The organism is Rhodococcus sp. JS3073 (assembly GCF_026810085.1).
GTDB classification, from domain to species: Bacteria; Actinomycetota; Actinomycetes; order Mycobacteriales; family Mycobacteriaceae; genus Rhodococcus_F; species Rhodococcus_F wratislaviensis.
This window is the reverse complement of sequence record NZ_CP113951.1, coordinates 5,361,784-5,591,933: the sequence shown is the minus strand read 5'-3', so window position 1 is coordinate 5,591,933 and position 230,150 is coordinate 5,361,784. Positions and strand designations below refer to the sequence as shown.

Annotated in this window: 217 protein-coding genes and 7 pseudogenes (2 of these 224 only partly in view); 124 read left to right on the top strand and 100 right to left on the bottom strand. The window is 66.3% G+C overall.

The genetic code is table 11. The features are described from left to right. Positions 1 to 219: the end of a L,D-transpeptidase gene (locus OYT95_RS25265; protein ID WP_268789441.1), read on the top strand. It extends 978 nt beyond the left edge of the window; only the last 219 of its 1,197 coding nucleotides appear in the window; its start codon lies beyond the left edge, outside the window; its stop codon occupies positions 217 to 219. A gap of 9 nt (positions 220 to 228) precedes the next feature. Next, positions 229 to 1,638, top strand: coding sequence for an FAD-binding oxidoreductase (locus OYT95_RS25260; protein ID WP_128641260.1), 1,410 nt, complete (start codon positions 229 to 231; stop codon positions 1,636 to 1,638). A 570-nt stretch (positions 1,639 to 2,208) separates the two neighbouring features. On the opposite strand, the pseudogene OYT95_RS25255 reads toward OYT95_RS25260, so the two are convergent. The 5 genes and pseudogenes from OYT95_RS25255 to OYT95_RS25235 form a co-directional block, all read right to left on the bottom strand. Next, positions 2,209 to 2,402, bottom strand: a pseudogene (locus OYT95_RS25255) (hypothetical protein); the annotation flags it as partial. Between the two features lie 125 nt (positions 2,403 to 2,527). Further along, complete coding sequence (locus OYT95_RS25250) at positions 2,528 to 3,172, bottom strand: RES family NAD+ phosphorylase (RefSeq protein WP_052033079.1); 645 nt, start codon at positions 3,170 to 3,172, stop codon at positions 2,528 to 2,530. After that, positions 3,173 to 3,811 carry a hypothetical protein gene (locus tag OYT95_RS25245; protein WP_268789440.1) on the bottom strand — a complete coding sequence of 213 codons (639 nt, stop codon included), beginning with the start codon at positions 3,809 to 3,811 and terminating at the stop codon, positions 3,173 to 3,175. It lies immediately after the preceding gene. 69 nt (positions 3,812 to 3,880) lie between these two features. Continuing rightward, a complete protein-coding gene (locus tag OYT95_RS25240; protein ID WP_268789439.1) occupies positions 3,881 to 4,225 on the bottom strand; it encodes a hypothetical protein in 345 nt (114 codons plus the stop codon). Beyond that, positions 4,222 to 4,410, bottom strand: a complete 189-nt coding sequence (locus tag OYT95_RS25235) for a hypothetical protein (protein WP_268789438.1) — start codon at positions 4,408 to 4,410, stop codon at positions 4,222 to 4,224. The genes OYT95_RS25240 and OYT95_RS25235 overlap by 4 nt, the downstream gene beginning before the upstream one ends. Positions 4,411 to 4,670: 260 nt before the next feature. Between OYT95_RS25235 and OYT95_RS25230 the strand changes: the two are divergent. From OYT95_RS25230 to OYT95_RS25205, 6 genes and pseudogenes are all read left to right on the top strand, one after another. Continuing rightward, positions 4,671 to 5,608: pseudogene (locus OYT95_RS25230) on the top strand (IS3 family transposase); the annotation flags it as partial. A gap of 97 nt (positions 5,609 to 5,705) precedes the next feature. Further along, complete coding sequence (locus tag OYT95_RS25225; RefSeq protein WP_268789437.1) at positions 5,706 to 6,788, top strand: tyrosine-type recombinase/integrase; 1,083 nt, start codon at positions 5,706 to 5,708, stop codon at positions 6,786 to 6,788. Beyond that, on the top strand, positions 6,754 to 8,667 hold the full coding sequence (locus OYT95_RS25220; RefSeq protein ID WP_268789436.1) for a tyrosine-type recombinase/integrase: 1,914 nt from the start codon (positions 6,754 to 6,756) through the stop codon (positions 8,665 to 8,667). Before OYT95_RS25225 ends, OYT95_RS25220 begins: the two co-directional genes overlap by 35 nt. Continuing rightward, positions 8,664 to 8,969, top strand: coding sequence for a hypothetical protein (locus OYT95_RS25215; RefSeq protein ID WP_009480802.1), 306 nt, complete (start codon positions 8,664 to 8,666; stop codon positions 8,967 to 8,969). The genes OYT95_RS25220 and OYT95_RS25215 overlap by 4 nt, the downstream gene beginning before the upstream one ends. A 43-nt stretch (positions 8,970 to 9,012) precedes the next feature. Continuing rightward, positions 9,013 to 9,228, top strand: a pseudogene (locus OYT95_RS25210) (IS3 family transposase); the annotation flags it as partial. Between the two features lie 506 nt (positions 9,229 to 9,734). Next, the gene (locus OYT95_RS25205) at positions 9,735 to 10,031 is read left to right on the top strand and encodes a lipase family protein (protein WP_235214661.1); all 297 of its coding nucleotides are present in this window, start codon (positions 9,735 to 9,737) and stop codon (positions 10,029 to 10,031) included. A gap of 408 nt (positions 10,032 to 10,439) precedes the next feature. Here OYT95_RS25205 and OYT95_RS25200 read toward each other — a convergent pair whose 3' ends face one another. Continuing rightward, entirely contained in the window at positions 10,440 to 10,808 is a 369-nt protein-coding gene (locus tag OYT95_RS25200) for an alpha/beta fold hydrolase (RefSeq protein ID WP_268789435.1), read from the bottom strand. Between the two features lie 378 nt (positions 10,809 to 11,186). Here OYT95_RS25200 and OYT95_RS25195 point away from each other — a divergent pair, with 378 nt between their 5' ends. The 3 genes from OYT95_RS25195 (at position 11,187) to OYT95_RS25185 (ending at position 13,325) form a co-directional block, all read left to right on the top strand. After that, a complete protein-coding gene (locus OYT95_RS25195) occupies positions 11,187 to 12,509 on the top strand; it encodes a cytochrome P450 (protein ID WP_268789434.1) in 1,323 nt (440 codons plus the stop codon). 68 nt (positions 12,510 to 12,577) lie between these two features. Next, entirely contained in the window at positions 12,578 to 12,895 is a 318-nt protein-coding gene (locus OYT95_RS25190) for a 2Fe-2S iron-sulfur cluster-binding protein (RefSeq protein WP_037231397.1), read from the top strand. A 1-nt stretch (position 12,896) separates the two neighbouring features. Next, the gene (locus OYT95_RS25185; RefSeq protein WP_043779306.1) at positions 12,897 to 13,325 is read left to right on the top strand and encodes a DUF2834 domain-containing protein; all 429 of its coding nucleotides are present in this window, start codon (positions 12,897 to 12,899) and stop codon (positions 13,323 to 13,325) included. A 34-nt stretch (positions 13,326 to 13,359) separates the two neighbouring features. Here the strand turns inward: OYT95_RS25185 and OYT95_RS25180 are convergent, their stop codons facing one another. Continuing rightward, positions 13,360 to 14,718 carry a C40 family peptidase gene (locus tag OYT95_RS25180; RefSeq protein ID WP_128641250.1) on the bottom strand — a complete coding sequence of 453 codons (1,359 nt, stop codon included), beginning with the start codon at positions 14,716 to 14,718 and terminating at the stop codon, positions 13,360 to 13,362. A gap of 307 nt (positions 14,719 to 15,025) precedes the next feature. On the opposite strand from OYT95_RS25180, the gene OYT95_RS25175 reads away from it, so the two are divergent. The 15 genes from OYT95_RS25175 (at position 15,026) to OYT95_RS25105 (ending at position 30,977) form a co-directional block, all read left to right on the top strand. Further along, a complete protein-coding gene (locus OYT95_RS25175; RefSeq protein ID WP_128641249.1) occupies positions 15,026 to 16,129 on the top strand; it encodes an NAD(P)-dependent alcohol dehydrogenase in 1,104 nt (367 codons plus the stop codon). Positions 16,130 to 16,184: 55 nt separating this feature from the next. After that, the gene (locus OYT95_RS25170; RefSeq protein ID WP_009475479.1) at positions 16,185 to 16,979 is read left to right on the top strand and encodes an MlaE family ABC transporter permease; all 795 of its coding nucleotides are present in this window, start codon (positions 16,185 to 16,187) and stop codon (positions 16,977 to 16,979) included. A 141-nt stretch (positions 16,980 to 17,120) separates the two neighbouring features. Beyond that, positions 17,121 to 17,897, top strand: a complete 777-nt coding sequence (locus tag OYT95_RS25165) for an MlaE family ABC transporter permease (RefSeq protein ID WP_037231384.1) — start codon at positions 17,121 to 17,123, stop codon at positions 17,895 to 17,897. Between the two features lies 1 nt (position 17,898). Beyond that, on the top strand, positions 17,899 to 19,062 hold the full coding sequence (locus OYT95_RS25160; RefSeq protein WP_128641247.1) for an MCE family protein: 1,164 nt from the start codon (positions 17,899 to 17,901) through the stop codon (positions 19,060 to 19,062). Next, positions 19,062 to 20,069, top strand: coding sequence for an MCE family protein (locus OYT95_RS25155; RefSeq protein ID WP_128641246.1), 1,008 nt, complete (start codon positions 19,062 to 19,064; stop codon positions 20,067 to 20,069). The genes OYT95_RS25160 and OYT95_RS25155 overlap by 1 nt, the downstream gene beginning before the upstream one ends. Next, the gene (locus OYT95_RS25150; protein ID WP_128641245.1) at positions 20,069 to 21,070 is read left to right on the top strand and encodes an MCE family protein; all 1,002 of its coding nucleotides are present in this window, start codon (positions 20,069 to 20,071) and stop codon (positions 21,068 to 21,070) included. The genes OYT95_RS25155 and OYT95_RS25150 overlap by 1 nt, the downstream gene beginning before the upstream one ends. Further along, positions 21,070 to 22,284 (top strand): MCE family protein, encoded by a 1,215-nt coding sequence (locus OYT95_RS25145; protein ID WP_128641244.1) that lies wholly within the window; start codon positions 21,070 to 21,072, stop codon positions 22,282 to 22,284. Before OYT95_RS25150 ends, OYT95_RS25145 begins: the two co-directional genes overlap by 1 nt. Then, positions 22,281 to 23,420, top strand: a complete 1,140-nt coding sequence (locus OYT95_RS25140) for an MCE family protein (protein WP_043779318.1) — start codon at positions 22,281 to 22,283, stop codon at positions 23,418 to 23,420. The genes OYT95_RS25145 and OYT95_RS25140 overlap by 4 nt, the downstream gene beginning before the upstream one ends. Continuing rightward, a complete protein-coding gene (locus OYT95_RS25135; protein WP_128641243.1) occupies positions 23,420 to 24,904 on the top strand; it encodes an MCE family protein in 1,485 nt (494 codons plus the stop codon). Before OYT95_RS25140 ends, OYT95_RS25135 begins: the two co-directional genes overlap by 1 nt. Then, positions 24,880 to 25,461, top strand: coding sequence for a hypothetical protein (locus OYT95_RS25130; RefSeq protein ID WP_037231334.1), 582 nt, complete (start codon positions 24,880 to 24,882; stop codon positions 25,459 to 25,461). Before OYT95_RS25135 ends, OYT95_RS25130 begins: the two co-directional genes overlap by 25 nt. Next, entirely contained in the window at positions 25,458 to 25,988 is a 531-nt protein-coding gene (locus OYT95_RS25125; protein WP_009475482.1) for a hypothetical protein, read from the top strand. The genes OYT95_RS25130 and OYT95_RS25125 overlap by 4 nt, the downstream gene beginning before the upstream one ends. A 56-nt stretch (positions 25,989 to 26,044) precedes the next feature. Continuing rightward, positions 26,045 to 27,082 carry an ABC transporter ATP-binding protein gene (locus tag OYT95_RS25120; protein WP_128641242.1) on the top strand — a complete coding sequence of 346 codons (1,038 nt, stop codon included), beginning with the start codon at positions 26,045 to 26,047 and terminating at the stop codon, positions 27,080 to 27,082. Positions 27,083 to 27,147: 65 nt separating this feature from the next. After that, the gene (locus tag OYT95_RS25115) at positions 27,148 to 28,593 is read left to right on the top strand and encodes an aldehyde dehydrogenase (RefSeq protein WP_268789433.1); all 1,446 of its coding nucleotides are present in this window, start codon (positions 27,148 to 27,150) and stop codon (positions 28,591 to 28,593) included. A gap of 202 nt (positions 28,594 to 28,795) precedes the next feature. Then, positions 28,796 to 30,463: an AMP-binding protein gene (locus tag OYT95_RS25110; RefSeq protein ID WP_268789432.1), complete on the top strand. Its 1,668-nt coding sequence runs from the start codon at positions 28,796 to 28,798 to the stop codon at positions 30,461 to 30,463. Between the two features lie 193 nt (positions 30,464 to 30,656). Continuing rightward, complete coding sequence (locus tag OYT95_RS25105; protein ID WP_037231323.1) at positions 30,657 to 30,977, top strand: 2Fe-2S iron-sulfur cluster-binding protein; 321 nt, start codon at positions 30,657 to 30,659, stop codon at positions 30,975 to 30,977. Between the two features lies 1 nt (position 30,978). Here OYT95_RS25105 and OYT95_RS44480 read toward each other — a convergent pair whose 3' ends face one another. Next, positions 30,979 to 31,998: a helix-turn-helix transcriptional regulator gene (locus OYT95_RS44480; RefSeq protein WP_328286566.1), complete on the bottom strand. Its 1,020-nt coding sequence runs from the start codon at positions 31,996 to 31,998 to the stop codon at positions 30,979 to 30,981. Positions 31,999 to 32,176: 178 nt separating this feature from the next. Continuing rightward, positions 32,177 to 33,316, bottom strand: coding sequence for a LuxR C-terminal-related transcriptional regulator (locus tag OYT95_RS25095; RefSeq protein WP_037231319.1), 1,140 nt, complete (start codon positions 33,314 to 33,316; stop codon positions 32,177 to 32,179). 268 nt (positions 33,317 to 33,584) lie between these two features. Between OYT95_RS25095 and OYT95_RS25090 the strand changes: the two genes are divergently transcribed. The 4 genes from OYT95_RS25090 (at position 33,585) to OYT95_RS25075 (ending at position 37,350) form a co-directional block, all read left to right on the top strand. Continuing rightward, complete coding sequence (locus OYT95_RS25090) at positions 33,585 to 34,565, top strand: quinone oxidoreductase family protein (RefSeq protein WP_268789431.1); 981 nt, start codon at positions 33,585 to 33,587, stop codon at positions 34,563 to 34,565. Positions 34,566 to 34,620: 55 nt separating this feature from the next. Next, entirely contained in the window at positions 34,621 to 35,151 is a 531-nt protein-coding gene (locus OYT95_RS25085; protein WP_009475490.1) for a MarR family winged helix-turn-helix transcriptional regulator, read from the top strand. A 218-nt stretch (positions 35,152 to 35,369) separates the two neighbouring features. Next, on the top strand, positions 35,370 to 36,524 hold the full coding sequence (locus tag OYT95_RS25080; protein ID WP_268789430.1) for an acyl-CoA dehydrogenase family protein: 1,155 nt from the start codon (positions 35,370 to 35,372) through the stop codon (positions 36,522 to 36,524). Between the two features lie 28 nt (positions 36,525 to 36,552). Further along, positions 36,553 to 37,350 (top strand): SDR family NAD(P)-dependent oxidoreductase, encoded by a 798-nt coding sequence (locus tag OYT95_RS25075; protein WP_037231309.1) that lies wholly within the window; start codon positions 36,553 to 36,555, stop codon positions 37,348 to 37,350. 73 nt (positions 37,351 to 37,423) lie between these two features. Here OYT95_RS25075 and OYT95_RS25070 read toward each other — a convergent pair whose 3' ends face one another. Together OYT95_RS25070 and OYT95_RS25065 are read right to left on the bottom strand one after the other, a co-directional pair. Next, positions 37,424 to 38,485, bottom strand: coding sequence for an extradiol ring-cleavage dioxygenase (locus tag OYT95_RS25070; RefSeq protein WP_268789429.1), 1,062 nt, complete (start codon positions 38,483 to 38,485; stop codon positions 37,424 to 37,426). Between the two features lie 119 nt (positions 38,486 to 38,604). Continuing rightward, entirely contained in the window at positions 38,605 to 39,411 is an 807-nt protein-coding gene (locus tag OYT95_RS25065) for an IclR family transcriptional regulator (protein ID WP_235214660.1), read from the bottom strand. 196 nt (positions 39,412 to 39,607) lie between these two features. Between OYT95_RS25065 and OYT95_RS25060 the strand changes: the two genes are divergently transcribed. The 12 genes from OYT95_RS25060 to OYT95_RS25005 all read left to right on the top strand — a co-directional run bounded on the left by OYT95_RS25060 (position 39,608) and on the right by OYT95_RS25005 (position 50,646). Beyond that, positions 39,608 to 40,672, top strand: a complete 1,065-nt coding sequence (locus OYT95_RS25060; protein ID WP_128641237.1) for an amidohydrolase family protein — start codon at positions 39,608 to 39,610, stop codon at positions 40,670 to 40,672. Next, positions 40,659 to 41,642: an alpha/beta fold hydrolase gene (locus OYT95_RS25055; protein ID WP_128641236.1), complete on the top strand. Its 984-nt coding sequence runs from the start codon at positions 40,659 to 40,661 to the stop codon at positions 41,640 to 41,642. The genes OYT95_RS25060 and OYT95_RS25055 overlap by 14 nt, the downstream gene beginning before the upstream one ends. Positions 41,643 to 41,836: 194 nt before the next feature. Beyond that, positions 41,837 to 42,976 carry an MFS transporter gene (locus OYT95_RS25050; RefSeq protein ID WP_160118521.1) on the top strand — a complete coding sequence of 380 codons (1,140 nt, stop codon included), beginning with the start codon at positions 41,837 to 41,839 and terminating at the stop codon, positions 42,974 to 42,976. A gap of 72 nt (positions 42,977 to 43,048) precedes the next feature. After that, complete coding sequence (locus OYT95_RS25045) at positions 43,049 to 44,245, top strand: NAD(P)/FAD-dependent oxidoreductase (RefSeq protein WP_268789428.1); 1,197 nt, start codon at positions 43,049 to 43,051, stop codon at positions 44,243 to 44,245. An 11-nt stretch (positions 44,246 to 44,256) separates the two neighbouring features. Next, complete coding sequence (locus OYT95_RS25040) at positions 44,257 to 44,544, top strand: hypothetical protein (RefSeq protein WP_268789427.1); 288 nt, start codon at positions 44,257 to 44,259, stop codon at positions 44,542 to 44,544. Continuing rightward, entirely contained in the window at positions 44,541 to 45,854 is a 1,314-nt protein-coding gene (locus tag OYT95_RS25035; protein WP_128641232.1) for an aromatic ring-hydroxylating oxygenase subunit alpha, read from the top strand. The genes OYT95_RS25040 and OYT95_RS25035 overlap by 4 nt, the downstream gene beginning before the upstream one ends. Before the next feature lie 60 nt (positions 45,855 to 45,914). Further along, positions 45,915 to 46,418: an aromatic-ring-hydroxylating dioxygenase subunit beta gene (locus tag OYT95_RS25030; protein WP_009475503.1), complete on the top strand. Its 504-nt coding sequence runs from the start codon at positions 45,915 to 45,917 to the stop codon at positions 46,416 to 46,418. Between the two features lie 30 nt (positions 46,419 to 46,448). Then, a complete protein-coding gene (locus OYT95_RS25025; protein ID WP_128641230.1) occupies positions 46,449 to 46,784 on the top strand; it encodes a non-heme iron oxygenase ferredoxin subunit in 336 nt (111 codons plus the stop codon). 45 nt (positions 46,785 to 46,829) lie between these two features. Further along, positions 46,830 to 47,612, top strand: a complete 783-nt coding sequence (locus OYT95_RS25020; RefSeq protein WP_037231285.1) for an SDR family NAD(P)-dependent oxidoreductase — start codon at positions 46,830 to 46,832, stop codon at positions 47,610 to 47,612. Between the two features lie 81 nt (positions 47,613 to 47,693). Next, a complete protein-coding gene (locus OYT95_RS25015) occupies positions 47,694 to 48,614 on the top strand; it encodes an LLM class flavin-dependent oxidoreductase (protein WP_128641229.1) in 921 nt (306 codons plus the stop codon). A 5-nt stretch (positions 48,615 to 48,619) separates the two neighbouring features. After that, positions 48,620 to 49,939, top strand: coding sequence for a PucR family transcriptional regulator (locus tag OYT95_RS25010; RefSeq protein WP_009475508.1), 1,320 nt, complete (start codon positions 48,620 to 48,622; stop codon positions 49,937 to 49,939). After that, complete coding sequence (locus OYT95_RS25005; protein ID WP_268789426.1) at positions 49,936 to 50,646, top strand: SDR family oxidoreductase; 711 nt, start codon at positions 49,936 to 49,938, stop codon at positions 50,644 to 50,646. Before OYT95_RS25010 ends, OYT95_RS25005 begins: the two co-directional genes overlap by 4 nt. 16 nt (positions 50,647 to 50,662) lie before the next feature. Here the strand turns inward: OYT95_RS25005 and OYT95_RS25000 are convergent, their stop codons facing one another. Then, positions 50,663 to 51,448, bottom strand: coding sequence for an SDR family NAD(P)-dependent oxidoreductase (locus tag OYT95_RS25000; protein WP_268789425.1), 786 nt, complete (start codon positions 51,446 to 51,448; stop codon positions 50,663 to 50,665). Positions 51,449 to 51,571: 123 nt separating this feature from the next. Between OYT95_RS25000 and OYT95_RS24995 the strand changes: the two genes are divergently transcribed. Continuing rightward, positions 51,572 to 52,612, top strand: a complete 1,041-nt coding sequence (locus OYT95_RS24995; protein ID WP_268789424.1) for a phosphotransferase family protein — start codon at positions 51,572 to 51,574, stop codon at positions 52,610 to 52,612. 12 nt (positions 52,613 to 52,624) lie between these two features. On the opposite strand, the gene OYT95_RS24990 is transcribed toward OYT95_RS24995, so the two are convergent. Both OYT95_RS24990 and OYT95_RS24985 read right to left on the bottom strand, forming a co-directional pair. Further along, entirely contained in the window at positions 52,625 to 53,665 is a 1,041-nt protein-coding gene (locus OYT95_RS24990) for an NADPH:quinone oxidoreductase family protein (protein WP_268789423.1), read from the bottom strand. 20 nt (positions 53,666 to 53,685) lie between these two features. After that, positions 53,686 to 54,138 (bottom strand): MaoC family dehydratase, encoded by a 453-nt coding sequence (locus tag OYT95_RS24985; protein WP_009475514.1) that lies wholly within the window; start codon positions 54,136 to 54,138, stop codon positions 53,686 to 53,688. Positions 54,139 to 54,289: 151 nt separating this feature from the next. Here OYT95_RS24985 and OYT95_RS24980 point away from each other — a divergent pair, with 151 nt between their 5' ends. The 3 genes from OYT95_RS24980 (at position 54,290) to OYT95_RS24970 (ending at position 57,966) form a co-directional block, all read left to right on the top strand. After that, complete coding sequence (locus OYT95_RS24980) at positions 54,290 to 55,552, top strand: acyl-CoA dehydrogenase family protein (RefSeq protein ID WP_268789422.1); 1,263 nt, start codon at positions 54,290 to 54,292, stop codon at positions 55,550 to 55,552. Positions 55,553 to 55,681: 129 nt separating this feature from the next. Beyond that, positions 55,682 to 56,953 carry an MFS transporter gene (locus OYT95_RS24975; protein ID WP_268789421.1) on the top strand — a complete coding sequence of 424 codons (1,272 nt, stop codon included), beginning with the start codon at positions 55,682 to 55,684 and terminating at the stop codon, positions 56,951 to 56,953. Beyond that, entirely contained in the window at positions 56,950 to 57,966 is a 1,017-nt protein-coding gene (locus OYT95_RS24970) for a DUF7064 domain-containing protein (RefSeq protein ID WP_268789420.1), read from the top strand. Before OYT95_RS24975 ends, OYT95_RS24970 begins: the two co-directional genes overlap by 4 nt. Before the next feature lie 51 nt (positions 57,967 to 58,017). Here OYT95_RS24970 and OYT95_RS24965 read toward each other — a convergent pair whose 3' ends face one another. After that, positions 58,018 to 58,569, bottom strand: a complete 552-nt coding sequence (locus OYT95_RS24965; protein WP_037231263.1) for a TetR/AcrR family transcriptional regulator — start codon at positions 58,567 to 58,569, stop codon at positions 58,018 to 58,020. 45 nt (positions 58,570 to 58,614) lie between these two features. Between OYT95_RS24965 and OYT95_RS24960 the strand changes: the two genes are divergently transcribed. Next, positions 58,615 to 59,130, top strand: coding sequence for a thioesterase family protein (locus OYT95_RS24960; protein ID WP_128641222.1), 516 nt, complete (start codon positions 58,615 to 58,617; stop codon positions 59,128 to 59,130). A 105-nt stretch (positions 59,131 to 59,235) separates the two neighbouring features. Here OYT95_RS24960 and OYT95_RS24955 read toward each other — a convergent pair whose 3' ends face one another. The 10 genes from OYT95_RS24955 to OYT95_RS24910 form a co-directional block, all read right to left on the bottom strand. Further along, entirely contained in the window at positions 59,236 to 59,757 is a 522-nt protein-coding gene (locus tag OYT95_RS24955) for a hypothetical protein (protein ID WP_009475520.1), read from the bottom strand. A 1-nt stretch (position 59,758) separates the two neighbouring features. After that, a complete protein-coding gene (locus OYT95_RS24950; protein ID WP_043779387.1) occupies positions 59,759 to 60,985 on the bottom strand; it encodes a phosphotransferase family protein in 1,227 nt (408 codons plus the stop codon). A 5-nt stretch (positions 60,986 to 60,990) separates the two neighbouring features. Next, entirely contained in the window at positions 60,991 to 62,007 is a 1,017-nt protein-coding gene (locus tag OYT95_RS24945) for a DUF7064 domain-containing protein (protein WP_268789419.1), read from the bottom strand. A gap of 57 nt (positions 62,008 to 62,064) precedes the next feature. Beyond that, on the bottom strand, positions 62,065 to 63,513 hold the full coding sequence (locus tag OYT95_RS24940) for an aldehyde dehydrogenase (protein WP_009475523.1): 1,449 nt from the start codon (positions 63,511 to 63,513) through the stop codon (positions 62,065 to 62,067). Between the two features lie 31 nt (positions 63,514 to 63,544). Then, a complete protein-coding gene (locus tag OYT95_RS24935) occupies positions 63,545 to 64,672 on the bottom strand; it encodes an NAD(P)-dependent alcohol dehydrogenase (protein ID WP_268789418.1) in 1,128 nt (375 codons plus the stop codon). 158 nt (positions 64,673 to 64,830) lie between these two features. Beyond that, positions 64,831 to 65,625: an IclR family transcriptional regulator gene (locus OYT95_RS24930; protein ID WP_268789417.1), complete on the bottom strand. Its 795-nt coding sequence runs from the start codon at positions 65,623 to 65,625 to the stop codon at positions 64,831 to 64,833. 77 nt (positions 65,626 to 65,702) lie between these two features. After that, complete coding sequence (locus tag OYT95_RS24925; RefSeq protein WP_268789416.1) at positions 65,703 to 66,725, bottom strand: DUF7064 domain-containing protein; 1,023 nt, start codon at positions 66,723 to 66,725, stop codon at positions 65,703 to 65,705. A 22-nt stretch (positions 66,726 to 66,747) separates the two neighbouring features. After that, the gene (locus OYT95_RS24920) at positions 66,748 to 68,055 is read right to left on the bottom strand and encodes an MFS transporter (protein WP_268789415.1); all 1,308 of its coding nucleotides are present in this window, start codon (positions 68,053 to 68,055) and stop codon (positions 66,748 to 66,750) included. A 35-nt stretch (positions 68,056 to 68,090) separates the two neighbouring features. Then, positions 68,091 to 68,639 (bottom strand): hypothetical protein, encoded by a 549-nt coding sequence (locus tag OYT95_RS24915; RefSeq protein ID WP_009475528.1) that lies wholly within the window; start codon positions 68,637 to 68,639, stop codon positions 68,091 to 68,093. Next, a complete protein-coding gene (locus OYT95_RS24910; protein WP_268789414.1) occupies positions 68,639 to 69,880 on the bottom strand; it encodes a phosphotransferase family protein in 1,242 nt (413 codons plus the stop codon). Before OYT95_RS24910 ends, OYT95_RS24915 begins: the two co-directional genes overlap by 1 nt. Positions 69,881 to 70,229: 349 nt before the next feature. On the opposite strand from OYT95_RS24910, the gene OYT95_RS24905 reads away from it, so the two are divergent. The 4 genes from OYT95_RS24905 to OYT95_RS24890 all read left to right on the top strand — a co-directional run bounded on the left by OYT95_RS24905 (position 70,230) and on the right by OYT95_RS24890 (position 74,075). Continuing rightward, positions 70,230 to 71,036: an enoyl-CoA hydratase-related protein gene (locus OYT95_RS24905; RefSeq protein WP_009475531.1), complete on the top strand. Its 807-nt coding sequence runs from the start codon at positions 70,230 to 70,232 to the stop codon at positions 71,034 to 71,036. An 88-nt stretch (positions 71,037 to 71,124) separates the two neighbouring features. Further along, positions 71,125 to 72,261: an acyl-CoA dehydrogenase family protein gene (locus OYT95_RS24900; RefSeq protein WP_268789413.1), complete on the top strand. Its 1,137-nt coding sequence runs from the start codon at positions 71,125 to 71,127 to the stop codon at positions 72,259 to 72,261. Between the two features lie 29 nt (positions 72,262 to 72,290). Continuing rightward, positions 72,291 to 73,187, top strand: a complete 897-nt coding sequence (locus OYT95_RS24895) for an SDR family oxidoreductase (RefSeq protein WP_009475533.1) — start codon at positions 72,291 to 72,293, stop codon at positions 73,185 to 73,187. Positions 73,188 to 73,265: 78 nt separating this feature from the next. Then, entirely contained in the window at positions 73,266 to 74,075 is an 810-nt protein-coding gene (locus OYT95_RS24890; RefSeq protein ID WP_268789412.1) for a PaaI family thioesterase, read from the top strand. Between the two features lie 19 nt (positions 74,076 to 74,094). Here OYT95_RS24890 and OYT95_RS24885 read toward each other — a convergent pair whose 3' ends face one another. The 16 genes and pseudogenes from OYT95_RS24885 to OYT95_RS24810 all read right to left on the bottom strand — a co-directional run bounded on the left by OYT95_RS24885 (position 74,095) and on the right by OYT95_RS24810 (position 89,265). After that, positions 74,095 to 74,625 (bottom strand): AMP-binding enzyme, encoded by a 531-nt coding sequence (locus OYT95_RS24885; RefSeq protein WP_235214658.1) that lies wholly within the window; start codon positions 74,623 to 74,625, stop codon positions 74,095 to 74,097. A 106-nt stretch (positions 74,626 to 74,731) separates the two neighbouring features. Next, positions 74,732 to 74,809: pseudogene (locus OYT95_RS44475) on the bottom strand (hypothetical protein); the annotation flags it as partial. Between the two features lie 361 nt (positions 74,810 to 75,170). Then, positions 75,171 to 76,205, bottom strand: coding sequence for a phosphotransferase family protein (locus OYT95_RS24875; protein ID WP_112300225.1), 1,035 nt, complete (start codon positions 76,203 to 76,205; stop codon positions 75,171 to 75,173). Positions 76,206 to 76,241: 36 nt separating this feature from the next. Continuing rightward, positions 76,242 to 77,093: an enoyl-CoA hydratase/isomerase family protein gene (locus OYT95_RS24870; protein WP_112300392.1), complete on the bottom strand. Its 852-nt coding sequence runs from the start codon at positions 77,091 to 77,093 to the stop codon at positions 76,242 to 76,244. 5 nt (positions 77,094 to 77,098) lie between these two features. Then, complete coding sequence (locus OYT95_RS24865; RefSeq protein WP_268789411.1) at positions 77,099 to 77,908, bottom strand: enoyl-CoA hydratase/isomerase family protein; 810 nt, start codon at positions 77,906 to 77,908, stop codon at positions 77,099 to 77,101. Positions 77,909 to 77,986: 78 nt separating this feature from the next. Beyond that, entirely contained in the window at positions 77,987 to 79,177 is a 1,191-nt protein-coding gene (locus OYT95_RS24860) for a CaiB/BaiF CoA transferase family protein (RefSeq protein WP_268789410.1), read from the bottom strand. Beyond that, positions 79,178 to 80,149, bottom strand: coding sequence for an EamA family transporter (locus OYT95_RS24855; protein WP_268789409.1), 972 nt, complete (start codon positions 80,147 to 80,149; stop codon positions 79,178 to 79,180). A gap of 5 nt (positions 80,150 to 80,154) precedes the next feature. Continuing rightward, a complete protein-coding gene (locus OYT95_RS24850) occupies positions 80,155 to 80,940 on the bottom strand; it encodes an enoyl-CoA hydratase-related protein (RefSeq protein WP_268789408.1) in 786 nt (261 codons plus the stop codon). Between the two features lie 116 nt (positions 80,941 to 81,056). Next, positions 81,057 to 81,914 (bottom strand): 1,4-dihydroxy-2-naphthoyl-CoA synthase, encoded by an 858-nt coding sequence (gene menB, locus OYT95_RS24845; RefSeq protein ID WP_268789407.1) that lies wholly within the window; start codon positions 81,912 to 81,914, stop codon positions 81,057 to 81,059. Positions 81,915 to 82,019: 105 nt separating this feature from the next. Beyond that, positions 82,020 to 82,778, bottom strand: a complete 759-nt coding sequence (locus tag OYT95_RS24840; RefSeq protein ID WP_009475543.1) for an SDR family NAD(P)-dependent oxidoreductase — start codon at positions 82,776 to 82,778, stop codon at positions 82,020 to 82,022. Positions 82,779 to 82,823: 45 nt separating this feature from the next. Continuing rightward, the gene (locus OYT95_RS24835) at positions 82,824 to 83,747 is read right to left on the bottom strand and encodes a hydroxymethylglutaryl-CoA lyase (RefSeq protein WP_037231241.1); all 924 of its coding nucleotides are present in this window, start codon (positions 83,745 to 83,747) and stop codon (positions 82,824 to 82,826) included. 19 nt (positions 83,748 to 83,766) lie between these two features. Continuing rightward, positions 83,767 to 85,005: an acetyl-CoA hydrolase/transferase family protein gene (locus tag OYT95_RS24830; RefSeq protein ID WP_037231239.1), complete on the bottom strand. Its 1,239-nt coding sequence runs from the start codon at positions 85,003 to 85,005 to the stop codon at positions 83,767 to 83,769. Next, positions 85,005 to 86,198, bottom strand: a complete 1,194-nt coding sequence (locus OYT95_RS24825) for a thiolase family protein (protein WP_268789406.1) — start codon at positions 86,196 to 86,198, stop codon at positions 85,005 to 85,007. Before OYT95_RS24825 ends, OYT95_RS24830 begins: the two co-directional genes overlap by 1 nt. Continuing rightward, on the bottom strand, positions 86,198 to 86,947 hold the full coding sequence (locus OYT95_RS24820; protein WP_037231233.1) for an SDR family NAD(P)-dependent oxidoreductase: 750 nt from the start codon (positions 86,945 to 86,947) through the stop codon (positions 86,198 to 86,200). Before OYT95_RS24820 ends, OYT95_RS24825 begins: the two co-directional genes overlap by 1 nt. Then, entirely contained in the window at positions 86,947 to 88,113 is a 1,167-nt protein-coding gene (locus tag OYT95_RS24815; protein WP_016882310.1) for an acyl-CoA dehydrogenase family protein, read from the bottom strand. Before OYT95_RS24815 ends, OYT95_RS24820 begins: the two co-directional genes overlap by 1 nt. 72 nt (positions 88,114 to 88,185) lie before the next feature. Further along, the gene (locus OYT95_RS24810) at positions 88,186 to 89,265 is read right to left on the bottom strand and encodes an acyl-CoA dehydrogenase family protein (RefSeq protein ID WP_268789405.1); all 1,080 of its coding nucleotides are present in this window, start codon (positions 89,263 to 89,265) and stop codon (positions 88,186 to 88,188) included. Between the two features lie 117 nt (positions 89,266 to 89,382). Between OYT95_RS24810 and OYT95_RS24805 the strand changes: the two genes are divergently transcribed. Next, on the top strand, positions 89,383 to 90,144 hold the full coding sequence (locus tag OYT95_RS24805; protein ID WP_012691748.1) for a FadR/GntR family transcriptional regulator: 762 nt from the start codon (positions 89,383 to 89,385) through the stop codon (positions 90,142 to 90,144). A gap of 67 nt (positions 90,145 to 90,211) precedes the next feature. Here OYT95_RS24805 and OYT95_RS24800 read toward each other — a convergent pair whose 3' ends face one another. Both OYT95_RS24800 and OYT95_RS24795 read right to left on the bottom strand, forming a co-directional pair. Then, complete coding sequence (locus OYT95_RS24800) at positions 90,212 to 92,158, bottom strand: AMP-binding protein (protein ID WP_268789404.1); 1,947 nt, start codon at positions 92,156 to 92,158, stop codon at positions 90,212 to 90,214. A gap of 2 nt (positions 92,159 to 92,160) precedes the next feature. Further along, positions 92,161 to 93,336, bottom strand: coding sequence for an acyl-CoA dehydrogenase family protein (locus tag OYT95_RS24795; protein ID WP_268789403.1), 1,176 nt, complete (start codon positions 93,334 to 93,336; stop codon positions 92,161 to 92,163). Positions 93,337 to 93,398: 62 nt separating this feature from the next. Between OYT95_RS24795 and OYT95_RS24790 the strand changes: the two genes are divergently transcribed. Together OYT95_RS24790 and OYT95_RS24785 are read left to right on the top strand one after the other, a co-directional pair. Continuing rightward, entirely contained in the window at positions 93,399 to 93,851 is a 453-nt protein-coding gene (locus tag OYT95_RS24790; RefSeq protein WP_268789402.1) for an FAS1-like dehydratase domain-containing protein, read from the top strand. Further along, on the top strand, positions 93,848 to 94,264 hold the full coding sequence (locus OYT95_RS24785) for a MaoC family dehydratase (protein ID WP_037231217.1): 417 nt from the start codon (positions 93,848 to 93,850) through the stop codon (positions 94,262 to 94,264). Before OYT95_RS24790 ends, OYT95_RS24785 begins: the two co-directional genes overlap by 4 nt. A gap of 63 nt (positions 94,265 to 94,327) precedes the next feature. Here the strand turns inward: OYT95_RS24785 and OYT95_RS24780 are convergent, their stop codons facing one another. Further along, positions 94,328 to 96,013: an AMP-binding protein gene (locus OYT95_RS24780; RefSeq protein WP_268789401.1), complete on the bottom strand. Its 1,686-nt coding sequence runs from the start codon at positions 96,011 to 96,013 to the stop codon at positions 94,328 to 94,330. Between the two features lie 108 nt (positions 96,014 to 96,121). Further along, the gene (locus OYT95_RS24775) at positions 96,122 to 96,901 is read right to left on the bottom strand and encodes an enoyl-CoA hydratase/isomerase family protein (RefSeq protein ID WP_268789400.1); all 780 of its coding nucleotides are present in this window, start codon (positions 96,899 to 96,901) and stop codon (positions 96,122 to 96,124) included. A 249-nt stretch (positions 96,902 to 97,150) separates the two neighbouring features. Between OYT95_RS24775 and OYT95_RS24770 the strand changes: the two genes are divergently transcribed. Together OYT95_RS24770 and OYT95_RS24765 are read left to right on the top strand one after the other, a co-directional pair. After that, the gene (locus OYT95_RS24770) at positions 97,151 to 98,269 is read left to right on the top strand and encodes a LuxR C-terminal-related transcriptional regulator (RefSeq protein ID WP_268789399.1); all 1,119 of its coding nucleotides are present in this window, start codon (positions 97,151 to 97,153) and stop codon (positions 98,267 to 98,269) included. Continuing rightward, on the top strand, positions 98,262 to 99,200 hold the full coding sequence (locus OYT95_RS24765; RefSeq protein ID WP_268789398.1) for a response regulator transcription factor: 939 nt from the start codon (positions 98,262 to 98,264) through the stop codon (positions 99,198 to 99,200). The genes OYT95_RS24770 and OYT95_RS24765 overlap by 8 nt, the downstream gene beginning before the upstream one ends. Before the next feature lie 15 nt (positions 99,201 to 99,215). On the opposite strand, the gene OYT95_RS24760 is transcribed toward OYT95_RS24765, so the two are convergent. Then, on the bottom strand, positions 99,216 to 99,536 hold the full coding sequence (locus OYT95_RS24760; protein WP_112300242.1) for a 2Fe-2S iron-sulfur cluster-binding protein: 321 nt from the start codon (positions 99,534 to 99,536) through the stop codon (positions 99,216 to 99,218). A 325-nt stretch (positions 99,537 to 99,861) separates the two neighbouring features. On the opposite strand from OYT95_RS24760, the gene OYT95_RS24755 reads away from it, so the two are divergent. The 5 genes from OYT95_RS24755 to OYT95_RS24735 all read left to right on the top strand — a co-directional run bounded on the left by OYT95_RS24755 (position 99,862) and on the right by OYT95_RS24735 (position 105,386). After that, the gene (locus OYT95_RS24755; protein WP_268789397.1) at positions 99,862 to 101,184 is read left to right on the top strand and encodes a cytochrome P450; all 1,323 of its coding nucleotides are present in this window, start codon (positions 99,862 to 99,864) and stop codon (positions 101,182 to 101,184) included. Positions 101,185 to 101,188: 4 nt separating this feature from the next. Then, entirely contained in the window at positions 101,189 to 102,418 is a 1,230-nt protein-coding gene (locus OYT95_RS24750; protein ID WP_268789396.1) for an NAD(P)/FAD-dependent oxidoreductase, read from the top strand. A gap of 58 nt (positions 102,419 to 102,476) precedes the next feature. Beyond that, positions 102,477 to 103,583, top strand: a complete 1,107-nt coding sequence (locus OYT95_RS24745) for an NAD(P)-dependent alcohol dehydrogenase (protein WP_112300393.1) — start codon at positions 102,477 to 102,479, stop codon at positions 103,581 to 103,583. Between the two features lie 35 nt (positions 103,584 to 103,618). Then, positions 103,619 to 105,055: an aldehyde dehydrogenase gene (locus OYT95_RS24740; protein WP_268789395.1), complete on the top strand. Its 1,437-nt coding sequence runs from the start codon at positions 103,619 to 103,621 to the stop codon at positions 105,053 to 105,055. A gap of 76 nt (positions 105,056 to 105,131) precedes the next feature. Continuing rightward, entirely contained in the window at positions 105,132 to 105,386 is a 255-nt protein-coding gene (locus tag OYT95_RS24735; RefSeq protein ID WP_128641193.1) for a hypothetical protein, read from the top strand. A gap of 15 nt (positions 105,387 to 105,401) precedes the next feature. Here the strand turns inward: OYT95_RS24735 and OYT95_RS24730 are convergent, their stop codons facing one another. The 4 genes from OYT95_RS24730 to OYT95_RS24715 all read right to left on the bottom strand — a co-directional run bounded on the left by OYT95_RS24730 (position 105,402) and on the right by OYT95_RS24715 (position 110,339). Beyond that, positions 105,402 to 106,247, bottom strand: coding sequence for a PaaX family transcriptional regulator (locus tag OYT95_RS24730; protein WP_268789394.1), 846 nt, complete (start codon positions 106,245 to 106,247; stop codon positions 105,402 to 105,404). Between the two features lie 9 nt (positions 106,248 to 106,256). After that, a complete protein-coding gene (locus OYT95_RS24725; protein ID WP_268789393.1) occupies positions 106,257 to 108,146 on the bottom strand; it encodes an AMP-binding protein in 1,890 nt (629 codons plus the stop codon). Between the two features lies 1 nt (position 108,147). Then, a complete protein-coding gene (locus tag OYT95_RS24720) occupies positions 108,148 to 108,870 on the bottom strand; it encodes an SDR family NAD(P)-dependent oxidoreductase (protein ID WP_009475563.1) in 723 nt (240 codons plus the stop codon). Between the two features lie 86 nt (positions 108,871 to 108,956). Next, positions 108,957 to 110,339 (bottom strand): MFS transporter, encoded by a 1,383-nt coding sequence (locus OYT95_RS24715; protein ID WP_268789392.1) that lies wholly within the window; start codon positions 110,337 to 110,339, stop codon positions 108,957 to 108,959. Between the two features lie 421 nt (positions 110,340 to 110,760). Between OYT95_RS24715 and OYT95_RS24710 the strand changes: the two genes are divergently transcribed. The 5 genes from OYT95_RS24710 (at position 110,761) to OYT95_RS24690 (ending at position 118,111) form a co-directional block, all read left to right on the top strand. Beyond that, positions 110,761 to 111,924 carry a 2-hydroxyacyl-CoA dehydratase subunit D gene (locus OYT95_RS24710; RefSeq protein ID WP_442972522.1) on the top strand — a complete coding sequence of 388 codons (1,164 nt, stop codon included), beginning with the start codon at positions 110,761 to 110,763 and terminating at the stop codon, positions 111,922 to 111,924. A gap of 30 nt (positions 111,925 to 111,954) precedes the next feature. Then, on the top strand, positions 111,955 to 113,280 hold the full coding sequence (locus tag OYT95_RS24705; protein WP_268789390.1) for a 2-hydroxyacyl-CoA dehydratase subunit D: 1,326 nt from the start codon (positions 111,955 to 111,957) through the stop codon (positions 113,278 to 113,280). A gap of 20 nt (positions 113,281 to 113,300) precedes the next feature. Next, entirely contained in the window at positions 113,301 to 114,179 is an 879-nt protein-coding gene (locus OYT95_RS24700; RefSeq protein WP_009475567.1) for an acyl-CoA dehydratase activase, read from the top strand. 81 nt (positions 114,180 to 114,260) lie between these two features. Further along, entirely contained in the window at positions 114,261 to 116,426 is a 2,166-nt protein-coding gene (locus OYT95_RS24695; RefSeq protein ID WP_268789389.1) for a molybdopterin-containing oxidoreductase family protein, read from the top strand. Continuing rightward, positions 116,414 to 118,111 (top strand): FAD-dependent oxidoreductase, encoded by a 1,698-nt coding sequence (locus OYT95_RS24690; RefSeq protein WP_268789388.1) that lies wholly within the window; start codon positions 116,414 to 116,416, stop codon positions 118,109 to 118,111. The genes OYT95_RS24695 and OYT95_RS24690 overlap by 13 nt, the downstream gene beginning before the upstream one ends. Positions 118,112 to 118,193: 82 nt before the next feature. Here OYT95_RS24690 and OYT95_RS24685 read toward each other — a convergent pair whose 3' ends face one another. Beyond that, the gene (locus OYT95_RS24685; RefSeq protein WP_268789387.1) at positions 118,194 to 118,985 is read right to left on the bottom strand and encodes an SDR family NAD(P)-dependent oxidoreductase; all 792 of its coding nucleotides are present in this window, start codon (positions 118,983 to 118,985) and stop codon (positions 118,194 to 118,196) included. Positions 118,986 to 119,338: 353 nt separating this feature from the next. Between OYT95_RS24685 and OYT95_RS24680 the strand changes: the two genes are divergently transcribed. From OYT95_RS24680 to OYT95_RS44470, 8 genes and pseudogenes are all read left to right on the top strand, one after another. Then, positions 119,339 to 120,967 carry an AMP-binding protein gene (locus OYT95_RS24680; protein WP_328286565.1) on the top strand — a complete coding sequence of 543 codons (1,629 nt, stop codon included), beginning with the start codon at positions 119,339 to 119,341 and terminating at the stop codon, positions 120,965 to 120,967. A 69-nt stretch (positions 120,968 to 121,036) separates the two neighbouring features. After that, positions 121,037 to 122,089 (top strand): NAD(P)H-dependent flavin oxidoreductase, encoded by a 1,053-nt coding sequence (locus OYT95_RS24675; RefSeq protein WP_268789385.1) that lies wholly within the window; start codon positions 121,037 to 121,039, stop codon positions 122,087 to 122,089. Between the two features lie 42 nt (positions 122,090 to 122,131). After that, on the top strand, positions 122,132 to 122,983 hold the full coding sequence (locus OYT95_RS24670) for a PaaX family transcriptional regulator (protein WP_235214764.1): 852 nt from the start codon (positions 122,132 to 122,134) through the stop codon (positions 122,981 to 122,983). 134 nt (positions 122,984 to 123,117) lie between these two features. Further along, positions 123,118 to 124,290, top strand: a complete 1,173-nt coding sequence (locus OYT95_RS24665) for a 2-hydroxyacyl-CoA dehydratase subunit D (RefSeq protein ID WP_268789384.1) — start codon at positions 123,118 to 123,120, stop codon at positions 124,288 to 124,290. Positions 124,291 to 124,382: 92 nt separating this feature from the next. Continuing rightward, positions 124,383 to 125,657, top strand: a complete 1,275-nt coding sequence (locus OYT95_RS24660; protein WP_442972572.1) for a 2-hydroxyacyl-CoA dehydratase subunit D — start codon at positions 124,383 to 124,385, stop codon at positions 125,655 to 125,657. After that, the gene (locus tag OYT95_RS24655) at positions 125,657 to 126,592 is read left to right on the top strand and encodes an acyl-CoA dehydratase activase (protein ID WP_268789382.1); all 936 of its coding nucleotides are present in this window, start codon (positions 125,657 to 125,659) and stop codon (positions 126,590 to 126,592) included. Before OYT95_RS24660 ends, OYT95_RS24655 begins: the two co-directional genes overlap by 1 nt. Beyond that, a complete protein-coding gene (locus OYT95_RS24650) occupies positions 126,589 to 127,053 on the top strand; it encodes an SDR family NAD(P)-dependent oxidoreductase (RefSeq protein WP_268789381.1) in 465 nt (154 codons plus the stop codon). The genes OYT95_RS24655 and OYT95_RS24650 overlap by 4 nt, the downstream gene beginning before the upstream one ends. 150 nt (positions 127,054 to 127,203) lie before the next feature. Continuing rightward, positions 127,204 to 128,883 (top strand): annotated as a pseudogene (locus OYT95_RS44470) (PucR family transcriptional regulator); the annotation flags it as partial. Between the two features lie 142 nt (positions 128,884 to 129,025). On the opposite strand, the gene OYT95_RS24640 reads toward OYT95_RS44470, so the two are convergent. After that, entirely contained in the window at positions 129,026 to 130,246 is a 1,221-nt protein-coding gene (locus tag OYT95_RS24640) for an IS701 family transposase (RefSeq protein WP_268789380.1), read from the bottom strand. A gap of 133 nt (positions 130,247 to 130,379) precedes the next feature. Here OYT95_RS24640 and OYT95_RS24635 point away from each other — a divergent pair, with 133 nt between their 5' ends. Next, positions 130,380 to 130,901, top strand: a complete 522-nt coding sequence (locus OYT95_RS24635) for an AMP-binding enzyme (RefSeq protein ID WP_268789379.1) — start codon at positions 130,380 to 130,382, stop codon at positions 130,899 to 130,901. Between the two features lie 66 nt (positions 130,902 to 130,967). Here the strand turns inward: OYT95_RS24635 and OYT95_RS24630 are convergent, their stop codons facing one another. The 5 genes from OYT95_RS24630 to OYT95_RS24610 are packed head-to-tail and all read right to left on the bottom strand — an operon-like array spanning position 130,968 to position 136,346. Beyond that, positions 130,968 to 132,053, bottom strand: coding sequence for an ABC transporter ATP-binding protein (locus OYT95_RS24630; RefSeq protein WP_268789378.1), 1,086 nt, complete (start codon positions 132,051 to 132,053; stop codon positions 130,968 to 130,970). 51 nt (positions 132,054 to 132,104) lie between these two features. Further along, the gene (locus OYT95_RS24625; RefSeq protein ID WP_268789377.1) at positions 132,105 to 132,983 is read right to left on the bottom strand and encodes a carbohydrate ABC transporter permease; all 879 of its coding nucleotides are present in this window, start codon (positions 132,981 to 132,983) and stop codon (positions 132,105 to 132,107) included. Further along, positions 132,983 to 133,948, bottom strand: coding sequence for a carbohydrate ABC transporter permease (locus tag OYT95_RS24620; protein ID WP_037231181.1), 966 nt, complete (start codon positions 133,946 to 133,948; stop codon positions 132,983 to 132,985). Before OYT95_RS24620 ends, OYT95_RS24625 begins: the two co-directional genes overlap by 1 nt. Further along, positions 133,945 to 135,270 carry an ABC transporter substrate-binding protein gene (locus OYT95_RS24615; protein ID WP_268792270.1) on the bottom strand — a complete coding sequence of 442 codons (1,326 nt, stop codon included), beginning with the start codon at positions 135,268 to 135,270 and terminating at the stop codon, positions 133,945 to 133,947. Before OYT95_RS24615 ends, OYT95_RS24620 begins: the two co-directional genes overlap by 4 nt. 53 nt (positions 135,271 to 135,323) lie before the next feature. After that, a complete protein-coding gene (locus OYT95_RS24610; RefSeq protein WP_268789376.1) occupies positions 135,324 to 136,346 on the bottom strand; it encodes a sugar-binding transcriptional regulator in 1,023 nt (340 codons plus the stop codon). A 150-nt stretch (positions 136,347 to 136,496) separates the two neighbouring features. On the opposite strand from OYT95_RS24610, the gene OYT95_RS24605 reads away from it, so the two are divergent. From OYT95_RS24605 to xylB, 4 genes are read left to right on the top strand one after another with little or no spacing between them, the layout of a single operon-like run. Next, positions 136,497 to 137,501: an NAD(P)-dependent alcohol dehydrogenase gene (locus OYT95_RS24605; protein WP_268792269.1), complete on the top strand. Its 1,005-nt coding sequence runs from the start codon at positions 136,497 to 136,499 to the stop codon at positions 137,499 to 137,501. A 10-nt stretch (positions 137,502 to 137,511) separates the two neighbouring features. Continuing rightward, a complete protein-coding gene (locus OYT95_RS24600; RefSeq protein ID WP_268789375.1) occupies positions 137,512 to 138,993 on the top strand; it encodes a mannitol dehydrogenase family protein in 1,482 nt (493 codons plus the stop codon). Further along, positions 138,990 to 139,913 carry a carbohydrate kinase family protein gene (locus tag OYT95_RS24595; RefSeq protein ID WP_268789374.1) on the top strand — a complete coding sequence of 308 codons (924 nt, stop codon included), beginning with the start codon at positions 138,990 to 138,992 and terminating at the stop codon, positions 139,911 to 139,913. The genes OYT95_RS24600 and OYT95_RS24595 overlap by 4 nt, the downstream gene beginning before the upstream one ends. After that, on the top strand, positions 139,910 to 141,301 hold the full coding sequence (xylB, locus tag OYT95_RS24590) for a xylulokinase (RefSeq protein ID WP_268789373.1): 1,392 nt from the start codon (positions 139,910 to 139,912) through the stop codon (positions 141,299 to 141,301). The genes OYT95_RS24595 and xylB overlap by 4 nt, the downstream gene beginning before the upstream one ends. Before the next feature lie 34 nt (positions 141,302 to 141,335). Here xylB and OYT95_RS24585 read toward each other — a convergent pair whose 3' ends face one another. Both OYT95_RS24585 and OYT95_RS24580 read right to left on the bottom strand, forming a co-directional pair. Continuing rightward, positions 141,336 to 142,343 (bottom strand): NADP-dependent oxidoreductase, encoded by a 1,008-nt coding sequence (locus tag OYT95_RS24585; RefSeq protein WP_268789372.1) that lies wholly within the window; start codon positions 142,341 to 142,343, stop codon positions 141,336 to 141,338. A gap of 25 nt (positions 142,344 to 142,368) precedes the next feature. Then, complete coding sequence (locus OYT95_RS24580; protein WP_037231168.1) at positions 142,369 to 142,755, bottom strand: DUF1304 domain-containing protein; 387 nt, start codon at positions 142,753 to 142,755, stop codon at positions 142,369 to 142,371. A gap of 80 nt (positions 142,756 to 142,835) precedes the next feature. On the opposite strand from OYT95_RS24580, the gene OYT95_RS24575 reads away from it, so the two are divergent. Then, on the top strand, positions 142,836 to 143,426 hold the full coding sequence (locus tag OYT95_RS24575) for a TetR/AcrR family transcriptional regulator (protein ID WP_268789371.1): 591 nt from the start codon (positions 142,836 to 142,838) through the stop codon (positions 143,424 to 143,426). Between the two features lie 41 nt (positions 143,427 to 143,467). On the opposite strand, the gene OYT95_RS24570 is transcribed toward OYT95_RS24575, so the two are convergent. The 6 genes from OYT95_RS24570 to OYT95_RS24545 form a co-directional block, all read right to left on the bottom strand. Next, positions 143,468 to 144,700 (bottom strand): allantoate amidohydrolase, encoded by a 1,233-nt coding sequence (locus OYT95_RS24570; protein WP_268789370.1) that lies wholly within the window; start codon positions 144,698 to 144,700, stop codon positions 143,468 to 143,470. 104 nt (positions 144,701 to 144,804) lie between these two features. After that, complete coding sequence (locus tag OYT95_RS24565) at positions 144,805 to 146,121, bottom strand: FMN-binding glutamate synthase family protein (RefSeq protein WP_268789369.1); 1,317 nt, start codon at positions 146,119 to 146,121, stop codon at positions 144,805 to 144,807. A gap of 10 nt (positions 146,122 to 146,131) precedes the next feature. Beyond that, positions 146,132 to 146,830: a protein glxC gene (locus tag OYT95_RS24560; protein WP_268789368.1), complete on the bottom strand. Its 699-nt coding sequence runs from the start codon at positions 146,828 to 146,830 to the stop codon at positions 146,132 to 146,134. Continuing rightward, positions 146,818 to 147,714: a class II glutamine amidotransferase gene (locus OYT95_RS24555; RefSeq protein WP_268789367.1), complete on the bottom strand. Its 897-nt coding sequence runs from the start codon at positions 147,712 to 147,714 to the stop codon at positions 146,818 to 146,820. Before OYT95_RS24555 ends, OYT95_RS24560 begins: the two co-directional genes overlap by 13 nt. 24 nt (positions 147,715 to 147,738) lie before the next feature. After that, positions 147,739 to 149,100 carry a type III glutamate--ammonia ligase gene (gene glnT / locus OYT95_RS24550; RefSeq protein WP_268789366.1) on the bottom strand — a complete coding sequence of 454 codons (1,362 nt, stop codon included), beginning with the start codon at positions 149,098 to 149,100 and terminating at the stop codon, positions 147,739 to 147,741. Positions 149,101 to 149,145: 45 nt separating this feature from the next. After that, positions 149,146 to 150,339, bottom strand: coding sequence for an NAD(P)/FAD-dependent oxidoreductase (locus OYT95_RS24545; RefSeq protein WP_268789365.1), 1,194 nt, complete (start codon positions 150,337 to 150,339; stop codon positions 149,146 to 149,148). Between the two features lie 314 nt (positions 150,340 to 150,653). Between OYT95_RS24545 and OYT95_RS24540 the strand changes: the two genes are divergently transcribed. Genes OYT95_RS24540 through OYT95_RS24520 form a run of 5 tightly spaced genes read left to right on the top strand, consistent with a single transcriptional unit; the run spans position 150,654 to position 154,124 of the window. Then, complete coding sequence (locus tag OYT95_RS24540; protein WP_005250830.1) at positions 150,654 to 151,037, top strand: cupin domain-containing protein; 384 nt, start codon at positions 150,654 to 150,656, stop codon at positions 151,035 to 151,037. 18 nt (positions 151,038 to 151,055) lie between these two features. Then, positions 151,056 to 151,583: a dimethylamine monooxygenase subunit DmmA family protein gene (locus tag OYT95_RS24535; RefSeq protein ID WP_268789364.1), complete on the top strand. Its 528-nt coding sequence runs from the start codon at positions 151,056 to 151,058 to the stop codon at positions 151,581 to 151,583. Beyond that, on the top strand, positions 151,580 to 152,557 hold the full coding sequence (locus OYT95_RS24530; protein ID WP_268789363.1) for a PDR/VanB family oxidoreductase: 978 nt from the start codon (positions 151,580 to 151,582) through the stop codon (positions 152,555 to 152,557). The genes OYT95_RS24535 and OYT95_RS24530 overlap by 4 nt, the downstream gene beginning before the upstream one ends. After that, positions 152,554 to 153,552, top strand: coding sequence for a heme-dependent oxidative N-demethylase family protein (locus tag OYT95_RS24525; protein ID WP_268789362.1), 999 nt, complete (start codon positions 152,554 to 152,556; stop codon positions 153,550 to 153,552). The genes OYT95_RS24530 and OYT95_RS24525 overlap by 4 nt, the downstream gene beginning before the upstream one ends. After that, a complete protein-coding gene (locus OYT95_RS24520) occupies positions 153,549 to 154,124 on the top strand; it encodes a TetR/AcrR family transcriptional regulator (RefSeq protein WP_268789361.1) in 576 nt (191 codons plus the stop codon). Before OYT95_RS24525 ends, OYT95_RS24520 begins: the two co-directional genes overlap by 4 nt. Positions 154,125 to 154,167: 43 nt before the next feature. On the opposite strand, the gene OYT95_RS24515 is transcribed toward OYT95_RS24520, so the two are convergent. After that, the gene (locus tag OYT95_RS24515; RefSeq protein WP_268789360.1) at positions 154,168 to 154,719 is read right to left on the bottom strand and encodes a HutD/Ves family protein; all 552 of its coding nucleotides are present in this window, start codon (positions 154,717 to 154,719) and stop codon (positions 154,168 to 154,170) included. A 202-nt stretch (positions 154,720 to 154,921) separates the two neighbouring features. On the opposite strand from OYT95_RS24515, the gene OYT95_RS24510 reads away from it, so the two are divergent. Continuing rightward, positions 154,922 to 156,274: an ammonium transporter gene (locus OYT95_RS24510; protein WP_268789359.1), complete on the top strand. Its 1,353-nt coding sequence runs from the start codon at positions 154,922 to 154,924 to the stop codon at positions 156,272 to 156,274. A 72-nt stretch (positions 156,275 to 156,346) separates the two neighbouring features. On the opposite strand, the gene OYT95_RS24505 is transcribed toward OYT95_RS24510, so the two are convergent. Beyond that, positions 156,347 to 156,943, bottom strand: a complete 597-nt coding sequence (locus OYT95_RS24505; RefSeq protein ID WP_328286511.1) for a cupin domain-containing protein — start codon at positions 156,941 to 156,943, stop codon at positions 156,347 to 156,349. Positions 156,944 to 157,016: 73 nt separating this feature from the next. Next, positions 157,017 to 157,682, bottom strand: coding sequence for a helix-turn-helix domain-containing protein (locus tag OYT95_RS24500; protein WP_005255983.1), 666 nt, complete (start codon positions 157,680 to 157,682; stop codon positions 157,017 to 157,019). A 170-nt stretch (positions 157,683 to 157,852) separates the two neighbouring features. On the opposite strand from OYT95_RS24500, the gene styD reads away from it, so the two are divergent. The 8 genes from styD (at position 157,853) to OYT95_RS24460 (ending at position 167,338) form a co-directional block, all read left to right on the top strand. After that, positions 157,853 to 159,340, top strand: a complete 1,488-nt coding sequence (gene styD, locus OYT95_RS24495) for a phenylacetaldehyde dehydrogenase StyD (protein WP_268789357.1) — start codon at positions 157,853 to 157,855, stop codon at positions 159,338 to 159,340. Between the two features lie 39 nt (positions 159,341 to 159,379). Next, on the top strand, positions 159,380 to 160,495 hold the full coding sequence (locus tag OYT95_RS24490; protein ID WP_268789356.1) for an NDMA-dependent alcohol dehydrogenase: 1,116 nt from the start codon (positions 159,380 to 159,382) through the stop codon (positions 160,493 to 160,495). Between the two features lie 66 nt (positions 160,496 to 160,561). After that, positions 160,562 to 160,882 (top strand): DMT family transporter, encoded by a 321-nt coding sequence (locus tag OYT95_RS24485; RefSeq protein ID WP_037231140.1) that lies wholly within the window; start codon positions 160,562 to 160,564, stop codon positions 160,880 to 160,882. 52 nt (positions 160,883 to 160,934) lie between these two features. Further along, complete coding sequence (locus tag OYT95_RS24480) at positions 160,935 to 161,504, top strand: TetR/AcrR family transcriptional regulator (protein WP_037231139.1); 570 nt, start codon at positions 160,935 to 160,937, stop codon at positions 161,502 to 161,504. Positions 161,505 to 161,676: 172 nt separating this feature from the next. Continuing rightward, entirely contained in the window at positions 161,677 to 163,635 is a 1,959-nt protein-coding gene (locus OYT95_RS24475) for a primary-amine oxidase (protein ID WP_268789355.1), read from the top strand. Continuing rightward, positions 163,628 to 165,067: an APC family permease gene (locus tag OYT95_RS24470; RefSeq protein ID WP_037231135.1), complete on the top strand. Its 1,440-nt coding sequence runs from the start codon at positions 163,628 to 163,630 to the stop codon at positions 165,065 to 165,067. Before OYT95_RS24475 ends, OYT95_RS24470 begins: the two co-directional genes overlap by 8 nt. 7 nt (positions 165,068 to 165,074) lie before the next feature. Then, positions 165,075 to 165,596, top strand: a complete 522-nt coding sequence (locus OYT95_RS24465; protein ID WP_037231132.1) for a DUF5134 domain-containing protein — start codon at positions 165,075 to 165,077, stop codon at positions 165,594 to 165,596. A gap of 32 nt (positions 165,597 to 165,628) precedes the next feature. Beyond that, positions 165,629 to 167,338 (top strand): amidohydrolase, encoded by a 1,710-nt coding sequence (locus OYT95_RS24460; RefSeq protein ID WP_268789354.1) that lies wholly within the window; start codon positions 165,629 to 165,631, stop codon positions 167,336 to 167,338. Between the two features lie 81 nt (positions 167,339 to 167,419). Here OYT95_RS24460 and OYT95_RS24455 read toward each other — a convergent pair whose 3' ends face one another. After that, on the bottom strand, positions 167,420 to 167,689 hold the full coding sequence (locus tag OYT95_RS24455) for a hypothetical protein (protein WP_128641156.1): 270 nt from the start codon (positions 167,687 to 167,689) through the stop codon (positions 167,420 to 167,422). 97 nt (positions 167,690 to 167,786) lie between these two features. Continuing rightward, entirely contained in the window at positions 167,787 to 169,292 is a 1,506-nt protein-coding gene (locus OYT95_RS24450) for a PAS domain-containing sensor histidine kinase (protein WP_268789353.1), read from the bottom strand. A 199-nt stretch (positions 169,293 to 169,491) separates the two neighbouring features. On the opposite strand from OYT95_RS24450, the gene OYT95_RS24445 reads away from it, so the two are divergent. The 7 genes from OYT95_RS24445 to OYT95_RS24415 are packed head-to-tail and all read left to right on the top strand — an operon-like array spanning position 169,492 to position 175,126. After that, positions 169,492 to 170,652 (top strand): acyl-CoA dehydrogenase family protein, encoded by a 1,161-nt coding sequence (locus OYT95_RS24445; protein ID WP_037231118.1) that lies wholly within the window; start codon positions 169,492 to 169,494, stop codon positions 170,650 to 170,652. A 27-nt stretch (positions 170,653 to 170,679) separates the two neighbouring features. Further along, positions 170,680 to 171,057: a hypothetical protein gene (locus OYT95_RS24440; protein ID WP_268789352.1), complete on the top strand. Its 378-nt coding sequence runs from the start codon at positions 170,680 to 170,682 to the stop codon at positions 171,055 to 171,057. Between the two features lie 5 nt (positions 171,058 to 171,062). Continuing rightward, on the top strand, positions 171,063 to 171,551 hold the full coding sequence (locus OYT95_RS24435; RefSeq protein ID WP_268792268.1) for a nuclear transport factor 2 family protein: 489 nt from the start codon (positions 171,063 to 171,065) through the stop codon (positions 171,549 to 171,551). Between the two features lie 11 nt (positions 171,552 to 171,562). After that, positions 171,563 to 172,864: an aromatic ring-hydroxylating oxygenase subunit alpha gene (locus OYT95_RS24430; RefSeq protein ID WP_268789351.1), complete on the top strand. Its 1,302-nt coding sequence runs from the start codon at positions 171,563 to 171,565 to the stop codon at positions 172,862 to 172,864. Continuing rightward, the gene (locus tag OYT95_RS24425) at positions 172,854 to 173,357 is read left to right on the top strand and encodes an aromatic-ring-hydroxylating dioxygenase subunit beta (protein WP_268789350.1); all 504 of its coding nucleotides are present in this window, start codon (positions 172,854 to 172,856) and stop codon (positions 173,355 to 173,357) included. Before OYT95_RS24430 ends, OYT95_RS24425 begins: the two co-directional genes overlap by 11 nt. Before the next feature lie 41 nt (positions 173,358 to 173,398). Next, positions 173,399 to 174,139: an SDR family NAD(P)-dependent oxidoreductase gene (locus tag OYT95_RS24420; protein WP_268789349.1), complete on the top strand. Its 741-nt coding sequence runs from the start codon at positions 173,399 to 173,401 to the stop codon at positions 174,137 to 174,139. A gap of 27 nt (positions 174,140 to 174,166) precedes the next feature. Continuing rightward, complete coding sequence (locus tag OYT95_RS24415; protein WP_268789348.1) at positions 174,167 to 175,126, top strand: PDR/VanB family oxidoreductase; 960 nt, start codon at positions 174,167 to 174,169, stop codon at positions 175,124 to 175,126. A gap of 15 nt (positions 175,127 to 175,141) precedes the next feature. Here the strand turns inward: OYT95_RS24415 and OYT95_RS24410 are convergent, their stop codons facing one another. After that, positions 175,142 to 175,762, bottom strand: a complete 621-nt coding sequence (locus tag OYT95_RS24410; RefSeq protein WP_037231106.1) for a response regulator transcription factor — start codon at positions 175,760 to 175,762, stop codon at positions 175,142 to 175,144. A 225-nt stretch (positions 175,763 to 175,987) separates the two neighbouring features. Between OYT95_RS24410 and OYT95_RS24405 the strand changes: the two genes are divergently transcribed. From OYT95_RS24405 to OYT95_RS24390, 4 genes are read left to right on the top strand one after another with little or no spacing between them, the layout of a single operon-like run. Next, positions 175,988 to 176,581, top strand: coding sequence for a flavin reductase (locus OYT95_RS24405; RefSeq protein ID WP_037231105.1), 594 nt, complete (start codon positions 175,988 to 175,990; stop codon positions 176,579 to 176,581). A gap of 2 nt (positions 176,582 to 176,583) precedes the next feature. Further along, positions 176,584 to 176,877: a DUF485 domain-containing protein gene (locus OYT95_RS24400; protein WP_268789347.1), complete on the top strand. Its 294-nt coding sequence runs from the start codon at positions 176,584 to 176,586 to the stop codon at positions 176,875 to 176,877. Positions 176,878 to 176,882: 5 nt separating this feature from the next. Then, a complete protein-coding gene (locus OYT95_RS24395) occupies positions 176,883 to 178,433 on the top strand; it encodes a solute symporter family protein (RefSeq protein ID WP_128641149.1) in 1,551 nt (516 codons plus the stop codon). Then, positions 178,430 to 179,707 (top strand): amidase, encoded by a 1,278-nt coding sequence (locus tag OYT95_RS24390; protein ID WP_268789346.1) that lies wholly within the window; start codon positions 178,430 to 178,432, stop codon positions 179,705 to 179,707. The genes OYT95_RS24395 and OYT95_RS24390 overlap by 4 nt, the downstream gene beginning before the upstream one ends. A 16-nt stretch (positions 179,708 to 179,723) precedes the next feature. Here the strand turns inward: OYT95_RS24390 and OYT95_RS24385 are convergent, their stop codons facing one another. From OYT95_RS24385 to OYT95_RS24325, 13 genes and pseudogenes are all read right to left on the bottom strand, one after another. After that, the gene (locus tag OYT95_RS24385) at positions 179,724 to 180,068 is read right to left on the bottom strand and encodes an amidase family protein (protein ID WP_268789345.1); all 345 of its coding nucleotides are present in this window, start codon (positions 180,066 to 180,068) and stop codon (positions 179,724 to 179,726) included. Between the two features lie 181 nt (positions 180,069 to 180,249). Further along, a pseudogene (locus tag OYT95_RS44720) lies at positions 180,250 to 180,942 on the bottom strand (amidase); the annotation flags it as partial. A 273-nt stretch (positions 180,943 to 181,215) separates the two neighbouring features. Next, entirely contained in the window at positions 181,216 to 182,175 is a 960-nt protein-coding gene (locus tag OYT95_RS24375; RefSeq protein ID WP_268789343.1) for a helix-turn-helix domain-containing protein, read from the bottom strand. An 11-nt stretch (positions 182,176 to 182,186) separates the two neighbouring features. Beyond that, positions 182,187 to 183,485 (bottom strand): phenylacetate--CoA ligase PaaK, encoded by a 1,299-nt coding sequence (paaK, locus tag OYT95_RS24370; RefSeq protein ID WP_268789342.1) that lies wholly within the window; start codon positions 183,483 to 183,485, stop codon positions 182,187 to 182,189. 32 nt (positions 183,486 to 183,517) lie between these two features. Beyond that, positions 183,518 to 184,615, bottom strand: a complete 1,098-nt coding sequence (gene paaE, locus OYT95_RS24365; RefSeq protein WP_268789341.1) for a 1,2-phenylacetyl-CoA epoxidase subunit PaaE — start codon at positions 184,613 to 184,615, stop codon at positions 183,518 to 183,520. Positions 184,616 to 184,617: 2 nt separating this feature from the next. Next, positions 184,618 to 185,127, bottom strand: coding sequence for a 1,2-phenylacetyl-CoA epoxidase subunit PaaD (paaD, locus tag OYT95_RS24360; protein ID WP_037231085.1), 510 nt, complete (start codon positions 185,125 to 185,127; stop codon positions 184,618 to 184,620). A gap of 1 nt (position 185,128) precedes the next feature. Further along, the gene (gene paaC / locus OYT95_RS24355) at positions 185,129 to 186,046 is read right to left on the bottom strand and encodes a 1,2-phenylacetyl-CoA epoxidase subunit PaaC (RefSeq protein WP_037231363.1); all 918 of its coding nucleotides are present in this window, start codon (positions 186,044 to 186,046) and stop codon (positions 185,129 to 185,131) included. Positions 186,047 to 186,054: 8 nt separating this feature from the next. Beyond that, on the bottom strand, positions 186,055 to 186,360 hold the full coding sequence (gene paaB / locus OYT95_RS24350; RefSeq protein WP_009475635.1) for a 1,2-phenylacetyl-CoA epoxidase subunit PaaB: 306 nt from the start codon (positions 186,358 to 186,360) through the stop codon (positions 186,055 to 186,057). After that, entirely contained in the window at positions 186,357 to 187,310 is a 954-nt protein-coding gene (gene paaA / locus OYT95_RS24345) for a 1,2-phenylacetyl-CoA epoxidase subunit PaaA (RefSeq protein WP_268789339.1), read from the bottom strand. Before paaA ends, paaB begins: the two co-directional genes overlap by 4 nt. An 86-nt stretch (positions 187,311 to 187,396) precedes the next feature. Then, complete coding sequence (locus tag OYT95_RS24340; protein WP_268789338.1) at positions 187,397 to 188,188, bottom strand: enoyl-CoA hydratase-related protein; 792 nt, start codon at positions 188,186 to 188,188, stop codon at positions 187,397 to 187,399. A gap of 39 nt (positions 188,189 to 188,227) precedes the next feature. Continuing rightward, positions 188,228 to 189,082: a 3-hydroxyacyl-CoA dehydrogenase family protein gene (locus tag OYT95_RS24335; protein ID WP_037231080.1), complete on the bottom strand. Its 855-nt coding sequence runs from the start codon at positions 189,080 to 189,082 to the stop codon at positions 188,228 to 188,230. Next, positions 189,079 to 189,807, bottom strand: a complete 729-nt coding sequence (locus OYT95_RS24330; RefSeq protein WP_037231078.1) for an enoyl-CoA hydratase/isomerase family protein — start codon at positions 189,805 to 189,807, stop codon at positions 189,079 to 189,081. The genes OYT95_RS24335 and OYT95_RS24330 overlap by 4 nt, the downstream gene beginning before the upstream one ends. Next, complete coding sequence (locus OYT95_RS24325; protein WP_268789337.1) at positions 189,804 to 191,024, bottom strand: thiolase family protein; 1,221 nt, start codon at positions 191,022 to 191,024, stop codon at positions 189,804 to 189,806. Before OYT95_RS24325 ends, OYT95_RS24330 begins: the two co-directional genes overlap by 4 nt. Positions 191,025 to 191,183: 159 nt before the next feature. Between OYT95_RS24325 and paaZ the strand changes: the two genes are divergently transcribed. From paaZ to OYT95_RS24305, 4 genes are read left to right on the top strand one after another with little or no spacing between them, the layout of a single operon-like run. After that, entirely contained in the window at positions 191,184 to 193,223 is a 2,040-nt protein-coding gene (gene paaZ / locus OYT95_RS24320; RefSeq protein WP_268789336.1) for a phenylacetic acid degradation bifunctional protein PaaZ, read from the top strand. Next, positions 193,220 to 193,537 (top strand): EthD family reductase, encoded by a 318-nt coding sequence (locus tag OYT95_RS24315; protein ID WP_268789335.1) that lies wholly within the window; start codon positions 193,220 to 193,222, stop codon positions 193,535 to 193,537. The genes paaZ and OYT95_RS24315 overlap by 4 nt, the downstream gene beginning before the upstream one ends. A gap of 7 nt (positions 193,538 to 193,544) precedes the next feature. After that, entirely contained in the window at positions 193,545 to 193,958 is a 414-nt protein-coding gene (gene paaI, locus OYT95_RS24310; protein ID WP_268789334.1) for a hydroxyphenylacetyl-CoA thioesterase PaaI, read from the top strand. A 50-nt stretch (positions 193,959 to 194,008) separates the two neighbouring features. Continuing rightward, positions 194,009 to 194,905: a Vgb family protein gene (locus tag OYT95_RS24305; protein ID WP_268789333.1), complete on the top strand. Its 897-nt coding sequence runs from the start codon at positions 194,009 to 194,011 to the stop codon at positions 194,903 to 194,905. 28 nt (positions 194,906 to 194,933) lie between these two features. Here OYT95_RS24305 and OYT95_RS24300 read toward each other — a convergent pair whose 3' ends face one another. Further along, a complete protein-coding gene (locus OYT95_RS24300; RefSeq protein ID WP_268789332.1) occupies positions 194,934 to 199,406 on the bottom strand; it encodes an AAA domain-containing protein in 4,473 nt (1,490 codons plus the stop codon). Between the two features lie 159 nt (positions 199,407 to 199,565). Next, entirely contained in the window at positions 199,566 to 199,688 is a 123-nt protein-coding gene (locus OYT95_RS24295) for a hypothetical protein (protein WP_268792345.1), read from the bottom strand. Between the two features lie 21 nt (positions 199,689 to 199,709). Between OYT95_RS24295 and OYT95_RS24290 the strand changes: the two are divergent. Beyond that, positions 199,710 to 200,288 (top strand): annotated as a pseudogene (locus OYT95_RS24290) (beta-mannosidase); the annotation flags it as partial. A 10-nt stretch (positions 200,289 to 200,298) separates the two neighbouring features. On the opposite strand, the gene OYT95_RS24285 reads toward OYT95_RS24290, so the two are convergent. Beyond that, positions 200,299 to 200,910 (bottom strand): malonic semialdehyde reductase, encoded by a 612-nt coding sequence (locus tag OYT95_RS24285; protein ID WP_268789331.1) that lies wholly within the window; start codon positions 200,908 to 200,910, stop codon positions 200,299 to 200,301. Positions 200,911 to 200,985: 75 nt separating this feature from the next. Between OYT95_RS24285 and OYT95_RS24280 the strand changes: the two genes are divergently transcribed. Then, positions 200,986 to 201,324, top strand: coding sequence for a winged helix-turn-helix transcriptional regulator (locus tag OYT95_RS24280; RefSeq protein WP_037231070.1), 339 nt, complete (start codon positions 200,986 to 200,988; stop codon positions 201,322 to 201,324). A gap of 29 nt (positions 201,325 to 201,353) precedes the next feature. On the opposite strand, the gene OYT95_RS24275 is transcribed toward OYT95_RS24280, so the two are convergent. Then, positions 201,354 to 202,106: a GntR family transcriptional regulator gene (locus OYT95_RS24275; RefSeq protein ID WP_128641139.1), complete on the bottom strand. Its 753-nt coding sequence runs from the start codon at positions 202,104 to 202,106 to the stop codon at positions 201,354 to 201,356. Positions 202,107 to 202,137: 31 nt separating this feature from the next. Further along, on the bottom strand, positions 202,138 to 203,289 hold the full coding sequence (locus tag OYT95_RS24270) for an acyl-CoA dehydrogenase family protein (RefSeq protein WP_268788951.1): 1,152 nt from the start codon (positions 203,287 to 203,289) through the stop codon (positions 202,138 to 202,140). Positions 203,290 to 203,468: 179 nt separating this feature from the next. On the opposite strand from OYT95_RS24270, the gene OYT95_RS24265 reads away from it, so the two are divergent. The 3 genes from OYT95_RS24265 to OYT95_RS24255 are packed head-to-tail and all read left to right on the top strand — an operon-like array spanning position 203,469 to position 206,558. Continuing rightward, entirely contained in the window at positions 203,469 to 204,317 is an 849-nt protein-coding gene (locus OYT95_RS24265) for an HpcH/HpaI aldolase/citrate lyase family protein (protein WP_268789330.1), read from the top strand. After that, positions 204,314 to 205,321, top strand: coding sequence for a MaoC family dehydratase (locus tag OYT95_RS24260; protein ID WP_268789329.1), 1,008 nt, complete (start codon positions 204,314 to 204,316; stop codon positions 205,319 to 205,321). The genes OYT95_RS24265 and OYT95_RS24260 overlap by 4 nt, the downstream gene beginning before the upstream one ends. 25 nt (positions 205,322 to 205,346) lie before the next feature. After that, positions 205,347 to 206,558, top strand: a complete 1,212-nt coding sequence (locus tag OYT95_RS24255) for a CoA transferase (protein ID WP_268789328.1) — start codon at positions 205,347 to 205,349, stop codon at positions 206,556 to 206,558. Positions 206,559 to 206,607: 49 nt separating this feature from the next. On the opposite strand, the gene OYT95_RS24250 is transcribed toward OYT95_RS24255, so the two are convergent. From OYT95_RS24250 to OYT95_RS24240, 3 genes are read right to left on the bottom strand one after another with little or no spacing between them, the layout of a single operon-like run. Then, positions 206,608 to 207,804, bottom strand: a complete 1,197-nt coding sequence (locus OYT95_RS24250; protein WP_268789327.1) for a fumarylacetoacetate hydrolase family protein — start codon at positions 207,802 to 207,804, stop codon at positions 206,608 to 206,610. Beyond that, entirely contained in the window at positions 207,801 to 209,270 is a 1,470-nt protein-coding gene (locus OYT95_RS24245) for an aldehyde dehydrogenase (NADP(+)) (RefSeq protein ID WP_268789326.1), read from the bottom strand. Before OYT95_RS24245 ends, OYT95_RS24250 begins: the two co-directional genes overlap by 4 nt. Further along, positions 209,267 to 210,604 carry an enolase C-terminal domain-like protein gene (locus OYT95_RS24240; RefSeq protein WP_268789325.1) on the bottom strand — a complete coding sequence of 446 codons (1,338 nt, stop codon included), beginning with the start codon at positions 210,602 to 210,604 and terminating at the stop codon, positions 209,267 to 209,269. The genes OYT95_RS24245 and OYT95_RS24240 overlap by 4 nt, the downstream gene beginning before the upstream one ends. 183 nt (positions 210,605 to 210,787) lie before the next feature. On the opposite strand from OYT95_RS24240, the gene OYT95_RS24235 reads away from it, so the two are divergent. The 3 genes from OYT95_RS24235 to OYT95_RS24225 all read left to right on the top strand — a co-directional run bounded on the left by OYT95_RS24235 (position 210,788) and on the right by OYT95_RS24225 (position 214,345). Beyond that, positions 210,788 to 211,525 (top strand): GntR family transcriptional regulator, encoded by a 738-nt coding sequence (locus OYT95_RS24235; RefSeq protein ID WP_037231055.1) that lies wholly within the window; start codon positions 210,788 to 210,790, stop codon positions 211,523 to 211,525. A 201-nt stretch (positions 211,526 to 211,726) separates the two neighbouring features. Beyond that, the gene (locus OYT95_RS24230) at positions 211,727 to 213,061 is read left to right on the top strand and encodes an MFS transporter (RefSeq protein ID WP_268789324.1); all 1,335 of its coding nucleotides are present in this window, start codon (positions 211,727 to 211,729) and stop codon (positions 213,059 to 213,061) included. 702 nt (positions 213,062 to 213,763) lie between these two features. Continuing rightward, the gene (locus OYT95_RS24225; RefSeq protein ID WP_128641132.1) at positions 213,764 to 214,345 is read left to right on the top strand and encodes a dihydrofolate reductase family protein; all 582 of its coding nucleotides are present in this window, start codon (positions 213,764 to 213,766) and stop codon (positions 214,343 to 214,345) included. A gap of 397 nt (positions 214,346 to 214,742) precedes the next feature. Here the strand turns inward: OYT95_RS24225 and OYT95_RS24220 are convergent, their stop codons facing one another. Together OYT95_RS24220 and OYT95_RS24215 are read right to left on the bottom strand one after the other, a co-directional pair. Next, entirely contained in the window at positions 214,743 to 215,042 is a 300-nt protein-coding gene (locus OYT95_RS24220; RefSeq protein ID WP_268789323.1) for a DUF6308 family protein, read from the bottom strand. Continuing rightward, positions 214,966 to 215,145 carry a hypothetical protein gene (locus OYT95_RS24215; RefSeq protein ID WP_268792344.1) on the bottom strand — a complete coding sequence of 60 codons (180 nt, stop codon included), beginning with the start codon at positions 215,143 to 215,145 and terminating at the stop codon, positions 214,966 to 214,968. The genes OYT95_RS24220 and OYT95_RS24215 overlap by 77 nt, the downstream gene beginning before the upstream one ends. A 333-nt stretch (positions 215,146 to 215,478) precedes the next feature. On the opposite strand from OYT95_RS24215, the gene OYT95_RS24210 reads away from it, so the two are divergent. Further along, positions 215,479 to 216,255 carry a VOC family protein gene (locus OYT95_RS24210; protein WP_268789322.1) on the top strand — a complete coding sequence of 259 codons (777 nt, stop codon included), beginning with the start codon at positions 215,479 to 215,481 and terminating at the stop codon, positions 216,253 to 216,255. A gap of 643 nt (positions 216,256 to 216,898) precedes the next feature. Here OYT95_RS24210 and OYT95_RS44715 read toward each other — a convergent pair. Further along, complete coding sequence (locus OYT95_RS44715; RefSeq protein ID WP_442972571.1) at positions 216,899 to 217,741, bottom strand: nucleoid-structuring protein H-NS; 843 nt, start codon at positions 217,739 to 217,741, stop codon at positions 216,899 to 216,901. A 758-nt stretch (positions 217,742 to 218,499) separates the two neighbouring features. Here OYT95_RS44715 and OYT95_RS24200 point away from each other — a divergent pair. Continuing rightward, positions 218,500 to 218,928 carry a hypothetical protein gene (locus OYT95_RS24200; protein ID WP_268789321.1) on the top strand — a complete coding sequence of 143 codons (429 nt, stop codon included), beginning with the start codon at positions 218,500 to 218,502 and terminating at the stop codon, positions 218,926 to 218,928. A 553-nt stretch (positions 218,929 to 219,481) separates the two neighbouring features. On the opposite strand, the gene OYT95_RS24195 is transcribed toward OYT95_RS24200, so the two are convergent. From OYT95_RS24195 to OYT95_RS24185, 3 genes are read right to left on the bottom strand one after another with little or no spacing between them, the layout of a single operon-like run. Then, positions 219,482 to 220,513, bottom strand: a complete 1,032-nt coding sequence (locus OYT95_RS24195; RefSeq protein ID WP_255221638.1) for a zinc-dependent alcohol dehydrogenase — start codon at positions 220,511 to 220,513, stop codon at positions 219,482 to 219,484. Between the two features lie 47 nt (positions 220,514 to 220,560). Next, positions 220,561 to 221,856, bottom strand: coding sequence for a four-carbon acid sugar kinase family protein (locus OYT95_RS24190; RefSeq protein WP_268789320.1), 1,296 nt, complete (start codon positions 221,854 to 221,856; stop codon positions 220,561 to 220,563). Between the two features lies 1 nt (position 221,857). After that, positions 221,858 to 223,120, bottom strand: a complete 1,263-nt coding sequence (locus tag OYT95_RS24185; protein ID WP_268789319.1) for a RuBisCO large subunit C-terminal-like domain-containing protein — start codon at positions 223,118 to 223,120, stop codon at positions 221,858 to 221,860. A 161-nt stretch (positions 223,121 to 223,281) separates the two neighbouring features. Here OYT95_RS24185 and OYT95_RS24180 point away from each other — a divergent pair, with 161 nt between their 5' ends. From OYT95_RS24180 to OYT95_RS24160, 5 genes are all read left to right on the top strand, one after another. Further along, positions 223,282 to 224,163, top strand: coding sequence for a GntR family transcriptional regulator (locus OYT95_RS24180; protein ID WP_268789318.1), 882 nt, complete (start codon positions 223,282 to 223,284; stop codon positions 224,161 to 224,163). A 488-nt stretch (positions 224,164 to 224,651) separates the two neighbouring features. Then, the gene (locus OYT95_RS24175; RefSeq protein ID WP_128641126.1) at positions 224,652 to 225,719 is read left to right on the top strand and encodes a 2-keto-3-deoxygluconate permease; all 1,068 of its coding nucleotides are present in this window, start codon (positions 224,652 to 224,654) and stop codon (positions 225,717 to 225,719) included. A 107-nt stretch (positions 225,720 to 225,826) separates the two neighbouring features. Then, positions 225,827 to 227,293: a pyruvate kinase gene (pyk, locus tag OYT95_RS24170; RefSeq protein WP_268792267.1), complete on the top strand. Its 1,467-nt coding sequence runs from the start codon at positions 225,827 to 225,829 to the stop codon at positions 227,291 to 227,293. Between the two features lie 138 nt (positions 227,294 to 227,431). Next, complete coding sequence (locus OYT95_RS24165; RefSeq protein WP_268789317.1) at positions 227,432 to 227,656, top strand: hypothetical protein; 225 nt, start codon at positions 227,432 to 227,434, stop codon at positions 227,654 to 227,656. 1,058 nt (positions 227,657 to 228,714) lie between these two features. Then, the gene (locus tag OYT95_RS24160; RefSeq protein ID WP_268789316.1) at positions 228,715 to 229,149 is read left to right on the top strand and encodes a hypothetical protein; all 435 of its coding nucleotides are present in this window, start codon (positions 228,715 to 228,717) and stop codon (positions 229,147 to 229,149) included. 349 nt (positions 229,150 to 229,498) lie between these two features. Here the strand turns inward: OYT95_RS24160 and OYT95_RS24155 are convergent, their stop codons facing one another. Then, positions 229,499 to 229,846: a hypothetical protein gene (locus OYT95_RS24155; protein ID WP_268792266.1), complete on the bottom strand. Its 348-nt coding sequence runs from the start codon at positions 229,844 to 229,846 to the stop codon at positions 229,499 to 229,501. A gap of 252 nt (positions 229,847 to 230,098) precedes the next feature. Further along, positions 230,099 to 230,150 carry the end of a hypothetical protein gene (locus OYT95_RS24150; RefSeq protein WP_268789315.1) on the bottom strand. Its footprint extends 272 nt past the window's final position, so only the last 52 of its 324 coding nucleotides appear in the window; the start codon falls outside the window, past its right edge — the gene reads right to left on this strand; the stop codon is at positions 230,099 to 230,101.

The window sequence follows — 230,150 nt, the reverse complement described above, 5'->3', positions numbered from 1 at the left end:
TCGGCGCCGTGGTCGGTGGGCGACCAGGGCAGCAGCAACGTCTCCCACGGCTGCGTGAACCTGGCACCCGCCAACGCGCAGTGGATGTTCGACCATTTCGGTATCGGCGACGTCGTCGAAATCACCAACTCGGGCGGACCGCTCCTGCCCGTGTGGGACACGTACGGGGACTGGGAGGTCCCGTGGGATCAGTGGCAGGCAGGTAACGCAACCGGATAGGAGGCGCTCGTGAGTTCACCATCCGCGGAATGTGTCGCGCAGTTGAAGGCGGTTCTCCCGCACCGGGTTCATCTGCCGGACACCGACGACTACCGCACCGCACTGGGCAGAGTGTTCTTTCCCGATGCCGCGAGACGCCGGCCGTCCTGCGTCGTCCAACCGGTGTCCGTGGAGGAGGTCTCCACCGTCATGAGGGTCGCGCATCGGACGGGCGGCACCGTCACCGTCCGCGGCGGTGGGCTGAGTTCCAACTGCGTCGCCGACGATGCCGTCATGCTCGACCTGTCGGCGCACCTGAACACGGCCCGACCCGACGACGACCGGGTGGTCGTCGCCGGCGGTGCCACCGTGGGAACCATGCTGGACGCGCTCGCACCCACCGGCCGGGTGGTACCGGTGGGGATCGTGGGCCACGCCGGGTTCGGACTCGTCACCCGCGGCGGCGTCGGATACCTCACTCGCAGTCTGGGATTGACGCTCGATCAGCTCGTCGAGGTCGAACTCGTGCTTCCGTCCGGCGAGGTCGTCCACCTGTCCGATGCCAGCACCGGCGACGAGGCGGATCTGTGGTGGGCGGTCCGGGGTTGCGCGCCGTGCTTCGGCGTCGTGACGTCGGCGGTGCTGCGGACACACCCGGTGGGTCCGGTGTGGGTCGACCGCATGGTGCTCGGACTCGAGGCGCTCGCCACCTACTTCCGTGTCGCCCCGACGCTTCCGCGGGACACGACGATGGGCGCGGTACTCGGCTACAGCGCACTGTCTCCCGAGGAACCCGTCCTCTTCGTGTACACCGCATGTGCGAGCGGGGACGAATCCGACATCGACCGCGCCCGGGCGGCTGCCACCGCGGTCGCCGACGTGTCGGGCAGCGTCCTGTACCGGTCGGAGTTGTCCGGCACCTACCTCACCGGGTTACCCGAATTCGCACCACCCGGACCGGGCGGCGCAGAACCGGAACCGATCCGGCTGCCCGGACCGGGCGAGCGCCGGGGGTCGTTCTTCGGCAAGGCGGTCTTCACCGGACCGACCCTCGACTCCCCACTCGCGGAGGCGTTGGCCACCCAGATCCGCGGGGCGCCGACGCGCGAATGTCGTATCGACTTCCAGCACACCGGCGGAGCCCTCGCCGACGTCGGTGACGGCGACACCGCGTTTTGGGGCCGGAGCGGCGAGTGGAACATTCCGCTCAACGCCATCTGGTCCGACCCCTACGACGGTGCCGCCTGCTTGTCGTGGGCGGGCGGCACCCTCGACGCGCTCGCACCCCACACGATCGGCGTCTACAGCGTCGAGGTCCGGCCGGGCTTTCCCGAGACCGGCGCCGAGATCGACGCGGCCTACGGCGGGAACCTTCGCCGACTGCGAGAACTGCGGCAGAGGCACGATCCGATGGGAGTGCTGACGCACTATCCGCTCTGAGATTCCGGGTGTCACACGCAATCGTCAACGGGAGCCACACCGGCGAAACGGGCCGCGAGGAAAATCGACCGCATCCAGTGCACCGGAGATCAAGTGGCGGTGCGATTTCCGTCGGGGGGACGAACCATCTGCACCGCATCCCCCGCAGCACATGCCTGACGGACGAACTCGTCTGGACCGGGACGGGGACCAACTCGTCCCCTCCGCATGATAGCTGTAGAGAGGTGTTCTCGTCCCGACCGCTGCGAGGCGACAGCACGATCAGGTAGAGGTTGTGGCATCACCCCGCCAGCCTCGCGGAACCTCCGCCATCCGACCGCCATCCGACCGTCTTCGACACGCAGACTGCTAGCGGACATGCCAACCTCCCTGTAGGCGGACACGTTCGTCCCTGCTGACGGACAGCTGATCGCCCTGACGATGGGCATAGGGCCGGCGGTGTGTCGGTCCTGACAACGACGCCCCTCCGGGGTTTTGCTCGAGGTCTTCGACCACCTTGAGCGACTCCCACCGGAGGGACGCATGAAGAAGTCTGACAGGGACATCATGGAAATTCTCGAGGCCTACGACGTAGCCCTCGTCGGCACCGTTGCGGACCATGACACCACCCTTGACCCGGATTACCGCTCTTTTCGGTGTTCCGTCCGGGCGCAACACTCCGGCGCGTTTCATGATTCCTGGGCCTTCACGAGTTTGAGTTTCCTGCTGGCGTCGACACGCAACTCGTTCGTTTCCCCGGACCGGTACCGGGAGACGGCTGCTCTTGGAACTCGCGTTTTGGCGGTGGGAGCTCCTACTCGCCGCGCAACGAGCGTCAGCATCGCGGCCCCGGTGCCGGGACGCCATGTGCCGCGATCCCAACCGATTCGCCCTCGCGTGTGTCGCAGCGTCAGGTGATGGTGTAGCCGAGCTGATAGGCCGCGCCGTCGATCGGCCCGGACAACCCGGGATGCGACAACGGCAGCGACAACGCCGGCAGCACGGGGAACGCGTCGGCGGCGCGTTCGGTGATCGCGATGCAGACACTGCCGGCGAACCGGCCGCGGTAGACGATCCCGTCGAGATCGTCATGGGCGCGGTGAATGTTGCGGGCCCAGTGCTGGGTTCGGCCGTGCGCGGCGGAGTCGAGGGCGTGGTTGCCGCCGACCCGTGTCGCCCACGTCCCCTCGCCGATGCCGGACACATCGAGCAGTCTCAGCGGCCGGGTGAATCGCAGCCCGGTCAGATACGGATCGCCGCGGTGGCGGTCGATCACCCGGGCGCTCTGAAACGCCTCGGCCAGCCCGCCGCGGGGACTGGAGGCGCCGTACCAGATGCCGTAATCGGGATGCTCGGCGCGCGGGGGCGGGTGGTGGTCGAACCGCAGGATCGGCCCGAACGTGCGCAGTCCGTTCCAGGGCAGCACATGGGTGCCGGTGGTGCGATGCACCCGCCACACCACCTCGGCCGGTTGCCAGTCGATCACTTCCTCGCCGCGCACGCCGGCATCACGAAGGTCGGCGATGGTCGGTGGTGCGGGCAGCATCGACCCCATCTATGCCGATTCCCATTCGGCGGCGATGATCACGTCGTGGACCTGTTCGATGTCGGCGGCGGTTCCGGCGCTGCCGGTCAACCAGGCCACGATCGACACTGGCCGGCCCTCCACGGTCAGGGACGGTTGCGGGAGGGTCAGCAACGCCTGCACGGTCAGCGGGTGCAGGTCCTTCGCCAACAACGGCATCACCTGGTCGAGGTGCGGCACCGCACCGGTATCGGTGAACTGAGCGGGCGGGAGCAACCGGTTCCGGCCCGACGCGAACGCCCACAGGGTGCCCTCGCCGAGGCGTTGCCGGATCCGGGCCGCGGTCACCCCGAGACGGTCCGCGGCCTCCGCGATCGACAGGGAGTGGCGGACCAGTTCCTGCATCCGAATGTCGCGGTCCACCCGTGCGGTCGTCGCCGCGGCCGGGTCGTCGACGAACCCGGCCTGATCGAGCAGGGCTGCGTCGTGGTCGGACAGCGGCGGTGCCGCCGGGTTCCGGTCGGAGAGGCTGTGCAGGATCTGGGCAAAGAACTTCCGGCCGACGTCGGTGCCGGTCACCTCTCGTAGCGCCTCCTCGAAGCCGAGATCGCCGCGTAGGTAGCGGGCTTCGGTGCTGGCTTCGGTGCTGGCATCGGTGGCCTCGTTCATCACGCCCAGCCCCTTACTTTCATCTATTATCACACACAAATTCATGATAGCGCGAAACGGGAGGGGCCGCTACCGCACCCGTGACGGCTGGTGCCGGCGACTCACCTGATGACCTCCTGCCGGGGGTATGCCACCTGCCGCTGAAGAACCGGTCAGCTCGGCCCGTCCGCCCGCGGCGCACATGCGGGGCTTCGTGCGGTGTCGGGACCATGTGCCAGGCTGTCGTGCGCTGCCCGCACCCACATAGTTCAGGTGGTGGACCTCGTCGAGGACCTCGCCCACCTCGTCGAAGGTGTCCGGGTCGGTCAGCACGTCGTGGGATTCGGCGATGGTGAGTGCGGTCGAGTCGAGGGTTCCGCGGTCCAGCAGCATCAGGGCGAGTTCGGCGGGATTGCAGCGGCAGTGATAGTTCACCCGTCGGCGCCGGGGTTGACGCCGAGGATCTGATGGCAGGTGGTGCGGGACCAGGGGTAGGCACCGCGGTCACAGCCCACCAAGGTCCCCGACAGGTTCAGCGATCGGAGGTCGCCGTCCAGCAGGGACGCCGCAATGACGTACCGATCCACACCCTCCGGGTGTGCGCCTTGTCGGCGAGCCATTTCCGGCGCATGGTCCCCGATCGCGGGATGTGCATATCGCGCAGGATGCCGGTGACGGCTCCCGCAAGGGACAATGCGACGTACAGGTAGCCGCCGTGGGAGTTCGTCGATCAGATCAAACCACCCGGGCAGTGGGTGACCGGGCGCTCGGATGCCACTGGCTTTGAACGAGTTCGGCGGGTGCCCGGACGGGACTGCCCCGGCTCTGGTTGACACCTGACCTGTGAGGGATCTGCCCTCACAGTGGAAGGATGATCGACATGCCGAAGCCGTATCCCGAGGAGTTCCGCCGCGACGTCGTCGCCGTGGCCCGCAAACGCGAAGCCCCGCTGGAACAGATCGCGAAGGACTTCGGGATCTCCGAGACTTGCCTGAAGAACTGGCTGCGCAAGGCCGACATCGAGGACGGCACCCGACCCGGCCCCACACGGGACGAATCCGACGAGCTCCGCGAGGCCCGCAAACGTATCCGGCTGCTCGAACAGGAAGCGGAGGTGATGCGCCGGGCGGTGGCCTACCTATCGCGCGATGTCAACCCAAAATGATGTTCCCGCTGGTCCGTGAACTTGCCGCCGACGGTATCGCCGTCGCGGTGACCTGCCGGGTGCTGGGATTCTCCCGGCAAGCGTTCTACAAGTGGAACACCGATCCCGTCTCACAGCGGGATTGGGACGATGCCCATCTGATCAACGCCGCACTCGATATCCACGCCGGCGACCCGGAGTTCGGATACCGGTTCATCGCCGACGAACTACCCACCCACGGCATCGTCGCCGGCGAGAACCGCGTCCACCGGCTGTGTTCGCAGCAGCGGATCTTCTCGGTGTTCGCCAAGAAGCGAGAACTTCATCGTCGATCCGGGCCCCCGGTCCATGACGACCTCGTCAGGCGGAAGTTCACCGCCCAGCAGCCCGACCGGTTGTGGTTGACCGACATCACCGAGCACTGGACCGATGAGGGCAAGCTCTACCTCTGCGCGATCAAGGACTGCTTCTCCACCCGGATCGTCGGCTATTCGATCGCCGACCGGATGACCGCGGACCTGGCATGTTCGGCGCTGCGAAATGCCATTGCGCTCCGCCACCCGGACGGCACCGTCGTACATTCCGATCGCGGCAGCCAGTTCCGTTCCGGAATCTTCGTAGAATTGCTGACCTGCAATGGTTTACAAGGATCAATGGGGAAGGTTGGGGCATGCCTGTTAACCGGCTAATCCACCGGATCGTTACCCATGAATCGACACGCCGTCCACGGAAATACTTGACCCCCATCGACGGTGGCGTTACACCTGTCTCATGACGAATCAGCACACGCTGCGTCTGGAGGCCGGCACCGACGTCGCCTGGATGTTGTCCGGGCCCAATGCCGACAACTACCCGCTGGTCAACCAATACCTCGGCTACCTCGCCGACCGAAACTATTCACCACGTACCCTGCGCGCCTACGGCTACGATCTGCTCGCATTCTGCCGCTGGCTCGAATCCCGGAACTACGACCTCGAATCGGTCACCACCAACACGGTATTGGACTTCATGCGGCATTGCCGCGAGACCTCGATCGTGGGACGCCCCGCGAACGTGCTGTCGATGACCGGCAAGCGCCTCGACCATTATTCGGCGACCACCATCAATCACCGGCTCGCCGCCCTGACCGGGCTGTTCACCTTCCGCACGCTGCGCGAACCCGACCTGCGCAACCCGATGCCCAGCGGACGGGAAGCCCGCAGAGTCAGCGCCGAGGAGCGCAGCGGTCTACTCGGACACCTGGTGCGACCGAAACGCCGATCGGTTCTACGCCTGCGGGAGCCGCGGCGACTACCACGGTCCCTGGATCGCCGGGAAACAGCCGACCTGCTCTCCAGCCTGCGGACGTGGCGGGACCGATCCCTCGCCGGTCTGATGTTGCTGTCCGGGTTGAGATCCGGAGAACTGTTGACCCTCGAAGTTACCGACGTTGACATCGGCGCCCGCTGGATACGAGTAGTGGGCAAAGGCGCGAAGGAACGCCGGGTGCCACTCGATGTGGAGGTCGCAGGGCTGATCCAAACGTATCTGCTCACCGAGCGGCCCGAATCGTCGAGCACTCGCTTGTTCCTCGTCGCCAAAGGCCCGAACAGAGGTAAGCCGTTGACGGCGGCCGGGCTGCGCACCATCTTCCGGTATCACCGGCTCAAAGCCGGAGTGCCCGCCGGGCACCCGCACGCACTCCGTCATACCTTCGGCACCGCGATGGCCGAAGCCGGTGTGGATCTGGCAGTGATGCAAGCACTGCTCGGGCACGCGCACGTCGACAGCACAGCCCGCTACATCCATTTGGCACCAACACATGTCAAGGCGGAATACGATGCAGCCCGCACACGACTACGCGCCCGCACCTGAGAGTCCGGCGGATATCTACGCCGCCTACCTGGTCCACCTCGAGCGGCGCCGTCGCGGCAACACCGCCTACACCCAAGCCGCTCGCTCGTTCCTGCGGCGCTGGCCGCAGGTCCAGCGGTGGGCCGACCTGCCCCTCGACACACGGTTGGCTGCGAACTGCTCGACCCGTCCGTTCATCACCTTCCTGATGGTCAGCCGAAGGCTGCAACCGGGCTACGACTACCTCGTCTCCCGCAAACTCGCGAGCCTCTGGCACGAACTGACCGACAGTTGCCTCGCACCGGACCTGAATCAGTTCATCTCCGCAGCATTGGAATTGGGATTCACCCAGCGCGTCGCATCGGCCATCGGGTCGCAAATCATCGCGAGGCTGCTGATTCAAACCGAACGTCCCCTGGCCGATCTACGCGAGAGCGATGTGCAGGACCTGCTGGACGCGTGCGATATTCGCCAGATGCGCACCGGCCGAGGTGCGAGGCACTACCGGAGCACCACCCACAGCGCGCGGCAGATTCTCTTTCACCTCGGGATCCTCGACAGTGAAGCCCGACCGGCAGTCACGCCGCTCACCCTCGACGAGCGGATGGCCGACGTCCCCGCGGCGCTGCGTCCGGCGTTCGTGGCCTACCTGCACCGCAAACGCGCCACCTGCGTGGCCAAGACGGTCAGCAGTCTCGCCACCCGCTTGGCGCACTTTGGCAGGTACCTCGCCGCCATCGACCCCGACATCGCCTCGCTGTCCGCGCTGGACCGGCGCCGACACATCGAACCGTTCATCACCTCACTGACCACCACCGTCAACACCGTCACCGGTGAGCCGATCACCGTCGCGGACCGGATCCGGCGCGTGCATGCGGTCGGCAATTTTCTCGCCGAGATCACCGAATGGGGCTGGGACGACGTACCCGCGCGGCGGCTGATCTTCCGCACCGATCTGCCCCGTCCGCAACGTTTCCTCCCTCGATACCTACCCGTTGATGCTGACCGCAAACTTGCTGCAGCACTGTCGGACTCGCCCTACAGACTGGCAGCCGATGCACTGTTGGTGCAGCGGGCATGCGGGCTGCGGATCGGTGAACTCCTCGACCTCGAACTCGACTGCATCCACGAAATACCCGGCCAGGGATCCTGGCTGAAGGTCCCCCTCGGCAAACTCGACTCCGAACGGATGGTTCCGCTCGACGAGGAGGTCCTCACCCTCGTCGATCGCATCACCGCCACCCGCTCACCCGGCCGACCCATGCGCCATCCCCGCACCGGGGCGCCCGCGGATTTCCTGTTCACGCACCACGGAAAGCGGCTCTCGCAGAACGCGGTGCGAGCAGAACTGGACCGAGCAGCCGAGACGGCAGGCCTTGGGCACGTCACGCCGCACCAACTCCGGCACACCTACGCCACCGCGCTCATTAACGCCGGGGTATCACTGCAAGCGCTGATGGCACTTCTCGGACACGTCTCGAGCCAAATGAGTCTGCGTTACGCGCATCTCTTCGACAGCACCGTGCGCACCGAATACGAACGCGCCTTGAACCTGGCGAAAAGCCACATCGGGCCGATGCCCACCGGCCGAACCCAGCTCCCGATCACCGACATCACCGACGGCGGGTGGAAGGACGCACCGGCGATCAAATCGCGCCTGGCCGGCGGCTACTGCCTGCGGGCACCCGCGCAAGGCTCTTGCCCTTACGCAAACATCTGCGAGCACTGCCCGAGCTTCCACACCGACTCCACCCACCTCGGAGTACTCGCTGCACAACGCGTGGATGCTCACGATCTCGCCGAAGATGCGGAAAAGCGCGGATGGATCGACGAGGCGAAGCGGCATCACACCCTCGTGTCCCGACTCGACGCGCTCATCGCGCAATCGGACACCGCATGAGCGAGAACGCCCTGGTCAGGGTTGAACGGATCTGCGCCGAACTCGCCACCACGGGACAGCCGATCACCTTCACCGCCGTCGCCGAACAGGCCCAGATCGGCCGGGCGACGCTCTACCGGGACAAGCAACTGCGCGCCGTCGTCGATGAACACCGCACCCGACAAACCGACGCCCGCACCCTGACCGGTCTCGCCACCGAGGTCGCGCACCTTCGCACCGTGGTCGAGGCGCTCGCCGCCACCGTCACCAAACACGAAGAACAACTGCGCCGCCTTCGCCGCAATCCACCGCCCCGACGATGAACCATTCTGACCTCGATCGGCACAAACTGGGCCGCGATTAGCCGGTCAATGTGGTGACAATGCCGCGGTGGAATCGTTCTTCGCGTTGCTGCAACGCAACGTCCTCGACCGGCGCCACTGGAGCAGCCGTGAGGAACTACGGTTGGCGATCGTCGAGTGGATTGAGAAGACCTACCACCGGCGTCGCCGGCAACGCGGTCTCGGTCGACTGACACCCGTCGAATATGAGACGCTCCATCAGACCGCACACGCGGCCTGAAACTGCACACCCCGTGCGTCAACCAGGGTGGGGGCAGTCCCGACCCGGTACTCGAGATCCGGTGCAGCGCGGTGCCCGCGAGAATAAGCCTGGTCTGCGGGCCGGCCGTTGCAGCACTGTGCCCCGGGATCACTCCATCCCCCCTCTGCTCGGCCGCCACCATCAGCTCCACCTCTGCCTCGGTCAGCGCGTGCGCGCTGAGTCGGTCCACTGGCCGCTGGTCCCCGATCAGCGGATTCTCGGTGGACCACCTGTCCAGGGCCCCCACGGGTCCAGGTCGCACTCCATCAGCAGGTTCACGTGCTCGGCGGCGGGGCGGATCTGTTTTGCGCTCGTGGTCGAACCGGAGCAGCGCCGAGTCACCCGGAATTCACGACGACGGTCACGTCGATGCTCAACCCCGCCGGCATCGACTTCCTGCACCGCACCGCGACCGAATGCAATGGCACCGCCGTGCTCCATGCCTTCAGTCCACCAGCTCGCTGTCGGTCAGCGGTCGCCCGATCGTGGACGAACTCGAGGCCGATCCCGCGATCAAGGCTGTCCTCGACAGCTTCGACCTGGGCCGAAGCGCTCCTGCCGCACCCGTACTCGTCGCCCAGAACGTCAGCGACGACGTCACCCCTGCCGCGGACACCTACGAAATGGCGAACGCCTGGCGTGCAGCGGGCGCCGACGTGACCGTCGCAAAACTCGACACGCCCCCACTGCTCCCACAAGCCGGGGTTGCAGGGCATTCGGCCGGGCTGCTCCTCGACAATCCGACCGCTGTCGGATGGCTCATCGACAGGTTCAACCATTGACCACTTGCCGATCGTCAACAGAAGCCGGCTCGGTATGACGGAGTGGGCGGATGAGGCCAACCGAAGTCGGTGACGAATTCCGGGCGTGTGTCGGCGTGTGTCGGCGTGGTCCGGAGATCGTCTCGGACCTTCGACACAGGAAGCCCCGCTATCTCAGAGCCGCTCTCACTGTGATCACAGCGGGCTGGGCTCCCAATTCAGCGCAGACACCGATCGCGTAGCCCGATTCGGTGCGGTGTAGGCGTCCTCCGTCGCGGCGAGCGTCCCTTCGTTTGCCTCGTGCTCAGCGATCTCCCGCCAACCACGTCTGGCTCGAGTTCGGGGGCAGATCGATCGTCTCGCGGAGGAGGCGGTGCGCCTTGGTCCTCGAGGTGGCCTGAGCGAGGCCTTCATTCGACCCCGGACGGTTCACCTACCCGTCTCGTGATCCTCCCCAACTGCTGACCGATCCAGCAGCGCGGCAATGACAGCAGGCTTCTCGAGGGAAAGAAAATGCCCGGCATCCGGTATCTGTACGAACTCGGCACCGGGCAGCGCACGGTTGTTCGCGTCGCGGTCGGACGCCCTGGACCAATCGTGTTCCCCGTAGACCAGATTCACGGGAACCGTCACCCGTGGATACACGGACCTGGCAGCGACCAGACTCGGCAGAGTGCCGTACACGGCACGGGCCACCGAGGCATAACCGGGCCGCTTCCCCACCGCGAGAAGCTCGTCCAGATATTCGTTCGTCAGAGCGGAGTCGTCGACGAGACCACCTCGCAGAATTGCACGCATGACGAGTTTCGGTTCGACCGTCGCGAGCCGAGGGCCGATGACCGGCGCGAGAACGCCGGAGATGATGCCGCGCGCAAGTACACCGGATCGCGGTTACGACCGCTGCCAGGAAGAACGACCATCGCCTCGTCCGCGCCATGGACAGTATTCTGTCACTCAATTCGGTCTAAGTATAGATATTATCCGACCAAAGCAGTCAAGGCCGCCCCGCGCGCACTCAGCACCGCTCAACCCCTCCGAAGCGGGATCAAAACACCTCATCCGGGTGACGCACCCATCGCGACCATCCATGAGACTCGAGTCACAGAGCATGAGTACGTAGGGGGTGACCCTCATGCGTCCGGCTCTCTTCAGCCCACCCCAGAGAGAAGGTTGATCATGACGACAGTCGAATCCGCCTACACCACAACAGTTCCCGACGAGATAGGCAGGCAGATCGTCCTCCCCGAGGGACACAGCGACGACGCAAAACTCTACGAGGCGTACCGGTGGCTCCGCGAGAACCAGCCCCTCGGGCAGGCACGGGTAGAGGGGTACGACCCCCTCTGGCTGGTCAGCAAGCACGCCGACCTGATGGAGATCGAGCGACAGCCAGAGATCTTCAGTGCGGGTGGTGGCGAGAACAAGGGCTCGCACAACCCGATTCTCACCAATCAGGCCGGTGACGAGTTCACGAAGACACTCACCGGTGGCAGTCTCCGCATCCTCGACGCGCTGCCCTACCTCGACCCGCCGGAACACACCACGATCAAGGACGTTGCGTTCGACTGGTTCCGCCCGGCGAACCTCAAGAAGTGGGAAGACCGCATTCGCGAGACCGCGCGGGAATCCGTCGCGCGCCTCGTGTCCGGAAAGCAAGACCTGGATGCCGTGCACGAGTTCGCGGTTTTCTTCCCGCTGCACGTCATCATGTCACTCTTCGGTGTTCCCGTGGAAGACGAACCACGCATGATGGCGCTGACGCAGGACCTCTTCGGAGTCGCCGACCCGGACGCGAAGCGCGACGACATCGAAACCCTTTCTCCCGACGCCGCGGCACAGCAGTGGGCGGCGGCAATCGCGGACTTCTACGCGTATTTCGATGTTCTCGTCGAGAGCAGGCGCGCCGAACCGCGCGACGATCTGGCCACCCTCATCGCCGTCGCGAAGGACGCGAGCGGGGAGTACTTCCCCAAGACCTTCGCCTACGGATGGTTCGTGGCCATCGCCACCGCCGGCCACGACACCACGGCCAGCACCCTCGCGGGATGCCTGCAACAGCTGGCTGCACGTCCCGACATCCTCGAGCGTGTCCAGGGCGACCTCAGCCTGGTTCCACACCTCGTGAACGAGGCACTGCGGATCGTGTCGCCGGTGAAGCAGTTCACCCGCGTCGCTCTCAGCGACTACGAACTCCGCGGACGCACCATCAAGGCCGGCGACCGCCTGATGCTGCTGTTCCAGTCGGGCAACCGGGATGCCGAAGTCTTCGACAATCCGGACACCTTCGACATCGATCGACGCCCGAACAAGCAGATCGCCTTCGGCTACGGCCCGCACATGTGCATCGGACAGCATCTCGCCAAGCTCGAGATGAAGGTCATGCTCGAGGAGCTGCTGCCCACACTCCGGCGCATCGAGGTGACCGGTGACCCCAAGATGATCCAGACGAACTTCGTCGGCGGACTCCGGCGCCTGCCCGTCCACCTGACGTTCGCCTGACCCGGTGGTGCGCCGAGGCGAGAACCGCTTCGGCGCAACGCCTTCCCGCGAGAAAGCGCCACCACATCATGACGAAAGTTACCTACCATCTGCCCGACGGGACGACCGAGCAGGTCGACGTCCAACTCGGCGAGACGCTCATGAATGCGTCGCTCCGAAACAATCTCCCCGGCATCGTTGCCGAATGCGCCGGCAGTTGCGCGTGCGCGACCTGCCACGTTCATCTCCCGAAGGAGTACACCCACTTCTTCGCCGAACCAACCGACGAGGAGACGGACCTGATCGCATATCTGGATGCGGCGGACGACGATTCCCGCTTGTCCTGCCAGCTCGTCGTCGGTGACTGCGATGCCGAGATCCACGTCCGAGTCGCAGACAGCAGGTGACATGGTGACGACGCAACTACACCGCAGCACGGCGATGAACGTCCGGCATGCCTGCTACCTCGTCGCCGGGATCGCGGCGCTACTCCTGACGTGGCCGTTCGCGTTCGACTGGATCGGCGACGGCGGCAACATCTTGAACCCGGTCGAGTTCTTCGGTGACGGCATCGAACCGGGCGGCACGGCGGCCTTCCTGAGCATCGACATGTTGATCGCGTGGGCGGTCTTCATCGTGTGGGTTCTCACCGACACCGTGCGGATCGGGATGGGCCGCAAATGGGGCGTGGTCTTCGTTCTGCTGTCCTACATCGGCGTGTCGATGGCCTTTCCGTTCTATCTCATTGTTCGTGAGCGGTTCCTGGCGAGCCGCGCTCCCGGACAACCGGTGCCGCCGTCGGACGGCCGCGAATCCAGCGCCGCGCAAAGCATGTAGCCGGCCGGCAGGTACACAACACGCCAAGTGCCGTTCACACCACCCGACGAGCCTTCATCCCCTCGAAGACCGGTGCGACGCGAACCACGTCGCCGGTCGTCGGGGCGTGGACCATCTGCCCGTTCCCGACGTAGATCGCGACATGCCCGGGGCCCGCCGGGCCCCAGTTCCCAAACAGCAGATCTCCCGGCATCGCATCCGCGAGCGGAACCTCCACACCGACATTCCACTGCGTCTCGGAGGTGCGGGGAAGGGAAAACCCGGACGTGGCCGCGTGGACGGCATAGGACGTCAGACCGGAGCAGTCGAACCCGCCTGCCGAAGGGCCATTCACGTTACCGCCGCCCCACACGTACGGGAGACCGAGATACCGGACGGCGGCTTCGACGATCTTGCCGCCGATGCCGTCCGCCCCGCCTCCGAAGATCCCGAGAAGCGAGGCATATCGCGACTCGGAAGCGCGGATCTTCGCAACGTAGGGCTTCGTCTGATTCTCGTAATCTGCTTCACCCGAGGGCATACCGCGATGCAGTCGAACGGCGCCGACGCCCGCGTTGTACCCCGCGATCGTGAGGTCGAGCGTGTCGCCGACCACCTCTCCCTGCGATTTCCACTGCTCGATCTGCTCGTACATGTCGCAGAGAAGGTGGCCCGAGGCCATCACCGAGTCTGCGACGTCGAGGATGTCGGCCTTCCCGTCGCCGTCGGCGTCCTTGCCGTACCTTGCCCAGGTGGCCGGCATGAACTGGCCCGGACCGCGAGCGCCGGACGGCGACACCGGAGCAGTGACACCATAGCGAAAGCCGTTCTCCGCGGAGTACAGCGCGGCAAGAACGGGCGCCTTCACGCCGTCGCAGATGGCGCCCGCCTTCTGGAACCACGGAACGAACACGGCGATCGAACCGATAGCCGACGACGTCGCTGCGGAGGGATCGAGCACCGACGGCACCCATTGCGACAGCACACCATCACTCTCTCCCTGCGCAAGTGCATCGTTCGCCGTCGGTGACGGCCACCATGACGGGGAATACGGCTCCGTAGCGACCGGCCCGGAGGACTGTGGACTCACGTTGCCCTCAGGTCGGGGATCTCTGGGAGGCAACGGATCCTGCGGGGGTGCCGGCACCGGCGCGGGAGGTAGATATGGTGCTACCGCGTCCGCAACGGCAACGGCCGCGGCGTCGACAGCTCGACGAGCCGGGTCCTGAACTTCTGGGGGCAGATTCGCAATGGCCTGGTCGATCTGCGCGTCGAACCCCGGTGCGGCCTCTACGATCGACTGAACCTGTTGCGTCGCAATGCCTTGCGCGGGCTCTGGCAGATCCGTTCCATGCACGATGCCCCCGATTGCCGCGGCTACCCCGACGATGATCGCCGAAGGATCAACAGACATTCGTTTCCTCCTGAAGTGTGAGCCAGGCCAAAGAAACCCTGAGATGTGACTCGAGTCTCTCGCGCCCGCCTTCGTCACCGCGTCGCACCAGAGGGTGGTTCGGGTACTTCATCGGAGCGACGGTCGGCCATCCCACGATGTGGCCCCGATTTCCCACCTCCCCCCACCGGGGGGGTGAAGGGGGAGATTGGAGCGAACTTGCCCTTCACCCCTGTTTTTCACCCTTGTGACCTACCTAACATCACCCGTACGGAAGTGATGCCCGCCTACGGGTGAACGCCGAAACAACCTGAATCTAGGAGCAATCGTGCAGATCAGCGCCGCCGTAATCAACGAAGTCTCGGGAGACTTCGCCATCGAGACCGTGTCTCTGAGCGAACCCACGGAACACGAAGTCCTCGTCGAGATCGCCGGCGTCGGTCTCTGCCACACCGACCTGGCCGTCAAACAGGGGCATCTCCCGTTCCCCCTCCCGGGCGTCGTCGGCCACGAAGGCAGCGGCACGGTCGTGGGAGTCGGATCGGGGGTCACCAAGGTTGCTGAGGGCGACAGGGTCGCCATCAGCTTCAACAGTTGTGGCCAGTGCGCCCACTGTGGCAAGGGCGAGCCTGCCTACTGCCACAATTTCATGGCATTCAACTTCGGGGGCGGGCGCCCGGACGGCAGTTCGGCACTCACCTCGGGAGACACCACGCTCGGCGGCAACTTCTTCGGCCAGTCCTCCCTCGCGACACATGCCATCGCTCACGAGCGCAATGTCGTGAAGGTCGCGGACGACGCCCCTCTCGAACTCGTCGGTCCGCTCGGCTGTGGAATCCAGACCGGCGCGGGCGCGGTGTTGAACTCGCTCGACGTCGCTCCGGGGTCGTCACTGGTCGTCGTCGGAGCCGGTTCGGTCGGCCTGGCGGCAGTGCTCGCTGCCGTGGTCCGCGAGGTCGGCACGATCATCGTCGTCGAGCCTCACGAGTCGCGGCGCGAGCTCGCGCTCTCCCTCGGCGCTACCCACGTGGTCGATCCGGCCAACGGTGCACTCTCCGAGCAGATCCGGGCAATCGTTCCCGACGGCGCCGACTATGCCATCGATACGACCGCCCTACTTCCCGTGCTGGACCAGATCTTGCAGGCACTGGGTGTCCGGGGCTCCCTCGGCCTCATCGGGGTCCCCGCCGACCCGACCGCCACACTCCCGATCGGCATGATGCCGACGCAGCTGTTCGGTCACACGATTCGCGGGATCGTCGAGGGAGATGCCGACCCCGACACGTTCATTCCTCACCTTCTCGATCTCCACCGTCAGGGCAAGTTCCCGTTCGACAAGTTGATCACGACGATGCCTTTCTCCCAGATCAACGAGGCTGTGGCCGTGCAACATCGAGGTGAGGCGGTGAAGGTCGTCCTCGTCCACGAGTGATGACCAACCCTGTTTGCCCGTCGGATGCTCCGGAAACAGTGAGAAAGGCTGGTCGATGTCTGTAGATCTGAAAGCACGCCCGCCGAAGGCGAGTGCTGTCCGGAAGGCCGTCCAGGTCGCGCCGACGGCGGTCGGCGCGTTCTACGCGACGTCGATGGAGACGTTCCGATGCATGTTCAAGCGCCCCTTCCACGCTCGCGAGTTCGTTCAGCAGGCGTGGTTCATCGCCGGTGTGTCGATCATGCCGGCGCTGCTGATGGCGATTCCCTTCTGCATGATGTTCGTCTATCAGATCAACATCCTGCTGGCCGAGATCGGTGCGGTCGACCTCAGTGGCGCCGGCGCCGGCGTCGCGATCATTCGGGAAATCGGCCCGGTTGTCACGGTTCTCGTCGTGGCAGGTGCCGGCTCGACCGCGATCTGCGCCGACCTGGGTTCACGGACGATTCGTGAAGAGATCGACGCGATGAAGGTGCTGGGGATCGATCCGATTCAACGCCTGGTTGTGCCGAGGGTGCTGGCGTCGACTTTGATCGGGATGTTCCTGAACGGCCTCGTTTCGGCGGTCGGCCTGGTGGGCGGATATATCGCGACCGTCTACATGCAGGGTGCGTCGCCGGGCCAGTACGTCACGGCGATCTCGATCCTGACCAAACTGCCCGACTTCCTCGTCAGCGAGGTGAAGGCGGCGGTGTTCGGCCTGCTAGCAGGCCTCGTCGCGTGCCATTTGGGACTCAACGCGAAGGGCGGACCCAAGGGCGTCGGAGACGCAGTGAACCAGACCGTCGTGTTCAGCTTTCTGCTGCTTTTCCTCGCCAACTCGGTTATCACGACTCTCGCGCTGCACTGACAGCGCTCCACCTCAAGCCGCGAAGACGGCTGTCAACGGGAGAATTCTGTGTCGAAAGCTACTCGGGCCACCGGCGCGAGACCCAGGGTTGCCACGGTCGCGCTCAGCGTGGTCGATGCACCGATCGGCCACATGGAGGAGATGGGGCGACAGCTCCACTTCTACAGCCATGCCGTCACCGCGATTCCACGCACTTTCCGGCGGTACCGGAAGGAAACGCTCCGGCTACTCGCCGAGGTCAGCATGGGCACCGGCGCCCTCGCGGTCATCGGAGGAACTCTCGTCGTCATCTCCCTGCTCACCACCGCCGTCGGATACGAAGTGGGCCAGCAGGGTGCTACCTCGATGGGGCGCATCGGGATCGGCGCGCTGTCCGGATTCATCTCGGCATTCTTCAATACCCGGGAGGCCATTCCGGTCATCGCAGGTATTGCGCTGACGGCGACGGTCGGTGCGGGTTTCACCGCACAACTCGGCGCGATGCGCGTGAGCGAGGAGATCGATGCCATGGAGACCATGTCCATTCCGTCGCTCCCCTACCTGGTGACGACCCGGGTGATGGCCGGGATCATCGCGGTGATTCCGCTGTATGCGGTGGCGTTGTTCGTCGGATACGTCGCCACCCAGCTCGTCACCGAATACCTCGGCGAGGCGAGCGGAACGTACCAGCACTACTTCAACGTATTCCTCGTGCCCAGCGACGTCGCGTGGTCGATGGTGAAGGTCCTCGCGATGTCGGTGGTGGTGATGTGTGTGCACTGCTACCACGGTTACAACGCGAAGGGCGGGCCGGCGGGAGTCGGCGTCGCGGTCGGGCGGGCCGTGCGCACCTCCTTGATCGCGATCATGGTCATCGACCTGCTCATCGGAATCGCCGTCTACGGTGGCTCCGCCGGCGCCGTGAAAGTGGCGGGCTGACATGGGTGGCCATATCGAAGAGCGAAGCCGCCTGGTGTATGTGCTCCTGGGTGTGTGTCTGGTGACGCTGTTCGCGATCGCGACGGCGGTATCCGTCGGCGTCTATCGCGGATCGTTCGCCTCGACCGTCCCGGTGACGTTGTATTCGGCGCGGTCGGGTCTCATGCTCGAACCCGGATCCGATATCAAGATGAGAGACGTCGTCGTCGGCCGGGTCTCGAAGGTGCAGCTGGTGGACGACCAGGCCCAGATCACCATGGACATCGACGAGAGCCGGACGTCGGCGATACCGGAGAACATCACTGCCGTGATCGATCCGACCACGTTGTTCGGCCGCAAGTTCGTCACACTCGTGCAGCCGGAACATCCCTCGGCGACCACTGTGTCGGCGGGCTCGGTAGTCCGGGGCACCGGCGTGGCCACCGAGGTGAACGACCTCCTCGACTCGCTGGTGACGGTGCTGCGCACCGTGGAACCGCAGAAGGTCAACGCGACGTTGAGTGCGTTGTCCACGTCGCTGCAGGGCCGCGGCGACCAACTCGGTGACATGATGGTCGAGCTCGACACGTACCTGTCCGAGTTCAACGGCAGTCTTCCCACGTTGCAGCGCGATCTGGTCAAGGGTGCCGAGGTCTCCGAGGTTCTCGCCGACGCCGCTCCGGACCTCCTTCGGACCGTCGACCATGTCAGCACCACCGGTGACACGGTGACCGAGAAGGAGGACCAGTTCAGCGCGTTCCTGCTCAGTTTCAGCGGTTTCGGCAACAGCGGACGGAGTTTCTTCGAGGCCTCCGGTGACCCGTTGGAGAAGTCGTTGGATGCGCTGGAACCGACGACGGCACTGCTCGCACAGAATGCGCCGATGTATCCGTGCTTCCTGGCGAGCATGGACCAGACCAACAAATATCTCGAGCGCACCGTCGGTGGTAGTGATCAGGCCGGGTTGAACATCCTCGGCACCCTGCTGATGGGCGATCCGCCGTACACGTACCCCGAGAATGCGCCGAAGAACGGTGCGGACGGCGCACCGCGGTGCTACGACCCCGCGCAGGCACCCGGACACACCGATTTCGACGACGGCAGCAAGGCATACCAGCCCGCGCGCGGTGTCGAAGACCTGATCGGTAACCCGTTCGCACAGTTCATGTTCGGAGGTGGGCGCTGATGACGAAGGCACCCGGAATCAAGTTGCTGATCTTCGTCCTGGTCACCTCGTTGACCGGATTCGGTGTGGCGACGGTGGTGGGCAACATGCGCTTCGGTAGCACCAACACGTATCAGGCCGTCTTCGCGAACGCGTCCGGCCTGGGCAACGGCGAGGACGTCAAGGTCGGTGGTGTGCCGATGGGCAAGGTGAAAGGGGTGGAGTTGGCCGCGGACGGCACCGCGGTGGTGTCATTCTCCCTGTCCACCGAGCGCCCGCTGACGGAGGGGACCACGGCGCGGATCAAGTACAAGAACCTGATCGGTGACCGCTACGTGGAGTTGTCGAACGGACCGGGTGCCATCGGTGCGCTCGACGGCCCGATTCCACTGCAGCAGACCACCCCGGCACTCGACCTCGACCAGGTGGTCAACGGATTCCGACCTCTGTTGCAGGGCCTCGACCCGGATCAGACCAATCAACTGTCCGCCTCCCTGATCGAGGTACTCAACGGCCAGGAAGCAAGCATCGGGCGTCTCGTGGCTCAAATCGGAACCCTGAGCAACACGCTGGCCGACCGGGATCAGGCGATCGGTCAGGTGGTCAGCAACTTCAACACCGTCGTCGGGACCGTCGACAATCGCGGCGACCAGTTTTCGACGCTCATCGACCAGCTTCAGCGGCTGGTCGCGGGCCTCGACGGTGACCGTGATCTGATCACCAACTCCCTGGTGAACATCGACCAGGTCACCGACAGTCTCTCGAGTGTGCTCGACCAGAACCGTCCGGCGATCGCGCAGGACGTGGTCGCATTGGGTGATCTCGCGGGCAACCTCAACGCCAACACCGACACCCTGAACATGGTGCTCTCCACATTGCCCGAGAACTACCGCCTCATCAGCCGCGTCGCGGGCTACGGCAGTTTCGTGAACTTCTTCGTCTGTGGTCTCGCGATCAAGTACGCGTCCGGGCCCGGTCCCGGCGGCGTCACACCGATGTTCAAGGCTCCCGCAGAAAGGTGCCAGTGATGGCTCAGAAATCCTTCCTCGAGCGGGATGCGTTCCGCATGGGCCTGATCGGAACGGCGGTCCTGATCGGGGTCCTCTTCCTAGCGCTCAACTTCAAGTCCATCCCCGGTGTCAGCGGGGCCACCACCTACCACGCCGAGTTCGCCGATGCCAGCGGCCTCGCCGTCGGTGACACCACGCAGATCGCCGGTGTGAAAGTCGGTGAGGTGAGGAAGCTTTCGATCAGCGACGGAAGGGTCGACGTCGAGTTCGACGTGGACAGTGGCGCGGTCGGGCTCGGTGACGACACGACGGCAGCGATCAAGGTCGAAACTGCTCTCGGCCGGCGGTACGTGGAGATCACTCCGGGGCGTCACGGCGAACTCGCCGACAACGCGACCATCCCCCTGGCACAGACCAGCTCGGGATACGACATCACGCGGGCGCTCGAGGAAGTCACCGACAAGGTGTCCGAGACCGACACCGTCAACCTGTCCGGCGCACTCGAGCAGGTCTCTTCGGTCGAAGACGAGCTTCCGCCGGACCTGCGGTCCTCTCTCGACGGCCTGTCCCGCCTGTCCGCGACGGTATCGAGCCGGGACGAGGAACTGCGTCGGTTGCTCGCGGGTGCGGCCGATGTGTCCAAGATCCTCGCGGATCGGGACGGCCAGGTTTCCGCGCTGTTCGGCCAAGGCCAGTCGCTCTTCGCCGCGCTGAACAACCGGGCGGACACCATCCATCGCGTCCTCGTGCAGTCCCGTCAGGTGGCCGACGCGCTCACCGGGCTGTCCCGCGACAACGCGGCAACACTCGGACCCACTCTCGATCAGATGAAGACTCTGGTGGCCACATTGAACAGCAATTACGACAACATCAACGCATCGCTCACCGGCCTCGAACGGTTCGCGAGGCAGGTCGGTGAGGCGGTGGGCAGCGGACCGTTCTTCGGGGTGCTGCTGCACAACATCGTCCCGGCCAATCTGTCCGGGCAGCTTCCGGGAAGTTTCGGGGGGCCGCGCTGATGGCATCGGTACGCGAAATGGCACGGGAACTGCCGGCAAGGCTGTTCGCCGTGATGATCGCCGTGGCCCTCGTCGGGTTGCTGACGGCCGCCTGGATCGAAAACCACTCCGTCAACCACGTCACGGCCTACTTCCGGAACACCACCGGCATATACGTCGGAGACCGGGTGATGATTCTCGGCGTCGAGGTCGGCCGCATCACGACGATCGAACCGGACGGCGAACGCGTCCGGGTGGAGTTCGACTACGACAACGAGTACGACGTCCCCGCCGACGCGAAGGCTGCGGTCGTCGCCCCGACCCTGGTGACCGGCCGCTACATTCAGCTCGCACCGGCGTACTCGGGTGGACCGACCCTGTCGGACGGTGACGAGATCCCCCTCGACCGGACCGCCGTGCCGGTCGAGTTCGACGAGATCAAGAAGCAGGTGGTCAAGCTCAGCGAGGATGCGGGCCGCACCCCGGAGCACCCGGACGGTTCCCTCAATCGCTTCGTGAGCAGCACCGCCCACACGCTGGACGGAACGGGCAGCGCGCTGCACGATTCCCTCACCCACCTCTCGGACGCCGCCACCACACTGAACGCGAGCGGCGAGGATCTGTTCGGCACCGTCGAGAACCTGCAAAAGTTCACCACCGCCCTCGCCGCGAGCGACCAGCAGATCCGGGCGTTCAGCGGTGAACTGGCCAACGTGTCGGGACTGCTCAACGCGAACCGGACCGAACTCGACGCACTGCTCAGCAGCATGCTGACCACGTTCCAGGAAGTCACGAAGTTCGTCGAAGACAACCGTGGGGCACTGGTCGAGAATACCGGGCAGCTCGAAACCATCTCCCGGTTGCTCGTCGACCGGCAGGACACCCTGATGTCGATCCTGCACGCCGGACCAACGGCGCTGTCGGACTTCTACAACATCTACGATCCCGACGCCAACTCACTCACGGGCGCCCTCGCCGTGCCCGAGATGCCGGACCCGCGCTCGCTCATCTGCGCGCTCTTGACCACGGTCGACGCACCCGCGAATGAATGCGCGACTGCTGCAAAAGCTTTCGCCGCACCTCTGGCCAATGCTGCCGTGCAACAGGCAACGTCAGCACCCGTCGCCAATCGGACTCCACCGGCAGGCGCGCCGCGATCCCCCGGCCCGAGTGACCCCGTCGCCTCCATCACCCAGAGTCTCCAGAATCTCATTCTTCCGGAGGGACCACGATGACGAACTCAATTCGGAGGTCGGCGCTCACCGCGACCATGCTCGTCGGCGTCGTGGCCGCGGCGGCCGGGTGCCGATTCGACGGAATCAATTCGATCGGACTGCCCGGCAACGTAGTCGGAGGTGACGCACACGAGGTGACGGTCGAACTGGCGGACATCCAGAATCTGGTGGGCAACTCGCCGGTGAAGGCCAACAACGTCATCGTCGGGAACATCAGCCACATCACGGGTGACAACTGGGGCGCCAAACTGACACTCGAAATCGATCCCGAGGCGGAGATCCCGGCGAACGTCAGCGCCAAGCTCGCGCAAACCAGCGTGCTCGGCTCCCAGTACCTCGAGCTGACGGTGCCGCCCGGTGTCGAGGCGGTCGGCGCGCTCGCCGACGGCGACGTGATCCCCCTCGACCGCACCAGTCAGTACCCGTCCACCGAGGAGGTGCTCTCTGCGCTGGCCCTCGTACTCAACGGAAGTGGTTTGCAACAGATCCGCACCGTGACCTCCGAACTCAATCGTGTTCTGGGTGGCCGCGAGGAATCGTTGCGCAGCCTCTTCGGCAACCTCGAAGAATTCGTCGGCGGTGTCGACCAACAGCGCGACGACATCGTCCGCGCGATCGACGGGCTCGACCGCCTGGGCGCGGAACTCGCCAGCCAGAATCAGACGATCGACCGAGGCATCACCTCGATCCAGCCGGCGATGCAGATCCTGGACGAGCAGCAGAAGCAACTCACGACGATGCTGAACGACGTGGGGCGGTTCGGCGAGATCGCCACCGAGATACTCGAGAGCAGCCGCGAGGATCTCGACGCGAATCTGCGGTCGCTGCAGCCGGTGCTCTCGCAGCTCGCCGCGGCCGGCGATCACCTTCCGGAAGCACTGAAGATCGCGGCGACGGTCCCGTTCCCGGTGACCACCACTCAGCGCGCCATCAAGGGTGACTACATGAATCTCTTCCTCACGCTCGACGTCAGCGCCGAGACGGTAGGCGGCAAGGTTCTCGGCAGCATTCCCCTCGACGAGTTGGCGGGACTGAACCCGGCTCGCCAAGCGGTGAATCCGCTGTTGGCACCCACCGGTGCAACGACATCCGGCGGACCCGCAACGTCCGCACCGAAGAACGGAGCACCGCGCTGATGAGATCGAAACTCGTTCGCTTCCAGCTCATCGTCTTCAGCGTGGTGGCCGTTCTCGCGGTCGGCAACGCCGCGGTCAACTACCTCGGGCTGAAGCGTGTCACCGGGATCGGCATGTACACGATCACGGCGGAGTTCGACCGCGCCGGAGGACTCTATGTGAACTCACTGGTGACGTATCGCGGCGTCGACGTCGGCGTCGTGAAGTCGATCGACGTCCGCCCCGATCGGGCGGCCGCGGAACTGCAGCTCGATTCGGACTTCGCTGTTCCGGCGAACAGCCAGGCATTCGTCCGCAGCGTCTCGGCCATCGGTGAGCAGTATCTGGACATCGTTCCGGCGTCCTCGGAGGGCCCCTTCCTCGAGGACGGTGACGTGATCACCGAGCAGAACACCGAGATCCCGGTGCCCGCCTCCGAGGTAGTCGACAAGGTGAACGTGCTCCTGTCGGAGCTGCCCAAGGACGATCTCCGGGTCACGGTCGACGAGGCCTACACCGCCTTCAACGGGGCGGGACCGGCCCTGTCGCGGCTCATCGACTCCTCGCGCCCGCTGATTGAACTCGCGCAGGCCAAGATCGGTTCCACCAGAACACTGCTCGATGACGCCGAACCCGTCCTCGAGGCCGGTGCCGACTCCCGCGCCGACATCGCGAGCTTCTCCCGTGATCTGTCCTCGTTCTCCGAGCAGTTGGTGATGAGCGACGCGCAGGTTCGCGGTGTCCTCGACAACGGTTCCCAGTTCTTCGACACGGTCAGCGGCACCCTCGACGACGTCCGCCCCACCGTTCCGCTGCTGCTGGCGAATCTCCAGACCGTGGGTGAGGTGGCACGGGTCAACATCCCCGGGATACAGCAGATCCTGGTGATCTATCCGGCGGTGTCCGCGTCGATCAACTACATGCACCGCGGAGTCCAAACTGACGACCGGGTGTACGGCCAGGGCGCCCTGGACGTCAAACTCGGCAACTCCGCGAACCCGCTCCCCTGCACCGAGGGTTACCAGGAAACGCAGCGCCGCGACCCGAGCGACGTCAGCTCGGCTCCGGCTCCGGAAAATTCCTACTGCAAGCTCCCGCAGGCAGATCCGCGGGTCGCACGTGGCGCACGGAACATCCCGTGCGCGACGAATCCCGCGGTGCGCACCGCCGAGATCGCGAACTGCCCCGGCGGCCTGCCGTCCACCTGGCCGGAAATGCTGGCACGGCCCGGACAACCGTATTCGCCCCCGTCGACCGACACCGGCGCACCGGACACGGGACCGATCGCGAGCCGGCCGGCTCCCGAAGTTCCCGAACCCCTGACCGTCGCGCCGGCTTCGTGGACGCCCCCGCAGGCGATTGTTCCCGACGGCACCACCAGCGTCCCGTATGACCCGATCACCGGGAACTTCCGGGCACCGAACGGCGATCTGTATTCGATCGCCAGCGTTTCTGCACCAAAGCTAGAGGAGGAATTGACATGGCAGGCACTACTGCTCCGGTAGAGGTCGAACCGGACCTCGATCACACCGGAAACGATGCCACGGCCGCGACAGCCGACTCCGAGGTGCGTCAAAGTACCCGAGGGTTCATCGCGACGATGGCGGCAATCGCACTCGTCGCCCTCGCCGCCCTTGTCGTCGGCGGCGTCTCGTGGACGAACCTGCGAGCGGAGCAAGCAGCACAGTCACGAGACGAGCAGATACTGGAGACGGCCCGCCAAGTGGTCGTCAATCTGGTCACGCTGAGGCATCAGAGTGTGGACGAGGACATTCAGCGCGTCGCCGACGGCACCACCGGGCCGTTCCGGGAGCAGTTCACCAGTGCGTCCGGCAGCTTCGGTGACGTGCTGAACCAGGGCCAGGTGGAGTCGACCGGCGAAGTCAAGGAAGCCGGCCTGGTCACGTCCGACGACGAGCATGCCGTCGTCCTCGCCGCCGTGACGTCCACAGTGAAGAACACCGAGGCGCCCAACGGCGAGATCCGCGTCTATCGCATGAAGGTCTCTCTCGATTCGGTGGACGGCAACTGGCTCGTCTCAGATGTGGAGTTCGTAGCATGAGAAACACACTCGCCCGGATACCCGAAGCAGTCGCATCCTGGTCCTTCGCGCGGCGGCGGGCCACCCGATACCTCGCCGTGCTCCTCGCCGGTGGGCTCGTCGCGGCGACCGTCGCCATCGCTCTCCAGGTACACGATCGCCGCCAGATCGACACCGCGGAGGGGCAGGCGCGCGACCGCGCCACCCAACTGGTCGCCGACGTACTCTCCTACGACTTCAACACCATCGACGCCCACTTCGCCGACATCCTTCCCAGTCTCGGCGGAGACCTGCGCGGCCAGTTCGACAGCGTCGGCAAGGAGGTCATCATCCCGTCGGCGAAACAACGCCAGGTCGTGACCTCGGCGACCGTCGTCGAATCCTCCGTCGTCTCCGCGTCGGAACACGCAGTGACGCTGCTGTTCTTCGTCAACCAGTCGACCACCAGCACCGACAGTGCCGCCCCGAAATTGGACGGAAGCCGCGTCCGCGTCGGCATGACCGAACAGGAGGGTACGTGGGTCATGACGGAAATGATCCCCGTCTGACCAGTTCCCCGAAACATGGGGATCAGTCGATGTTTTCGCAATAGTAGGAGGTAGTCGTGGGTGTCGAGGTATCGGTCGAAGGTCTGACCAAGTCGTTCGGCTCGCAGAAGATCTGGCAGGACGTCACGCTGACCCTTCCGGCCGGTGAGGTCAGTGCGTTGCTCGGGCCGTCCGGTACGGGTAAGTCGGTGTTCCTGAAATCTCTGATCGGTCTGCTCCGTCCGGAGCAGGGGTCGATCGTGATCGACGGCACCAACATTCTCGAGTGCTCGTCGAAGGAGTTGTACGAGATCCGGAAGTTGTTCGGGGTGCTGTTCCAGGACGGTGCGTTGTTCGGGTCGATGAACCTGTTCGACAACGTGGCATTCCCGTTGCGGGAGCACACGAAGAAGTCCGAATCCGACGTGCGCACGATCGTGATGGAGAAGATGGAACTCGTCGGTCTGCTCGGGGCGGAGGACAAACTGCCCGGGGAGATCTCGGGTGGTATGCGCAAACGGGCCGGCCTCGCCCGCGCCCTGGTCCTCGACCCGCAGATCATCCTCGTCGACGAGCCCGACTCCGGTCTCGATCCTGTCCGCACCACCTACATCTCCCAGACACTGATCGACATCAATGCCGAGATCGACGCGACGATCCTGATCGTCTCGCACAACATCAATCTCGCCCGCACGGTTCCCGACAACATCGGTATGCTCTTCCGCCGGAAACTGGTGATGTTCGGCCCGCGAGAGGTTCTGCTCACCTCGGACGAACCGGTGGTCAAGCAGTTCCTGGGCGGCACCATGATCGGCCCGATCGGCATGTCCGAGGAGAAGGACGAGGCCACCATGGCGGCCGAACAGGCCATGGTCGACGCCGGCCACCACGCCGGCGGGGTCGACGACGTCGAGGGCATCGTCCCACAGATGAAGGCGACGCCCGGAATGCCGTTCCGGCAGGCGGTCGCCCGCCGCCAGGAACGCGTCCGCGAGATCATGCACACCCTGCCCGACAGCGCCCAGATCGCCATCCAGGAAAGCTTCGAGGAGGGCTTCGGGACGTACGACACCGAGGAATTCCCGCTGTACGAGGAACCCCTCGAATCCGTGTAATCCATCGTCAGCGAACGACTCGGCAAGAAGAGCAACACAACTCAGATCAACGAGAGGAACCCGTCATGACGACGAACAACAACGCATTCTTCATAGGAGGCGAGTGGCACGCGCCCACTTCCAGTGACGTGATCACGGTCGTGTCACCCAACGACGAGCAGGTCGTCGGTCACGCCCCCGACGGCGCCGAGGCCGATATGGACGCCGCTGTCGATGCGGCGCGCCAGGCCTTCGACGATCCCACCGGCTGGTCGCAGTGGGAGCCGTCGCGGCGAGCGGCGGCACTGAAGCGCCTCGCTGATGCGCTCGACAAGCGCGCACCCCAGATGGTCCAGGCTGTGAGCTCGCAGAACGGCATGCCCGTCGCCGTCGCGGAGAAGCTGGAAGCGGTCTTCCCTCAGATCCTGCTCCGCTATTACACGGGCCTGATCGAGAACGACGGATTCGAGGAAACGCGTCCGGGCCTGCTGGGCGGGTCGACCCTCGTGACCAAGGCCCCGATCGGTGTGGTCGGCGCTATCGTTCCGTGGAACTTCCCGCAGGCGCTCGCCGCATTCAAGTATGCGCCGGCCCTCGCTGCCGGGTGCACGATCGTCATCAAGCCGTCCCCCGAAACAGTGCTCGACAGCTACGTCCTCGCCGAGGCGATCGAAGAGGCGGACCTTCCGGCCGGCGTGATCAACATCGTTCCCGGCGGCCGCGAACTGGGCGCGTACCTGGTCTCGCACCCCGGCATCGACAAGGTGGCGTTCACCGGGTCGTCTGCTGCCGGCCGCAACATCGCCGAGGCCTGCGGTCGCCTGCTCCGGCCGGTCACACTGGAACTGGGTGGCAAGTCGGCGGCCATCATCCTCGACGACGCGAACCTGGATCTCGCCACCGTCGGGGAGCAGTTGTTCGGCGCGACCATGTTGAACAACGGGCAGGTCTGCTACCTCGGCACCCGCGTGCTCGCACCGCAGTCGCGTTACCAGGAAGTGGTCGACACGTTCAGCGCTCTGGCCGGGTCGCTGACCGTGGGAAGTTCCCTCGACCCCGCCACGATGATCGGCCCCATGGCGAGCGCCCGGCAACGCGACCGCGTGGAGTCCTACATCGCGAAGGGCAAGGGCGACGGCGCCCGCATTACAGTCGGCGGCGGACGCCCCGAGGGCCTCGAAAAGGGATGGTTCGTCGAGCCGACCATCTTCGCTGACGTGGACAACAACTACACCATCGCCCAGGAGGAGATCTTCGGCCCGGTGCTCTCGATCATCTCGTACCGCGACGACGAGGAGGCGGTCCGCATCGCGAACGACAGCGACTTCGGGCTCGGTGGCACCGTCTTCACGGCCGATCACGACCACGGGGTCGCCGTCGCCCGGCGCGTCCAGACGGGAACGATCGGGATCAACGGCTACCTTCCCGATCCCACGGCACCCTTCGGTGGTGTCAAAGCCAGCGGCCTCGGCCGTGAATTGGGCCCGGAAGCACTCTCCGCCTACCTCGTGCAGAAGTCGATCTACCTGTGACACCCGGGTGCGGGTGCGGCACACGCGCCGTACCCGCACCCTCCACGGAGCACTCATCCCGACGGGGTATTTCCCTCATCCCGGAGGAGGAGAAGACGTCCGTTTCATACCTTTTTTCCCACCCCGGTCGACATTATGGTTAGACCAATCACTCCGGCCTGTCTCCTGTCGAGGAGAGGCACCTGAAAGCAAGGATCCGCGCATGGATGTCATGGAACACGCGGGAGCCATTCTCCCCGAGGACCGCTACAGTGCGAGCACCCTCGAGGCGTTCCGATCGAACGGCTATTGGCGCGACGAGAGCCTGGCCGAACACGTGGATCGCTGGGCGACTATCGATCCGGACTTCGTGGCTGTCACCGACGGCTACGGGTCACTCACCCGAGGCGAGCTGCGGGCGCAGGCGTACCGCCTCGCGGCGGCACTGAAGAAGCTCGGCGTCGACAGCGGCGACCGCGTCCAGGTCCAGTTGCCGAACTGGAACGAATTCGTCGTCATCTACGTGGCGCTCGCCAGGATCGGCGCGGTACTCGTTCCGACGATGCCGGTGTACCGGCACGACGAGGTCCGGTACGTACTCGAGCACTCCGGCGCCAAGATCTCCTTCGTCACAGAGGAATTCCGCAAATTCCGGTACACCGACATGCTGGCCGAGGTCCGCCCGGAAGTGCCCGGACTCGAGCATGTCGTCGTCGTGCGCGGAACAGCGCGGGCAGGCGAGATCGCGTTCGAGTCACTCGCCGTCGGCGACCGCGTCCCCGGTGACGACGAACTCGGGCCGCCGCCGTCCGCCGATGCGGCCCACGCCATCATCTACACCTCGGGAACCGAGTCGCGGCCGAAGGGCTGCCTGCACACTTTCAACACGCTCTCGTTCACCGTCCACGGATTGGGTGGAGACGTGATGGGCCTGAACCCCGCTGACGTGATGTTCATGCCCTCCCCCGTCACGCATGCGACCGGACTTGCCGTGGGTGTTGCGGCACCCCTGATCCTCGGAAGCGGCATTCATCTTCTCGACGTGTGGGAACCGGGCGAGGGCCTACGCCGCATCGCGCAGTTCAAGACGACGATCAGCATGGCGGCGACACCGTTCCTTCAAATGGCGCTCGGGGCCATCGAGTCGGGCGCCGACCACGATGTCAGCTCGATGCGGATGTGGGTCAGTGCAGGCGCACCGATCCCAGAAGCACTCCTGAGGGCGTGGAAGAAGGCACTCCCCGCATGTCTCCTCCTCCCCGTGTACGGCAGCAGTGAGGGACTTCTGGTGACCGCTGTACGCGCGGACGACCCCATCGAGAAGGTGCTTTCCTCCGACGGACGGGCCTTCGACGGGGTCGATCTCGAGATCCGCGACGAGGAGGGTGCCGTCGTACCCGCCGGCGAGGAAGGCCAGATGTTCTATGGGGGTCCGGGGATCTTCCTCGGCTACTGGCGCGACTCCGAACGGACGGCGGCATCGGTCGACAGTCGAGGCTTCCTCGCCTCGGGTGATCTGGGGCGCGTCGACGCAGAGGGCTATCTGCGGGTCACGGGACGGATCAAGGACCTGATCATCCGCGGCGGTATGAATATCTCCGCGCGTGAGGTGGAAGAACACCTGCTGGCACATCCGCGCATCACGGGCGCGGCCGCGGTGTCCATGCCGGATCCCCGCCTCGGAGAAAAGGTGTGCGCCTTCATCGAGGTGAACGGTCCGGCGCCGACCTTGGACGAGCTGGCCGATTTCCTCCGAAACGAGCGGAAGGCCATGATGCAGAAGATTCCAGAGAAGGTGGTCGTCGTCGATCAGCTTCCCACCACCGCCACCGGAAAGATTCAGAAGTTCTTGCTTCGCAAGCAGGCGGCCGAACTGACCGGCAACGCGTAACACCTTCCGGCACTGCCGGATACCACGAGCAGGGGCTGTCGCAACGAGGTTGCGCCAGCCCCGTTTCGTTACCCCGATTCCCGACGAAGCAATCTCACCCCAAGGGCGTAGGAAGATCTCTCGTCGAGGTGACGTGTCATCGGGCGGCGCAGGAGAGACTTGGATCACACGAGAGACCTTGAAAGGAATCGAAATGAGCAAGATCACCTACGTGCTGCCCGACGGAAGTGAGTCGACGATCGACGTCCCGACCGGCCAGAGCATCATGGACGGCTCGGTCCGCAACAACCTTCCGGGGATCATCGCCGAATGCGGGGGAAGTTGCTCGTGTGCAACGTGTCACGTCATTCTCGACGAAGACTCCACGGGCCTGTTCGACGAGGCCACCGACGAGGAGCGTGATCTGCTCGAATACCTCGAAGGGGTGCAGTCACATTCACGCCTGTCGTGCCAGTTGATCGTCAACGGACAGTGTGACGGTGTCCGAGTCGTCGTACCGGACACCAACGGCTGACTCAGGTGGTGCGGCGGGACGAGGCGTCGGAGTCGGTCATCTCGAGGTACCGGTAGATCGCCTCCGACCGGTTCATCGCCCCCAGCTTCCGCAGGATCTTCTTGACATGCGATTTCACGGTGAACACGCTGATCACGAGTTCATCCGCAATTTCCGTGTTGGATTTTCCCGCCGCCAGGAGCTGGAAGACTTCGCGCTCGCGCCTGGTGAGTTCCTCGAGGCCCGGTGCGCGGCAATCGGAAGGCAGTGGCACCGGCGACCACGCCGCCGCACCGGCGCCACTCGGCTTTCCGAAAGCGACTTCGGCGTTCGACAGTCCCTCCGCCTCACGACTTTCCTCTTGCAGGCGTTCGAGGATCAACCGTTTCTGCTCGCTGAGCCGTTCGGCGACTAGGGCCCGTTCGAAGAGCGTCCCGAAGCTACCCGCGAAAGCATCGAGAAGGTCTCGCTCGGCGACGCTCGGCTTTCGCTCGTCGGCGCGACACGCGTGAATCAGGCCGATTACCCCCGTAGAGACCGCAATCGGGGCCAGGACGTACCCGCCGGCACCAAATAACGGGACACCTGGGACGGCCGTGGAGTTCCCCGTCGAAAGCTGCGGATTCGGCAGTACGAGGACTGCAGCGCGTTTCTGGACTGCCTCTTCCTCCGGCGACCCCGGCGCTATCGCTGTCGACGCCAGTGCAGTCACGTCCGGCGCAGAGCCCTTCTCGAACTGCGTCTCCACGATGGTCCACGCGTTATCGTGAACCTCGGACAGCAACACCCGGCCGAGGCCGGTCATCGCGGCGGCCTCGGAGCACACACTCCTGGACAACCCGGCCACCGTTTCGGCACCGCGAAGACGTCGAACGGCGCCTGCGAAGTCGGCGGCACCGACAACAACAGACGAGGACGGCGTTGCGTGCAGACGGAGGCGGACCTCTCGGATCTCGACGAGGAGCCGCCCGAAGGACACCTTCTTGTCCGCTGGGATCGACGACAGTCCACGGAGTCCTGCTTCGGTCGCCTCGTCCAGCATGGCGAGCACGAGGCCCGGTGACGCCTTCCGCGTCTCAGTCGGGGACTCTGGCCCGAAACCGAATTCCTTACGCAAGCGGCCGAGAAGCGATGTGGCCGTCTTCAGACCTTCGGCCTCGGCTCGCGACCGTGCCGAGTTCTGTGCCGGTGATTGGCCATTGTTCACGATGGCGTGCCCGTCATCGTCGGTTCTGGTGGGAATAGAGCACCGCCGCCGCGGCCCGCGTAGGCACCCGCAGCTTCTTGAGGATGTGCTTGACGTGTGACTTCACGGTTCCCTCGGAAATCACGAGTGTCTGCGCAATCTGATTGTTGGTGGCTCCGGTCGCGATATGGGAGAGGATCTCGCGCTCGCGGAACGTCAAGACCGCGTTCACCTCCACCGCGCTGGTCTCGTCGACGATGCGTCGAGGGACGGAGGACCGCACGTCCGGCGGGGGACGCAGGCCCAGTTCCGTCTTCTGCATGCGTTCGAGCATCGAATCGGTGGCGTCGAAGGAGGCTGCGAGTCGCGTCCGCTGCGCGCAGATTCGTTCTCGCAGTACCGCTTGCTCGTACACGAGAGCGAAGAACGTTGCGAACGCGTCCAATCGGTCGCGGTCGTCCGGGTCGAGCGAGTCCCGCACGCCAGGACGATCAGCATGTACGAGGCCTATCACTCTGCCCTTGGAAACTATGGGCGCGGCAACATAGCTGGAGCAGCGTGACACAGCCACGATCTCTTTGAACGTCCGGTCGTCGTCTGCCGGCGCTGGAACGAGGGCGGGCACTCGCCTGCGGACGAGTTCCGTCTCCAGCCGCGCCTCCGACAACGAAAATTCCGCGGAATCAACGAAGTACGAGAAATCCATCGGTGACCCGTCGAATTCGGGCTGCACGTGGAGTCTCTGCGGTCGCCACAGTGATCCACTGATCGCCGAGATCATGGCGCGCGCGAACGGGAGCGCAGAACAGATCGCCAATGGTGCCGCCTGAACGATGTCATCGGATGCGAGATCCCGTAGCCCGGCCGCGGCGTCGTGGACGGCACGCAACTCGGCGGCACGGCTGATGGCCGCGCTCTCGGCGCACCGCTCCTGGTGTTCTTCGATCCGGACCAGGAGGAAGCACGCCTCCTCGATGTCAGCCTCGGGTAGGCGTCCTTCGGTCAGCGCGTCCCCGAGTTGGTGTCGGGCAGCGGCGAGTGCGACATAGGCATCATTGAAGCTGCAAGCACGGAAACCCGGCCCGAGGATCTTCGCTGCCAGTTCTACATACTCGTGCGCGTGCTGAACGAGGCCCTCGTCCCGCACGGCGACCGACTGCGCTGTCCGACTCATCACGCTCCGTAGTTCAGTTGCCTCACGACGCGGATTGCGTCACAAGGCAGACGTTCCTCATCCGACAACCCAGTATATGTGACTGCCATCACTAAACACGATTCGCACACTGAGGGCAAGACGTGCCGCACACAGATTGGAGTGACCAATAGCGTTGGGAGGGTGCGCGTTCCAGAGCTGGCACCAGACACCGTGCGCCTGCCCGGCCGAGCAGCGCTCTTTGCTGCAACAATGTTACCATTAAAAAGGTACGACCGAAAGGAATTCTATGGACGCCGTGGTTTTACGAGAGTTCGGGGAGCCGGACGTCTTGAGGTTGGAATCGATTCCCGATCCGGTTGCGAGCCCGGGCTGGGTCACTGTCCGACTGAAGGCCGCCGCGCTCAATTGGCACGACGTTCTCGTTCGCCAGGGCAAGTACTCGTCCCCACTGCCCCATGTCCTCGGCGCCGACGGCGCGGGTATCCGCACGGACACGGGCGAGGAGGTCCTCGTCCTCCCGTCGCTGTGGTGGGGCGACCGCGAGGCGGCCCCCGGTGCGCAGTGGGAGATCCTCGGCGACCACCAGCCCGGCACTTACGCCGAGCTGGTCCGCGTCCCGGAAAACTGCGTCGCCCCGAAGCCTCGTGGCCTCAATTGGGAACAGTCGGCTGCCCTGCCCCTGGTCGGACTCACGACCTACCGCGCCCTCTTCACCCGCGGACGCCTCCGCGCCGGTGAGAATCTCCTCGTCCTGGGCGCCGGCGGTGGCGTCGCGACGATGGCAGTAATGCTCGCTTCCGCGATCGGCGCCAACGTCACCGTCACGTCCTCTTCTGCCTCCAAGATCACGCAGGCCCAGGAGCTCGGCGCCGCCAACGGCGTCCTTTACACCGACCCCGAGTGGCCGGACGCCGCGCGAGCGCTGTCCCCGGAGGGGCAGGGGTTCGATCTCGTCCTCGACTCCGTCGGGACGTGGGAGCAGTCCATCGCAGCGCTGCGACCGGGTGGCCGGCTGGTCGTGCTGGGGGCGTCGCGCAGCGATCTCGCCAGCCTCGACGTCCGGCCGTTCTACTTCGGCCAGTACGAACTGATCGGAACCACGATGGGCAGCCCACAGGATTTCGCCGGACTTCTGACGCTGCTCGACGCGAAGGACGTTCCTCCGGTCCCCGTCAGTGCCGTGTTCCCGCTCGCGGAGGCGGCGGCCGCGCACAAGCATCTCGAGCAGGGAAGCGGATTCGGCAAGGTCGTTCTGTCCCACGGCTGAGAACGGTGTCTATCATCGACCGCAACGTGGTTCGGTGACGAGGAGAGGACGCTCAGTGGCGAGTGAACCGCCGGCGCCCGCCGACGACGATCGCGGTGATGTGGTCGACTGGATGCGCACCGAATGGGCGGAGTCGCGGGATTCGGCCGAGCTGGAGTTCGCCACGACGATGGCGTTGCTGCGCACCCATCAATGGGTCGTCCGCGCCATGGACCGGGAGCTTCGCTCACTTCGCTTGTCGCGCAACGCATACCTCATTCTCACTTCGCTACAACTGTCCGACGAACACACTCGGACGCTCGGCAAGTTGAGCAAATACCTCATGGTCCACCCCACCACGGTCTCGATGGCGGTCGATCAACTCGTGAAGGCCGGCCTCGTCGAACGCCGCGCGCACACCACGGACCGCCGAACCGTTCTCGCCACGCTGACCCCGGCAGGCATGACCGTGGTCGAGGAAGCGAATGATCTTCTCGCCGGGGTTCGTTTCGGCCTGGCGTCGGTCGATACCGAGACGCTGGAAGCGGTGATCGGACAGCTTCAACAGGTCCGTCGCGCCGTCGGCGACGTCGAAACCGGGAACTGAGCCCAGCCCCTCTTCCCTGCTGACCGGTCGAGTCCGACCACCGTTCCGCGACGAAGTGCAACTACCTGGTGGACACCCCTTGCCCCAGATGCTTTGTCGACCTACTATTCAAACCTAGAATACTTCTTCAGGGCACGGAACGGACCGTCCGGCTACTCACTGCGCGCCGCGCTTCGTCTTCCCCGTCCCGAGCCAAGCAACGCACAGGAGCGCCTCCGATGGTTTCATTTGCATTCACCGACGAACAGGAAGAGTTCCGGAAGACGCTGGCAGCGTTCAGTGATCGTGTCCTCCTCCCGGGTTACCGCGACCGCGCGGCGTCGACCGAATTCCCCTTCGACATCATGAAGAAAATCGGCGACCTCGGTCTGCTGGGCATCGGCCTGCCCGAGCAGTACGGCGGAACCGGCACCGAGGATCCCGTTCTGCTCGGACTCGCCACCGAAACCCTGGCCTACGGCGACGTGAACATGGCGTCGGCCCCCGTCCAGATCGGCCTCGTCGCCTCCCAACTGGCGCTGTGCCGGGACGAGATTCAGGAGCGTTATCTTCCTCCCCTCATCCGCGGTGAGCAGACCATCGCCATCGCCCTGACCGAACCCGGGTCGGGGTCCGACGCAGGTGCACTGACCACCACCGCAACGGCGGTCGACGGCGGGTGGCGCCTGAGCGGTGAGAAGACAGCGATCTCCTGGGCGATGAATGCCACCGCGGCCCTCGTCTATGCGCGCGAGTCCGGATCGAGTCGCGCTCGGGGCGTCAGTTGCTTCGTCGTGCCACTCGACGCGGAAGGCGTCACCGTCAGCCACATGCCCGGCATGGGCTGTCTGCCGCTGGGCTGGGGAAGCATTCATCTGTCGGATGTCTTCATTCCCGAATCCCACCTTGTCGGTGAACTCGGCAGGGGCTTCCACTCGGTCATGGACCACTTCGATTTCAGCCGTGCCGCCCTCGGTCTGATGTGCCTCGGGGCGGCAAAGCAAAGCCTGGAGGAAGCCGCCGCATACGCCAAACAGCGGGAGACGTTCGGGCAGCCACTCTCCGAACACCAGGGTCTGGCATTCCAATTCTCCGAACACGCAACATATCTGGAGGGTGCGCGCTGGATCTGCTACCGTGCGCTGTGGCTCCGGGAAACGGCCCAGCCGCACACTGCGCTGGCGTCGATGAGCAAGTGGTGGCCGCCCGTCGTGGCCAAGAACGCGATCGAGTTCGCGATGCGAGTCCACGGCAACCTCGGCTACTCCACGGAATCTCCCCTGCAGCAACGCTACCGCGACGTCACCGCCTACCTCGTCGCGGACGGCACTGCAGAGATCCAGAAGCGGATCATCGCGAAGGACATTTTCGCGCGCGGCACAGTATCCCTCTGACAACATCACCCCCGAACGGAGTACACGAATGGGTACGCACGAAATCTCGCCCCCGAAGGAACTGAAGGACAGCAGTGGACTGATCGTGGGCGGCACGGCCGGCATCGGCCTCGCGACGGCTGTGGGACTGGCGCAGGCCGGGGCACCGCGCATCCTGATCGTCGGACGTGGAGCGGAACGCGGAGAGGCTGCTCGGGAGCACATCTCATCCGTCAACTCGGCATGCGACGTGATCTTCCTGTCCGCTGACGCGTCAACCGTCGACGGCGCCGCTCACATCGCGTCCGAGGCCGAGCGGATCCTCGACGGCGTGGACATTCTCGTCTCCACGACGGCCGCCGACGTTCGGCCGGAACTCTTCGCGAACATTCCCACCGACGACATCGCAAGGACATTCAACCAACTGGCGTTGCCATCCATGTATCTCGCGAGCGAGATCGTCCCTCACATGACGGCGAGGAGGGGTGGCGTGATCATCAACGTCGCCTCGGATGCGGGCAAGACCGCGACGCCGGGCGAATCGGTGATCGGGGCGGCGAAGGCGGCGATCATCATGTTCACTCGCACCCTCGCCATCGAAGCCAAGCGAAGCGGGATTCGCGCCAACGTCCTGACGCCCTCACTCGTCAACGGGACCGCGTCGACCGAACGGATCACCTCCGACGGATTCAGCGCAAAGCTGTTCGCCAAGGCCGCTCAGCAGGCGCATCTCGGCGTTCCCGAATCCGACGACATTGCCGCACTGGCCGTCTTCCTCGCATCGCCGGCGGCGCGCCGCCTGACCGGACAGGCGATCAGCGTGAACGGGGGAATTTCGGCGGCGTGACCCTCCACTCCCTGCACGGAACATGACAGTGGCCGGTGGTTCTCGAACCACCGGCCACGACCGTCGCACCCGGCTATGCGTAGACCGCAAATGCCTTGTTGGAGTTGAAGACGTCGGTCACCACGAGGTCCGACCATTCCCGGCGTAGACGGAGTTCCTCGACCGCACCGAGCATGCAGAACCAGTTCAGGATCTCGTGCTGGCCGGCGTCGACGACTTCTGCGCTGGCGTAGTTGCGCATCAGCGCGAAGTCGTCTTCGAGCAGGGCCTTGTAGATGCGCATGTCGGCCTCGGTGTCAGGACGCATGTGCCATAGTTTGTCCGCGAGGAAGGCGTGGGACCAACTGGAGGAGGCGACGAACGCCACCCTGAGGTCGCGGTTGCGGAAGTGCTGCGCGACCGCGCGACCCACTTGGAAACACCGCGCCGGTGTCGGGCCCGCCGGGTCGAGCACCTCCGACTCGATATCGGCGAATCTGGCCAATCCGCCCTTTCGCGCGATGGCGTGCTGCCCATAGCAATTGACGGTTATCGGGATGAAGGGGTACGCCATCTCCGCACCGGCGTTCTCGTAGTCGAGGAATAACTGCGTGTTGAGGATGGCGTGCGGAAAATGCGCGCCGGCGCGTTTCTTGTACGAGTACGCCATGTCGAATCCGCGCTCGATCAGGCCGTCCGTGAGTTGCCTGGCTCCGGACACGTCGCCGTGCATCACGATCTCGAAGTCGTCAGGCTTACCCCAGTAGTTCGGACTGCCCCTCTCGTTCATCACCTCGAACGCGGGCACCTCGAGGTCGCCGTAGGCGAGCACGCAGAACGGGGGCACCACCTCCTCGCGGAAGTTCTCGTACTGGTCATCGCCCCAGACCACGACGACGTCGGGAGCGAACTCGTCGACGGCTTCACGCACCCGAGTCAGATTCGACACCAGTTCCGCGCGATGTGCGGTTGCGGCGGCCGTTCCGCCGTCGTCCGACCATTCGCGGCGCATCCGGTCCGGCCAATGTGCCGGGTCCTTCTCCTCCGCCGGGATATCCGGATCGGTGAGGGTCCATCGAAGCAGACCTGCCATGTGCTCGTCGGTTCCCGCCAACAGCGGGTAGTGCGTCATGCCGAGAGCGAGGAAGTCTCCCATTGGCCGTCCTTTCTGAGGTGGCGCCTCGGCACCGTCACACGCGCCGGGCGTATCGCTCCCCATCGTGTGACGTGCGCGTGCTCCACGCACAGCAAGTTCCAGTGCCCGGAACGCGGTGATCAGTCGTCGAACGGAAACAGATCTCCCCTACCCTGGGCGAGCATCTGGGTGGTGTCACTACAAATGCGGTGCGCAGTCAGCTTCACGGCGTTGATCACCGACTCCGAAACCTGCTTCGACGAGTCGAATTGAACGGCGACAGCACCCATCGGCCGGCCTTTGATCAGGACGGGCGCAGCGATGTTGCCCAGGCCGAGAACCACACCATCCTTCTGGACGGCAACTCCCGATACCCGCACCTGCTTCAATTCTTCGCGAATCCGGGCCGGGTCCGTGATGGACTTCGGCGTGATTCCGACGAGGGGGCCGGACAGCAGTTCGGTGAGCTCGTCTTCACGCAGGTACGCCATCATCGCCCGGCCCATCGCGGACAGGTGCGCGGGGATCCGGGTGCCCACCTCCCCGATGGGCCGCGCGTGATCCACGGCGAAGAGCGCCTGCAGCACGACGACCTCGTTGCCCCGGAGCACCCCGAAGTGCACGGATTCCTTCGACCACGCCTGCAACTGCGCAAGATGCGGCAACGCCACCTCACGCATTCCGTCCACCGGCATAGAAGAAACCAACTGCAGCAGCCGAATGCCGAGCCTGTACCCCGCACCGTGTTCCTCGATCACATCCAGCTCACCCAAACGCTGCAGCAAACGGTGGACCGTCGACTTGGGCAGACCCGTCTTCCTGCTGATCTGAGTCAGTGTCAGCACCCGATCACGCTCGTTGAACGCTCCGATGACCAAGAACGCTTTCGCCAGGATGGAGGGAGGCGTACTCTCCGCGCCACCGACGTCTTGCTTGTCTTCTGCCATGTGCACCATCCGGGCCTCCGCACTCTCCGCTCCGCCGACCCACGGGGAAACCCACTGTAACGGCGGTCACAACGTGCCGGCATTCAGGGTACGGGTTTCACCGCCCGGTTCCAGCCCCCGGAACAGCGGCCGCCGCCGTCTCGTGTGACCACCTAACGTTCCCTCGAACAACAGGTTGCGCACGAAAGGAGACCTCGTGGTTCCACCCGGCACCATCGATGTGCATGCGCACTACTTCCCCCCGGGCGCTCCTCCTGCCGAGGTCATCGCAGGTTTTTCGCGAGCACCTCGATTGGTGGTCGACTCTCCGGCAGAGGGAAGGCTGGTTCGCGGGTCCGACAACTTCCGCGTCGTCCGGCGCCCACTCTGGGACGTACGGGCGCGTCTGGAGGACATGGATCGTGCCGGTATCGGGGTGCAGGCGATCTCTCCCGTTCCGGTCACACTGGCGTACGGTGCCCCGGCCGCACCGTTCGCCGCGTACTGCCGGTGGATCAACGAGTCCGTCGCCGGCGCGGTGGCAGAAAGTAACGGCAGACTCATCGGCATCGGAACCGTCCCCCTCGGGTCACCTCCCGGCTGCCTGGCCGAACTACGTTACCTTTCCGAGGTTTTGGGTCTTCGCGGCGTCGAGATCGGCACGCGAATCAATGGAATGGAGTTGGACGACCCGGCGCTGGCGTACTTCTTCGACGCCGCCGACAGCCTCAGGCTCGCGGTGCTCGTCCATCCCGTCGACGGCGGCGGCGGCGCGGTGCGCCGTTCCGGATTCACCTACGACTTCGGACTGGGGATGCCGTCGGACACCGCGTTGGCGGCCACCGCGCTCGTCTTCGGCGGGGTTCTGGACCGCCATCGAGGACTGCGCATCGCGATGGTCCACGGGTGCGGCACCTTCCCCTGGGCGTACCCGCGACTGCGCCTCGGCGCGCAGATTGCCGCCACCCACCTCCCCGAGGAGCTGGACCACCTCGTATCGCGGCTGTATGCAGACACCTTGGTGTTCGATGCGGCCCACCTGCCGGCATTGGTGCACCGCTTCGGCTCGAACAGGGTGCTGCTCGGTAGCGATCACCCATTCATCCCGGGTGAACCCGAAGGTGGACTGGCGGACTTGGACTCTGCGGCACAGTATCTGCCGCCCGGAACGATACCGAGAATCCTGCGCGACAACGCACTCGAATTCCTCGGACTGTCCTCGGGCGCGCTCGTCACCGATCACTTCTCACCGATAAAGGAAGATCACTATGGCACTCACTGATGAAAATCTCGTCGACATTCCCGGGCTCGCCAGCCGGTGGGTCCGACTGGCGAACGGCGCTCGCGCGCATTACATGACTGCCGGCACGTCCGGCCCCGCCGTGATCCTGCTCCACGGCGGCCTACCCGGGTCGTCGGGTCTCGCGGGATGGCGCTTCATGGCTCCTTACCTCGGCGAGAACGGTTTTCGCGTCTACTGCCCCGACATGCCGGGCTTCGGCCTGTCGGACACGCGGGAGGAGTACTGGCCGGACGGCATGGAGTCCTTCGTCGACTTCATCGACCAGTTCGCCACCGCGCTGTGCCTCGACGAGTTCCACCTCGCGGGCAATTCCATGGGTTGCATGAACACGGTCAACTACACCGTCGCACACCCGGACAAGGTCAAGAGCTTCATCCTGATCGCGGGAGACGTCGGCGACGTGGTCCCGGAACATTTGACACCGCCGGCGGGCGAGTTCCGTCTCACCGCCTACGACGGCACACGCGAGGGAATGCGCACGATGATGGAGGCGATCATCCACCGCGGCGAGGCGATCAGTGAGGATCTGATCGACATGCGTTACCTCTCGGCGAGGGACCGGATGGACGCGCACGCGAAGTTCTGGCCCACTCTGTTGCAGTACCGCCGGATCACCGACTGGACAGACGAGAATCGCGCCGCCCGTCTGGCCACCAAGGGGCGTCTGGACCGGTTGAGCACTCCGGGGCTCTACCTGTACGGCCGCCAGGACATCCTGACTCCGGTCGAGTGGGGATACGTCCAGGAAGACCACCTGCCCAATGTCCAGTTCTTCTACCCCGACGAATGCGGCCACCAGGGTCAGACCGACCGGCCCGATCTGTTCAACCCGGTCTTCCTGGAGTTCTTCCGGGACGGCAAGGTCTCCGGAGATCTCGCCGATGCCGCCGGCGTCTCCGACCGTCGCCCCGAACTGCCGTTGATCGATCGCTCCCTGGTACCTGCCTGACTTCTCCACCGACGGCCGGCTCCGAATCTCAGGATTCGGTGTCGGCCTTTCGGCCGTTTCACCCCCTCGCGAAACCTAGGACGTGTTCGATGTCTGTGCCGCACACTGCTTCGACCGGAAAGTCACCAACCCCCACGACGGAGGCGCGGGAACCCGGTCGTCGTGACCGGACCTGGCTTTCAGTCTGCGCGGCAATGTTCGTGGTGGCGTGGGGAGGTAATCAGTTCACGCCGTTGCTGACCATGTACCGGGCGGAGCGCGGGTACAGCGAACTCGCCGTAAACACGCTGCTGTTCGCGTATGTGATCGGCTTGATACCTTCGCTTCTGCTCGCCCATCGACTCGCCGAGCGGTGGGGCCCCCGGGCTCCCCTGGTCCTCGCCGTGCCCGCGAGCGCACTGGGTTCGATCCTGGTCGCGGCTGGGTCGCACAACCCCGTTCTGATGTTCGCCGGGCGAATGTCGACCGGCGTGGCACTGGGCATCGGGATGGTGGTCGGCGGGCTGGCGCTCGACTCGCTGACGAACACACCCGGCCGCGCTCCACGAGCGTCGGCGATGAGTCTGACCAGCGGATTCGCCGTGGGCGCCGGCGCCGCGGGCGCCCTCGCCCAGTGGGCACCCGCGCCGACCACTGCGCCTTATGCCCTGCACGTGATCCTCTGCGCTGCCGGTGCGGTGCTGGTCGTGCGATTCACACCGAAGACAGCACGCACACCGGCGGTACCGCCGGGCAGGGCGCCGGCGCGAACACCACTCCCCGGCGCATTTCATCTCCTGGTGATCCCCGCGGCTCCGTGGATCTTCGGCGCGCTGGGTATCGCCTACGCGGTCCTCCCGTCCATCGTCGCGCCCCAACTGAACGGCTTCGCCACTGCTTTCTCCGGACTGCTATGTCTCCTCAGTCTGGGTTTGGGCTTCCTCGCGCAGCGGCTGGTCGGGACCGCCGAACGGCGAACGGGTCCGGCGCGGACGACAGGAGTGGCACTCGTTGTAACCGGCACGCTCGCGGCCGCCGGCGCCGCCGCAACCGAGGCGCTCTGGCTGGCCGTGGTCGCCGCATCAGTGCTGGGGATCGGCTACGGGTTGACGTTGGTCGGTTGCCTGCGCGACTGTGAGCGATTGGCTCCGCCCGGCAGGTTGGGGACCATGACCGGGCGGGTCTACTGCCTCGGCTACCTGGGGTTCGGATTACCGACCGCGATCGCTTGGCTGCACAGTTCGTTCGCGATCGGCACGGCGGCGACATTGTTGTGTGTGGCCGCGGCGGCTGTCGTAACCAACGCTGGAGGAGCGGCCGTTCTGCGCATCGTGCGACGAGTGCATCCGGGCTGATCTGCACTCTGAGGTGTTCCAGCGGCCGGAACTACGCACCACGCGGGCGCGCGACGTCGCTACGTTTCGACTATGTCCTTCCTGATCGTCGGCGCCTCGGTTGCAGGCACCAGAACAGCAATCGCTCTGCGGCAGCGCGGTTTCGCCGGGCGCATCGTGCTCCTCGAGAGCGAGGAGCACTGGCCGTACGACAAGCCCCCGCTGTCCAAGGATCTTCTGGCCGAGGGAGATGTTCCGGACGTGCCGCGCCTCCTCACCCCCGACCTCGCAGCAGAGTTCGACCTCGACGTCCGGTTGGGCGTGCGCGCCACCCGCCTGGACCCGGCACGGCGGGTGGTGCTCACCCACACCGGCGAGCAGTTCTCCTACGTGCAATTGGTGATCGCTACCGGCGCCCACGCGCGCACGCTGCCGATTCCCGACGCTCCGGCCGGGGTTCACACGCTGCGCACGCTCGACGACGCGACGGCCCTCCGAGAAGCACTCGCCGCCGGGCCACGCGTCGCCGTGGTGGGGGCCGGATTCATCGGCGCCGAATTCGCCTCCGCGGCGCGAGGCCGGGGACTCGACGTCACCCTGATCGAGGCACTCGACGTCCCGATGAGTCACATCTTCGGCGCCGAGGTCGGTCATGAGATCTCCTCGATCCACACACTGGGCGGGGCAAAGCTCGTCACCGGAGCGCGGGTCGAGCGTTTCCTCGGCAGCGAGCGGGTCGAAGGGGTCGCCCTCGCCGACGGAACTGAAGTACCCGCCGACCTCGTCGTCGTCGGCGTCGGCGCAGTACCGAATACGCAGTGGCTCGGGGGAAGTGGGCTTCCCATCGACGGCGGGGTGCAGTGCACCGACCGCTTCGAGGTCGAAGGCTTCCCGTCGATCTTCGCCATAGGCGACCTCGCTCTGCGTCGGCATCCGCTGTTGGGTGTGACTGCTCGGATCGAGCACTGGACCAGTGCCGGTGAGCAAGCCGACGCCGTCGGGGCGATCGTCACCGGTGCCGAGCCCCCTGCACCGCAGCTTCCGTACGTGTGGTCCGACCAGTACGGCGCCCGGATCCAGATCGTCGGGATGCCCTCGCTCGGCGAACTCGCCCACCGTGAGGGGTCGATGTCGGAGGGCCGGTTCCGTGCCGTCTACACCGACGCCGACCACAAGCCGATCGCCCAGGTCAGCGTCAACGACACCCGAGTCGTCGCGGCATTTCGCAAGAACCACCGTCGCGGCGGGAATCTCGAGGACCTCGTCGGCGAACAGACTCCCGCCCGATAAGGAAGGTAATCATGCGTCAGATCCAGCATTTCAAAGGCGGCCCGGACAAGATCCTTCACATCGAGACCGAGGGCTGCAAGGTCAACGTGATCATCGGAACTCACGACCTGAGCAACGAGGTCTTCACGACCGTCGAGATTCTGCCCGCCGAACCCGACGACGACGGAAGAAACTGGATGGCAATCGGCCCCACCGCCGTGCTGGTCGTTCCGGCCACGGTCTCCGATCCCGACAGTTGGCTCTTCCGAGACCTCGCCGCAGCCAACCCGACACCTCATCAGAACGGATCATCCTCATGACCGCAGAGCAATTCATCATCGACGACCGCGAGAACAACCTCTTCCGGGTCAACCGTGAAGCCTTCACCTCTGAAGACGTGTTGCAGCGCGAGCGAAAAGAGATCTTCGGCAAGACGTGGCTCTACGTCGGACACGAGTCCGAAATTCCCGGCAAGAACGACTTCCAGACGCGCGATGTCGGCGGCCGACCGGTGATCTTCAACCGCGACCGCCACGGTGACGTCCGGGTGCTGCTCAACACCTGCCTGCACCGCGGGTCCTCCGTCTGCCGGCACAGCTCCGGCAACGCCAAGATCTTCACCTGCTTCTACCACGGCTGGGCGTACCGGAACTCGGGCGAGTTGGTCAACGTGCCCGGCAACGAGGACTACAAGAGCGAGCCGGCAGTGGTGTACAAGGGTCTGCAGTCCCCCGCACAGGTGGACTCCTACCGCGGGCTCTACTTCGTGAACTTCGATCCCGACGCACCGGATCTGCTGACGTTCCTCGGCGAAGCCCGCTACTTCATCGATCTGGCAGCCGATCAGTCCCCCGAAGGCGTCGCCATCCTGGAGGGAACGCACAAGTACTCGCTGAAGGCCAACTGGAAGCTCCTCGTCGAGAACAGCATCGACGGATACCACGCCAAATCCGTCCACCACACCTACTTCGAGATGATGATGGAACTGGGTGCCACACCCCCGATGCTCGGCAAGGACACCGTCAACGGTGTCGCGCCGGCCGGTATGGGCACCGAGTTCCCGAACGGGCATGCCACACTGATGTATCCGGCCAACGGACTCCCGCTGGCGACCGACAGCGTCAAGCAGACCCTCGCCGGCCTTCGATCACAGGCTGAGCAGGCGTTCGGTGAGAACTACGCCAACGCGATGTTCGGTCTCGCACGAAACTCGGTGTTCTTTCCCAGCCTCATCCTGATCGACCTCAGCTTCGGACTGACGCTGCGCACGTTCTACCCGGTCAGCGCATCGGAAACCCTCGTCACCGGCTGGCAGATCATCCCCAAGGGCGTCGACGAGGAGTTCGTCAAATATCGCATCAACAACGCGCTCACGTTCTGGGGACCGGCGGGGCTCGCAACCCCGGACGATGTCGAGGCGCTCGAGCAGGCCCAGAAGGGGTTCGGCGCACGCGGCGAAGTCGGCTGGTCCGACGTGTCGAAGGGAATGGGCAAGCCCGTCCCGGCGGCCAACGACGAACTGCAGATGCGGTCGTGGTGGCGAGAATGGAACAGGCGCATCACCGGAGAACAGCTCCCCACCGAGGGAACGTCCTTCGTCCCCTTCGACAAACAGGGTGTCGATGCCTGACCTCGCTGGATCACACCGAATCATCCACAACGCAGCTCGTCATCTCAGAAGGACATCCCTATGACTTCCGTATCGGAGACACCGTCCATCACCACTCGTAGCGCAGTCGAGGAGTTCCTCTTCCACGAAGCCGGCCTGATCGATCGATGGCGGCTCGAGGAGTGGCTCGATCTGTTCACTCTCGATTGCACGTACGAGGTGCCCGCCACGGACCGTCCGGACGCAGACCCCGGTCTCACCTGGTCGCTCATCCACGACGGTCGCACCATGCTCGAACAACGCGTGATCCGCCTCAAGAAGCCCGAAGCGCACGCCGAGTTTCCGCATTCTCAGACGAGCCGGATCGTCGGCAACGTGCAGATTCTCGACGAAACCGACGAATCGATCTCCGTCACCGCAAATTTCATCATCAACCGGGCAAAGGCCGGCAAGTTCGACACGTACGTCGGCCGATACGAGTACGAGCTCGTCCCCCGGAACTCGTCGTTCCTGATCCGTCGAAAGCGTGCCGTTCTGGCTCACGACATGCTCGATCCCCAGGGCAAGATCAGCTTCATCATCTGAACGCATCCGCGCTTTACGAGAGGGCCGACCATGGCACCAGAAGTGTCCACCGAAGCACTGATCTTCGCGTGCAACGAGGACGATCTGACCGACGGTGAAAACCTCCGGTTGGACGCGGATGGCGGGATCGCCGTCTTTCGCGTCGACGGCGAGTTCTTCGCCACGTCCGACTCCTGCAGTCACGAGAAGTGGTCGCTGGGCGAGGAGGGCGAGCTCGAGGGGCACGAGGTGCTCTGCACGCTCCACATGGCCCGGTTCGACGTCCGCACCGGGGCGCCCCTGTGCTTTCCCGCGGTTCTCGCACTGAAGAAGTACCGAACTGTCGTGACCGACGGCCGGGTGTACATAGCACCGAACGAAGGCTGAACGCTTTCGCGTGCAGCGCATTCCAGCGGAAGGTAATACCACAACATGAACAGGTTCAAAGGCCGGACCGTGGTTGTCACCGGGGCCGGCAGCGGCATCGGCCGCGCCATCGCCGTGCGGCTGGCGGACGAGGGTGCCGATCTCGTTCTCGGAGACCTCAGTGCGGACGCCGTGGAGGCGGTCGCCGAACACCTTCGGCCCGGCAACGCGGCGTCGGTGACCACGGTCGTCGGAGACCTCTCGCAACGAGAGGATGCCGCCGACCTCATCCGGAGGACGGTCACCGAACGCGGTGCGATAGACGTGCTGGTGAACTGCGCGGGCGGCGGCGTCATCCTTCCGACGTTCGACCACACCGAGGAAACATTGCGGGCCACCATCGACCGCAATCTCTGGACCACCCTGTACACCACGCTCGAAGCACTACCCCACATGGTGGACGCCGGATACGGCCGGATCGTCCACATCGGAGCCGAATCCGTACGCAATGGTTTGTACCGGCACGCGATCTACAACGCCGCGAAGGGTGGAGTTCATGCATTCGGAACCGGGCTCGCACGGGAGTTCGCGGATTCCGGAATCACCGTGAACACGGTCGCTCCGGCATGGATCGAGACGCCGGAGGCCGCCGCCAAGTTGGCCTCCGCACCGCCCGAAGTGAAAGACGACATGGCGATATTCGGCGCCCAGATGCGCACCCTCATCCCGATGGATCGCCCTGGAACGGTCGAAGAAGTAGCGGCCACAGTTGCCTTCGTCGCGTCCGAAGAAGCGTCCTACGTCACCGGTCAAGTGATCAGCGTGAACGGTGGCAGCTCGATGCTGTGACCACGGCGTTGCACACCCCGGCCTTGCCATCCGCTGGTTGGAAAGTTTATGGTCAGTCCATTCGCATGAGAGGAGATCAGCGTGTCGATCAGAGTGGGATTGTCGGTCACCGACGCACTCCTTGTGCCGAAACCCGCAGATCGGCGGCTTCTCCTCGATTCCGCGGCAGAGGCGGGGATCGACCACATCACCGTCGGTGACCACATCAGCTTCCACGGCGGTACCGGGTTCGACGGCATGGTGTCGGCGACGTCCGTGCTGTCGGCCCACGACACGCTGTCGGTGATCATCGGTGTCTACCTGCTCGGTCTGCGGCATCCGATGCTCGCTGCGCGCCAGATAGCGACGCTGTCGCAGATCGCTCCCGGCCGGTTGGTCCTCGGCGCCGGTGTGGGCGGCGAGGACCGCTCCGAGATCTCGAACAGCGGGGTCGACCCCAGCACCCGCGGCCGTCGCCTCGACGAGACCCTCGACGTATTGCGCGCCGTCCTCACCGGCGAGGAGGTCACGCATCACGGCGAGTTCTTCACCCTCGACCGCGCGCGCATCCTGCCGATGCCTCAACCGCAGGTGCCGATCCTGATCGGTGGCCGCGGCGAATCCGCCATCCGACGCACCGCCCGGTACGGCGACGGCTGGCTCGGTATCTTCTGCACTCCGCGGCGCTTCGCCGAGACGCGAACCGCGATCCTCGACGCCGCAGCGAAGGAGAACCGCGCTCCGGATTCGTTCGGTGTCAACGTGTGGTGTGGCCTCGACACCGATGCCGCGGTCGCAGATCGTCTGGTCGGCGAGAAAATGCAGGCGCTGTACCAGTTGCCGCGCGAGAAGTTCCGACATCTCGCACCCGCCGGCACCCCCGAGCAGGTGGCCGAGTGGCTGAACTCGTTCGTCGAGGCAGGCGCCGACAACATCACCCTGGTCCCGGCAACCACGTCGATGGAATCGGCCATCGAGCACACGGCCTCGGTCCGCTCGCTGCTCCTCGACCATCACCGCTGACGTCGATGCCCACCTCCGACGAGCACAGCGGCCGTAAGCATCTGCCGCTCAGCATGTTCGACGAACTTCTCGACGACGCCGCCGTCGCGGTCGACTGCCTGTCCGCTATCGTCCGGGTCTGCTCCGAGGCCACCGGAAAGGCGGTGACCCTGTTCGATCGCAAGGGCCACATCGTTGCGTCCACCCGACCCGAGGCGGCCAGGCAGACCGCGTTCCCACCACTCGGCGACATCGTGGGCGGGCAGCCGACCCCGACCGGCGCGGACCCCGTCCTCATCGCTGCCGAACTGGGCACCGGGTTGTCGCGGCGCAAGATCCTCAGCGCGATCGTCGAACGCGGTGAACACCTCGGATGGCTCGTCGTCGACGAACAACCTACGCCGTTCGTTCCCACGGACGAGTACGTGACCCTCCGCTGCGCCCGTCGCATCGGGGCGCAGTTCCTCACTCAGCGTCGCATCACGCGGGTCGCCTGGAACGCCCGGTCGAATCTCGCCCGCCAACTCGTTCGCGGCTCCGGCGCCTGGGCCGATCTCGCGGCCGGTGCCGAATACCTCGGTGTGAACGTCCACGCCCACCGCGCCCTGGTGTATGTCCGCGAACCCGAGGGAGCGCCCGACGATCTGGACCGCACCCTCGCCGAGTACACCGAGCGGGCGCTCGGCCTGGAGGTGCTGTCGACGCGCGGGTCGGAGGGAATCCTCCTGCTCATCGAGGCGCCCGCGCATGCCGCATCGCCGACCGTCGTCAGGCGCATCACCGCGACCCTCGAGGCCGCGGTCACCGAACTGAGCCCGACGGGCGGGTTGATTGCCGGGGTGTCGTCCGTGTACGAACCCGATTCGTTCGTCCGCGCATATCGGGAGGCCCGGGAGGTCGTGCGCTGCATCGACCGTTTCACCGACGGAACCGGACACCGCGTTCTCGCCGTCGACGATCTGGGACCCGCCCGGCTGTTCCTGGCGAACGGCGAGGTGTCGGCGATTCGGCACTTCATCGACGACATGCTCGGCCCCCTCCTCGACGACGATGTCGCGTCGGCCGAACTGATTCGCACACTGGCCGTCTGGTTCGAGGAGAATCGCGGCATGCGCCGCACCGCCACCAGGCTGGGCGTGCACGAGAACACGGTCCGTCTCCGGTTGTCGCGGGTGCACACCCTTACCGGTCTCGACGTCACCGGCGACGCGACCCATCAACTGAGCATCCACACCGCACTACTCGTCCTTCGGCTACGCGACTATCCGGCACTCCACGCCGAAAGTCGTTGCGCCGATGCGAAGGACGACACCGCGTCGCTCACCGACGAACGGAGAACCGCATGACCGACCCGCGCCGCCGCAAGGCCCTGGTGACCGGTGCCGCACACGAGGGCGGGATCGGCAAGGCCATCGTCGCCCGCCTCGAGGCCGACGGGATGGAGGTCGTCACTCTCGACCGTTCACCTGGCTGCACGTATCAGGCCGACATGTCCGCCGACGAACTGCCGGCACTCGACGACATCGACGTCTACGTCGCGAACGCGGGGCTGACGACGATGTTCGGTGCCGCGCACAGCTTGTCGATCGACAAGTGGCGGAAGGATCTCGACGTCAATCTCACCGGGACCTTTCGAGTGCTCCAGCAGTGCCTGTCGGGAATGCGGGAACGGCGGTACGGGCGCGTCGTCGTCATCTCCAGTACCGCAGGCACGCAGGGCATGCCGGCCCAGGTCTCCTACAGCACCACGAAGGCCGGCCTGCTCGGTCTGGTCAAGACCGTTGCGGCCGAGAATGTCGCCCTGGGCATCACCGCCAACGCGGTCCTACCCGGAATGACCGCCAGTTCCGGCATCCTGTCCATGCCGCAGGACATCCAGGAAGCGTGGCTCGCATCGATGCCCAACGGCTTCGTCGACCCGGCCGACATCGCGGACGCCGTCGCGTTCTTCGCCTCCCCTACGGCTCGCAGTGTCACCGGCCAGTTCCTCACCGTCGACGCCGGCGACGGACTGAACACCCGCACGGTCACGTCCTCGGTGGCACAGCGCTGACGGCGCCCGCGCGCACTCAGTTCACCAGCACGCCCCCGTCGACGGGGAGACTTACCCCGGTCAGGTACGCGGACGCGTCGCCCGCCAGGAACACCACGACCGCGGCGATGTCTTCGGGATCGCCGATGCGTCCGAGGGGAATCTTGGCATCGATGATCTTACGTTTGTAGTTCTCGCTGTAGTGTGCGGTCGCCTCCGACGGAAAGACCCCCGGCAGAATGGCATTGACGCGTATTCCACTCGGCCCGACTTGCGCGGCGAGGTCGCGGGTCAGGCCGAGGACGGCCGCCTTGCTCGCGCTGTATGCGGCGGCGGGCATCTTCGCGGTCGTGAGAGCCATGACGCTGGAGACGTTCACGATCGAACTGCCCGCCCTCATCACCCGCACGCACGCCTGGATCATCCAGTAGGAGCCGTGCAGGTTGACATCGACGACGGACCGGAAGTGGTCGGGCGGATCCTGCGTCACGTGGTGGTACTCGCCGCCGGTGCCCGCATTGTTGACGAGGACGTCCACCTTCCCGAACGCCTTGACGGCGGCATCGACGAGGCGTTCGCATTGATCCATCTGTGTCACGTCGGTCTCCACTGCCACCGCGCGGGGGTTGTATTGCCGCACCTGCTCCGCGGTCGCGGCCAGTTTGTCGCCGCGCCGGGCGCCGAGGACGACGTCCGCGCCCGCCTGCGCCAGCGCGAATGCGTAGGCCACGCCGAGTCCGGAGGATGCTCCCGTCACGATCGCCACCTTCCCGCGCAAGGAGAATCGCTCCAGCATGTTTCGGTCATCGGCGGTATTCGACATAGGCAACCTCTATCACGCAGTCGGGCGGCAGCCGAAGCATCGAATGGAACGCCACTGTGGGTTTCTTCAGCGGCAATCGCTTCCGTGTTTGCGGTGTCGGCATACCGGCCTGATCGTGGACTCGTGACGGAATTCGACGTGAACATCCTGACCACACGGGCCACCGACGCGTCCGGTCGCCGGTGGCCGGGAGCCGTGGTGTCCGCACCCTCGGCGCTGCCGGGTGGGGTGTCGAGCCTGACGTACCGGGCCACGCTGACGCGACCGGGCCTGCCCGACAGCGAGATAGTCCTCAAGATAGCACCGCCCGGGCTGGAACCGGTCCGCAACCGGGACGTGCTCCGCCAGGCACGCATCATCCGTCTCCTCGACGGCGCACCCGGCGTCCGCGTGCCGTCGATTCTCTTCGAGGAGGACGGAACGGCCGAACGCCCACCGCTCTTCGCGATGACCCTCGTCGACGGACAATCCTACGAGCCACTGCTCGACGTCGCCGACGACCCGCCCGCCCCGGGCACCGTCACCGTCCGCGCCCGTGCGGCCGCCCGGATGCTCGGCCGCATGCAGAACCTGGATCCCGTCGCACTCGGAATCGGCGACGAACCGGTCGTCACGGTGCCGGAGGAACTGGAGCGCTGGCAGCGCCTGCTGGACACCGTCGGCGACGACATCGCACCCCGGCACGCCGAACTCCATGCCGCCCTCGCGGAACGGATCCCGACACCGGTCGCTCCCACCCTGCTACACGGCGACTACCGACTCGCGAACATGCTGTTTTCTGGCGAAGACCTCGCCGCGATCATCGACTGGGAGATCTGGTCGGTCGGCGATCCCCGCACCGACCTGGCGTGGTTGCTGATGCACACCGACCCGGTGCACCGGTTCCGGCGGTCCCGTCCCACGACCGATATCGAGGCCGGCACCGGAATGCCCTCCCGCGACGAACTGTTGGGCGCCTACCGCGCCGAGCGTGACGTTCCGGTTCCCGACCTGGACTGGTTCCTCGCCTACTGCCACTACAAGACGGCGTCGACCCTCTCGGTCTTCGTCAAGCGCAACCGGAAACGCACCGATCCAGACCCGGCCCTGGTCGTCGCCGCCGACAGCCTCGCCGCGGTGATCGAGCGCGGCCTCACCGTCCTCGGAGCACCGGTGGCGCCCTGAGGACCGACGGCATCAGGCCGACGACACCACCTCCGTGACATTGCGAGGTACCACCGCCGTGACATTGCGAGGTACCACCTCGACGACAACCTTCCCCGTCGCGGCGCGGTCGTCAAGCGCGCGCAGGGCGGTCGCCGCCTGCTCGAGCGGGAACGTCGCCCCGACGAACGGCCGGATCGCGCCCTCGGCGGCGAGTCCCTCGACGGCGTCCCGGACCATCCGCAGCGTCCCTGGATATTCGGTTTCCATGTTGTCCATGGTGATTCCCGTGACGGTGAGGTTGCGGTGGAGGAGCCGGTTGACCTTCACGGTCGGGATCGAACCTCCCGTGAATCCGACGACGACGAGCCGCCCGCCCTGCCGCAACGAGCGGAGCGAGTCGGTGAACCGGTCACCGCCCACCGGGTCGATCACGACGTGGACGCCGCGCCCGTCCGTCAGATCGCGGACGTCGTCGAGCCAGGGTCCGTCCGACCGGACCACCGCGTGTGCACCGCATCGCCGGGCCACCGCGGCCTTCTCGGCATTCGAGACCACAGCGATCGCCTTCGCGCCGAAGGTCTCGGCGAGGTCGAGTGCGGCGGTGCCCACCCCGCCCGCTGCGCCGTGGACGAGGACGTACTCCCCTGGCTGAATCTGCGCTCGATGAAGTGCGTACCAGGCCGTCGAGTAATTCATGTACAGGGCAGCGCCTTCGACGAATGACATCGCCGCCGGGAGCTTCACCGTGTAGTCGGGCAGAGCCAGCGCGCGGTCGGCGAGCGCACCGTGCCAGACGATTCCCCCGACCCTGTCGCCCGGCCGGAAATCGGTCCCGGCCGGTGCCTCGACCACGACACCGGCGAATTCGCTGCCACATACGTATGGTGTCGGCACGCCGTTCTGGTACTTGCCCCAGGTCTGCAACGGGTCGATGAACGACAGACCGGCGGCGTGCACGTCGACGAGCAGCCGCTGTCCGTCCGCGCGTGGGTGGGCGCCGACAGGTTCCGGCACTTCTGCCAAGGTGGCGGCCTCGGGGCCGGTTAAGTCCTCGACGACGACTGCGCGCATGGACGTCACTCTCCTCGTGTTCAGTGGAAGTAGGCCACGACCGCGTCCGCGACGCAGGCGGGCTTGTCGGAGCCCTCGATTTGGAAGGTCTGACGGATCGTGAACCTGTATCCGCCGTCGATCGGCCGCGCATCCTGCAGTCGCGCCGTCATGCGGATCCGGGAGCCGACCCGGACAGGATTCAGGAACCGCACCGAATCGAAGCCGTAGTTGAGGCCAAGCGAGTGCCCGTTCATCTCGAAGATCTCGTAGAGGAACTTCGGCCCGAGCGACAGGGTGAACATCCCGTGGGCGATCGTGCCGCCGAATCCGGCCTCCCGGCCCCGCTCGGGATCGAGGTGGATTCGCTCGAAGTCCTCGGTGTCGTGCGCGAACGCCGTGATGCGGTCCTGGGTCACGTCGTGCCAGTCCGTCGTGCCGAGGTCGGTGCCGACCCTCGCTGTCAACTCGTCGATACCGTTCAGCTTCAGCATTCCCGCATGCAACCACGGAATTCCCCACGATCAATGGAGTCGTCCTCACCCGCACTGGAGAAATCAACAGTGCGGCGCGACGACCTCCTGGCCGCGGATCCCGTCGCTCCCTAGCGTCCGAGACATCGGATCCCGAATCGGAGGACGCCCCATGGACTGGACCATTCCCGACGACGTGCAGCAGTTCGTCACCGACCTCGACGCGTTCATCGACCGTGAGATCGTGCCGCTCGAGGCCAAGCACCCGCAGTTCTTCGATCACCGCCGCGAGTACGCGCGCACGGACTGGGAGCGGGACGGGTTTCCGAAGCAGGAATGGCGCGAGTTGCTGCTCGAGGCACGGCGTCGATCCGATGCCGCCGGCTTCTTCCGGTTTCCACTGCCGCGGGCGCTCGGCGGGAACGACGGCAGCAACCTCGCGATGGCCGTCGTCCGCGAACACCTTCTCACCCGGGGTTCGGGCCTGCACTTCCCCCATTCCGACGAGGCGTCGGTGGTCGCGAACCTGCCGCTCGCCCTCGTACTCCACGAATACGGCACCGCGGAACAGCGGGAGCAGTACCTCGAACCGCTGATCCGCGGCGACATCGAGATCGCGTTCGGACTCACCGAGCCGGGGCACGGCAGCGACGCGACGTATCTGGAGACGACGGCCCGGCGCGACGGCGACGACTGGGTGATCACCGGGGCGAAGCGCTTCAACAGCCTGGTCGACTGTTCCGAGGTCGACCTCGTGTTCGCACGCACGTCGGGGCAGGCGGGCAAGGCCGACGGGATCACCGCGTTCCTCGTGCCGACGGACGCCCCCGGCTTCTCGGTGCCGTTCAACCACTGGACGTTCAACATGCCCAGCGACCATTCGGAGGTCCATCTCGACGACGTGCGGGTGCCCGCGGGAGCCGTGGTCGGCGAGGTCGGCCGCGGACTCGACTGCGCCCAACTGTTCGTTCACGAGAACCGCATCCGGCAGGCAGCGTCTTCGCTCGGCGCCGCGCAGTACTGCATAGACGAGAGCGTGCGGTACGCGCAGGAACGGGTCGTCTTCGGCAAGCCCCTGCACGAGCACCAGGGCATCCAATGGCAGCTGGTGGAATTACAGACCGACGCGGAACTGATCCGCAACACGATCTACAAGACCGCCGCGATGATGGACGAGCTCGGGAAGACGGCCGTCACCGACAAGGTCGCGATGGTGAATCTGCGCAGCAACCAGCTCGCGTGTCGGGCCGCCGACCGCGCGATCCAGATCCACGGCGGTGTCGGATACACCCGCCACAAGCAGTTCGAGCACATCTACCGCCACCACCGCCGCTACCGCATCACGGAAGGTACGGACGAGCTCCAACTTCGTCGCATCGCGAGCAGAATGTTCGACTTCGGGTCTCGGCGGGGAGCGACTGTAGGAACCGCTTGAGGCAGTTTGGTCTGTCCTTTGCATTTGGCCTGTCCATATGCTCTCATGCTGTGACGAGCGCCACTCAGGTGGCTCGCCCGCACCCCAAGTACACGGTCCGACCCTCGACATCGATCGACAGGAGCTCCCATGAGCACAGCGTCCACGCGGCATCTGAACCGCTGGTGGTACGTCGTCACAGGCTTTGTGACACTGCTGTTCGGCACGACCGCCGTCAACGTGTTGTTCAACATTCTGGGTAAGCCCATGACCGCAGAATTCGGCTGGGAACGAAGCGTCATCAGCAACGGCCTGTCCATCGAAACGGTGCTGGTGGGCATCAGCATCGTCATTCTGGGTTTCCTCATCGACCGGTACGGGCCCAAGATCCCGTCGGTTCCGATGTCACTGGCGTTCGGCATCGGCCTGATGCTGATGTCCGCGCTGCCGAACAATCAACTCGTCTTCTACCTGCTCTGTGTCGTGATCGGCGCCGGAGCGGGCGCCGTGAACCCGGTGGCGCACTCGACCGTGGTGAGTGCGTGGTTCCAGGACCGTCGCGGCATGGCGCTGGGCATCCTCATGGCCGGCCTCGGCTCGTGCGGAGTACTCATGCCGTATCTGGCCAACTGGATGCTCGGCATCGGCGGATGGCGGATGGCGTTCCTGGTCATCGGAGCCCTGTGCACGGTCATCCCGGCCGCGGTCTACGCCTTCGTCACCCGCATGCCCGCCGAACACGAGGCCGAGCGCGTGGCCGCGCGTCTACAGGGCCGGATGGCCGGGGAATCGCTGCTCACCATCGCGAGGAAGTACCGGCAGTTCTGGCTGCTGTCGGTCGCCATCTTCTTCGTGTCGTCGGCGACGTTCGGCCTGATGTCCCAGGTCGTGCCCATGACCACGGACAAGGGCATCAGCCAGGGCACCGCCGTCTCCATTCTGTCGGTGCTGAGCCTGGCGTCGATCGGAGCACGACTGCTGGTCGGCTACCTGCTGGACCGGTTCTATGCCCCCGTCATCGGCTCGATCATCTTCGCCCTGTGTGGGGTCGGGGTCTTCCTCATGATCACGTCGTCGCAGACGGGCGTACTGTTCGCCGGCGCCGCCCTGATCGGTCTGGGTCTGGGTTCCGAAGGCGACCTCGCCGCCTACATGGTGAGCCGGTACTTCCCCAAGCACTCGTACGGCCGGGTGCTGGGATTCATTTACTTCCTGTACGCGCAGGGGTCGGCGTTCGGCATCTTCCTGCTCGGACAGGTCTACGGCGCCACCGGCTCCTACAGTGCCGGCGCTCTTCCGATCATCGTCCTGGTCGGCGTCGCCATCGCGTGCCTGCTGATGATGGGTTCCTACCGCTTCACGCTGGACCATCGCGAAATCGGCGCCGACAATGTGACCGTAGAACGGAAGGAGCACGTATGACCGACGGATTTCACGACGCCCTGGTGACGCACACCGCCGAGGACATGCCGGAGAAGTTCTTCGACCGGTTCATGTTCAATCTCCACCCGGACGGAGCCGCTGCACCGTCGGTGATCCTCGGCGCCGGCGTCTATCCGCCGCGGAACGTCGTGGACGGCTTCGTCGTCCTGACCACGGAGTCCGAACAGCGCAATCTCCGCTTCTCCACCGAACACTCCGACACCGACGGCGCCTCCGTCGGACCGTTGACGTGGGAAACCGTGGAGGACAACAAAACCTGGCGAATTCAGCTGCGTGAGAACAAGACCGGGCTCGAACTGGATCTGCTCTGGCGCGCACGGGCGCCGTACTGGCTCGGATCGGTGGACGTGAAGAACACGGACGGCAACGTCACCGCGTTCGATCACCTCTTCCAGCCCGGTCGCTACGAAGGCACTCTCACCCTCGACGGAACCACTACGTACGTCGGGGGGTGGTACGGCCTGCGGGACCGCTCCCGCGGCGTGCGCACGATGTCCGGGGGCCAGGGCCTGCACATCTGGTACCAGGCCCAGTTCCCGGACCGCACGTTCGGATTCCTGCTCGTCGAGGACCGCGTGGGCGGACGGATCCTGTTGGAGGGCGCCGTCATGCACGACGACGGCCGACTCGACGACATCGCCGACGTCCGGCACGACCTGGTGTTCACCTCGGGCAACGACCTCGCTTCCGGCACGGTGGAGATCGTGACAGCCTTCGGAGCCACCTACCGCGTCGACGCGGACGCCTCGGCCGGCGGGGGCTTCATGGCAGGCGGCGGCTACGGCGGGCACCACGGCAAGGTCCGCGGCCGCGACCACGAGGAGTTCGACGTCTACCCGTTGGACGGGACGGTGGGGCCGAAGACTCTCGACTCGGCCCTGACCGACCGGTGCTGCACGTTCGACTGGGACGGGCAGACCGGGTACGGGATCTTCGAGTTCGCGCTGTCGCGGTCGTCGTCCTACGCGTACCGCGCCAGCATCGCGACGTAGTCCGATGCGTATCACTGCCCCTGCACCCGCCGACAGTGCAGGGGCAGTGCACTATTCGCGGAAGGCGTCCAGGCCCTCGCTCGCCATCCGCACCATGTGGTCGGCCAGCCCGGCCGTGCGAGTCACCTTGGCCGGCCAGTATGCGATGGAGAAGATCATGCCCAGGCAGGACTGGGTGGCCACGGACACTTCCGCCGGTGACGCGGCGGGGATCGACCGCGCCACCGCAGCCTCCCAGCTCTGGACGTACTGCTTGCGCCGGCGATTGATCGCCTTCCGCCACGGATCGACCAGCGACCGGTCTTCACGCTGGCTGACATTCACGAGATGCCGGTGCCGGGCTGCGAACAGGGCGTGGTGCCGGATCATCCGCTGGAGATCGAGATCCGCGTCGTCGTGGACGGGTTCGGTGGCGCCGATCAACTCGTCCATCGCCTCGTCGAACAGGGTGGCCAGGATCTCGTCCTTGCCGGAGAAATGGCGGTAGATGGCGGGACCGCTCAGTCCGGCACGGGACCCCAGTTCGTCGACACTCGTACCGTGAAAGCCTTTTTCGTAGAACAGCTCTGCGGCAGTGTCGAGGATCTTCCGGTTCCGGTCCACCGCGCCATTCTAGCACCCGTTGTGAACGATCGTTATAGTGGATCGATGACGATACCAGGCGGAATCCCCTCCTACCTCCAGGTGGTCGCACTGCCCCGCGAGTGCGGGCCGGTGCTCGTTCCGTCCGCCTACGAGGACGAGAACGGCCACATGAACATCCGCCACTACTTCGACCTCGAGGCGCAGGCGATCGCGGAGGTGTTCGACCGGATGGGCATCACCGACGACTACCGCGCAACCCGCGGCCAGGGGTTCTTCACCGCGGAGCACCACATCCGCTACTACGCGGAGGTCCACGTCGGCGACCGGGTGTCGGTGCACGCGCGGATCGTCGCACGCTCCGACAAGGTGGTGCACGCGATGGCCTTCCTCGTGGACGACACCACCGAGCGCCTCGCCAGCACCCTCGAGGTCACCGCCACCCACGTCGACCTCACCAGCCGCCGGGTCGTGCCCTTCGCCGACGACGTCGCCGAAGCGGTCGATCGGGAACTCGCCCGCACCGACGTCGACTGGCCCTCACCCGTCTGCGGTGCGATGGGCATCCGCGCCCGGGCCTGAGCGGATTCCTCCACGCGTCCTGGACAGACGCTCACCTTCTCGGTTCCCGCACGCGTTCTAGGGTCCGAGAACGGGTGCGGGAGCCGAAAGACGAGCGCGACGAGTCTAGGGTGTGAATACCGCTTGAAGGCTGCGGACCGAGCTCGGCTCGGGATCGAACCCGAGCGGCAACAGCCATGCCCGGTCGACATCGGCTCGATGGAGACTCGCCGCGACGACGGCCCGTTCGATCCGGCGCCGCGTCGCGGCGTCGAGCTCATCGGTCTCCCGAAGCGCCCGGCTGATGGCCGAGGACAGTTCTTCAGTCGCCCGGCGCTGCTGCTCCCCCGTCGCGCCGGCGTCCTCCGACACCCGTGCGGCGGTGCCGAGTGCGCGCTCGAACGACGACCACGACGGCAGCGAACCGATATCGGTCCGGATTTCGTTTCCCAGTGCGACCTGCTCGCGGAGCTGACCACGCTGCCGATCCCCGATCCAGTGCGCACGGCCCTCGACGAAACGGACGAAGTCGGTGACCAGCCGAACCTGTTCGATCGCCTGGGCGTCGCCGCTGGCGTCGACGACCGGGGTGACCACTTCGGTCAGCGCCTTGACCGCAGCGATGGCGGTATTGGTCGTGTAATCCATGTCAGACCACCTTCTCGAGGAGTTGTCCGAGTTCACGCACGAGGACGGGGACCACGCCCTCAAGCCGGGCGAGTAGCACATCCTGGTGCGAGCGGCCGAGCCGTGCCACGCGGTACGAGGTCGCCAGGGTTTTCACGATCGCGTAATAGCTGCAGAAGACCGAGTACCACTCGATGCGGGCGGGGTCGACGGTCAGACCGGACGCCTTCTCGTACTGCTCGAAGAGATCTTCTCTCGGCAACATCCCACTGGCCAGGAACGTCTTTCCATCCTCGGCGTAGTGGCCGTAGAGGGGTTGGGTGCAGTAAGCGAGATCCGCGTGCCGGTCTCCCAGATGCCCGAGTTCCCAATCGAGCCATGCCGTGACAGTCGCCGACTTCTCGTCGAAAAGGAAATTGCCACTGCGGAAGTCGCCGTGGACGAGGCTGACACGCTCGGTCACCGGAAGGTTCCGTTCGAGCCACCCGGCGGCAACGTCCATCAACGGAACGTCCTCGCCGCGATCCTGTTCCCAGATCTGCCGCTCGAAGTTCAGCCTCCACAGCGCACTCTGGTTGGTCCCGGAATCGGGACGGACCAGAGCGTCAGACGTGACATCGGATACGTCCCGAGAGTGCAGAGCGGCGAGGTGTTGCACGAACTGCGGTGCGAGTTTCGCGCGCAGTTCGGGACCGAAATTCGTCCCGAGGCCGGACACCTGGCCAGTCTTTGTGGTCTGCGGCTTCGTGACACCGTCGACGAAGTCGCACACCAGCGCCGGCTCGGGGAACTCGTCACCATACGCGTCGGTCCAGCGGACCGCCGGCACCGGCAGCACTCCACGTGCCGCCGAGATGAGTTCCGCTTCCGTCTGTTTGAACGTCGCGTTCAGCGTCTCGGGCGGATCCATCCGGAGCAACATGCGGTCGGCGACCGGGCCCCTGCCAGGCTCGGACCAGTTCAACGTGAACGCCATCTGGATCTTCGATGCCCCGCCGGTGAGCCACCGGGTGTCGGTGACCGCGAAGTCGCCCTCCACCCGCTTCTCCAGGAACTTGGTCAGCGCGGTGCTCAACTCCTCCGGAGTCGACCGCATCCAGATCGGCCCCCCGCGTCGACGGAATTTCAGGTCGAGTGCGATCTGACTGGCCGAATCCGTGGGGAATCGGCGCCTCCCGGCCTCGATCATTCCTTCCGTGGGATGGTCGCTTCCCACTACCGAACCCGTGGTCTCGACTGCTGTTTGCATCGTGCTCACCTGCCCGTCGTTCCTGCGGCCAGACGTCGCGCTGCCCGGCCGTGCCGCGAGGTGCGGTCGGCCAAGAACTCGATCCCCCAGGTGTCGGCCATCAGTCCGTAACCGAGGCGGCCGTCGAGTTCGTAGCGCATCAGGGCCTGGAAGGTCACGTAGGACGGACTGAAGGTGTACCACGGCGCACTGGCCACTGCCGAGCCGTACACCTCGTATGTACGACCCCGTTCGTCGGTGACGCGGATACGATTGGACGTCGGAAGCAGGTCCACCTGACTTCCTTCCATCTCCGCACTGGTGATCCCGTACACCTTGCCGTCCTCGTAGACGTATCCGAATCGCAGCGGGCCGTAGCTCACCTCGTCGTCGTGATCCGGCGCCATCACGAGGTGGATTCCGAAGTTCTCGTCGAACGGAATGTGCACGTATGAGATCGCGGCCTGGCCGAGTTCGGTTCGCTCTCCCCAGCTACGGTCCGTGCCACCCATCGAATCGATCGTGTACTTCTTCCCGCGCAGTTCGAGGGTTCCGGTGACACGACCGAGGAAGTCGAGGTGTCCGCCCGCCCAAGCATCGCCGAGCCCGAGATCGGTGTGCTCGGGATCCACCGACAGCAACGGATTCTCGGCTGGATCGTTGGGGTCCCAGGCCGGCATGCACCCGTCGATCCTCATGTCCATCGAGCACACACCGGCCAGGCTCTCGTATGTGAAGTGGTACCCGGTTGGCGGCGCGTCGACCTCGACGGAGAGACCGTTCTCCAAGGAAAATTTCATCATCGAGTCCGGACACGGGACGTGCATGTGCGGATCGGTGAAGTCGACACTGAAGGGGTCGGAATTGTGCCCTTGAACCACGTTGATCGACGAGATCGTCGCGCCCACGTTCGGCCGCGCCAGGACATAGACGTTCCCGTAGATCCTCTCCTCCGGGATCGCGAACCAGAATCCGATCGTCTCGGCCCACCTCTTCAGCGTCGGGTCGTTGGGATGGAAGTCGGCGTCTTCGGGCTTGATCATGTTTCCTGCCTCGTGGTTGAAGGTATTCGGTGTCAGGACATTCGGTTATCGGGGTACTCACACACCCCGGTAGATCGACTTGACGTTCTGGAAGCTGCGGAGGCCCTCGGGACCGAGTTCGCGGCCGAGGCCACTCGCCTTGACCCCACCGAACGGAGACCAGGGATCGTTCGAGTAGGCGTTGATCCCGACCGTCCCCGTGCGGACCCGGCGCGCGATCTCCTCACCGCGAGCCGGATCGGACGTCCACACGGAACCGCCGAGGCCGTACACGGAGTCGTTCGCGATTGCGACGGCGTCGCCTTCGTCGCGGTACGGGATCACGGTCAGGACCGGACCGAAGATCTCCTCCTGAGCGATCGTCGCCGAGTTGTCGACGCCGACGAACACGGTCGGTTCGACGAACCAGCCACCGTCAAGATCACTCGGGCGGCCACCACCGGTGGTCACCTCGAAGCCGTCGGCTCGCCCCTTGGCGATGTACCCCTCGACCCTGTCCCGTTGTCGTGCTGACACCAGTGGACCGATGTGAGTGCCCGAATCGAGTGGGTCCCCGATCTTCAACGACGCGACCATGTCGGTCACGCTGTCGACGACGGCGGCATACTTCGACTCGGGTGCCAGGATGCGGGTGTTGAGCCAGCAGATCTGGCCGTTGTTCAGAAGGGTCGCCGAGAAGAAGGCCTCGGCGTGCGCAGACAGGTCTGCGTCGTCCAGCACGATTGCGGCGGACTTGCCCCCGAGTTCGAGGGTGACCGGACGCAGGAGCCGCCCGCAGGTTTCGGCGATCGATCGTCCGGCCGCGGTGGAACCGGTGAACGACACCTTGTCGACGCCCGGATGCGCGACGAGGTGGGCACCGACTTCACGTCCGGCCGGCACGATGTTGAGCACACCCGCCGGGAGACCTGCGGCGATCGCGGCCTCGGCCACCGAGTACGCATCGAACACCGTCTCCTCCGCCGGCTTGAGGACAACCGTGCACCCGGCTGCGAGAGCGGGCGCGAGCTTGAGGAACGTGATCCCCTGCGGGACGTTCCACGGCACGATGGCCGCGACGACGCCGATGGGATCGTGGACGACGCGGGTGCTGCCTCCAGCCATGCCTGGGCGTAGTTCCTCGGCGACGCCGGACCTCATCAGATCCGCGTAGTAGCGCAGCAGAATCGCCGGGAAGACGGCCTCGATCCCGCGGGCCACGGTGGTCGGCATGCCGTTCTGGATCGTCACCCGGCGGGCCGTCTCGTCGCCGCGCTTCTCGAGTTCGGCCGCGAAGGCGTCCACGATCTCGCCGCGCCGCTCCGCCGACCAGGTACTCCACCCGTCGGGGGCGTCGAAGGCCCGCCGAGCTGCGGCGACGGCGGCGTCGATGTCCGCTTCCGTACCTCGCGGCACCGACCCGATCTGCTGCTCGGACAGCGGTGACCGTACTGCGATCAGGTCGTCACCCTGTGGCGCCGCCCAGGCACCGTCCATGTAGAAGCTGTCGTATCGAATGTCATTCACTGGCTTGTCTTTTCCCTTCACTGATGGGCGGCTACACGACGTTCTGCAGGTCTGCATCCGGGACGAGAACCGCTTTCACGACGTCACCACGGTGCTGTGCGGCGACGGCCTCGTTGATGGCCGACAGCGGAAAGGTGGTGATCATCTTGTCGAAGGGGAACCGACCTGCCCGGTAGTGCCCGATAAGTTCCGGAATGAACTCGGACGGATCGCTGTCCCCCTCGACGATTCCCTTCACGGTCAACCCCGTCTGCATCGTGCTCACGATGTTCAGCGGAAGGTCGACGGAAAAATCCGAGGGAACGCCGACCAGACCGAGAACGGCGTTACAGCCGACTGCCGCAATCGCGCTGCGTATAACGTCGACGCGGCCGGTCGTATCGAAGACGTAGTCCACGCCCCCGGGGACGATCCGGCGGACCCCCTCGGCCAGGTCACCGTCGGCTGTGGGGTCGATCGTGTGCGTTGCCCCCATGTCGGTGGCCATCGTCCGCCGCGCCTCGTGCGGTTCCACGACGAGGATCGGCGAACAGCCCTGGATCCGCGCCGCCATGACCGCCGCGAGGCCCACGGGCCCGGCACCGAGAATTATGAGACTGGACCCAGCGTGGCACCGCATCGATCGCATGACCGCACCCGCACCGGTTTGGAGCCCGCACCCCAGCGGACCGAGTTGCGCCAGCTTCAGGTCCGCATCGACCGCGACGACGTTCCGCTGATTGACCACAGCATGAGTCGCGAAAGAGGACTGGCCGAAGAAATGGCTGTACACCGGGCCCGCCTCCGATTCGAGTGCCCGGGACCCGTCGGGTCGCGTCCCGATGTAGTTCTCGACCGCGAAGTCGCGACAGTAGGCAGGGTTGCCGGACGTGCACGAGGTGCACCGTCCGCAACTGTTGAAGGACACCACCACGTGGTCACCGGGCGCCACGGTCGTCACCCCGGCGCCTACCGTGGTCACGACCCCGCTGCCCTCGTGCCCGAGCACAATGGGATACGGAAGTCCGTAGATGCCGTCGCGCGCCGCAATGTCGGTGTGACATATGCCGACACCGCGGATCTCGACGAGAATCTCGTCCGGCCGCAGCTCGGCGAGGGATACCTGCTGGAATTGAAAATTCGAATGCGGCTCGCGTGCGAGCGCTGCGATGATGGTCATCTCGCTCCTGATTTCGGGTCTATCGCCCTGTAATACCGACCATACTACAGAACTATCGGACCAAAAAGTGATGACCGGAAATTCGGCGAATCGGCAGATCCGTTGTTCCGAAGCATGTTTCGGGAAGCGCCACGTCGCGGACGCGGCCGCGCCCCGACTCACATGGTGCCGGACGGCCTCAGTTCACGAATACGGGACTCGATTCCTACTGCTGCTCTGCGTATCTGGGCGACGAGTCCGGATTCGAGGCTCGACTGAAGGCGGGTCGTCGGCAACGCGACGACGAGGGCGCCGAGAGCAACACCTTCACCGTTGCGAAGACAGAGCGCGACGGAGGACAACCCCACCTCAACTGTGTCTACCGCTGTCGCGTAACCCTTCTCGGCCACAGCCCGCAATTCCCTGCACAACTGGGCGAACTCTGCCGGTGCCAGCCGGTCGGCCGACAGTGCGTGGTCCGACTGATACAGGTCGGTGAGCGCACTGTCGCCGAGTTGCGCGAGCAGCACTCGGCCGCCGGCCGACGTGCGGGCAGGTGGAACATGCCCCTGGCGGTTTCCGACCCTGAGCAGCTTCTCCGACTCCACGGCTCCGATCACCCGAGACGCGACGCCCGTGCGTACGACGAGATTCACCGTCTCCCCTGTCAGAGAGGCAAGTTCGCGCATCGGGCCGAGGCTGGCATCGCGGAATGTCTTGGTCCAGGACGAATGAGTGGGACCGACCCCGATCGACGGCCCCGGGAGGTACCGCCGCGACTCGTCCTGCACGACGAAGCCGTGGTAGATCAGCATGGCCAGCAACCGGTGGGCGGTCGACTCGGCCACGCCGATCTCCTCGGCGGCATCCTTCAACCGGAGGCTGCCGTGGTCGCGGACTGCATTCAGCAGTAGCAGCGCATTGTGCACGGACTCGATCATGTAAGTCGGCTTACTGATCGGCCTCGTCTTCATACCGGGATGATAGTCCGACTTCACGGGGTCCGAAATGGGTACCCGCCACGGCGCACCCGCGATTGCGGCCCGGCTTCTCAGACGGAGACGAGCCCGCGGGTGTCGGCCTGGAACCGACCGAAGTTCCTGTTCAATTCGGACAGGTGCCGAGTACTCATGACCACCCCGTACCCGTCGCGCCCCGCACATGTCCACCGCATCAGAGCGTTGTGCACCATCGCGGTCGGCGCCGCGATCCAGGGCGCCCCGACGTTCGGCGTGGCCTGCAGGCGGAACTTCTTCCCACGCACGTCGGTGACCGTCATGTCGATTCCGGTGCACACCATCCCGAGGTGCGTGCTGGTCATCTCCAGCTCGTCGGTGAGCCCGTAGACCTCGCCGTCGTCCATCACGTATCCGTGCGAGAGCTGGAAGGCGCCGGGATTCGCCACCGCGGGGTTCCAGGGGCAGATCATGTGGAAGGCGAGGTCCTCGCCGAAGGTCGCCGAGACGATGTGGTTCGGCTTCCCGGCCTTCATGGGGTCACGCGGTCCCCAGCTCCGATCCATCCGCTCGATGGAGTCGACGACGTACTCGCGGCCGCGAACGATCATCGTTCCGGTCGCACGCCCGGTGGCATCCCCGTGCCCGATGGCCTTGCGGCTACCCGACTCGAGGTCGGCGTGGATATCGGCAGCCGTGCCCGCCTGTGGACTGTGCTGCGGATCGTGAATGTCGAACGGGTCCATGAGGTTTACCCAGTCGACGTGGATCTCGGTGCCGTCGTCGGCGACGTAGTCGATGCGGAACCTGCGCGGCGCGTCGACCGCATCGATCGACAGTCCGATCGGCGAGTCGATCCGGGTGAAGGATGCCGGCGCGGGGAGATGCGGATTCTCGTTGTAGTGCAACAGTTCCGCTCGCGTGTCGGTGAGCGAGCCGCACACCATGACCTGGTTCCACATCACCCCGAGACTCGGGCGCACGTTCGTGTAGATCAGCGTGTAGAGGTTCGCCTCCGGAATCACGATCGGAAACAGGATCGTTTCGACCCACAGATGGTCGGCCTCAGGGGGATTCTGGTACTCGAAATGCTCGGCGCCGAATGCCATTTCTCTCATTCCTCACTTCTGTTGGATTGGTCTAGTGGGTTCTGGATCGTGCGGCCGTGCGCGCGGCGAAGATGCCCGCGATCACGGTGAGTGCGACGACGGCCATCGCGTAGAAGGCCGGGACGGTCGCTCCGCCCAGTCCGGCGAGCGCCGCCAGGATGATCGGGGCGGGGCCGGCGAAAAGGGTCGTCGACATCTGCCATCCGAGAGACAGTCCGGTGTACCGGGTGTCGGTCTCGAACATCTCGGACAGCAGTGGTGTCACGGCCGCGATGTTGGCGGCGACGACGGGTGTGACGACCACCATCGCGGCGATCGCGAGTGGCAGCACGCCGCTCGACAGCATCATGAGCGACGGATAGATCAGTACGATCAGCGTGGCCGACGAAACGAGCAGTTGCGGGATCCGTCCCACCCGGTCGGACAGACGCGCAAAGGGAAGCACCGCAGTGCAATACGCGACCAGGCCGACGAACGTGATCAACTGCGCGTCTCCGGCGGAGAAGTCCGTGAACTCCTTCAGCGCGGACGGCATGTAGATGAAGTACAACGCCATCATGCACGAGTTGGTCGCCGCGATACCGATCCCGATGAGCACCGATCGATAGTCCCGTCGCAGCGTCGTCAGCAGCGGCGATTTCTGCACCCGCCCCTCCCGGGACAGGGCCGTGAACGCCGGCGTCTCCTCGAGCCGGAAGCGGATGTACAGGCCGATCAATCCCAGCGGCAGCGACAGCAGCAGCGGCAATCGCCATCCCCATGACGACATCGCCTCCGGCGACAGGGTCCGGGTCAGCGCCATCGCCGTTCCCGATCCGAACAGCATCGCCCCGCCGACGGTCAGCGAGATGAATCCGACGAAGAAGCCCCGCCGGGCAGGCGGCGCGAACTCCGCGATGAGCGACGTCGCTCCGCCGTACTCACCGCCCGCGGAGAGTCCCTGCACGAGACGCAGTGCCGTCAGGAGAACCGGTGCCGCGACACCGATCTGGTAGTACGTGGGCAGCACACCGATGCCCGCCGTGGCGAGGGTCATCAGGGTGATGACGACCGAGAGGACGACCCTCCTGCCGTATCGGTCGCCCAACGGCGCGAAGATCACCGCGCCGAGGGGGCGTGCCACGAAGCTGGCGGCAAAGGCACCGAAGGTCAGCAATAGGCTGACGAACGAGTTCCCAGTGGGAAAGAAGGCTTGCGCGATGTACGTCGCGACGTAGCCGTAGATGACGAAATCGTAGTACTCGACGAACGTTCCGAAACTGGCGGCGGAGATCGCGCGCCGACGCATGTCGGTCGAGACCGTGGCGTCGGGTGCGGTGGTGATCACCTCGGATGACATATCTTCTCCTGATGCATGAGGCAGCGGTGCGTTGGCTAGTGGGCGCGGGGCGGAGCGGCAGGGGTGCCGAGGAGGGAGCGGAGGGGCGGGACGGCAGCCGGGTCCGGATCGACGCCCTGGGGCAGGAACCACGACCGCTGCATCTCGACGAGTGGTCGTGAGTGGTCGAGCACGAGGCGGCTGATCTCTGCGCCCGTGTCCGGGTCCGTGGATCGCGCCGATCGGACCATTCCGCCGATCGCTCGCGTCAATTCGTCCGTCGCCCGGTCGAGTTGTCCGTATTCCGGAACGGCGAGCCGGTCGGTGGCACGCGCCTGCTCGAGTGCGTCGACGAGCAGTGACCGGGCATCGCGATCCATATCCGGGTAGTCGCTGAGTCGTTCTGCCAGAGCGAGATACGTCCGGAACTCGTACAGCTTCCGCGGGTACTCGTGCTGTGCGCGGTCGCGGTAGAAGTCGAGTACGCCGGCGATGACCCGCACCTGCTCGGCGGCGAGCGAATTCGACTCCCCCAGCGCCGGTGTCACCGTCGTACGTAGTGAGCGGGCAGCTGCGTCGAACGTGTTCGCGGATTTGTTCACCATCAGAGAACCTCCTCGAGATCCTTGCCGAGTTGATGCGCCATCAGATATCCGGTCGCCTCGAGTCCCGTCAGCAGGACGTCCTGGTGGGTCTTCCCGAGCTTCGAGACGCGGTAGGCCGAGCCCAGCGCGGTGACGACGGACTGGTATTCGTTCAGGATCCGGTAGAACGTCAGCTTGTCCGGATCGACGGTCAGGCCGGATGCCCGCTCGTACTGGTCGAAGAACTCCGCGGTCGGCAGCAGACCCGTCGCGAGGAACTCCGAACCGTCTTCGGACGGATGGCCGAACGGGTACAGCGTCGCCCACGCGAGGTCGCGGTGGCGGTCGCCGAGGAAGCTGCGCTCCCAGTCGAGGATGGCCGTGACGGATCCGCTGTCCTCGTCGAACAGGAAGTTTCCCCCGCGATAGTCGCCGTGGACGAGACTGACACGGTCGAGGACGGGGAGATTGTCCTCGAGCCAGCCTTCCGCCACGTCGAGCAGCGGAAGGTCTTCTCCTCGGTCCTCCTCCCACACCCGTCTCGCCCGGTTCAACTGCCACAGGGCGCTCTCGGTGCCGCCCACCGCGGGCTTCTCGTAGTGGTCCAGTGGGGCCGCCGCGACGTCGAACGTGTGAATGCGCGCCAGGAGGTCGACGAACTGCGGGGCGAGGACTTCGCGGAGTTGGGGACCGAAGTTGATTCCGATGCCGGCGATCCGACTCTGGGCGCGGCTGGGCTTCGCGGATCCGTGCACCCAGGTGTAGACGAGCGCCGGCTCCGGGAACCACCGTCCGTCCTCGTCGACCCACCGGACCGTCGGCACCGGCACTGTCCCAGCGAGGGCGTTGATCACCTCGAATTCCCGCATCCGGCTGGTGGCATTGAGGGACTCCGGCGGCTCCATCCGGAGGACCAGGTCCTCGGTCACGTCCCTTCCTGCCGGGTCGGAGTACCTGAGGGTGAAACCCATCTGGATCTTCGACGCTCCGCCCGTCAACCACCGCACGCTCCGGACCTCGAATGCAGTCGGCAGTACGTCCCGCAGCATGTTCTCGAGCGCCGCGGTGAGCAGGCCGAGATCGAAACTGCGGTACCCCGACCCGGCCCGCCTCTCCATCTTGCGGGTCAGCATCCTGTCGTATTCGCCTTCGGTGGGGAATCGCGCGCGAATCGCCTCGATGATCTCGGGCGTGGGATCGTCTCGATCGGCGTCTGCGATCGGTCCGGGTATCTGCAGATCCCGGTGGATGGTTGCACTCATGGTTTCCTCATCACGCTCATGGCGGTACACGCCGTGACCGGAGCGCTACAGCACGGCTCTCCGGGAGATTGGGCCTTGCGGGTCGGGCGTCGTCACCTCGACGTCCGGAACATTAATGTGACCGGGCACACACGTACAGAAGGTTCTGCTGTGCAGAGGATGGAAGTGCGACGATCGGGTCACGACGTCATATTGCAGCGAATTCCCATCGCATCAACGCAGGTCACAGCCTTTTTAACCGTCGCTCTTGAAAACGCTCGTTATCAGCGCTACCTTCGTCATAAGGTAAGACCAAAAGAACTTCGCGGGGCTTACGTTCCGCGGGCAACCTGAAAGGACCAACAGGTCGATGAGTGACTTCACGAGTGACTTCACGGATGTGACGTACGAGGTCGAGAACGGACTCGCCTGGATCACGATCAACCGGCCCGAGCGGTACAACGCGTTCCGCGCGAAGACGGTCGACGAGTTGGTGAAGTCGTTCAAGAAGGCGTGGGGCAGCTCCGAGGTCGGGGCGATCGCGCTCACCGGTGCCGGCGAGAAGGCGTTCTGCTCGGGTGGCGACCAGAAGCAGCGCATGGAGACGGGCGACTACGGCCCGTCCGACAGCGGCCTGTTCGAGGTCGAGGCCCTGCACCGCGTGCTCCGGGACGTGCCCAAGCCCGTGATCGCCGCGGTGAACGGTGTCGCCGTCGGTGGCGGCCACGTGCTGCACCTGCTGTGCGACCTGTCGATCGCCGCCGATCACGCCATCTTCGGGCAGAACGGTCCGCGCGTGGGATCGTTCGACGCCGGCCTGGGCACCGGCTACCTCGCCCGCGCGATCGGCGAGAAGCGCGCCCGTGAGATCTGGTTCCTGTGCCGCCGCTACAGCGCGGAGCAGGCCCTCGACTGGGGCCTGGTCAACAAGGTGGTGCCCGGTGACCAGTTGCGCGCCGAGGTCCGGGCGTGGGCCGACGAGATCCTGCAGCTGTCGCCGACGGCGCTGAAGGTGCTCAAGCAGTCGCTCAACGCCGACACCGAGCACTTCATCGCGCAGGGCAACATGGCCTACTCCACGCTGAAGCTGTTCGGTGAGTCCGCCGAGGCCATCGAGGGCATCAGCGCGTTCAACGAGAAGCGTAAGCCCGACTTCTCCAAGTTCCGCGGAGCCTGACCGACGACTTCCGGACGGCGGGGCTGTCTTTCGCCTCGCCGTCCGGCAACTCACTTCCCAGGACCCGTCACAGAGAGCAGTAGGCCACATGCGTTTCACCCGAGAGCAACGAGAGTTCGCGGTCGCCGTTCGCGAGTTCTGCGACGCCGAATGCAAGACCCTCCAGCAACGTGACCTGCTGACCGAGGGCGGCACCCTGGCGAACAGCCAAGCCATCCTCGACAAGTTCGCCGGCCTCGGCTGGCTCGCCGTCTCGCTGCCGGAGGAATACGGCGGGGGCGGCGCCGGAATGGTCGAGGAATGCATCTTCCTCGAGGAATCCGCCCGCGGCCTCGCACCCATCATCGCCTACTCCACCGGACTCACCGCCGCGCAGACGTATCTGCGCTACGGCACCGAGGAACAGAAACGCACCATCGTCGGCAACATGGCCGCAGGCAAGCTCGAGGCGATCGCCCTCAGCGAGCCCGGCGCCGGCTCCGATCTCGGTGGCGTCCGGATCAAGGCGGAACTGGTCGACGACCACTACGTCATCAACGGGCAGAAGACGTGGATCTCCGCGGCCCACATCGCCGAGCACATCCTGCTCCTCGCCCGGACAGACACGTCCGGCAACAAGCACCAGGGCCTGACCCTGTTCATGGTGCCGACCGACACGCCCGGCCTCCAGATACACGAGATCAAGACCATGGAAGCCCGGACCTGCAACGACCTGTACTTCACCGACGTCGCGGTCCCGGTGAGCGCTGTCGTCGGCACACCGAACCAGGCGTGGCGCCATCTGATGCGCGGACTGAGCGTCGAACGGCTCATCATCGCGACGATGGCGCTCGGCGGCGCCCAGCGTTCGCTCGACGACCTGATCGCCTTCGTCACCGAGCGCGAGCAGTTCGGCCACAAGATCAGCAGCTTCCAGGCCATCCGGCATCGGATAGCGGATCTCGCCACGGAGATCGCCTTCGCGAAGTCCTTCGTGTACGAGGTGGCCGAGCGGATCGACGCCGGCGAGGAAGACAACCTCAACCGCGAGGGCTCGATGGCCAAGCTGAAATGCACCGAGATCGCGAAGAAGACCGCGCTCGAGGCGATGCAGATGATGGGCGGCTACGGCTACACCCGCGAATACGGCATGGAGGAACAGGTCCGCCGCTCCCTGGCGCCGCCGATCTATGGCGGTACCAACGAGATTCAGCGCGAGATCATCAGCAAGAGCCTGGGCCTGTAGCCCTCGTTCCCGACCATTAGGACCAGCGCATGACCACTTCTCCCTTCGCGTCCGACGCCCTCGCGGGCAAGCGCGTGCTCATCACCGGCGGCGGCACCGGGCTCGGTCGCGGCGTCGCCCGCCACCTCGTCGACCACGGCGCCGAAGTACACCTGTGGGGCCGCCGGCCCGCCGTCCTCGAAGAGGCCGCCGCGGAGGCGTCCGTCTCCCGGCCGGGCTCGGTGCACTGGCAGACCGTCGACGTCCGCAACGCCGACCTCGTGTCGTCCGCGATGGACGAGATCTGGGCGCTGCACGGCCCGCTGACGGGCGTGATCAACAACGCCGCCGCGAACTTCATCGCCCCCACCGAATCGCTCAGCCCGCGTGCCTTCGAGGCCGTCACGTCGACGGTGATGAACGGATCGTTCAACACCACCCACGCGGCGGGCCGCCGCTGGATCGAGGGCGGCACCAAGGGCGTCGTCCTGTCCACGCTCACCACCTGGGTGTGGAGCGGTTCCGCGTTCGTGGTCCCGTCCGCGATGGCGAAGGCGGCCGTGCATTCGATGACGATGTCGCTGGCCGTCGAATGGGCCCGCTACGGCATCCGCCTCAACGCACTCGCCCCCGGACCGATCCCGACGGACTACGCGTGGGAGATGCTCAACCCGACCGAGAAGAGTGCCGTCGGCGCGACCCAGGCCGACCAGGTGCCGATGGGCCGGATGGGTACGATGGAGGAACTCGCCAACCTCACCATTTTCCTGCTGTCGGACGCCTGCGACTACCTCACCGGCCAAACCATCGCGATGGACGGCGGCCAGATGCTCGCCGGCCCCGGCACTTTCGCCGGACTGACGTCGATGAGCAGCGAAGACTGGGCCGCCGCCCGGGAAAAGAGCAAGGCCGCCAGCGAAGCCGCGAAGGCCCAGCGCGGGGTCTGACCCACACCCGTACGAGGAAGGCCTGCCGACGAGACTCGCGTCCGTCGGCGGGCCTTCTCCTGTCTGTCCAGGAGGGACATGACCATCGAGGACGTCACCGCACTCCCGTTCGTCGCGACCGGTGTCGAAGCACTGTTCCGAGTAACACCCGTGACCGGCGACGCCACCCACGGCAAGTCCACGATGACGACCGGACCGTGGATGGCCGATGAGCGCGGACTGCCGTGCCGCGGCGCACTCGGTGTGCTGATGGACGACGTGACGGGATATCCGATCACCGCCCGCGCCCCGGCCGGGCACTGGTCCGTCACGACGGAACTTCACCTGGACTTCTCCCGCAGCCCTGCACTCGACGGTTCGGTCCTGCGGGCAGAGAGCCAAGTCGTCACCGAAGATCCCGACGGGGGGCTGGCAACCAGCCGGGTCGTCGACGAGTCCGGACGGGTCGTTGCGCTCGCAAGCGCCCGCCTCCGATTCGTCGCCGCCGACATGCCAACGGGTTCGGTGCCCGACCACGTCGCTCCAGCCCGAATGAACGCGACCTCGATCATCGAACTGCTCGGTGCGCACCACCGACGGGACAACGCCGCTGCCGGCCTCGAACTCGAACCGTCGGAGTCGCTCCGCAATCCGCTGGGCAACGTCCACGGCGGGGTCCTGCTGTGCGCCTCCGAGCTCGCCGGCCACTCCGCGGTGACACCACATGCCGAATTCCAGACGACGTCCATCGCCATGGCGTTCGTACGGCCCTGCCCGGGCACCGAGCCGATCACCTTCGCACCCAGAATGATCTACCGCGGCCGTACCTTCGCAGTAGTTCAGGTAGTCGGACGCAATCCTTCCGGAAAGACCTGCACCACAGCGACGGTCACGTGTCATCGCATGTGACCGGCCGCTGCGCCGGCGGTCAGGCGCCGGTGCCGCTCATGGCACGCGATTCGTGCTCGAGGACCTTCCCGGTCGTGTTCCGCGGGAGTAGGTCGACGATGCGCAGTTCGAGCGGCAACTTGTACCGGGCCAGTGCGGCACCGGCGAACTCTCGCAGCTCCTCCAACTCCAGTCGCGCGCCCGGCACGGGGACGACAACCGCCACCACCCGTTCTCCCCAGCGATCGTTGGGGGCGCCGATCACCGCGACCTCGGCAATGGCCGGATGGCCGTACAGCACGCTCTCGACCTCTGCGGGGTAGAAGTTCTCGCCACCACTGATGATCATGTCCTCGAGCCGGCCCGCCATGTTGTAGTAGCCGTCCTCGTCCTGGTAGGCGACGTCACCGGTGCGCAACCAGCCATCCGGGCCAAGTGCGGCGGCAGTTTCCTCGGCCATGTTCCAGTATCCCGGGGTCACGGTGTCGCCGCGCACGCAGAGTTCTCCGCGCGCACCGGGCGTCGTCACCACGTCGCCGTCGGCGTCGATCAGACGGGCCTCGTTCAGCATGCCGGCGGTGCCGCAGGGACCCCAGCTTGTCGAGCGCGCGATCGGTGCCCCGGAACGTCGCTCCGGTCGCCGCCTCGGTGAGACCCCAGCACTGGCTGACGGGAATGCCCCGTGCCCCATACAGCCGCAACATCGGTTCCGGGACAGGCGCTGCACCCGCGACGATGATACGGACGCTGGACAAGTCGGCGGTGTCGAAACGCTCGCGTTTTGCTCGTGAACATCATGGCCGGCACCATGAACAGCGACGTCACCCGATATCGCTCGATGTCGTCGAGCAGTGTCCCCGCGTCGAGTGGCGCCGACGTGAGCGCCGCATGTTCGGCGTTGTAGTTCACCGCCAGCATCCAGTTGACGTTGCTGGCCCACAGGTTTCGGTGTGTCAGTATCGCGCCCTTCGGCCTTCCCGTGGTTCCTGAGGTGTACAGGATCGGGGCGGGCGAATCTGCGTCGAGGCGACTTCGCCCACATGGCAGGGCCGCTGCGCCGGCAGGTCGTCGATTCCTTCCCAGCCGTCCCTGCCTGAGACAGCCTTGCCGCAGAGGTCAGACCACGGACTGTGTCAGCCCTGCCGCGCGGTGGGCGGCGTCGAGGAAGGCACGCACGAGTGCCCCGTCGCGGTAATACTGATCGCCGACTCCGGCGACGGCGCGGCGGCGCCCGTACTCGTACAGCACCGCCAGCTTCCACAGGGCCAGTGCGGTGTACCAGTTCAGGTTCGACAGGTCGGCGCCGGTGGCGGCCGCGTATCGCTGGGCGAGTTCGTCGCGGGTCGGGTAGCCGTCCTCGAGCACCGCGACGCCGAGGTCCTCGGTGGGTGTGCGCTGCTCCCCCTCGACGGGATACGACGCGAGGAAGTACCCCAGATCGAAGAGCGGGTCACCGATCGTCGCGAGCTCCCAGTCCAGCACTGCGGCAATACGTCCCGGTGAGTCAGGGGCGAGAATAACGTTGCCGATGCGGTAGTCGTTGTGGATGATCGACGCACCGGATTCGGCGGGCACGTTGGCGCCGAGCCACGCGTCGATGTCCGCGAACTCCGGCGGCGGCGTCCCGTCCTCGGCCGCCACCAATTTGCCCATGCGTCGCAGGTGACGCTCGTTGAATCCCTCCGGACGACCCAGATCACCCAGCCCGGCAGCCTGCCAGTCCACCGCATGCAGTGCCGCGAGGGTGTCGATCAACGCCTCACCGATGCGACGGCGGTCCGCGGGCGCGCTCAACGCCGGCGGTGTCTCGGTGGTGACCACCGGACCCGCGACGTAGTCCATCACGTAGAACGGGACATCGAGTACGTCACCGGTCTGACCGACGGCGAGGACGTCCGCCACCGGCACACCACTGCCCGCAAGGCCCCCGACGAGGCGCGCCTCCCGCAGCATGTCGTGGGCGCCCGGCGGAACCGGCGGAGGCGGGGGACGGCGGACGATCACTTGACGGACCCCGTCGGACACCAGGAACGTCAAGTTCGAATGCCCGTCGCCGATCCGGGAAGTCGTGAGCGTGCCATCGGTGATGCCCCGATCGCGCAGGAACGACTCCAGCGCACCGAGCGTGTCGGGCGTCCAGTCCCAGGTCATGCGCTCGCCTCCATCCGTGTTCTCATTCGTTGATACCTATTGGCCTGTGAAGCGCGGTTCCCGCTTCTCTTTGAACGCCGCGAGCGCCTCCGGCATATCTGCGCAGCGGGTGAGCAGCGCCTGTCCTCGGTTCTCCAACTCCAGGGCCGCGGAGTAGGACGTGACTTCCTGGTTCCGCTGCAGAGCCCGCTTCGACATCCGGACGCCGCCCGGGGAGTTCGAGGCAATGGCCTCGGCCACCGCGACGGCCTCGTCGAACAGGTCCTCGCTCGGCACAACTCGGTTCGCCAACCCGATTCGGGCAGCTTCCTCGGCGCCGACGAAGCGTGCCGTGTACGCAATTTCCGCCGCCCGGCCCGGCCCGACGAGCCGGGTGAGCTTCCACGACGTGCCCAGTTCGCCGACGGACAGGCCGACTTTGACGAACGCCGCGTTGAACTTCGCCGTCGGCGCTACGAGGCGGATGTCGGCGGCGAGCGCGAGAGCCATCCCGCCTCCCGCCGCGGCACCGTGAATCGCCGCGATCACGGGGAACGGCAGGTGGTACAGCGCCGCCAATCCGCCGGTCGCGGTCTCCTGGAACCGCAGGAACTCGCGCACACCCATTTCGGTGATGACGTGGATCTCGTCCAGATCGAACCCCGCACAGAACACCCGGTCGCCCGCGCCACGGATGATCAACGCCCGGGCGTCCGTGTCACGCAACGCGTACGCGGCGGTGTTGAACTCCTCGAACATCTTCACGGTCATCGAGTTCATCCGGTCCGGCCGGTCGATCGTGAGGACGGCGATCTTGCCCTCGATCACCTCGAGGGTGAGGGTCTCCAGCTGGGGCGGCGTGTAGTTGCTCAGCACCGCTGTATTCTCCCGCGTTTCCGTCTGCGTCATGCCGGTCACCGCCCCGTGAACTTCGGGATGCGCTTTTCCTTAAAGGCGGCCAGGGCTTCGGGCATGTCCTCGCCGCGGGTGAGCAGCGCCTGACCGCGGTTCTCCAGTTCGAGCGCCGCCGCGTACGACGACACCTCCATGTTCGCGTGGAGCGCGCGCTTCGACAGCTGCACTCCGGCAGGAGAATTCGCACAGATCAGGCGGGCCATCGCGAGAGCCTCGTCGAGCAGCGACTCGGCCGGAACGACCGCGTTCAGCAGTCCGAGGGACTCGGCCTCGACGGCCTCGATGAAGCGGCCTGTGTAGGCGAACTCCGCTGCCCGCGCGGGACCGATGAGCCGGGGCAGGTGCCAGGACGCGCCCAGGTCGCCGGCCGAGAGACCGATCCGCACGAACGCCGCGTTGAAGCGCGCCGCCGGCGAACCGATCCGGATGTCGGCGGCGAGGGACAGGGACAGCCCACCGCCGGCGGCCGCACCGTTGACCGCCGCGATCACCGGGACGCGGATACTGCGGATCGCCGCGAGTGCCCGCGCCGCCAGTTCTTGCTGGTCGAGCATGCCCATCGGCGTCAGTGACGACAACCCCTCGGCGTCGTCGAGGTCGAATCCCCCGCAGAACGCCTTACCGGCGCCGGTGAGGATCACGACCCGCAGGTCGTGCTCGTGATCCAGCTGCAGCGCAACCTTCTCCAGTTCGACGAACATGGTGTTCGTCATCGAGTTCATCCGTTCGGGGCGATTCAACGTCACGACGGCGATGCCGGGTTCCGGCCGCTCGAGCGTGAACGTCTCCCATGTGGTGGGCTCGGTCACGAGTTCACTCCTTCTCAAGTTCGGCGATCCCAGGTGATCGCCGTCAGTGTGTGGTCCGGGCGTCTCGCGCCCGGAAGGTCAGGTCGCTGCGGCGGCCTCGCGCACCGCACCCGAGCGCAGCCAGTCGGCGACGCGGCCCGAGGCGATCCCCCAGTCGGTCAGGATTTCGGTGGTGTGTTCGCCCGGCGCCGGCGGACGGCGGTCCACCGCGGCAGCCGTGCGACTGAATCGCGGCGCGGGCGCGGGCTGAACGAGCCCGTCGACCTCGACGAACGCGCCGCGCGCGACGTTGTGCGGGTGCGCCGGCGCCTCGGCGACGTCGAGGACGGGCGCGATGCAGGGCGTGAGTCCCTCGGCGGCGTCGAGCCAGTCGGCGAGAGTGCGACCTCGCACGGCGTCGGCGAAGATCTTCTTCATCTGCGGCCACTGCGATCGGTCGTTCTGGTCCGGGAGGTCGTCGGGCAGGTCCAGCAGCGCGACGAGGTCGGCGTAGAAGTGCGGTTCCAGGGCACCGACGGCCAGCCATTTGCCGTCCGCGGTCTCGTAGGCGTCGTAATAGGGCGCGCCGCCGTCGACGAGGTTGGTGCCGCGCTCACCGTTCCACACCCCGGTCTGCGCGAACCCGAAGAACGGCGTCGCGAGGAGTGCGGCACCCTCGACCATCGAGGCGTCAATCACCTGTCCGAGCCCCGAGCGTTGTTTTTCGAAGAGAGCGGACACGATGCCGAGAGCGAGAACCATTCCCCCGCCACCGAAGTCACCGATCAGACTGAGCGGCGGGGTCGGCGGCTGGCCTTGGCGTCCGATCATGGACAGGGAGCCACTGAGCGCTATGTAGTTGATGTCGTGTCCGACATGCTGGGCGAGCGGTCCGTCCTGCCCGAAACCGGTCATACGACCGTAGATCAGCCCGGGGTTCCGTGCGGCGCAGTCGTCCGGTCCGATGCCCAGTCGCTCGGCAACTCCGGGACGGAAGCCCTCGATCAGGACGTCGGCGTCCTCGACGAGCGACAACACCACCTCTGCACCCTCCGGGTGTTTGAGGTCGACGGCGAGTGAGCGACGGCCCCGGTGCAGCAGTTCGGCGCGGAAGTCGGCGTTCGGGCCGACCAACCCGGCACCGACGGCGCGGTCCACGCGAATCACGTCGGCGCCGAGATCTGCAAGGAGCATGGCGCAGAACGGCCCGGGGCCGATCGAACCGATCTCCACCACCTTCAGTCCCGACAGCGGTCCGGTGAACGAGCGTTTCACGCTGCCCTGCGCCATCTACCCGCCTCCCGTCGCTCTTTGGTCCGATAATAATACCTTGGAACCGTTCATGGTGGAATCCCCGGACGGTCGCTTTCGAGCGTGTGCACTGACGACCAGCACGACCGACAGCAGAACCACCGCTCCCCCGGCCACCAGCGCGGGCGTGACGGGCTCGGACAGCACGACCGATCCGAGTGCCACGGCCACCACCGGGTTCACATACGTATGGGTGGCCACCAACGGGAGTGGCGCGTGGTGCAGCAGCCAGGCGTACGCGGTGAAGCCGACGATCGAGCCGAACACCACGAGGTAGCCGAACGCACCCCATGCCCGGGGTCCGATGGCACCGTCCAGGCGTTCTCCCGTCGCGACCGAGGCGAACGCCATCGCCGCGCCCGCCGCCAGAAGCTGATACATCGCACTGACATACACGTCGTGGGGCAGCCAGATCCGCGGCTTGATCCACGACCCGAACGACCACGAGAGACTGGACAGCACGATGACGGCCACACCCACGAGCGGGAGTCCGGACCGGTCACCACCGTGCGGCAGCACCAGGATTGCCAGACCGATCAGCCCCACACCGACGCCGGCCAGCTCCAGAACCTGCGGTCGGTCGCCGGACAGGGCGCGATAGATGCAGATCCACAGCGGCACCATCGCGACGAGGAGTGCCGTCACCCCGGAGGGCACTCCGTGCAGTTGGCCCACCGAGGTCAGGCCGTTGCCGCAGGCGAGAAGCAGGACACCCAGGAACGCGGCTCCCGCCGTTTCCCGCCCGGTGAGGCGCAGCCGCCGCCAGCCGCCGCGACAGGCCAGGAAGGCGGCCATCAACGCGGCGGCGAGCAGGAACCGTGCGCCCATCGAGCCGAGCGGCGGAACCTCTTCGATCACCAGGCGGATCGCGAGGTAGATCGATCCCCAGATCACATAGACGAGGAACAGGGCGAGCGCGATCGCACCCCTTCCGGCACGCCCGGACGACATGGCGCTCAGGAGAAGCGCGGAGCGCGCTTCTCGAGGAAGGCGGTGATGCCCTCCTTCGCCTCTCCGTTCTCGAAAAGGTCCTGCTCCTGGGCCACCTCGAACGCGAAGCCCTCCTCGAGCGGTGTATCGAACGACGCGTCGACCGTGCGGATGACGGCGCGCTGCGCGGGCAACGACATCGTGCACAACTCGGCCGCGAGGGCCAGCGCGGCGTCCGTGGCGGTGCCGGCGTCGACGAGTCGGTCGATCAGGCCGATCGCGTGCGCTTCGGCGGCGAGGACCTGACGGGCAGTCAGCATGATGTCCAGGGCGCGGCCGCGCCCCACGAGACGCGGAAGTCGCTGCGTTCCACCGGCTCCGGGAATCAGACCCAGTTTCACCTCGGGCAGCCCGAACTTCGCGTCCGCGCCGCCGACCCGCAGGGTGCAGGCCATGGCGAGTTCGAGGCCACCGCCCAGCGCGAGGCCGTCCACCGCGGCGATCGAGATGCGGTCGGCCGAGGCGAGCCGGTCGAGTGCCCCACGGAGTCGATCACCGTACGCGGTGAAGGACTCGGCGTCCACGGACGACATGTGCTTGATGTCGGCGCCGGCCGCGAAGAAGCCCGGAATGTCCGAGCGGACGACGATCACCTTCACCGAGCCGTCGGCATCGGCTGCGTCGAGTGCGGCGTTCAGGCCGTCGATGATCGGCAGCCCGAGGGCGTTCGCCGGCCGTCGCTTCAACGTGATCGTCATGACGCCGGCGTCGACGTCGCTCCACGCGACTGCGGGCGTTGCGGTTTCCGACATGCACACCATCCTTCTCGGTCCAGTCCCAGGTGAGTGGCAATGTGCGCCCGGGGACGCATTGCCACTCACGTGGGGTATTGACCCAACCATACTAATTGTCGGACCGAAATGGAAGATCAGGGTCGGCGCGGAAACTTCTCGAACTCGGGGCGCCGCTTCGCCTTGTACGCCTCCCGGCCCTCCTTCGCCTCGTCCGTCGAGTAGAAGAGCAGATTCGCATCGTGGGCGAGCTGCTGGATCCCGGCCATCCCGTCCTCTGCAGCGTTGAAACTGGCCTTCATCAGCCGCAGCGCGAACGGCGAGAGCTGCAGCATCTCGCGACACCACTGCACGGTTTCCCGTTCCAGGTCGGCGAGCGGAACGACGGTATTGACCAACCCCATCTCGCGCGCCTGCTCGGCGTCGTACTGGCGGCACAGGAACCAGATCTCCTTGGCCTTCTTCACCCCGACCAGTTCGGCGAGCAGACCCGCGCCGTAGCCGCCGTCGAACGATCCGACCTTCGGGCCGACCTGACCGAACCGGGCATTGTCCGCGGCGATGGACAGGTCGCAGACCAGGTGCAGGATATGTCCGCCGCCGATCGCGTAGCCGGCGACCATCGCCACGACCGGCTTCGGCAGGCGACGGATCTGGATCTGCAGGTCGGTGACGTGGAACCGGCCGACACTTCCCGCCTTCCCCGGCTCGGTGAGGTAGCCGGTATCGCCGCGCACCCGCTGATCGCCGCCCGAACAGAACGCGTCGGGCCCCTCCCCCGTCAGCACGATGACGCCGACCGAGGAGTCCTCACGGGCGTCGACCAGCGCCTCGGAGATTTCCATCAGCGTCTGCGGGCGGAACGCGTTGCGCACCTCGGGCCGGCAGATCGTGATCTTCGCGATCCCGTCGCCGCTGTGCTCGTATCGGATGTCCTCGAACTCACCCACCGGGGCCCAGGACACGAAATCCGTTGTATCACCGTTGTTCGTCATGCCCCGATCATAGGCACATCTGTAAACGATCGTTACCGTCCGACCCCTGCGAATGCCGAACGCGCGGCCGGATGACTCCAGCCGCGCGTTCGGGAAAGCCTGGAGTCAGGACATCGTCAGACCGCCGCTGACAGAGAGGGTCTGGCCGGTGACGAATTCGGCTGCGTCGGAGGCGAAGTACGCGACCGCGGCGCCGATGTCCTCGGCCTGCCCGAGGCGCTTCATCGGCACGGCGCGGGTCATGCCGCCGATCACCTTGTCGGCGTCCTGGCCGGAGCTGTCGGCGAACTTGCGCAGCGCCGGGGTGTCGGTCGGGCCGGGGCACACCGTGTTCGCGGTGACGCCCTTGGTCGCGACCTCACGGGCGAGGGTCTTGGTGAAGGCGATGATGCCACCCTTGGCACCCGAGTAGACGGCCTCGAGCGAGGAGCCGACGCGGCCGGCGTCCGAACCGATGTTGATGACCCGGCCGAAGCCGCGCTCGACCATGCCCGGGACGGTCGCCTGGATGACCCGCAGCTGGCCCTTGAAGTTGATGTCGAGGATCCGGTCCCAGAACGCCTCGTCGGTCTTCAGGAACGGCATGAAGTCGTCCCAGCCGGCGTTGTTCACGACGATCTCGACCGGACCGAACTGCTCGGCCACCTGCTTCACCGCGGCCTGCACGGACGCGGTGTCGGTGACGTCGACGGGCACGGCGATCGCCTGGCCGCCGGCGTCGCGGATGCCGGCGGCGGTCTCCTCTGCGACCTCCAGGTTGAGGTCGGCGACCGCGACGCGGAAGCCCGCGGCCCCGAGGGCGTCGGAGATGCCCTTGCCGATGCCCTGCGCACCGCCGGTCACGAATGCAACTCGATTACTCATGTTCTTCTCCGTCTGTGTCTTTCGTGGATTGATGGTAAGCCGACTTCAGCGCAGGCTCGATGCCCATTCGATGGGACCCGCGACGATCGAGTGACTGGTGAGCTTGCGGCCCAGCACCGTCTGGGCTTCGCGCGCCGCCTCGATGACCCGGGGAAGGTCGAGACCCGTCTCGACGCCCATCTCGTGGAACATGCTCACCAGGTCCTCGGTGGCGATGTTGCCCGTCGAGCCCGCCGGAACCGGGCAGCCGCCCAGCTCACCGAAGCTCGATTCGAAACTCGCGCAGCCCGCTTCGAGCGCAGCGTAGGCGTTGGCGAGACCCTGGCCGCGGGTGTTGTGGAAGTGGGCGGTCACCTCGACACCCGGCAGCCGGTCGAGTGCCGCGGCGAAGAACTCCGACGCATACGCGGGGTTGCACATGCCCGTGGTGTCGCCGAAACCGATCTCGGTGGCACCGGCCTCGGCGAAGCGCTCCGCCAGATCCAGCACGCGGGTCAGGTCGACCTTGCCCTCGAACGGGCATCCGAACGACGTCGCGATCACCGCGGCGCAGTCGAGCCCCTCGACGACGATCCGCTTGGCCATGACGTCGTTGTCGGCCATCGTCTCGTCGACGGTGCGATTGACGTTCTTCTTGTTGTGGGTCTCCGACGCGCTGACGAAGATCGCGACCTCGTGGAACTTGTCGCGCACCTTCAGTGCGTTGTCGAGCCCCTTGCTGTTGGGGACGAGCACCATCAGCTTCGTCTCGTCCGGAACGTCGATGCGCGACAGCACCTCGACCCCGTCCGCGAGCTGCGGGATCACGTCGGGCCGCACGAAACTGGCCACCTCGATCCGGGTGAACCCCGCCCGCCCCAGGGCATTGATCAACCGCACCTTGTCGTCGGTCGGAATGTGCTCCGGCTCGTTCTGGAAGCCGTCACGGGGACCGACCTCCCGGATCTGGACCCGCTGGGGACGCGTCATGGCGTCGACTCCTTTCCCCTCACTCCGCTGCGGATGCAAGGTCGTATTCCTCGAGATCGAATTCCAGGGTGGCGCGGTGTTCGGGTGCCGCGACCGCGATCATGCGGCGGGCGCGTTCACCGAGAGAACATCCGCGCAGTGCCGCGACACCGTGCTCGGTGACCACGAAGTCGACGTCGGCGCGGGCGGTGGTGACCGCGCCGTACTGCAGGGCGGTCTTGATCGTCGACTCCCCGCGAGAATCCGCGCGCATCGCGATGATCGAGCGGCCGCCGGTCATCGCCGCGGCCCGCGAGAAGTCCACCTGCCCCCCCACGGCACCCGCGTAGGTGGTGTTGCGCATTTCCGCACCGACCTGACCGGTCAAATCGACCTCGATGGCCGAGTTGATCGACACGAACGAGCGAAGCTGCGAGAGCACGTGCGGCGCATGGGTGTAGCTCGCCGGGCGGAACGCCACCGGAAGGCCGGGCAGCCGGTCGTACAGCGCCGCGGTCCCGAGCGCGGCGCCCGTGATGTGCAGGCCCGGATCGATCTCCTTCCGCGCCCCGGTCAGCACGCCACGGTCGATCAGCCGGAGCGCCGCGTCGGAGATCATGCCGGAATGCAGCCCGAGGTCCTTGTGCCCCTCGAGAGCGGTGAGAACGGCCGACGGCAGTGTCCCGACGCCGACCTGGATCGTGTCGCCGTCCGCCACGAGATCGGCGACATTCCGCGCGATAGCCGACTCCGCCGCCGCGGGTGCGCGGTCCGGCGCCTCGAGCAACGGCCGGTCCGTCTCGACCGCCGCCGCGAACCGCGACAGCGGAATTCGCGGTGCGCCGAGCGTGACTGGCATCCGCCGGTTGATCTCTGCGATGAGGACCGGTGTGTGGTCGAGGGCGTCGGCGATGTAGTCGACACCGACGCCGAGCGAGCAGTTCCCGGCGGAGTCCGGCGGCGACACCTGCACGAAACCGACGTCGCACGGCAGCCGTCGTTCGGCGAAGAGCCGCGGCAGCGCCCCGTAATGGCAGGGCACGACCTCGAGCCGCGCGAGGCGCCGAAGCTCGCCGAGGCCGCCGTAGGAGACGACGGAGAGCTCGTCGGGCAGTTCGCTCGTCAACCGCCGATCCCAGGTGAGTCCCACGAACGCGCGGACCGGGCCGATCGACGAGACCTGGTCGAGCAGCGCGTGGACGAGCGGGGTGGGTTCCGCGCTCGTCTGGCTCCACCAGATCCCGTCGCCGGGCCGGATGTGCGGTGTCAGGTCGATCATCAGTCGATCCGCTGGATCAGGGTCGCCGTTCCCAGGCCGCCGCCGCAGCACATGGTCACCAGGCCGATTTCGGCGTCGCGCCGCTCTAGCTCGGCGACGATCGTCGCGATGAGCCGGGCCCCGGTCGCGCCGACCGGGTGACCGAGCGCGATCGCACCGCCGTTGACGTTGACCCGGTCCATGTCGGGCTTCAGTTCCCGCTCCCAGGCCAGGACGACCGAGCTGAACGCCTCGTTGACCTCGAAGAGATCGATGTCGTTCATGCTCATCCCGTTGCGGTCGAGCAACTTCCGGGTGGCCGGGATCGGCCCGGTCAGCATGATGATCGGGTCCACTCCGACCGTGGTCTGGTCGAGGATCCGGGCCCGGGCCCGCAGTCCGTGGGTGTTGGCCGCCTCGCGGGAGGCGAGCAGTACACCGGCCGCCCCGTCCGAGATCGGCGACGAACTGCCCGCCGTGATGCGGCCGTTCTCCCGGAACACCGTCTTCAGCCCGGCCAGGCTGTCGAGGCTCGTGCCGGGGCGGACGGTCTGGTCGCTGGAGCGGGTCTCGCCGGCGAGATCGAGGGGGATCATCTCCGCGTCGAAACGACCCGCCTCGATGGCTTCGCTCGCCAGACGGTGAGAGCGGACGGCGAACTCGTCCATCTCCTGCCGGGAGATCTCCCACCGGTCGGCGATGAGTTCGGCGCTCTCGCCCTGGTTCACGAAGTCGTACCGGTCGCGCAGTGCTTCCGGCCACGGGTCCCCGTACAGTTCGGAGATCTTGGCCGGTGAGTTCATCGGCACGTGGCCCATGTGTTCGACACCGCCGGCGAGGACGACGTCGTGGGTGCCGGAACCGACGAGGGCGGCGCCCATCTCGACCGCGGTCTGTGCGGATCCGCAGCGCCGGTCCAGGACGACGGCCGGGACCTCCGGCGGGTAGCCCGCCTGCAGCCAGGCGTTGCGGCCGATGTTGCGGGACTGTTCGCCGAACGGTGCGGTGCAGCCGATCACGAGGTCTTCGACGACGGCCGGGTCGAGGCCGCTGCGGCGGATCAGGTCGGTGTACACCGCGCCGAGCATGTCGTTGGGGTGGGTGTCGCGGAACCAGCCGCGGTCGGGGTGCGACTTGCCCATCGGGGTGCGGGCGGCTTCCGCGATGACGACCTCGCGCGCGGAACGCTGGAAGGGGTTGCGCTTGTCGGCCATCAGATCACCGTTCCTCCGTCGACGGGCAGTACCTGGCCCGTGATGTACGCAGCGCCGTCGGATGCGAAGAACACGAAGCTCGCGGAAATTTCGTCCGGTTCCGCCCAGCGGCCCAACGGGATCCGCGCGAGTGTCTTGGCGGCGAGCTTCTCGTTGCTGCGGATGTTCTCCGTCATCTTGGTGGCGGCGAGCGGGGCGAGCGCGTTGACCGTCACCTGCTTCTTGGCGAGCTCACGCGCCAGCGACTTCGTGAGACCGATGATGCCAGCCTTCGCGGCACCGTAGTTGGCCTGCCCGATGGTGCCCACCAGGCCGGCCGCGGACGTCACGTTGATGATGCGCCCACTGCCGTCGGTGGGCAGGTACGGAAGAACGGCCTTGCTGCACACGAAGCTGCCGACGAGGTGGATGTCGACGATGCGGCGGAAATCTTCCTCTTCGAGGTTCGGGAACATCGCGGGAGCGATGGCGCCGGCGTTGTTGACCAGGATGTTGAGCGTGCCGTCATTCAGCGACGCGGCCTGTTCCGCCGCCGCTGCGGCCGCCTCGCCGTCGCGGACGTCGAGGGCCGCGGACTTCGCCGAACCGCCGGCCGCGGTGATCTCCGCGGCCACCGCGGCTGCGGCGTCGCCGTCGACGTCGGTGACGAGCACGGCCGCACCCGCGCGGGCGTAGGCATGCGCCACCGAGGCGCCGATGCCGCTACCGGCACCGGTGACGAGTGCGGACTTTCCGGTGAGTTCGAACATCAGTAGCTCCTGGGGAGGCCGAGGACGTGCTCGCCGAGGTAGTTGAGGACCATCTCCTGGCTGAGCGGGGCGATCTTGGTCAGGCGGGCTTCGCGGAAGTACCGGGCCACGTGGTACTCCTCCGAGTAGCCCATGCCGCCGTGGGTCTGCAGGGCACGGTCGGCGGCCTGGAAACCGGCGTCGGCGCAGAGGTACTTGGCCATATTGGCCTCGCGGGCGCAGGGCTTTCCGTTGTCGTAGAGCCACGTCGCCTTGCGCAGGACGAGTTCCGCGGCGTCGAGTCGGGCGAGCGAATCCGCGAGCGGGAACTGCAGGCCCTGATTCATGCCGATGGGCCGGCCGAACACCTCACGCTCGTTGGCGTACTGGACGCCCCGGCGCAACGCGGCCCGGCCGATGCCGAGGGCCTCCGACGCGACGAGCATGCGCTCCGGGTTGAGGCCGTCGAGAATGTACTTGAAGCCCTTGCCTTCCTCACCCACCCGGTCCTCGACCGGAATCTCGAGGTTGTCGATGAACAACTCGTTCGACGTGACCGCGTTGCGCCCCATCTTCTTGATCGGGCGGATGTCGACCTTCGAGCGGTCCAGGTCGGTGAGGAAGAGCGTCAGACCGTCCGTCTTCTTCTTCGCGTCCTCGAACTTCGTTGTGCGGGTGAGGAGAAGGATCTTCTCCGACTCCATCGCCTTGGAGATCCAGACCTTGCGGCCGTTGACGATGTACTTGTCGCCCTCGCGCCGCGCGAAGGTGGTGATCTTGGTGGTGTCCAAACCGGCGCCAGGCTCGGTGACACCGAAGCAGACGTGCAGATCGCCGTCGACGATCCGCGGAAGCGTGCGCTGCTTGAGCTCCTCCGAGCCGTGCACGATCACCGGGTGCATCCCGAAGATCGACAGGTGCATCGAGCTCGCACCGTTCATGCCCGCGCCGGAGGCGGCAACTTCCTCGAGCAGGATCGAGGCCTCGGTGATGCCCATCCCGTGCCCGCCGTACGCCTCCGGCGTGGTGATGCCGAGCCAGCCGCCCTTGGCGAACGCGTCGTAGAACTCGGTGGGGAACTCGTGTTCGCTGTCCTTCTCCACCCAGTACTGCTCGTCGAACTTGCCGGCGAGCTCTCGCACCGCATCTCGGATCGTCGCCTGATCCTCGGTCAGATCAAAGTCCACAGCACGTCCCGTCGTCGTTGGTTCCGTTTGGACTTAAATTACTAAAGGACAGACCAAAAAGTCAACGGCCGATCATCCAGCGGCCGGCAACAGGGGCAAATCCCGTGCGACGCGCTCGTTCCACACGCCCGGGCCGCCGAACAACTTCTCGTTCAACTTGGCGCGCTTGTAGTAGAGGTGCAGATCGTGTTCCCACGTGTAGCCGATCGCGCCGTGCATCACGAGAGCACTGTCGGCCGCCTGCACCGCATTGCGGGGCACCTGAGCCTTGGCGACGGCAGCATGAATCGCACGGTCGTCCAGACCGAGATCGACCGACGCCGCGGCGTAGTACGCAATGGACCGTCCCGCCTCGACGGACACGAGAATGCCTGCCGCAGCGTGCTTCACGGCCTGGAACGACCCGATCGCGACACCGAACTGCTGCCGCTGCTTGCTGTAGTCCACGGCGAGATGCAGCATGCGGCCCATCGCCCCGAGCGAGTCCGCGGCCACGAGCACGGCCGCCCGCAGTCCGGCGTCCTCGAGAGCGGTCTCGGCCTCGATGTCGAGACGCCGCCCGGTGACGCCCTCGAACCGGACATCCGCGGCCGCGCGGGACGGGTCGAGGAAGCGGTGCTGTTCGACCGTGACACCCGGGTCGTCGACGCGCGCAAGGTACAGGGCCGCGGTGCCGTCCGGGCCGGTCGCCGGGACAACCAGCAGTTTCGCCCGTTCAGCGCCGAGCACCGTGGCGACGCGGCCGGTCAGTGCGCCGCCCTCGTCGGCGCGGACCGAATCGGCGAGGCCGAACGGACGCGTCGCGTCGACGGCCACGGCCGCGAAACCACCCCCTGCCAGCACGTCGGCGGCGACGTCGGCGGGCAGCAGGGGCGCCGCGAGGACGGACGCGGTCCAGGCGCTCGACGGTGCGGCGTACCGGGCCAGCGCCTCGGCGGTCAGCGCCAGTTCGAGCAGACCACCGCCCTGACCACCGATGTCTTCGCCGAGGCCGGCGGAGAACCAGCCTTCCTCGACGAATTTCTGCTCGAATTCGGCAGGATCTCCCGATTCACCCCACTTGCGGACATTCGCCGGAGTGGCGAACCGCCCGAGCCAGCCGTCCAGGGCTTCGGTGAACATTTCCTGCTCTTCTGACAGTTCCCAGCGCATAGAACTGGTCCTCTCGATGAGACGAAGAATAGGCTGCAAGACGAATGCAGCGAGAACCCAATGGTATATTAGGTCTGACCGTTAGACCAGAGAGGGCGGGGAGCCATGCCACCAGCCGTGCCGAACACCACCCGGAACGGGCGTTCCTCCATCCAGTTGACCCCGATGGAGGTACCGAAGGCGTCGGACGTCCTCGCGAACGAACTGCGCGAGCGCATCCTCAGCGGGGACTACGTCGAAGGCACACCGCTGCCACCGGAACGCGAACTCGTCGTCCAGACGAAGATGAGCCGCACCACGGTTCGCGAGGCCCTGCGCATCCTCGAGGTGCAGGGACTGGTGCGTATCAAGGCGGGCCGGGCCGGGGGCGCCTTCGTGCAGCGCCCGGGTGAGCAATCCATGGCCGACACGGTGGCCCTGCTCATCCGCGGTCGCCAGATCCGTCTCGCCGCTCTGCTCGAGACCCGCGAGGCGATCGAGCCGTTCTGCGCGCAGCTCGCCGCCCGCCATCGCACCGACGAGGATCTCGCGCGACTCGACGCCGCTAACGACGATATCGCCGGTGCAGGCGACAGCCTCGACGACTTCCTTCAGGCCAACATCGACTGGCACGTCGCCGTCGCGAGCGCCAGCCACAACGAGTTGCTGTCGGGTCTGATGATCTCGCTGTCGCGGGCCATCTACGCCGCCACCGAAAACGAAGGCTTCATCGACGACAAGGTCCGCGAGATCACCGTCAAGGCGCACCGCTCCGTCACCAAGGCCATCCGCGACAAGGACGCCGACGCCGCCGTGCGTCGCATGAGCCGGCACGTCCACTCGTATGCCGAGTCGATCAAGGACTTCGAGAAGCGCACCGACATCCCACTCGACGAGTAGCTTTCACATTTTCCGTTTCGACGAAGAAGGGGCCCACACCGTGCGGTGTGGGCCCCTTCTTCGTTACTCACATGTCGCCGCCCGCCACCACGGCGCGGATCTCGTCGATCGCCTCCGGGTTCTCGGCACCGGACAGGTCACCCGGGTCGGTCCCCAGGGCGGCGGCGCGCACCGCCCGGCGCAGGATCTTCGCCGACCGGGTCTTCGGCAGCCGCGACACCCGGTGAACCACGCTCGGCGCGAACGGTTTTCCGAGTTCCGCGGCAACGGCGGCGACCAGTTCGGCCGAGATGTCCGCCGTGTCCGCGTCCGCGCGGGGAACCCAGAACGCCCACACCGCCTCGCCCTTCTTCGGGTCCGGGACACCGACCGCCGCCGCCTCCGAGACCGCCGGATGCGCGGTGAGCACCGCCTCGACCTCCGCCGGGGCGAGGCGCTTGCCGGCCACGTTCATCACGTCGTCCGAGCGGCCCCGGATGTACCACTGGCCGTCGTCGTCGACGAGGGCGTAGTCGCCGTGCCGCCACACGCCGGGGAACGTCGACCAGTACGCCTCCAGGTAGCGTTCCTCGTCCTTCCACACCCCGCGCGTCATCGACGGCCACGGCTGCCTGCAGACGAGTTCGCCCTGTTCGCCGCGCAACGACCGTCCCGCGTCGTCGACGACGTCGACGTCCATCCCGAGCGACGGACCGCCCAGCGAGCAGCTGTGGATCGGCTCCACCGGGTACGGCGCCAGGAACGAGCCGCCCACCTCGGTGCCGCCGGAGAAATTGATGACCGGAACGCGGCCCCCGAACACATCTTGTGCCAGCCAGTCGTACGAGTCCGGATCCCACGGCTCGCCGGTCGACCCGATCGTGTGCACGGACGACAGGTCGTACCGCGCCGCGACATCCGAATCCCGTCCGCGCAGGGTACGGATCAATGTCGGCGAGACGCCGAGCATGGTCACCCCGTGCCGCTGCGCGAGCTGCCACAGCCGGTCGGTGTCCGGCACGTCCGGCGAACCCTCGTACAGCACGAGGGTGCCGCCGTTGGCGTGGGTGCCGACGATCGACAGCGGCCCCATGATCCAGCCCATGTCGGTGATCCAGCAGAACACCCCGCCGGGCGTGAGGTCGAACGAGTACGCCACCTCGCTGGCTGTCTTCACGAGGAACCCGGCGTGCGTGTGCACGGCTCCCTTCGGCTTGCCGGTCGTCCCGGACGTGTACGCCAGCGCGAACGGCTCACTCGCGTTCATCGCCTCCACCGGGCCCGGGTCGCCGCCGTTGCCGAGCAGCTTCGCCCAGGAGATGTCGCGGCCGGTGGATTCTACGTCGACGCCGATGTTTTCGACCACGACGACCGACTGCACGGTCGGGCACGAGACGAGAGCCTCGTCGAGGGCCGGCTTCATCGTGACGGACTTGCGGCGCCGCACCGTTCCGTCCGCGACGATCACCACCTTCGCGTCCGCGTCCTGGATGCGGGACGCGATCGCGCTGGGAGCGAAGCCGGAGAACAGCGGAACCAGCACCGCGCCGAGCCGCGCGACCGCGTACACCGACACGACCGCCTCGGGGATCATCGGCAGGAACAGGGCTACGGCGTCCCCCCTGCCGACGCCGAGCTCCCGAAGTCCCGCGGCCGCCCGCTCGACGTCCGCCGCGAGCTCGCGATACGACAGGCTCCGGACGGTGCCGTCCTCCGCCTCGTGCGCGACCGCGGTCCGGTCGGCGGCCGCCGGGTCGGTGAGCCACCGCCCCAGACACGCGTCGACGACGTTCGTCTTGCCCCCGACGAACCAGTCCGGGTGCTCGATTCCGCGGGAGGTGTCGAGCACCTCGCGGTACGGGGTCTGGAACGGCAGGCCGAGATCGCGAACCACCGCGTCCCAGTACCACCGCACGTCGGCGACGGAACGGGCACGGAGTTCGCCCAGGCCCGAGAGCCCGTGGGCGCGGGCGAGCCGGGTGACGTTGGCGTTCTCGACGTACTCGTCGGTGGGATGCCAGGTGTAGTCGGACACGGTCAGCTCCTCGGCATGTCGAGCATGCGCTCGGCGACGATGTTGCGCTGGATGAAGGTGGATCCGCCGGCGATGGCGGTGCCGCGGGCCTGATACGCGAGCCGTTGCCACCGCGCTGTCTTCTGCTGGTCGTCGTCGAGGGCGAACTGCCCGCCGACCGGTTCGAGGGACAGCCGGAAATCGGCGAGTTCCTCGACGAGCGGGCAGAAGAACAGCTTGCCGATCGACGTGACCGGCCCCGGCGGGCCGTCGTTGGCCGCGAGCGTGATGACGCGCTGGCCGATGAGGTAGTGCACGAGGGCGCGGCCGTACAGGTCGGCGACCTTCTGCCGGATCACCGGGTCCTCACCGAGCGGGCGGCCCGCGTCGTCGGTCATCCCCGCGATGTCCGACACAATGTCGCCCACGGCGCGCTTGGTGTTGACGCGGCCCGTCGCGATCGCCACCCGCTCGTAGGCGAGCGTGCCCATCGCGACCTTCCATCCGCCGTCGACCTCTCCGACGACGAGGTCGTCGGGAATGAACACGTCGTCGAGGAACACCTCGTTGAATTCCGCTTCGCCGAGCATGTGGGCGAGCGGGCGCACCGTGATGCCCTCACTGGCCATGGGCACCAGGAAGTAGGTGATGCCCTTGTGCCGCGGGCCGCCGCCGGTGCGGGCGAGCAGGATCGCGTGGGCCGCGATGTGTGCGCGACTGGTCCAGATCTTCTGCCCGTTGACCTTCCAGCCCCCGTCCACCTTCGTGGCCTTGGTGCGCAGCGACGCGAGGTCCGATCCTGCCTCCGGCTCGGAGAACAGCTGGCACCAGATTTCCTCGCCGGTCAGAATGGGCCGGAGGAACCGTTCCTTCTGCGCGGGTGTCCCGAAATCGATGATGGTCGGGCCCGCGAAGTCCTCGCCGATGGTGTTGAGCCGCTCCGGCGCACCCACGCGGTCCATTTCCTCGGTGAAGATGGCCTTGCGGATCGGGTCGGCGGCCTGACCGCCGTACTCCTGCGGCCACGACATCCCGCCGTAGCCGGAGTCGAAGAGCAGTCGCTGCCATTGCTGCCAGAACGGCACCTTGTCGACCAGATCGACCGGTTCCGGCCACGGCAGCGTCGGGACCGCTTTCTCGGCCCACTTCCGGACCTCTGCACGGAATGTGGCCTCGTCTGGGGAATCAGCGAGCTCCATTGCACCCTCCTCACGAATTTAGGCTCAATGATACTATAGGTCAGTCCAAAAAGGAGGCCCGGATGTCAGACCCACTCCCCGCCGGCGTCGTCGACCGCGTCGACTACGACGTCGAACGCGGCAAGATCCGCGAATTCACGCGCGCGACGTTCACGACCGACCCCGTGCACACCGATCCGGCCGCCGCGCGCGACGCCGGATTCAGCGATGTGCCCGCGACTCTCACGCACACCGTCGTCGCCGGACACCAACGCGACCAGCGCGCGTTCGTCGACTCGCTGGGCCTGGCCCTCGCGCGGGTGGTGGTCGGTTCGGTCACGTGGACGTACCTGCGACCGCTCACCGCCGGCGACCACGTGGTCGGCACCCGCCGCGTCGTCGACGACGTACAGCGAGAAGGCAAGCGGGGCGGGACGATGCGCGTCGTGACCCTGGAGACCGAGTACGTCGACGCCGATGGTGAACCCGTGGTGCGGCTCGAGGAAGTCCTGATCGAACGAGGAGAGCAGCGATGAGAACTCCGGCCAAGGTCCGCGTCGGCGATGCCCCCGACACCCGGGTGGTCGGCCCTATCAGCCAGACCGACATCGTCCGGTTCGCCGGCGCCGGAGGCGATTTCAATCCGCTGCACCACGATCCCGGCTTCGTCGCCACCTCGGGTTTCCCGGGGGTGATCGCGATGGGGCAGATGCAGGCCGGGATTCTGGCCGGGTGGCTGTCCGACACGTTCGGCGTCGAGCATGTGCGCTCCTTCGGTGTCCGGTTCGTCGCCCCGGTCTTCCTCGGCGACACCCTGACCGTGGGCGGCACGGTCGCGACGATCACCGAGGCGAATGGTGAGTCGCTGGCGACCCTCGATCTCGTCGCCTCCGGCACCAAGGGCCCGGTCGTCACCGGATCGGCGACGGTCGTGGTGGCCGCGACCTGATCATTCACCTCGAACTACGAGAAAGGGGCGAAGCCGATCGGCTTCGCCCCCTTTGCCTTCCGATCAGCTGACGGATTGTGCCCGCTGCTGTCGGTCTGCCTCGATCTTCGCCGCGATCTGCGCACGGAGCACGTTCTTCTGGATCTTGCCCGTGGCCGTCGTCGGCAGCGCCTCGACGATCTCCAACCGCTCCGGAACCTTCTGAATCGCCACCCCCTGCTCGAGCAGGTAGGTCTTGATCTTTTCGAGCGTGATGTCGCCGTAGCCGGGCGCGGCGACGAGGTAGAGACACACCGCCTCCCCGAGACGCTCGTCCGGCATCGCCACCGCCGCCACACCGCGGACGCCGGGATGCGCCGCCAGGAGGTCTTCGACCTGACGGACACTGATGTTCATGCCGCCGCGGATCACGATGTCCTTGGTCCGGCCGGTGACGCGCACGTAGCCGTCCTCGTCCATCCGGCCGAGATCCCCGGAGCGGGAGTGGCCGTCCGGCGTGAACAGCTTGGCCGTCTCCTCCGCGTTGTGGAGATACCCGAGCATATGCATGGCGCCCTTGTAGGCGATGTCGCCTTCCTCGCCGCGCGGAACCTCGTCACCGAGTTCGTCGACGATCTTCACCGACTGCATCGGCAGCGGACGCCCGTCCGAGGTGAGCGACCGCTCGGGCTCGTCGTGCACCGTGCACATGGTGGTGGTGACGTTTTCCGACCGGCCGTACAGGCTGAGTACCTGCAGGCTCGGGAACAGTTCGGCCGCCTTGGTGACGAAGCTGGCGGGGATCGGGGCGCCGGCCGCCACCCACAGCCGCATGCTGCTGATGTCGTGCACGGCGGGATCGTAGGCGTCCATCAGCATCTGCAGGAACGTCGTGGCACTCACCGCGACCGTGCACCCGCGTTCCTTGATCTGCGCCATCCCGCGGACCGGCTCCCACACCTCGATGAGATGCGACGCCGCTCCGTGCATGAGCGGAAGGACGATGCTGGTGACCAGGCCGGTGGTATGCGTGATCGGCGAAGGGCCGAACTGCACGTCGTCGGGCGTGTAGGCGAACCCCTTGGCCAGCAGGCGGGATCCACAGGCGAACGTGTTGAACGTGTGGATGCAGCCCTTGGGCCGGGACGTGGTGCCGCTGCTGTAGACGATGACGAACGGCTCGTCCGGCCCGACACCGGGCCCGAGTTCGGCGATCGCCTCCTCGGGTCCGATCTCCGCGAACCGCGACTCGAACGACACCGCGCGGTTCGGCAGGTCGCCACTCCCGCGGACGACGACCACGTCCTCGAGCGAGTCGACGGCACCCAGGATCTCGGTGTACATGCCCGCGTAGTCGAACTTCTTGAAGCTCTGCGGCGTAATCGCCAGCCGCACACCGGCATTACCCAGGATGTATTCGACGTCGTCGCGGCGGTAGATCGGCATGATCGGCACCAGGACGGCGCCCAGGCGCGACAACGCCACGGCGATGATCGCGAATTCGATCCAGTTCGGAACCTGCACCGACACGCGGTCGCCGACGGTGATCCCGTGGCGCCGCAGTCCCACGGCCAGGCTCAGCGCCCTGTCCCGCAACTGCCGGAAGGTGATGCCGCCGCTGGTGTCGTCGGTCAGAAAGACACGGTCGCCCCGCTCGGCAACCTGGACCTCGAGCATGTCGAAGAAGGTGTCGCGGTGCCACTGCCCGGTGGCATAGAACTCTCGGATCTGTTCGTCCGAATAGCGATCGGTGACCGATGCGAACGCCATGGGATGCCTTCCTCTGAGCGCAGATATGAAGAGGGAATAAAAGACTCTGTGTTGGCCCTCACAATATAATGGTTAGACCGAAAGTGCAATGAGTTCGAACCCAGGCGATCAGCGCATGCTCCATACGGGAGAACGCTTTTCACGGAACGCGGTGACCCCCTCGACGATGTCGTCGGTCGTGAACGCGAGAGCGAGCTGCGACTGCAGCGCCGTGAGGGCGTCCGGCAGGGACATGTCGCGAGTGTTGTTGATCGCCTCCTTTCCGAGCCGCATCAACAGCGGCGACTTGCCCGCGAGCCGGCGGGCCCACGCCCGGACCTCCGCCTCGAAGTCGTCGTCCGGGATCACCCGGTTCACCAAACCCAGCTCGAGCGCGTCCGCGGCCGTGATGAGCTCGCCGTACATCATCAGCTCGTTCGCCTTGAGTCGCCCGACGTTCCGGTAGATGAGCGCGGAGATCATGAAGGGAAAGACACCGACGTTGATCTCCGGGCACCCGAACCGGACCGACTCCTTTGCGAGCACGAAATCGCACGCCAGCGCGAGCCCGAACGCGCCGGCCAGCACGTCGCCACCCGCCGCGCAGATCACCGGTTTCCCGAGGCCACCGATGAGTTGATACAGCCGCGGGAAGCGATCCAGCCCGGCATATTTGACGATCGTGGACGTCTCGCTCGCGAACGCCTTGAGGTCGCCGCCCGCCGAGAAGATCTTCTCGTGCGACGACGCGAGCACGACGACCCGCACCTCCCCGTCGTCCCGGGCGCGTTCGAGGGCGGCAAGAAGCTCGTCGAGCAGGTCGTCAGACAGCGCGTTGCGGGTTTCGGGGCGATTGAGGGTGACAACGGCGATGTGCTCGTCGACGTCGTATCGCACAGGGTGCGCCATTAGGCCGGTCCTTCCATTTTGGTCGTACCATTCGACCCTAGTACGGGGTTCGCATCCGAGACAAGAACCTCCTCGGATCATTTTCGCGGAGTACGTGACGTATTTGGACTGACATATACATTGGAGTCAGGCCGTGGGCGGTGCAGCAACGTCCCAGGTGACACCTTCTCTATACTGTGCGTTGTGTCACAGGAACGGACGACGGTGTCGTCGTCATCCGTGCGGCGGCCACGGCGCGAGGAGTGGTGAGTGGTCATTTCGACGAGTTCGTCCGAGCTTGCCGAGCAGGCGGTTGCAGAGTTGCAGGACCTTCTCGGCAACGAGCCGAATCTGATCCGCCTGGCGGACGGCGAACCCGACCTCACGGTGATTCGTGCGTTCGCGGCCCGGAAGTTGCGTGAGGGCGTCGACTCCCCCGAGCGCACCCTGCGCCTCGCAGAACTCGTGACAGAACTCGACGCCGCGAGTCGCGACGACATCGCCCGCCGACTGAGCGTGCACACCGCCCAGTTCGAGGCACTGCAGCGGGTCGTCCGTGCGCTCGATGCCGGTGCGGATCGCCTCGCCGACGTCGTGACCCAGGAACTGTGCACGAGCCTCGGATACGGCAAGGCGATGTTCTCCGTGGTCCGCGGTTCCACCTGGTCTCCCATCGCGTTAGCCGTCAACCCGGAACTGACGGGGGACTTCCACGAACTCGCCACGGCAATCGACGGACGCGAGATCGCGCTGCGCGAGGCACCGCGCGAGGCCGAACTGGTCCGCCGGCGCCGACCGTATGCCGTGGACGCCGTCGACACCTACCGGCACACGTACCGCCCGCTGATCGATCTGTCGCGGCCCGCCGGATACCTCGCCGTGCCGGTCGTCGTCGACGCCCGCGCGGTGGCGATCATCCACGTCGACCGCCAGAGCGACAGCCTGTCCGACACCGACGTCCACCTCGTCGCGGTACTGGCCGGCGCCTGCGCCTCATCGAAGGAACGCGCCGACCTGCGGCGGCAGATCTCCGCCCGCAACGAGCACGTCGACGCCGAGATACAGCGGCTCACCCAGGCACTGCGGCACCTCGAGCAGCCCCTGACGATGCCGGAGGTCGCCACCTGCGACCTTCCCCGGACCGACGCGTCCACCGACTCTCCGCAGACTCCGGCCATCCCGCGCGCGCATGCGCTGACCGCGCGCGAACGCGAGGTGCTCACGTTGATGGCCACGGGGGCGACCAACGCCACCATTTCCCGTCGGCTGTGCATTTCCGACGGCACCGTCAAGTCCCACGTCCAGCGGATCTTCAAGAAACTCGGCGTCTCCACGCGGGCCGAAGTGGCGGCGCTGTGCGCCAACGCCAAGACGGTGTGCGGTGGCTGACGAGCTCGATCGGGCCATCTCGGACACCCTCGCCGAAATGCGCACGGCCACTTCGGAGCACGCCGTCGAGCTCGGAAGGATTTTGGTCGATCTCCTCGATCGCAGGAACGCACTCGCTGCGACGCGCACCGCCGACATCGCTGCAATTGCGGAAGGTATCGATCGCGCCGTCCACGCACTCGACGACGCCGCCTCGAGTGCGGAACTCATGCGGCGAGCGTGTGAGCGCGCCGCCGAACTCTGCTCCGCGGACAAGGTGGTCCTCTCACGCCTCGACGGCGACCGGATCATTCCCGTCGCCGCGTTCAGCGCCGACCCCGACACGACGCCCGCTCTGCCCGCCGGGTTCGGTCTCCCGGCAGGTTCACCCGAAGCACGTGCCCTCGAGACGAACACGGCCACGGTCGGTTCCCAGATTCCCGCCGAGCTGCGAGAGACGCTGGGCGCGAACGGTTTCACCATCGTGCCCGTCGTCGTCGACGGAACTGCTGCTGCGCTCGTCCACGTCGGAACACCGTTGGATGGGTCACGACGCCACGCCCTGGCAGTATTCGCAGAGGTGCTCGGCGGATGCTTCGAGCGGGTCGGGCTCGAATCCCGTCGCGACCGCCAGGATGTCCTCCTCCGGGAAAGCGCCCAGCGGTGGAGCAGCGACACCGAGTTCGACGCAGTGACCGCACGAGGGTCTGCCGACCTCACGCAGGCCGGTGCCGAGCACGACGACGCCGTGCGGCGCCTGCTCGATCCGCTGACCGAACGCGAGGCGGACGTGGTCCGGCTGATTCTCACCGGGGCGTCGAATTCCACGATCGCCGCCGAACTGGTCATCACGGTCGACACGGTCAAGTCGCATGTGAAACGCATCCTCCGAAAACTCGGCGCCACCAACCGCGCCGAACTGATCGCGAAGTATCAGTCCTTCACGCGGTGACGCGGCCGGATGGCTTCAGGCGTCCGAGGACGGCACGGTCACCGTGACGGTGTCCACGTCCGGCGCCAGCACGAGCTGGCACGCGAGGCGAGAGCACGGCTGGACGCCGTCGAGGAACTCGAGAAGGTCCTGTTCCTCCAACGTCGGCTCCCCGAATGCGGGTGCGGAGTCCTCGTCCAGGTACACATGGCACGTGGCGCACGAGCAGCTGCCGCCGCATTCGGCGACGATGCCGGGGAGGTTGTTGCGTACCGACCCGTCCATCACGCTCTGGCCGGCGGGGACGTCGACGGACGACGTCGAGCCGTCGGGGAGCTGGTATACGACGGTGGGCATGGCGATCTCCTTCGGATTGATCGGTGAACATCTGCGCGGACCGTTCCGGGGATCCCGCCGCGCTCTGTACCGGCAATTGTGTCGCGGGTCACTGATCCGGCACATCACCACTTCGACGGATTACCCCCCTCCGGTGGGGTGAAGTTGCGCTGCAGGAGCCCGCCGCCGCCCACGTGACCCAGCACACATACCCCGTTAGGTGGACAACTTTCGATCGATGGTGTGATGCCCCTCACCCGCGTGGCTGACAGGCTGAAGTCACTCCAGTCGGCGAGGGCGCCGCGACAGACGGCGCCGGAACTCACTGCACCACGAAGGGGAATTGATGAGCACTACAGAGCAGGTCACGGAACTGATTCCGGACACCGTCGCCCGTCAGATCGTGCTACCCGAGGGACACCGGGACAACGACGCGTTGTTCGAGGCCTACCGCTGGCTACGAGAGAACAACCCCCTCGGCCGCGCCGAGGTCGAGGGCTACGACCCCATCTGGTTGGTGAGCAAGCACGCCGACATCATGGAGATCGAACGCCAGCCCGGCATCTTCACCAGCGCGGGCGGCGAGGACAAAGGCTCCGTCAACCCGATCCTGGCGAACCAGGCCGGCGACCAGTTCACCAAGAGCATCAACAACGGCAGCCTTCGCATCCTCGAAACACTCACCTACCTCGACCCGCCGGAGCACACCGCGATCAAGGACATCGCACTGGACTGGTTCCGGCCGACCAACCTCGCGAAGTGGGAAACGGTCATCCGCGACCTGGCAAAGGCCGCTGTCGGCAGGCTCCTGGAGACGGACGGTCGGATCGACTTCGTCAAGGACTTCGCCCTCCACTACCCGCTGCACGTCATCATGAGCTTGTTCGGAGTGCCCGAATCGGATGAACCGCGGATGATGGCCCTCACGCAGGAATTCTTCGGCACCGCCGATCCCGACGCCGCCCGTGAGGACGTCGAACCTCTCACCCCGGACGCCGCCGCGAAGCAGTGGGTGGCCACCATCCAGGACTTCTACGCGTACTTCGAGAGGCTGCTGCAGGACCGGCGCGCGAACCCCCGCGACGACCTCGCGACGATCATCTCGGTGGCCCGCGACGAGAGCGGCGAGTACTACCCCAACGAGGTGGCCTACGGATACTTCATCGCCATCGCGACCGCGGGTCACGACACCACGTCGAGCACCCTCGCCGGCGGCATGCTCGAACTCGGCCGCAACCCCGACCTGTTGGCGAAGGCGAAAGCGGACCTGGCGCTGGCCCCGCACATCGTCAACGAGTCGCTGCGCTGGGCCTCGCCGGTGAAGCACTTCATGCGTCAGGCAACCCAGGACTACACGCTCCGCGGTCGCGACATCAAGAAGGGCGACCGCTTCATGCTGCTGTACCAGTCGGGCAACCGCGACGCGGATGCCATTCCGGACCCCGACCGCTTCGACCCGACCCGCCGCCCCAACAAGCACATCGCCTTCGGCTACGGCCCGCACATGTGCATCGGCCAGCACCTGGCGAAGCTGGAACTTCGAATCATGTTCGAGGAGTTGCTCCCCCACGTCGAGTCGCTCGAGTTGGTAGACGACACCAAGATGATCCAGACGAATTTCGTCGGCGGGCTCAAGAACATGCCCGTCAAGATCGAGTTCACCGGTTAGCACGATGCTCACGCCACACACCACACCCACAGTGGTGATCGTCGGGGCCGGGCATGCCGGCGGCACACTCGCCGGCATGCTGCGGCAGCAGAAGTTCGACGGCCGTATCGTCCTCTGCGGCGAGGAGTCGCATCCGCCGTATCACCGCCCTCCGCTGTCGAAGAAGTACGCCGACGACGAGTTCGTCCAGTGGCTCAAACCGGAAACGTTCTACGCAGACAACGCGATCGAGACGCTGCTGGGAGATCCGGTCGTCCGGATCGATCGCGAAACCCGTACTGTGACGACGGCGTCCGGCACAGTCCTCGCGTACACGACGCTCGTCCTCGCGACGGGTGCCGCGCCGCGAACCCTGACGCTGCCGGGGAGCGACCTCGAGGGTGTGCTCAGCCTGCGCACCCTCGCCGACGCCACCCTGCTGCGCGACGCCGTGCACACCGGATCGGCACTTGCCATCATCGGCGGTGGATACGTGGGCCTCGAGGTCGCAGCCTCGGCCCGCGCTCGCGGATGCGAGGTCACGGTCATCGAACGGGAGGACCGGGTGCTGGCGCGGGTCGCCAGTCCGGAACTGTCGACGGTCCTCACCGAGTTCCACCGGAACCGCGGAACCCACATCCGCACGGGCGCGGAAGTTCGGGAGATCACCGGGACGGCGGGACGCGTCGATGGTGTCGTGCTCGGCGACGGAACCGAAATCCCCTGTGATCTCGTGCTGGTGGGTGTCGGCGCAATCCCGAACGACGCCCTGGCCCGCGAATCGGGCATCGACTGTCTCGCGGGCATCGTGGTCGACGGTTCGGCACATACCTGCGATCCGAACATCCTCGCGATCGGTGACGTGACCTACCGCCTGCACGACACGCTCGGCAAGATGGTGCGACTCGAAAGCATCCCCAGCGCAGTCGAACAGGCGAAGCAGGCGGCGTCGGTCATCACGGGGACGCCGCTGTCGCCGCACGAGGTGCCGTGGTTCTGGTCGGATCAGTTCGACCTGAAGATGAAGATGGCAGGTATGGTCGGCCCCGACACGAGGGCCGTCCTGCGCGGTAACCCGTCCGATTCGTCCTTCGCCCTGTTCCACCTCGACAGCGACGGCGTCCCGGTGGCCGTCGAGACCGTGAATGCCGCAAGCGAATTCATGGCAGGCAAGAAGTTCATCGGCAATCGCAGCAAGGTCGATCCCACCGCTCTCGCCGATCCGGCCATCTCGTTGCGGGAAGCCGTCCTCTGAGCATTTCGATTCCGGTCGTCCCCACCGGGCCGGCCGCACAAGACATGGAGACATGACGATGGAAGCACTCGCAGCAGTCGCGAGAGAACCGCACACCGAGTTCACGCTCGAGCCGATCACCATCGACGGACCGAAGACCGGCGAGGTACTCGTCGAGATCGAGGCCGTCGGCATCTGCCACACCGACCTCGCCGCCCGCGACGGCGCCCTCCCCACCGCACTGCCCGCCGTCCTCGGCCACGAAGGCTGCGGCATCGTCCGCGAAATCGGCGACGGCGTCACCAAGGTCGCCCCCGGCGACCGCGTCGCCATCACCTTCAACAGCTGCGGCACCTGTCCCTCGTGCACCACCGGGGCACCGTCCTACTGCCACCAGTTCATGCACCTCGCCTACGACGGCGTCCGCGACGACGGCACCGGCCCGATCACCACCCCCGACGGCGAATCCCTGACCGGCCTGTTCTTCGGGCAGTCCTCGTTCGCCACCTACAGCCTCGCGTTCGAACGCAACGTCGTGAAAGTGCCCACCGACATCCCCGCCGAACTCCTCGCACCGCTGGGCTGCGGCATCCAGACCGGCGCCGGCGCCGTGATGCGCTCCCTGAACTGCCGGCCCGGATCTGCGATCCTCGTCGCCGGCGCCGGATCGGTCGGCCTGGCCGCCGTCATGGGTGCCGTCGTCCAGGGCTGCACCACCATCATCGCCGTCGAACCCCACCAGTCTCGTCGTGATCTCGCCCTCGAACTCGGCGCCACCCACGCCCTCGACCCCGCCGCCGGCCCGGTCGCCGAGCAGGTCCGCGCCATCATCCCCGCCGGCGTGGACTACGCGATCGACACCTCCGGCGTCCCTGCCGTGATCGAATCGCTCGTCGGCTCCATGACCTTCCACGGCAAGGTCGGCCTGATCGGTGTACCGGCCGACCCCGAATCGTCCGTGCCGCTGAACATCATCAACTCCCTCGCCATGGGTCTGACGATCACCGGAATCATCGAGGGCGACAGCGTCCCCGACGAGTTCATCCCAGAACTCGTCGAGCTGTACAAGGCCGGCCGGTTCCCGCTCGACAAACTCGTCACCACGTTCCCGTTCGCGAAGATCAACGACGCGATCGACGCCCAGCACCGCGGCGAGGTCCTCAAACCCGTGCTCGTGCAGGACTGACACCCCCTCACCGAACCTCCCCAGAAGGACACCCGATGACGATCGACTACACCGATCTCTACATCCGCGGCGGATGGGCCAAGCCGTCCGGCGCCTCCACCATCCCGGTCATCTCCCCCACCACCGAACAGCAGATCGGCTCGGTCCCCGAGGGCGCCGAGACGGACATCGACGACGCCGTCGACGCCGCACGCGCCGCACTCGCCGAGTGGGCGGCATGGAGCGCAGCACAGCGCGCCGAGGTGCTGGGCCGCTTCGCCGACGAACTCGAAGCCCGCGCCGAGGACACCTCGACACGCGTGAGCAGCCAGAACGGCATGCCCATCACCCTCGCCCGGCAGTTCGAGGGCGGCTTCCCACCTGTCTTGCTCCGCTACTACTCCGAGATGGCGGCGAAGCAGGAAGACGAGATCCGGCCCGGCATGCTCGGCGGATCCACCCTCGTCACCCGCTCCCCGATCGGCGTCGTCGGGGCCATCGTCCCGTGGAACGTGCCGCAGGCCATCACGTTCCTCAAACTCGCCCCCGCCCTCGCCGCCGGGTGCACCGTCGTCCTCAAGCCCTCCCCCGAGACCGTGCTCGACGCGTTTCTCATGGCCGAGGCCGCCATCGCCGCGGGACTGCCCGCCGGTGTGCTGAACATCGTCCCCGGCGGCCGCGAACTCGGCGCCTACCTCGTCGCCCACCCCGGCATCGACAAGGTGTCCTTCACCGGCTCCACCGGGGCCGGCCGCGCCATCGCCCGCACCTGCGGCGAACTGCTCCGGCCCGTCACCCTCGAACTCGGCGGCAAATCCGCCGCCGTCATCCTCGACGACGCCGACCTTGCCGCGAACCTCGAATCCTTCTACGCCGCAACCCTCCTCAACAACGGCCAGATCTGCTGGCTCGGCACCCGCGTCCTCGCACCCCGCTCGCGGTACACCGAGATCGTCGACACCATCACCGACCTCGCCAGGGGCCTGTCGGTCGGCGACCCGCTGTCCGACACCACCCAGATGGGTCCCCTCGTCTCCGCCCGGCAACGGCACCGCGTCGAAAGCTACATCGACAAGGGACGCTCCGACGGCGGCCGCGTCACCACCGGCGGCCGCCGACCCGACAACATCGACCACGGCTGGTTCGTCGAACCCACCGTCTTCGCCGACGTGGAGACCGGGCACACCATCGCCCAGGAGGAAATCTTCGGACCCGTCCTGTCGGTGATCCCCTACACCGACGAGGCCGAAGCCATCGCGATCGCCAACCACTCCGACTACGGACTCGGCGGCTCCATCTGGACCGCCGACCCCGACCGCGGCGCCGCGTTCGCCCGCAACGTCGCCAGCGGAACCGTCGGCATCAACGGCTACTCCAACGACCCCACCGCACCCTTCGGCGGTATCAAGGACAGCGGCCTCGGACGCGAACTCGGACCCGAGGGACTCGCGAGCTACCAGCAGCTCAAGAGCATCTACCTCGACGTGAGATGACTCGGTCGGGTGCGGCCGCGCGAGGAATCGCACGGCCGCACCCGCCTACCCGACAGCAGAGAAACAGGAGACACCCGTGACCAGGGAAGAACTCGACATGCTCGACTTCGCGGTCAAATGGGCACCCTTCGGCGGCGGTGACGAACACATCCTCCCCGAATTCGGCGTGTTCCCGGCCGTGTTCTACCGCCGGTTGCAACGTCTCCTCACCCACCACCCCACCATCAACGACAGCGTCAAGCGCCGACTCGACGAACTCTGCACGACCAAACTCGCACCCGCACGACCGGGCAGGAAAAGGTCGTACTCGCGCGTTCGCACCGCGGGGTGACTGGACCAGCGCGACCTATTTCGGCGCGGATTCCTCGACGACCCTGAGCCAATGCGCATGGGCGTGCGCTGCCCACTGTTCGCGGCGTCGCTGAAACAGCACGGCGCCGTCACGACCGATCCATTCCGGCAAGAGTTCCTTGGGAAGTTGTGGGTCGAGCCTCATGAACCTCTGCTGCAGACTCACGAGTTCGATGTAGGCAAGTAGCAGTTCGTCGTCGTCGCCCGGCTCGGATGCACCGTCCTGCGTAAGCAGTGTTCGGTAGCTTTCGGCAAGGTCGGTCAGATCCCAGGCTCGATCGACGACTTCGTGGTTGCCCAGTCCTCCCGGGTGAAGATTCCCGGTGAGGACGAGTGCCGATTCGGTCAGACCGAGCGTCGAGATCAATTCGCTCAGCTCTCGCGCTCTGTCGACGTGCGGTGTAACCCAGACTCCTGGTGTGGGATTGCCCATCCCCAACCAGGTCAGTCCTCCGTTGAGACGGTTGCGAACCGAGTTCTTGCGTTGGGGCACGGTGATCGTCAGCACGAGCCATTCGTCATCCCACGGAGACGGTCCGTCGAGGAACGCATGCGACCGCTTGATGCCGTCGGCCGCCAACGCGCGACCGTGGTCGGCGAGATGCCAGCGCACCCCACGACCGACGCGTTCCCGCTTGATCCACGTGGCCGATGCGGCGCGCGAGAGCAATTGCCGTGCAGCGTGATCCTCTATCCCCATCCCACCGAGGACCTTCATCAGGGCAGCCGTCCACGCCCCCTCCTCGGCGTCGTACAAAAACTCACCGATTACCGTCAACAGCATCGACCGCGCACTCGGCGGCGGCAGTGGCTGCCGCGCAAGACGGTTGGACGCAATCAACGAGTCCTCCTACTGTGTCGCAACGAATGTACCCACTTCGACCCGCACCGAGAACTCGTAAGCCCCCAACTTCTCCTCCAACGACTCGATGTCGACGCTCGATGCCGATGCGGGTGTCAGCGTCACGGTCACTTCCCGACGAAGACCGGTGTCGTCGAGTGCGATATCACAGACTACGGGTGCCCGGCTCGAGCTCGAAACGACGTGACGAACCTCGTCCTTCAACGCCAGTGCTCGTAGTGCGGGCTTCGATATCTTACCCACGGGAGTCAGCGGCAGCCGATCCAGCACCGTGACATGGACCGGGGTAGCCGCTTTCTCCTGCACATGTTCTCGGCAGAACTGCAATAGTTCAGCGGGCTCGGCAACAGACCCGGCCTTGAGCTGAACATAGGCGACCGGCATCTCCCCCTTCGCCTGGTCCGGTCGACCTACCGCAGCCACCACTTCGACCGCCGGATGCGAGCCCAGCGCCTCCTCGATATCTCGTGGATCGATGTTGTGACCACCACGGATGATCAAATCCTTGCTGCGTCCAGAAACCCAGACGAATCCGTCTTCGTCCACCGTGCCTAGATCGCCCGTCCGTCCCCACACTCCCCCGCCGGGCACACCGGTCACGAAGAAGCCGGCATCGAGATGCGCGTCATGGTATCCGGGGCTGACAGTCGGTCCGCCGATCAGCAACTCTCCCTGCTCCCCTGGATTGCAGTCACGCATCCACCGGCCGTCGATATCGAGAACGACAGCGCGCACCCGGGAGTGCGGCAGGGACCGGCCGGCCGAGCCCACGCGCGGTTCGACGCCGTCGTTCGGATGTCCGGTGATCGTTCCGTGAAACTCTGTGCCTCCCCAACATTCGCGCAGCCATATTCCGAACCGATCGTGAAACGTCCGGATCAGAGCAGTGGAAACCGTGCTTCCACCGACGTGGAAATCGGTCAGCGTCGTCGAGCCCTTCGGTGCGCCCGCCGCGTTCAAGATCGCGAATGCTGTCGTCGGGGTGGTCATCGTCGATGTCATGCCGTATCGCTCGACGATCGCCCAGAAATTCTCGACAACGTCCCGAGACCGGAAGCCACCGGACGTCAAAGTCAGCAACGTCTGTCCGTAGACGACCGATCGAAGGGCAAGCGCGATGCTTCCGCCGCAGTGAAAGTTCGGCATACCGTGGCCAACCACGGCATCTTCCTCGCACCCCATCAGTGCTCCGACGTTCCACGCCACGACGAGTTGGCCGCTCTGCGACATGCGCACCAACTTCGGCGCACCCGTCGTGCCACCGGTGGGCATGACCATTGCATCCCGGTGGGGGTCGTCGTCGACGTCGACGGTGCGGCCGCGATGTTCGGTCAATGCTTCCGTGAACGTGCTGTTGTCACCGCCGACGAGAAGGACATCCCGAAGCGTCGGGACACTCGTCAGAACCGCATTGGCTTCCACACCGCGTTCCCGAAGGATCTCGTCAGTCGTGACCAGGACGGTCGCCGAGGTGAGCTTCAGGATGTTGACGAGCGAGGTGAGTTCGAGAAAGGGGTTCAGCGGCACGGCCGTACCCACCCGCTGAGCTCCCCAGGTGGCGAACAATCCCTCGGGCACCATCGGAACCATCACGGCGACGACACTCGGTGCGTCCGCCGCACGCTCGAGGAACACCGATGCCGATGCCTCCACCCCTTCGAGTAGCTCGCGATAGGTGACCTCTCGGGTCGGCGTCGTGAAGTCCGGCGCGTCGAGATGCAGAATCGCGCTCTTGTCCGGGTGCCGACGAGCCGATTCGGTCAGGCATGCGTGAATGGTCGATCCGGGTAGCAGGTGCTGGTGTCGCTGCTGTTCCACGTCGAGGATGTCCTCTCTCGACCGGACACGACGGCGCACCAAGGGCGCACGTGTGCTCATCTCAGGCAACGGAGATACCACCGTTCACACTGATCACCTGTCCTGTGATTCTGCGCGAGAGCGGAGATGCGAGGAACAGAATTGCGTCGGCCAGATCCTCGGGCTCGGTGAGACCCAGCTGAGCCTGTGAGACGATCTTGTCGAAGATCTTCTTGCTGAACTCGGCATTCATGGCCCGATCGTACGATCCGGTGTTGACGATGAGTGACGGTGTCAGAACATTGACACGAACACCGTATCGCTTGGCTTCGACGGCGAGGGTTTGCGAGAACGTCACGATCGCAGCCATCGCGGCACCGATTCCGGTCTCTCCCGGGGTGGGGACCTTCGCTGCGTCCGACGCGATGGTGACGATCGCGCCGTGTCCGCGCTCGCGCATCACGGGCACGACGGCCCTGCTCATCAAGATCGGTCCGATTGCCTGCTGGACCAAGATGTCGATCAACTTGCCGGGTTCGATGTCGTGCAGCAACGTGGGCTGATATTGCGCGACCGTAGAGTTGACGAGAACATCGACTGCGCCCAGATGTTCGTGTGCCTGCCGGACGACTTCGTCCGCTGCCCCGGCTTCGTTGACATCTGCCGCGACGAACAGGACATCGCATCCGGGATTGGTCTCTGCGAGTCGAGCAAGTGCGTCCTTACCGCGACGGTCGCTACGGCCGACCAGTACCTGCTTCGTCGCCCCTGCGTCGGCGAAGTATCTCGCGGTGGCGAGACCCACCCCCGACGTCCCACCCGCAATGAGAATGCCTGAGCCGGAAAAGTCGTACCCTCGCTGCGCGGACAGTGGCGATGTGTGCGGAGGGATCATTGTACGTTGCTCGCTTTCATTGAAGATGACGGAGAAGTCTGCGCGACGGCCGAGGCCTGCTGCGGAGCGTGAAGCTTGACGATGTAGGCGGCGCTGAATGCACCCAGAGCGCAGAGTGCGAGGCACAGTGCGCTGACGGTCCACACACCGCCCGCGGTGGGCTCGAGCGCGGTCGCGACCAGTGGTGTGAAGCCGGCAACCAGCGCCGCCAGCTGCATTCCGAACGATCCCGCGGTGTATCGCACAGCGGCAGGCAGGCTCTCCACGACGAAGGCCGGGAAGATACCGTTGACCACCGCGTGCCCCAGCCCTGCAACGAGGATGAGTGAGATGAACACCAGCGCCAGGTTGCCGACGCCGAGCATTGCGAAGTAGAAGAACAGAAGCACGGCCTCGCTGAGCAAACCGAAGACGATGAGTCGACTCCGACTGACCCTGTCGGAGAGTGCCCCCCACACCGGGTTCATGAGGACTACGACCAGCGTTGCCGCAGAGACCACCCACAACATGCTCGTTCGAGGAATACCCGACTGGTTGACGGCATAACTGAGGCTGTACACGGTGATGACGTACCAGATGGACATCATTCCGGCCATGATGAACGTGATACCGAGGATCGTCATCGGATGCTTGGACAGCGCGTCACGGATCGGATTGTGCTTGACCGCAGCCGCGTCGGAGGACGAAGCTGCACGGTCGGTCTGACTCTGCTTGAAGTCCGGTGTCTCGTCCAGACCGCGACGGATCAACATTCCGACGAGAACGATGACGGCACTGAGCAGGAACGGAATCCGCCAACCCCACGAATTGAACCGATCGTCCGGCATCAGCGTGACGACGGCGAAGACGATCGTCGCGAGGAGGGTTCCGCCCTGGGCGCCCGCGGTGGAGAAGCTGCCGTAGAAGCCACGCTTGTTCTTCGGGGCATGTTCGACCGAGATGAGGACAGCTCCGCCCAGTTCGCCGCCGACCGCGAGTCCCTGCAGGACTCGTGGAACGACCAGAAGGATCGGGGCAAGCGAACCGATCGAGTCGTAGGTGGGCAGCAAACCGATACACACGGTCGCGGCGCCCATCACGGAGATCGTGAGTAGCACTGCAGTCCGGCGACCGTGCTTGTCGCCGATGTAGCCGAACAGCAACCCGCCGAGTGGACGAGCTACATATCCCGCGGCGAAGGTGGCGAAGGACAGCAGCAGTGCGACATGAGTGCTGACGTCACGGAAGAAGAGGTCGCCGAAGACGAGGGCTGCGGCAGTTCCATAGGCAACGAGGTCGTAGTACTCGATTGCCGATCCCGAGAAGGCCGCAAGAGATGCACGGCGGGAGGTTGCTTTCGATGGTGGCGTGACTATGTCGAGAGGCAGGGACGAAGTCATATCTGCTCCTGGAGCACTGGAAGAGGAAGGATCGCGACGAAGGGTCGACCGCGACGTCGATTGCCGAGCGGTCCGCGAATGGAATGACCATAAAATGTGACGTGCATCTCGTCAAGTGGACCGTCTGGACGGATTCGGGTGAGGCCTGTTGCATGCAAACGTATTTCGTCATTTCGCGCGAGCCGGCAGCAAGCCGCCACACATCGCTCCCATGATCCGGTTCGCACGTTTGTAGCCTCCACATCCGCCTCGCACTCATCAGAGTAGCCCATCTAGCTGCAACGTTGTACAAATTTTTAAACATCTAGTTGCAACTTGTGAAAAATGGGCGCATGATCGTTCCTGTCGGGTACGTCACAGCCGAAGGCGCGTGCCTGGGTCCAGCGCCATGAGTTACACGAGAAAAGGACGGGCGAGAACCATGCCGTCGACATTCACACGGGCAATGCGCGCCATGAGCGCCGTCGCCGATAGTCCGAACGACTATGTCGCACAGTGGAAAAGACGAACCGGGAGACAGGCACTCGGAGTTTTTCCGATGAACTTCCCCGCCGAACTCGCGCACGCCGCAGGTGTACTTCCCGTGATCATCCAAGAAGACCGGCAACCGATCACAGTCGGGCGTAATCTGCTGGGCGAGTTCAACTGTGGATACACCCGAAACGTCGCCGATCAAGCAGCACTCGGCCGATTGGACGTCTACGACGGCTTCTTCCATGCCGACCATTGCATCCAGTTACTGGGTGCCATCGACGTCGTGCGCGAGGATGAATCGGACAAGCCGGTCTACTTCGGCCAATTGATGTCCTCTATGAGCGACGATTGGGCATTTCCGCAGGTACTGGGAAGAATGGAAGATTTTCGCAGCGAGCTCGAGAAATTCGCTGATCGCAGGATCTCCGACGCGGATCTCTCGCGAAGCATCGACGTCTTCGACGCCAACCGGCGCCTGATGCGGACGATCTTCGAGAACAGGCGGTCCGGCGACGCCGCACTGACATCCGCCCAGCTCCAGGTCCTCGTCAAGTCCAGCATGATCATGGACAAGGAGGAACACACAGAACTGCTTCGCGACGTGATGGGCGACTCGAGCCATGTGCCGCGCGACGACCGCATCCGCATCCACCTCTCCGGCCACTTCTGCCACGCCCCCAAACCGGAACTCCTGGACATCATCGAGGACTGCGGAGCCATCGTGGTCGACGACGACCTCTTCCACGGAACACGATATGTGTCAACAGATATCGGATCTGGAGGCGATCCCCTCGAAGCCCTCGCGTCGGTGTACCTCCGGCGCAACACCGCCGTACCCTGCCCCACCCGGGTTCAGCACGAAGTGGACTGGGACCGGTTCCTCGTCGACTCGGTCGACGCCAGCGGCGCGCAGGGCGTCATCGTCCTGATGGCGAAGTTTTGCGAACCGCACATGCTCTTCTACCCGGAGCTGCGGAAAGCATTGGAAGCCAAATCGATTCCTCTGCTGCTCATCGAAACCGAACACGAGGGTCTACCGATGGAATCCATCCGCACCCGGGTGGAAGCGCTGGTGGAGCGAATCAGACGCAAGCAACTGTCCACCGTTTAGCACCCACACCCACCTTCGGAGGAATTTACTGTGTCAGCCCCCACGCTCGGCAATTCCAACAAGATCGTTATCCCGACCGCCACCAACATGGTGGGCGACTACTGGGAGAACCTGTTCACGGCGAAGGAACGCGGCAAGCAAGTGGTCTGGTACAACGGTTCAGCCGTGAACCCGATCTTCCAGGCCGCCGGACTCGAGTGGTGCCACGGCGAGGCGTTCTCGGCACGCCTGGCCGCACAACAGCTCGAGAAGCCGGCCCAGCTCGCCGGCGAGGAATACGGGTACATCGGCGAGTTGTGTTCATACGCAAGAACACATCTCGGTTGCGCCGTACTCACCAAGCAGGCCAAGTCCGAGGATGAGAACGGCATCGTCGGACTCGTCGACCAACAGCAACTCGCCTCCCGCCTGCCTGCACCGGACTTCTTCGTCAACGCGTACGCCGGCTGCAGCACCGGCCAGCAATGGGACGAAATTTCGTACCGCGTCTTCGGAAAACAGGTGCCGATCTTCAACGTCTCCCTCCCCTTCCTGCCCAGCAACAAACCCGACGCAGGCTACCTTCGCGGTGAGGAGTGGGAGCAGGCCTCACGTTATGTGGCCGATCAACTGCACAAGCTGATCGCCTTCCTGGAGACGATGACAGGCCGGCCATTCGACTGGGATGCGCTACGGCAGAACATGTCCTACATCAAACGCGCCTCGGAACTACGCCGCGAGGCGATGGCGCTGTGCCGTGCCGCCCCGACACCGGCCACCTACTGGGACTGGATCGCCAGCATCGCGCACATCAACTTCATGCCCGCCGGACCGGAATTGGTCCAGTACTTCGTCGACGTCAAAACCGAAGTCCAGTACCGTCTCGACCACGCCATCCCCGGCGTCCGCAACGAGCGCTACCGTCTCTACTTCGACGGCATCATGAACTGGAACAAGCTCGGCTGGCTCTCGCGCAAATTCGCCGACGCCGACGTCGCCGTGGTCTGCGGAAGATACACCCACAATGCGTTCTGGCAGGAACCGCACCTGATCGACACGGAAGATCCCATTCTCGGTATGGCACAGCACTATCTGCTGTGCCCGACGAACCACGGCGTAAAGACGCTCAAACACCTCACCAACCGCGATTGCATCGACTACGGAATCGACGGAATCGTCTTCCACGCCTCCCGTACCTGCCGAGCATTCACCAACCCCCAGCACCTGCTCGCGAAGTCGGCGCAGAAAGAACTCGGAATCCCCTCTATGTTCTTCGAAGGTGACGTCGCCGACGCATCCTTCTACAAGGACGAGATCCTCGAAAGCCGTCTGGCAGCCATGCTCGAGGGCATCGACGTCCGCCGAAGCCGGGTCTGATCGACGTGACGGAATACTTCATGGGAGTCGACCTCGGATCGACGTCCGCCAAAGCCGTCATCCTCGACGGGTCCGCAGCATTTCTGGGCGCGAGCGCCATTCAGATGGGCGCCGTGAGCCGAGCTGGAATGCGGCAGGCAATCGACGACGCCCTCGGCCGGGCCTCGGTGGCGCCGTCGCAGATCACGGCTACCATCAGCACCGGCTACGGTCGCAGACTCGTCCCCGGCATCGGGCGGACGTTCACCGAGATCACCTGTCATGCGCGCGGCGTCGCAGCACTGTGCCCCGGCGTCCGATTGATCGTCGACATCGGTGGGCAGGACAGCAAGGTCATCGCTGTGGACGGCGAGGGACTCGTCGAGGACTTCGCAATGAACGACCGATGTGCCAGCGGCACGGGGCGATTCTTCGAGGTACTCGCGAGGGCCATCGAGTGCGAGGTCGACGAGCTGGCCGACCTCGCCCTGTCGGGTGAGAAGAACCTGGAGGTCAGCAGCATGTGCGCAACCTTCGCCGAAACCGAGATCGTGTCGCTGCTCGCAAGCGGGTGCGAGCGGACGGACATAGCCGCCTCCGTTCACCGGGCGGTTTCCGCTCGGACGCTCGGTTTGATTGCCCAGGTGGGCAAGAAGACGCCGGTAGTGATGACCGGTGGGGTGGCGAAGAATGCCGCGGCCGTCCACTTCTTGAGCTCGGCACTGGGGGTGCATGTGGATGTCCCGCCGGACCCGCAGATCACCGGCGCCTACGGTGCAGCCCTCCTCGCGCTCGAGACGTGCGGCACCGTGGCTTCGCCCCCGGACGTCGAACTCTCGCCCACCGGCCCGCCGGCCCACTCGTGCGGAGACTGCACCGGCTCGATCGAACTGCACATGCCGACCGTACCGGCGTCATAACGCGGTCGCCCAGCCTGCTGAACAGCCGTAGCTGCACCAACCACCTGACGATCGAGCTCTGTCCACGACGTACGGAGATCAATGAAGCACACGCGTAATTCGTTCTGCCGGATCTGCATCAATCACTGTTCGATACGTGTCGACGTTGACGAGGGAGTTGCGACCGCGATCCACGGGAACGGTCGCAATCAGGTGTACGGCGGATACACCTGCGTCAAAGGACGATCACAGCACGAATACCTCCGGCACGCCGATCGTCTCGTGCACTCGCTGGTGCGGACACCGGACGGCCATGTGCGTGTCCCCGTCGAGCAGGCCATGGACGAGATCGCCGCCAAACTTGCGGACATACGCGATCGGTATGGACCTCGCGCGATCGCCAGCTATGCAGGGACCATGGCGCACATCACCACCGCTCCGACTGCAGCACCCGTCCACAACGCCCTGTTCGATGCCCTCGGCTCCGACATGAGGTTCGACCCGAACACCATCGACAAAGGCGGGAAACAGGTCGCGCAGTCCCTCCTCGGGTACTGGTCCGCCCCGTCCCAGGGATTCGACGCACCGGAGGCCATCCTGCTGATCGGGATCAACCCGGTGGTTACCTGCACGGGCTTTCCAGCGGGCTCGCCCAAACGTTGGCTCCTGGACACCCTTGCCCGGGGGTGCAAACTCATCGTCGTCGATCCGCGCCGGACCGATGTGGCACGACACGCCGATTGGTACCTGCAGGCGGCACCCGGGCACGACATCCCAATTCTCGCGGCCATGATCAGGATCGTCATCGACGAGGGCCTGTTCGACCGGGACTTCGTCGCCCGGCACGTGCGCGGCCTTCCGGAGTTGAGCGCCGCGGTGCACGGGTTCGATCCTTACGAGGTGGCGCGGTTGGCGGGGATATCCGGCGCGGACCTCGTCGCCGCCGCCCGCTGCTACGCCAGCGCGAAACGTGGCTACACCATGGCGGGAACCGGACCGAACATGGCGGGCGAGGGCACGCTGGTCGAGTACCTGGTGCTCGCCCTCGAGACCTTGTGCGGACGCTGGCTGCGCGCGGGCGAGACCGTGTCGGCGTCACCCACGTTGCTCCCGTCCTATGTTCCTGTCGCCCAGGCCACATCGCCGGATGCCGACTGGGCGTTGCCGGGCACGGTGCGGGTCCGCGGATTGCGTAAGACCCGGGCGGGCATGCCGACGGCAACGCTGCCGGAGGAGATTCTCACCCCGGGAGAGGGGCAGGTGCGTGCCCTGATCAGCTGGGGAGGTAACCCGGCCGTAGCGTTCCCCGACCAGCGGCGGACTGTCGAGGCACTCGAGTCCCTGGAATTGTTCGTCCAGATCGATCCGTGGTATTCCGCTTCGGCACGTGTGGCCGATTACGTGATCGCACCGACGATGCCGTTGGAGGCGCCGTCGACGACCGTGTTTCTCGATGCGCTCGCGGCGAGGGGAACGGGCTATGGAATCGGGCAATCCTACGCACAGTATTCGCCTGCAGTCGTCGAGCGCCCCGAGCGGTCCGATGTCATCGAAGAGTGGCGGTTCTTTCACGGGCTCATGACACGACTCGGGTATCCGGTCGAGGTATCGCCGTTCGGATGTCCGTCGTCTCCCCCTCGGCCGATCGACGGCGTCTCGACAACCGACGAACTCATCGACATCCTGACCGAGGGTTCCGCCATCCCCCTGTCGGAGGTCAAATCCCATCCCGACGGAATGACCCGGACGACCCGCCTCCTACAGGTGCAACCGGGCGACCCCGACGTGCTCGATCGCCTCGACATAGGCAACCACCTGATGCTCGCCCAGTTGGCCGGACATGCCGGCGTCGTCGAGCTACCCCGGTCGGACCGGCCGTACCGTCTCCTGTGCCGACGACACCTCCACGTCTACAACTCCTCCTGCAACATCGATCGAACCCACCGCGGCGTCCCCTACAACCCGGCGTTCCTGCACCCCGACGACATGACCGAGCTCGGTGTGTCCGACGGCGCGCTCGTTCGTATCAGCTCGGACCTGTCCTCCATCACCGCTGTGGCAATGAAAGATCCAGCACTACGAACCGGAATGGTGTCGATGGCGTTCGGCTACGGACCCACCGGTGACGCCGAAGAAGTATGGGCAGTCGGCAGCAGCCCCAGCCGGCTCGTGTCCCTCTCCGAGAAGTTCGACCGGTACACCGGGCAGCCGCGAATGACGAACATTCCCGTCTCGATCGACAGAATCGACCCTCCATGCCACACGTGATCACCCAACAGTGCTGCAACGATGCGAGCTGTGTGAGCGTCTGCCCCGTCAACTGCATCCACCCCACTCCTGAAGAGCCTGACTACGCGCGCGCGGAAATGCTCCACATCGACCCTGCGACCTGCATCGACTGCGGGGCATGCACGGATGTCGACGTCTGCCCGGTGGACGCGATCGTCCCGGACTCGGCTCTCACACCCGAGACCATCCGGTACGCGGACCTCAACGCGCGCTTCTTCGACGACTCGACACGAACGCAATACAGGCGCGAAAGAGTTGCGCGCGAGCGATCCGACCACAACGGGTCATCCGTAGGCCCGCTGCGTGTGGCCATCGTGGGGTCCGGGCCGAGCGCCTGCTACGCGGCGGACGAGTTGACGACCACGCCGGGTCTCGACGTCGAGGTTCACATCTTCGACCGTCTGCCCACGCCGTGGGGCCTGGTTCGCTACGGAGTTGCACCGGACCATCAACACACCAAGTCCGCAACACGGACATTCGAGCGCATGGCAAGTCGACCGGGAGTGTTCTTCCACCTCGGGGTAGAGATTGGCACGCACCTCACCCACGACGAACTCCTTGCCCACCATCATGCGGTGATCTACGCGGTAGGTGCGCCCGCCGACAAGCGACTGGACATTCCCGGAGAAGACCTGCCGGGCAGTGTGTCGGCAACCGATCTGGTCGGGTGGTACAACGGCCATCCCGATCACACAGACCATGCCTTCGACCTGTCCACCGAGCGGGCGGTGATACTGGGCAACGGGAATGTGGCGCTCGATATCGCACGGATCCTCACACGCGACGTCAAGGAATTGGCACGTACGGATATCGCCGGACACGCCCTGTCGGCGCTGGCCGGCAGCGGCATCCGAGAGGTCGTCGTAGTAGGTCGCCGTGATCCGGCGTATGCCGCTTACACGACACCCGAGTTGCTGGGGCTCGCCGGGTTGACAACCGAGGTCGAGGTAACCCTCGACTGTCCCGCGACGGAAGTCGACCCTGCCGAGAATGACAACGATCAGACGGCCTGTCCACCGACGACGCTGAAGGCGCAAGTTGCAGATGAGCTCGCGTCACGACCCGCAGGTAGCGCCCCACGCAGGATAGTGCTGCGATATCTGGCATCACCGGTGGAGATCCTCGGCGACGATCGCGTGCGAGGAATACGGTTGCGACGCAATGAGATGGTCGCCGATGGTAACGACCGTTCCGGCATCCGGCCCACGAAGACCACAGATGTGCTCGAATGCGGACTCGTCGTACGGTCGGTCGGTTACCGAGGCCGCCCGATGCCCGGCCTTCCCTTCGACATCGACCGCGGAATCATTCCGAACCACAACGGTCAGGTTGTGGATCCGAATACAGGAGAAACTCGGACGGGTGTGTACGTGACCGGGTGGATCAAACGTGGCCCTTCCGGCGTCATCGGCACGAACAAGCACTGCTCGATCGAAACGGTCACGAGTCTTCTCGACGACCACGCGAACGGGCGACTCACAGCTGCAGCGAGAGGCAGTCGATCGTTGCTGGATCTCGTGCGAGAACGAAGGCCGGAATCGATCGACTACGAAGGGTGGCAGGCCATCGATCAGTTCGAACGGGCTGCGGGGAAGCAAGCGGGACGTCCACGGGTCAAGATCGTCGACATCGATGGCATGCTTGTTCGGGCCCAATTCTCCTGACGCTACGCCATAAAACCCCACCACCCCCCCCTGGCGGCGAGCGCTCCCCGCGGCGGGTGGGCGAGGGTGGGTTCATGGTGCGTCAGAAGGCAGAGATACCGCCGTTGACACTGATCGTCTGACCGGTCAGGCGAGCTGCATCGGGGCCGCCGAGAAACACGATGAGGGATGCGAGATCCTCGGGCACAGCCACCCCGAGATGAGCTTGAGCTGACGCCTTCTCGAAAAGCGACTTGCTGAAACCATCGCTGAGCACATTGGCCGCTGTTGGTGTGCCATCGATCAGCGAGGGAGTCACCGCGTTCACTCGCACACCGTTGCGCTTGGCTTCGATCGCGGTAACCCGCGTGAACATCACGATCGCGGCCATCGCGGCCCCGAGAGCACTCTCGCCGGGCGTCGGCACCTTGGCTGCATCGGACGCGATGTTGACGATGCTTCCCCCTCCTTGTTGCTGCATCAACGGCAACACTGTCCGGGTCATCAGCATCGGGGGTAGGGCCTGCCCCATCAGGATGCCCGCGATGTCGGCGACCGGAGTACGGTGCAGCAGCTCAGGCCGGTAGGACGTGGTGGTGGAGTTGACAAGAACATCGACCGACCTCAACACCCGGTGAGCAGCGGCGACGGAAGATTCCACCTGGCCGATGTCGGATGCATCAGTCGCGATGAAGGTTACGTCGGCATCCGAACACCGATCTTGGACCGTTCGCTCTGCGGCCTTCCCTCGCTCTTCGTTCCGACCGAGCAACACGATTCGGCGTACGCCCGCGTCAACAAAGCCGAGAGCCGTCGCGAGGCCGACACCTGAGGTGCCACCGGCGATCAGCACTCCCGAGTCTTCGTAGTTCCGGACCAGCGTGGATGAGGACATGCACTACCTCCAGGGGCGATGCTATTACAGCATAGTTGACAGATATTGATGTGTCATGGACATTTATGTAGAGTATAGACACAACGCAAGGCATCTCCGAAAGGACGTCAGGACCCCGGAGGGCCTAGTTGTTTTTGATTGATGATGAGGTAATCGCTTTATCCTCGCCGGTACCGGAGGCATCCACGACGCCGCCCGGCTCGACGTTCCAGTCATATGACAATGCTGGACGAATTTTGGTTTTCAATGTATTACTTCAGTGTGTGATAGAGGCAACAAGGTTTCGAGATGTCTCGTGTACCGAGGATCGAAACGACACTTCAACTCGAACGCTGAAGACAGGATTACGCCCCATGCACCCAGAACTATCACTGTGGCCGTCGACTTCCAGCACAGGAGTTCGCGACATTACCCTCGGTGGGTTGCTTCGCGAGGCTGCAAGCACAGTGCCCGACCGCATCGCCCTCGTCGACGCCGCTCCGGACCCCAGCGAGCGGACCTCGTGGACCTACAGCGAACTGCTGACCGAGGTCGAGTCGGTTGCCAAGGCACTGCTGACCAAGTGCGAACCTGGAGATCGGATCGGTATCTGGGCCCCGAACAGTGCCGATTGGGTCATCCTGCAGCAGGCCGTCGCGATGGCAGGAATGGTCGTCGTCGCTGCGAATCCCGCCTACCGCGCCCACGAACTCGAATACGTGCTGAAGCAGGCCGGTGCCGTGGCACTGTTCTATCGCGACTCCTACCGAGGAGTCGACCTCCGATCGATCATCGACGAGATCCGGCCCAATCTCCCCGGGCTGCACACGATCGTCAGCACCAGCACGTGGCGGTCGTTCGTCGACGCCGCCGACAGCACGAAGGACTTGCCCGACGTAGATCCCATGGATCCCGCGCAGATCCAGTACACGTCGGGAACAACGGGCTTCCCGAAGGGTGCTCTACTGCACCACAAGGGCATCATCAACGAGGCCAACTTCGTGTTCGACCGCGCCGACATGGAAGAGGCCGGCGTGTGCATCAATGCGATGCCGATGTACCACATCGGCGGCGGCGCGGTCACCGAGTTGGGGACTTTCTCGAAGCGGGGCACCTACGTCGTACTCCCTGCATTCGATGCCGCGCAGACTCTGGAAATGATCGAAACCTACAACGGCACGCACTCGTTGATGGTCCCCACGATGCTCATTGCACTGCTCGAACACCCGGATCTGGCGACGAGGGACATTTCCAGCCTGCGCACGGTGTTGTCCGGAGCCGCAACCGTGCCCGAGAGCCTGATCCACCGAGTCATCGACCGCCTGGACTGCCGGTTCACGATCCTGTTCGGACAGACCGAGATGCACGGTGTGATCAGCCAGACTCGCGTCACGGACGATCCGGTCGATCAAGCAACCACCGTCGGTCAGCCGTTACCCGAACTCGAGGTAAAGATCGCGGACCCGCTGACGGGTGAAGCACTGCCAATCGGTGAGCAGGGCGAAATCTGTTGCCGCGGTTACCAGAACATGCTCGGTTACTACGAGATGCCCGATGCCACCGCCGCAACCATCGACGCCGAGGGATGGCTACACATGGGAGACCTCGGCACCATGGATACCCGGGGCTTCATCAAGGTCACCGGACGCCTTACCGAGGTGATAATCCGCGGTGGCGTGAACCTGTATCCTCGCGAGATCGAGGAGCTACTGTTCCAGCACCCGTCGATCGCCGACGTCATCGTCGTGGGCGTGCCGGACGAGCGGTGGGGTGAGCAGGTGGGGGCAGTCATCCGACTCCACGACGGCCACGATCGTCCCGACCCCTCTGCGCTCAAATCCTGGTGTCGCGAACGCATTTCGGCCCACAAGGCGCCTTCGCTCTGGTATTTCACCGACCAGTTCCCGATGACGCCGAGCGGCAAGATTCAGAAGTTCCGCCTGCGCGACCGAATTATCGCCGGCGAGCTGGCGTCGGCACCCGAACGCGCGGACGTGAGTTGACGCATCAAGGCGCTGACGCACCTACTTTGTAGCACTACGTACACCCCATTTCCCCGGCAGGAGCCCTGCATGCATCCCATCACCAACCGGTATACGCGCCTGATCGGAATCGACCACCCGATCGTCCAGGAAGGACTCGGCCCGTTCCGGACTCCCAAACTCGCGGCCGCTGTCTCCAACGCAGGCGGGTTGGGGACGGTCTCGATGCCCGGCATGCCTACCGACCTCGAGGCAGGCGCACGCACGTTCCGCGAACACATCGAGGAGTGCGCGTCCCTGACCGGCAATCCGTTTGCGGTGAACATTCCGGTCGGTGTCGACGGCAACGGCGTCGTACTGCCGTTTACCGACGTCTACATCCGCACGGTGCTCGAGGCTCGGCGATCAGATTCGGTACTGAACGACCAGTTGACCGTACTCACCACCTCGGCGGGATTCCCCGGCGACTACATCGGGCTGATCAAAGACGCCGGTCTGATCCACCAGCACAAGGTGGGGTCCACGAGGCAGGCCGTCAAGGCCGCAGACGCCGGCGTCGACGTCGTCATTGCTGCGGGTTTCGAGATGGGCGGCCACGCACCGAGCAAAGCCGTTCACTCGTATGTCTTGATTCCCAGTGTCACCGAAGCGGTCGACATTCCGGTTCTGCTCACCGGCGGCGCCCGCGATGCCCGGGGCCTCGCGTCGGCGCTGGCGATGGGCGCAGACGGTGTGGCGATGGGAACCCGGTTCATCGCCAGCACCGCGAACTCCGACTGGCATCCGGCGTATATCCAGGCGATTCTCGGGGCCGGGGAGGGTGACGATGTCGCATTCGACGGTGTCTACGGGCCGTGTCGAGGCCTGCGCAATGCTGCATCGAAGATGCTCACGGATCACCAGGAGTCGGCGGGTGAGATCCTCGACACCGTCGAGCTCACACGATGGAAGATCGAATCGATGCAGCGCGCTCAGATCGACGGGGACGTCACCGAGGGCCTGGTCCTGACCGGCCAGGTGGCGTCCGCGATCAACGACATCATCGAAATCGCCGAGTTCGTCCCTCGCATGGCGTCCGAGGCGGCCGACATCCTTCGCCGACTGGCATCTGCGTTGCCGACACCGGTGCCGGCGCCGGTCTGAGCAGATTCCCTGGCAGCGGTGGTTCGAGTGGTCGCAGATAGCATGTCGTCCGTGACCGAATCAATGTCGAAGCCGGGTACGGGGGGGTCGACCTCAGTTGGCAGCGCGCGTTCCGCACTCATCTCGATTCTCGGCGAGTTCGTCGCTCCGTACCGTCGACCGGTACGGACGGCGGCGCTGCTCTACGCCCTCACCGGCCTGGGCTTCGGGGAGGCTGCCAGTAGGCAGGCAATCGCTCGCGCGGGTGCATCCGGTCTGATCACCGCCAAACGGGACGGTCGCGAAACGAAGTGGAGCCTCACCGAGCGGGGCCATCAGCTGTTCATCGAAGGTACGACGCGTGTGTTCCCGGACGCATCCCAAGCCGCGCGATGGGACGGCCGGTGGCTCGTCGTCATCGTTCCTGTTCCCGAGTCGCACCGCGCGGTACGGAAGAAGCTGTATGCCGCGTTTCGATGGGCCGGTTTCGGCAATCCCAGCCCCGGTGTGTGGGTCACCCCGCACGTTGATCGCCTGGCCGAAGCCACGAAGGTCATCGATTCCCTCGGACTGTCGCCGAACACCGTCTCCTTCATCGGGTCGCCCGCAGCCGCGGGCATCTCGGAGGACGAGTTGGTGCAGCGTTCGTGGGATCTCGAGAAGATCGCCCACGATTACGACGACCTACTGACCAGGTTCGCAGACAAGAAAGGCCTGTCGGGCGAGGCTGCACTGTTCGCCCACCTGGAGTTGGTGGACGCACTCCGGCAGACGCCCTACATGGATCCACACCTGCCGGACGTCCTCCTCCCCGGCTGGGCCGGCCTCGGGGTCGTGAAACGACTCCAGGATTTCCGCACCGAGTGGGCACCTGCAGCGCACGCGCACTGGCTGTCGATAGCGCGCCTCGACTGAACACCGCTCGAACCGTTCGGGCATACGTCTAACCAGATTTAGTTTTACATTTCTCGACAGCGCCTGTCCTAAAATGTATAGTTCGAGGCAGCGCCGTTGCGGTGCGTTTCACTTCAGGAAGTTGAAGGAGAACAGTGAGCGAACTCCACGCACCCTCGCTGGCCACGCTGCGAATTGCCGCCGACGATCCGGTTTCGTACGCACAGAACTGGAAAGACACACATCGACGACCTGTCATCGGCTCGTTCCCCATGAACTTTCCGTCGGAGATCGTGCATGCTGCAGGCGCCTTGCCGGTGATCGTTCAGGAGAGCAAGACACCGATCACCGAGGGTCGCAGTATGCTCGCCGAGTTCTATTGCGGATACACCAGAAGCGTCGCCGACCAGGCGGCCATCGGCGAACTCGACGTGTTCGACGGATTCGTCGCTGCCGACCACTGCGTTCAACTTCTGGGCGCCGTCGATGCCATCCGCTATGCACGACCCGAAAAGCCGGTGCACTTCGCGCAATTCACCAGCGCGATGGATGACGCCTGGACCAAATCGCGAGTCGACGGCCGAATCGGCGAACTGAAGACCGAGATCGAAACCGTCGTCGGCACTGTCGTGACCGCCGAGGACCTCACACGCAGTATCGGACTGTTCAATGCGAACCGTCGCCTGCTCCGCCGGTTCTACGACTTGCGCCGATCAGGCCTGACACGCATCACTGCCGGCGAGATGCAACTTCTCGTCAAATCGAGCATGGTCATGGATATCGAGGAGCACACAGCCGTCCTCGAGACACTACTCGATCGACTCGTGCTGCGCGATCAGGCACCGGATGACCTGGTGCGGCTGCATCTTTCGGGTCATTTCTGCCACGCGCCCAAACCTGAGATCCTCGACGTCATCGAGGAATCCGGCGGACTCGTCGTGGATGACGACCTTTACACCGGCTACCGCTACATTTCTACCGATGTCCCCGAAAGCGACGATCCACTGAAGGCGCTGTCGACGTGGTACATGCAGCGAAACATCAACGCACCGTGCCCTACTCGCGTCACCAGCAAGGTTGACTGGGATACGTACCTGCTGGATTCGCTTGCGAAGAGTCGTTCTGTCGGAGTCGTCGTTCTGATGGCCAAATTCTGCGAGCCGCACATGCTGTACTACCCGGAGTTGCGCAAGGCGCTCGAAGGGCACGATGTGCCATCGCTGTTGATCGAGACCGAACACGAGGGAATTCCGGTGGAAACGTTGCGGACCAAGATGGAGACATTCATCGAGCGCATCCGTCGTCATGCCGCACCCGTCCCTGCCTGATTCGTAACCCACGTTCGAAGGAGTTCGTAGTGCCGATCGCAACGCCCCAAGACAAGACCAACCGACTGTCGAGCACCCGAGTCGGCGGAAAGATGACCGCCGATTACTGGGAGAACATCTTCACCGCCAAGGAGCGTGGCAAGCACGTTGTCTGGTACAACGGTTCCGCCCTCAACCCCATCTTTCAGGCAGCAGGCCTCGAATGGTGCCACGGTGAGGCATTCGCTGCCCGCCTCGCCGCACAGCACCTCGAGAAGCCGGCCCAGGCTGCTGGTTCCGAGTACGGTTATATCGGTGAGCTGTGCTCGTATGCCCGCACTCATCTCGGGTGCGCCGTATTGACGCAAAAGAACGTCAACGAACGCGAGAGCGGCGTCGTAGGCATGCTCGACCAGCAGGAACTGGCGGCCAAACTTCCTGCGCCGGACTTCTTCGTCAACGGGTATGCAGGTTGCAGCACCGGTCAGCAATGGGACGCGATGACGTACCGTGTCTTCGACCGAAAGCTCCCCATCTTCAACGTGTCGATTCCGATGCTGTGGGGCAACAAGCCGGACGCCGGATACATGCGTGGTGAAGAGTGGAACGAGGTCAGCACCTACGTAGAAGGCCAGCTGCGGGAACTGGTCGAATTTCTCGAGCATCAGACCGGGCGACCGTTCGACTGGGATGCGTTGAGCGAGAGCATGTCCTACATCAAGAAGGCATCGCAACTGCGCCTCGAAGCGATGGAACTGTGCACACTCGCCCCGACTCCGGCGACGTATTGGGACTGGGTCGCCAGCATCGCACCCATCAACTTCCTCCCCGGTAATCAGGCACTCGTCGACTACTTCGCGGGTGTGAAAGCCGAGATCCAGCAGCGCATCGTCGACGGAGTCTCCGCCGTCGCAAATGAGCGGTACCGCGTGTACTTCGACGGCATAATGAACTGGAACAAACTCGGATTCCTCACCCGCAAGTTCGCCGAGTACGACGTCGCTGTCGTCGCTGGTCGCTACACGCATGAATCCTTCTGGCAGGAACCGCAACTCATCGATGTCGACAATCCGCTGCGCGGGATGGGCCAACATTACCTGCTGTGCCCACTGAACCACGGGCTCAAGAATCTTCAGGAATTGCTGCTCAAGCGCCTCGACCAGTACTCCATCGACGGCATCGCCTTCCACTCGACTCGCACGTGCCGCGCAATGACGAATCCACAGTCGATGCTGGCCAAAGCAGCCGAGCGGGAACGTGGGGTCAAGTCGTTCGTCTTCGAAGGCGACGTCGCGGACGCTTCGTTCTACAACGATGAGCTGTTCGACAGTCGCCTCGAGGCGATGTTGGAGGCCATCGACGTGCAGCGGATGAAGACGCTGGTCTGATGAACTGGTACGTGATGGGCGTCGACCTCGGCTCGACGACGGCCAAGGCCACCGTCGTCGACCAGGACGGCGGCTTGGTCGGCTCGAGCGTTGTCCAGATGGGTGCCGTCAGTAGAGATGCGGTGACACGCGCAATGAACCAGGCGCTGACGGCAGCAGATGTCACTCAGGACGACATCAGACGAACCATCAGCACAGGATACGGGCGCAAGCTCGTCCCAGGCGCCGACCGGTCGTTCACCGAGATCACCTGCCATGCGCGCGGAGCAGCCGCCCTGTACCCGGGGGTCCGATTGGTCATCGATATCGGCGGTCAGGACAGCAAAGTCATTGCGGTCGACTCCGACGGTTTGGTGGATCGCTTCGCCATGAACGATCGGTGTGCGAGCGGGACCGGGCGCTTCTTCGACGTGCTCGCCCGCGCACTGGAAGTCGATGTCGAGGAGGTGGGCAGCCTCGCGCTGGCGGGCGCCGACGGCCTGGAAGTCAGTAGCATGTGCGCCACCTTCGCCGAGACAGAGGTGATCTCCCTCCTTGCTCAGGGGCAAGCCAAGTCTGATATCGCCGCCTCGGTCCACAAAGCCGTTGCCGCGAGAACCCTCGGCTTGGTCGCCCAGGTCGGCAAGGCGACGCCAACCGTCATGACCGGCGGCGTCGCCCAGAATGCGGCAGCCAGGCATTACATCGAATTGGCATTACGCCGCCCTCTCGAACTGCTCGAGCAGCCACAGATCGCAGGAGCGTACGGCGCCGGCCTTCTGGCACGGGACGAGTACGCAGGATCAGTCGCCCCGACCGAGTCGCGTGATGGCGCAGCCAAGCAACAACTGGCCGCGCGGGCAGCCGGAATAGTTCCTCAGTGCGCCGGTTGCGACGGAACCGCCGGCGACCACAGCCACGTCTCAATTCCGCTGACGGTGCGGACCACGACATGAGCCCCGTGCATGACTCCACGATCTTCATCGTGGGTGGTGACCAAGGACTTGGTTTGCTGATTGCGCATCGACTCGTCGAGCTCGGTGCACAGCGAATCGGCCTGATCGGCCGCGATGTCGAACTAGGTGAAATTGCGGCAAAACGGCTGTTCGAATCGGCGTCGGGTATTTGGGCGCTGTCCGGAGCCGGGGATCTATCCTCGAACGAGGACGCCTGTCGGGTAGTGGCGGAACTCGCAGCGTCACTCGGTGATGCCGACATCCTCGTCAACTGTCTGCCCGGCGACACTGCCGTCACGGACGTCGTACTGAAATCCATGCGTGCACTCGGCCACGGAACCGTTGTGAACGTCGGCGGGACTTGCGATTCGGATTCCGGCGGTGTCAGCGTTCAATCGGTCGCTGTCGACGAGGATTCCGTCGTTGCGGACAAGGTGCTCGACCGACTGCGACACAACTAGCTCCGGTTTCGCAATCTTGACCGTGCCCGAGCCTCCGCGCCGCCCGGTCTTGACCCACAAACTCGCTGGTTCGCCCTTGCCGTATCCATCCTCAGGATTTATGGTCAGTCCAAATGCTGGAAGACCTGTCGCACTGGAATCGATCGAGCCATGAACCAGCACTCACCAAACGGTGATGACTCGCCGCCTTTGGTGCGCCGCCACAAGCGAGGAGCCATGACTGATCGGTCGCCGATTCCGCCTCACCTGCGCCTGCTCGACGACATACTCACACGCACCGCTGTGCAAGCTGACTTTGCGACCGCCTGCGTGCTGGTGGAAGACGGGGCCCGAGGTCTATTCATCCCCCTTCCCGTCAGCGGACCTCGAGCCTCAGGACTGCGGGTGCCTCCGGGTGAACCGCTCGTTTCTCGAGCGTTGACGTCCCCCGAGCCGATCTGTGGCGCGGGTCACGATCTGACGGGTACCTGCTTCCAGGATTCCGCGCGGATCGTGGTGTTTCGGCTGTCCGATCCCCCGTCGGATCCCGTCCGGATCCTCCTCCTCACCGACCCGCGGCCCGATGCCGAATTCACCACCCTGCACTCCGCTGCGCTCACCTCGATCCGCTCGCTCATCGATTCCGCAGCCGCCACCGTCCTCGACGCCGAGGAGCAGCGCCGTCGCAGGCGGGACCTCGAGCACGGCCGGCTGCTGACCGATGAGCGTGCCGCGGTGGTCGAGCGGCTCGAGGATGCCGTCGCCGTTGCCGACACCATGTCCGCGATCGTGAAGGTCTGTGCGGAGTTGACGGGGAAGTCCGTGGTCCTGTTCGACAGGCGGGAGCGGATGATCGCCGCTGCCGGTCCACACTCGGCGGGGCGAACGTCGATGCCCACGCTCGCAACCATTCTCCGCTCCTACCCCTCGGACACGACTGCGGGATCGAAACCGATCGTTCTCGCCGCCGGAGCGTCGACCGAGATGGTCCGCCGAAAGATCGTCACCCGGGTCGCCGAGCGGGGTGAGCATTTCGGTTGGCTCGTGATCGACGAACATCCCACACCGCTCCGCCCGACCGACGAGTACACCGCCGCGCGGTGTGCACGTCGTATCGGCGCCCAGTTCCTGATCCAACGACGCATCGCCCGCGTCGCGTGGAACGCAAAATCCGCGTTGACCCGACAATTGATCCTCGGCACGGGCGCTCGAGAGGATCTCGCGGCGAGCGGTGAGTACCTCGGCGTCGATACCGAGGCACACCGCGTGCTGGTATTCGTACGGGCTCCGGACAGAGAGCGCGAGGGATTCGACCAAGCCGTCACCGAACACCTCGAGCGTTTCCTCGGTGTCGAGGTGCTGTCGACCCGCGGGCCGGAGGGGGTGATCCTCTTGGTCGAGGCCCCAATCGATGTCGCGTCCGTGATCGCGGTATCGCAGGTCAAGGATGCGCTCACTCGCGCGGCAGCGGCGGTGTGCCGATTCCCGGGAATGATCGCCGGCGTGTCCTCGGTATGCGAACCGGCCGGGCTCTCCCGCGCCTACCGTGAGGCCCGCGAAGTCGTCCAGTGCGCCGACCGCTTCACCCCGCCCGCGGCGCACCGAATTCTCGCGGTCGACGATCTGGGCCCAGCCCGGGTGTTTCTGGCCAACGGTGACCTCGACGCCCTGCGGCGGTTCGTCGACGACCTACTCGGACCTCTCCTCCGGGATGTTCCCGGCACCGACGGTCTGCTGCGTACCGTACAGTGCTGGTTCGACGCCGGCCGGAGTCCGCGTGGCGCCGCGCGCCATCTCGGCGTCCACGAAAACACCGTGCGGCTACGGCTCTCGCGCGTTCACACCCTGACGGGCCTCGACGTCGTCGGCGACGCGGCACATCAGTTGAGCATCCAGACCGCGTTGCTGATTCTCCGCTTTCAGGGCCACCCCGCGCTCGACCCCGTCGAGGAAGCGACCACGACAGCCGGCGAGGTGGTCGATGAGCCGTGTCTCACCACCACGGTGCGACCGCGTTCGGCCGGGAACGCACCGGCCGCACATGCGACACCTCGCCCGCGTCCCGGTCCGTCGTACTCGTCTCCAGGATCGACAGGTACGCCGCCGCCACCATCGACAGGGTGACGTGCCGGTACCACGCCCTGTACCCGCGGACCTGATAGTCCGCGAGACCTGACTTCCTCCGTGCCGCGCGGAGGCACCCCTCGACTGCCCGATGACCATCGGCTGTCCGGGCGAGCTCGGACAGGATGCTGCCGACCGGCCCGAAACACAAGTGGTAGGTGACGTCGGACGGATCGGTGATCGATCGTCCGGCCAGCAACCAGCTCCCGTGACGCTGTCCGGACCTGTGCAAATCGACGGCCGCCCAGTCCCGCACGCGAAGTCCGGTGGCACCGTCGCCGTGACTGAGCCGGTGCCACACCGTCTCCGACAATTCGTCGATCACGGTGTCGACGTTGCGGACCTGGAGGTTTGCCGTGGTCACCCGGCAGTCGCCCGGTACCTCGATGATGTGGGGAACACCCCGCTCCTCCAATGATCTTCGCAAATGCTCCGATCGGCCGTAGGTCACGCCCGCCGTCACCCAGACGAACGGCACCCCTGCGTCGAGAGCCCGGTCGATCATCGTCCGCGCCAATTCTTCCGGGCTCTCGTATTTCACCGAATCGTCGATACCCGCCGCCCGGCAGCGGTCCCGGTGGTCGGTCCATTCCCGCGGCAGGTACAGCTCCCGGTCGATCAGGCCCACACCCGCCTCGGATGCGTACGCCAGGAATACTCCGGTCTGGGCGTTCTCGGTCCTCCCGGTCTCCCCCGATACCTGAGGGGCGGCCCCGGCAGACCGGCCGCCCCGCTTCCGGAATGAGAGATCACCGACGATCAACCGCCCCTGCCAGACATCGCCGACGGCCTGGACCACCACCCCACGTGTGTCGTCGCGCACGCCGTCCTCGTCCCAGGATGCCGCGTTCAGCAACCGTTGCATGCCCTCCGGGCCGGTCTCGCCCGCCGCCTCCGCCTGCGTCCACCCGTTCTTGCGGCGGGCGCCACCCATCAGTCCGTAGACGTAGGCCGACATCCGCCGACGCGGCTCGACTCGGGGGAATCGAGGGGCGAACTGCGCGCAGAAGACCACGAAGCCCCGCGGGAGGGCACGCGCCGTTCCGCGGTCGCGACGTCCCGCGTCGTGCGCCCGACCCGATTCATTCATCACGATCTGTCGTTGTAGTACATCCGGCACGGTTTCGGAACACCCCGCCATTACAGGTGATGTCGCGCACTCAACAGCTCGGATACGTCCACGGTCGCCCATCAGTGCCATCCACCTAGCCATGGGAGACCGAATGCGGGTATCTGCGCACTGGCAGGCCGGATTCTCTATTACCGACATGCCGGACGAAACGGCAGCGACGATCGACGCCGACGGATGGTTGTACATGGGCGATCTCGCCACGATGGACGAAAGAGGATTTCTGCGGATCACCGGGCGCCTCAAGGACATGATCATCCGGGGCGGACTCAACATCTACCCGCGCGAGATCGAAGAACTGCTGTTCCAGCACCAGGACGTGGCCGAGGTGGCGATCGTCGGGGTTCCGGATGAAAAGTGGGGCGAGCAGATCGGCGCCGTCGTGCGGCCCACGGACCCGGCCAATCCGCCGGACGCGGCCGAATTGAAGGCCTGGTGCCGCGACCGAATCGCCGCACACAAGACGCCCTCGCTGTGGTATTTCACCGACGGACTCCCCATGACGCCCACCGGCAAGATCCAGAAATTCCGTGTGCAGCGGGAGATAGCGTCCGGGGCACTGACCGCCACGCACCTCGACGAGAAGATGGCGCCGGAACGGCTGTCCAACAGCTGATTCCACGAACAGCACAACAGGGTGGGCGCGGACCCGATCTCGGATCAGCCCGCGCCCACGCACGCTCTAGTCGCCGATCCGCTCCCCTGTCTCCGGGTGGAACAGGTGCACCGCTCCTTCCCGCTTGCGCAGCGACACGGTGTCGGCCAGCCGCGCGGGGGTGCGGGTCAGCGACCGGGCCACCAGTTGCGTACCGTTACCGGCGATGTGGGTGTGCACGTAGGATTCACTTCCGAGTTCCTCGACCAGGTCCACGATCACCTCGATGCCACCCTCCCCTGTCGACAACTCCAGCTGCTCGGGACGCACACCGACCGTGACGGTCTCCAGTCCGGCGGCGTGCAGCGCCGACAGCTGGTCGCGTTCGAGCGCGAGTGTCGAGTTCCCGAGGCGCACGCCGTCACTGACGATGGGCATGGTCATCAGGTTCATCGCGGGCGAACCGATGAATCCGGCCACGAACGCGTTCTTCGGGCGATCGTATAGTTCGGTGGGAGCCGAGAACTGTTGCAGCTTGCCGTTCTTGAGGACGGCTACCCGGTCACCCATGGTCATGGCCTCGACCTGGTCGTGGGTGACGTACACGGTGGTGGTGCCGAGTCGGCGCTGCAACGCCGCGATCTGCGTGCGGGTCTGGACGCGCAGCTTGGCGTCGAGGTTCGACAGCGGCTCGTCCATGCAGAACACCTGCGGCTCACGCACGATCGCCCGGCCCATCGCGACGCGCTGGCGCTGACCGCCGGACAGCTTGCCGGGCTTACGGTCGAGGTAGTCGGTCAGGTCGAGCAGCTTGGCGGCATCGGCCACCTTCTTCTTCCGTTCCTCCACACCGACTCCGCGCATCTTCAGCGCGAAGCCCATGTTCTCGCCCACCGTCTTGTTGGGGTAGAGGGCGTAGTTCTGGAACACCATCGCGATGTCGCGGTCCTTCGACGGCACACCCACCATGTCCTTGCCACCGATCTCGATGGTGCCTTCGTCGATGTCCTCGAGGCCGGCGAGCATCCGCAGTGCCGTGCTCTTGCCGGAGCCGGACGGGCCGACGAGGACGATGAACTCGCCGTCTTCGATGTCGAGGTCGAGCGTATCGACCGCCAGCGTGTCGGCGTTCTCGTAGATGCAGGATGCGCCCTTGTACGCGATGTCAGCCATGATTGCTCCTCTTGTGGGTACCGAAGTCGGGGGAAGTGGTTGCCGGGGTGATCATTTGATCGCACCGAAGGACAGGCCGCGGACCAGCTTGTTCTGTGCGATCCAGCCGGCCAGGATGACCGGGAGCGCCGCCAGCGTCGCCGCCGCCGACAGCCGGGCCCAGTACAGGCCCTCGCCGGTGATGAATCCGACGAGGAACACCGGAATCGTCTGCGCCTGAACGGCGGTGAGGTTGACGGCGAAGAAGAATTCGTTCCACGAGAAGATCACGCAGATCAGCGCGGTGGCCGCGATGCCGGGTGACACGAGCGGAAGGATCACCTCGCGCACCGACGTCCACAGACTCGCGCCGTCCATGCTCGCGGCCTCGAGCAGTTCGCCGGGGACCTCGAGGAAGAACGAGCGCATCATCCACACCGCGATGGGAACGTTCATCGCCGTGTACAGGATCACCAGCGCCCAGATGTTGTCGAGCAGGCCGATGTCGTTGACGATCACGTACAGCGGGATGATCGCGGCGACGATCGGGAGCATCTTCGTGCTGATGAAGAAGAACAGGGCGTCCTTCGTCTTGCGGACCGGACGCAGCGACAGCGCGAACGCCGCCGGCACACCGAGCACCAGCACGAGGATCGTCGACATGGCGGTCGCGAACGCCGAATTCAATAGTGCCGTGCCGATTCCACTGTCGAGGACTGCCTTGAACTGGTCCAGGGTGGGGGTGAAGAACAGTTTCGGCGGGGTCGTGTAGGCGTCGCCCTCCTGCTTGAACGCGGTGAGCACCATCCACGCCACGGGGAAGAAGAAGCCGAGCGCCACGATCCACGCCACCACGCTCCACGGGCTGAACTCGCGGTGCTTACGCGCCCGCTTCGTCTCCGGGGCGGTGGGGGTGGACTCCACCGGCGCCGCCGCAGTGTCGGTACTCATCACGCTGCCTCCTCGTTACCGGTAAAGCTCTTGAAGATCAGGCGCAACGCCAGGGTCGCGACGACGATGGTCGCGATCACGACGATGACGCCCATCGCGGCGGCCTGCCCGATGTCGAAACCGAGGAATGCGCGCTGATAGATGTAGAAGGGAAGGTTGGCACTGGCCGTGCCCGGCCCGCCCTGCGTCATCATGTAGATGGCGTCGAACGTGTTGATCAGGTAGATCGCACCCAGCACCGCACCGAGTTCGATGAACCGGCGGAGATGCGGGAGGGTCAGTTCGCGGAACATCGCGAACGGCTTGGCGCCGTCCACCCGTGCCGCCTCGAGGATGTCGCGCGGCATGGACTGCAGACCCGCCAGGATCAGCAGCATCATGAACGGGGTCCACTGCCAGATCAGGTTCACCATGACCGCGGCGAGCGGGAACTTGCTGACCCAGTCGACCTGTCCCACCCCGAACGGGGAGAGGACGAAGTTGACGATGCCGAACACCGGGTCGAACATGGTTGTCTTCCACAGCAGCGCACCGGCGACGGGCGTCACCAGGAACGGGGTAATGAGGAGGGTACGCACGATGCCACGGCCCAGGAAGGCGCGGTCGAGCAGCAGCGCGAGCAGCAACCCGAGCACCACCGAGATCAGCACGGTGCCGACGATCAGGATGACGGTGTTGACCGCGACCTCACGGAACTGGCTGTCCTGGAACACGTCCACGTAGTTCTGCAGTCCGACGAACGCCTGGGAGCCCGGTCGCACCAGGTTCCAGGACTGCGTCGAGTAGTACAGCGTGAACAGGAACGGGATCTGGGTCACCACGATCATGAAGATCAGAGCGGGCAGCAACGGCCCCCGGCGACGCCATCCCTCGGCGCGGGAGACGCTGTCGTCCTTGGCCTCCCGCAGTTCCCGCACCCGGTCGGCGGTGCCGTCCGTGGTGGGTTTCTCGGCGATGGTTGTCATCGTTCCTCCCGATATGTCGCGCCGACCACCTCGGCGTACTGCTGTGCCTGGGCGAGCGCCTCGGGCACCGTCTGCTGGCCCGCGATCGCCGCACTGATCTGCTGGCTGACGCGGGTTCCGAGATCCTGGAACTCCGGGATCGCCAGGAACTGCACGCCGGTGTACGGAACCGGTAGCACGGTGGGCGCCTCCGGTGTCGCGTTCTCGATCGCCTCGAGTGTCAGCGGTCCGTAGGCCGCCGAGGCCTCCTTGTACTCGGGAATCTCATAGGTCGACAGCCGGCTGCCCGGAGGCACCCGCTCCCAGCCCAGATCCTCACCGACCGTGCGTATGTATTGCTTGTCGGTCATCCACGAGATGAACTTCCACGCCGCATCGGGATTCTCACTGCTCTCGGGAATTCCGAGCGACCAGCTGTACAGCCAGCCGGCGTTGTCCTTCACCTCGATCGGCGCGGGCGCGTAGCCGATCTTGCCGACGACGGCGCTCGACGCCGGATCCTCCAGCGTGGACACTGCGGACGTCGAGTCGTACCACATCGCCACCTGCCCCTGAGCCAGCTGCGTCGCGCACTCACCGAAACCGCTCGTCGCGGCACCGGGCTCACCGTACTCACGTACCAGGTCGACGTAGAACTGCACCGCGCGTTCCACCTCCGGGCTGGTCAGCTGAGCGTTCCAGTCCTCGTCGAACCAGCGGCCACCGAACGTGTTGATGACGGTGTCGAGGGGTGCGAGCACTTCACCCCAGCCCGGCTTGCCACGCAGGCAGATGCCCGCCATGTCGTCGGAGTCGAGTTGCTTTGCGGCCGCTGCCACCTCGGTCCAGTTCGGCTTCTCCGACAGGGTGATGCCGGCCTGCTCGAACAGGTCCTTGCGGTACATCAGGAACGAGGACTCGCCGTAGAACGGCACCGAGTACATGTTCCCCTCGTAGGACAGGGATTCGCGCAGGGTCGGGATGAAGTCGGCCTCGTCATAGCCCTCGGTGGCCTGCGCGTACTCCGACAGATTCTTCAGCCAGCCGTACTTGGCCCACTGCGGGGTCTCGTAGTTGCTGATCATCACGACGTCGAATTCGCCGCCACCGGTCGCGGTGGATGCCGTGATCTTCGCGCGCGCCTGATTCTCCGACAGCGTCACGAACTTCAGGTCGATGTCGGGATTCTCCTCCTCGAACTGCGAGGCGAGCTTCTGGGCATCCTGCATCTGCGAGTTCGAGACCATCGCGATGGTGATGGTCTGATCCGACGCACCGAGCGTTCCGGCGCCCGCGCATCCGCTGAGCGTGAGGCACAGCGCCCCCGCTCCCGCTACCAGCATCGTCGCCGGCTTCTTGTGTTTCTTCACCGATCTTCACCTCTCCTTGCGTGGTGCTACTGATCGAGCAGCCAACGCGCGCATTCGATGTCGCAGACCAGCATCTTGGCCAGTCCGCCGTGGAGGGCACCCAGTGCCGCTTGGTGTTTGGCGACGCCACCCGTGACGAGGATCGATCCGTCGCACGCGCGGATGTCGTCGAGGGGAACGGACATGGCCCGTTCGTCCAGTGGGCCGGCGACGTCGGTTCCGTCGAGCCGGTAGAAGCGTCCACCGACTTCACCGACCGCGCCGAGGTCGGTGAGCACGGACAGCATGTCCGTGTCGATGAAGCTGCCCTCGAACAGGGTGGTCGACGTGGAGACGGCGCCCGTGCCGAACATCATCATTTCCGCCGTCCGGCCCGCCTCGAGCGCCTTGGAGATGACGGAGTCGCCCCGCATGGATACCACGGTCGACGCGTCCGCGTACAGGGGAACGGGAAGCCGAACAGTGTTGGCCTGCAGCTGCTCTGCACATCTACCCAAGACGTACTCCGTTCCGGTCTGATAGTTGATCGCACTCACCGATCCGTCGAGCTGGACGACGGACGTGCACGTGGCCGCCCCGGACGGCAGACCCTGCGCGACGGCGACCGTCTCCGGCCCCCACGTGAATCCGAGGGTGTCGCCTTCTCGTATCCGGCGGACCAGCAGCGACGCCGCCGCCCGCCCGACACCGGCGAAGCTGTTGTGGTCGTCGATCGCACCGGCGGCGTCGACGGAATCGGCGACCACCACCGCCTCGACGAGTCCGTACTTCTCCTCGAGCGCGCGCTCCTCGTCCGAGCGCAACGCATCACGCAGATGAGCGGGAGCCTGCACCTCGATGCGCACCAGGCCCTGGGCGCGGGCTCGCGCCACCAGCCGGCCCGCGGTGGGGCGGGAGACGCCGAGGCGCGTGGCGACCTCGGCCTGGGTCATTCCGTCGAGGTAGTACAGCGTCGCAGCGCGCAACGCGAGGCGCAGATCCTCCGTCGTGGACGGCGGTGGTGCCGCGATGAGAGACGGCGCCGGGGCCGCCGAGTTGGGGGATGTCACTGATTCTCCTCGCCATGATCCCGAGCCCGTCGAGCGTGTCTTCGGAGCCTCGAGAAACCGTGAGCAAATGATCACTATGCGTTCATCTGCTCAATACGCTAGCATCGAAGTGTGACCCACACAACACTTCCTTCGGATATCCCCAGGACGATGCGTGCCAGCGTGCTCGTCGAACCGGGCGTGATCGAGATCCGGGAACGCCCCGTGCCCACTCCCGACCCCGGCGACGTCCTGGTCCGCGTGGCCTCGGTGGGCGTCTGCGGATCGGACGCCCACTACTACCGCGAGGGCCGCATCGGCGAGTTCGTGGTCGAACATCCGATCGTGCTGGGCCACGAAGCGTCGGGCACCGTCGTGGGCGTCGGAGCCGGGGTCCCGGCAGCGCGTATCGGGCAGCGAGTCTCCATCGAACCGCAACGCCCCGACCCGGACACCGACGAATCCCGGCGCGGTCTCTACAACCTGTGCCCGCACATGCAGTTCTATGCCACCCCGCCCATCGACGGGGCACTGGCCGAATACGTGACCATCGGCTCGGCGTTCGCCCATGCGATTCCCGACGAGATGTCCGAGGACGCGGCCGCGCTGTGCGAGCCGCTGTCCGTGGCCATCGCCACCACCCGCAAGGCCGGAGTGACAGCCGGATCCCGCGTCCTCGTCGCCGGCGCGGGACCGATCGGAATCGCCATGGTGCAGACCGCCCTCGCGTTCGGAGCCACCGAAGTGGTCGTCTCGGACCTCGATCCCCGGCGACGCGACGTCGCGACGAAATTCGGTGCCACCGCGGTGCTCGACCCGCGTGAGCAGGACGTCGCGGGACTCCACGTGGACGCATTCGTCGATGCGTCCGGCGCACCGAGTGCGGTACTGGCCGGGATCCAGGCCGTCCGGCCCGCAGGATCCGTGGTTCTGGTGGGCATGGGCGCCCCCGAGATGACGCTGCCGGTCCAGACCATCCAGAACCGAGAGTTGGTGCTGACCGGGGTATTCCGCTACGCCAACACCTGGCCGACGGCGATCGCGCTCGCGCGGTCGGGACGTGTCGACCTCGATTCGATGGTCACCGGAAGATTTCCGCTCGCCGAAGCGGAGCAAGCACTGAACGCAGACCGGACGCCGGGCAGCCTCAAGGCCGTCGTGCGCGTCCAGGAATGAGGAGAGACCGATGCAACTGTGCGCGCAGGCACTGCAACAGTTCGACGACACCGTGCAGGTGCCGAATTACGATCGTAGCGACATCACCGTAGGGATAGTGCATTTCGGTGTCGGCGGATTCCACCGCGCGCATCAGGCGATGTACGTCGACCGATTGCTGCGGCGCGGGGAGGCCCGCGAGTGGGGCATCTGCGGCGTCGGGGTCCTGCCCGGTGACCGGCGCATGAAGGATGTCCTCGACGCGCAGGACGGCCTGTACACGCTGGCGTTGCGGCACCCGGACGGCACCTGGGACGTGAGCGTCGTCGGGTCCATCGTCGACTACCTCTTCGCCCCCGACGATCCGGAGGCGGTGATCGAGAAGATCGCCGCAGAGTCCACGAAGATCGTCTCCCTGACGATCACGGAGGGCGGCTACAACTTCACCCACGACACGGGCGAATTCGATGCCGAGAACCCCGACGTCGTGCACGATCTCACCGACGGTGCCGTGCCGCGGACCACGTTCGGACTCGTCGTCGAGGCACTGGCCCGGCGCCGCGCGCGCGGGTTGCCGTCGCCGACCATCATGTCCTGCGACAACATTCAGGGCAACGGCGACGTGGCGCGCAAGATGTTCCTGGCGTACGCCGAGTTGAAGGATCCCGAACTGGCGGCGTGGATGCGCGAGGAGACGTCGTTCCCCAACTCGATGGTCGACCGCATCACGCCCGTCACCACCCCCGAGGTGACGGAGGCGCTGTCGTCTCGGTTCGGCATCGACGACCGGTGGCCCGTCGCCGCCGAACCGTTCACGTCGTGGGTGCTCGAGGACGCCTTCCCGCTCGGTCGCCCCGCATTCGAGGACGTCGGCGTCCAGGTGGTCGACGACGTCGAACCCTACGAGTTGATGAAGCTGCGTCTGCTCAACGCGAGCCACCAGGGCCTCTGCTACTTCGGCTACCTGTCGGGATACCGGCTCGTGCACGACGTCGCCCAGGATCCACTCTTCGCCGACTTCCTGCTGGCGTACATGGACGAGGAGGCCACGCCCACCCTGGCGCCGGTGCCCGGGGTCGACCTGGACGACTACAAGCGCACGCTGATCGAACGCTTCTCCAATCCCGAGATCCGCGACACCGTCGCCCGCCTGTGCGCCGAATCCTCCGACCGTATCCCGAAATGGCTGCTGCCGGTGATCCGCGAGAACCTGGTGGCCGACCGGCCCATTCGACTGTCGGCCGCGATCGTGGCGAGCTGGGCCCGGTACGCCGAGGGAGTCGACGAGGACGGCGAACCCATCGACGTCGTCGACCAGTTGAAGGACTCCCTCGTGCCGATCGCGCAAAGCCAGCACGAGAACCACACGGCCTTCATCGAGAACCAGGCGGTCTTCGGTGACCTGGCCGAGAATCCGCGCTTCGTCACCGCGTATCTCTGGGCGCTGGACTCACTGCACGGCGTCGGTGCACGGAAGACGCTCGAGGCTCTGCGTGAGAAGGTGCAGTCATGAGTCTGGTCATCGGTGAAGCCCTCATCGACATCGTCACGGCGAGCGACGGCGCCACCACCGAATACGTCGGCGGCAGCCCGCTCAACGTCGCGGTCGGTCTCGGCAGGCTCGGCCGCCCGGTCGAGTTCGTCACCCGGATCGGTGACGACACGAGGGGCCGGTCGATCGTCCGGCACCTCGAGGAGTCGGGGGTGAGCCTCGCGCCCGGCAGCATCACCGCGCAGCGAACGGCGACGGCGCACGCCACCCTCGATTCCGCCGGATCCGCCACCTACGAGTTCGACATCGAATGGGATCTTCCCTCCCCCAGCGGTGGGTCCACCCCGGCGCTCGTCCACACCGGTTCCATCGCCGCCGTGATGGAACCCGGCTGCGACGTCGTCGCCGACATGCTCGACCGCCGTCGCTCCTCGGCGACCATCAGTTACGACCCCAACGTGCGACCGGTGTTGATCACCGACAAGGCACGCGCCCGGCAGCGGATCGAGCACCTCGTGTCGATCTCGGACATCGTCAAGGTCAGCGACGAGGACCTCCGCTGGTACGACCCCGAACGGGATCCCGTGGACATCGCCCGCGCGTGGTTGTCCCGCGGACCGGCGATGGTCGCGGTGACGAAGGGCGCCGAGGGCGCATTCGCGGTCTGCGCGGCCGGACTCGTCGAGGTCGCGGCCCGCGACGTCGAGGTGGTCGACACGGTCGGCGCGGGCGACGCGTTCATGGCCGGGCTCCTCGACGGGTTCTGGTCGCACGGTTTCCTCGGCGCGGAGAGCCGCGACGCCCTCCACGCGATCGACCCGGAAGAGGTGCGGAACGTACTGGACAACGCGGTGCTGATGTCGGGTCTCACCGTCGCGCGCGCCGGGGCGGACCTCCCCACCCGCGAGACCCTGGATCGCGCGGCAGGTGTCCGGCAATGACACTCGTCGCAGGCATCGATTCGTCCACGCAGTCGTGCAAGGTGATCGTCTGCGACGCCGACACCGGTGAACTCGTCCGCGAGGGCAGGGCGTCGCATCCGGACGGCACCGAGGTCGACCCGCAGGCGTGGGCCGCGGCCCTCGACAGCGCCATCGCCGCCGCCGGCGGACTGGACGACGTCGCCGCGGTGTCGGTGGGCGCCCAGCAGCACGGCATGGTGTGCCTCGACGACACCGGAACGGTCGTGCGTCCGGCGTTGCTGTGGAACGACACCCGCTCCGCCGACGCCGCCGCGCAGCTGGTAAACGACCTCGGCGGTCCGGACGCATGGGCGGACGCGGTGGGTGTGGTGCCGCTCGCCGCGATCACCGTCAGCAAGCTGCGCTGGCTCGCCGATTCCGAACCGGCGAACGCCGACCGGACGTCCGCGGTGTGCCTGCCCCACGACTGGCTCGGCTGGCAGCTCACCGGCAGAGCCGATCTCGGCACCCTCGCCACCGACCGCGGCGACGCCAGCGGCACCGGATACTTCTCCGCGGCAACGGATTCCTACCGCCCCGACCTGCTGTCGCTGGCACTGCGCGGACGCACGGCCGCCGTGCCGCGCGTGGCCCGCCCGGCCGAACGGATAGGGGAAACCCGGTGGGGTGCCGCCGTCGGTCCCGGCACCGGCGACAACGCCGCCGCCGCACTCGCTCTCGACGCCCAGGAGGGCGACGTCGTCGTCTCCGTGGGAACGTCGGGCGTGGTATCCGCGGTGTCCGTGACACCGGCGAACGACCCGGGCGGCTTCGTCGCCGGATTCGCCGACGCCACCGGACGCCACCTGCCCCTCGTGTGCACACTGAACGCCGCTCGGGTGCTCGACGCGACCGCCTCGCTGCTGGGCGTCGATCACGACGAGTTGTCCCGGCTGGCGCTGTCGGCGCCGTCCGGCAGTGGCGGCCTGGTGATGGTCCCGTATTTCGAGGGTGAGCGCACCCCCAACCGCCCGAACGCCACCGGCTCCGTTCACGGACTCCGGCTTGCCAATTCGACCCCCGCCCACCTCGCCCGAGCGGCAGTCGAGGGGCTGCTGTGCGGACTGGCGGAAGGCATCGACCACCTGATCGCCCAGGGCGTCACCGTGCGTCGCATCCTCCTCGTCGGAGGCGGCGCCCGCTCCCGGGCACTGTGCGAACTCGCGCCCGCCATCTTCGGCGCCCCGGTCCTGGTGCCGCAACCGGCGGAGTACGTCGCGATCGGCGCGTGCAGGCAGGCGGCGTGGACGCTGGCCGGCACCCCCGAACCACCCAAGTGGGATCAGACCTCCACCCGGCGCTACGAGGCCGAGCCGGCACCCGAAGTGCGCGAGCGGTATAGGCGCTCCGCGCCTGTGCGTGGTTAAAGAGTCTCTGGACTCCTCAACCACGCACGGGTGGCTACGCCACCTTCACCAGCATCTTCCCGACGTTTCCGCCGCGCATGAGCTGCAGGAACGCGTCGACCGAGTTCTCGATGCCGTCGACAATGGTCTCGTCGTGAACCACGTCGCCGGACGCGAGCCACGGTCCCATCTTGGCGGCGAACTCGGGGAAGACGTGCGTGTAGTTGCCGAGGGTGAAGCCCTCGAGGGTGAGGCCGCGGCTGATGATGTTCACCATGTTGTCGGGGCCCGGCGTGCGCTCGGTGGCGTTGTACGCGGAGATGGCGCCGCACAGGGCGGCTCGTCCGCCGTTCCGCATGACGTCGAGTGCGGCCTCGAGGTGGTCGCCGCCGACGTTGTCGAAGTAGACGTCGATGCCGTCACCGGCGAGCCCGCGAAGCTGTTCGCGCACCGGTGCCTGCTTGTAGTCGAAGGCGGCGTCGTATCCGTAGCGGTCGGTGAGCAGCGCGACCTTCTCCGCGGACCCGGCGGATCCGATGACGCGCGACGCGCCCTCGAGTCGGGCGATCTGCCCGGCGGCGGTCCCCACCGCACCCGCGGCGCCGGAGATGAACACGGAGTCGCCGGCCTTCAGGTGGGCGATGTGCACGAGTCCGACGTAGGCCGTGAGCCCGGTCAGTCCGAGAATCCCCAAATAGGCCGAGATCGACACTCCCGGAATCTCTTCGACGACGCGGAACGCCGAGGCGTCACCCTGCGCGACGTCCCGCCACCCGAGGTCGTGCACCACCACCGAACCGACCGGATACGTGGCTGCGGTGGATTCGACGACCCGGCCGACAGCTCCGCCGGTCATCGTCTCGCCCAGCGCGAACGGCGGAATGTACGACTTCACGTCGTTCATCCGGCCGCGCATGTAGGGGTCTACCGACACGAACTCGTTGGCCACGCGCACCTGGTCGGGCCCGAGGTCGGGCAGTTCGACGGTGGCGGTGCGGAAGTCGTCCTGGGTGGGCCAGCCCACCGGCCGGTTGATCAGCTGAATCTGGGTGCTCGACGTCATGGTGTTCCTTTCGATCCTTCTGAGGTCACAGCGCCAGTCCGAGCGCGAGGAGGACTACGGCGAGCAGCGGAAGTGTTCCCTGCGTGATCGCCGCGCGAGCCTTGTCGGGCGACGACAGCAGGAGCACGAGCGCTGCGAGCAGCATGGATCCTGCGCCGGCGAAGATCAGGGCCGAACCGACGGCGGTCGCGCCGATGATCACGGCGACGATGCCGACTGCCGTCACGATCGCCAGGAAGAGGTTGTAGAAGCCCTGGTTGAAGGCAAGCTCCTTGGTGGCGCCGGCTTCTTCGGCACTGGTCCCGAACGTCGCGCGGGTGCGTGGCGCGGTCCAGAGGACGGACTCGAGCACGAAGATGTACACGTGCAGCGCACTGGCGAGTGCGGCAAGAACAAGACCCGCGGCGACCATACGAAACTCCTCCTCGTTCTGAACTGACCATTTCAATATATACTGAAATGGTCGTTTCACAACCAGGAGTGAGGATCGTCATGCCGCGCACGCAGGATTTCGACACGGCCGAAGTGGTCGGCCGCGCCCGCGACCTGTTCTGGGACAAGGGCTTCGAAGCCACATCGATACCCGACCTCGAGCGCGTAACCGGCTTGAATCGGTCGAGCCTGTACAACGCGTTCACCAGCAAACGCGGACTTTTCGACGCCGCCGTGCACGACTACCTGGACCGGGTCGTTCGCCCCCGGCTCCGCATCCTGACCGACGAGCCCACTCGCCCCGACGCCGCCGTGCGCTACTACCGCAGCCTCGCCGGCGCCCTCGCGTCCCTGCCCGACGAAACCCCCGGACGCGGCTGCCTCCTGCTCAACAGTGCCGCCGGTTTCGCCGCCCACGACGACACCCAACGGTCCGTCGTCGACGCATACCAGCGAGAACTGTCCGGGGCGCTCACCCACGCACTCCAGGCGCACGACCCGGACGCGTCGACCGCCACCCTGGCACACCGGACCCGGCTCCTGACGTCACTGTCCGTCAGCGCGCTCCTGCTGTCGCGGGTCAACCGGGACGAGGCCGTGGCAGTCGCGAACACCGCCGTCGAGCAACTGGAGGAATGGCGCCGCACGTGAGTGGCAAGGAGTGCCCCGACACGCTTTGCCACTCACGTGCGCTACCGCTGCCCGCCGACCCAGTCCGCCATCACGTCCGCCAGCGCCTCGGCGCCGCGGTTGCAGTCGTCCGCCTCGGCGAACTCGTCGGGCGAGTGGGACACGCCGGTGGGGTTGCGGACGAACATCATCGCGGTGGGCACCCTGGCCGACAGGATCCCGGCGTCGTGCCCGGCCGCGGTCGGGAGGACGGGAATGTCACCGAGGTGGGCGAGTGAGCGGCGCAGTCGTTCCCGGGTGGAGTGCGGGAACTCGACGATCGGCGTGACGGATTCGGCGTCGACCTCGAGTCCGATGCCGTCGGCGGCCGCGTAGGCCTGCGCCTCGGCGGTGATCTGCTGCACCAGCTTCGTCAGCGTCTCCTCGTCGGCGGCCCGGGCGTCGAGCCACGCCCGCACCTCCGACGGAATGGCGTTGGCACCGTTGGGAAGTACCCGTATCTTGCCGAACGTCGCGACCGCCTCGTGCAGCGTCGCAGCGGTCCGGGCCGTGTGAACGGAGGACGCGAACGCGAGCATCGGGTCGCGACGGTCGACGAGTCGGGTGGCGCCGGCGTGGTTGGCCTCCCCGGAGAACACGAACTGCCACCGGCCGTGTGGCCAGATCGAGGAGGCCACGGCAATGGGGCTGTCGATCAGGTCGAGGGCGCGCCCCTGCTCGACGTGCAACTCGACGTACACGCCGACGCGGTCGACGAGGTCGGGGTCCTCGCCGAGATGGTGCGGGTCACGGCCGGCGCCGACCAGGGCCTCGCCGAGGCTGATGCCGTCGTTGTCCCGCAGCGCCAGGGCACGGGCGGGTGCCAGTGCCCCGGTGGACAGTTGCGAGCCGACACAGGCGACACCGAACCGCGCGCCCTCCTCGTCGGAGAACGCCGTCACCGCCACCGGACGCGTCGGCGCGATCCCCCGCCCACGGACGAGGTCGATCGCCGCGAACGCGGACACCACCCCCAGCGGTCCGTCGTAGGCGCCGCCGTCGGGTACCGAGTCGAGGTGCGATCCGGTGACGAAACTGTCGCGGGGGTCGCCGTCCCAGCCCTCGGGCATCCACCATGCCCACAGGTTGCCGTTGCGGTCCTCCTCGACGCTCATTCCGCGCGCCTGCGCGCAGTCCGAGAACCATTCGCGCAGCGTCATGTCGGCGTCGTTCCACGCGAATCTCCGGTAGCCGCGGGTCGACTTGTGCTGTCCCACATCGAGGATGGTCGCCCACAGCGAATCGAAGGAAGTCATGTTCTCGGTCCTCTACTCATAGTTCAGGCTGACAGGCGCTTCGCGCCCGTGCGTGGTTAGCGAGTCCCTGGACTCCTTGAGCACGCACGGGCGGCGGAGCCGCCCTACAGGGCGCCGGGGATCCAGGTGGTTCCGGCGAGGGGCACGCGGGCCATCGCCGACGCCTCGACCGTGAGGGCGACGAGGTCCTCGGGTTCGAGGTTGCGCAGGTGCGACTTGCCGCAGGCGCGGGCGAGGGTCTGCGCTTCCATGGTGAGCACCCGCAGGTAGTTCGCGAGCCGGCGGCCGCCCTCGACGGGGTCGAGGTTCTTCGACAGCTCCGGGTCCTGGGTGGTGATCCCGGCGGGGTCCTTGCCGGCCTGGAAGTCGTCGTAGAACCCGGCCGCGGAACCGAGTTCCTCGTAGTGCTTCGCGTAGCGGGGGCTGTTGTCGCCCAGCGCGATCAGGGCGGCGGTGCCGATGGCGACGGCGTCCGCCCCGAGGGCCATGGCCTTCGCGACGTCCGCGCCGCTGCGGATCCCCCCGGACACGATGAGCTGGACCTTTCGGTGCACCCCGAGTTCCTGCAGCGCCTGGACCGCCTGCGGGATCGCGGCGAGGGTGGGGATGCCGACGTGCTCGATGAACACGTCCTGCGTGGCGGCGGTGCCGCCCTGCATGCCGTCGACCACGACGACGTCGGCGCCGGCCTTCACGGCGAGCTTCACGTCGTAGTAGGTGCGGGTGGCGCCGACCTTGATGTAGATCGGCTTCTCCCAGTTGGTGATCTCGCGCAGTTCGATGATCTTGATGGCGAGGTCGTCGGGGCCGGTCCAGTCGGGGTGCCTGCACGCCGACCGCTGGTCGACACCCATCGGGAGGGTGCGCATCCCGGCGACGCGTTCGGTGATCTTCTGTCCCAGTAGCATTCCGCCGCCGCCGGGCTTGGCGCCCTGGCCGAGGACGATCTCGATGGCGTCGGCCTTGCGCAGGTCGTCCGGGTTCATCCCGTACCGCGACGGCAGGTACTGGTAGACGAGGTTCTTCGACTGCCCCCGCTCCTCGGGGGTCATGCCGCCGTCACCGGTGGTGGTGGACGTGCCGACCTCGCTGGCGCCGCGGCCGAGGGCCTCCTTCGCCTGCCCGGACAGTGCGCCGAAGCTCATGCCGGCGATGGTGATCGGGATGTCGAGGTGCAGCGGGAACTTGGCGTTGCGGTCGCCGAGCACGACGTTGGTGTCGCACTTCTCGCGGTAGCCCTCGAGCGGGTACCGCGACATCGAGGCGCCGAGGAACAGCAGGTCGTCGAAGTGCGGCAGCTTGCGCTTGGCACCCCACCCGCGGATGTCGTAGATGCCGGTCTCGGCGGCCCGCTGGATCTCGGAGATGACGCCGCGGTCGAACGTCGCCGATTCGCGCAGGGCCGGGTTCGGGGTGTTCATGACGGTTCTCCTAGTACGCGCTGGCGTTGTCGACGTGGAAGTTGTAGAGCTGGCGGGCAGAGCCGTAGCGGGTGAACTCGGACGGGTCGGCGTCGAAACCGGCCCGATCCAGCAGCTCCCGCAGTTCCGTCAGGTGCTCCTCGCGCATCTCCTTCTTGATGCAGTCGGCGCCGAGGGAGGCGACGGTGCCGCGCACGTAGATGCGGGCCTCGTAGAGCGAGTCACCGAGGGCCTCGCCGGCGTCGCCGAGGACGACGAGACGTCCGGCCTGACCCATGAACGCGGACATGTGGCCGATGTTGCCGCCGACGACGATGTCGACGCCCTTCATCGAGATGCCGCAGCGGGCGGCGGCGTTGCCGTCGATCACGAGCAGGCCGCCGTGGGCGGTGGCGCCCGCGGACTGCGACGCATCACCCTTGACGTGCACCGTTCCCGACATCATGTTCTCGGCGACCCCGACCCCGGCGTTGCCGGTGACGGTCACCGTCGCGTGCTGGTTCATGCCGGCGCAGTAGTAGCCGACGTGACCCTCGATGGTGACGTCGATGTCGGAATCCAGGCCGCAGGCCAGTGCGTGCGCGCCCTGCGGGCCGGTGACGGTCACCGTCTTCGGGGCTTCCGGCGAGGTGAGCCGCTCGTTGACGGCACGGGTACTCGACGTCTCCAGGTTCAGGACAGTCGCTTCGGTGGTGGCTACCGGTGCCATACGTACACCTCTTCCGGTTCGGGCTCGAAGATTCGGGCGTTGTCGACGCCGGGCAGGTTCGCCAGGGCGCGGTATTCGGACGCCATCGCGACCCACTGGTCGGTCTCGGCGATGACGGCGGGCTTGCAGGAGATGGCGTCCCGGACCACGGCGAACGAGTCGGCCGTCGAGACGAGCAGGGTGTAGAAGCCGTCGAACGTCTCGTTCAGCATCAGCAGCGCCTTCTCCAGGTCGACGCCCTCGGCGAGTTGCTTGGCGACGAACCGCGCCCCGACCTCGGTGTCGTTGGCGCTGTCGAACAGGACACCGTCACGTTCGAGCTGATGCTTGATGCTCATGTGGTTCGAGAACGAGCCGTTGTGCACGAGGCACTGGTCGGGGCCGACGGAGAACGGGTGCGAACCCTCGGCGGTCACCGCGGATTCGGTGGCCATGCGGGTGTGCGCGACACCCTGCCATCCACTCGCCGACGGCAGCCCGAACCGGTTCGCCAGGTCGATGGGGTTTCCCACGCCCTTGAGGACGGTCAGGTCGTCACCGAAGCCGATGACCCGCGCCGACGGCACCACACTGCGCACGGCAGCCGCGAGATCGGCCGCGCCGACGACGCCGTGCAGGATCGTCGTCGGGTGCAGGTCGATTCCGGTGACGGTGGTGTCGAGGGACGCCGACAGCGTTGCGGCGAGTTCCGCTGCGGGGACGGGGCAGTCGAGCAGCGAGACGGTGGATTCACCGACCGGGGACCAGGCCCGGTCCCCGTAAATCGCCATGCCTGCGGAATCGGGTCCGCGGTCGCACATCTGACCGAGCATGTCGGTGAGCAGGGCGCCGAGTTGTGGGTACAGGGACGGCTCACGCAGGTGAAGTCCGACGATTCCACACATGGATGTCTCCTTTCGGGAGGTCTGTCAGAACGCTGTCAGGTAGTGGTCGAGTTCCCAGGGGGAGACGGTGTTGTGCCAGGCGAAGAACTCCTCGCGCTTGAGTTTCGCGAAGTACTCGGCCACACCGGGGCCTGCGACGTCGAGGGCGCCCGTCACCACCGGATCCGATTCGAGTGCGTCCATCGCGTGCAGCAGCGTCATCGGCAGCATGTCGCTGGGACTGTCGCCGGAGCCGGGGGTGCCCGGGTCGAGATCCCGTTCGATGCCGTCCAGGCCGGCGGCGATGGCGGTGGCCGCGGCGAGGTAGGGGTTGGCCGAGCCGTCGCCGCCGCGCAGTTCCACCCGGTTCCTGTCGGGAACCCGGAGGTAGTGGGTGCGGTCGTTGCCACCGTAGGTGGCGTACCGAGGCGACCAGGTGGCACCGCTGCTCGTCGAGGTGGCGCCGGTCCGCTTGTACGAGTTGACCGTCGGGGCGATCACCCCCTGCAGTGCGCACGCGTGCTCGAGAATTCCCGCGATGAACGCGTACGCCGTCCTCGACAGTCCCAGCCCCTTCGGGTCGTCCCCGTCCGGGAACACCGAACCGGCGTCGTTCCACAGCGACAGGTGCAGGTGCATGCCGGAACCGGTGCGGTCGGAGAAGGGTTTGGGCATGAACGTGGCCTTCATGCCGCGCTTCTCGGCGATCACGGACAGCAGGTACCGGGCCGTGATCACCCGGTCGGCAGTGGTCATGGCGTCGGCGTAGTCGAAGTTCTGCTCGAACTGCCCGTTACCGTCCTCGTGGTCGTTGGCGTAGTTGCCCCACCCGAGGGTGTTCATGGCCGCGGACACCTCGGTCAGATGGTCGTACATCCGGGTGACGTCGCGGGCGTCGTAACAGGGCTGACGGCTGACGTCGGCCGTATCGGCGGTGGTGAGGGCGCCGTCTCCGACGCGGTGGACGAGGAAGTACTCGATCTCCGCGCCGACGTTGACGAACAGGCCGAGATCGGATGCCTTCTTCAGCGTCTCCTTCAGGATCACCCGCGGCGCATACGGCCAGGGCTTTCCCTCCACGTGCGGGTCGCAGTGCACGATCGCCAGCCCGGGCTTCACGAACGGAATCGGTGTGAACGACGAGACATCCGGTACAGCAACGAGATCGGAGTCCTTGGGCTCCTGCCCCATGTGCCCCGCCGCGTACCCGGCGAAGCCCACGCCGTCGTCCTGAAGCTGCTCGACGGCCTCGATCGGGACCAGTTTGGCGCACGGCTTGCCGGACAGCGTCACGAACAGGGCGAGGATGAAGGTGGTTCCGGTGGCCCGGGCCACCTCGGACAAGGTCTGCGGTGGGGTTGTCACGATGTTCTGCGCGGTGAACGCGTCAGCAGTGTCGACAGCCATGGGTAGCTCCTGAACTGGTGGTCTACGGGTGAGGGGGTCTGTGGGTCAGCGCATCTCGCCGGCGCCCTCGTAGGGATGCAGGCTGAAGAGGAGGTCGCCCTCCTCGAAGCGCGAGTAGCGGAAGTCGGACGGCTCGACGTTCGGGAGGCCGGTCTTGCCGTCGTCGAGGAGCATGTCGGCGACGAGGCGGCCGACCGCGGGCGAGATCTTGAAACCGTGACCGGAGAACCCGGTGGCCAGGAACAGTCCGTCGACCGGCGCGGGTCCGATGATCGGGTTGTAGTCGGGTGTCACGTCGTACGCGCCGACATAGCTCGAGGTGATCCGCGGGTCGGGCATGTCGGGCAGACGGTTCCCGAGCTTGCCGATGTTCTTCTCGATGGTGCTGTCGTCTGCGCGGTTGCTGTACTTGTCGGGGTCGATGTACTCGGGTGCGGCGTGGTCGCTGTTGCCGACGAGCAGTTCCCCGTTCGGCTCGCGGCAGATATATTGCAGTCCCGCGAGGTCCGACAGCACCGGCACCTCCGGAGTCGGAACGCCCTGATCGATCAGGACGAGCTGCGCCCGTTGGGCTTTCACCGGGATGTCGACGCCGACACCGGCGCCGAGTTCGGGGGCCCACGGACCGGTCGCGAGGATCACCTGCTCGGCATGCACCTCGTCGCCGTTCGTGAGCGTCACCCCGTAGATGCGGCCGTCCGCGTTCTGCAGCAGCGACGCCACCGGCGTGCTCTGGCGGATCGTGACACCCAGCTTGCGCGCCGACGCACCGAACGCCATGCCGGCCATGTACGCCTCACCACGACCACCGAGTGGCTCGTAGACGAAGGCGGCGAAGTCGTCGAGGTGCAGCCCCGGCCACAGTTCGGCCATCTTGTCGTGGCCGATGTAGTCGACGTCGATACCGAGTCCCTGCATCATCGCGACGTTCGCCTTCAGCGGGTCGATGTTGTTCTCACCGACGCCGACGACGTATCCGCACTGGCGGAACGCCATGTCGTCGCCGAAGATCTCCGTGGCCCGGGTGAAGATGTCGACGCCGTACCACGACATCGCCGCCAGCGACGGCGTCCCGTAGTGGCACCGGACCACGCCGCTGGACTTCCCGGTCATGCCCGAGCACAAGGTGTCACGCTCGAGGACCAGGACATCAGTCTCTCCGCGGTCCGCGAGCGACCACGCGATGGCGAGACCTTCGAGTCCCCCACCGACGATCACGAACTTTGCTGTCTGTGTCACGTTGCTTCCTTCATTCGGCCGGATGATCGGGCGCTGTCGGCTTGGGTAGCGGTTCGTTTCACCTCATGAATCGCTGTTGTTCACTATGAAACAGTTCTACTATGTCGATCGTGTTACGGCAACGTTGTTGGTGCATCACCAAATCACTCCGTTCAGACCCTCTTTCGATAACGATCCTCGCGCTGATCTGCACGTTTCCGGCCTTGCCAGATTGATTTACGCCATCGAAATATGTCGTGTGGTTTCCTGTTGCTACTCCTCGTTTCATGTCGAGGAGGTCGCGGATCCACTCACCACGCCTTCAGGGAGAACCCATGACCACGACCGACAAGCCCACCGCCGTCCCGTTCCGCGTCACCGCCGGATTCCACGAGAACCTGCCGCAGATGCCGGTGTCGGAGTACCCGGGCACCAAGGGATACATCGACGACGTCTTCGCCAACCCGGACGGCTCGGAGATGTCGGCCGGCTACTTCGAACTCCAGCGCACCGACGCCCCACTCGACTACTACTACGCCTACGACGAGATGAAGGTCGTCCTCGAAGGGGAGTTCACCCTCGAGAACCTCGACACCGGCCAGGTCGAGGTGGCGAAGGCGAAGGATGCGATCTTCTTCCCCAGAGGCTCGCGTATCCGCTTCACCACCCCCGACCGCGCACTGGCCTACTTCGTCGGCCACCGTTCCTTCGCGCCCTGATCCGCGATGGCGGTCTCGATGAGGTCGACGAGCGTCCCACGGTGGCGATCCGATTACTCGGCCGTCGACGACCTCGCAGCGGGCGCTGTCGTCACCCGCTACGTACTGGTCGCGGAGCGTTCGGTCAGCGCGCAGGCGACACGCGAGCTGTCCGAGCGGGTCGCCCCGGTGCCGACTCACGCGGTGACCGTCGACGACGTGGCCGGATCCGGGTTCGGCGGGCTCGACGACCTGCTGTCCGAGGCGCGCATCGGATGGCGGTTCGTCGTGGCGGGCTCCGAGCGGACGGTGGGGGCGATACGCACTCGGCTCATCTCCGCGGGCGCGGTGCCCGCGGAGATCGCCGCGGTGATCACCGACCCCGGCGCCCCGGCGCGCGACGTGTTCTGCGCGCACTGCCACACGACGTCGTCCTCGGTGCCGGTCGCCATCGGCGGCCGGACACCGTGCGCGGGGTGTTCCGCCGAACTCACCGTCTACTACCACTACTCCCGGCGCCACAGCGCCTACCTGGGATATCGAGCCGACTCGGAGGAAATGCCATGACCACGGCCCTCGAAACAGTTGCTGGCGAGAGCATTACCGGAGGACTGACCCTGACGGTGCGCGAGGCACGATTGCTGTGCCCGGGCATCCGTCACATCGTCCTCGCGGACCCGGCGCGCCGCACCCTGCCGTCGTTCACCCCGGGCAGCAACATCGCGGTCAACTGGGCCGAGGGTCGGCAGAACTCGTACTCGCTCACCGGCCCCTCGATCGAGCCGGACCACTATGCGATCTCGGTCCGGCTCGACGAGAACGGCCACGGCGGTTCGCGCTGGGTCCACGACCTCCAGCCGGATCAGCGCGTCCGCGTGAGCCTTCCGCGCAGCGCATTCGCTCCCGTGCTCAATGCTCGACACCACTTGCTGGTCGCGGGCGGAATCGGTGTCACGCCGATCCTGTCGCACGTGCGGGCGGCCCTCGAGTGGGGTCGTTCGTTCGAAGTGATCTACTCCTTCCGCGATCAGTCGGGAGCGCACGCCGACGAATTGGCTGCGCTGTGCGGCGACCGGATGACCACGGTCTCCACGCCCGGAGAACTCGCGGACCGCCTGATCCCGAAACTGGCGGACCAACCGCTCGGCACCCACGTGTACACGTGCGGTCCGGCGCCGATGATCGCGGCGGTGGCCGAGTGGGCCCGCGACTGCGGCTGGCCGCCGGGGCGCGTGCACTCGGAAGCGTTCGGGGCGGGCCCGCTGCCCGAGGGGGCGCCCTTCGCCGCCACGCTCGGGCGCACCGGGATGATCGTGCCCGTGCCCTCGGGAACCAGCCTCCTCGAGGCGTTGCTGGACAAGGGAATCAACGTCCCGAACCTCTGCCGGCAGGGTGTGTGCGGCGAATGCCGGCTGTCGGTTCGCGGCGGCGAGATCGAACACCGCGACCTCTTCCTCACGGACGAGGAGAAGGCCTCGGGAGATTCGATCATGCCGTGCGTATCACGTTCCGCAGGAGACCGATTGGAGCTGGATCTGTGACATCGATCGACTCGCGTGCCGACCACATCACGCGCTTTCCCTTCCCCTTCCCCCGCGACCGGTACCGCTACAGCACCAACGTCGAACCGGCCGGACACCGCACCGACACCGTGGCCGGCAGCTGGGGTGATACCCGCATCGCCATCGACGCCGACTACCACCGGGAACTGGCTGAGCGCGAGCGAATCCTGGCCGAGGATCCGTCGCGGCACCAGTGCCTGTCCCACATGGTCCCCGCCGCCTGGGACGCGATGCTCACACTGATGCGCATGCTCGCCGACGAATACCCCGGCACCATGACCCTCGAACGGCGCGCGGACGGGTGGTTCTGGAAGAACGACCTTCTCGGGATCGAGCACGCCTTCGTGTTCGGGGATCTCGATACGTTGCCGGCGCCACCGCTGATGTACATCTGCGGCCAGATCCAGGAGGACGTCGTGCTCCTCGATCAACGTGAGGGCGAATTGTGGGGCGACGCCGGGCTGGTGACGTTCGCGGCGGACTGGTCCTTCGGATTCGACGTGGGCATGAGCTTCCTCGAGATCCACGGCCCCGTCCCCCGCGTCCACAGCGAGAAGATCATCACCCGCGCACACAACTTCCTGATGCGGCTCGAGCCCGGCCAGAGCTATCGGCGCACCAATTGGACGTTGACCGTCGACGGCAAGCTCGACACGTCGACCGAGACCTACCCGGAGTGGGGGAAGGACCGGCGCACCCTCGCCGACGGTCCGCTGAACGAGGTCGGGGACCGCCTGTTCCTGAGAACCGAAGTGCAGCATCTGATCCGGCTCTCCCACTCCGGCGTCGTCATGTTCCTGATCCGGACGTATCTGCTTCCGCTGCGGGACGTCGCGTCCGTTCCGGAGTGGGGCGGGCGTCTGTACCGGGTGCTCGAGGACCTCCCGGTGGACATGGCCGAATACAAGGGCATCAGCCGTACCCGGGAACCTGCCCTGAGATGGCTGCTGACTCATGGGAATGTGGAACCGTGACGCTGGCCGACAGGCGGCCGCGGCAGGCAGCGCCCCAGAGCGATCAGGCTCTCGACCTCGTTCTCGCCACGGTCTCCGTGATCGCCCGCGACGGCCTGCGCGGGCTGACGACCCAGGCTGTCGCCCGGGAGTCCGGTGTCTCGATCGAGGGCGTCCTGCGCAGCGTCGGGTCGACGGACGCCCTCGTCGACGCCGCACTCCGTTACGCACTGGACAAGAGTGCGAGTGTCTTCGCCGACATCGCCGCCGGATCGTCGCTCGACCACTTCGTCGAACACCTCACCGACCTCGTCGCCCGCGACCCCGACCTCCAGGTGTTCCAGTACGAGCTGATGCTCGAGTCCCGGCGGACCCCACGCCTCGACCCGCACGTGAAACTGCTGTACGCCACGTATATCGAGGCGACGTCCCAGGCGCTGACCCGCCTGGGCATCACCGCCGACGAAGACCTGACCCTGCTGGTGTACTCGGCGATCGAGGGATTCATCATGCACCAGCTCGTCGCGAAGGATCGTCCCGCGACCGAGCGCGCGATCGAGCGGCTACGCCGAATCCTGTCGACCGCGAGGTAACCCCCACGTGAGTGGCAAAGTGTGCCCCGGCACGCTTTGCCACTCACGTGCGGTCGAAGACCTCCGCCAGCACGACCGACGCCGGCCCGGACACGCGGACCGACCCCTGCTCGACGAGGAGGCAGTCGCCGGGCTCGACGGGGCCGAGGTGCGTCGTCAGCCGCCCACCGAGGACCAGGACGAGGACGGACAGCCGCCCGCCTGCGTTCACATCCTGCGCCGCTCCGATGTCGACGATGTCCACGGAGGCCGCGGCGGTGGACCTGTGCACCATGACGTTGAACGCCTCGGTCGGTCCGTCCGCCACACACTCGGGCCCGCGCTCACCGGCGAAGGCCGTCGGACTCAGCCGCGGAACCACGGTCGGGGCGTCGCCGAAGTCGAGCGACACGGGATGGTCGCCGATCACCGTGAATATCCGATCCACCCCGGGGAACGGCGAGAACGTCGACGACGCCTCGAGGGTCGCGACGCTGAAACGCCACCGGGACACGGCACCGGCGGCGATCTCCGCCGTCGTACCGGCGCCGTTGGCCCACGGGGTGATCAGACGGTCCGAGCGCCGGATGATGCGGGCCTCGCGAACTGTGATCACACATTCTCCTCACTGACATCGTCTACTGTCACGATACATTGTTAATTCAGGAAACAAACGGTGCGCACGCCCAAATCGGTTACGTATTCGTCACGTGGCGAACCATTTCCGCAATCTATTCTTTGGTTCACTGTGGCTAGACATTGATTCCCAACGGCGGACATAACGAGTGTCCCGCCATCCTCGATCAAGGTGGACGACTATGAACGAAGCAGTCGCTGCGGCCGACACCGCCTGGATTTTGGCGGCCTTCACGGCAGTGAGCCTCATGGTGCCGGGCCTGGCCATGTTTTACGGCGGAATGGTCAGCGTGCGCAACACGCTCAACATGGCCATGATGACGTTCGGTGCGTTCGCCGTCGTCGGCGTGCTGTGGATCGTGTTCGGCTACTCCGCCGTGCTGGGCAACTCCCTCGGCGGTCTCGGCATCCTGGGCGACCCCCTCGAATTCTTCGGCTCGAGCGCGCTGCTGGAGGCGCCGGCCGAACCCGGACTGCCGCCCGCGCTGGTCTCCGGTTTCCAGCTGTTGTTCGCCGGCATCACCGTGGCACTCATCTCGGGTGCGCTGGCCGACCGGATGAAGTTCGGCGCCTGGATGCTGTTCGCCGGTCTCTGGGCCACGTTCGTCTACTTCCCCGTCGCCCACTGGGTGTTCGCGTTCGACTCCGAGGACGGGTCGGTGATCGGCGGATGGATCGCCAACACGCTCGGCGCCGTCGACTTCGCCGGCGGCACGGCAGTACACATCAACGCTGGCGTTGCCGCTCTCGCCGTCGTCCTGGTTCTCGGGGCCCGCAAGACGTTCCCCGTCTCGCCGCGCCCGCACAGCCTTCCCCTGACCATGCTCGGAGCCGGCATCCTGTTCTTCGGTTGGTTCGGGTTCAACGGCGGCTCGGCGCTGTCCGCCGGTAACAGCGCGTCCGTCGTCATCCTCAACACCGTCGCCGCGTCGTGTGCAGGCATCTGCGCGTGGCTGGCCGTCGAGAAACTGTGGGAAGGCCACGCCACGTCGCTGGGCGCCGCGTCGGGTCTGATCGCGGCACTGGTCGCCATCACACCGGCCTGTGGCGCCGTCTCCCCCCTCGGCGCACTGGTCGTCGGAGGCGCCGCCGGCGCGGTCTGCTGCTTCGCGGTCTCCTGGAAGTACCGGCTCGGCTACGACGACGCACTCGACGTCGTCGGCGTGCACCTGGTCGGCGGCGTCCTCGGCACCGTTCTGATCGGATTCCTCGCAGATCCGGCCGCCCCCAGCGGCGCAGCGGGACTCTTCTACGGCGGCGGCGTCGACGTGCTGTGGCGCCAATGTGTCGCCGTGGCAGCCGTTCTCGTCTACTCCTTCGTCGTCACGCTGGTGATCGCCCTGGCACTGAAGAAGTTCATGGGCATCCGCGCCGACCAGGAAAGCGAATACGACGGTCTCGACGTGGCCGTTCACGGCGAGACGGCCTACGTGCTCGACGCCGTCGGCCTCACTGGCGCGTCCAAGCACGGCACCGACGCGGTGCTCGGTGCAGAAGCAATCACGACCAGGGCGGCGGACCCCGCCAAGGCCTGACCCAGCGTCCGACACAGGCAGTGGCCCTGACCCGCAGCACTCCGCGGGGCAGGGCCACTCTCGCGTCCCCGGCTAGGTCAGGCTCTGGACCAGATTCCGAAGCCTCGCGCTGTAGTTGTTCGGCTGGGCGGAAAGGAACTGGCTCAGCACGATCAGGTCGAATTCCTCCATGGCGGACGAATCTGCAGAAATCGCGGCATGATTCGCTACTTCGTGCTCCAGAAGTTCGACCGACTCCCGCCACCCGCGGATCGCGGGTCTTCCGAGTTCCATCTGCGGCTCGAATCGCAGGGGTTCCGCGAGCGGACTTCCGAGGATTTCCTGCAAATGCTCCTCGAGACTCAGGCGCGCCAGTCGGATGATCAGCTGAGATTGCCCTTCGTGCCACTGCATGGTGGCGGGGCGTCCGGGCTGCAGAATCGACGCGACCGACATCGTCGAATCGAACTCCTCCGCGCCAGAGGTAATTCGGGCGGTGCCCGACAGCGGGATCTGCACGACGTAAAAGTCGCCGAGATCGTTCGGGTGCGTCTGCGCGTCGGTGCCGTAGTCGAAATAGTAGACACCGATCGTGCCCGCGGTGGCCAGGTGGACCGGCTCGAGGTGGTCGAAGGGCAGCGCGGTCTTGTCGTCGGACGCTATCTGAACTGTCGCCAGCACCGTAACCACGACCTTTCGAAATCACCCGCCACTCTACGCGCCGGCGCGGGGGTCGAGGAAGGTCGAAATCGCGATTTCGTCGTCAGTCCTCGTGGTGGTCGGGGTAGGCGGTGACGGCGAGGAACCGGATGGGCAACCGCACGAGATCGTTGGGACCGTGCAGGCCTTCACCGTCGAGGAGCAGCGAATCCCCGGGCCGCAGCGTGTACTCGGCCTCGCCGTGCCCGTAGACCATGACGCCTTCGAGCATGTAGAGCAACTCGGTGCCGGCGTGCTGGAACAGCGGAAACGTCTCGCTGGAGTCGGTGAGCGTGACCAGCACCGGCTCGAGCCGCTTGTGCTGGCCACGCAGTGCGCCGAGAAGTTCGTAGTGGTGCCCGACCCGGGTGCCTCGCCCGACGATGACGGCACCGTGGCCCGCCTCGACGTACACGGCGTCGCGGGCGGTGTCGGCACCCCGGAACAGCGAGGTCACGGGCACGTCGAGCCCGGCCGCCAGACGCGCCAGCGTCGACAGACTGCAGGAGGTCTGCGAGTTCTCGATCTTCGACAGCATGGCCTTCGAGATTCCGACCTTGGCCGCCATGTCTCCGACGGAGAGTCCGCTGGCTTTGCGGAGCGACCGGACCTGTCTGGCGATCACCTTCTCGAGGTCGGGCCCGGTAGGCGTGTCGGACGGCACCTCGCGTTCGACGGGCGCGGGGTCTCCCGTGTCGCGGTGGACCTCGGTCTCGGGTCGAGTGGTCACGTCCGCATCGTAACAGCGCCGTTTACTGTCAGGAAACTGCGACTCACTACGCCGGACGGTGAATCGGTGCGCATACGAGCAACAACCATGCGCGTGCGTGCAAGACGACGCCGCGCCCACGCCCGCATGCTTGTGACAGCCATCACAACACCACCGGGAGAGTTGACGCTATGACCGCAGTACACGAGAACGTCAGTGCCACAGGGCTTCCTGATGGAACCGCAACGCAGCTGTTCATCGGCGGACAGTGGCGCCCGGCGTCGGACGGCGGGACGTTCACGGACCTGAACCCGGCCACCGGCCGGCCCCTCGTCGACGTGTCCGCCGGAACCGCGCAGGACATCGACGACGCGGTCCGGGCCGCCCGCACCCAGCTGAACGGTGAATGGGGGTCGCTGCCCGGCGCCGCCCGCGGACGGATCCTGAACAAGGTCGCCGATCTCATCGAACGCGACGGCGAGATCCTGGCCCGGCTCGAGGCCCTCGACGTCAGCAAGCCCGTCAGCCAGCCCACCATGCTCGACATCCCGATGGCCGTCGGCACGTTCCGGCACTTCGCCGGCTGGGCCGACAAGATCACCGGCCAGTCCATCCCGACCGCCGGCTACTTCGGCCGGCCCACCCACTCGTACACCGTCCGCGAACCGGTCGGCGTGATCGGCGCGATCGTCCCCTGGAACACCCCGCTGATGATCTCGGCGTGGAAGATCGCCCCCGCCCTCGCCGCCGGGAACACCCTGGTGGTCAAGCCGCCGGAGGACGCACCGCTGTCGATCCTGCACCTGGCGACGCTGCTGGAGGAGGCCGGACTGCCCGCCGGCACCGTCAACATCGTGCCCGGCCTCGGCGAGGTCACGGGCGACGCGCTCGCCGGCCACCCCGGCGTCGACAAGATCAGCTTCACCGGCAGCCCCCGCGTCGGCCGGATCATCGCCAAGCGCGCCGCCGACACATTCAAGCGCACCACCCTCGAACTGGGCGGCAAATCCCCGCAGATCATCCTCCCCGACGCCGACGTCGAGGCCGCGGTGGGCGGCACCGCGATGGGACTGTTCTTCAACCAGGGCGAGGTCTGCGCCGCGGGCACCCGCATCCTGGTGCACCGGTCGCTGTACTCGCAGGTGGTCGACGGTCTCGCCGCCGCCGCGTCCGCTCAGGTCCTCGGCGACCCGTTCGACCCGGCCACCACCATGGGCGCCCTGGTCAACGCGAAGCAGCGCGACACCGTCCTCGGCTACATCGAGTCCGGACGCAGCGAGGGCGCGCGGGTCGTCGCCGGCGGTGGCCGCCCGGACGGGGACGGGTTCTTCGTCCAGCCGACCATCTTCGCCGACGCGAACAACGACATGACGATCGCGCGGGAGGAGATCTTCGGCCCCGTCGGCACCGTCATCGCGTTCGACAGCACCGACGAGGCTATTGCGATCGCCAACGCCACCGACTACGGGCTCGCCGCCTCCATCTGGACCCGCGACGTCTCCCACGCCCATACCCTCGCCGGCAAGGTCCGCGCCGGAGCGGTCGCGGTGAACGGCTGGGCACCCATCGACCCCGCCCTGCCCTGGGGCGGCATGAAGACCAGCGGCACCGGCCGCGAACTCGGCTGGGCCGGAATCGAAGCCAACACCGAGGAGAAGGTCGTCACTATCATCCTCTGACCCCCACCGCATCGACGTCGTCGGACAGGAGCAGGACTTATGAAGACCCAGGCAGCAGTGCTGTGGGAGCCCGGTCAGCCGTGGCAGATCGAAGAACTGGAACTCGACCCGCCGAAGCACGGTGAAGTACTTCTGCAGTTGGCGGCGTCGGGGATGTGCCACTCGGACGAGCATGTCCGGGACGGCAGTCTGCCGCTCGAGTACTACCCGTTCATCGGTGGCCATGAAGGCGCCGGAATCGTCCTCGAGGTCGGGCCCGGCGTCACCAGCGTCGAGAAGGGCGACCACGTCGCTCTCGGATTCATCCCCGCGTGCGGCCGGTGCCGGCAGTGCGCGACGGGGCAGTCCAGCATCTGCGATCTGGGAGCCCACCTGCTCGAGGGCTGGCAGATCTCGGACGGCACGGCCCGGCATCACGTTCGTGGCAAGGACGCTGCCATCCAGTGCCTGATCGGGACGTTCTCGCCGTACACGGTGGTCAACGAGGCGTCGTGCGTCAAGATCACCAAGGACATTCCGCTCGACAAGGCCGCCCTGGTCGGCTGCGGAGTCACCACCGGCTGGGGGTCGTCGGTGTACGCGGCCGGCGTCCAGGCCGGTGAGACCGTCGTCGTGATCGGCATGGGCGGCGTCGGGTGCGGGGCGGTTCAGGGCGCTTCGCTCGCCGGGGCCCGGCACGTCGTGGTCGTCGACCCGTCGGAGTTCAAGCGGGAGCAGGCCAAGATCTTCGGCGCGACCCACACCGCGGCGAGCATCGACGAGGCGCTCCCCCTCCTCCAGGATCTGACGTGGGGCCAGCTCGCCGACAAGGTGCTCATCACCGTCGCGAATGCGAGTGGCCGCATCATCGCGCCGGCAATGAGCCTGGTGGTCAAGGGCGGCACCTGCGTCCACGTGTCGGTCGGCGACGTCACGCAGAGCGACGTCGACCTGAACCTGTTCGATCTGACGGCGATGCGCAAGACTCTCAAGGGCGCGTGGTTCGGCAACGCGAACATCCGGTTCGACATCCCTCATCTGCTCCGCCTGTATATGGAGGGTCAGCTGAAGCTCGACGAGATGATCACGAGGACATACACACTCGATCAGATAAACGACGGCTACGAGGCGATGCGGAAGGCCGAGAACGTCCGCGGCGTCATCATGTACTCGTAGATCGGCGCTGTCGGGATCGGCGGGGCGCTGCACGCCTCTCCGATCTCGACATGGTTCCCTGTCCCCATGCCGTACGTGTTCCTGATTGCCGCGATCGCCGCCGAGGTCTTCGGAACGAGCCTGCTGAAGTCCACCGAGGGCTTCACGAAGCTCTGGCCGACGGTCGGGTGCCTCGCCGGGTACATTCTCGCGTTCGTGTTCCTGTCGCAGGCGGTCAAGACGGTGCCGGTCGGCATCGCCTACGCCATGTGGTCGGGGCTCGGGACGGCGGCGATCGTCGCGATCGGCGCGGCGTTCCTCGGTGAGCCGCTGACCGCGACGAAGATCTTCGGCCTGGGGCTCGTCGTGTCGGGAGTGGTCGTTCTCAATCTCGGCGGAGCTCATTGATACCGTGGTCGCATGATCGCTGGTGGGGCAGGTACGCGTCGTGCCTAAGCTCGTGGATCACGACGAACGTCGGCGAAGCATCACCGCCGCAGCCTGGCGGTTGATCGCCGCCCGCGGCATCGATGCTGCCAACATGCGCGACATCGCCACCGAGGCCGGGTACACCAACGGCGCCCTGAGCCACTACTTCGCCGGCAAGGACGAGATCCTCCGGACCTCGTACGAGCACATCTCCGAGGCCACCGACCGCCGGATCTCGGAGGCGCTCGGCGACGCGACCGGGCTCGACGCGCTGCGCATCCTCTGCCGCGAAGTGATGCCGATCAACGAGGAGCAACTTCTCGAGGCCCGGATCGCCGCCTCGCTGTGGCCGCGGGCCATGTACGACGAGCAGATGGCCGCCACCAACCGCCGCACCATGGACAATTGGCGCGAACAGATGGCGATCTTCCTCGAGCAGGCGCGCGAGGAGGGCACCGTCGGCGACATCGACGTCACCATCGTGGTCGAGCAGCTTCTCAACATGATGATGGGCATGCAGATTCTGGGTGTCCTCACGCCGGGCGAAACGTCGTCGGAGCGTCAGCTGGAGATGCTCGAGCAGTTCGTCGCCGCACTCTGAGTTTTCCGGAGCTCATCCAAAACCGTTGCTGCGGAATCCGATAGAAAACGGTTTTTGACCGAACGGTCAGTTTGTTCGGGCGCGAAACTCACTGTTTACACGAGGACACCTCGGCTGTAACGTACGTCACTAGGCTTTTTATTCAACACCCGTAGAACCAAAGGATCGCGACATGCCCACCCTTTCCCCTGCGCGTATCGACCACCCGCTGTCGCTGCCGACCGTCGAAGAAATCGCCTCCCTCCGCGAGATCCTCGAGGCCGCCGACGCGCTGACCGAGCAGACGAGATTCGTCTACGTCGGCCTCGAGGAACCGGACAAGTCGACGCTGTACACGGCGGAGGCCCCCGAGACCGATCGCCGATTCCGCGTTCTGCTGCACGACATCTCGTCACCGAACGCAGTGGACGTCGTCGTGTCGGTGACCCAGCGGTCGGTGATCAGCTCGGTGACCCTCGACGCCGCCCGCGACGGTCAGATGCCCGTCCTGGACGAGGAGTTCGAGCTCGTCGAGCAGGTGCTGGCCGCCGACGAACGCTGGCTCGCCGCGCTCGCCGCCCGCGGACTCGACGTCGCCGACGTCCGGGTCGCTCCCCTCTCGGCCGGCGTCTTCGACTACCCCGGGGAGACGGGCACGCGGATCCTCCGGGGGCTCGCGTTCCGACAGGACCACCCGAAGGATCACGCCTGGGCCCACCCGATCGACGGGCTCGTCGGATTCGTCGACGTCATGAACCGGACCGTCACCGACGTCCTCGACCTCGGTGCCGTCCCGGTCCCCGAGGAGTCGGGCAACTTCGACGACCTCGCCGTCACCGGTCCCCTGCGCACCACCCAGAAGCCCATCGAGATCACCCAGCCCGAGGGACCCAGCTTCGTCGTCGACGGCAACCGCGTCGACTGGGAGAAGTGGTCGTTCCGGGTGGGCTTCGACGCCCGCGAGGGTCTCGTGCTCCATCAGCTCGGATTCGCCGACGGCGACCGGGTCCGCCCCATCATCCACCGCGCGTCCATCGCCGAGATGGTGGTGCCCTACGGCGACCCCTCGCCGGTCCGGTCGTGGCAGAACTACTTCGACACCGGCGAGTACATGGTGGGCCGCTACGCGAACGCCCTCGAACTCGGCTGCGACTGCGTCGGCGACATCACCTACTTCGACGCCGTCATCGCCGACGAATTCGGCACTCCCAAGACGCTGAAGAACGCCGTGTGCATGCACGAGGAGGACTTCGGCGTGCTGTGGAAGCACACCGACCTGTGGGCCGGGTCCGCCGAGACCCGCCGCCAGCGCCGTCTCGTCATCTCCTTCTTCACCACGATCGGCAACTACGACTACGGATTCTTCTGGTACCTGTACCTCGACGGCACCATCGAGTTCGAGGTCAAGGCCACCGGCATCGTCTTCACGTCGGGTCACCCGGGCGGCGACTACCCGTACGCCTCGGAGATCGCCCCCGGCCTCGGCGCCCCGTACCACCAGCACCTGTTCAGCGCCCGCCTCGACATGATGATCGACGGCGACCGCAACTCCGTCGAGGAGGTGCAGACCAAGCGGGTGAAGATGGGCCCCGGGAACCTGCACGGAAACGCGTTCACCCTCGAGCGCACCCCGCTGACGAAGGAATCCGAGGCGCAGCGCCTCGCGGACAACAGCGTCGGACGCGTGTGGCACATCAGCAACCCGAACAAGCTGAACCGTCTGGGCAAGCCGGTGGCGTACGCACTCCACCCGGAGGGTCAGCCGATCCTGCTGGCCGACGACGACTCCTCGATCGCGGCCCGGGCGACGTTCGCCACCAAGCACCTCTGGGTCACCCGGTTCGACGAGAAGGAGCGTTACGCGGCAGGGGATTTCGTGAACCAGCACGCGGGCGGCGCCGGACTGCCCAGCTTCGTCGCCGGCGACCGTGATCTGGAGAACGAGGACCTCGTCGTCTGGCACACGTTCGGGCTCACCCACTTCCCGCGACCGGAGGACTGGCCGATCATGCCAGTCGACTACACCGGATTCACGTTGAAGCCCAACGGCTTCTTCGACCGCAACCCCTCTCTCGACGTTCCGCGCACCGTGTCGAAGCACTGCGCGACCGGAGGCGGCAGCTGCCATTCGGACGGGGGATCAGATGTCTGACACCACCACGGGATCGGGAGCCGGCAAGTTACGCGGATCCATCGGCGTCGTCGGGATCGTCTTCCTCGTCATCGCCGCGGCGGCGCCCCTCACCGCGATCGGCGGCGCTCTGCCCGTCATGATCGCTATCGGCAACGGCGCGGGCGCCCCGACCGCGTATCTCATTGCAGCGCTGGTCCTGCTCGTGTTCAGCGTCGGATACGCGGCCATGAGCAGCCACATGGTCGACACCGGCGCCTTCTATGCTTACGTCGCCAAGGGTCTGGGCGAATCCTGCGGACTCGGGGCCGCCGGCCTCGCGCTGCTGACCTACACCGCCATCCAGGCCGCCGTGTACGGCCTGGCCGCCGCGACGATTCAGGGCCTCGTGGTCCAGTACGGCGGACCCGACCTGCCGTGGTGGATGTGGGCGCTGGTGCTCATCGCTCTCGTGGCGGTGCTCGGATACCGCAGCATCGACCTCGGTGCCAAGGTCCTCGGGGTGCTCCTCGTGCTCGAGATCGGCATCATCCTGGCGCTGTCGTTCGGCGTCCTGGTGCGCGGCGGCGCTGCCGGTATCGACTTCGCGTCCTTCACCCCGACGTCGTTCTTCAGCGGATCCCCCGGTGTCGCATTGATGTTCGCGATCGCGTCGTTCATCGGCTTCGAGGCGACCGCGATCTACGGCGAGGAGGCCCGCAACCCCCGCCGCACGATTCCGATCGCGACGTACGCCGCCGTCATCGTCATCGGACTGGTGTATGCGCTGGCGAGCTGGGCCGTGGTGCTGGCGTTCGGCAGCGACAACGTCTCCGCCGCAGCCGCCGCCGATCCTGCCGGGCTGACGTTCGCCGCCGCCGCGCACTTCCTGGGCGGTCCCGCGGCCGACGTCATGGCGATCATGCTCGTCACGAGCCTGTTCGCCGCGCTCCTTGCCTTCCACAACGCCATCTCCCGGTACGTGTTCGCCCTGGCCCGCAAGGGTGCGGCGCCGCGCGCACTGTCCCGCACCCACGCCAAACACGGTTCCCCGCATGTCGGCTCGGTCGCCCAGACGATCTCCGCGACGGTGGTCGTGGGGGTGTTCGCACTCGTCGGCGCGGACCCGGTGCTGGAACTGTTCACCTGGATGGCGGGTCTGGCCACCGTGAGCATCCTGGTGCTGATGGTCCTCACCAGCGTCGCGATCATCGCGTTCTTCGCCCGCACCCGGCTGGACACCCGGATCTGGCACACCCGCATCGCTCCCGTCCTGGGTTGCGTGGGTCTGGTGGCAGTCACCGGATTGGTGCTCGACAACTTCACCACGCTGATCGGCGGGTCTGCACTGCTCGCCGACATCCTGCTGGCCGTAATCGCACTGTTCTTCGTCGCCGGACTGGTCGTCGCCCGGGTCACCAGACAGAACCGGGCCGGCGTCGAGCGTGACCGCGAACTCACTCCCACGATCTGAGTCCACGATGTTCGAGATCCCGGCCGTGCACGCGGCGATGTTGGTCGGAGCCGTCGGCGCTGTCATGCCGATGTGGCGGGCGCACGGCACCGACTGCAGGGTCCGGATCGCGCACGGCGCGATGGCGGTGTCCATGGTGGCCATGATGATTCCCGGTGCGCCGGCATGGATTCATCTGCTGGAGGGGGGTGTGCTCATCGCCCTCGCCCTGTTCGTCACCGGCGAGACGATGCACCGCCGGACCGCCGTCCCCTGCGCGGTGGATCTCACGGCCATGGGAGTGCTGCTACTGCTCGCTCCGACCGCGGCACCGATGCCCGGGGCGTCGGCTTCGGTGCCGCCTGGCCACCATCACGGCGGCGCCGGAATCTCGACGGGCTGGCTGCCCGTGGTCGTCCTCGTGTGCTGGGCCCTGGTGGCACTGCACCTCTTTCGATCCACCCCACCCCGCGAACGCCGGTCCGGCGTCAGGACCGCGGCGGCGGGATCCGCACTGATGATCCTCGGCATGGCCCCGATGGCCGTCTGACCGCACTCCCCGACAGCAACCTGGAGGAACCGATGAGTTACGCCGATGCCGTCTACATCCACGGCAAGGTCTTCACCGTCGACGAGGACTTCACGATCACCACCGCCCTCGCGGTGCGTGACGGACTCGTCCACGCGGTGGGCAGCGATGCGGAGATCGAGCCGCTGATCGGACCGGACACCGTGGTCACCGACCTGGGCGGGAAGACGATCCTCCCTGGAATCAACGATTCGCACCTGCACGCCATTGCGTACGGTCTGGACACACCGCCGCTGTCCCTCGACGTGTCGTTCCCGACGGTCCGGTCGATCGCCGACGTCCGCGAACTCGTGCGTGAGGCCGCCGCAGCGGCCGAGGACGGTGCGTGGATCATCGGAACCGGCTGGGACGACGGCTATCTCGACGAGTGTCTCGCCGAAGACGGACGGACACCGACCCGCTGGGACCTCGACGAGGTGTCGCCGAACAATCCCGTGTTCCTTCAGGACTTCTCCCGGCACACGTCGTGGGTGAACAGCGCGGCGCTGGCGCTCGCCGGGGTGGACGAGACCACCCCGTTGCCGCCCGGCAGCCGCATGCCGGTCGGCGAGGACGGCGTGCTGACCGGCATCGTCATGGAGGGTGCGCAGGCACTCGTCCAGCGTGTGCTTCCGGCCCTCACCCGGGAGCGCCGGGAGGAGGCACTTCGCTCGGCGATCTCGATCCTGCAGAGCGAGGGGATCACCAGTTTCACCGATCCGGCGATCGGACCCGGCGGCGAGGCCCTCGCCGGCGGGGCGATGGGCGCCGAGGGCCTCGCGGTGTATGCCGACCTCGCCCGCCGCGACGAACTCGGTGCGCGCGTCAACCTTCTCCTCCTGCCCACCGGAATGTCCGGATCGGCTGAGGATTTCGGACGGAACCTCACCGAGATCGAGGTTCCGGAAACGGTGGACCCACGGATGTTCCGGGTTCTCGGGGTCAAGGTGTTCGCCGACGGCATCCCGCCGAGCAAGACCGCGTGGATGCACGAGGAGTACGTCGGCGGCGGCTGCGGCTCCCTCTGCGTCGGCGGCGACACCGACGTACGTCAGGTGTACGAGGTGACCGAGATGGTCCGCATCGGCCACGAGGCCGGCTACCAGATCGGGGTGCACGTCACCGGTGACCGTGCCATCGACACCGTCGCCGACGCGATCATCGCCGCGCAGAATGCGCACCCCCGAGAGGATGCCCGGCACTACCTGATCCACGGCGACTTCATCAGCGAAGCCACCCTGAAGCGCCTGGCCGAGAACGGCATCGGCGTCAATATGAACCCGACGATCAAGTGGACGATCGCCGACCTGGAGGTCGGGGTGGTCGGAACCGAACGAGCCGCCTACGAATGGCCCTATCGCAGCGCTGTCGAATCCGGGGTGCACCTGATGAGCAGTTCCGATGCGCCGGTCACACCGCCCGATTGGCGCCAGGGCATCTCGACGATGATCCTGCGCGAGAGCAAGGCCAGCGGCGCGGTGAGCGGACCCGACCAGCGCATCGGCCTCGCCGACGCCGTCCGCACCTACACGATCAACGCGGCCTGGCAGGACTTCGCCGAAGACTGGAAGGGATCACTCGAGGTCGGCAAGGTGGCCGACCTGTGCATCCTCGACGGCGACCTCGAGACCGCCGACCCGCACGACATCCCGGCAATGCAGGTCGTCTCCACCGTGCTGGGTGGGAAGGTCGTGTTCCAGCGCGTCACAGAGAGTGTCGCGTAAGCCCGGTACCGATATGTCGGAACAGCCGGTTCGCCGCTTGGTCGGCGAACCGGCTGTTGGGCGTCTACCCGATCCGCCGGTTCACTGAGCCCATGCCGCCTCCGCGATCCAGTACTCGCTTCCGTCGGCGCTGATTCCGCGGTGCCATTCGGTGGTCCGTCTCAGGTTCGGCTCGACGCGCGCGGTGGCCGCGTCGGCTCCGTCCGGTCCGTCCTCCCGCACCTGCCAGTGCACCCAGTTCACTTCGTTGCCGTCCTCGTCGTGCACGAAGAGGTCGACGTGATGCCAGCCGTAGCGGTGGGTGTCGGCGTAACAGGTCAGGAATGTCCGGTGATGATGCGAGTAGTCCACGAGGTACCTCCGGCCGCGGTGGTGTTTTCCACCACGCTAGAACCGGATCGTGCCCAACGGAATCCAAGAAACCTTTACCTGCGCGAGGTCCCGCTTCTCAGTGGTTCGGATCGGCAGGCAACGTGAACGTGAAGACCGCTCCGTGTGGATCGTTCTCACGCGCGGTGAGGGTCCCGCCCTGGCGGGTGATGATGCGGTGGCTCAACGCGAGCCCGATTCCGTGACCCGTGGACTTCGAGGTGAACGCGCCGTCGAAGATTCGGCCGTCAGGGATGTGCGAGAGACCCTTGCCGTGGTCCTCGACGCTCACGACGCCCTCCGTCTCGGTGATGTCGGTGCGTACCGTCACGATGCGGTCGGCTGCCGGCCATTCCGACATCTCGTCGATCGCGTTGAAACACAGGTTCAGGATGACCTGCCCGGTGAGCACACGCTCGCACACAACGGCGACCGTGTCGTGCGCACGGAGGTACTCGACGTGAACGCCCTTCTGCCGCGCCCGGATGTCGATGAAGTACGCGCATTCGTCCACGATGTCGTTGAGATCGACGATCTGCTGGGACTCCTCGAGTTGCGTCACGTACTCACGCAGACTCCGGACGATCTGATTGGCCCGGTCGATCTGCTTACGCGCCTCCTTCAGGCCCCAGCTCACCTCGTCGTGATCGCTCCGGCCGTCGTCGAGGCGGCTCTGCGTTCCGGCGATGAAATTGGTGGCGGCCGCGAGCGGCTGGGCCAACTCGTGGGCGATGGCCATCGCCATGTCGCCCATCGCGTTGTAGCGGGCCAGGTAGTTGAGGTACTGCGAATCCCGTTCGTGCTCCTGCTCGGTGCGGACGTGTTCGGTGACGTCGTGGAAGAGCAGCAGGTGGCCGCTCAGATCGTTCTCGATACCGATGTGCTGGCAGCTCCCCGCGTGCCACCGGCGCTCCTCGGAGGTCAGTTCCACCTCGTAGCGCAGACTCTGGGAACCCCCGTCGACGGTCGTGAGTTCCAACGCGCGGCGCACGCTCTCCCGTGACTGCCCCGCCCGGCAGAACTCCGTGAAGCGTTCGCCGACCAGAGATGCCACCGGAACCTTCAGGAGCTGCGACGCCGCCTCGCTCGCATATGTGATTCGGCTGTCGTCGTCCAGGACGAGGATTCCTTCGGCCATGTTCCGCAGGAAGGCGGCCAGGCGGGCCTCGGTACGGGTGAGATCGGCCTCGGTGCGGGTGAGGTCGCGACGCATCGACGTTTCCTGCTCGATGTCGCGGAACTGCACCATCACCACGGTCCGGGCGCTCAACTCGACCCGTATCGCGATCGCCTCCGTCAGGACTTCTCGCCCGCTCTTCGCGCGATACGCCCATTCGATGACCGCCGCCCCGTTGTCGACGGCCTCCTGCAGCCACCGCCGTCCCACCGACCGGCGGTACCGCTTCGCCGGGGAACTCATATCGGGCGCCTTGAGCGGTTTGAGCTCTTCGACCGTGAATTCGAGCAGTTCCGACGCAGCCCTGTTCGCCCAGAGGATGTCCTTGGTCGCCGCATCGTGGACCAGGACGCAGTAGCGAAGGGACTCGACGAGTCGTTCGTAGTCGGACGGCGCGAGATCGGACAATGCGGCCTCCTTCGGCTCATCTCGAGTCTACTGAGCGGACGGACCACGGACACGATAGGGAAATCCTTTACTCCGAGGCGACATCTCTGCACGTCCGCGGGAGGAAGCACCGATTGAGTGATGCCCACCACCGCAATAGCCTGATTTCGACACGAAACACGCCACACCCCTTCCTTCTTCGCGTCGATCGGAGTATTTGATGACCAACGCACCGACCCTCGAAACGACGGATGCCGCCGCGAACGGGACGCTGTCGTTCGAGGACGTTCTCGAGCACGTCGCATTGCGGCGGGAAGAGTTCGCGCGCCAGAAGTTCGTGCCTCGCGACATGATCGACGAGTTCAAGCAGATCGGCATCTACCGGGCGGCGACACCCCGCCAATTCGGCGGCGACGCACTGCCCCCGAGCGAGTTTCTGCGGATGATCGAACGAATCTCCGCGGTGGACGCGTCGGCGGGCTGGGTCGCCAGCTTCGGCTCCGCGCTCGTGTACCTGGCGGCACTGCCACTCGCGACGCAGGCGGAGTTGTACAAGGACAGCCCCGACCTCGTCTTCGCCGGCGGGCTGTTCCCGGTGCAACCCGCCGAGCAGGTGCCCGGCGGTCTGAAGATCACCGGGCAGTGGAAATTCGCCAGCGGATGCAAGGGCGCCGACATCCTCGGCGTCGGGATTCGCGGCGGCGACTCCACCGCGGGGAAGCCGCGCACCGCCCTGCTGTGGCCGAAGGACGTCGAGATCGTCGAGAACTGGGACGTGGTCGGACTGTCGGGCACCGGAAGCCACGAACTGAAGGTCGACGGCGTCGTCGTACCCGAGGATTGGACGTTCATCCGGGGCGGAACCCCCACTGTCGACGAACCCCTGTACCGGTATCCCTCCATCGCCTACGCCGCCCAGGTTCTGGCCGTCGTCAATCTCGGTGTGGGGCGCGCCGCGCTCGACTATGCGATCAAGGTGGGTGCGGGACGCACGGGAATCACCGGGGCGCCCAAGCTCGCCGATCGCGCCTACTATCGCATCGACCTGGCCAAGGCGGAGGCGACACTGAGATCGGCCCGCGCCTTCTTCTACGAGGTCACCGACGAGGCGTACGCCACGGTGGTCGCCGGCGATCCCGTCCCGGACAAGCTTGCCGCACTTCTCCGCCTGTCCTCGACACACGTGGCCAAGGCCGGCGCTTCCGCCGTGCACACCGCGTTCCAGTTGTCGGGCACCGGCGCGATCTACGACGGCAACGCGATGCAGCGGTACATGCGCGAGGCCCTGGTCCCGCCGCAGCACGCCTTCCTCGGCGACGGCATCTACGACAGCGCCGGTGCGGTGCTGATGGACATCCCGCCGTTCCCCGGCTTCATCTGACCACCCGTTCGAATCGAGGAGATCATCGTGAGTGACACCAAGACCGCACCGCTGCGAGTGCTGTTCTGCATCGGCATCAACCAGAACTTCTTCGACCTCCCGACCGGCCAGGGCGGGCTGGTGTGGAAGGCGTTCTCCGGGATGATGGACGCGGTGGCCGAGACACCCGGCGTCCGCGTGATCGGGGACATCGACGACGACAGCCACATGGTCGGACCGTCGGACGGCTGGCCCTGGACGTGCTACATCCTCGCCGACGTCGACACCCAGGAGACCGTCAAGGCGGTCTGCAACCTCTTCCGCACCACCCGGGTCGGCGAGTACACGTTGTGGCGATACGCGAAGATCGAGGCCCGCATCGGCCGTGCGCTCACCGTCCGCGAAGACGTCGACCTCGGCGTGTGAGCGGAATGCACTCCGCGGCCGCAGTCGAGCGCATCGAGAGCCGCGAGGCCGTTCACCGCGTGATGTGCCGGTACATGGAACTGTGCGATGTTCCCTCCGTCCAGTTTTCGGTCGAGGAACTCGCCTCGCTGTTCACGTCCGACGCGGTGTGGGAAGGCATCGGCGCCGAGTACGCACGTAAGTTCGGCAGGCGGCGGGGCCGGCCGGAGATCGTCGGAATGCTCACCGCGTACCTTCCACCGAACTCCCATTTCCGGGCAAATGTGCATGTGCTCGGCAGTGAGCAGATCGAGGTGGACGGCCCCGCGGCGCAGGGGCGGTGGATCATGCAGCAGCTGTCGCGATACGAGGACGGATCGGCCGAACTGCTCGTCGCCCGCATCACCGCCGACTGTGAACTCGTCGACGGTACCGCCCGAATCAAGCACTTCACGACCGAGAAGCTGTTCGTCACTCGCCTCGACGAGGCGACACGACTGCTCGAATCGAATTGAAAGAGAACGTGATGACCACTTCGCTGGATCCCACCACCCCGGACACCACATTCGCGGACACCAACTTCGCCGACCTCGTCACGGACGACCGCGTGGACGGATCGCTGTACACCGATCCCGACATGTTCGAGGCGGAGCTCGAGAGGATCTTCTACCGCACGTGGGTATGGGTTGCCCACGAGAGCGAGATCCCCGAGGCGGGGAGCTACAAGATGGCGACCATCGGCCGGCAACCGGTGATCGTCAACCGCGACCGCAAGGGGAACTTCAATGTCCTGCTGAACCGGTGCCGCCACCGCGGAGCCAGCGTCTGCGAGGTCCCCAAGGGCAAGGCGAACGGGTTCACCTGCCCGTATCACAGCTGGTCGTATGCCCTCGACGGTCGTCTGCGGGGAATCCCGTACCCCGACGGCTACGACGAGGACCTCGACAAGAAGGACCTCCCCCTGCAGAGCCTGCGGGTGGAGTCGTACGCCGGGATGATCTTCGCCAGCTTCAACCCCGACGTCGAACCCCTCGACGACTTCCTCGGCGACGCGAAGGCATGGATCGACCTGTTCATGAAGCAGGGCGCCGGGTACCCCATCAAGACGCAGGGCGAACACTGCTTCCGCTTCCGCGGCAACTGGAAGATCCAGTTGGAGAACACCACCGACGGATACCACTTCCCGATCGTGCACCGGTCCTGGATGTCCTCCGTCGACGCCGAGACGGCCGACATGCTCTCCTTCATGACCGATGACAACGCCGTGACCCACGCGCTCGGGAACGGCCACAGCGTCGCCATCATGGTCCCGGAACACGTCGACCTGGACTACGACGACGGCACCGAGAAGATTCAGGCCCGTTTCGACCACATCGTCGAAGAACTGTCGAAGACGATGCCCGCCGACAAGGTCCGCCGCATCGTCCGATCCATGCACGGCGCCGGGTTCAACCTCAACATCTTCCCCAACGTCGCGATGTCGATGTCGTTCTTCCGGGTACTGCGCCCGATCTCCGTCGACGAGACCGAGATCCGGCACATCGCCCTCGGCATGGACGGCGGACCCGAGATCGTCAACCGCGAACGCCTCCGCATTCACGAACATTTCCAGGGCCCGTTCGGGTTCGGCAGCCCCGACGATTCCGAGGCCTGGGACCGGGTTCAACGCGGGTCCCGCGGCGCACCCGGAATGCCGATCATGGTGAACCGCGGTCTCAATCGTGAAGCGCTCGACAGCGACGGACACCGCACCTCGCACGTCACCGACGAGACCGGCATGCGCGAGGCCTACGCAATGTGGAAGAGGATGATGACCGATGAGCACTGATCTGATGACCGCCCAACTCGCCGACACCCGGGTACTGCAGGCGATCGAACTCATCTGGCACGAGGCGGCCCTCCTCGACGCCAAGGACTACCAGGCGTGGGACGCCCTCTGGACCGACGCAGGCCGGTACGTCATTCCCATCGATCCGGACACCGACGACTTCGACGGATCGCTGAACATGGTCAACGACGACACTCGCATGCGGCGCATGCGTATCGAACGCCTGACCTCCGGCTACTCGATGTCCGCGCTCGCCGCCGCCCGGACGGTCCGCACCGTCTCGCGCTTCACGGTCGAGGAACGGACCGAGGAGTCGATCACGGTGAGGTCCGCACAGATCCTCGTGGGGTTCAAGCGCGACGATCAGCAGACACTCGCCGCCGACGTCACGCACCGCATTCGCTACACCGAGAGCGGGCCGCGGTTGGACCTCAAGGTCATCCGGCTCGTCAACTCGCAGGCCGCGGTCAACGCCTCCGGCTACCTGCTCTGACCAGCACCTTCCGCACGATATCGACCGAACAGGAGCTCGACGTGGATTCTGTCGCAGTAGTCACCGGCGGCGGACGCGGCCTCGGTGCCGCGATCGCACACCAATTGCACGACCGCGGATACCGCGTCGCGGTCGCGGACATCGACAGCGGTGCCGCGAAAGAGACCGCGGCGGAGCTGGATCCGGACGGCAACTCGGCCATCGGCGTGGAGCTGGACGTTCGGAAGAGGACGAGTTTCGAAGCCGTACGCGACCGGGTGATCCAGGAATGGGGTGGCATCGACGTCCTCGTCAACAACGCCGGCCGGTCGCAGACGGGCTCGCTGATGGACATCGCGCCGGAGGAATTCTCCGACATCGTCGAGATCAATCTCAACGGCGCCTTTCTCGGCTGCCAGGTCTTCGGAAGTTATTTCGCCGAAAGGCGATACGGCAGAATCGTCAACATCGCGTCGCTGGCGGGACAGAACGGCGGCACGGCGACCGGCGCGCACTACGCCGCGGCCAAGGGCGGCGTCGGCACACTGACCAAGGTCTTCGCACGCGAACTCGCCCCGTCGGGTGTCACGGTCAACGCGGTCTCCCCCGGGCCGCTGGATCTGCCGGTCGTGCGTGAGACGGTGCCCGCGGACAAGCTGGCCGCCATCCTCACGACCATTCCGGTGGGCACCCTGGGCTCGCCCGACTTCATTGCCGAGACCGTTGCCCTGCTCGCATCGCCGACGGCCGCGTCGGTCACGGGGGCCTGCTGGGACGTCAACGGCGGCCTGTACATGCGGTAACCCGTCCGCGCGACGAGAAGGATCATCATGAGCTTGTTCACTGTCACGGTTGCGGACATTGTCGAGGAAACGCCTGATATCAAGTCGTTCCGGCTGGTTCGGACAGACGGGTCACCGTTCGACCCGTACCCTGCCGGCGCCCACATCGACATCCTCGGTCCCACCGAGGTCCTCACCCAGTACTCGCTGTGCAGTCCGCCGCACGAGTCCGACTCGTACGTGGTCGCCGTCAAACGCGAGACCGGCCCGCGCGGTGGATCGGCCGCGCTGCACGATCGTGTGACGATCGGCAGTGAGTTGCAGATCAGCCGGCCGCGCACACTGCTCACGCTCGCCGAGTGCGCCGATCGGCACATCCTCGTCGCGGCGGGGATCGGCCTGACCCCGATGCTGAGTCTGGCGTTCGCGTTGCATCGGCGGGGACAGCAGTTCGACCTGCACTACTTCGCGCGGACGAGGGCGCAGGCCGCGTTCGCCGACCTGCTGGAGAGTGCGGATTTCCGCCGGGACGTGCACCTGCACTTCGGCCTGACCAGGGACGACCAGCTCTCCGCCCTCGAGAAGATCCTGGCGGACGCGTCGGCCGCGACCCACGTCTACATCTGCGGCCCCGAGGGTTTCATGGATCGGGTGCGCGGACTGGCGGAACCCGCGGTCGGTGAGGACGCGGTCCATTTCGAACACTTCGAGGCGGCGACACCGGTCGCGACCGGGTCGGACACGGCGTTCGAGTTGGAACTCGACACGGGTGAGGTGTTCGACGTGCCTGCCGGAAAATCCATCGCGGACGTACTCGAAGAGAACGACATCGAGATCGACACGTCGTGCCGGGAAGGTATCTGCGGCACGTGCGTCCTGGATGTGCTGGAGGGCGAACCCGACCACCGCGACAATTGCCTCACCAAGAGTGAGAGAAGGGCGGGAGACAGAATTGCCGCGTGTGTGTCGCGCGCGAAATCCGGGCGGCTCGTCGTCGAACTTCCCTGAAAGTGCCGAATCATTTCAGGTCACTGCAATTCCGGCCTGCAGAATGTCGCGAACGAGAACCGCGATGCTCTCCGCTCCGGTCTTTTCCTTGATACGGGTGCGATGCACGTCGACCGTCTTCACGCTGATCCCCAACTCCTTGGCGATGTTCTTGCTCGGCAATCCGTCGAGGACGAGTGCGAGAATTTCCTTTTCCCGCACCGTCAGCGTGTCTATCCGGCCCTGCAATTCCGTTCTGTTGCGTCGCTCGCCGAATCGTTGACGCGCGACCCGGAGCGCATCCTGAATCACGTCGAGCATGTGCTGCGGATCGTAGGGCTTCTCGATGAACGTCAGCGCACCCCTCTGCAGCGCCCGCACCGACATCTTGATGTCACCGTGTGCCGACACGAAGATGATCGGGATCGGGGATTCGTCGGCGAGGAGTGCCTCCTGGAGTTGGAATCCGCCGACTTCCGGCATCCGGACATCCAGCACGAGGCAGGCCGGGATGTCGCGGCGGTACTCGTCCAGGAACGACTGCACCGAGAAGTAGTACTCCGACGTGATGTTGACCGAATCGAGTAGCCACGCAAGCGATGCGCACAACTCCTCGTCGTCGTCGACGATGTAAACCCGTGTTTCCTGCTGATCCATCGAATCCCGCCTCGCACAAATGGCCTGTTACCACGTCCAGTGAACACCGACCGTATCGGAAGCGATAGGCAACTGAAGAAATCCCCTACCCGGGTACGCGACTTACTACACGAAAGTAGCGTCGCCGCCACTGTTCTCACGCAGGCGATTCGTCCTATTCTTCTCTGGGGAACGCAGGCGCAACGCGAAGACACGACTTTCTGTTCCAACTCATGGAGACTGAAAATGCCCGAACTCACGACCATGCAATCGAGCTTCCGCACCGCCATGGCGAACCTGCCCGCTGCGGTCAACATCGTGACGACCGACGGCCCTGCCGGACGCTGCGGAATGACGGTCACCGCCGTCTGCTCGGTCACCGACTCCCCGCCCACCGCCCTGGTGTGCGTGAATCAGAACAGTGCGATGCACAACGTATTCCGGAAGAACGGCCGAGTCGGCATCAACGTTCTCTCCGGCGACGACGAAGAGCTGGCCATGCATTTTGCGGGCGCAACGAAAGTCGCGATGGCGGATCGCTTCCACTGGGACATCTGGGAGGAAGACACCGGAGACGGTGTTCCGATCCTGCGCGCCGCTCACGTGGTTCTCGCCGGCCGGATCGCGGACAGCAAGACCGTGGGATCACATTCGGTGATGTTCATCGAACTGGACCGCGTGCAGACCCGCGAACACGGCGACAGCCTCGTCTACTTCCAACGCAAGTTCCACCGTTTGTCGGTTCCGGTCGAGTCCCCCGACTGGCTGTTCTACGACGAATGGTCCGACCCGATCACCGTGACGCCCGCTCTCGTTCCCGCCGCAGCCGGAGGTAAATAGCCATGGTCACCTCGTCACCGCCCGAACAAGTCCCACCGAATTCCGACCTGCATGCGCTCGCAGACACGCGTGCCGCCTTGACCTTTCGTCTCAGCGCCCTGGTCCTCGCACTGTTCTTGCCCCTGCCGATCCTCGGTGGGTTCACCTCGCTGCTGGACGGCGTCGTCTTCAGCGGTGTCACCGTGGCGTGGCTCTACGCGGTCGCGCAATTCGCCGTCGCCATCGTCGTGGCCCGGTACTACATGGCGCGAGCAGCCGAACTCGACTCCCGGACCGCCACGCGGGCGAAAGGATAACCGCCATGAACCTCGTCTCTGCATCGCTCTTCGCGGCCCTCGTCGCGGTCACCCTGATGATCACCGCGTGGGCGTCCAAGAGGAACAAGTCCGCCGCCGATCACTACGTCGCGGGCGGCAGCCTCACCGGCAGGCAGAACGGTGTCGCCATCGCAGGCGACTTCATCTCCGCCGCCTCGTTTCTCGGTGTCACCGGCGCGATCGCCCTGACCGGCTTCAACGGCTTCTATCTCGCGGTCTTCGTGCCCGTGGCATTCGTCCTCGCGATGCTGCTGATCGCGGAGCCCCTGCGCAACCTCGGCCGCTTCACGCTGGCGGATGTGCTCGCCACCCGCTTCCCCGGCAAGGATGTGCGGTCGATGATGGCCGTCAGCACCGTCGTGATCAGCGTGGTCTATCTCGTGTCGCAGCTGGTCGGTGCTGCACTTCTGGTGTCGTTGCTGTTCGACCTCGACTACGCCGTGGCCGTGTTGATCATCGGGACACTCACCACCGCGTACACCCTGGTGGGTGGAATGCTCGCCACCAGCTGGATCCAGATCATCAAGACCGGTCTCCTCATGGTCTGCGCCGTGGTGCTGTTCGTTCTCGTGCTCGTGCGGTTCGATTTCAATCCCTTCGGCCCGTTCAGCACGGCGCTGGCCGAGTTCGGGCAATCGTTCGTCGCGCCGCAGCGCACGTCCGGTGCGGCGTCGTTCGATCAGTTGTCGCAGACCGTCGGACTGGTCCTCGGCGTGCTCGGCCTGCCGCACGTGATGATCCGATTCCTCACCGTCCCGGACGCGAAGCAGGCGAGAACGTCCGCCTACACGGCGATCTGGATCTTCTTCGCCTTCTACCTGCTGGTTCCCGTGCTCGGTTACGGCGCCGCCAAGCTGGTCGGTGTCGAGGTGATCAAGTCCGAGAATCGCGGCGGCAACCTCGCGGTCGCGCAGCTCGCCGAGACGGTCGGCGGCGGAGTCCTGCTGGCGTTCGTCGCGGCCGTCGCGTTCGTGACCATTCTGGCCGCACTGTCCGGCCTGGTGATCGCCACCTCGGGTGCGATCGCACACGACCTGTACGGGCAGGTGATCAGGAACGGATCGGTGTCGGCGAAGGCTCAGCACCGCGCGGCCCGGGTCGCGACGGTGGCGACCTGCGTCATCGGTGTCGCCATCGCCTTCGCGGCGCAGAAGCAGAACGTCGCGTTCCTCGCGTCCCTGGGCATGTCCATCGCAGCGTGCGCGAACCTGCCTGCACTGCTGCTGACCATGTACTGGAAGCGGATGACGGCGCGCGCCGTCATCTCCGGCATCGTGGTCGGGCTCGTCCTGTCGGTCACCGTCATCCTGCTCAGCCCGGTGGTGCAGGGACCGGACTCCATCCTCGGATTCTCGAACCCGGCACTCGCCGTGGCACCCCTCTCGCTGGCGGTGTCCGTCATCGTCGCGCTGGTGTCGGCGCCGTCCGGGGAGACGAAAGCACGAGCCGATCGCCTCTTCTCGGTGATGCGCACCCGAGCGCTCACCGGGCAGACCGAGGCGACGAACGACGACACGATGGTGGCGATGCAATGACGACGGAACTACGGTCACCGAGCCCACTCCGGGACCTGGTCGAGCAGCTGGCGCCGGGCGGGACAACGCCGATCGACGTGGCGGAGACGGCACTCGCGCGGATCGCAGACCTGGATCCGGAAATCCACGCCTGGGCTCACCTCGATGCCGATGGGGTGCGGTCCGCGGCCGCCCGGATCCAGGACGGCGGCCGGGGCGGCGCGCTCTGGGGCGTGCCCGTCGGCGTCAAGGATCTCATCGACGTCGCCGGTATGCCGACGCGCTGTGGCAGTGGACTGCGGAGCACGGAACCGGCGACGACGGACGCCGACTGCGTGGCCCGTGCGCGCGCACTCGGCGCGCTCCCGTTCGGCAAGACCGTGACCACCGAGTTCGGGTATTTCACGCCCGGCCCGACCCGCAATCCCCGCGCCCTGGGTCACACCCCCGGCGGGTCGTCGAGCGGCTCGGCGGCAGCGGTGGCCGCGGGTATGGTGCCGCTGGCCTTCGGCACGCAGACCGCGGGATCGCTGACGAGGCCGGCGTCGTTCTGCGGAGTCGCGGGTTTCGTCACCGCCCACGGCGAACTCCCGACCGACGGCATCACCGGATTGAGTCCCAGTCTCGACACCGTCGGGCTGCTGGCACGAACCGTGCCCGATCTCCACTTCGCGTGGACAGCGCTGCGCGACGGCGCACGGGCACCCGTTCTCGAGCCGGTCGCGCCGCGCCGGCTCCGCCTGTGGAGTGGGTTCGAGCTCGGCGAGGTGTCCCGGGAGATGACGTCGGCGCTCAGAACGACCGCCGATTCCGCCGAGTCGGCGGGCGTTCGGTGCCGTGAGGTCGATGCCGCCGCGACAATCGGGGCGCTGACGGAACACCACCACACGGTGATGGCGTACGAGGCGGCCAGGGAACGCGCCGCAGAGGCCGCGCAGACCGACAAGATCAGCGCACCCCTCGCCGAACTGTTCGCCGCAGGGGCAGCGACCACCGAGTCGGACTACCGCGCAGCCCTCGCCGGAATCCGCGAGACCCGGCAGTGGCTGCTCGCGGCGTTGGACGAGGACGAAGCAGTCCTCGGGCCCGCGGCTCTCGGCGCCGCTCCACCCGGCCACCACGCGACAGGGACGCCTGTATTGAGCCGACCGTGGCAGGCCATGGGCCTGCCGGTGGTCACGATCCCCGGGAAGCGTGACAGCGCAGGGCTTCCCCTCGGATTGCAACTGATCGGACGTCCCGGCGGGGAGCAACGTCTGTTCGAGACAGCCACGTGGCTGGAATCCGTTCTCTGACAACGACAGACGGGCGTCAGTCGACGAAGATCGACGGTTGGCGATCCTTCCACGGCGCCGCCTGCTCCAACTGCGCGGCCACCTGCAGTAGCAGATCCTCTCTGCCGGTGGCCGCGACGAGTTGGATCCCGATGGGGAGGCCCTCCCGGCTCAGCGCGAGCGGCAGGCTGATCGCGGGATTCCCGGACACGTTGAACGGTGCGGTGAACGCCCCGAACTCGAAGATGCGACGTAGCCACGAGCGCACGCTGTGCCGGGGATCGTCGTAGTCGAGGGTGCGGTGCGGCACCGGAAGCCCGGCGACGGTGGGTGTCACCAGCAGATCGAATCGGGTGAAGAACAGTCCGATGGACCGGGTCACCCGGTGCTGCGCGTCGAGTGCTGCCGCGACGTCGAGCGCGGTGAACGCCTGGGTCCTCCCGCAGCACCGTCCGCGAGACCGCCTCGAGCAGAGCGGGATCGGGTCTGCGTGGAGCGCGGAGGATCGCCGCGCCGGTGGCGATCGCAGTGAGGGTCGACGCCTCGACGACGTCCTCCGCGTCGAATTGCGGGCTGTCCTCGGTCACGGTGTGGCCGATCCATTCGAGGATCGTGCCGGCGGCGACCGTCGCCTCCGCTACCTGCATGTCGACGGAACTCCCGCCCCACGGCTCGGTGGTCAGGGCCACCCGCAGACGGCCGGGATCGGCATGCACCGCGTCGGCGTAAAGGCCGGACGGCGCCGGGGCGGCGTACTTTTCACCGACCGGCGGGGCGGCAACGGCGTCCAGCAGGTGGGCCGTGTCGCGGACCGTTCGGGTGAGGGCGAACTCGTAGATGTGCCCGAACCCGGCCTCGCCGACCAGTGGGCCGCAGGGGATTCGGCCGCGGCCCGGTTTCAGGCCGACAAGCCCGCAGCACGAGGCCGGCACCCGGAGCGAACCGGCGCCGTCGTTGCCGTGCGCCAGCGGAACCGCCCCGGCGGCGACGAGTGCAGCGGAGCCGCCGCTCGACCCGCCGGTGCCGCGATCGAGCGCCCACGGATTGCGTGTCGGCCCGTACCGCCGCGGTTCCGTCGCGAAGTTCAGCCCGAACTCCGGCGCTGTCGTCTGCCCCAGGGCCACCAGTCCGGCAGACCGGAACCTCGACATGAGTTCGTGATCCACCCCGGCGACCGCGCCGCGGATGCTGCGGCTACCGAGTGTGAACGGCACGCCTTTCGCGAACGGGCCACTGTCCTTGATGAGGAACGGCACCCCTGCCAGTGGACCGTCGGACCGGTGATCGAGAGCCGGGTCGAACAGCGGCAGGGTCAGTGCGCCGAGGTCGGCATCGGCCCGCGCGATCGCCGCACGCGCAACGGATTCGACCTCCGTTGCCGTCACCTCACCCGACCGGATCAGCTCACTCAGACCGACGGCGTCGAGCTTGGTGTACTCGTGCAGTTCCAGCGGTCCACTCCTCAGGTCGCGACGACCGTTCCAGTCTGACCGGGAGGGCGGTGCTGCGCGAGCGAATTTCTGCCACCGTCACGCGGTGATCGACAGCAGTTCCTGTTCGCGGAAGGCTCGCGGCGACACCCCGTACGTCTCCTTGAACAGCCGCGAGAAATGCGAGGAGTTGACGAGGCCGTATCGGGCACAGACGGTTCCGATGCTGTCACCGCGGAATCGGACGTCCTTGAGATCGCGGCGGCACTTCTCGAGCCTGCGATGCCGGATCCATCCGGCCACCGTGTGTCCGTCCGCCTCGAACATCTTCTGCAGGTGCCGCGTCGACACGTGGTGATGGGACGCCACCGTGGCGGTGTCGAGCGTGGGGTCGTGCAGCTGTGCGTCGATGAACGACTTCACACGCAGCAGCAGCGACGCGCCGGGCGCGATCGCGTCGGCGGGCGCCTCCGATTGCACCGCGGCACTGAGCAGGTCGAGCACGGCGTCCTCGACGAGGGGGGTCGTCGGCATGGTGCCGGTCACGACGGAGTGATGGAGGTTCGTCAGGAAGGGTGAGACGAGAGCGCCCATGCCGGTGCTGCCGTGGATGCGGCGCGCCGACACGGTGCCCAGCTCCCGCGAGGCGATGCGCAGTAATTCGCGGGGAAACATCAGCACGAACATGCTGAAGTCACCCGCGAAGTGCAGGTCGTACGGCTTGCTGGTGTCGTAGACGGCGAAGTCGCCGGGCCCGAGCACGGCCTCTCGATCGTCCTGGACGATGACGCCGCTGCCCGACAGTTGCAGGCCCACCTTCACCAGGCCGGGGTCGGACCGCTTGATCGACGTGCGGGTCCGGCGCACGTCGATCGCGTGTCCCCCGACCTCGCTGAGTTGCAGCCCGCCGAGCGCGGTGGTGCGCAGGGTCCCGGTGAAGTGTCCCGGTCCGTCCTCCGCCGTGGACACCACGGCGAGTGGGACGAACGCCGTGGAGACGGCCTGACGCCAGTACTCGAACTGCCCGTCGTCACGCGCGGGCCCACCACCGAGACGCACCTTCGATCACCTCACAGAGCGGAGCGGTTGTCGATCAGTCGACGTGCCTTACCGAGTGAGCGTTCGAGGTCGCCGGGAGCGACGACGTCGACCTTCACGCTCACGCCGATCCTATTCTTCACCAGCTTCTGCAGTTCACCCGCGGCCCGCGCGTGGTCGTCGATCGCGGAGTCGGGGCGCGATTCCACCCGCACGGTCAGCTCGTCCATGCGGCCCGGGCGGTCCAGGATGCACTGGAACTGCGGGGCCAGCGCCGGCACCGCCAGGATCAGTTCCTCGATCTGGGTGGGGAACAGATTCACTCCGCGCAGGATGATCATGTCGTCGGTGCGTCCGGTGACCTTCTGCATCCGCCGCACCGACCGCGCCGTCCCCGGCAGCAGCCGGGTGAGGTCGCGGGTGCGGTACCGGATGATCGGCATGGCCTCCTTGGTCAGGGACGTGAAGACGAGTTCGCCCTCCTCACCGTCGGGCAGCACCTCCCCGGTGACCGGGTCGATGATCTCCGGGTAGAAGTGGTCCTCCCAGATGTGCAGGCCGTCCTTCGTCTCGACGCATTCCATCGCGACACCCGGGCCCATCACCTCGGACAGGCCGTAGATGTCGACGGCGTCCATGTTCAGCTGCTTCTCGAGTTCGGTGCGCATCTCCTCGGTCCACGGCTCCGCACCGAACACACCGGTCCGCAGCGACGTCTTCGACGGATCCATGCCCTTCTTGATCATCGCGTCGACGATCGTGAGCATGTACGACGGGGTCACCATGATCGCGTCCGGCTCGAAGTCCTCGATCAGCTGGATCTGGCGGTCCGTCATGCCACCGGACATCGGGATCACCGTGCAGCCCAGCCGCTCGGCACCGTAGTGCGCGCCGAGGCCACCGGTGAACAGGCCGTACCCGTACGCGACGTGCACCTTGTCCGTCGGCTTCACCCCACCCGCCCGCAGGCTCCGCGCGACCAGGTCGGCCCAGTTGTTCAGGTCGCCGGTGGTGTAGCCGACGACCGTCGGGCGCCCGGTGGTCCCGGAGGACGCGTGGATGCGCGAGACCTTCTCCTGCGGCACCGCGAACATCCCGAACGGGTAGTTCGCCCGCAGGTCAGCCTTCGCCGTGAACGGGAACTTCGCCAGATCAGACAGGTCCTTCAGGTCGCTCGGGTGCACACCGGCGTCGTCGTACGCCTTCCGGTAATGCGGAACGTTGGTGTACGCGTGGAGAAGTGACCACTGCAGGCGTTCGAGTTGCAGCGATGAGATCCGGTCGCGCGTGGCGAACTCGATGTCCTGCGAGGGGGTGGCGATACTGGTCATTCTAGTCTCCGGGGTGTGCGGGCTGGGTATGGTCAGGCGTCGAAATCGACGGTCACGTCGTCGCTGACCGGGAAGGTCTGGCACGTGAGCACGAAGCCGGAGTCGACCTCGTAGTCCTCGAGCGCGTAGTTGCGGCGCATGTCCACGTCACCGCACGTGATCTTGGCGCGGCACGTTCCGCAGACGCCGCCCTTGCAGGCGAACGGAAGGTCCGAGCGGTACTTCTCGGCGGCATCGAGGATCGACTCGTCCCGCGGCAACGTCGCGGTGGTCGAGCGACCGTCCAGGACGAGGGTCACCTCGCTGCTCGGCCCGGTGACACCGGGTTCGCGGTGGGTTTCCATCGGCGGGGGGACGTCGTCGACGAAGAACAGTTCGTGGTGCACACGGCTCTTGTCGATCTGCAGCTCACCGAGAACCGTCTCGGCGTCGGTGACCATCCCGAACGGGCCGCAGAGCCAGAAGTGGTCGATGTCGGCGAGCGGCACGATGGACGTGAAGAGGGCACGCAACCGGTCGGCGTCGAGTCGCCCGGTGAACAGCTCGACCTCGCGGGGTTCGCGGGACAGCACGTGCACCACGTCGAAACGCGACCCGTACGTGTCCTTGAGATCGGCGATCTCCTCGGCGAACATCACCGAGCGGGTGCGCCGGTTGCCGTACAGGAGAACGACTTCGGCCTCGGGATTCGCGAGCATCGATGCAGCGATCGACAGCATCGGCGTGATGCCCGAGCCGGCGGCGATCAGCACGTGGCGACCGCCGGCCGCCGGGTCGGCGACGAACGTTCCGCTCGGGCCCTGCACCTCGATCCGGTCGCCGGGGCGGACGTCGCGCACGAGCCACGTCGAGAACAGACCGTCGGACACCTCGCGCACACCGACCCGCGGCGCGAAACCGGCAGGCGCGCAGATCGAGTACGAGCGCCGGTGTTCGACGCCGTCGATCGTCCGCCGCAGCGTGAGCGACTGTCCGGGACCGAACGCGAACTCGTCGGCGAGCTCGGCCGGAACGTCGAACGTGACCGCGACCGCGTCGTCGCACAGGGATTCGACGTCGGCGACGGTCAGGGTGTGAAATGCCCTGTTGCGCAACGCCGCACCGGGTTTCGGGGAGATCGCTGTGGTCATGGTCAGATTTCCTTCACGTGATCGAAGGGTTCGAGGCAGTCGAGGCACCGGTAGAGCGCCTTGCACAGCGTCGCCCCGAATTCCGAGTCGAGCCGGGTGTTCGCCGAGTGACACTTGGGGCACGCCACGGGTCGCGGCTTGACGGTGAGCGTCAACGGCACCGGACCCGAGGTGCGTCGCGGCGCGGGACCGGGTGTCGAGTAGCCGTTCTCGCGGAGCTTGCGCCTGCCGTTCTCGCTGATCCAGTCCGTGCTCCACGGCGGCGACAGGACGGTCCGGACCTCGACGCTGCCGAACCCCGCGTCCTGCAGGGTGTGCTCGATGTCGTCCCGCATGGTGGCCATGGCGGGGCAACCGGAATAGGTGGGGGTGATGGTCACGACCACCGAGCCGTCGGCGAGTTCCTCGACGTCGCGCAGGACACCGAGATCGGCGAGCGTGAGCATCGGCATCTCGGGGTCGAGGACCGATTCGGCGAGGCGGCGGGCGTCGCTGCGCACTGCCGTGGTCATGTCACCACACCCCTTCGGGATGTGCCCGGGCCACGCTCTGCATCTCGGCGAGCAGCAGTCCGAGCGTCTCGGTGTGCAGCCCCTGCCGGCCTGCCCGGCCGCCGACGGTGCCGACGGTCCGGCCGGTCGGTGCGGTGAGCTCGGCGGCATGCAGCACCTGCTCGAGCACGGAATCGAACTCCTCGCGCACGTCCCGCGGGTCGACCCCCACACCCACCTGTGCGAGCGCGAGCTCCTCGGTGGTCGGGGCGAACAGTTCCTCGACGTACGGCCACACCCGGGCGAGGGCGTCGACCATCCGCGACTTCGACTCCTCCGTGCCGCAGCCGAGCGTCACAACCCAGCGGGCCGCGTAGTCGCGGTGGTAGGTGAGTTCCTTGACGCCCTTCACCGCGACCGCGGCGAGGACCGGATCCCGGGACGTGCGGAGACGATCGAACAGCGCGAGACGCCACGTCGAGAACACCAGCAGTCGCGTGATCGACTGGGCGAAGTCGCCGTTGTCGAGTTCGGCCAGCCGGGTGTTGCGGAACCGGTTCTCGTCCCGGAAGAACGCGAGCGCGTCCTCGGCGGGAATCGGGCTCGTGTCCGAGATGAACGGCACGACCGACGCATCCGCCGCGGCCGCACGGGCGAGCAGCAGTCGCGCCTGACCGAGCAGGTCGAGTCCGACGTTCGCGAGCGCGACCTCCTCCTCGAGTTCCGGTGCGCGCGTGCTCCACTCGGCGAGACGCTGCGAGCTGATCAGCGCATCGTCACCGAGCATCAGGCAGTAGCCGGCCAGCGCGGAGAGGTCGACGTCCTCCGGAACCGTGGTGTCGACGCCGGCGAGCGGGTCGTCGAAGCTGGTGCCGAACGCCCACTGGCCGTGGCTGTCTTCGTCGACGAGGCCTTCGTAAGCATTGTCGTGGTCGGTCATCGTCAGCCTCACATGTGGGGAACGTTGTCGGGGATCTCGTAGAACGTGGGGTGCCGGTACACCTTGTCGCCGCTGGGCGCGAAGTAGGGATCCTTCTCCGACGGGCTGGACGCCACGATCGAACTGGACCGCACCACCCAGATGCTCACGCCCTCGTTGCGGCGGGTGTAGACGTCCCGGGCGTGCCGGACGGCCATCTCGTCGTCCGCGGCGTGCAGGGATCCGACGTGGACGTGGTTGAGTCCGCGCTTGCCGCGCAGGAACACCTCGTACAGGGGCCAGTCCGCGCGCACTGCATTGTCGTCCGTGCTCATCGTGCGTTCTCCTTGCTGCTCTCGCGGCGGGCGAAGGCCGTCGCGGCCTCCCGCACCCACGCCCCGTTCTCGTGTGCTGCCCGCCGGTTGGCGACGCGCTCGACGCTCGACGCGCCGTTGCCCTTGATCACCTGCATGAACTCGCTCCAGTCGGGCTCACCGAAGTCGTGAGCGCCGCGCTCGGCGTTCCACTTCAGGTCCGGATCCGGGAACGTCACGCCGAGCACCTCGGCCTGCGGGATGGACATGTCGACGAACCGCTGACGGAGTTCGTCGTTGGTGTGCCGCTTGATGCGCCACTTCATGGACTGCTCGGAATTGGGCGACTGATCGTCCGGCGGTCCGAACATCATCAGCGCCGGCCACCACCAGCGGTTCACCGACTCCTGCACCATCTCGCGCTGGGCGTCGGTGCCGCGCATCATCGTCATCAGCAGTTCGAAGCCCTGACGCTGGTGGAACGACTCCTCCTTGCACACCCGGATCATCGCCCGCGCGTACGGCCCGAAGGAGCTGCGGCACAACGGGACCTGGTTGCAGATCGCGGCGCCGTCGACGAGCCAGCCGATCACGCCGACATCGGCGTAGGTGAGCGTCGGATAGTTGAAGATCGAGGAGTACTTCTGCTTGCCTTCGATCAGCTTCTCGGTGAGGTCGGCGCGATCGGCGCCGAGCGTCTCGGCCGCCGAGTACAGATACAGGCCGTGCCCGGCCTCGTCCTGGACCTTCGCCATGAGGATGGCCTTGCGACGCAGCGACGGCGCGCGGGTGAGCCAGTTGCCCTCCGGCTGCATGCCGATGATCTCCGAATGCGCGTGCTGCGCGATCTGCCGGATCAGCGTCTTGCGGTAGCCGTCGGGCATCCAGTCCCTCGGCTCGACCCTCTGGTCGGCTGCGATGGTGTCATCGAAGAGCTCTTGCAGCTCATCGGGAGCGTGTGACGTGGTCATATGTCCTACCTCTATTACCGAATGATCGGTTGGTATCAAGTATGCATGTCAGCCCCCGCCCACACAAGGGCGGGAGCCGAATTACGTCAGTGGCCTTCGAAGGTCGGCGCGCGTTTCGCGAGGAACGCGTCGACCGCGCTGCGGTGATCCTTCGACCGGCCGAGCTGCTCCGCGGCCTCGCGCTCCCGCTCGAGCGCCTCCGACAGCCCGCTCGACGCCGCCGAGACCAGCGCCTTGACCTGCGCATACGCGGCCGTCGGACCGTCCGCGAGCTTCCGCGCCAGCGCGGCGGCCGCGTCCCCGAGTTCGGCGTCGGGCACCACCCGGTGCACCAGGCCCCAGTCCAGCGCCTGCGCCGCAGTGAACCGGTCGCCGAGCATCATCAGCCCGGTCGCCCGGCTCGGTCCCAGCGCCTGCACCAGGGTGTGGCTCAGCCCGGAGTCACCGGCCAGCGCGATCCCCGTGAACGCCGTGGCGAATTTGGCGCCCTCCCCGGCGATCCGGATGTCGGCGGCCAGGGCGATGCCCAGCCCCGCCCCGACACAGGCACCGCCGACCGCGACGACGACCGGGACGCGAACCTCGGCCAGCGCCCGGAGCAGCGGGTTGTAGTGCTCGGCGACGGTGTCCATCGCGTGCGCGGCGTCCGCCTCGAGCCCGGCGACGTGCTCGGCCAGGTCCTGGCCGACACAAAAGTTCTTCCCCTCCGCCTGCAGCAGCAGGGCACGCACGCTGTCGTCGGCGGCGACCTTCTCCACCGCCGCCAGCAACTGTTCCTTCACCGCACGGTCCAGGGCGTTGGACGCGCCTGCGCGGCGCAGGGTGATGGTGGCCAGTCCCGCATCCACGGAAAGTCCGACCACGTCGTCAGTGCTCATGAGAATGTGCCTCCTGCTGGTTGTGGTGTGCGTGGCCCGTCAGGACCAGGTGAAGAACCCCTGGCCCGTCTTCCGGCCGAGTTCCCCGTTGGCGACCTTCTCGCGCAGCAGCGCGGGCGGTGCGAACCGGTCGCCGAGCGTCTTCGCGAGGTGCTCGGCGATCGCGAGCCGGACGTCCAGTCCGACCAGATCAGTGGACCGCAGCGGCCCCATCGGGTGGCGGTAGCCCAGTTCCATGGCCCGGTCGATGGACTCGGCGTCGGCGACGCCTTCCTCGAGCATCCGGATCGCCTCGAGCCCGAGGCACACGCCGAGTCGGCTGGTCGCGAAGCCCGGGGAATCGTTGACCAGCACCTCGGTCTTGCCGAGCTGGGCGACCCATTCCCGGACCCGGTCGACGACACCGGCGTCGGTTGCGGGGGCGCGGACGATCTCGACGAGCGTCGACGCCGGAACCGGATTGAAGAAGTGCATGCCGATCAGCCGCGCCGGGTCGTTCAGCGCCGCCCCGAGGCCGGCGATGGAGATCGAGCTGGTGTTGCTGGCGATCACCGTCGACGGGTCGACCGTCTTCTCGACGAGCGAGAGCACGGACAGCTTGAGGTCCACCAGTTCGGGCACCGCCTCGACCACCAGATCCAGGGCCGGCGGAAGCGCATCGGGGGCGGCCACCGTCGACACCCGTGCGAGGATCGTCGCGGGATCGACGTCGCCGAGTTTGCCGCGTTCGTGCGCGCGGTCGAGTCCGTCGGACACCCGCTTCAGGGCCGCCTGCCGGTCGCCGCTCTCGGCGATGGTGACCGTGGATCCGAGGGTGGCGAAGACCTGCGCGATGCCCGCGCCCATCCGGCCGCCGCCGACCACGCCGACGTTCTTCGGTGCTGTGCTCGTCATCTCTTCTTCTCCAGAAACGCAGTCATGCGGTCGTGTTTGTCGCGGCTCTCGAACAGCACCGCCTGGGCGATGTCGTCGGCGAACGGGTGCGAGCCCGGTGCGTCGACGATCATCTTCGTGAGCTTGAGCGCCAGCGGCGCCGAACGTGTGATGCGGTCGATGACCTTGTGCGCAGCATCGATGTGCTCGCCGGGTGCGACGACACTCATGACGAGCCCGCTGCGCAGCGCGTCCTGCGCGTCGAGGTTCCGGCCGCCGAGGAGGACCTGCTTGGCGACGGACTTGCCGACCAGTTCCGGCAACCGGTAACTGGCCCCGGCCGCGGCCATGATGCCCAGCCCCGGCTCCGGATTCCCGAAGACCGCGGTCTCGGTGGCGATGCGGATGTCGCAGGCGTAGGACAGTTCGGCGCCGCCGCCGAGCGCGTACCCGCTCACCGCGGCCACGGTGGGCAGCGGCAGCTTCGCGATACGGTCGAACAGGTTGCGGTTGATGCCGGCGAACGCCTCGTCGCGGCCGCGCTCGCGCAGTTCGGCGATGTCGGCGCCGCCGGCGAAGTGGTCGCCCTCGCCGGTCAGCAGCATCGGCTTCGGCGTCGCCTCCAGCGACGCGCACACCTCGTGCAGTTCGGCGATCATCTCCGCGTTGATCGCATTGCGCTGCGCGGGACGGTGCAGCGTGACCACCATGCGGTCGTCGCGGTCCTCGATCTTCAGTGTGTTCACGGCGCCTCGATCAGCATCGCGACGCCCTGGCCGACGCCCACGCACAGCGTGGCCAGTCCGCGGCGGGCGCCTTCGCGTTCCATCCGGCCGAGCAGCGTCAGCAGGATGCGCGCACCCGAGCAGCCCAGTGGGTGGCCGAGTGCGATCGCGCCACCGTCCGCGTTGACGATCGACTCGTCGAGCTTCAACTGCCGGATCACACCGAGCGACTGCGCCGCGAAGGCCTCGTTGAGTTCGGCGGCGCCGAGGTCGGAGATCGACCAGTTGGCGCGGGCGAGGGCCTTGCGGGTGGCCGGGACCGGGCCCAGACCCATGACGTTGGGGGCGATGCCCGCGCTGGCGCTGGTGACGATGCGGCCGCGGACGGTCAGGCCGTACTTCTCCACCGCCGCCTCGCTCGCGACGACCAGGGCCGCGGCGCCGTCCGAGAGCGACGACGACGAGCCGGCGGTCACGATGCCGTCCTTGCGGAACACCGGTTTCAGCGAACCCAGCTTCTCCAGCGTGGTTCCCCGCCGCGGGGTTTCGTCGGCGGTCAGTTCGCCGTCGCGCACCGGCACGGGCACGATCTCGCGATCGAACCGGCCGGCGTCGACCGCCGCGATCGCCCGCTCCTGGCTGCGGAGCGCGAAGGCGTCGCTCTCGGCGCGGGTGATGCCCTCGAGCGCGGCGACCTCCTCGGCCGTCTCGCCCATCGACAGCGTCACCTTGCGGACGTCCGGTCCGGCCCCGGCCGGAACGTCGCGGTCGGCTGCGGTGAACCGCGGGTTCGTGAAGCGCCAGCCCAGCGAGGTGTCGGCCACCTCTCCCGGGCGTGCCCACGGGGCGCCGGGCTTGGCCATCACCCAGGGTGCGCGGGTCATCGATTCGACGCCGCCGGCGATCACGATGTCGGCCTCGCCGCTGCGGATGGTGTGCGCGGCCGACGCGACGGCGGTCAGACCGCTCGCGCACAGCCGGTTCACCGTGTAGCCGGGAACGCTGTCGGGCAGGCCCGCGAGCAGCACGGCCATGCGGGCGACGTCGCGGTTGTCCTCGCCGGCCTGGTTGGCGGCACCGAGGATCACCTCGTCGACGGCGTCGCCCGGGATCCCGGCCCGGCGGGCGGCCTCGGCCACGACGAGACCGGCAAGGTCGTCGGGGCGCACTCCTGCGAGCGCTCCGCCGTACCGACCCTGCGGGGTACGGGCTCCGTCCACCAGAAACACTTCGGCCACAGTCTTCTCCTTCACGGGGGTGCCGTCTATTAATAACCGAATCTTCGGTCGGTACGCAAGAGGAGGTAGCGTACGAAAAGTTGCGATCCTCCCTTGACAACCAGCGGCAGAAGCGACGATTCTGTTAACCGACCGAACGTACGGTGAAATGGAGTTGTCGTGAGCAAGTTACTGGAAAGCTACGCCGCCGGACGCTGGTACACCGCGCCGGACGAGGGAACCCCGCTGCTGAGCGCGGTCGACGGCTCCGAGGTGGCGCGCATCTCCGCGACCGGACTCGACCTCGGCGAGATGGTGACCTACGCCCGCGAGGTGGGCGGACCGGCGCTCGCGAAGCTGACCTTCCACGAGCGCGCCGCCGCCCTCAAGACGCTCGCCCTCACCCTCATGGCCGGCAAGGACGAGTTCTACGCCCTCTCCACGTCCACCGGCGCCACCAAGCGCGACTCCGGCGTCGACATCGACGGCGGCTTCGGCACCCTCCTCAGCTACGCCAGCAAGGCCAGGCGGGAACTCCCCAACGACACCGTCTACCTCGACGGCGCGCTCGAGCAGCTGGGCAAGAAGGGCACGTTCCTCGGCCAGCACGTCTACACCTCCCGCCGCGGCGTGGCCGTCCAGATCAACGCGTTCAACTTCCCGGTGTGGGGCTTCCTCGAGAAGCTCGCCCCCGCGTTCATCGCCGGCGTCCCGTCGATCGTCAAGCCCGCGAGCCAGTCGGCCTACCTCACCGAGCTCGTGTTCCGTCGCATCATCGAGTCCGGGCTGCTGCCCGAGGGTTCGGTCCAGCTGCTGTCGGGGAGCGCGCGCGGGCTGCTCGACCACCTCGGCGGGCAGGACTCCGTGGCGTTCACCGGATCCGCCGACACCGCGGCCACCCTGCGGGCGCATCCGAACGTCGTCGGTGAGGGGGTCCACTTCAACGCCGAGGCCGACTCGCTCAACGCATCGATCCTCGGCTCCGACGTCGAACCCGGCAGCGAAGAATTCGACCTCTACGTCAAACAGCTCGTCACCGAGATGACGGTGAAGGCCGGCCAGAAGTGCACCGCCATCCGGCGCGCCCTCGTGCCGTCCGCGTTGATGGACGACGTCATCGCTGCGGCAAAGGCCCAGCTGTCCCGTGTCGTGGTCGGCGACCCCGACGCCGAAGGCGTCACGATGGGCGCCCTCGCCAGCCTCGAGCAGCGCGACGAGGTCCTGAAATCGCTGCGCGGCCTGACCAAGTCGGCGCAGATCGTGGTCGGCGACCCGGAGAACTTCGAGGTCGTCGGCGCCGACAAGGCGACCGGGGCATTCCTGCCGCCGATCCTGCTGCGTTCCGACGACAAGGACGCCACCGAACCCCACGACATCGAGGCCTTCGGTCCCGTCAGCACCGTCATCGGATACGACAGCACCGACGAGGTCGTCGAACTCGCCGCCCGCGGCAAGGGCAGCCTCGTCGCCTCCCTCGTCACCCGCGATTCCGCACTCGCCCGCGACATCGTGCTCGGCCTCGCCCCGTTCCACGGCCGCGTCCTCGTCCTCAACCGCGACGATGCGAAGGAATCCACCGGCCACGGTTCACCCCTGCCCGTCCTCGTGCACGGCGGTCCCGGACGCGCAGGCGGCGGCGAGGAACTCGGCGGCATCCGCGGCATCCTGCACCACATGCAGCGCACCGCGGTCCAGGCCACCCCGGACATCCTGACCGCGGTCGGGAACAAGTGGGTCACCGGTTCGCAGCGCAATGACGACGGCATTCACCCGTTCCGGAAGAACCTCGCGCAGTTGCGGATCGGCGACACCATCGTCGGCGGCCCCCGCCAGGTCACCCTCGCCGACATCGACCACTTCGCCGAGTTCACCGGCGACACGTTCTACGCCCACACCGACCCCGAGGCCGCGGCCGCCAACCCGCTGTTCGGCGGCATCGTGGCCCACGGGTACCTCGTCGTCTCCCTCGCCGCCGGCCTGTTCGTCGAACCGAATCCCGGTCCCGTCCTCGCCAACTTCGGCGTCGACAACCTCCGGTTCCTCACCCCCGTCAAGGCCGACGACAGCCTCACCGTCACGCTGACCGCGAAGCTCATCACCCCGCGCAGCAGTGCGGACTACGGTGAAGTCCGTTGGGATGCAGTCGTCGTCAACCAGGACGGCGATCCCGTCGCAACGTACGACGTTCTCACCCTCGTCGCCAAAGGAGAAAACGCATGAGCTTCAAGGTCGCCGTCTGCTACGGCCACCCCGATGACCCCGAGGCGTTCGACGCCTACTACCGCGACACCCACATGCCGTTGGCCCGCAAGGTTCCCGGACTGTCCGACTTCACCTGGGGCAAGTGCAGCGCCCTCGACGGCGGGCAGCCGCCGTACTACGCGGTGGCGAGCCTCGTGTTCCCCGACGCCGCCACCATGCAGTCCGGGTTGCAGTCCGAGGAGATGAAGCAGGCGGGCAAGGACGTCCGCAACTTCGCCACCGGCGGCGTCACCATGTACGTCCAAGAAGAAGAATCCGTCTACAACCAGTAGGAGAACCATGACTGTCGACGCATCCGCGGAATGCGGTATCGCGCGGAAGATGTTCGAGGCCGACAACGCGTCCCAGGCGCTCGGCATCGAGATCCTCGAGCTCAGCCCCGGTCACGCGGTCGCGTCGATGGTAGTGGGTGAGACCATCGTCAACGGCCACGGCATCACCCACGGCGGGTTCGTGTTCACCCTCGCCGACACCGCCTTCGCGATGGCGTGCAACGGGTACGACACTCCCGCCGTCGCCGCCCGCGCCGACATCCGGTTCCTGACTGCCACCCGCCTCGGCGACACCCTCGTCGCCGAGGCCGTGGAGCGGGCCCGCTACGGGCGCAACGGCATCTACGACGTCACCGTCCGCCGCGGCGACGACGTCATCGCGGAGTTCCGCGGCGACAGTCGTGCGCAGCCGCGCCCGTGAGTACTTATTAACCGCGGGACGTTAACAAGTACTCACAGGGGGAAGCACATATGGGTTCACAGATTCTGGAGTTCGCTGTCGGCGACGAGAGGTCGGGACCGTATGCGATCACGGCCGGGCCCGACCAGGCCCTGTGGCTGACGCTCGTCCACGCCGGACGGATCGCCCGCCTCACCGTCGGCGGCGAAGTCGACACGTATCCGCTCGACACCGCGGAGTGTGGGCCCACGATCATCACGTCGGGCCCGGACGACGCCCTGTGGTTCACGCGATACCGCGACCACCGGATCGGACGGATGACGTCGGACGGCACGACCGATACCTTTCGAACCCCCACGACGGACAGCGGCCCGTTCGGCATCGTCGCCGGCCCGGACGGGGCGCTGTGGTTCACCGAGACGAATGCCGACCGGATCGGGCGGATCACCACAGACGGGCAGATCACCGAGTTTCCCCTGCCCACGGACGGCGGGTTCCCTTCGGCGATCACGTCGGGCCCGGACGACGCGCTGTGGTGCACGCTCAACCAGGCGAACGCAATCGGACGTATCGACGTCGACGGCAACATCGTGGTGCATTCTCTGCCCACTCCCGCCGCCGGACCGGTGGGGATCACCCGCGGGACCGACGACGCGCTGTGGTTCGTCGAGATCGGCGCCGGGCAGATCGGCCGGATCTCCGTCCACGGCCGGATCGACGAGTTCGCACTCCCGGACCGCTCGGCCCGACCTCACGCCATCGTCGCCGACCCCGACGGCGGTTGCTGGTTCACCGAATGGGGCGCAAACCGCATCGGGTACATCGACTCTAACGGCGCCATCACCGAATACGACTTGCCGACACAGTCTTCGGAACCACACGGGATCGCCGTGGGGCCGGACGGTGCGGTCTGGGTGGCGCTGGAGATCGGACGTGTTGCGCGCCTCGCGCCCGTGAGTACTTGTTAACCGCCCGCGGTTAACAAGTACTCACGGGTCAGGTGACGGGGGCCGCGTGCTTTCCGCGCTCGGACGCGGCAGCGGCGTCGCGCGCCGCCCGCTCGGTGGCGGCCGACTCGATGGCGATCGCGTGATCCACCGCGTGCGGCGCGATGCCCAGGTTGTCCAGCGTGTCCCACAGACTCGACAGGGCAGTCTTCGGGTCGAGGTAGTACTCCGACTCGCGGACGCGCCAGAACGTCCAGCCGCACCGTTTGAGTTCCTGCTCGCGTTCGAGGTCCGCGATCCGCTGTTCCGGGGTGGTCGAGAACGCATCGCCGTCGCATTCGACGGCGAGTCTCATGGTGCCGCCGGTGACGACGAGGTCGATGCGCCGATTGTTCACCTCGACTTGGGAATTGACGTGATAGCCGCGTTCGGCGATGTCGTTGAACACCCGCTGCTCGAGCAGGTTGTCGAACGGCGGGATCCGGACGTCGCGGTCGACGTCCTGCGGCATGGGATCCGCCGGTGCCGGCGACGTCGACATCATGTAGCTGAGCAGGGAGTTACGCAGGTCGGCCCGCTTCAGTTCGTCGACGGTGACGGAGTGGAACAGCCACAGCTGATCCTGCGCCCGTGAGGCCGCGACGTTGAACCGTCGCTTGTACTGGTTCGCCGTCAACGGTGCGAAGTTCTGCTCGGGTCCCACGACCATCGACAGGAAGACGACGCTCCGTTCGTCGCCCTGGAAGTCGGGCGGCGTCCCGACCCGCAGTCGCCGCTGCTCCCACTGTTCGATGCCGATGCGTTTGACGAGCTCGGTCCGGATGGCGTCGACCTGGGACTGCCCCTGCAGCACGACGATTCCGAACGTCTTCCCGTCGTAGCGGGGGTCGACGAGGCATTCGATGAGCTGGTCGACGAGGGCGGCGGCCTCGACGTGGTTGGTCAGCGTCGAGTCCTTGCCCGACACGGTGGCGTCGGATACGTACGTATGTTTCAGCGGCGGAAGCCGGTCCGCGCCGAACTGCCGCACCGGGACCAGCGGCAGTTCGCCGTAGAACTGGGTGCTGGACCAGTTGATGATCTCGGGCATCGAGCGGAAGTGCTCGCGGAGCCGGACCACCTGCCCGAAGCTCGTGCGCAGGATCGAGAACAGGCTCGACCGCGGTGTGAGCGTGGCCTGGACGTACTCGGGAAGGTCCGGCAGGTAGGCGTCCAGCCGGGTGAATACGTCGTCGAGGGTGCCGGTGGTGGGGATGTCGGCGGGTGCGCACTGCTTGTCGTCGCCGACGACGATCACCCGCGGCGCCAGCCACAGCAGGAACAGGTTGGTGATGTCGGCCTGGCTCGCCTCGTCGACGATGACGACGTCGAAGCTGCCCGGCACGGGCGGGATGGACGCGAGCACCTGTTGCAGCGGCATCACCCACGCGGGGACGGCGCCCTGTGCCTCGCCCATCGCGGATCGTGCCGCGCTGCGGTACTTCTCGGCGTACTTCCCGGCACCTGCCCCGATGCTCGAGATGTGCTCGCGGTACGTCTGCAGGGCCCGGACCTGATCCGCCGTCAGATGTTCGAGGCAGTCGCGCCAGGCGGTGGCCGCCGCGAGCCGCGCCGTCAGGTGCGCGAGGTCCGCGTCGACGGCGTTGAGTTCGGCTTCCAGTTCCTGTTCGCGACCGGCACGGTGCTGCTCGGTGACCCATTGGCGGGCACGGCGCCACGCCCAGGCCTCCGCCATCTGCCAGCTCATCTCGTCCCACTCGGTGAGCGCCGCCGTCCTGCGCACCAATTCGTACAGTGCCGGGGCGACGGGTGAGAGTTTGTCGGACAGTTCGTCGAAGAGCCGCTGATCCTGCTGCTCGACGCGGGCGATCGCGTAGCGGCTGAGGGCATCCGAGAGGGCCGCGTTGTCGGCCTGATCGAGCGCCGCCACCAGGGCGGTGCCTTCCGGCGACGGTCCCGCGTCGACCTCGGTGGAGACGGCCGAGACGATGGCGTCGAGTTCCGCACGGGCACTGTCCACATCGGCGCGGGTGGTGATCGCCTCTGCGGCCCCGGCCACCGCGACGGCGTCCGCGAGGGTGCGGATCCGCGGGGCGTTCGGGGACAGCGCGAACAGTTCGCGGGCCAGCGCGTCGCGGGCGACGAGCAGGGCGCGCACCCGGGCGACCCGGCCGACGATCATGTTGAGGCTGTCGACCTGGACGGCGCGGGAACCGTTCATGTCCACCGGAATCCGAAGATCTGCCAGCAGGGTGGCGGCGGTCTGCGCCGCGTCGTGGGCGCGCAGGTGCTCGGTCACGAGCCGCACCGTGGCGGCGGTCGTGGCGGGTGCCCCGTCGACGGTGGCGTCGAGGCCGAGTTCTTCGACGGCCTTCTGTTCCTCGCTGCGACGGAAGCGCGCCTTCCACTCGACGGCGCCGGATTCCATCGCGACGGCGAGTGCACCCACCGCCTGCAGGGCGGGTCGGGTCATGACGGCGCACTGGACGTCGTGCGCACCGATGTAGCGGTCGGCGGCAGCGGCCGCCTCGACGATCGCGGGCAGAGCGTCCAGACGACCCCACAGGTGCGTCGCCCGGCCGGAGAGGACCGTGTCGGCGAGGCTCTGGAACTGACCGTCCAGGTCGAGGACGTCGTGAGCCCGGGCCTGCAGTTCCTTGCAGTGCCGGCGAACGGTGTACGCGGTCTCGGGGTCGACGCCACCGAGGACCTCGAGCAGATGCGCCGACTGCGGGGTGTCGATGGGGACGCTGGTCGAGGCCCGCGAGCAGAGCCGTTCGAGTTCGGCGCGGTTGGGCAGCAGGGGGTCGAGTGCGGGAAGCGTCTGCCGGGAGCGTTGCGCCCGCTCGGGGGACGCCGTCACGCACAGCCGGCGTAGCGTCTCGACCTCGGTGCCGGTGAGGGGCGGCTGCTCGGACAGCAGCGGACCGGGAAGCCACTCGAAGGCGTCCTGCAGGCCCATGACCTTGCGGACGATGGTGGCGGCGGTGCCCTCGTAACCGTCCGCGACGGCGTCGTGGAGGTAGGTCTCGGACTCGCGCAGCGCCTTCACCTGCTCGAGCACGACGGCCCGCTTCTGCACGGCCTCGTCCCGCTGCGCACGGAGGTCGGCGATCTTCTGGCCCTCGCTGTGCGGGTTGAACGACGACTTCCGTTCGGCGATCGTCGCGACGCTGCGGGTGAGCTCGTCGGAGCCGCCGCGGGACAGGTCGGTGATGGAGACGCACAGTTCCTGCATCTCGGGCGGGAGCTTGTCCCTCAGCACCCGGAGCGCCTGCGCCTTCTCGCTCGTGACGAGCACCCGCTGGCCGCGCGCGAGCAGCGCCGACACCAGGTTGGCGATCGTGTGGGTCTTGCCCGTGCCGGGCGGGCCCTCGACCACCACTCCGCTGTCGCCGCCGAGCCGCTCGATGATCTGCGACTGCTCGGCGTTGGCCGGAAGCGGGAAGAGGGGGTCTTCGGCGAGCGTCGACGAGGTGGCGGCGCCGGTGCGCTCGAGCCACGACAGCCGGTCTGCCGGTTCGATTGCCTCGACCAGCTGCGCCAGTCCCAGCGGAACGGTCGCGCCGTCGCGGTCGAGGTGGGAGATCATCTGCTCGTAATACTCGACCAGGGCGAACGCGCTGCGCTTCCGCAGCACCAGGGCCGGCGACAGCGTGAGGGTGCCGTCGGCGTGGGCGTCGGGCGGCCGGACGCCGTCCCGCACCGTGACGGGGGTCATCAGCGATTTCGGCGCCCACTCCGCGAGCAGTGTGCGCACGCCGTCGCTCAGCGGCGACGCGGCGGTGTCTTGCAGTTGTTTCTGCAGCGGCATCGCGTGCGCGCTGTCGTAGACGTCCAGTCCGGTGAACAGCTGGGAGTCCTCGAGCCGGGGCTGGGAGCCGGCGATCAGCCGCACCAGCAGGTCGCCGGTGCGGGGGTCGCGGTGGATGCTCGCGGACTGGGTGACCAGGTGGGTCTGGACGCCGCCGTCCGGACCGGCGCCCGCCAGGGTCAGCAGACCGGACGCGAGAACGAGTTCGATCGACTCGGGTCGGGCGTTCAGTTCCTGCAGCATCCGCTGCAACGACTGGTACAGATCGGCGTGCGGGCGACGCTCCCGGTCCGCCGTGGCCCACGCCTGCCAGCGCGGGACGTATGCGTCGAAAGCCTGCCGGACGTCGTACGCGCGGCGCACGTCGTATTCCTCGTCGGAGTCCTCGGCGTAGGCGTCGGACGCGTTCAGTTCGAGATCGGAACGCGAACTGTCGGAGCGGGCCGACGCGTCCACCCAGCCGGCAAGGACCGTGGGCAGTTCCGGTGGATCCTCGACGCCGATGAGGGGCACGCGCAGGACGATGTCACCCTGCGCGGCGGCGGAATCGAGTTGGATCGTGCGGCCGTCCTGATGCAGCCATTCGACCTGTTCGTGCTGGTCGACGCGGAGAACCGGCTTCGTGCGAGCCCTTACGATCTCACGCAGGAACTGCAGCAGGCGCTGGACGCGGCCTGCGAGCTCGGCGTCGTTTTCGGGACTCGACAATGTAAACCTCTGCGAATTCTCGGTGATCACGTGCGCTTGCCCCCGCCGTGCACACTATCGGGTCGAGGGGGTGAAGTTCGAGGCGTCGTCCCCTGGCAGAGCGACTGGACGGTCGCTCGAGGTGCCGATCGGACGCCAATCGGTACCGACCGGTCTCTACTATTCATCCATGAGGGAATCCCGTATCGCGATGATCGCGGCGGTGATCGCGACGGTCGCATCGACGGCGTTGGGAGGTGGTGCCGTGTCGGCTGCGGCTCCGGCGCCGGGGGCCCGGGTCACGGCCTCGTCCGACGGGTTCGCGTCGGGGAGCCGGAGACCAGTACGTGCACGGAAGCCGACTGCTCGTGGTGGACGCGCTCGTGCGAGCCGGGCGCGGCGCAGGTGCTGCGCGATTTCTTCGACGCCGCGGGCGCCGAGGTGCGCGCCCGTGATCCGCGCACCCTGATCACGGCGGGTTTCACCGGCGGTGGCCAGTGCGGAACCCAGGGCGACGAGTACCAATTCGTCTCGGCGTCACCGTACGTCGACGTCGCGCAGTACCACGACTACGGTGCCGACGGCGTTCCACTGCCCGGCGATCAGTGGAACGGCCTCGCCCGGCGCCTCGATCAGGCTGCGGCACTGGGCAAACCGCTCCTGGTCGGCGAGATCGGCGAACTCGCCGGATCGTGTGCCACCCTGACGGACCGGGCGACGCACATCGCCGCCAAGCTCCAGGGGCAGCGGGACGCCGGAGCCGCGGGGGCGCTCCTGTGGGCGTTCGTGCCCGACCCCCGGCCCGCCGACTGCACGTACGACATCGGTCCCACCGACCCACTGTGGGACGTGGTGGAGCAGTTCGGCAGCTGGGGGCCGGGCACCGCGCCCGCCGACTCATAGGTGTGGATCGTCAAGCCCAGGAGACGGATTCCTCCGGGTCGAGTCTGGGCAGCCGGTCGAACCACGGGTTCTCGCCCGGGTGGCCGATGTTGACGACGAGGGTCGAGTGCCACTGTCCGTCGGGGAAGAACTCCTTGTCGAGCCCGTCGGCGTCGAATCCGGCCATCGGTCCGGCCGCCAGACCCAGCGACCGCACGGCGAGGATGAAGTAGCCGGCCTGGAGGGCGCCGTTGAAGTCCCCGGTCTGCTTGCGCATCGGCTCGTTCGCCTCGAACACGTCGCGGAGTTCGGGACGGAACGGCAGCAGCGCCGGGATGTGATCGTGGAAACGTGGGTCGACCGCGAGGACGGCGACGGCAGGCGCCGACGCGGTCTTCGCCTTGTTCCCCTCGTTCATGTGCTCCACCAGACGAGCGCGGCCCTCGTCGGTGCGCACGAACAGGACCCGGAGCGGCTGCGTGTTGGCCGCCGTGGGCGCCCAGCGCGCGAGTTCCCAGATCTGCGCGAGTTCCTCGTCGCTCACCGGAGTCGGAGCGAAGCTGTTGGCGGTGCGCGCCTCTGTGTAGAGCAGCGCCCGTGCTGCCTCGTCGAGCCCTGTACCTGCAGTGATTGCGTGAGTCATCGACTCCCTTTCTGCTTGTTACTTCTAAAATACTAGTTGCAGGGTCGATGCTAGCACCGTTGCTAGGGTGGAGGTATGGCTGACGACGGCGAAGTGACGCACGAACCCCGTGCCTGCGACGCGGCACTCGCACGCGCCTTCACGTTTCTCGGCAAGCGCTGGAACGGCGTGATCCTGGGCGTGCTGATGGAGGGACCGTCCACGTTCTCGGAGTTACGCCGCGGAGTGGGCGGAATCAGCGATTCGGTGCTGTCCGACCGGCTCGCCGAACTGGCCTCGGCCGGTCTCGTGCTGCGCTCGGTGGAGGAGGGCCCACCGGTCTCGGTCGCGTACGAACTCACGCCGGCGGGCCGGGCGCTCCTGCCGTCCCTGAACGCCCTGACGGCCTGGGCACGCGAGAATCTGCCCGCCTAGCCGGATTCAGGCGACAAAGACGCGGACGGTCAGCGTCCGCCGCGTCGCAGGGTCACGCGATAGGTGTAGTGCTCGGGCAGGAAGTAGCTGACCGCCAACTCGACGGTCCGTCCCTCCGAATCGGAGTAGAGGCGGTCCACCCGCAGCATCGAATGGCCCTCGGGGCAGCCGAGTTCGCGGGCCACGTCCCCGGGGGCGGGTGCGACCGTGATCGATTGCGCCGCCTCCACGATGGGGCTCCGCAGGTGCGGCTCCAGCAGACCGATGATCGTGTACGCGCTGACAGCGCCCTCGGACATCTCGGGCGCGTCGACGACGAGCCGGGCGATCTCGTCGGGAAGATACACGGTGGTCAGCACGAACGGGGTGTCGTCGTGGCGTCGCCGGAACACGACCGTGTGGACGAGGTCGGTGTCGAGGCGGAGCCTGCTCGCCGCCTCGATGTCGACCCGGCGGCGCAGGGGGGAGACCACCTCCATGGTGGTGTCCGTGGACAGATTCATCAGATCCTCGATCGACCCCAGCTGACGCAGGTATCGGCCGTCGGACTCCGCTGCGAACGTCCCCCGGCCCGGGACCCGGTAGACGATGCCCTCGGCTACCAGGTCCTGGAATGCGCGTCGCACGGTCTGCCGGCTCACGCCGTGCTGTTCCGCGAGCTCGAATTCGGTGGGGAGCTTGATGCCACCGCGGTACTTGCCCGCGGCTATGTGTTCACGGAGCTGCTTCGACACCAGCTGGTACGCCGGCTCCGTCTCTCGTTCTCGTTCCCTACCGTTCATCGCGCACCGATCCTACGTGCAGGTTGCCGGACTACAGACCGCCCCGCGACACGAGTTGCGAGACGATGACGTTGCGCTGGATCTCGTTGGTGCCCTCGCCGACGATCATCAGCGGGGCGTCGCGGAAGTACCGCTCGACGTCGTACTCGGTGGAATAACCGTAGCCACCGTGGATCCGGACCGCGTTGAGTGCGATGTCCATCGCCACCTCGGACGCGTACAGCTTGGCCATCCCGGCCTCCATGTCGCACCGCTCGCCGCTGTCGTACTGCTCGGCCGCGTGCCAGGTCAGCTGCCGGGCGGCGGTCAGCTTGGTCGCCATGTCCGCGAGATAGTTGCCGATCGACTGGTGCTTCCAGATCGGCTTCCCGAAGCTCTCCCGCTGCTGCGCATACGCGAGGGAATCCTCGAGCGCCGCCGTGGCCACACCGAGGGCCCGGCAGGCCACCTGGATGCGTCCGGTCTCGAGGCCCTTCATCATCTGCGCGAACCCCTTGCCGGGGGTGCCGCCGAGGATCGCTGTGGCGGGGGTGCGGTAACCGTCGAACGACAGCTCACAGGTCTCGACGCCCTTGTAGCCGAGCTTGGGCAGATCCCGCGACACCGTCAGACCGGGACCGTGCTCGACCAGGACGATCGAGATGCCCTTGTGCTTGGGGCTCGCCTGCGGGTCGGTCTTGCACAGCAGCGCGATCAGGCCGGACCGCCGCGCGTTGGAGATCCACGTCTTCGAACCGGTGATCACCAGGTCGTCGCCGTCGGTCTTGGCGTTGGTGGACATCGCCTGCAGATCCGACCCGCCGCCGGGCTCGGTCAGCGCCATCGTGGCCCGGATCTCGCCGGTCGCCATCTTCGGTAGGTACTGCTGCTTCTGCTCCTCGGTGCCGTATAGCGACAGCAGCTTCGCGACGACGGTGTGCCCGCCCATCGCCCCGGCCAGGCTCATCCACCCGCGGGCCAGTTCCTGGGTCACCTGCGCGTAACAGGGCATCGACACCGGTGATCCGCCGTACTCCTCCGGGACCGCCAGACCGTAGATCCCGATCTGCTTCATCTGCTCGATCCACTTCTCGGGGTACTCGTTGGCGTGTTCCACCGCCTGCACCGTCGGCTTCACGTCGCGGTCGATGAAGGCGCGCACCGTCTCGACCAGGTACGCCTCTTCCTCGTTCAGCTTGCCCATCACTCCACCTCGCACTCGCACAACATTTGTACGGCCATAATCCGATAATGTCTGCCTAAAGTCAACGATCGGTCTTGACATGATGGCTGCGCCGCTGCCAGCATCAGTAGCGCAGCCCTACCGGGCTGGCCGTACATATCAGCCCGACCCGGGCTCCCGGACGCTAGGAATGAAGCATCGTGCAGAACCTCACCCGCAGGCGCGCCGTTCTGGTGGCCCCCGGATCCGACGAACGCAAGGCCGTCAAGGCGCTCCGGTCGACCGCCGACGAGGTGGTCCTCGACCTCGAGGACGCCGTCGCCTCGGCCAGGAAGGCCGACGCCCGCGACCTCGTGCGCCGTCTCGTGCGCGAGTCCGACGGCTCCCGGGCCGTCTCGGTCCGCATCAACGCGCTGACCACGCCGTGGGCCGAGGATGACCTCGCCCTGTGCGCTTCCCTCGGCGACGCACTCACGAGCATCGTGGTTCCCAAGGTGGAGACAGCGCAGGATCTGGCGCACGCCGATCGGGCTCTCGCCGGTACCGACATCGGGTTGCAGGCTCTCGTCGAAACTCCGGTCGGGGTGCAGAACATCGGCGACATCACCCGGGCCGTCGCCCGGCTCGAGTCCGTCATCATCGGCTACGCCGATCTCGGGGCGGCCCTCGGTCGTTCCCGCTCAGCCCTTCCCGAGCACTGGCTCGCGATCCAGGACGGCGTCCTCGTCGCCGCCCGCGCCGCGGGCATCCAGGCGATCGACGGACCGTTCCTCGGTATCGCCGACGACGACGCCTTCCGTCACTCGGCCGTATGGACGAGCGCGCTCGGGTTCGACGGGAAATGGGTCATCCATCCCGCCCAGGTCGATTCGGCTGCGTCGGCCTTCACCCCCACCGACTCCGCCGTCGAGGACGCACGCCGCGTGATCGACGCACTCGCCGCCGCCGAGGCCGCGGGCAGCGGGGCGGCGCAACTCGACGGGCAGATGCTCGACGAGGCCGTCGCGGTGGCCGCACGACGGGTCCTCGCCCAGGTAGGTGCACAGTGACGATCACGCAGACGTACGTCGGTGGACCGTACTTCGACGAACTCGAGGTGGGGCAGGTGTTCGACACCGCACCCGCGGTCACCCTCACCAGCGGCCTCGCCGCCGCCCATCAAGCCATCCTCGGCGACCGTCTGCGGCTGCCTCTCGACGCGCACCTGTCCCGGGCCGTCACCGGATCCGGGGACGCCGTGGCGAATCCCGGCCTCGTCTGCGACGTCGCCATCGGACAGTCCACGCTCGCCACGCACCACGTGAAGGCCAACCTGTTCTACCGCGGCCTCCGCTTCCACCACTTCCCCCATCTCGGCGACACCCTGTACACCCGCACCGAAGTGGTGGGTCTGCGCGAGAATTCGGCGAAGCCCGGACGCAAACCCACCGGGCTGGCGGCACTGCGGATGACGTCGACGGACCAGGACGGCCGCACCGTCCTCGACTTCTACCGCTGCGCCATGCTCCCGCTGAGCGAGAACCCCGACGAGGACCGCGTCCGCAAGTCCGACGACCTGTCCGCGATCGGTCCGCAGACGGAGCAGTCCTTCGCCGCACCCGAGGGCTGGGACCTCGACCGCTACCGCGACAAGGTTCCCGGACAGCACTTCTCGACCGACCTCGCCGGCGCGGTCCTGCGGAGCAGCGGCGACGTGGTCTCGAGCGCCCCCGAACTGGCGCGCCTCACCCTCAACATCGCGGCCACCCATCACGACGAACGGGTCGGCGCGGACGGACGTCTCGTCTACGGCGGGCACACCATCGGCATCGCGCTCGGGCAGGCCACGCGCGCCCTGCCCAACCTCGTCACGGTCCTGGGCTGGAAGTCCTGCGACCACACCGGTCCCGTTCACGAGGGCGACACCCTCACCAGCGAACTCGAGATCGAGAGCGCCGAGGCGTTGCCCGACGGTGGCGGCGTACTGCATTTGCGTTCACTCGTGTTCGCGCACAACGCCGCAGCGTCCGACGTTCCCGTCCTCGACTGGCGTTTCACCGCCCTCATGGCCTGACCTCCACCATCAAGGAGCTTCTCTCGTGACTGCCCACACTCCCCTTGCCGGACTTCGGATCGTCGAGGTCTCCAGCTTCATCGCGTCCCCCCTGTGCGGGCTGACACTGTCTCAGCTGGGGGCCGAGGTGATCCGGGTCGATCCCATCGGCGGCGCCGCCTGCTACAAACGCTGGCCGGTCACGAGTGACGGCGAGAGCATCTACTGGGCCGGCCTCAACCGCGGCAAGCGGTCCGTGGCCGTCGACATGCGCAGTCCCGAGGGGCAGCAGCTCGTACAGCAACTGGTCGCGGCCCCCGGTGCGGGTGGCGGAATTCTCGTCACCAACGCCGGTGGCCGTGACTGGCTCGATCACGACGCGCTCAGGGCGCTGCGCTCCGACGTCATAACCCTCGAAGTCCTCGGTGGCTCCGACGGTTCCCCCGCCGTCGACTACACCGTCAATGCGGGGCTCGGCTTCCCGTCCATCACCGGTCCCACCGATCACGCCGGCGTCGTCAACCACGTCCTGCCCGCGTGGGACGTGGTGTGTGGGCTGTACGCCGCGCTGGCCGTCGCCGCCGCCGTCCGGCACCGCGACGCCACCGGCGAGGGCACCCACATCCGCCTGCCGCTCGAGGACGTCGCGCTGGCCACCGCCGGCACCCTCGGCTACCTCACCGAAATCCAGATCAACGGCACCAGCAGGCCGGCGACCGGAAACTCCGTCTACGGTACGTACGGAACGGATTTCACCACCAGCGACGGCGAACGGTTCATGATCGTCGCTCTCACCCCGCGGCACTTCCGTGACCTGGTCGCCGTCACCGGAACCACGACCGCCGTGGAGGCACTTGCCACCGCACTCGACGTCGACTTCGCGCGTGACACCGATCGCTTCACCCACCGCGACGTCCTCACCGCCCTTTTCGCCCGCTGGTTCCGCGAACACACCGCGGCCGAAGTGGCCGAGGCGCTCTCGAAGACGTCCGTGCTCGCCGAGCGCTACCGCACCTTCGAGGAAGTCGTGAAGTCCGGGGAGCTCGAGAAGAACCCGATGTTCACCCCCCTCGACCAGCCGCGGATCGGCACCTACCTCGCCTCCGGGCATCCCGCATCGTTCGACGGCCACCACGCCACCGTGGCGCCCGCCTCCGCGGTCGGCGACGACACCGGGAGCGTGCTCCGGGACCTCCTCGGCAGCTCCGACTCCGACATCGCCAAACTCCTCGACAGCGGCATCGTCGGCGGGAAGTAAGCGTCGGGCAGACCGGGGCCTCGGCGCCCCGCTCTGCTGCGAATTTCGGCTACACAGCGGCGGCGGTGGTGGTGGTGGCCGCCGCCGGACGGGGTACCGATTGGGTGTGGAGGTAGTCGAACAACTGGCGTAGTCCGAACGACCAGTCCGGCAAGATCGCGGTGTCGCCGACCTCGTTGATCAGTGAACCGAGATGTTTACTGCTGATGGTGACGACGTCGCCGGCCTTGTGCGTGAAGCCTTGCCCTGGCAGGTCGCGATCAACGGTCGGAGCGAAAAGGGTTCCTGTGTAGAGAGCGAAACCGTCGGGGTACTGGTGGTGATCACCGGTGGTGGCCGAGACCAGTTCCTCGAACGGGCGGCTGATCCGGGCGAGGCTGTTCGCGCCCTCCATCGTGAATCCGTCCGTGCCGTCGACGCGAAGCCGAATCTCTTCCGACCGGACGGTCTCGAGAGTGAACTGCTCATCGAAGAGCCTGACGAACGGCCCGAGCGCACTCGAGGCGTTGTTGTCCTTCGCCTTCCCGAGAAGCAATGCGCTGCGGCCTTCGACGTCCCGCAGGTTCACGTCGTTTCCGAGCGTGGCTCCGACGATGCTGCCGACCGAGTTCACGATCAGGACCAACTCGGGCTCCGGGTTGTTCCATGACGAGAACGAGGGGATGCCGATCTTCGAACCCAAACCCACCGACGACAGCACCGGCGCCTTCGTGAACACCTCCGGATCGGGTCCGATCCCCACCTCCAGGTACTGCGACCACAGTCCCTCCTCGAGGAGGATGCGCTTGGTCGCTGCCGCCTCGGACGATCCCGGCCGCAGCGTGGAGATACTGCCCCCGATCGCCTGCCCGATCAGCGCCCGGACCTCCGCCGCGCGGTCCGGATTACCCGCAGCCCGCTCCTCGATGACCCGCTCGATCATGCTCTCGACGAACGTGACGCCGCACGCCTTGACCACCTGCAGATCGACCGGAGCGAGGAGACGGGCTCGGCTCGGATCCCGCGCGAGGGACGCGTCTATCAGGTCGGCGAGGTGCCAGCGCGGAGTGGTTGTCGCGTCGTCGACATCGCTGACGGCGGTGGGTGATTCGAGTAGTTCGGAGACGGTCGCAGCGATCGTGGTCAGGTCGAAGACGCTCCCGTCGCGGATCGCGACCACCCGGGGCCCGCCCGTCTCGATGTCCCACACCCTTCCGATCAACCGGGCCTGGTCGACGTCCTCCGGCAACACCTGGTCGAGAGTCATCGCTGGATCCCCGTTCGCCCCGGACGACGCCACTCGCCGTCGACCCGCTGTGCGATTCCCCACGGGTTTGCGTCCTGCAACGGTTCGGGCAGCCGGGACGGGGGGAAGGACTGGTACGCGACCGGACGGAGGAACCGACCGACCGCCGCGGTGCCCACGGACGTGGTCGTCGAGGTGGTTGCCGGATACGGACCACCGTGGTGCTGTGCGTAGCTGACCGTCACACCGGTGGGCCAGCCGTTCCACAGCACCCGGCCACTGATGTCGGCGAGGACGGCGGCCAATTCGCTGACGTCGTCGTCGTCATCGGCCTGCAGTGTCGTGGTGAGCTGGCCTTCCAGAAGCCGAGCGAGCCCTACGAGTTCAGCCGCGTCACCGTATTCGACGACGAGGCTTGCGGGACCGAACATCTCCTGCCGCACCAGTTCCGGGTTCGCCCGAACGTGCGCTGCGGTCGTGCGGAGCACGGTCGGGGCGGGCGGCGTCGCGCAGTTCCCGTCGACGATCGCGTCGACGCCGGGCTCACTCCTGACCGCGGTCACCGCCGCGCGGTACCCGTCATGGAGGCGATCGTTGAGAAGACGGGTCGGCTCGAAACCCTCGAGGGCACGGGACAGGACTGACACGACGGCACCGATGTCGCCGGCCGGCACGAACAGCAGGCCCGGCTTGGTGCAGAACTGGCCCATGCCGAGAGTGAAGGATTGCGCGTAGCCGGTAAGGATGTCGTCGCGGCGGCGCCTCCACGCGCTCTCGGTGACGAAGACCGCGTTGACTCCGCCGAGTTCGCCGTAGAAGGGAATGGGTTCGGGACGCGCCGATGCCCGGTCGAAGAGTGCGCGGCCGCCGGCGGTGGATCCGGTGAATCCGATGGCCTTGACCAGCGGGTGATCCACGAGGGCCTCGGCTGCGGGACGCCCCGTCACGAGCGCGAAGAGTCCGCTGGGTGCTCCGGCCGTCTCGAGGGCGGTGACCACGACCTCGGCTGTGCGCGCGGCCAGATCGAGGTGCCCGTCGTGCGCCTTGTGGACGACGGCGGATCCGGCGGCCAGCGCCGAGGCGCTGTCACCACCCATGACGCTGAACGCGAACGGGAAATTCGATGCTCCGAAGACACCCACGACGCCCAGCGGCACATTGACGCGGCGGATGTCCGGCCGCGGCCCCATCCCCCATGTGTCGTCGGCGTGGTCGATGGTGGCGTCGAGGTGCTCGCCGCGCCGGATCTCGTCGGCGAACAGGCGGAGCTGGAAGGTGGTGCGCCGCAGTTCACCCTGAAGCCGAACCGTTCCGAGATGGGTTTCGCCGGCAGCGATGTCGATCAAGGCCGGCGCATCGCTCTCCAGGCCGTCCGCGACGGCCTCGAGCCAACTCGCGCGGGTGTCCGGTGTGACGGTTCGTGCCTTCTCGAAGGCTGCGTGGGCCGCTTCTACCGTCCGACCCAGATTCTCGATGCTCGTGGTCACGACGCCACTTCCACTTCGGTCGCGGTGGTTGCTGCGCGGCCGTTCACCTCGCGCCAGCCGGCACCGTCGGGGAACACCCAGTGGTCCTTCGATGCCGTGAGCATCTCTGCACCGATTCCCGGCAGCGTGGGTGCGGCGTAGCGGCCACCTACGATTCGGACGGGTTCGGCGAAGTGCTCGTGCAGGTGATCGACGTACTCGATCATGCGTCCCTCCTGTGAACCGCTGACGGCCGCGTAGTCGAAGAACGAGAAGTGCTGGACGAGTTCGCACAGCCCGACACCACCGGCGTGCGGGCAGACCGGTACCCCGTAGCGCGCGGCCAGCAGCATCGTCGCGATGTTCTCGTTGACCCCCGCGACCCGCGTGGAGTCGAGTTGGAGGACGTCGATCGCCTGGGCCTGCAGCAACTGTTTGAATACGATGCGGTTCGCGACGGCCTCTCCCGTGGCGACGCGCGTCGGCGAAACACCCTTGCGGATGTCGGCGTGGCCGAGGATGTCGTCGGTGCTGGTCGGTTCCTCGATCCAATACGGCTCGAACGGTGCGAGCCGGTTGACCCACTCGATGGCCTCGGCAACCTCCCATCGCTGGTTGGCGTCGATCGCGATCGGCAGATCGCCGACGGCCTCCCGTGCGAGGGCGAGGCGACGAAGATCGTCCTCGACACTCCCGCCGACCTTGAGCTTGATCATGGAGAAGCCTTCCGCGGCCGCCTCCCTGCTGAGGCGCACGAGCTTCTCGTCGCTGTAACCCAACCACCCCGGCGACGTCGTGTAGGCGGGGTATCCGTCGGCCTGCAACGCGGCGATACGGTCGTCCTTGCCTGCGCTTGCACGCTGGAGGATGTCGAGTGCTTGCGCGGGATCGAGTGCGTTTCGGATGTGCGTGTAGTCCACGACGTCGACGATCTCCTCCGGGGCCATCGTGCTGAGCAGCAGCCAGAGCGGCTTACCCTCTCGCCGAGCGCGAATGTCCCACAGCGCGTTGATCAATGCCCCGCAGGCCATCTGACTGACGCCCTTCTCCGGGCCGAGCCACCGCAGCTGCGAGTCGTGGACCAACCTCTTGGATGCGGCGCCGAGATCGAAGATCAATGCCTCGACGTTCCGGCCGATCAGCAACTGCGCATAGGTGTCGATGGCGTGGGTGATGACGTCGTTACCGCGACCGCAGGTAAAGACGAAGCCGTGCCCCTCCTCGCCGTCGTCCGTGCGGATCGTGATGTAAGCGGCGGAGTAGTCGGGGTCGACGTTGACGGCGTCCGAGCCGTCGAGTTCCAGCGACGTCGGGAACCGGACGTCCGCGGTCGTGATGGAAGCGATGCGAGACATGGGCACTCACTTTCAAGGATCGTATAGGAATTGCCATAATCATATAGGGCGCGTGACGGGCGTCAACCCCCATTGCACTGCTGGTCGACAGGGAGCGGGCTCGCGGCGTATACAGTCGGCAGGTCGATATGCCCGTGACCTGCACAGCACCGTCGCGGCCCAGAGGAGCAGAGAGAGGTAACCATGCCCCGGCGAGACGCGTCCGATGCTCCGAAGGCAACGCCGAAAGTGGCGGCGGGCGAGGTCTATTCCGCTCTCCGAGACTCCATCGTGGCCAGCGAGATACCGCCGGGCACCCGAATGAACATCGACGCCATCGCGCGCGATCTCGGGGTCTCACAGACGCCGGTCCGCGAGGCGCTGCAGCGACTCGAGGGTGACAACCTGGTGGTCTACAGCCCGGGCCGCGGGTACAGCACCACTCCGCTCCTCGAATTGCCCGAACTCCGATCACTCTTCGAGTTCCGCCTACTCGTCGAGCCGTGGGCCGCACGATCAGCGGCAGTAGATCGCCTCGCGAACCCCAGCGACCGCCTCGATCGGGAGTTGGACGCCTTCGAGCGCCGGGTCGACCTGGGCGGAGATCTACGCCAGGACCTCGTCGCCCACGACACCCTCTTCCACGACACCGTCCTCGGCGCCGCCGGCAATCGCGTGGTCCAGCAGGCATTCGTCCAGACGCATTGCCATTTGCACATCTTCCGGCTCTACCCCGCCGATGTCGACGGAACGGTCACCGTCACCGAACATCGCCGAGTGTGGGAAGCAATCCGCAACTGCGAACCGGAGGCGGCCGAGCAGGCGATGGCCGACCACATCCGGAACTCCTTCACGAGATTCGCGCAGGCATTCGACGGCACACTCCCGGCCCTCGACCCGGCTGCGACGAAGCCGTCGTCCGCGATGCGCATCGTCCGTTAGCCGCCACTCCCGAACGACCCAGTGCCCGCGGGTCCGGCTTCGACGGGCGTCACCTCCACCCTTGACAGTGATGGCGATCACCTGATTCCATGCTCCCTATACGATCACGACGGTTCCTATACGATTCCGTTCCGATCGACACCTTCCCCCCCTCGGCACTCGACATCCGAGGACACAATGGTCAGGTCAGGGAGACCCCACATGAGTACTGCAGTAGGAAGTGCATCCGATGTGAAAGCGCCACGGACCATGACGCGCATGCGCTGGGCCGTCATCTGGCTCGCATTCGTCGGACTCAGCATCAACTATCTCGACCGCTCGAGCCTGAGCGTTGCTCTGCCATTCATGGGCGAGGACTTCCACCTCACCGGCACCCAGCAGGGCTTGATCTTCGCGGCCTTCTTCTGGGCCTACGACGTGTGCCAACTCGCCGCAGGGTGGTACGTCGACAAGGTCGGGCCACGGCGGTCGTTCACCATCGCCGCCTTGTGGTGGTCGGTCTGCACCATGGCCACCTCACTGGCTCGCGGATTCGGCTCACTGTTCGCGGTCCGCTTCCTGCTCGGTGTGGGCGAGAGCCCAGCCCCGAGCACGTCCGCCAAGGTCGTCGCCACCTGGTTTCCGAAAAGCGAGCGCGCATTCGCGACGAGCATCTGGGATTCCGGCTCTCGCGTCGGCGCCGTGATCGCGCTGCCGATCGTCACGCTCGTCATCTCGATCACCACCTGGCACGGCGTGTTCATCATCATCGGCGCACTCGGTGTCGTCTGGGCCTTCGCCTGGTGGAAGATCTACCGCAGCCCGCAGGAGCACCCCCGGGTCGACGCCGCCGAACTCGCATACATCGAGGACGGCGGCGCCCGCACCGCAGGCAACGACGACGCCGTAGCCGCGAAGCTGCCCTGGCGGTCCCTCTTCCGCTACCGCACGATCCTGAGCATGATGTTCGGCTTCTTCTGCCTGAACAGCGCCATCTACTTCTTCATCACCTTCTTCCCCAGCTACCTCGTCAGCGAACGCGGATTCGACCTCCTCAAACTCGGCATGTTCGGCGCTCTGCCGGGTGTGTGCGCCGTCGCGTGTGGCTGGCTCGGCGGTCTGGCCGCCGATCGGGCAGTACGCCGGGGGCACTCGATCACCCGTGTCCGCAAGACCCAGATCGCCGGAGGCCTGACCGGCGGCTCCGTCATCATGTTCGCAGCGGTCGTCCCCGAAGCCTGGATGGCGTTGGCACTCTTGTCACTTGCCTACTCGAGCCTGACCATCGCTGCCACCGGAATCTGGTCCCTTCCTGCGGACGTCGCACCGAGCTCGAACCACGTCGGGTCCATCGGGGGAATCCAGAACTTCGCCTCGAACCTCGCCGGTATCTTCACCCCGGTCGTCATCGGAGTTCTCGTCGACCGGACCGGGTCCTACATCGCCCCGCTCGCCGTCATCGGAGCGGTCGCACTCCTCGGCGCGGCGAACTATCTGTTCATCATGGGCAAAGTGGAGCCGCTGAAAGTCGAAGACACCATCACATCTCGGAACTGACCGTCGGTCGATCGAGACACTCGTGCAGACGACCTGAAACAACAATGTCCCCCGGCACCGAAAGGGCCGGGGGACTTGCCGATTAACGGTCAGAACTTGCCCGCTGGTCCGCCGCCTCGGCGGACAGTTCGCCCAATGTCACACCAGTGCAGTCAGACTGAACCAGTGCGACATCGGTCGAAGCGAACACAGGCAAGGTCCGCTCAGTGCGCCATGGAGTCACTCGCTACAACACCTTCGAGGAAGTCGTGAAACCCGCGTTCGTTCGAACGTACCGGTCGGGGCTTGCAATCGGTCCGCGCACGTGCGGCCTAGCTCCGGCCTCTACCTGAGCGTGGCAGCCGGTGTCAGCACCACTCATCTGGCACAGCGGTTCAAGGGACACATCGGCGTCACGCCGAAGCGGCTGGCCCGCACCTACCCTTCACCGTCACCGTGTTCGCGATCAACCCCGCCGGACCGATCGACTGAGCCGACCTCGCCGGTGGCGCAGGCTACTTCGACCAAGCCCACTTCGGCCACGAGTTGCGGGCGTTCACCGGGCTCACGCCAACCCGGTACGTCGAAGTCCGGCGGCGGTTCCTGCGCGAACATCCCGGCCACGTGCTGGACAGCTGGCCGCTGCCGGCCGATTGATTTCATACACGAGCGGCAGCTCACGACACGCTAAATTAGGAACACCCCAAAGCAGAGGAGAGCCCCGTGGGCAAGGTGGTCATGTACAGCTCGGTGTCGGTGGACGGCTTCATCGCGGACGAGAACGACCAGCCCGGACCGCTGTTCGACTGGCTGTCCAACGGTGACGTCCCATTGGACGAGAGCGGCGAGATCACGGTGTCGCAGACGTCCTACGACTACACCCGGCCGTACTGGGACCAGATCGGGGCGACACTCGTCGGCCGCCACGTCTTCGACCTGACGGACGGCTGGGACGGAAAACCTCCGAGCGGGATCGACCACGTGGTCGTCGTGACGCACCGGCCGGAGCCCGAGGGCTGGGACCCCGAGGCACCGTTTCACTTCGTCGACGGCGTCGAGGCAGCCGTCGCCAAGGCGCAGCAGCTCGCAGGTGACCGCATCGTCGAGGTCGCCGCCGGCGACGTCGGCGGCCAGGTGCTCGCCGCAGGCCTGATCGACGAGGTGCGCATGGACGTCGTACCCGTCGTATTCGGGTCCGGCAAGCGCTACTTCGGGTCGGTCCACGCACAGCACCTGTTGGAAGATCCCGACGTGGTGATTCAGGGCAACCGGGTGCTTCACCTGCGCTATCGGGTGCGTCGTTGACCGATCCGAGCGAGTACGCGAAAAAGTCCACTGCGAGACGCCGTCCGACCACGACCAGGCCGAGCTCATCCAGGCGGCAGAACATGGTCAGGGCAGGACACCCGAAGGCAGCGTCAGGCACGTCGAGCTCATCGAGATGGGCGGCATAGGAACCTCCATCCTCGAAAAGACCTCGAAACCCACCCCGAGACCGACGCGCCAGCCAACACCCAACCAGCGACTACACCCTCGACCGTGAAAAGCCACATATGCGCAGGGCTCAGAAGAGATCCACAGCGTCAGCGATCACCCGGTGCCCCTCATTCTCGAACGGTTCATCGCCGACCTGGTACGCCCAGACCGCGGTTCTTGCCGTCCATCCACGCGATCACATCGAACACCCGTAGGGCCGAGACGATCAGCTTCGTCGCGTTCGTCCAGCCCACGTTCCGCAGGCCGCGCAGCGCCGTTTCCAAGTCCCAGGCCAGCACCCCGGGCCGAGCGGGTCCGGCTCGTCGACCAGGTCCCGATCCGGGTCCACCGCCCGCAGAGAGGCGTTCAACGCCTCCGCTATCGTGTCCAGGATCGCCCGCGCCGCCATCGTTAGGACCTGCACCGACAGGAACGTCACCGCAACCTGATCATCCGCGGTGAACCGGTCCGCCTCCCCCCACCCGGTCGCCGGTGCTCGACCAGGAGTCGGAATGCGCCTCGACATTGGCCTCTTTGCCCAGGTACGGGCGGTCGTAATACTTCATCCGCGCCGCGATCGCCGCGGCATCCGAGTCCGTCGCGAGGGTGGTCGGCAGCCGAAATGTCATAGCCCGCACCCTCTCACCCGGAGAAACCGTGTCCGCCCAACCGGAGCGAACTGACTTCCGACAAGGAGTCTGACGTGTCCGTTGGCGGCAGCGATGCCCAGCGTGAGCATGCCGAAGTTGCGCACACGCTGGGGGGTGGCGCACCGGAAGAAGGTGACCGGAAGGACGCCTGAGGGAGGTGACGACCGGGCATTCGGCGCCCTGCACCTCAAGGACTCCGTCCTGTCGATTGCAGAGTGGGTTCGCGGATCGGACAGCGAATCGCGGCTCTGCCGTCGAATGTCGGTGCCGCAAGCTAGCGTCGAGTGGGTACCCGGCAGCTGAGGAGCAGCGATGAGCGCGGTCACGACGAATCAACCACTCGGCACCCCCACCTGGATCGACCTGGGCATTCCCGACCTTGACCGGGCGATGACCTTCTACCGGTCGGTCTTCGGCTGGGAGTTCGACGTGGGTCCCGAGGAGTACGGGCGGTACACGATGTGTCTGCTCGGCGGCAAGAAGGTCGCCGCGCTGATGCCGAACCCCGACGAGAACGCCACCGAGTTCTGGTGGAACGTCTACCTGGCGACCGACGATCTCGAGGCGACGGTCGCTCGGTCCGCAGACGCGGGCGGCACGCTGCTGATGGAGCCCATGGACATCGCCGACCAGGGTCGGATGGCGATGGTGCGGGATCCGTCCGGTGCGCAGTTCGGGCTGTGGCAGGGGCGGGCGCACGTCGGCTGCGAGCTCGTAAACGAGCCGAACACGTTGTTGCGCAACGACTTGGTGACACCGAATCCCGGTCCGGCGCGGGACTTCTACGCGGCGGTGTTCGACTTCACGCTGGACGGGAACGACGACCTACCCGGTGTGGACTTCACCTTTCTACGCAGACCGGATGGGCACGAGATCGGTGGCATCGTGGGCGACCCGGCAGCCTCGGAATCCTCCTGGGGCACCCTCTTCCAGGTTGCCGATGCGAACGCGGCCGTTGCCGCCGCCCGGGCCAACGGGGGGACCGCGCAGGACCCGACGGACATGCCGTACGGGCGGACCGCGGATGTCACCGATCCGTTCGGGGCGAAGTTCACGGTAGGTTCCCCGCTTCCGGGTGTTCAGGGGTAGGGGTCTCGAAAAGGGAGCTATCCGGTTCAGGAAATGTGGGCGCTAATCGAAGCGTCGCGTCCGAGTGAGGAAACGACGTGCCGGTCGGTGGGTGATTCCTGAGAGCTGAAATGGGATCCCGCCGTCGGACAGTCGATGACACCTCGATCTGACGTGCAAATCCCGCATCGCGACCTGCGCGGACGGCACTGAACGCGATGCTGTGAACTCCCACCGCCCGCCCCCGCCGTCGCGCAGGTCGGCACCGACTGGTGTCCTACATCGCTGCTCCGTGTGGGGATGGGCGTGGGCCAGCCGCGCCGTCGCGCGGTGCGACGGATCGGGCCAGGCCACGGTGCAGGAGCCGAGTCGGTGACCAGTCGATGAACGACGACATCGTCGTCGATTACCCGCTTCGCGGCCGGGACTCACCACTTGCCATCAGCACCTACACCACGCGCCGGTCCCCCGCTCGCCGACGTCCGGGACGCTGTGCCGACGGCGGGCCAACTCACCGACGCCATCCGGAAAGTTCGACACCCGCACAACCCCAGACCCCTATCCGCGAGCCGACAACCGACAGAGGAACACCCCCGCCCCCGGGTGGGGCGAACGCCCTGCAACACGAGCCCAGGCACCCTCATAGGCCTCGCGCACCGGTAGATCAATCAGAACCGGCCGGCGCAGCATTCCTCACGGGCGCCTTCGCAGCAGCCTTCTTCGCAGGCGCCTTGGCAGTAGCCTCCTTGGCGGGCGGCGTCTCGGACCGGGTCGGATTGGCGGCCGCAGCCTTCCTCGCTGGCGCCTTCGCAGCAGCCTTCCTCGCGGGCGCCTTCGCAGCAGCCTCCTTGGCGGGCGCAGCCTTTCTCACAGATGCCTTCGCAGCCGCAGCCTTCTTCACAGGTGCCTTCGCAGCAGCCTTCTTCACAGCGGCCTTCTTCGCAGCGGCCTTCTTCGCAGGCGCCTTGACAGCAGCCTCCTTGGCGGGCTCAGCCTTTCTCACAGGTGCCTTCGCAGCCGCAGCCTTCCTCGTAGGTGCCTTCGCAGCAGCCTTCTTCACAGGCGCCTTCGCAGCGGCCTCCCTCGCGGGCGCCTTCGCAGCAGCCTTCCTCGCGGGCGCCTTCGCAGCAGCCTTCCTCGCAGGCGCCTTCGCCGCCGCAGCCTTCCTCGCAGGCGCCTTCGCCGCCGCAGCCTTCCTCACGGGCGCCTTCGCCGCCGCAGCCTTCCTCGCAGGCGCCTTCGCCGCCGCAGCCTTCCTCGCAGGCGCCTTCGCCGCCGCAGCCTTCGTCACAGGTGCCTTCGCGACGGCCTTCTTCGCGGGCCGCGTCTCGGACGGCGCCGGTTTGGCGATTGCCTTGGCGCCTCTCTTGGCGGGCGGCGTCTCGGACCGGGTCGGTTTGGCGGCCGCAGCCTTCTTCGCAGGTGTCTTGGCAGCAGCCTTCTTCACGGGCGGCACGTCGGACGTGGCCGGCTCCGACTCGGGCTTGATTGCGCTCTGGGGTTCCACCTTGAGTCCGGCTCTAGCTTCCTTCGAAGTTTGCGTCCGTTGTCGCAGCTTGTTGTTCGTAAAAGTCCAGGCGCCCTCACTCGCGTCCCGAAGAACCCCGACTGCATTTCTGGCGGCGCGCGCGGCACCGCTGATAATGTTCATTGCCAACTCCGCTAGCCTTCCGCAGTCACGGCCGCCGACGCACGGGCGACCTGCTCGGACGTATCCATCACCGCACAGACTAACCGTGAAGGTGCGTCAACGAGCGACCGGCAGAGCGTGCGGTGCATATCGGCAAGTAATTCGGCTGACACAGACCGCCGTCTTGACCCAAACTGCATCCACTCGTTGACGATTCATTTTCACTCACCCTCCCCTTCACACCTGTCGCTCTCCTGATCCCGGCTCGGCCGAGTGTCTGCCAGAACAGTGTCGGAATGTGGTTGCGCAACCAGGCTTCCCGCACAATCTCGCCGCTCAGCGGCGAGGTGTGTGACAACCCGATCTGCGTGCGGGCTTCGGGTGCGGTTGCCAAACTCGACCGCGAGTTTCGCGCCTACCGAGCAACGCGCGGAAACACCCCGGCCTTTCGATTCCGTCTCACAATCGAAAGGAAGGAGAACCGGACACCCTGCTGGAGGTGACCATGCGTCGGGAGGAAGTGGCACTCCGGTGCCCACGCCGATCCGGTGGTGGCGGATGCGCCCGTGGAGCCGCGACCACCTGATGCGTCCCAGCGACCGCTACGAAGCCGCCATCGTGCTGCTCGCCCGGCCGTGGTCCTGCTGTTGATCCCCGGCGCCGCCGACTCCCCCGACTACGCGCTTCGCCCCACCGGCATCCAGAACACCGCCCGGGCCCACTGGTCCACACCCCACGGCGAACGCATCGCCGCCGTGCCCACCCCACGCCCCCGCGAAAGCCGGCCAGACCATCACCATCGACGTGGACGCCGACGGCACCTCACCGGCCCCATCCCCGACAGCCGGGAAAGCACTGTCCTCGCGGTGACCTCCGCCTGCGGGGTGTGGGCACTCGCGGCCGGCGCGGTCCTGCTCTCCACGGCCCTCACACACCGACTGTTCACCCGGAACCGGTTGCGGCGCTGGGAACAGGACTGGAACAGTTCGAAATACCACCGAGAGAACCCCGCTAACGCCGGGTCAGGTACACCGCCCGGAAGCCCACAGCGAGTGAGCCTTTGAGTTGGTCGGCGTCGATGGTCATCGCTTGTCGCTGTTTGCGGAGCCGCAACCCTTTCTTGCTCTCAACGGGCGCCGTGTAGTGCCACCCAGCGGAAGCGCCATCTCGAGGACGAATGGTTAACGTACCGCCGACCGTCTATACCTCGAGGGACAGGGATCCTCACGTTCGGCCACCGATCAATAGCGGTAGGTGGAGCGGCCGCCGTTCACCAGGGAGACGACTTCCAGACGGCCCAGACCACGGCGCCGACAAGCGCGGTGCTCGACTAGGAAGTGAAGTGCGCACCGAGATTGGCGTCTTCCCCCAGGTGTGGGCGGCCGTGGTAGTTCAGCGCCGCGACCGTCGCAGACTGGTGGGTGCGGTATTCGAAAGGTGCGGTATTCCCCTGCCCGATGCAGGTTGATCAGCGTCATCACATCCATTGGGTTTGGAACTTTATCAACGCGTGTCGCCCGCCCTCCGGGAGGAACGACATGTACTAGCGAGGAACAGATCGCCCGGGTGAATATTCCGACTTTCCCCCACACGCGAGATCGCGATCAACACTGGGGGTTATCCGAGGCCGGGGACCAGGAGCACCTTGCAGGCATCGCCGGTGAGAAGTTCGACCGCTTCGTCGATCTGGCTGAGTTTCATCCGGTGGGTGATCAGCCAGTCGAGCTCGAGTCGGCCAGAATCGAGCAGGAGCAGGCTCTGTTCCCAGGTCTCCCACAGTCGCCGCCCGAAGATCCCGCGCAGGGTGATGCCCTTCTTGTTGATGTAGGCGGCGATGTCGATGTCGATCGGGCGGCTCGGGTGGCCGACCGTGACGATGGTCGCCTCGCGGCGAACCGCCTCGAGCAACGTGTTCAGGGCCGACGGGGCGCCCGAGCATTCGAAGGCGACGTCGAATCCACCGCGCTTTCCGGTCAGTTCCCGGCACCGTTCGACGACGCCGTCTCCAGGGGCGAGGGCGGTGACGCCGAGCGTGGTGGCCTGGCCGCGGCGGTATTCGTTCGGTTCGACGACGACGGTGTAGGCGGCGCCCATCAGCTGTGCCAGGTGTGCGAGCACCAGGCCGACCGGGCCGGCGCCACTGATCAGTACGGCCCGTCCTGCCACCGAGTAGTTGGCTCGTTGAATGGCGTGGACGGCGACACCGGCCGCTTCGAGGAGAGCGCCGGACTCGAAGGACAACGCGTCGGGCAGCTTGACGCAGATCCCGGCCGGCACGCTCATGTGTTCGGCGAAGAGCCCGTCGATGTGCATGCCGATGATGCCGGTTCGTTCGCAGGTGTGTGCGTCACCGGTGCGGCAGGGAAAACACTGGCCGCAGGTGAGGTGACTTTCCAGCGCCACACGGTCGCCGACGGTCAGCCCGGTGACACCGGGCCCGACTTCGACGACGGTTCCCGCGCCTTCGTGACCGAGGATGACGGGCAGGTTCAGGTTGAATGCCTGCGCGGACGGTGTCCACTCGTACAGTTCCCGATCGGTGCCGCACAAGGACGCCGCGGCGACCTCGATGACGACGTGGCCGTCGCCGGCCTTCGGGTCGGCGGCGTCGGTGACGTAGTCGACGCCGCGTTGCGCTGCTGATTTCATAACCGCTCTCACGGGTTTCCTTCTTTCTCTCGTTTCAGGGGTGTGGTTTATGCAGGGAGGTGGCCGGCGAAGCGGCTCAGGATGTCCGGGGGCCCGACTTGTCCGCCCTTGAGGAGCAGGCGGCATCCTGCGACGGCCGCTGCGTCGTCGCTGTGGCAGATCGGACCGGCGGTGACGAACTGTTCGGTGACCCGTAGTTGCGCCACGCCCATGGCGATCAGGGCGTGGCTCGAGGTGTCGCCGCCGAAGACGGCGATGTCGTGGGTCAGGCCCGCGGACGCCATTCGGGCGGCGAGAGAACCGATCACAGATCCCACGTGGGCGGGGTCGACCGGTCCGAGGTTCGAGAAGCGCGGGTCGTCGGTTCCTCGGGTGGTGTGCACCACGACATCCCGGCCGGCGGACAGTGCCGCCGACACCGCCGCGTCGAGGGCGGCCAGTTGCCGAGGTTCGCGGGACGCCAACAGGGAGAGCGGTACCGGCACCTCGGCCCAGCCGTGGTCGAGGGCGTCGGCGATCTGCTGCGCGGTCACACTCGACGCCGAGGCGCTGACCGCCAGGACCGGGCCGCTGGCGCGGTGCGGGTCGGGGGTGATGGGGGTGCGGTGCCCGGTGGTGCGGGCGAGGGCGGCCATGACGCCCCCGGATCCGACGACGATCGCCGGGGTCGGTGAGTCCGGCTGCGTGCGTAGGGCCGCGGCGACGGTGTCGAGGTGGGTGTCACTGACGGCGTCCACGACGAACGCCGGTCCGCCCGCGGCGCGGTGCTGTTCCCACGCCTGGGTGAAGGTGCCGTCGTCGTAGGTCGGCAGCTGAATCGCACCGGGTGCGATCTCGATGCCGAACTGCTCGGCCAGGAGTTCGCGTAGGTCGGCCTCGTGCATCGGAGTGGAGGGGTGGGTGGCCATGACCGGGTGCCGGTCCAGTCGGTAGATCCGCCCGCCGTAGGTGGCGTAGTGGTGACTGAACGCGGTGAACCGGCCGAATCCTGGCTGCGCCGGCACCACCGGGATGGGTCCGTGATCGGGAAATCGTTCGTGGAGCAGTTCGATGCCGCGGCCGATGCTGCCGAGTTTCGGTGAGCTGTCGAACGTCGAGCAGACCTTGTACAGCAGTACCTCGAGATCGAGTTCGGCGATGCGGGCGAGGTCGCCGCGGACGTGTTCGTCGAAGGCCGTCCCGCCGAGGGACCGCGCCGGCCCGGCGATACCGACGACGTCGGCGTCGGCGGGTAGTGCTGCGTCGCCGATCACGAGAACCGCATCGAGCCCGTATCGATGTGCCTGTGCGAGCACGTCGCTGGCGCCGGTGAGATCGTCGGCGACGAATCCGAAGGAGGCCATGTCAGTTCCCCCCGAACGCCTGCACCGCGTGCAGGAGGTCGGTGTCGCCGTCGTCGGCGCGGCCCGCGGCGGCGGTGGTCAGCGGGACCCCGTCGACGGCCGCCGCCCACGCTGCGCGCAGGCTCCGGACACCGGCGGCGGGACCGTCCGGGTGGGCGGCTACTCCGCCACCGGCAAGCATCAACAGGTCCGTCGATCCGACCGCGTCGAAGGTCGGCGCGGGTGTGGTCACGTTCTGGCCGGAGGACAGCACCGGCAGCGGCGTGGTCGTCTTACCGAGGGGTGCCAGCAGGGACTGCACGTTCGCGGTGACCTGCGCATCGCGTTCGTAGAATTTGCTGCCCAGCCCACTCACGTGCAGGTGGTCGGCACCGGCGAGTCGGGCGAGCTGCTGCCATACCTGGTAGTCGATGCCCACACCTTTTGCGCGCATCGATGCCGCCAGGCCGGCGCGGTGTCCGTGGATGGGGACTTCGGTGAACGAGCGCAGCCATTCGAGTGCCGGGATGCCCATGACCGGAATGTTGAGCATCACGCATCGTCCACCGGCTCGAACGACCGTGTCGTGTCGCTTGCGCAGACCTTTCAGGTCGCCGGTGATGTTGAACGCGTACATCGTCGGGTGTCCGGTGACCTGCTCGGCGGCAGCGATCTCCTCGGTGGCGACCGCGACGCGTCGTTCCAGTGGCAGGTAGTCGGGATCGGTCATCAGCTCGTCGTCCTTGATGACATCGATCGATGCCCTCGCCAATTCCCGCACCACGAGCCGGAACTCGTCTTCGGACAACCCGACATTCGGTTTGACGATGGTGCCGATCAACACGCCCGGAGCGGCGCCGATCAGCTCCCGGGTACCCCCGATCCCGTAGGCGGGGCCGGGGTGCGCGGAGACGAATTCCTCGGGCAGCGTCAGCGCCTCGAGCCGGCAGGCGAACAGGTCACCGAGCTCGAAGAGATTCCCGGCGACAGTGGTGTGCAGGGTCGCCAGGTCGGTCCCGATGTTTTCCATCGGGAAATCCACCGTCACCAGTGCGGCTCGGACCTTTTCCGGGGCCGCACGGGAGGCGAGCGAGGGCGGGCACACCCCCAACTCCTCGACCTCGACGATCTGCGCGGCATGTCGTTCCCGGATCCGAGCCGACTCTCCCGGCACCGGGACAAACGTGCCGCTGGACTGTTCCCCCGCCATCAGGGCTGCTGCCTTCTCCGGAGGAATTTCCGACTCGAGGTAGTAGGTGCATCGCACCGTGCGCTGATCCCGCATGAAGTCTCCAATCGTGGGTCGGCCGCTCGCGTTCGGCGGGCGTCGACCTGACGCATCTGATGTTTCACATTTCTCCGCCGACATCGCGGCGAAGTTTGTGCGTACTTTTCGTACGTACATTAGACTGTGATTGCAGTCACCGTCAACCGAATGAGGATCCAATGCACGTCAACGCCATTGCGCACGCCTACGATGAGGTCGTGCACACGGAAGTGGCGGGGCAACCCCCGCGCGTCGACCGCGATGATGCGCGCCCACTTCACGTGCAGATTTTCGACATCCTGCATCAGCAGATCTCCAGCCATGCCCTGCCGCCCGGGTCCGCGCTGCCCACCGAGGACGAATTGCAGCAACAGTTCGGCGTCTCCCGCAGCGTGGTCCGGCAAGCGCTGGCGAGCCTGGCCGACCGTGGCTTGATTCACCGCCAGCGCGGTCGCGGAAGCGTGGTCGCCGCCGCTCCCGTGCTCCGGCGCAGCGTGCAACGCGCCGGAGGCTTGAGCGAGCAGGCCGTCGCGCAGGGGCAGCAATTGCGCACGCATGTCGTCAGCGTCCAGCCGTCCGCGCCGCCGGACGCGGCACTGGACGAACTGGGGACCGGACGCGCCTGGCAGATCGAGCGCGTCCGCTACCTGGACGATGTCCCGGTCGCCTACATGCGCACCTGGGTACCCCGCGAACTCTTTCCCCACTTCACCGAGGAACTGCTCGAGGGCAACTCGCTGCTGGCCCTCATGCGGGCGCACGGCTACACACCCGCCGGCGGCCCACGGCACGTCCAAGCCGTCGCCGCGGACCCGAACCTGGCGTACTCCCTCGAGGTCGAAACCGGGGACCCGCTCCTTCTCCTCGAAGGCGTCACCCGCGACACCAGCGGGCAGGGCCTCGAATGGTTCAGCGTCTGGCACCGCGCGAACACGGTCTTCGACGTCGACGCACAAGTCGCCACCACACCTGCGGCGATCTCGCCCGAACAGGTCACCCGACTGCGCTCGATGGCGCGTGAACTCGACGCCGCACTCGCCGAGATCGACGGCACCCGCTAACCCCGCAGGACCCTCCGCTCCTTCTGCGGTCACCGCTTCCGGTCGACCGGCCGGCGGCAAGAACCGCCCACCGGTACGAGGCTGCGTGTCGGCCACGGACTGGCCAGCGGCGATGCCGAAGGGGCGGTCCGCAGGGACAGTCCTGCCATGTGGCGTATCCGCCCTGCAGCTCCCCGCCCCTACTACGACGTGGGCACCCCCCTCGGGCCGACAGGCACTGACGACGACTCCCGGGAGCGGATTCGGCGCGCTGCCCGTTGACAGTGACCGCAGTCACGCTTAATGTACGTACGAAAGGTACGCACAAGCGGATCGGCCGAAGTCGCCGCCCGATGAGCCCGAGCCGTCCGGGCACTCCGGACTTGCAGTGAACTCGTTTCGACGAATTCCCCTCGGCCGCACCACCGCCGCGCCCGACTATCCGTGGGCGACGTCCCTGACAGATCATGAAAATTGCGGACCTACCGGTTCCTTCAAGGGAGAATCCCATGACCGTCCCCATCAAAGCCGCCATAGACAAGGTTCCCGGCGGCATGATGCTCATTCCGCTGCTCCTCGGCGCCGTCATCCATACCTTCGCACCCGGAGCAGGCAGCTTCTTCGGCTCGTTCACCGGGGCGTTCTTCACCGGCCTCGCCCCGATCCTGGCGGTGTTTTTCTTCTGCCTCGGAGCGACCCTGGAAGTGCGCTCCACCCCGTACATCATGAAAAAGGGGGGAGTGCTCCTCGGCAGCAAGATCGCCTTCGCCGCCGTCGTCGGTATCGTCGCCGGCAGGATTCTCGGCGAGGCGCCCATCGAGGGTGGATTCTTCGCCGGACTGTCCGTCCTGGCGATCGTCGCCGCCCTCAACGACACCAACGGCGGTCTCTATATCTCCCTGATGGGTCAGTACGGGCGGAAGAAGGACGCCGGCGCGTACTCGATCATGTCCCTCGAATCGGGACCCTTCCTGACCATGGTCACACTCGGCATCGCAGGCTTGGCCGCATTCCCCTGGCAGGCACTGGTCGGCGCCATCTTGCCGCTGGCCCTGGGCATGCTGGTCGGCAACCTCGACCCGAAGATGCGTGCACTCCTCGCACCGGCCGTTCCCGCGATGGTGCCGTTCCTCGGGCTGGCATTGGGCCTGACCATCAACCTCACCTCGGTCGTCGACGCCGGACTCCTCGGCATCCTGCTCGGACTCTTCGTCGTCCTCGGCGGTGGGCTGGTCCTGTTCCTCGCCGACAAGATCTCCGGCGGTGACGGCGTCGCCGGTCTGGCCGCAGCCACCACCGCCGGCAACGCCGCGCTCGTTCCCGCCATCGTTGCCGAGGCCAACCCCATCTACGCTCCTGCCGCTGAGACCGCCACCGTCCTCGTCGCCGCCTCCACCGTCGTCACCGCAATTCTGTGCCCCGTCATCACGTCCGCCTGGTCACGGCGCGTCAACCGGAACACACAGAACGCACCCGCCGAGGACACTCCCCCGGACGAGACACCCTCTCCCGCTCATGCCGAAACCGCACCCACCCCGGCAGCATCACGCGCCCATCACGCGCTGCCACCAACCTGACAGCCGCATCGACGCCCGCACATCCCGACACGAGAGTGACTTCAATGCCTCTGGCGCAGAAATCTTTTCGGCAACCGACAGCACCCGTCCACATCAGCGAGAACACGATGCAGCCGACACCGGCGACAGGATCGCCGGCACCGACCCCCAGCTGCGGGCGCCGCACGAAGATCGTCTGCACCCTCGGGCCCGCAACGGCAACCGGCGACCGCATACGCGAACTCGTCGACTGCGGAATGGACATCGCACGGCTCAACTTCAGCCACGGCGAACATGCCGACCACGAGGAGAACTACCTCCGGGTGCGGGACGCGTCCGAACTCACCGGCCGGGCGGTCGGTGTACTCGCCGACCTCCAGGGCCCGAAGATCAGGTTGGGGCGCTTCGCCGAAGGCAGCACCGTCTGGTCGGACGGCGACGTCGTGCGGATCACCGTCGACGAGTGCGACGGCACCCACGACCGTGTGTCGACCACCTACAAGCAACTGGCCGAGGACGCCGAGCCCGGTGACCGGTTGCTCGTCGACGACGGCAAGATCGGATTGGTCGTCACCGGCGTCGACGGCAACGACGTCGTGTGCCGGGTCACCGAGGGCGGCCCGGTCAGCAACAACAAGGGTGTGTCCCTGCCGGGGATGAACGTGTCGGTCCCGGCCCTGTCGGACAAGGACATCGCCGATCTCGAGTTCGCACTGCGTCTCGGTGTCGACCTCATCGCCCTGTCGTTCGTGCGATCTGCGGCAGACATCGAACTCGTCCATGCCGTGATGGACCGGGTCGGCCGCCGGGTCCCCGTGATCGCGAAGCTCGAGAAACCGGAGGCGATCGACAACCTCGAGGCGATCGTGCTGGCGTTCGACGCCGTGATGGTCGCCCGCGGCGATCTGGGTGTCGAGCTTCCCCTCGAACAGGTGCCGCTCGCGCAGAAACGGGCCATCCAGGTCGCCCGCGAGAACGCGAAGCCGGTGATCGTCGCGACGCAGATGCTCGAGTCGATGATCGAGAACTCGCGGCCCACCCGCGCCGAGGCGTCCGACGTGGCCAACGCCGTCCTCGACGGCGCCGACGCCGTCATGCTGTCGGGTGAAACGTCCGTCGGGAAGCACGTGATGGAGACGGTCCGCACCATGGGCCGCATCATCAGTGCCGTGGAGGAGAAGTCCACACACGTTCCGCCGCTGGCACACGTGCCCCGCACGAAGGGCGGTGTGCTGTCCTACGCGGCACGCGACATCGGGGAACGATTGGGCGCCGCGGCGCTCGTCGCGTTCACCCAATCCGGGGACACCGTCCGGCGGCTCGCGCGGCTGCACACTCCGCTGCCGTTGCTGGCGTTCACCCCGCTCCCGGCGGTGCGCGCTCAACTCGCGCTGACGTGGGGCACCGAGACGTTCCTCGTCGACCCCGTCGAGTCGACCGACCAGATGATCCACCAGGTCGACCACGCGCTCCTCGGCCTGGGCCGGTACCAGCGGGGCGACCTCGTCGTCATCGTCGCGGGATCGCCTCCGGGCACCGTCGGCTCGACCAACCTGATCCACGTCCACCGCATCGGCGACGAAGACCACCGCTGACTCGTCGCACCGGCGTCGATGCCTACCCGATGCCGGTGCGACGCCCCACAACCACCACCATCACCGTCGCCTCGACGAGCACGGCGACGACTCGGCACGGCCACCCACCGTGCCATCACCCCACCACCGGAGAACCTGATGACTGCCAGCCTCACCCGAAACCGCGTCGGAGACTTCGTCCGCCGCAACAACAAACACGGCTACCGCACCGGACAATGGGCCCAGATCGTGATGACCGTACCCTCAGACGGCCGCGACTCCTGGCTGGTCATCTACCAGGACGGCGAAACCGATGTGATCCCGGTCGACAACCACACCCACCGATACGAATTCTGCTCCGATCCGGTCGACTGGCGGCGCTGACCTGACCATCGTGGCCCCTGTTCTCGCCCACAAAACAATCGCGCAATACACCACCTCCGCAGCCGTGCCGGTGTGGCGGGTCATCGCGGCAACCGACCCGGCAACGACCGACCACAAGAGCGCCGAGTCGCAGAGTCCAGGCGGTCCTGTGATGTCGCGGACCCGTCCGGTGCGAGAGCCGAAGTCTGTTCCCTGCGAGATCTGTCGGTGCGGCGATCTCTGGACTTCCGCGACGAGCAACAGGTCGCCACCCACTGACCTCGACCGGTGCTCCATCCCCGGTCCTGGTCTGCGGACTGTTCCGCAGATCGGTCGGCGTGCGGTGGCGACCTGTTTCTCTACCGTCGCCCGGGTACCGGATGTGACGTCACGGCCGCGTGGGGGCCGTATCGGCGGTGGGCTGCGGACCTGTAGGCCTGGTCCCGACGAGATCAGACACGCCGCGACCGACCAGCCTGACCCGCCACGGGGGCCCGGCGCACCGCGGTGCGGGTAATCGGACGCTGTTTCGGGTAACCCACCGACAGCGACGACGAAGACCGGTGCGTCGTCGCCGAACAGTGCAGGGAGCGCGGTGCATCCGGTGACCGGACGCACCTGACCGAAAAGGGTGTACCGAACATGCCTCACATCGACGACCGTAACGACGGCCGCGATCTCGGAGCGGACGACGATCCGATTCGATGGCCGGACCCGAGCCCGTTGGACCTGTGGTGGCAACGAGTGATGTCCGAGAGCCTCCGCCGAGCCCGGACACAACCCGTTCACCCCGAGTCGAGCCTCGGCCGAAACAAAGATCTCCGGCCGCACGCGAGTTAGCGCCACCGAAGAGGTCTCCGAGTCCGAGGCATCGGGCCAGACCCCCAGACACTTCAATTTCGGCCGGCTGCGACAGCTCGACAACCTTTCCTGCGCCGGCAGAGCCGGCTCCGTCCGATGCATCCTCACCGCGACGGCGGCCAGCAACCCACGACAGGAAGTACAGGAACCGCGCCGAGGCTGCCCCTCGTCTCGGGTGCCAGCGCGTCCGGAACACGTATTCGGGGTATGCGGCACTGATGACCCCCACGCCCGCACTTGCCCGCCTTCTCGGAGCATCGACCGCGACCTACCGCCTCGCCCTCATCGCCTCACCCCGACTTCTCGCCACACCGTGCAAGCTCACCGCCACCGACGGCACCATCCCCTCCCACGTCGCGACCCTGATCCGGGCCATCGCAGTGCGCGACACCGCCAGCGGGCTCGCGATGGTCCTGGCACCGACCGGGCCGGCGCTACGCGTCGCGGTCGCCGCCCGTGCCGCGTCCGATTTCGGTGACGCAGCAATCTTCGGGGCGGCACTTCCCGATGCCCCAACGAAAGCCAAATCGCCGGATTCGCCGCGGCTTGGGGTCTGCTCTGCGCGTACAGCGGACGCCACACCGGATAACCCCAGCCCGCAGCAACGCAATGCGCGCAGCAACCCACACTCCCGATCGATCCCGCACAGCTGATCTGCCGGGACTGCACCTGAGACCATCGGAGTATCCGAGGACCCGCACGCCTTCACACCACAAACGGTGCAATCCTCCGTCTCCGCTGGCCTGCACGGAGACCGCCACCGCCGGACACACCGCATCCCACACTCGACCCGCGCATTGTCGTCATCTCACGGGCCTACCGACGGCCCCCAATGGAGGCGGTAGGGCGGACAGGCCTGAACCCGCGACCAAACCGATGATGAGTCCACGGCTCTCACCGACTAAGCTACCGCCCCATCACCGCCCTCCCCCACCATCACCGCATGACGATGCTGCCGGCCACCCCACTGGCCGGTGGCCCCCGCCTGTGCCGGGAACAGTCTCAGATGCGGCCGAAGAGCTGCCGCACACCACCGTCCTCATCAACCGCATACAGCGCCATCCCCAACAGATCCAGAATCCGCTGAGGTGCCCGCACCGCAGCCTCCACCGACCGCCGCTCGTCACGAACCACCAACGCAAACGACACCGCCTGATCCGGCTCGCTCGGCATCCGCCTCACCAGCTGCCCGATCGCAGTATCGACATCCAACCCCGGCTCGGTCGTCGCACCCTTGACCTCGACGTAGAGCCGGCGTCCGTCCTTCTCGGCAACGATGTCGACGAAATCCACCTCGGTACGCACCATCCACCCCTGAGACGACAACCACCCCGCGAAGGCCCGGGCCACGCGAGCCTCATCTCCTCTCATACCGGACACGCTAAGCCTGAAACATCAGTTCCGAACAACACACAGCACGAAACACGTCCGGTACGGCTATGCCACGACTGAGGCATACCCCGACAAATCATGCGGCGCGATCGACGTACCCCCTTCAGCACCTCATCCACGTCATTCATGTAATGGACTGACTGCTCGCGCAATTCGTGTGCACGATGCCCGACGCCGCCCCAAAACCGGCTACGAAGCGGCCGCCGCCGATCATTCTCCCCGGTGTCGGCCGGGCGTCTGCACGGCCGAACCCGGGGCCGAG

Coding starts and splice junctions, on each gene's coding strand:
- OYT95_RS25250 (WP_052033079.1), bottom strand. CDS start 3,172: ATGGGGTCGATGCTGCCCGCACCACCGACCATCGCCGACCTTCGTGAT.
- OYT95_RS25245 (WP_268789440.1), bottom strand. CDS start 3,811: ATGAACGAGGCCACCGATGCCAGCACCGAAGCCAGCACCGAAGCCCGC.
- OYT95_RS25235 (WP_268789438.1), bottom strand. CDS start 4,410: ATGGCTCGCCGACAAGGCGCACACCCGGAGGGTGTGGATCGGTACGTC.
- OYT95_RS25225 (WP_268789437.1), top strand. CDS start 5,706: ATGACGAATCAGCACACGCTGCGTCTGGAGGCCGGCACCGACGTCGCC.
- OYT95_RS25220 (WP_268789436.1), top strand. CDS start 6,754: ATGCAGCCCGCACACGACTACGCGCCCGCACCTGAGAGTCCGGCGGAT.
- OYT95_RS25215 (WP_009480802.1), top strand. CDS start 8,664: ATGAGCGAGAACGCCCTGGTCAGGGTTGAACGGATCTGCGCCGAACTC.
- OYT95_RS25200 (WP_268789435.1), bottom strand. CDS start 10,808: ATGCGTGCAATTCTGCGAGGTGGTCTCGTCGACGACTCCGCTCTGACG.
- OYT95_RS25195 (WP_268789434.1), top strand. CDS start 11,187: ATGACGACAGTCGAATCCGCCTACACCACAACAGTTCCCGACGAGATA.
- OYT95_RS25190 (WP_037231397.1), top strand. CDS start 12,578: ATGACGAAAGTTACCTACCATCTGCCCGACGGGACGACCGAGCAGGTC.
- OYT95_RS25185 (WP_043779306.1), top strand. CDS start 12,897: ATGGTGACGACGCAACTACACCGCAGCACGGCGATGAACGTCCGGCAT.
- OYT95_RS25180 (WP_128641250.1), bottom strand. CDS start 14,718: ATGTCTGTTGATCCTTCGGCGATCATCGTCGGGGTAGCCGCGGCAATC.
- OYT95_RS25170 (WP_009475479.1), top strand. CDS start 16,185: ATGTCTGTAGATCTGAAAGCACGCCCGCCGAAGGCGAGTGCTGTCCGG.
- OYT95_RS25165 (WP_037231384.1), top strand. CDS start 17,121: ATGGGGCGACAGCTCCACTTCTACAGCCATGCCGTCACCGCGATTCCA.
- OYT95_RS25160 (WP_128641247.1), top strand. CDS start 17,899: ATGGGTGGCCATATCGAAGAGCGAAGCCGCCTGGTGTATGTGCTCCTG.
- OYT95_RS25155 (WP_128641246.1), top strand. CDS start 19,062: ATGACGAAGGCACCCGGAATCAAGTTGCTGATCTTCGTCCTGGTCACC.
- OYT95_RS25150 (WP_128641245.1), top strand. CDS start 20,069: ATGGCTCAGAAATCCTTCCTCGAGCGGGATGCGTTCCGCATGGGCCTG.
- OYT95_RS25145 (WP_128641244.1), top strand. CDS start 21,070: ATGGCATCGGTACGCGAAATGGCACGGGAACTGCCGGCAAGGCTGTTC.
- OYT95_RS25140 (WP_043779318.1), top strand. CDS start 22,281: ATGACGAACTCAATTCGGAGGTCGGCGCTCACCGCGACCATGCTCGTC.
- OYT95_RS25135 (WP_128641243.1), top strand. CDS start 23,420: ATGAGATCGAAACTCGTTCGCTTCCAGCTCATCGTCTTCAGCGTGGTG.
- OYT95_RS25130 (WP_037231334.1), top strand. CDS start 24,880: ATGGCAGGCACTACTGCTCCGGTAGAGGTCGAACCGGACCTCGATCAC.
- OYT95_RS25125 (WP_009475482.1), top strand. CDS start 25,458: ATGAGAAACACACTCGCCCGGATACCCGAAGCAGTCGCATCCTGGTCC.
- OYT95_RS25115 (WP_268789433.1), top strand. CDS start 27,148: ATGACGACGAACAACAACGCATTCTTCATAGGAGGCGAGTGGCACGCG.
- OYT95_RS25110 (WP_268789432.1), top strand. CDS start 28,796: ATGGATGTCATGGAACACGCGGGAGCCATTCTCCCCGAGGACCGCTAC.
- OYT95_RS25105 (WP_037231323.1), top strand. CDS start 30,657: ATGAGCAAGATCACCTACGTGCTGCCCGACGGAAGTGAGTCGACGATC.
- OYT95_RS44480 (WP_328286566.1), bottom strand. CDS start 31,998: ATGCTGGACGAGGCGACCGAAGCAGGACTCCGTGGACTGTCGTCGATC.
- OYT95_RS25095 (WP_037231319.1), bottom strand. CDS start 33,316: ATGAGTCGGACAGCGCAGTCGGTCGCCGTGCGGGACGAGGGCCTCGTT.
- OYT95_RS25090 (WP_268789431.1), top strand. CDS start 33,585: ATGGACGCCGTGGTTTTACGAGAGTTCGGGGAGCCGGACGTCTTGAGG.
- OYT95_RS25080 (WP_268789430.1), top strand. CDS start 35,370: ATGGTTTCATTTGCATTCACCGACGAACAGGAAGAGTTCCGGAAGACG.
- OYT95_RS25075 (WP_037231309.1), top strand. CDS start 36,553: ATGGGTACGCACGAAATCTCGCCCCCGAAGGAACTGAAGGACAGCAGT.
- OYT95_RS25070 (WP_268789429.1), bottom strand. CDS start 38,485: ATGGGAGACTTCCTCGCTCTCGGCATGACGCACTACCCGCTGTTGGCG.
- OYT95_RS25065 (WP_235214660.1), bottom strand. CDS start 39,411: ATGGCAGAAGACAAGCAAGACGTCGGTGGCGCGGAGAGTACGCCTCCC.
- OYT95_RS25055 (WP_128641236.1), top strand. CDS start 40,659: ATGGCACTCACTGATGAAAATCTCGTCGACATTCCCGGGCTCGCCAGC.
- OYT95_RS25050 (WP_160118521.1), top strand. CDS start 41,837: ATGTTCGTGGTGGCGTGGGGAGGTAATCAGTTCACGCCGTTGCTGACC.
- OYT95_RS25045 (WP_268789428.1), top strand. CDS start 43,049: ATGTCCTTCCTGATCGTCGGCGCCTCGGTTGCAGGCACCAGAACAGCA.
- OYT95_RS25040 (WP_268789427.1), top strand. CDS start 44,257: ATGCGTCAGATCCAGCATTTCAAAGGCGGCCCGGACAAGATCCTTCAC.
- OYT95_RS25035 (WP_128641232.1), top strand. CDS start 44,541: ATGACCGCAGAGCAATTCATCATCGACGACCGCGAGAACAACCTCTTC.
- OYT95_RS25030 (WP_009475503.1), top strand. CDS start 45,915: ATGACTTCCGTATCGGAGACACCGTCCATCACCACTCGTAGCGCAGTC.
- OYT95_RS25025 (WP_128641230.1), top strand. CDS start 46,449: ATGGCACCAGAAGTGTCCACCGAAGCACTGATCTTCGCGTGCAACGAG.
- OYT95_RS25020 (WP_037231285.1), top strand. CDS start 46,830: ATGAACAGGTTCAAAGGCCGGACCGTGGTTGTCACCGGGGCCGGCAGC.
- OYT95_RS25010 (WP_009475508.1), top strand. CDS start 48,620: ATGCCCACCTCCGACGAGCACAGCGGCCGTAAGCATCTGCCGCTCAGC.
- OYT95_RS25005 (WP_268789426.1), top strand. CDS start 49,936: ATGACCGACCCGCGCCGCCGCAAGGCCCTGGTGACCGGTGCCGCACAC.
- OYT95_RS25000 (WP_268789425.1), bottom strand. CDS start 51,448: ATGTCGAATACCGCCGATGACCGAAACATGCTGGAGCGATTCTCCTTG.
- OYT95_RS24990 (WP_268789423.1), bottom strand. CDS start 53,665: ATGCGCGCAGTCGTCGTCGAGGACTTAACCGGCCCCGAGGCCGCCACC.
- OYT95_RS24985 (WP_009475514.1), bottom strand. CDS start 54,138: ATGCTGAAGCTGAACGGTATCGACGAGTTGACAGCGAGGGTCGGCACC.
- OYT95_RS24980 (WP_268789422.1), top strand. CDS start 54,290: ATGGACTGGACCATTCCCGACGACGTGCAGCAGTTCGTCACCGACCTC.
- OYT95_RS24975 (WP_268789421.1), top strand. CDS start 55,682: ATGAGCACAGCGTCCACGCGGCATCTGAACCGCTGGTGGTACGTCGTC.
- OYT95_RS24970 (WP_268789420.1), top strand. CDS start 56,950: ATGACCGACGGATTTCACGACGCCCTGGTGACGCACACCGCCGAGGAC.
- OYT95_RS24960 (WP_128641222.1), top strand. CDS start 58,615: ATGACGATACCAGGCGGAATCCCCTCCTACCTCCAGGTGGTCGCACTG.
- OYT95_RS24955 (WP_009475520.1), bottom strand. CDS start 59,757: ATGGATTACACGACCAATACCGCCATCGCTGCGGTCAAGGCGCTGACC.
- OYT95_RS24950 (WP_043779387.1), bottom strand. CDS start 60,985: ATGCAAACAGCAGTCGAGACCACGGGTTCGGTAGTGGGAAGCGACCAT.
- OYT95_RS24945 (WP_268789419.1), bottom strand. CDS start 62,007: ATGATCAAGCCCGAAGACGCCGACTTCCATCCCAACGACCCGACGCTG.
- OYT95_RS24935 (WP_268789418.1), bottom strand. CDS start 64,672: ATGACCATCATCGCAGCGCTCGCACGCGAGCCGCATTCGAATTTTCAA.
- OYT95_RS24930 (WP_268789417.1), bottom strand. CDS start 65,625: ATGAAGACGAGGCCGATCAGTAAGCCGACTTACATGATCGAGTCCGTG.
- OYT95_RS24925 (WP_268789416.1), bottom strand. CDS start 66,725: ATGAGAGAAATGGCATTCGGCGCCGAGCATTTCGAGTACCAGAATCCC.
- OYT95_RS24920 (WP_268789415.1), bottom strand. CDS start 68,055: ATGTCATCCGAGGTGATCACCACCGCACCCGACGCCACGGTCTCGACC.
- OYT95_RS24915 (WP_009475528.1), bottom strand. CDS start 68,639: ATGGTGAACAAATCCGCGAACACGTTCGACGCAGCTGCCCGCTCACTA.
- OYT95_RS24910 (WP_268789414.1), bottom strand. CDS start 69,880: ATGAGTGCAACCATCCACCGGGATCTGCAGATACCCGGACCGATCGCA.
- OYT95_RS24905 (WP_009475531.1), top strand. CDS start 70,230: ATGAGTGACTTCACGAGTGACTTCACGGATGTGACGTACGAGGTCGAG.
- OYT95_RS24900 (WP_268789413.1), top strand. CDS start 71,125: ATGCGTTTCACCCGAGAGCAACGAGAGTTCGCGGTCGCCGTTCGCGAG.
- OYT95_RS24895 (WP_009475533.1), top strand. CDS start 72,291: ATGACCACTTCTCCCTTCGCGTCCGACGCCCTCGCGGGCAAGCGCGTG.
- OYT95_RS24890 (WP_268789412.1), top strand. CDS start 73,266: ATGACCATCGAGGACGTCACCGCACTCCCGTTCGTCGCGACCGGTGTC.
- OYT95_RS24885 (WP_235214658.1), bottom strand. CDS start 74,625: ATGCTGAACGAGGCCCGTCTGATCGACGCCGACGGCGACGTGGTGACG.
- OYT95_RS24875 (WP_112300225.1), bottom strand. CDS start 76,205: ATGACCTGGGACTGGACGCCCGACACGCTCGGTGCGCTGGAGTCGTTC.
- OYT95_RS24870 (WP_112300392.1), bottom strand. CDS start 77,093: ATGACGCAGACGGAAACGCGGGAGAATACAGCGGTGCTGAGCAACTAC.
- OYT95_RS24860 (WP_268789410.1), bottom strand. CDS start 79,177: ATGGCGCAGGGCAGCGTGAAACGCTCGTTCACCGGACCGCTGTCGGGA.
- OYT95_RS24855 (WP_268789409.1), bottom strand. CDS start 80,149: ATGTCGTCCGGGCGTGCCGGAAGGGGTGCGATCGCGCTCGCCCTGTTC.
- OYT95_RS24850 (WP_268789408.1), bottom strand. CDS start 80,940: ATGTCGGAAACCGCAACGCCCGCAGTCGCGTGGAGCGACGTCGACGCC.
- menB (WP_268789407.1), bottom strand. CDS start 81,914: ATGACGAACAACGGTGATACAACGGATTTCGTGTCCTGGGCCCCGGTG.
- OYT95_RS24840 (WP_009475543.1), bottom strand. CDS start 82,778: ATGAGTAATCGAGTTGCATTCGTGACCGGCGGTGCGCAGGGCATCGGC.
- OYT95_RS24835 (WP_037231241.1), bottom strand. CDS start 83,747: ATGACGCGTCCCCAGCGGGTCCAGATCCGGGAGGTCGGTCCCCGTGAC.
- OYT95_RS24830 (WP_037231239.1), bottom strand. CDS start 85,005: ATGATCGACCTGACACCGCACATCCGGCCCGGCGACGGGATCTGGTGG.
- OYT95_RS24825 (WP_268789406.1), bottom strand. CDS start 86,198: ATGGCCGACAAGCGCAACCCCTTCCAGCGTTCCGCGCGCGAGGTCGTC.
- OYT95_RS24820 (WP_037231233.1), bottom strand. CDS start 86,947: ATGTTCGAACTCACCGGAAAGTCCGCACTCGTCACCGGTGCCGGTAGC.
- OYT95_RS24810 (WP_268789405.1), bottom strand. CDS start 89,265: ATGCGCTGGGAACTGTCAGAAGAGCAGGAAATGTTCACCGAAGCCCTG.
- OYT95_RS24795 (WP_268789403.1), bottom strand. CDS start 93,336: ATGGAGCTCGCTGATTCCCCAGACGAGGCCACATTCCGTGCAGAGGTC.
- OYT95_RS24790 (WP_268789402.1), top strand. CDS start 93,399: ATGTCAGACCCACTCCCCGCCGGCGTCGTCGACCGCGTCGACTACGAC.
- OYT95_RS24785 (WP_037231217.1), top strand. CDS start 93,848: ATGAGAACTCCGGCCAAGGTCCGCGTCGGCGATGCCCCCGACACCCGG.
- OYT95_RS24780 (WP_268789401.1), bottom strand. CDS start 96,013: ATGGCGTTCGCATCGGTCACCGATCGCTATTCGGACGAACAGATCCGA.
- OYT95_RS24775 (WP_268789400.1), bottom strand. CDS start 96,901: ATGGCGCACCCTGTGCGATACGACGTCGACGAGCACATCGCCGTTGTC.
- OYT95_RS24760 (WP_112300242.1), bottom strand. CDS start 99,536: ATGCCCACCGTCGTATACCAGCTCCCCGACGGCTCGACGTCGTCCGTC.
- OYT95_RS24755 (WP_268789397.1), top strand. CDS start 99,862: ATGAGCACTACAGAGCAGGTCACGGAACTGATTCCGGACACCGTCGCC.
- OYT95_RS24750 (WP_268789396.1), top strand. CDS start 101,189: ATGCTCACGCCACACACCACACCCACAGTGGTGATCGTCGGGGCCGGG.
- OYT95_RS24745 (WP_112300393.1), top strand. CDS start 102,477: ATGGAAGCACTCGCAGCAGTCGCGAGAGAACCGCACACCGAGTTCACG.
- OYT95_RS24740 (WP_268789395.1), top strand. CDS start 103,619: ATGACGATCGACTACACCGATCTCTACATCCGCGGCGGATGGGCCAAG.
- OYT95_RS24725 (WP_268789393.1), bottom strand. CDS start 108,146: ATGAGCACACGTGCGCCCTTGGTGCGCCGTCGTGTCCGGTCGAGAGAG.
- OYT95_RS24715 (WP_268789392.1), bottom strand. CDS start 110,339: ATGACTTCGTCCCTGCCTCTCGACATAGTCACGCCACCATCGAAAGCA.
- OYT95_RS24710 (WP_442972522.1), top strand. CDS start 110,761: ATGCCGTCGACATTCACACGGGCAATGCGCGCCATGAGCGCCGTCGCC.
- OYT95_RS24700 (WP_009475567.1), top strand. CDS start 113,301: ATGGGAGTCGACCTCGGATCGACGTCCGCCAAAGCCGTCATCCTCGAC.
- OYT95_RS24695 (WP_268789389.1), top strand. CDS start 114,261: ATGAAGCACACGCGTAATTCGTTCTGCCGGATCTGCATCAATCACTGT.
- OYT95_RS24690 (WP_268789388.1), top strand. CDS start 116,414: ATGCCACACGTGATCACCCAACAGTGCTGCAACGATGCGAGCTGTGTG.
- OYT95_RS24685 (WP_268789387.1), bottom strand. CDS start 118,985: ATGTCCTCATCCACGCTGGTCCGGAACTACGAAGACTCGGGAGTGCTG.
- OYT95_RS24680 (WP_328286565.1), top strand. CDS start 119,339: ATGCACCCAGAACTATCACTGTGGCCGTCGACTTCCAGCACAGGAGTT.
- OYT95_RS24675 (WP_268789385.1), top strand. CDS start 121,037: ATGCATCCCATCACCAACCGGTATACGCGCCTGATCGGAATCGACCAC.
- OYT95_RS24670 (WP_235214764.1), top strand. CDS start 122,132: ATGTCGTCCGTGACCGAATCAATGTCGAAGCCGGGTACGGGGGGGTCG.
- OYT95_RS24660 (WP_442972572.1), top strand. CDS start 124,383: ATGACCGCCGATTACTGGGAGAACATCTTCACCGCCAAGGAGCGTGGC.
- OYT95_RS24655 (WP_268789382.1), top strand. CDS start 125,657: ATGAACTGGTACGTGATGGGCGTCGACCTCGGCTCGACGACGGCCAAG.
- OYT95_RS24650 (WP_268789381.1), top strand. CDS start 126,589: ATGAGCCCCGTGCATGACTCCACGATCTTCATCGTGGGTGGTGACCAA.
- OYT95_RS24640 (WP_268789380.1), bottom strand. CDS start 130,246: ATGAATGAATCGGGTCGGGCGCACGACGCGGGACGTCGCGACCGCGGA.
- OYT95_RS24635 (WP_268789379.1), top strand. CDS start 130,380: ATGCGGGTATCTGCGCACTGGCAGGCCGGATTCTCTATTACCGACATG.
- OYT95_RS24630 (WP_268789378.1), bottom strand. CDS start 132,053: ATGGCTGACATCGCGTACAAGGGCGCATCCTGCATCTACGAGAACGCC.
- OYT95_RS24625 (WP_268789377.1), bottom strand. CDS start 132,983: ATGAGTACCGACACTGCGGCGGCGCCGGTGGAGTCCACCCCCACCGCC.
- OYT95_RS24620 (WP_037231181.1), bottom strand. CDS start 133,948: ATGACAACCATCGCCGAGAAACCCACCACGGACGGCACCGCCGACCGG.
- OYT95_RS24615 (WP_268792270.1), bottom strand. CDS start 135,270: ATGCTGGTAGCGGGAGCGGGGGCGCTGTGCCTCACGCTCAGCGGATGC.
- OYT95_RS24605 (WP_268792269.1), top strand. CDS start 136,497: ATGCGTGCCAGCGTGCTCGTCGAACCGGGCGTGATCGAGATCCGGGAA.
- OYT95_RS24600 (WP_268789375.1), top strand. CDS start 137,512: ATGCAACTGTGCGCGCAGGCACTGCAACAGTTCGACGACACCGTGCAG.
- OYT95_RS24595 (WP_268789374.1), top strand. CDS start 138,990: ATGAGTCTGGTCATCGGTGAAGCCCTCATCGACATCGTCACGGCGAGC.
- xylB (WP_268789373.1), top strand. CDS start 139,910: ATGACACTCGTCGCAGGCATCGATTCGTCCACGCAGTCGTGCAAGGTG.
- OYT95_RS24585 (WP_268789372.1), bottom strand. CDS start 142,343: ATGACGTCGAGCACCCAGATTCAGCTGATCAACCGGCCGGTGGGCTGG.
- OYT95_RS24580 (WP_037231168.1), bottom strand. CDS start 142,755: ATGGTCGCCGCGGGTCTTGTTCTTGCCGCACTCGCCAGTGCGCTGCAC.
- OYT95_RS24575 (WP_268789371.1), top strand. CDS start 142,836: ATGCCGCGCACGCAGGATTTCGACACGGCCGAAGTGGTCGGCCGCGCC.
- OYT95_RS24570 (WP_268789370.1), bottom strand. CDS start 144,700: ATGACTTCCTTCGATTCGCTGTGGGCGACCATCCTCGATGTGGGACAG.
- OYT95_RS24565 (WP_268789369.1), bottom strand. CDS start 146,121: ATGAACACCCCGAACCCGGCCCTGCGCGAATCGGCGACGTTCGACCGC.
- OYT95_RS24560 (WP_268789368.1), bottom strand. CDS start 146,830: ATGGCACCGGTAGCCACCACCGAAGCGACTGTCCTGAACCTGGAGACG.
- OYT95_RS24555 (WP_268789367.1), bottom strand. CDS start 147,714: ATGTGTGGAATCGTCGGACTTCACCTGCGTGAGCCGTCCCTGTACCCA.
- glnT (WP_268789366.1), bottom strand. CDS start 149,100: ATGGCTGTCGACACTGCTGACGCGTTCACCGCGCAGAACATCGTGACA.
- OYT95_RS24540 (WP_005250830.1), top strand. CDS start 150,654: ATGACCACGACCGACAAGCCCACCGCCGTCCCGTTCCGCGTCACCGCC.
- OYT95_RS24535 (WP_268789364.1), top strand. CDS start 151,056: ATGAGGTCGACGAGCGTCCCACGGTGGCGATCCGATTACTCGGCCGTC.
- OYT95_RS24530 (WP_268789363.1), top strand. CDS start 151,580: ATGACCACGGCCCTCGAAACAGTTGCTGGCGAGAGCATTACCGGAGGA.
- OYT95_RS24510 (WP_268789359.1), top strand. CDS start 154,922: ATGAACGAAGCAGTCGCTGCGGCCGACACCGCCTGGATTTTGGCGGCC.
- styD (WP_268789357.1), top strand. CDS start 157,853: ATGACCGCAGTACACGAGAACGTCAGTGCCACAGGGCTTCCTGATGGA.
- OYT95_RS24490 (WP_268789356.1), top strand. CDS start 159,380: ATGAAGACCCAGGCAGCAGTGCTGTGGGAGCCCGGTCAGCCGTGGCAG.
- OYT95_RS24485 (WP_037231140.1), top strand. CDS start 160,562: ATGCCGTACGTGTTCCTGATTGCCGCGATCGCCGCCGAGGTCTTCGGA.
- OYT95_RS24475 (WP_268789355.1), top strand. CDS start 161,677: ATGCCCACCCTTTCCCCTGCGCGTATCGACCACCCGCTGTCGCTGCCG.
- OYT95_RS24470 (WP_037231135.1), top strand. CDS start 163,628: ATGTCTGACACCACCACGGGATCGGGAGCCGGCAAGTTACGCGGATCC.
- OYT95_RS24465 (WP_037231132.1), top strand. CDS start 165,075: ATGTTCGAGATCCCGGCCGTGCACGCGGCGATGTTGGTCGGAGCCGTC.
- OYT95_RS24460 (WP_268789354.1), top strand. CDS start 165,629: ATGAGTTACGCCGATGCCGTCTACATCCACGGCAAGGTCTTCACCGTC.
- OYT95_RS24445 (WP_037231118.1), top strand. CDS start 169,492: ATGACCAACGCACCGACCCTCGAAACGACGGATGCCGCCGCGAACGGG.
- OYT95_RS24435 (WP_268792268.1), top strand. CDS start 171,063: ATGCACTCCGCGGCCGCAGTCGAGCGCATCGAGAGCCGCGAGGCCGTT.
- OYT95_RS24430 (WP_268789351.1), top strand. CDS start 171,563: ATGACCACTTCGCTGGATCCCACCACCCCGGACACCACATTCGCGGAC.
- OYT95_RS24425 (WP_268789350.1), top strand. CDS start 172,854: ATGAGCACTGATCTGATGACCGCCCAACTCGCCGACACCCGGGTACTG.
- OYT95_RS24415 (WP_268789348.1), top strand. CDS start 174,167: ATGAGCTTGTTCACTGTCACGGTTGCGGACATTGTCGAGGAAACGCCT.
- OYT95_RS24410 (WP_037231106.1), bottom strand. CDS start 175,762: ATGGATCAGCAGGAAACACGGGTTTACATCGTCGACGACGACGAGGAG.
- OYT95_RS24405 (WP_037231105.1), top strand. CDS start 175,988: ATGCCCGAACTCACGACCATGCAATCGAGCTTCCGCACCGCCATGGCG.
- OYT95_RS24400 (WP_268789347.1), top strand. CDS start 176,584: ATGGTCACCTCGTCACCGCCCGAACAAGTCCCACCGAATTCCGACCTG.
- OYT95_RS24395 (WP_128641149.1), top strand. CDS start 176,883: ATGAACCTCGTCTCTGCATCGCTCTTCGCGGCCCTCGTCGCGGTCACC.
- OYT95_RS24390 (WP_268789346.1), top strand. CDS start 178,430: ATGACGACGGAACTACGGTCACCGAGCCCACTCCGGGACCTGGTCGAG.
- paaK (WP_268789342.1), bottom strand. CDS start 183,485: ATGACCAGTATCGCCACCCCCTCGCAGGACATCGAGTTCGCCACGCGC.
- paaE (WP_268789341.1), bottom strand. CDS start 184,615: ATGACCACAGCGATCTCCCCGAAACCCGGTGCGGCGTTGCGCAACAGG.
- paaD (WP_037231085.1), bottom strand. CDS start 185,127: ATGACCACGGCAGTGCGCAGCGACGCCCGCCGCCTCGCCGAATCGGTC.
- paaC (WP_037231363.1), bottom strand. CDS start 186,046: ATGACCGACCACGACAATGCTTACGAAGGCCTCGTCGACGAAGACAGC.
- paaB (WP_009475635.1), bottom strand. CDS start 186,360: ATGAGCACGGACGACAATGCAGTGCGCGCGGACTGGCCCCTGTACGAG.
- paaA (WP_268789339.1), bottom strand. CDS start 187,310: ATGACCACGTCACACGCTCCCGATGAGCTGCAAGAGCTCTTCGATGAC.
- OYT95_RS24340 (WP_268789338.1), bottom strand. CDS start 188,188: ATGAGCACTGACGACGTGGTCGGACTTTCCGTGGATGCGGGACTGGCC.
- OYT95_RS24335 (WP_037231080.1), bottom strand. CDS start 189,082: ATGACGAGCACAGCACCGAAGAACGTCGGCGTGGTCGGCGGCGGCCGG.
- OYT95_RS24315 (WP_268789335.1), top strand. CDS start 193,220: ATGAGCTTCAAGGTCGCCGTCTGCTACGGCCACCCCGATGACCCCGAG.
- paaI (WP_268789334.1), top strand. CDS start 193,545: ATGACTGTCGACGCATCCGCGGAATGCGGTATCGCGCGGAAGATGTTC.
- OYT95_RS24305 (WP_268789333.1), top strand. CDS start 194,009: ATGGGTTCACAGATTCTGGAGTTCGCTGTCGGCGACGAGAGGTCGGGA.
- OYT95_RS24285 (WP_268789331.1), bottom strand. CDS start 200,910: ATGACTCACGCAATCACTGCAGGTACAGGGCTCGACGAGGCAGCACGG.
- OYT95_RS24280 (WP_037231070.1), top strand. CDS start 200,986: ATGGCTGACGACGGCGAAGTGACGCACGAACCCCGTGCCTGCGACGCG.
- OYT95_RS24275 (WP_128641139.1), bottom strand. CDS start 202,106: ATGAACGGTAGGGAACGAGAACGAGAGACGGAGCCGGCGTACCAGCTG.
- OYT95_RS24270 (WP_268788951.1), bottom strand. CDS start 203,289: ATGGGCAAGCTGAACGAGGAAGAGGCGTACCTGGTCGAGACGGTGCGC.
- OYT95_RS24250 (WP_268789327.1), bottom strand. CDS start 207,804: ATGACTCTCGACCAGGTGTTGCCGGAGGACGTCGACCAGGCCCGGTTG.
- OYT95_RS24240 (WP_268789325.1), bottom strand. CDS start 210,604: ATGTCTCGCATCGCTTCCATCACGACCGCGGACGTCCGGTTCCCGACG.
- OYT95_RS24235 (WP_037231055.1), top strand. CDS start 210,788: ATGCCCCGGCGAGACGCGTCCGATGCTCCGAAGGCAACGCCGAAAGTG.
- OYT95_RS24230 (WP_268789324.1), top strand. CDS start 211,727: ATGAGTACTGCAGTAGGAAGTGCATCCGATGTGAAAGCGCCACGGACC.
- OYT95_RS24220 (WP_268789323.1), bottom strand. CDS start 215,042: ATGTCGAGGCGCATTCCGACTCCTGGTCGAGCACCGGCGACCGGGTGG.
- OYT95_RS24215 (WP_268792344.1), bottom strand. CDS start 215,145: ATGACATTTCGGCTGCCGACCACCCTCGCGACGGACTCGGATGCCGCG.
- OYT95_RS24210 (WP_268789322.1), top strand. CDS start 215,479: ATGAGCGCGGTCACGACGAATCAACCACTCGGCACCCCCACCTGGATC.
- OYT95_RS24195 (WP_255221638.1), bottom strand. CDS start 220,513: ATGAAATCAGCAGCGCAACGCGGCGTCGACTACGTCACCGACGCCGCC.
- OYT95_RS24190 (WP_268789320.1), bottom strand. CDS start 221,856: ATGGCCTCCTTCGGATTCGTCGCCGACGATCTCACCGGCGCCAGCGAC.
- OYT95_RS24185 (WP_268789319.1), bottom strand. CDS start 223,120: ATGCGGGATCAGCGCACGGTGCGATGCACCTACTACCTCGAGTCGGAA.
- OYT95_RS24180 (WP_268789318.1), top strand. CDS start 223,282: ATGCACGTCAACGCCATTGCGCACGCCTACGATGAGGTCGTGCACACG.
- OYT95_RS24175 (WP_128641126.1), top strand. CDS start 224,652: ATGACCGTCCCCATCAAAGCCGCCATAGACAAGGTTCCCGGCGGCATG.
- pyk (WP_268792267.1), top strand. CDS start 225,827: ATGCAGCCGACACCGGCGACAGGATCGCCGGCACCGACCCCCAGCTGC.
- OYT95_RS24165 (WP_268789317.1), top strand. CDS start 227,432: ATGACTGCCAGCCTCACCCGAAACCGCGTCGGAGACTTCGTCCGCCGC.
- OYT95_RS24160 (WP_268789316.1), top strand. CDS start 228,715: ATGACCCCCACGCCCGCACTTGCCCGCCTTCTCGGAGCATCGACCGCG.